The organism is Enterobacter cloacae complex sp. ECL414, from assembly GCF_021869685.1.
GTDB classification, from domain to species: Bacteria; Pseudomonadota; Gammaproteobacteria; order Enterobacterales; family Enterobacteriaceae; genus Enterobacter; species Enterobacter kobei.
The window spans coordinates 171875-402560 of record NZ_CP091481.1 but is presented as its reverse complement, the minus strand read 5'-3'; the positions used below and the strand labels follow the sequence as shown (position 1 = coordinate 402560).

The following is a 230686-nucleotide window of genomic DNA, read 5'->3' as shown; positions in this document are numbered from 1 at the left end:
AGTTCCGTTAAAGTTTTACCCGAAATGAAAAAAACTTCCAGTGCCCGGGAAAGCCTTTGCGGATCATTTGGATGGATTCGCGCTGCCGCGACCGGGTCAATCTCTGCCAGTTGCTTATGCAACACGTCCCATCCCTGCTCTGCCGCCTGTTGCTCAATCTTTGCTCTCACGTCAGGATCTGCGGAAGGTAAAGGTGATAATCCTTCCAGCAGCGCCTTAAAGTAGAGCATGGTGCCGCCAACCAACAGCGGTATACGTCCCGCCGCCGTAATCTCGGCCATCTCGGCTAAGGCATCCCGGCGGAAATCCGCTGCGGAGTAAACCTCTGCCGGGTCGAGAATGTCCAGCAAACGGTGCGGTGCCGCACGCAGTTCTTCTGCGCCAGGCTTCGCCGTACCAATGTCCATCCCCCGATAGATGAGGGCGGAATCAACGCTAATCAACTCTACAGGCAAAACTTTGCGTAACTCAATGGCTAACGCCGTTTTGCCGGAGGCCGTTGGGCCCATTAAAAAAATTGCCTTTGGCAGGCTCGCCTTACTTACGTCAGTCATGTTTCAGGGCGGTCATCGCCGTTTTCAAATCAACAGGTTGTAATAACCCACCCGGCGGTGCTTTCACCAGCTGTGGGCAAAGGCGTTCGACCTCCGCCAGCACGGTAATCGCCTGCGCCATACTCCACGGTGTATGTTCGCTGGCCAGATGGCGAGCGATCCACTGCGCGGTGTTGGCGGCCTCAAACGATGTTTGCTGCGCCAGGTAGCCTATCAGTTCAGGAATCAAGTTTTGTAAATTTTGTTGGCGTAAGGGTAAAGGCACTGCGCGAATTGTCACATGTTGTGGTTCGAGCACCATTTCAATGCCCATTTGCGCCAGTAGGGCCTCTGTACGCTGCAATACCCGCGTTTCTTCAGCGGATATTTTCAGACGAACCGGGATCAATAACGGCTGCGCACAGGCCGCATTTTCCCCTGGCGTCAGTTGCGCCTGTTTGAGCCAGCGTTCGGCAACCGGTAACGCCAGAAGCTGCAATTTGCCGTCGCGTTCTAGCAATGCCATATCCGGTGCGATAATCGTCAGCACTCGCCCGAAACTCTGGCTGTGCCCTTCAAGGGACGGTGTCGCCACTGCAACGTGATCTTTGCGCTCAACAGCAGGCGTTTCCAGCAACTTACGGTACAACGCCCCCTGCTGCTTTTGATAGCCGGGTTGAGCGTTCGGATAGTTTGCTCCCGTCGGACGCGTCGTGCTCGCACCGGTTGAGAATCGAGGCGTTTCCGGCTCTCGCGCGACAGCGGGCTGCGCAAAATGGTTGCGGCCCGCAGCGACACGGTTTTCCGGGATGGGACGCGGTGAGGAATCGTCTTTTTCCAGCGGCAATGCAGGCTCAACCTGCTGTTGCAATACGCTCAGCACGCCCTGATAGATAAAATCATGCACCAGACGCGACTGATGGAAGCGCACCTCATGCTTGGCGGGGTGGACGTTAACATCGACCTGATGCGGGTCGATCTCCAAATAAAGCACAAAAGCCGGTTGCTGATCGGCCCCAAGCTTGTCTTCACAGGCCTGACGAATGGCGTGGTTAATGAGGCGGTCGCGCATCATGCGGCCATTCACGTAGCAATACTGAATTTCAGAGAAAGCCGCACTGCTGGCGTTCGGGTCGGCCACCCAGCCACGTAAAGCGAGATCGCCATGCTGCCACTCTATCGCCAGCGCCTGCTCCAGAAATGGCGTTCCGCAAATAGCCCCTAAACGGCGCTCTTTCTGCCCGCCTTCCGCCACCGCGCGATACTGGCGCATCACCTTGCCGTTATGGCTGAGATTAATGGTGACGTCAAAACGCGCCAGCGCGATACGACGAATGATCTCGTCGATATGGCCGAATTCGGTTTTTTCGGTACGCATAAACTTGCGTCGGGCGGGGGTGTTGTAGAACAGATCCAGCACTTCCAGCGTGGTACCGACAGGATGCGCCGCGGGTTTAACCGTCACATCCATGTCGCGTCCTTCGGCGTATGCCTGCCAGGCTTCCTGCTGTTCAGCGGTACGAGAGGTCAACGTCAGGCGGGAAACCGAACTAATACTGGCGAGCGCCTCGCCGCGAAAGCCGAGGCTGATTATTGCTTCAAGATCGTCCAGAGAGGCAATTTTACTGGTGGCATGACGCGCCAGCGCCAGCGCCAGCTCGTCTTTTTTTATCCCACAGCCGTTATCGCGAATGCGGATAAGTTTCGCCCCGCCGCGTTCGATATCAATATCAATGCGGGTAGCTCCCGCATCGAGGCTGTTTTCCACCAGTTCCTTCACCACCGATGCAGGACGTTCCACCACCTCACCGGCGGCGATTTGGTTCGCAAGCTGCGGCGGTAGAACCTGAATCGGCATGATGTCTCCTTAGTTGGTCGCGGTCATCCCACCCGGCAGTGAAGCGTTGGCCACCTGGCCTGCTCCGCCCGACGGCGCGGACTGCAGCGGGTGCGCGTCAAAGTATTTACGCAGACCGTTATAAATCGCTTCGGCAATTTGCTGCTGATAGCTGTCGCTTCCCAGCAGGCGCTCTTCGGCGTTGTTGCTGATAAAGCCGGTCTCCACCAGAATTGACGGAATATCCGGCGAACGCAGCACGCCCAGGCTCGCATGTTCCGGGCGACGCTTGTGCAATGCCCCGATGCCCTGCAGCTGATTCAACACGTTAGTGGCGACATCATACCCGACGCGCTGGGAATGACCGAACTGTAAATCCAGTACCGCCTGGCTGAGGTACGGGTCTGACTGACTGTTTGCCAGCACATCACCCGCACCGCCCAGCAGTTCTGACTGTTTCTCATGCTCTTCCAGCCAGTTTGCCATCTCGCTGTTTGCCCGGCGGTTTGACAGCACCCACACAGACGCGCCCGTGGCACTGCGGTTTGGCGCAGCATCCGCATGAATAGAGACCAGGAAATTGGCATTTTGCTTACGCGCCACGTCCGAGCGCCCCATAACGGAAATAAAATAGTCGCCGTCGCGGGTCAACACGCCTTTAAACATAGGATCGTCATTCAGCAGCGCGCGCAGCTTGCGGGCAATGGCAATTGTGACGTTTTTCTCCCGCGTGCCGCCCGGGCCAATCGCACCAGGATCCTGACCACCGTGTCCGGCATCAATGGCGATAATCACTTTATCACCGCTGACCGCGCGGCGCGCACTGGCCGGCGGACGCGTTACCGTATTGCTGCTGGTTGCTGCGGTAATGCGATCGTTCTGCGATTTAAACGGATTACGCGCGGGTTCCGATGGACGCGGAGTATACACAGGCTCCTCCACGCGTTTCGCGACAACCGGTGGCGGCGGAGGCGGCGGCGGAACGTCGGCATTGATGGTAAAAACTACCGTATAGTTCGCGCCGTTTTGCTGCTTAACCGCTTTCGTTTTGCCCTTTTCGGTGAGATCCACCACCAGGCGCAATGACTGGCTGTCCTGCGGGTTACCCGAGCGGATACTTTTCACCAGGTTGTTACCGCTGAACCGAAGCGGGAGCCCCTGAATCACCCCGGTCTGTTTGATATCCAGCGCCACGCTGTGGCTGTCTGGTTGTGAAAAAGCGTATTCAGGGTCACCCATAAAGCTAAACGTGATCCGGGCCTGGCTTTCGCCGTTCGACACCTGAATATCCGAAAGGCTTGCCGCCCCGGCCTGCGCGCACAGCAGCACCGAAGCAGCCAACAGCCAACCTTTAACGCGATTTTTCATCCCGTCATCCCTACGCTTAACCGGCGAGACGCGCCAGTAAGGAACACCCTGATGAGGAAACCGCACTGATGCGAGCCTCACGCCCTTGTGCCTGGTAATCTATGTGAATTTCGACATCCGGGTCAGGTAACACACCCGCACCTTGTTGCGGCCACTCCACCAGGCAGATGGCATCATTGGCAAAATAATCACGGATCCCCATAAATTCCAGCTCCTCAGGATCCGCAAGGCGATATAAATCAAAGTGGTACACCATGAGATTGTCGAGGGTGTACGGCTCGACGAGCGTGTAGGTTGGGCTTTTCACATTCCCGTTATGCCCTAACGCCTGCAAAAAACCCCGGCTGAAAGTGGTTTTACCCGCCCCCAAATCACCATACAGATAAATGACGGTTGCCCCCTGACAGGCCTGCGCCACGCGCTTGCCGAGATCTAAAGTGGCTTGTTCATCAGGTAAAGGAATCGCTCGATTAGTCATTTTCTACGTCAATCACATCCGGGTTAACAACACGCCGTAGCGTGCAAAAAAGATCGGTGGCCAGCATACCGCGTGTTCCATATCGCGCCGCCAGTTTATCTGCCGCGACACCGTGGGCCACGCAGCCCGCACAGGCTGCATCATAAAGGGGAAGTTTCTGTCCAAGCAATGCGCCGATGATACCGGAAAGCACGTCGCCCATACCGCCGCTCGCCATGCCCGCATTTCCGGCATCAATAATGCCCAGCGCCTCGTCACTGGCAACGACGGTTCCTGCCCCTTTCAAAACGGCAACACCTCCGTAACGTTTTACCAGACGCTGAGCAGAAAGTAAGCGATCGCTTTCAATTTCTGCGACGCTGCAGTTAAGCAGGCGCGCGGCTTCGCCGGGGTGTGGCGTCAGGATGCGATTGTGACGCTTATCCGGGTTTATTGCCAGAAGGTTAAGCGCGTCGGCATCCCACAGCATCGGTTTACGAAAATTCTCGACTTTTTGCAGGGCCTGTTTACCCCATCCCTGTTGCCCAAGCCCTGGGCCAATGACCACGACATCCGCCCATTCGAGGCTTTCCTCAAGCGTCTGGGGCGTAAGCTCATGCACCATCAGCTCCGGTCGGGCTGTGATTATCGGTGCAATGTTCTCAATACGAGTGAGAATTCGCACTAAACCAGCACCGCTGCGTAATGCTGCCTCGCCGGTCATGCGAATCGCCCCTGCCGTACCGCGATCGCCACCAATAATCACCAGCCTGCCGTGGTCGCCCTTATGGGATGTCGGACGGCGCGGCGGAAACCACTCAGTCAGCTGCGATGCATCAAAACGGGCGATGCGCATTTCCTGCCCGGCTAGCCAGCCCTCCAGCCCGAGCGCGTTATGGTGTAATACGCCGACCACATCCCGTGCTTTACCGGTTAACAGACCCGGCTTCAAAGCAATGAAGGTCACGGTGTGCGCAGCCTGGATGACGGCGCCAGGCGTCGCGCCGGTTTGCGCGTTCAGGCCTGAAGGGATATCCAGCGCCACTACCGGGGCGCAATGTCTGTTGGCGTGTTCAATCAGCGCGGCAATATTCTCGCGGGGAGCACTGCGCAGCCCGGTACCCAGCAGACCATCAATAATCAGATCGACATCCTCCGGCCAGACGATATCAGGCGCATGAATCACACCGCCGGCATTCAGCCATGCCTCCCGCGCTGCGCTGGCCTCTTCTGGCAAGGGCTTATCACTTTCCAGCGCCAGCAGCGTAACGCGAATACCGGCAGCTACCGCAAGACGGGCAACGACGTAGCCGTCCCCGCCGTTATTGCCGTGTCCGCACAAAATCAGCCAGTGGGTGGATTGCGGCCAGGCGCTGCGGGCAACGGTAAATGCTGCCTCTCCCGCACGCTGCATCAGTTCATAAAGGGTGATCCCGAGGCTGTCTGCAGCCTCTTTTTCGGCGCGCCGGAGGTCATCCGCATGCCAGATGGAATGTGGTATACTTGCGGGGTTTTTCTTCACTGTATGGTCCGTCATGTCACAGCCCCTCGATCTCAATGAGTTAGCGCAAAAAATAAAACAGTGGGGTGCTGAGCTTGGCTTCCAGAAGGTGGGTATTACCGACACCGACCTCTCCGCCAGCGAGCCAAAACTGCAGGCCTGGCTGGACAAACAATACCACGGCGAAATGGAGTGGATGGCGCGTCACGGCATGATGCGTGCCCGCCCACACGAGCTTTTACCGGGTACCTTGCGCGTCATCAGCGTACGCATGAACTATCTGCCTGCCAACGCGGCTTTTGCGCGCACGCTAAAAAATCCCTCTCTGGGTTACGTTAGCCGGTACGCCCTGGGGCGTGATTACCATAAGCTTCTGCGTAACCGTTTAAAAAAACTCGGGGAAACTATTCAGCAGCACTGTGTTTCGCTGAATTTTAGACCCTTTGTTGATTCCGCGCCTATTCTTGAGCGCCCGATCGCTGAAAAAGCCGGGCTTGGCTGGACAGGTAAGCACTCACTTATCCTTAGCCGTGACGCCGGATCGTTCTTCTTCCTCGGCGAATTGCTGATTGATTTACCGTTACCGATAGACGGCCCGGTGGAGGAAGGCTGTGGCCGCTGCGTGGCCTGCATGACCATCTGCCCGACGGGGGCTATCGTTGAGCCTTATACCGTTGATGCCCGTCGCTGCATCTCCTATCTCACTATCGAACTGGAAGGGGCCATTCCGGAGGAGTTTCGACCACTTATCGGCAACCGCATCTACGGCTGCGATGACTGCCAGCTGATCTGCCCGTGGAACCGTTATTCGCAGCTTACGGATGAAGAGGATTTCAGCCCGCGTAAGGCGCTGCATGCGCCACAACTCATCGAACTGTTCGCCTGGAGCGAAGCCTGGTTCCTGAAAGTGACGGAAGGCTCGGCCATTCGTCGTATCGGTCATCTGCGCTGGCTGCGTAATGTCGCCGTCGCGCTGGGTAATGCCCCGTGGGATGAAGCGAACATTCAGGCTCTTGAAAGCCGTAGAGGTGAGCACCCACTTCTTGATGAACACATAGAATGGGCGATTGCGCAGCAGATTGAGAAGCGTAATGCCTGTGTGGTTGAGGTGCAGCTTCCGAAAAAACAGCGGCTGGTCAGGGTCATCGAAAAAGGACTTACGCGGGATGCGTGAACTATTCACAGCCTGTGTATAAAAATAAAAACTCAAGCGCCATCTGGGCTTGAGAAGAGGTCAAGTGATCTCAATAACATTTTGAAATCAAATTTTCTTCAATTTATACAATCACTTGAAATGATATTATTCACCCTGCTAACTTTTTGCACAGTCAGGATTGAAGACGAAATCTGTGGATAACTCTGTTCACAAGAGTATTTCAGGAATAATAGAAAACGTCCCCAACGACTCTTTTCGCTGTGGATAATTTAGATATGAAGAAGAATTTGGAGCGGGAAACGAGACTCGAACTCGCGACCCCGACCTTGGCAAGGTCGTGCTCTACCAACTGAGCTATTCCCGCTTGGGTGGTCCGTGCTCTGAAAGCACTTTCAAATTTTGGAGCGGGAAACGAGACTCGAACTCGCGACCCCGACCTTGGCAAGGTCGTGCTCTACCAACTGAGCTATTCCCGCTTGGGCAGTCTGTGCCGTGAAAGCACTTTCAAATTTTGGAGCGGGAAACGAGACTCGAACTCGCGACCCCGACCTTGGCAAGGTCGTGCTCTACCAACTGAGCTATTCCCGCAAATCTGTACTGCTTTTGTTGCTGTCGTAACGTGTAATTCTCTGTCGTTACGGGAGGCGCATTATACGAGAAATCCTTTTAGCTGCAACCCCCCTTAAAGCGATTTTTTCGAAATTCAGTTCAAATGCTTATTAAATCGGCAAGCTGAACAATTTAACGACAAAAACCCGGCCACGCAAGGCGCCGGATCTCAAAATCACAGCTTAATAAAGTTTTCGCGGTAGTACGCAAGCTCTGCCACAGACTCACGAATATCGTCCATCGCCTGGTGCGTCCCCTGCTTTTTAAACCCATCAAGGATTTCAGGTTTCCAGCGGCGCGCCAGCTCTTTCAGGGTACTGACATCCAGATAGCGGTAGTGGAAGTAAGACTCCAGCTCCGGCATGTACTTAAACAGGAAACGGCGATCCTGGCCAATGCTATTCCCACAGATAGGCGATTTACCTGCCGGAACCCATTGTTTCAGGAACTCAAGCGTCGCCAGTTCTGCCTCGCGATCGCCCAACGTGCTGGCCTTCACGCGATCCACCAGGCCGCTGCCGGTGTGGGTGCGCACGTTCCATTCATCCATCAAAGCCAGCTGATCGTCGGACTGATGCACGGCAATCGTCGGCCCTTCGGCCAGAATATTCAGGTTGGCGTCCGTCACCAGAGTTGCAATCTCAATAATGCGATCGCGCTCGGGATCCAGCCCGGTCATTTCGAGATCGATCCAAATCAGGTTGTTTTCATCCGCGCTCATGTTATTTTCCACCCTTCTCGCATAACCGGCAGTAGCAGGTTAACTAGTATTAATTAGAGTGTATCATAGAGGTTTTGCCCCTTACGGGCGACCAGGAGCCAGCGCGATTGAGTAAAAATAAACTCTCCAAAGGGCAGCAGCGCCGCGTAAACGCCAACCACCAGCGCCGTCTTAAAACCACTTCGGAGAAGCCGGATTATGACGATAACCTGTTTGGTGAAGCGACAGAAGGCGTCGTCATCAGCCGTTTCGGTATGCATGCCGATGTGGAATCCGCCGACGGGGATATTCACCGCTGCAATATCCGTCGCACCATCCGTTCACTGGTTACCGGCGATCGCGTGGTCTGGCGTCCGGGTAAAGAGGCGGCTGAAGGGGTCACGGTTAAAGGTATCGTTGAAGCCGTGCATGAACGCACGTCGGTGCTCACCCGCCCGGATTTCTACGATGGCGTGAAGCCGATTGCCGCCAACATTAACCAGATCGTTATTGTTTCGGCGATTTTACCTGAGCTTTCGCTCAACATTATCGACCGTTATCTTGTCGCCTGCGAAACGCTGCAGGTTGAGCCGATCATTGTATTAAACAAAATCGATCTGCTGGACGACGACGGGATGGCCTTCGTCAATGAGCAGATGGATATCTATCGCAATATTGGCTATCGCGTCCTGATGGTCTCCAGCCATACCAAAGATGGTCTGAAACCGCTGGAAGAGGCGCTCACCGATCGCATCAGCATCTTTGCGGGCCAGTCCGGCGTGGGCAAATCGAGTCTGCTGAACAATTTGCTTGGCCTCCAGCAGGCGATCCTTACCAATGATGTGTCTGATGTATCGGGTCTTGGCCAGCACACCACCACCGCATCACGCCTGTATCACTTCCCGCACGGTGGCGATGTCATCGACTCCCCGGGCGTGCGCGAGTTCGGTTTGTGGCATCTTGAACCGGAACAAATCTTCAACGGATTTGTCGAATTCCATGATTATTTAGGCGCTTGCAAGTACCGCGACTGTAAACACGATAACGACCCAGGTTGCGCTATCCGTGAAGCGGTCGAAAAAGGTGAGATTGCGGAGACCCGCTTCGAGAATTACCACCGCATTCTTGAGAGCATGGATCAGGTAAAAACGCGTAAAAACTTTTCTGATTCTGACAACTGACAACTAAGCTAAGCATCGCTAAAATCGTCCCCTTTTTTCAGGTTCCGGCGGCTTACCGCCGGATCAGGAACGACAAAACAATGGCCTGGAGGCTACCTTGTTAAACGCATTTAAACTTTCGCTTCAATACATTCTGCCAAAACTGTGGCTCACTCGCCTGGCGGGCTGGGGCGCAAGCAAACGCGCGGGCTGGCTGACCAAACTGGTCATCGACCTTTTTGTGAAGTATTACAAGGTCGACATGAAAGAGGCACAGAAGCCAGACACCGCCAGCTACCGTACCTTCAACGAGTTTTTTGTACGCCCGCTGCGCGATGAAGTGCGTCCGCTGAACACCGACCCTAACGTACTGGTGATGCCCGCTGACGGCGTGATCAGCCAGCTGGGTAATATCGAAGACGACAAAATCCTGCAGGCGAAAGGCCATAACTACAGCCTGGAAGCGCTGCTGGCGGGTAACTACCTGATGGCGGACCTGTTCCGTAACGGTACGTTTGCGACCACCTACCTGTCGCCGCGCGACTATCACCGCGTACACATGCCGTGTAACGGTATCCTGCGTGAGATGATCTACGTTCCGGGCGATCTCTTCTCCGTGAACCACCTGACCGCGCAGAACGTACCGAACCTGTTTGCCCGTAACGAACGCGTCATCTGCCTGTTCGATACTGAATTTGGCCCGATGGCGCAAATTCTGGTGGGCGCGACCATTGTCGGCAGTATTGAAACCGTCTGGGCTGGCACCATCACGCCTCCGCGTGAAGGTATCATCAAACGCTGGACGTGGCCTGCTGGTGAAGCGGAAGGCTCTGTCGCCCTGCTGAAAGGTCAGGAGATGGGGCGCTTCAAGCTGGGCTCTACCGTTATCAACCTGTTTGCGCCGGGCAAAGTGAAGCTAGCTGAACAGCTTGAAAGCCTGTCGGTGACCAAACTTGGCCAGCCGCTGGCAGTCTCCACCGAAACTTTTGTGACACCCGATGCAGAACCTGCTCCGCTGTCACAAGAAGAGATCAACGCCGAGCATGACGCCAGCCCGCTGGTTGACGACAAAAAAGACGAAGGCTAACAACAGAAGGATCGCTGACGTGCGCCCGATTATCGTTCTACTGATGGCCTGGTGCCTCAGCATGGGGGCGTACGCAGCGACAGCCCCCGACGCCAAACAGATAAGTCAGGAACTGGAGCAGGCAAAAGCGGCCAAACCCGCTCAGCCAGAGACCGTCGAGTCGCTTCAGTCCGCACTGAACGCGCTTGAAGAGCGGAAAGGCTCTCTTGAGCGCGCTCAGCAATATCAGCAAGTTATCGACAACTTCCCCAAACTATCGCAAACATTGCGCGCGCAGCTGGCTAATCTGCGTGATGAGCCGCGCGATGTGCCAGCCAACATGACCACGGACGCCCTGAATCAGGAAATCCTGCAGGTCAGCAGCCAGCTTCTGGAGAAGAGCCGTCTGGCTCAGCAGGAGCAAGAGCGTGCACGTGAAATTGCCGACTCCCTCAGCCAGCTCCCGCAGCAGCAAACCGACGCCCGTCGCCAGCTTAACGAAGTTGAGCGCCGCGTGGGTACGCAAACCGGCAACACGCCTCAGGCGCAGGCACAAAATCTTGGCCTGCAGGCGGAATCGGCGCGTCTGAAAGCCCTGGTGGATGAACTGGAACTGGCGCAGCTGTCCGCCAATAACCGCCAGGAGCTATCGCGGATGCGCTCGGAACTCGCACAAAAGCAGAGCGAGCAGCTGGATGCGTATCTTCAGGCCCTGCGTAATCAGCTTAATAGCCAGCGCCAGCGCGAGGCCGAACGTGCTCTCGAAAGCACCGAACTGCTGGCGGAAAACAGTGCCAACCTGCCAGCGGACATCGTCGATCAGTTTAAGGTCAACCGTGAGCTTTCTGCCGCACTGAATCAGCAGGCGCAGCGTATGGATCTGGTTGCCTCACAGCAACGTCAGGCGACCAATCAAACCCTGCAGGTGCGTCAGGCGCTCAACACCCTGCGCGAACAGTCCCAGTGGCTTGGGTCATCAAACCTGCTGGGCGAGGCGTTGCGTGCCCAGGTTGCGCGTCTGCCGGAAATGCCGAAGCCGCAGCAGCTGGATACTGAGATGGCCCAGCTACGCGTTCAGCGACTGCATTTTGAGGATCTCCTCAATAAGCAGCCGCAAATTCGCCAAATCCGACAGGCGGATGGCCAGCCCCTGACCAGCGAGCAAAACCGGATTCTGGAAGCTCAGCTGCGTACCCAGCGTGAACTGCTGAACTCCCTGCTGCAGGGCGGCGATACGCTGATTCTGGAGCTGACTAAGCTCAAGGTTTCCAACAGCCAGCTGGAAGATGCGCTGAAAGAGGTCAACGAGGCAACGCACCGTTATCTTTTCTGGACATCCGACGTGCGTCCAATGACCTTCTCATGGCCGATCGAGATCGTGCAGGATTTGCGCCGTCTGATTTCGCTGGACACCGTCAGCCAACTGGGACAGGCCAGCGTGATGATGCTGACCAGCAAAGAGACCATCTTCCCGCTGCTGGGCGCGTTGATTCTGGTGGGATTCAGCATTTACTCACGCAGGCATTTCACCCGTTTCCTGGAGCGTTCCAGCGCACGGGTGGGGAAAGTCACTCAGGACCATTTCTGGCTGACGCTGCGCACCGTGTTCTGGTCGATACTTGTCGCCTCTCCGCTGCCGGTGCTGTGGATGACGCTCGGTTACGGGCTACGGGAAGCCTGGCCCTATCCACTCGCCGTTGCCATTGGCGATGGCGTGACCGCCACGGTACCGCTGCTGTGGGTCGTGATGATCTGCGCCACCCTCGCGCGGCCAAATGGCCTTTTCATTGCCCACTTTGGCTGGCCACGTAACCGCGTTGCGCGCGCCATGCGCTACTACCTGATGAGCATCGGGCTGATTGTGCCGCTGATTATGGCGCTGATCATGTTTGATAATCTCGATGACCGCGAGTTCTCAGGCTCGCTGGGCCGCCTCTGCTTTATGCTGATATGCGGTGCGCTGGCCATTGTCACGCTCAGCCTGAAACGTGCGGGGATACCGCTCTATCTGGATAAATCCGGTAGCGGCGACAACATGTTTAACCGACTGCTCTGGAACCTGCTGCTCAGTGCCCCTCTGATTGCAATGCTGGCTGCAGCAGTGGGATATCTGGCTACCTCGAAGGCCCTACTGGCGCGGCTGGAAACCTCTGTGGCGATCTGGTTCCTGCTTCTGGTGGTGTATCACGTTATCCGCCGCGGAATGCTGATCCAGCGCCGTCGTCTGGCCTTTGACCGCGCCAAGCATCGCCGGGCGGAGATCCTCGCTCAACGTGCGCGAGGTGAGGAAGAGTCAAACCATGTTAACAGCACGGAAGGCACGATAGACGCGGACGAGGTCGAACTGGATCTGGATGCCATCAGTACCCAGTCCCTGCGGCTGGTGCGTTCCATCCTGATGCTGATAGCCCTCCTGTCGGTAATCTTCCTGTGGTCGGAAATTCATTCCGCGTTTGGCTTCCTGGAGAACATCTCTCTGTGGGATGTGACGTCCACGGTGCAGGGCGTGGAAAGCCTGGAGCCGATTACCCTGGGTGCGGTGCTGATTGCCATTCTGGTGCTGATCATCACCACCCAACTGGTGCGTAACTTCCCGGCACTGCTCGAGCTGGCGCTATTGCAGCATCTGGATTTAACCCCCGGCACGGGATATGCGATTACCACCATCACCAAATACCTGATATTGCTTTTTGGTGGGATGGTCGGTTTCTCAATGATTGGTATCGAGTGGTCTAAACTGCAGTGGCTGGTCGCCGCGCTGACGTTTGGCCTGGGTTTTGGCATGCAGGAGATTTTCGCCAACTTTGTGTCCGGCCTGATCATCCTGTTTGAAAAACCGATTCGTATAGGCGATACGGTGACGATTCGCGATCTGACCGGTAGCGTAACGAAGATCAACACTCGCGCCACCACAATCAGTGACTGGGACCGTAAAGAGATCATCGTGCCTAACAAGGCGTTTATCACCGAGCAGTTTATCAACTGGTCGTTGTCAGACTCCGTCACGCGTGTGGTGTTGACAGTGCCGGCACCGTCGGATGCTAACAGTGAAGAAGTCACGCAGATCCTCTATACCGCTGCCGAACGCTGCACGCTGGTGCTCGATAACCCTGCACCGGAAGTGTTCCTGGTCGATTTACAACAGGGGATCCAGATTTTCGAGCTGCGTATCTACGCCGCCGAAATGGGACACCGAATGCCGCTTCGCCACGAGATCCACCAGCTGATTCTGGCGGGCTTCCGCGAGCACGGTATTGATATGCCGTTCCCACCGTTCCAGATGCGTCTGGAAAGTATGGACGGACGAAAGATGGGTAAAACCCTAACCTCGGCGGCAAGAACCCGCCCGGCAGGAAGTTTGTAACTGCCTCCCCTCCCTTTCGGGAGGGGGATTTTAGCGCTATGCCACTTCCGTGACGAACGCCTGCGAGCGTCGACGGTAATTTTCGTAAATCCCCATCGCCAGCAGCGAGAAGAAGATCGGCCCACCCACCATCCACAACGCGCTGTTCCAGTCATTCGCCTCAACCACGGGCTGTATAACGGTAAAGATGTTGGCAAACGCCACGACCAGCACCACCACCGTGGTCGCCAGCAGCGTTGCCGCGCGGGTTTTGAAGATCACAAACGGACGCTCAAGATCCTGCTTCGCTTTGAAGAACGGGAACGCCAGGGTCAGGAACAGGTAGGGCAGCGTCATCGACACGTTCGCCATCAGGGTCAGCTTGTTGTAAAACGCAGACGCCGTATCGCCACCAAAAGACACCAGCAGGATGAACATGCAGACCAGCAGACACTGCATCCACATAGCGTTAGCTGGCATTCCTGCGGTGTTCAACTGCGTCATGCGTGCTGGCCACAGCGCTTTAGGCGTACCCTGAATGATCGCTTTCAGCGGCGAGTAGATCAGCGTGAAGAATGCGCCGGTATAGGCGAGGAACATCGACAGGCCGGTGATACGCGCAAACCAGACTCCCATTACCGATGCCGCCTCGGGGCTCAGGTTCATCGCCTGCCCCAGGGTCATCCCCAGGCTTTTCATTAGCACATACGTAATGTTGCCGAGGTTAGTGGTGTTATTGCTCAACACCTGTTGCCAGTTGGTGCTGACGCCCCAGAGGAAAATGGCCAGTGAATAGCCGATGGAAATCACGATAGCGGCAAAAATAATCCCTTTGGCGAAGTTCTTTTCAGGGTTCTCGGTCTTGTCGACCAGCCCGCCTACCGCTTCAATACCACCGTAAGCGAAGATGGCAAACACCACAAAGGAGAGCATAGCCAGCCCGGACTGATAACCCGGATTAGGGGATGAAACAAAATTGACCTCCTGCGCAAAATGCCCGCCGTTCAGGCACAGAATAGCGATACTCACCAGCAGCAGCACCAGGTTCAGACACATCACTGAAATACCACCAACCGCGGTGATACGGGCAATTTTGTTGATACCTTTCGACGCCACCAGCGTGACCATCACCATCCAGAAGACCGCCAGAATACCGACGACCTGCGTGGAGCTCAGCCCTGCCAGAGACCAGACCTGCGTTTTATCCGTACCAAAAAGAAACGTGGAGAACGGCACCCAGACTTTGGCCGCCGTGCTGACCATCCACACGACGTAGGATGAAAACCACATAAACGTCCCGATAAACGCGTAACGCGGGCCGATACTGTTGTTCATCCACGAATAGATACCGCCCTCTTCTTTTCGGTAAGCCGAGCCCATCTCCGCCATCATTAGCGCAAACGGGATAAAGAAGAACAGAGCAGAAACGATATAAAACGGCGTCGCGCTATAGCCCATCAGATAGAAAGCCGACGGGCTGTTAGCAAAGCCAAAAACTGACGTAAAAATCATCAGTATGAGCCCGGTAAGGGTCATTTTTTTGAGTGAGTGGGACATATAACCATCCGAAGAGGAATTAAACTGCGCGGATGGTAGCAGATGACCAGACAAATATTATGGCTATACGAGGCAATTTAAGAAAAAGACCCGTGTACACAGAAAATGGCAGTTTTTAATGTTGCCATGACGAAATGGAAAGGATAATTGCCACCAGAAGCGTAGGCCGTAGGCCGGGTAAGCGATAGCGCCACCCGGCAATTCTTTACGCGCGATCGACCGTAAAGGCAATCACATCGCCCAGTTGCTCTGCGCCAAGGGCCAGCATTACCAGACGGTCAACACCCAGCGCTACGCCTGAGCAGTCCGGCAGACCGGCTTTTAACGCTTCCAGCAGGTTGTTATCAATTGGCTGCTGCGGCAGACCACGCGCGCCGCGCTTGCGGTTATCCTGCTCAAAACGCTGCTGCTGTTCACGCGCGTCGGTCAGTTCGTGGAAACCGTTCGCCAGCTCAATGCCTTTGTAATAGACCTCAAAACGCTCCGCTACGCGGTGATCTTCGGTGCTGATCTGCGCCAGTGACGCCTGGCTTGCCGGGAAATGGTAAACGAAGGTCGGGCGATCTTTGCCAATCAGTGGTTCAACACCAAAAGTGAACAGCAGTTGCAGCAGCGTGTCGCGATCCTCTTCGGTATCCGCCACGTTGCTCAGTTCCAGTTTTGCCGCCACTTCGCGCAGCTGGGCCTTGTCCGCCGACAGCGGATCGATTTCCAGATGGCGCTGGAAAGCCTGCTGATAAGAGAGCGTTTCTGCTTCTGAACACTCCAGTACCTGCTGCAGCAGATCGTCCACCTCATTCATCAGGCGGTACATATCATAATGCGGGCGGTACCACTCCAGCATGGTGAATTCCGGGTTATGGTGACGACCCATCTCTTCATTTCGGAAACTGCGGCACAGCTGATACACCGGACCACACCCCGCCGCCAGCAGGCGTTTCATGTGGTATTCCGGGCTGGTCATCAGATACAGATTCATGCCCTGAGAGTGGCCAGGACCAACAAAACGGGTTTCAAACGGGACCAGATGAATATCCGTCACCGTTGCCTGACTCATGCACGGGGTTTCCACCTCCAGGACGCCGCGGTCGGCAAAGAAACGGCGGATCTCCGTCATAATTGCAGCGCGTTTTAACAGATTTGGGATGGATGCGCTCGGCTGCCAGGTGGCCGTTTCGCTCATGAGTTTTTCTCCGATTTCAGACAAGGGCACGAAGTCTACTCGTTAGCAGGGACAGAGACAAATTTTGCGCAGTAAAAAAGCGCATTTCATTTAGGTTGATTATTTCGTGACGTAATTCATCAATCACGATGATAAATCACCGCACAGAACAGCAAAAAAATCGAACACGTCAAATTTCCCTGGCATCTACACGGTTATACTCTTTTACCCATAAAGGAGCAGTGGAAACGCTTTCGCAATCGTCCCTTTGGACGGGTGAACTACCTTTAGTTTGTCGCGTTGCGAAATAACAAAAATCTGGAGGAATGTCGTGCAAACTTTTCAAGCCGATCTTGCCGTAATTGGCGCTGGCGGGGCTGGATTACGTGCTGCGATTGCTGCAGCGCAGGCTAATCCAAACGCTAAAATCGCACTGATTTCAAAAGTCTATCCGATGCGCAGCCACACGGTTGCCGCAGAAGGAGGATCCGCCGCCGTTGCGCAGGATCATGACAGCTTTGAATACCATTTCCACGACACGGTTGCAGGGGGCGACTGGCTTTGCGAACAGGATGTCGTTGACTACTTTGTCCATCATTGTCCAACGGAGATGACCCAGCTTGAGCAGTGGGGATGTCCGTGGAGCCGCCGTCCGGACGGCAGCGTCAACGTCCGCCGCTTCGGCGGAATGAAGATTGAACGCACCTGGTTCGCCGCCGATAAGACCGGCTTCCACATGTTGCATACCCTGTTCCAGACCTCCCTTCAGTTCCCACAAATTCAGCGCTTTGATGAACATTTCGTCCTCGATATCCTGGTTGATGACGGGCATGCGCGCGGCCTGGTGGCAATGAACATGATGGAAGGCACGCTCGTTCAGATCCGCGCTAACGCGGTGGTGATGGCAACGGGCGGCGCGGGACGCGTGTACCGCTACAACACCAACGGCGGCATCGTTACCGGTGACGGCATGGGCATGGCGCTCAGCCACGGCGTGCCGCTGCGTGATATGGAGTTTGTGCAGTATCACCCAACCGGTCTGCCAGGGTCCGGCATTTTGATGACGGAAGGCTGCCGCGGTGAAGGCGGTATTCTGGTCAACAAAAACGGCTACCGCTATCTGCAGGATTACGGTATGGGTCCGGAAACGCCGCTTGGTGAGCCGAAGAACAAATACATGGAACTCGGCCCGCGCGACAAAGTTTCTCAGGCCTTCTGGCACGAGTGGCGCAAAGGCAACACCATCTCAACGCCGCGCGGCGACGTGGTTCACCTTGACCTGCGTCACCTGGGCGAGAAGAAACTGCTGGAACGTCTGCCGTTTATCTGTGAGCTGGCGAAAGCCTATGTGGGCGTCGACCCGGTGAAAGAGCCGATTCCGGTTCGCCCAACTGCACACTACACCATGGGCGGTATCGAAACCGATCAGCAGTGTGAAACCCGCATTCAGGGTCTGTTTGCGGTGGGCGAATGTTCCTCTGTGGGTCTGCACGGCGCCAACCGTCTGGGATCTAACTCGCTGGCAGAGCTGGTGGTCTTTGGCCGCATGGCGGGCGAACGCGCAATGGAGCGTGCTGCAACCGCAGGCGAAGCTAACGGTGCCGCGCTGGATGCGCAGGTCGCAGACGTTGAAAAACGCCTGAAAGATCTGGTGAACCAGGAAGGTAACGAGAACTGGTCGAAGATCCGCGATGAAATGGGTCTGTCGATGGAAGAAGGCTGCGGTATCTACCGTACCCCTGAGCTGATGCAGAAAACCGTCGACAAGCTGGCGGAGCTGCAGGAGCGCTTCAAGCGCGTGCGCATCACCGACACCTCCAGCGTCTTCAATACCGACCTGCTCTATACCATTGAGCTGGGCCACGGCCTGAACGTCGCGGAATGTATGGCGCACTCTGCGCTGGCGCGTAAAGAGTCGCGTGGGGCGCACCAGCGTCTGGACGAAGGCTGCACCGAACGTGACGACGTCAATTTCCTGAAACACACTCTCGCCTGGCGCGATGCGGATGGCACAACGCGCCTAGACTACAGCGACGTGAAAATCACCACGCTGCCGCCGGCTAAACGCGTGTACGGCGCAGAAGCAGAAGCCGCCGAGAAGAAGGAGAAGGCGAATGGCTGAGATGCAAAAACTGAAAGTTGAAGTGGTGCGCTACAATCCGGAAGTGGATACCGCCCCCCACAGCGCTTTCTATGAAGTGCCTTATGACGAGCAAACCTCCCTGCTGGATGCGCTCGGCTATATCAAAGATAACCTGGCACCGGACCTGAGCTACCGCTGGTCATGCCGCATGGCAATCTGCGGCTCCTGCGGCATGATGGTCAACAAAGTGCCGAAGCTGGCATGCAAAACCTTCCTGCGCGATTACACCAAAGGCATCAAGGTTGAAGCATTGGGTAATTTCCCAATCGAGCGCGATCTGGTGGTCGATATGACGCACTTTATCGAAAGTCTGGAAGCGATTAAGCCGTACATCATTGGCAACCCGCGTACCCCGGATCAGGGACCCAATACCCAGACGCCAGCGCAGATGGCGAAATACCATCAGTTCTCCGGCTGCATCAACTGCGGCCTGTGCTACGCCGCTTGTCCCCAGTTTGGCCTGAACCCTGAGTTCATCGGCCCGGCCGCCATTACCCTGGCGCACCGCTATAACGAAGACAGCCGCGACCACGGTAAAAAAGAACGCATGGCGCAGCTTAACAGCCAGAACGGCGTCTGGACCTGTACCTTTGTGGGTTATTGCTCCGAAGTCTGTCCGAAGCATGTCGACCCTGCCGCCGCAATTCAGCAGGGTAAAGTGGAAAGCTCGAAAGACTTTCTTATCGCTACCCTGAAACCACGCTAAGGAGTGCATGATGACGACTAAACGCAAAGCCTATGTGCGGCCAGTGCCGTCCACCTGGTGGAAAAACCTGCCGTTTTATCGCTTCTACATGCTGCGTGAAGGCACGGCGGTACCGGCGGTCTGGTTCAGCCTTGAGCTGATGTATGGCGTTTTTGCCCTCAAGCACGGGCCGGAAACCTGGGCGAACTTTGTCGGTTTCCTGCAAAACCCCATCATTGTAATTCTAAACCTGATCGTGCTCGCGGCAGCGCTGCTTCATACCAAAACCTGGTTTGAACTGGCGCCAAAAGCGGCAAACATCATCGTAAAAGGCGAGAAAATGGGGCCAGAGCCGGTGATTAAAGGGCTATGGGGAGTGACGATCCTGGTCACTGTGGTCATTCTGTTTGTCGCACTGTTCTGGTAAGGAGACGACTGTGATTAATCCAAATCCAAAACGTTCAGACGAGCCGGTCTTCTGGGGCCTGTTTGGCGCAGGCGGCATGTGGAGCGCCATCATCGCGCCGGTGATCATTCTGCTGGTCGGGATTATGCTGCCGCTGGGGTTATTCCCGGGCGATGCGCTGAGCTACGAACGCGTGCTGGCGTTTGCGAGCAGCTTTATTGGTCGGGTATTCATCTTCCTGATGATCGTCCTGCCGCTGTGGTGTGGCCTGCACCGTATTCACCATGCGATGCATGACCTGAAAATCCATGTACCGAGCGGTAAATGGGTATTCTACGGTCTGGCGACCATCCTGACCGTGGTGACGCTGATTGCCGTGGTCACTATCTGATACATTTGGCCCGCCCTCCGGCGGGCCTTTTATTTCTGCATTTTTCCCACCAGCCATTGAGCAAACTCATGCATTGCGGGGGTTTCAGCCCTCGACTGTAATCGCGTGAGCCAGTAACTCCCCAGGTCAATCCGGGTGGCAAACGGCTGCACGATACGCTCGCTATTGAGCAGATGGGTAAACATATCCACAGGTGCTATGGCGATGCCCACACCTGCCTGCGCGGCTTCCAGCATGGTCACGGACGAATCAAAGACCATCACCCGATGCGTGGGTGACGGGGGATGTTCACCTGCCGCCTGCATCCACGCCGACCATTCGTCGCGTCGGTAGGAGCGCAGCAGGGTAAACTTCAGAATGTCGGCCGGAGACAGGAGCCCGAGAGCAATATCGGGTGAGCAAAGCGGGGACAGCGGTGCAGAACACAGGAACTGTGCTTCAGTGCCGTGCCACGCACCGCCACCGTATCGAATCGTATAATCCAGCCCTTCCGCCGCGGGATCGACGCGGTTGTTATGGGTCGAAAGATGAAGATCGATATGCGGATAGCAGCGACGAAAGTCCGCGAGCTGCGAGAATAAAACACCGGTAGCAAAGGTGCCGACCACACCCACTTTTAGCTTCTCCTGGGCGCGATGACTGGCAAAGCGATCAAGCATTCCGGCGATCCGATCGAATGAATCATTCAACACCGGCAGCAAGTTTTCACCTTCCGTGGTCAGCATCAGCCCGCGCGAAACGCGGACAAACAGCTGACAATTCAGATGCTGCTCAAGCGCTTTAACGTGCTGGCTGATAGCAGAGTGGGTCACGTTCAGCTCTATCGCGGCATGCGTAAAACTGAGGTGTCTGGCGGCAGCTTCGAAAGCGCGAAGCGAATTAAGCGGGAGATAGCTGCGGGTCATCATTACATCCGTTAGAAAAATTAACAGCTAATGCTAAATTTAACCGTTTGTCAGCCACAGTCAAATCCAACAGACTACTGAGGTCTGACGGGCCCGGACACTCCCTTGAACCGCTATTACGGAAGATAACTGATGAAGACAAAATCCCTTTGCTGTGCCCTGCTGCTCAGTACCTCCTGCTCTGTTCTCGCCGCGCCGATGTCAGAGAAACAGCTGTCTGACGTGGTGGAACGTACCGTAACCCCCCTGATGAAAGCGCAAGCCATTCCGGGCATGGCGGTAGCGGTGATTTATCAGGGTCAGCCGCACTACTTTACCTTCGGAAAGGCCGATGTTGCGGCGAACAAACCTGTCACCCCGCAAACCCTGTTTGAGCTGGGCTCTATAAGTAAAACCTTCACCAGCGTATTAGGTGGCGATGCGATTGCGCGCGGAGAAATATCGCTGGACGACCCCGTGACAAAGTACTGGCCCGAGTTAACAGGCAAGCAGTGGCAGGGTATTCGCATGTTGGATCTGGCGACCTACACCGCGGGTGGCCTGCCGCTACAGGTGCCGGATGAGGTCACGGATAACGCCTCCCTGCTGCGTTTCTATCAACACTGGCAACCGCAGTGGAAACCAGGCACAACGCGTCTTTATGCGAACGCCAGCATCGGGCTTTTTGGCGCCCTCGCGGTTAAACCCTCCGGTATGAGCTTTGAACAGGCCATGACGAAGCGGGTCTTCAAGCCACTCAAACTGGACCATACATGGATTAACGTTCCGAAAGAAGAAGAGGCGCATTACGCCTGGGGATACCGTGACGGTAAAGCAACCCACGTTTCACCGGGAATGCTGGATGCCGAAGCGTATGGTGTCAAAACCAACGTCCAGGATATGGCGAGCTGGGTGAAGGCCAACATGAACCCTGACGCCCTTCCGGATTCAACGTTGAAACAGGGTATTGCCCTGGCACAGTCTCGCTACTGGCGCGTGGGTGCCATGTATCAGGGTCTGGGCTGGGAGATGCTCAACTGGCCGGTAGAAGCCAAAACCGTCGTGGAGGGCAGCGATAACAAGGTGGCTCTTGCACCGTTACCGGTGGCAGAAGTGAACCCTCCAGCTCCGCCAGTAAAAGCATCATGGGTACATAAAACAGGCTCGACGGGTGGATTCGGCAGCTATGTCGCATTTATTCCTGAAAAGGAACTCGGCATTGTTATGCTGGCGAACAAGAGCTACCCGAACCCGGCGCGCGTGGAAGCGGCATACCGTATTCTGAGCGCTCTGCAGTAAAACCTTGCCGGGTGGCGCTGATGCCCACCCGGCCTGCAAAATTCCCGCATTTTCCCTGCTGTCATCTACACTTAACAAAAAACAGTAAGGAAACTCCTATGCGCATTCTGCCTGTTATCGCCGCGGTGACAGCCGCGTTTTTAGTGGTTGCCTGCAGTTCCCCTACCCCACCTCCTGGTGTCACTGTCGTCACGCCTTTTGACGCACAACGCTTTCTCGGAACATGGTATGAAATCGCCCGCCTCGACCATCGGTTCGAACAGGGTTTAGAGAAGGTGACTGCACATTACAGCACGATGGAGGATGGGGGTATTCAGGTTATCAACCGGGGCTATAACCCCGATCGGCAGATGTGGCAGCAGTCTGTCGGGAAAGCATACTTCACCGGCGACCCGCGACGGGCCGCGCTCAAAGTCTCTTTCATTGGCCCCTTCTATGGCGGCTATAACGTGATAGCGCTCGACAGAGAGTACCGTCACGCACTGGTCTGCGGGCCGGATCGCAACTATCTGTGGATTCTTTCCCGCACGCCAACCATTTCGTCGGAGATGAAACAGCAGATGCTGGATGTCGCGACCCGGCAAGGGTTTGATGTGTCGAAACTCATCTGGGTTAAACAGCCCCACTAATGGGTGCTGAGCTTCAGTCCAATGATACCGGCCACAATCAGGGCGAGGCTGACGATACGCGCCAGGCTCGCTGACTCACCCAGCAACAGAATGCCGGTAATTGCAGCCCCCACGGCACCAATCCCCGTCCAGACAGCATAGGCTGTTCCCACGGGCAGGGAACGCATCGCCCATGAGAGCAGAACAATACTCACAATCATCGCAGAAACGGTAATGACGCTGGGCGTCAGGCGGGTAAAACCGTGGGTGTACTTAAGACCAATCGCCCATACCACTTCGAGCAGGCCGGCAATAAAAAGAATAATCCAGGACATCTCAGGCTCCTTAACTTAAATAAGTTGGGGCCGTCCCCGATGAAGAAAGCGCTTACGGGTCGTCCCGCAAGGCAGATAACGCCTCATATTTTGGTTAACGTGCGATTTTTTTTCAATCATTTTCTGCTGACCCCCTTAAGGCCAGAAATAGCCGCAGTAAGGCGCGCAGTTCAGGCATTTATTACTCATCGGACTTCTCTATGATGATGTGCTTTCTGATGGCAGGAAGCCAAACCACTAGCCGACTGCGAATAAAATATGTTCAAAATACTTTTGATTGACCGTTGTCACTTTACCCGCGCGGGGTTTGAAGCATGGCTCAATCATTCCGGTTTATTCCCGGGACATTACGTTGTGACCGGGCTGAACAATCTTTTTCTCGCCAGAGAGCACATTCTGCAATGGAAACCCTCACTGGTTATCGCTGACCTGCATGGTTTCAGGCAGGATACTCCCCATTTCCAGCAATTCTCTTCCTTACTGAATGCCAGCGAAAAACTCCCCTTTATTATGTTGCAATCGGGAGAGGACAGAGACATGACGGCCTGGCTGGAGAACTTCCCGGTCTGGTCTTCACTCATGAAAAATGCCCGTCTTGAGGAACTCGCCACGGTTATTAATGACGCGTTAATTTCGGGCTCAGACACGCACAGACCAACAGTGGCCACGCCGTTGCTGACCCGCCAGGAGGAGAAAGTGCTGACAATGTGGATGGACGGCGCAAGCAATCAAAAAATTGCCGCTCACCTGAGTATCAATGGGAAAACGGTATATACCTACAAGCGAAATATCCGCATGAAGCTGCATATGGACACGCGCTTTTCCCCGTTTTTATCTCCGCAGGGTACAGAAAACTGACGGTACGAAACCCTTCCGGTTCCGTACCGTTAATTAATTACTGCTGTGCTTTTGTTGCCGCACCAGAGATTGCACTACCACCTTCAGAAATATCCTGACCAACGCCACGCGTGGTATTACAGGCAGTTAATACTGAAGAAAGTACCAGGACTGAAAAGATCGCTGCAATTGTCTTCTTAACCATAATATCTTCCTTTTATAGCCAAAGTTGTTTTGTGTATAGCAACTTAAGAATAGACAAGATCCCGCCGATTGACGGACAAGGAAGCATTTTTCGGAAAATTAGACGAGCTTAGCTGGCCGCGTGAGAAATGATATGCCCAAGATCCTGGATATCTTCCCCCATGCCGCGCGTGGTGTTACAGCCGGAAAGCAATGCACTGGAGAGCGCTAACAGAAGCAGAATTTTAACGGTACGTTTCATCATCCCTGCCTGCAAAAATCAGGCGCAGCGGGCGCTGCGCCCTGACTATTACTTCACGCGTGATACGTATTCGCCGGAGCGGGTATCCACTTTGATCACTTCGCCAGTCTGTACGAACAGTGGCACTTTAACCACAGCACCGGTAGACAGCGTCGCTGGTTTACCGCCAGTACCGGCAGTGTCACCTTTCAGACCTGGATCGGTTTCAACGATTTCCAGCTCAACAAAGTTTGGTGGAGTAACAGCGATAGGCTGACCGTTCCACAGGGTCACGATGCACTCAGCCTGATCCAGCAGCCATTTTTCGCTATCGCCAATCGCTTTCGCGTCAGCAGACAGCTGCTCGAAGGTTTCGTTGTTCATGAAGTGCCAGAACTCACCGTCGTTGTACAGGTAAGTCAGGTTCATATCCACAACATCTGCGCCTTCAGCGGAGTCGGTAGACTTGAAAGTTTTCTCAACGCGGGTACCGGTCAGCAGGCGGCGCAGCTTAACGCGTGCGAATGCCTGGCCTTTACCTGGTTTAACGAATTCGCTGGCTTCAACCGCGTACGGTTCGCCGTCCATCATGATTTTAAGACCAGCACGAAAATCGTTGCTATAGTACGTTGCCATAAGGCCCTCTAAATTTGTTAACTGGTAGCTAAGCCACAAAATGGCGCATATTGTAACCCTAAACACCCCGTCCAGAGAAGATTGGTTATCGCAACTTGCCGATGTAATCACCAGTCCTGATGAATTGCTGCGTCTTTTAGACCTCGATCAGCACCCAGAGTTGCTTGCGGGCCGCGAGGCAAAGCGCCTTTTCGCCCTGCGCGTTCCACGCGCGTTTGTTGCGCGCATGGAGAAAGGCAATCCTGACGATCCGCTTTTAAAACAAACCATTACCTTGCAGGATGAGTTCATTACTGCACCAGGGTACAGCACCGATCCCCTGGAAGAGCAGAACAGTGTGGTACCGGGTTTACTGCATAAGTATCTCAACCGCGCCCTGCTGCTGGTCAAAGGCGGCTGCGCGGTAAATTGCCGTTATTGCTTCCGTCGGCACTTCCCTTACGCCGAAAACCAGGGAAATAAGCGCAACTGGCAGGTCGCGCTGGACTATATCGCCGCCCATTCAGAGCTGGATGAGATTATTTTTTCCGGCGGTGACCCGCTGATGGCAAAAGATCATGAGCTGGACTGGCTATTAACCCAGCTTGAGGCCATCCCGCACATCAAACGTCTGCGTATTCACAGCCGTTTACCGATTGTCATTCCGGCACGCATTACTGACGGACTGGTGTCGCGCCTGGCGCAATCCCGCTTGCAGGTGCTGCTGGTGAACCATATTAACCACGCGAATGAAATTGACGATGCATTTCGCGCGGCCATGGCGCGCCTGCGTAAAGTGGGGGTCACGCTACTAAACCAGAGCGTGCTGCTGCGTGGGGTAAATGATAGCGCCCGCGTGCTGGCCGACCTCAGCAACGCCCTGTTTGATGCGGGTGTCTTGCCCTATTACCTGCATGTGCTGGATCGCGTGCAGGGTGCTGCGCACTTCATGGTGACCGATGAAGAAGCCCGACAGATTATGCGCGAGCTGTTAACGCTGGTTTCAGGTTATATGGTACCCAAGCTGGCGCGCGAAATTGGCGGAGAGCCAAGTAAGACGCCGCTGGATTTGCAGCTGCGGCAGCACTAAAAGGCAGGTGGCGCTACGCTTACCTGCCCTACAGGGTCCGGGCGCAGCGCCATCACCGCGTTAACTCAGTTCGGGCACTTGTAGACCTGGCCGCTCATCTGGCTGGCGGTTGGCACGAAGCTGGAGAGCATTCCCTGCGTTGGGCTACTCACGCCGTAAATCACATTGCCGCCCATCGCCGCAGCCTGGTTACGCAGGGCATTCGCCGCACCACGCATAGAGCCGCCCTCTTCACCATGCTGTCCCGACATCCAGTTGCTTTGCTCGCCCGTGGCCGTGCCTAACAGCTGGCATTCGCTACCCGGCTTATCTTCCACAAAGCGAACACCCTGGCCCGCCGCCGACAGCTCATTGCTGGAGCTACAACCCGCCAGCAGCAATGCTGCCCCTACAATCCCTGCACAGACTTTTACGCGCATGTTATTCCTCGTTTTCAATAAGCTGGACAGTAGTTGTCCGTGTCTAAATCTTATACCTAAAAGATGACCAAAAGAAAAATGCCGAGCATTTCTGCGAGCCAGATTCCGCCAGGCACTCCTCCGACATCTTAAATGAATTCTGATAATAGCCTTTGGGATATCGTGTTTTAGCCCTCGATCGTATGTAGTGGTGCGACGTACAACTTTTGTACGCAATGAAAAAGGGGGTTTCATGAGTGCATCATCCTCAGGAGAGGAAAAAGTGACATGGGTAGGCTATCTGGCGTTTGTACTCACCATCGTATTTTTCTCCGGTTTTTTCGCCAAAAGTACTGAATGGTGGCGCGTGCTGGACTTTACCGTCTTAAACGGTAGCTTTGGACCGGTCAACGGCGCCCTGACGTTTCGCGGCACGGGCGGAACGGGGGCGAAAGACGGGTTTTTATTTGCCCTTGAACTGGCGCCCTCGGTCATTTTATCGCTCGGGATCATTGCCGTCACCGAAGGCCTGGGCGGACTGCGTGCCGCACAACAGCTGATGACGCCTATTTTGCGTCCGCTGCTTGGCGTGCCGGGGATCTGCTCTCTGGCCCTTATCGCCAACCTGCAAAACACCGATGCGGCGGCAGGTATGACCAAAGAGCTGACCGACGACGGAGCAATTACCGACCATGAACGCGCCATTTTCGCTACCTTCCAGACCAGCGGAAGCGCCATTATTACCAACTATTTTTCTTCCGGCGCCGCGCTTTTCACGTTTATTACCGTCCCGGTGATCGCGCCGCTGGCCGTCATTCTGGTATTCAAATTTGTTGGCGCTAACTTCCTGCGACTGTGGATCGCCCGTATGGAAGATCATCGTATTCAGGAGGAAAAAAATGATCGCCCAGCCGCGTAAAAATATCATGGACATGTTTATTGATGGTGCCCGTCGCGGCTTTACCATCGCGACCACCAGCCTGCTGCCAAACGTGGTCATGGCATTTGTCATTATTCAGGCGCTGAAGGTGACGGGCCTGCTGGATATCGTGGGCAATGTTTGCGAGCCCGTCATGGCGCTCTGGGGGCTTCCGGGCGCGGCGGCAACGGTCCTTCTGGCCTCGGTGATGAGTATGGGCGGCGGCGTGGGGGTCTGCGCCAGTCTGGTCGCCGCCGGCTCACTCAACGGTCACGATGCCACCATCCTGCTGCCCGCCATCTATTTGATGGGCAATCCGGTGCAAAATACCGGCCGCTGCCTGGGTACCGCAGGCGTGAATCCGAAATATTACCCGCACATTATTACGGTTTGCGTCATTAACGCCCTGCTCTCAATGTGGGTGATGCAGCTACTCTTCTGAGGAGATAAAAATGGATTTTTCAGTTCTGGAACCCCATCTTTTCCGCAACGCACATCTCTACGCCCCGGAGGATCGGGGACATTGCGATCTGCTGATCGCTGGGGGAAAAATTGTTGCGATCGAAAAAGCGGGGCATGCAACAACGCGGATGGAGTGTCCTGAAACCGATCTCGCTGGAGCGGTGATTTGCCCGGGATTTATCGATCAGCACGTGCATCTCATCGGTGGCGGCGGTGAAGCGGGGCCCCACACCCGCACGCCGGAGGTGCGGCTGTCTGCGCTGGTAGCAGCAGGTATCACCTCCGTGGTTGGCCTGCTGGGCACCGACGGCGTCACCCGACACCCTGAATCACTGCTGGCAAAAACACGCGCGCTTGAGCATGAAGGGATCAGCGCGTGGATGCTGACGGGCGCGTACGGACTGCCTTCTCCGACGATTACCGGCAGTATTGAAAAAGATGTGGCGCTGATCGACAAAATCATTGGTGTGAAATGCGCGATTTCCGATCATCGCTCTTCCGCGCCAGCGGACGATCGGCTCGCCAGCATGGCCGCCCAGTCACGCGTCGGCGGGCTATTGGGTGCCAAAGCGGGTATCTCCGTTTTTCACCTCGGCAACAGCCCGAAGCTGCTGGAGCCGCTCCTTAACATTCTGAATAGCGCCGACGTTCCCCGCACGAAGCTGCTGCCAACCCACGTTAACCGCGGCGAGGCGCTTTTCCTCGCCGCGCTAAACTATGCTCGCGAAGGGGGTTATATCGATATCACCACCAGCATCAGCGAACCCATTGATGCCGCCACCGCCATTGCGACAGCCCGCGAAGCGCAGGTGCCGTTTAACCGTCTCACGCTCAGCTCGGACGGTAACGGTAGCCAACCGAATTTTGACGCAAATGGCAATCTGGTAGGTATTGGCGTGGCAGGATTCGAATCCCTTCCGGAAACCCTACAGCAGTTGGTCAGCCGCTATCACCTGCCGCTGGAGGAGGCGCTTCTGCCATTTACGCGTAATGTGGCGGAGTTTCTCGGGCTGGAGCATAAAGGACGGATCGCGCCCGGATGCGATGCCGATTTCCTGGTGTTGACGGACGATCTAAAAATCCACGAGGTCTGGGCGAAAGGCCGCCAGATGGTGCGCGAAGGTGTTGTGTGCGTGAAAGGCACCTTTGAGTAGCAGCTGGACAGGCAATAAAAAACCCCGGGCATCGCTGCCCGGGGTTCGTTCTGAGAGGTTCAGAACAACATGATTACATCATGCCGCCCATACCACCCATGCCGCCCATACCAGCAGCACCTAAGTCAGGCGCGTCGCCTTTAGGCATATCAGTAACCATGCACTCGGTGGTGATCATCAGGCCAGCTACAGATGCCGCATACTGCAGAGCAGAACGGGTAACTTTAGTTGGGTCCAGAATACCGAAGTCGATCATGTTGCCGTATTCTTCAGTTGCCGCGTTGTAACCGTAGTTACCTTCGCCCGCTTTCACGTTGTTCGCAACCACAGATGGCTCTTCACCGGCGTTAGAAACGATCTGACGCAGAGGCGCTTCCATTGCGCGCAGCGCAACTTTGATACCCACGTTCTGGTCTTCGTTCTGTGCAGTCAGGCCAGCCAGTTTAGCGGCAACACGCACCAGCGCAACGCCACCACCAGCAACCACGCCTTCTTCTACCGCAGCACGGGTCGCGTGCAGGGCATCGTCAACGCGCGCTTTTTTCTCTTTCATTTCAACTTCGGTCGCAGCACCGACTTTGATAACAGCGACACCACCTGCCAGTTTCGCTACGCGCTCCTGCAGTTTTTCACGGTCGTAATCAGAGGTTGCTTCTTCGATCTGCTTACGGATCTGACCAACACGGCCCTGAATAGCGGCTTCTTCACCCACACCGTCGATGATGGTGGTGGTGTCTTTGTTGATCACAACGCGTTTTGCCTGGCCCAGGTCTTCCAGGGTCGCTTTTTCCAGCTCCATACCGATCTCTTCAGAGATAACGGTACCGCCAGTCAGGGTTGCGATATCCTGCAGCATCGCTTTACGACGATCGCCGAAGCCAGGTGCTTTAACCGCAGCCACTTTCACGATGCCACGCATGGTGTTAACCACCAGGGTCGCCAGCGCTTCGCCTTCAACGTCTTCAGCGATGATAACCAGCGGTTTGCCTGCTTTCGCAACGGCTTCCAGCACTGGCAGCATTTCGCGGATGTTGGAGATTTTCTTGTCAGCCAGCAGGATGAACGGGCTTTCCAGCTCAACAGCGCCAGTCTCTGGCTTGTTGATGAAGTATGGGGACAGGTAGCCGCGGTCGAACTGCATACCTTCAACCACGTCCAGTTCGTCTTCCAGACCGGTACCGTCTTCAACGGTGATAACGCCTTCTTTACCGACTTTGTCCATCGCTTCAGCGATCAGTTTACCTACGGTTTCGTCGGAGTTAGCGGAGATGGTACCTACCTGAGCAATGGCTTTGGAGTCAGAGCACGGTACGGACAGCGCTTTCAGCTCTTCAACAGCGGAAGCGACAGCTTTGTCGATACCACGTTTCAGATCCATTGGGTTCATGCCCGCAGCAACGGCTTTCAGACCTTCAGTGATGATAGCCTGCGCCAGTACGGTCGCGGTGGTGGTACCGTCACCTGCAGCATCGTTCGCTTTAGAGGCAACTTCTTTCACCATCTGAGCACCCATGTTTTCGAACTTGTCTTCCAGTTCGATTTCACGTGCTACAGAAACACCATCTTTGGTGATGGTTGGCGCGCCGAAGGATTTATCCAGCACTACGTTACGGCCTTTCGGGCCCAGGGTCACTTTAACTGCATCGGCCAGTACGTTTACGCCGCGGAGCATTTTTACACGAGCGTCGTTACCGAATTTTACGTCTTTAGCTGCCATGTTCTTATTTCCTCAAATTCTCGTGCGTAAATTACGCTTCAACAATTGCCAGAATGTCGCTCTCGGACATGATCAACACTTCTTCATTGTCGATCTTCTCGGATTTCACGCCGTAGCCATCGTTGAAAATTACGATGTCACCAACTTTAACGTCCAGCGGCTGCACAGTTCCGTTTTCCAGGATGCGGCCCTTACCGACAGCGATGATTTCGCCACGCGTTGATTTGGCTGCAGCAGAACCGGTCAGAACGATGCCGCCAGCAGACTTGGTTTCAACTTCTTTACGTTTGACGATCACACGATCATGTAACGGACGAATACTCATTGATAGCTCTCCTTTGAGAAAGTCATTATCAGTTATGGATGACGCCGGCCCGCATGCGGTTTTCCGACTAGTGCCCTGAGAGATGGGGATAGCTTTTTCCCCCTTCAAGGGGGAGTTGAAAAAAAATTTTGCGAAAGTGTTACCATCCCCTCTCTTTTGGTATTGGCAGGACGATGTCAATGAGTGGACTTAAACAGGAGTTGGGACTGGCGCAGGGCGTTGGCCTGCTCTCAACCTCCTTGTTAGGTACGGGCGTATTTGCCGTACCCGCACTGGCGGCGCTGGTAGCAGGCAATAACAGCCTGTGGGCGTGGCCGGTGCTGATTGTGCTGGTGTTTCCGATAGCCATTGTGTTTGCCATCCTCGGGCGGCACTTCCCTGACGCAGGCGGTGTGGCGCACTTTGTCGGGCTGGCGTTTGGCCCGCGACTGAAGCGTGTTACCGGCTGGCTGTTTCTCTCGGTGATCCCGGTGGGTCTTCCTGCGGCATTGCATATTGCAACCGGCTTTGGACAGGCGCTGTTTGGCTGGCATAACGAGCAGCTCCTGCTGGCTGAACTGGGTACGCTGGCCATTGTCTGGTGGGTGGGCTCACGCGGTGCCAGCTCAAGTGCAAACCTGCAGACGCTGGTTGCGGTACTGATTGTTGCGCTCGTCGCGGCTGTCTGGTGGGCGGGCGATATCACAATTAAGGACATTCCCTTCCCGGCAGCGACAAACATTGACCATTCACAGCTTTTCGCCGCCCTTGCCGTTATGTTCTGGTGTTTTGTGGGTCTCGAAGCGTTCGCCCATCTGGCCTCTGAATTTAAGCAGCCTGAGCGCGATTTTCCGCGCGCGCTGATGATTGGCCTGCTGCTGGCAGGAACAGTTTACTGGGCCTGCACCGTGCTGGTATTGCACTTCAACGCATTCGGTGCGGATAAAGCGGCTGCCGCGTCACTGCCTGGCATAGTGGTACACCTGTTTGGCGTAAAAGCGCTGTGGGTCGCATGTATGATTGGCTATCTCGCCTGTTTTGCCAGCCTGAATATTTATATCCAGAGCTTTGCCCGTCTGGTGTGGTCGCAGGCGCTTTATAATCCTGAAAGCCGTCTTGCGCAGTTGTCCAAACGTCAACTTCCGGTGAATGCACTGAATACCGTGCTGGGCTGCTGCGTGTTGAGTACGCTGGGTATTTACGTACTGAAAATCAATCTGGATGCCCTGATCGTCTACGCCAACGGCATTTTCATTATGATCTATCTGCTGTGCATGCTGGCGGGCTGTCGTCTGCTGGAAGGCCGTTATAAAGCACTGGCGGTCGTCGGGGGTGTGCTTTGCCTGCTGTTGCTGGCAATGGTGGGATGGAAGAGTGTGTATGCCATCGTCATGCTGGCAGGGCTGTGGCTGTTTTTACCGAAGCGGCAAAATCCGCAGGCCCGGTGAGCGATGCGCCACCGGGCATAAAAATCACCGATCGTCTTTGTGGTCTAAACGGTCGTGCTGTTCATCCTTACGCTGATACTCCCCTTCAAACGTATCGCCCGGGCCCGTACTGAAGCCACCACCCGGCATACGGCTAAAACGCAGATGCGGCAGCAGCTTCATGGTCAGGTGTTTTTGCACTGGCGGCAGAAGCAGCAAAAGGCCGAGGAAGTCGGTAAAGAAGCCAGGCAGAATAAGCAGCAGACCCGCGATAATCAGCGACACGCTTTTGATCATCTCTTCTGCCGGGCTTTCGCCTGCAGCCATCTTCTGCTGCATTATCAGGAAATTTTTGAAACCCTGGTTACGCACCAGCGACATGCCGATGACGGAGGTGAAAATCACCAGAACCAGCGTCAGCAGGACGCCCAGTACATGGGCAACCTGGATAAAAATGGAAATCTCAATGTAAACATAGAGAAAGAAAGCAATAAATGGTATCCAGCGCACTGGCATCTCCTGTAGGGCAGGTGCCGTCAGGCCCCTGTCTGAATGTGTTCGCGACGCGCGTTTGTATGAAATGGTGGCAGTTAGCGAAAATTCAATCGGTTTGCACGGATATTTTTTCTGGAAATATTAAAGCGGTGACACATTTCACAGATTAATAATTATCATGGAATCGGCTCGATAATAAGTGATCCAGCTTACGGCAATTCGCTATCATCAGCATATGATCTCGAACATCTGGCTGATTGAGGGAATAATCGTCGGTCAGAAAATATTCAAAACCACATATATACTGTGTGTTTAGTACAATCCATCGGCAGCTTGAAAAGAAGGTTCACATGTTAAACAACATTCGTATCGAAGAAGACTTGTTGGGTACCAGGGAAGTTCCAGCGGATGCCTACTATGGTGTTCACACTCTGAGAGCGATTGAAAACTTCTACATCAGCAACAGCAAAATCAGCGACATCCCTGAGTTTGTCCGTGGCATGGTGATGGTGAAGAAAGCCGCAGCGCTGGCCAACAAAGAGCTGCAAACCATTCCTAAAAGCGCGGCAAATGCGATTATCGCTGCCTGCGATGAAGTGCTGAACAACGGCAAATGCATGGACCAGTTCCCGGTTGACGTCTATCAGGGCGGCGCGGGTACCTCCGTCAACATGAATACCAACGAAGTACTGGCAAACATCGGCCTGGAGCTGATGGGTCATCAGAAAGGTGAATACCAGTACCTGAACCCGAACGACCACGTTAACAAATGCCAGTCCACCAACGACGCCTACCCAACCGGCTTCCGTATCGCGGTGTATGCCTCCGTGGTGAAACTGGTGGACGCCATCAACCAACTGGGCGATGGCTTCCAGCGTAAAGCGGTTGAGTTCCAGGATATACTGAAAATGGGTCGTACCCAGTTACAGGACGCAGTGCCAATGACGCTGGGCCAGGAATTCCACGCATTTAACGTGCTGCTGAATGAAGAGACCAAAAACCTGCTGCGCACCTCTGAGCTGCTGCTGGAAGTGAACCTGGGCGCAACCGCCATCGGTACGCGTCTGAACACCCCGGATGGCTATCAGCAACTGGCGGTTCAGAAGCTGGCTGAAGTGTCCAACCTGCCGGTCGTGCCTGCGGAAGACCTGATTGAAGCCACCTCCGACTGCGGCGCGTACGTGATGGTACACAGCGCATTGAAACGTCTGGCGGTGAAACTGTCCAAAATCTGTAATGACCTGCGCCTGCTCTCTTCCGGCCCGCGCGCTGGCCTGAACGAAATCAACCTGCCAGAACTGCAGGCGGGTTCGTCCATCATGCCAGCTAAGGTGAACCCGGTCGTGCCAGAAGTGGTGAACCAGGTTTGCTTCAAAGTCATCGGTAACGACACTACCGTGACGATGGCCTCCGAGGCCGGTCAGCTGCAGCTGAACGTAATGGAGCCTGTGATTGGCCAGGCGATGTTCGAATCTATCCACATCCTGACTAACGCCTGCTACAACCTGCTGGAAAAATGCATTAACGGCATTACCGCAAATAAAGAAGTGTGTGAAGGCTACGTTTACAACTCTATCGGGATCGTCACCTACCTCAACCCGTTCATCGGTCACCATAACGGTGACATCGTCGGTAAGATTTGTGCCGAAACCGGTAAGAGCGTGCGTGAAGTGGTGCTGGAGCGCGGACTGTTGACCGAGGCTGAGCTGGACGATATCTTCTCCGCCCAGAACCTGATGCACCCGGCATATAAAGCGAAACGATATACCGATGAAAGCGAACAGTAACCGTTCAGGCTAGGCTTTTAAAGGCACGTCACTTGTGACGTGCCTTTTTTCTTTTTAGGCGTTACCAAAATACAACAATTCAATATCAACTTGTTAATAAGCAAGGCAGGTCCTTATGTTTGGAGCAGAACTCGTCATCGTCTTGTTGGCGATTTATTTGGGAGCAAGACTCGGGGGTATCGGCATCGGTTTTGCCGGCGGTCTCGGGGTGCTCGTTCTTACCCTTATCTTTCAGATTAAACCCGGCGCAATCCCCTTTGACGTTATCGAAATCATCATGGCAGTTATTGCCGCTATCGCCGCTATGCAGGTGGCAGGCGGTATGGACTACCTGGTGAGTCTGGCGGAGCGTATGCTGCGCCGCCATCCTAAATACATTACCTTCCTTGCCCCGCTGGTCACCTGGTTTATGACCATTCTCGCGGGAACTGGCCACACGGCGTTCTCCACGCTGCCGGTGATTACCGAAGTGGCAAAAGAACAGGGGATTCGCCCGTCTCGTCCCCTCTCTATTGCCGTCGTTGCGTCTCAGATTGCCATCACCGCGTCGCCGATCTCTGCCGCCGTGGTCTTCTTCGCCGGTATCCTTGAGCCGATGGGCGTGAGCTACCTGACGCTGCTGGCGATCTGTATTCCGGTGACGCTGATTGCGGTCATGATTACTGCCGTGCTGTGTAACTTCCTCGGTGCCGAACTGAAAGACGATCCGGTTTACCAGGAGCGTCTGGCAAAAGGTGAAGTGAGACTGCGCGGTAGCCAGGTCTTCGAACTGAAGCCACACGCAAAGCGCTCCGTACTGCTTTTCCTGATTGGTATCGTCGCAGTGATGTTCTACGCAACCGCCATCAGTGACACCGTGGGGCTGATTCAGAATCCGGTTCTGCCGCGTAACGAAGCGATTGTGGTGTTCATGCTGACTATCGCGACGCTGATTAGTATCACCTGTAAAATCGACACCAGCGAAGTGCTGAACGCCAGTACCTTTAAATCCGGTATGAGCGCCTGCGTGTGTGTACTGGGTGTGGCATGGCTCGGCGATACTTTCGTGAAGGCGCATATCAGCGATATCCAGACCGTAGCCGGCGACCTGCTGCACAACTACCCGTGGCTGCTGGCAGTCGTGCTGTTCTTTGCTGCGACCCTGCTTTACTCCCAGGCAGCAACCACCAAAGCGCTGATGCCTGCGGCACTCATGTTAGGCGTAACGCCGCTGACGGCGATTGCCTCTTTCGCAGCCGTTTCCGCACTGTTCGTTCTGCCAACCTACCCAACCCTGCTGGCAGCGGTTGAAATGGATGACACTGGCTCTACCCGTATCGGTAAATACGTGTTTAACCACGCGTTTCTGATCCCGGGCGTGGTAGCAATTACGCTTTGCGTCATCCTCGGCTTTATCATCGGTGGCATTGTGCTGTAAACCTTCAGCCGTTGTAAAAATAGTTAAAATCGGGCCGCACTGCGGCCCGATTCATTAATGACCAATCGTCTTGCGTGATATAGTGAAGACTTTCGTGATGAGGAGGTCGACTTGTGAACACGCCTGATGCCGTTGTCGTACTGTGTACCGCCCCTGATGAAGCCTCTGCCCAGGATCTCGCCGCCAAAGTGCTGGCCGAAAAATGGGCAGCCTGCGTAACGCTCCTCCCCGGCGCAACCTCCCTTTATTACTGGGAAGGCAAACTGGAGCAGGAGTACGAAGTCCAGATGTTGCTTAAAACCAACCGGGCGAACCAGCAGGCGCTCCTCGACTGCCTCAAGTCTCATCATCCTTACCAAACTCCAGAGCTGCTGGTGCTGCCAGTGCTCCATGGCGATAACGACTATCTCACATGGCTCAACGCTTCCTTACGCTGATCCTGCTGCTGTGCAGCACATCAGTATTTGCCGGGTTGTTTGACGCACCCGGCCGTTCAAACTTTATTCCTGCCGACCAGGCGTTTGTTTTCGATTTTCAGCAGAACCAGCACGATCTCAATCTGACCTGGCAGGTGAAAGAGGGTTACTACCTTTACCGCAAACAGGTCAGCATCACGTCCGCAAAGGCTAACGTCGGCGCATTGCAGATGCCCGCGGGCGAGTGGCACGAGGACGAGTTCTACGGTAAGAGTGAAATCTATCGTCAGCGCTTAAACGTACCCGTCACGGTGAATCAGGCGGATAAAGGCGCCACGCTGACCGTGACGTATCAGGGCTGTGCCGACGCGGGCTTCTGCTATCCTCCTGAAACGAAGGTCGTTCCGCTTACTGAAGTTAAAGCCGCTGCCTCCCCTCTTCCCTCTGGGGAGAGGGCCAGGGTGAAGGGAGAAGGCGAAGCCACTTCAGATCTTCCCTTCTCAGCATTTTGGGCGCTACTGATTGGTATTGGCATTGCCTTTACGCCGTGTGTACTGCCCATGTACCCGCTGATCTCCGGGATTGTGCTAGGCGGTAAGCAACGGCTTTCCACCGCCCGGGCGCTGCTGCTGGCTTTTATTTATGTCCAGGGCATGGCATTAACCTACACGGCGCTCGGCCTCGTGGTCGCCGCCGCTGGATTGCAATTCCAGGCAGCGCTTCAGCATCCTTACGTGCTTATTGGTCTGTCAGTTGTCTTTATTCTTTTGGCGCTGTCGATGTTTGGCCTGTTCACTCTGCAACTGCCCTCTTCGCTGCAAACCCGCTTAACGCTGATGAGTAATCGTCAGCAGGGAGGATCTGCAGGCGGCGTGTTCGCAATGGGTGCAATTGCCGGGCTAATCTGTTCACCCTGCACCACTGCGCCGCTCAGCGCCATCCTGCTGTACATCGCCCAGAGCGGCAATATGTGGCTCGGTGGCGGAACGCTGTATCTTTATGCGCTGGGGATGGGTCTGCCGCTCATTCTTGTGACGGTCTTTGGTAATCGTCTGCTGCCGAAAAGCGGACCGTGGATGGAGACGGTGAAAACCGCGTTTGGTTTTGTCATTCTGGCGCTACCGGTGTTCCTGCTGGAGCGCATCATCGGAGACGAGTGGGGAAGGCGTCTGTGGGCGATGCTTGGCGTCGCATTCTTCTCCTGGGCATTTATCGTCAGCCTGGGGGCGAAAAAGCCATGGATGCGCCTTGTGCAAATCCTGCTGCTGGCGGCTGCACTGGTCAGCGTGCGTCCGCTGCAGGACTGGGCATTTGGCACGCCGGTGGGTCAGACGCAGGCGCATCTGGACTTCACCCGCATTAACAATGTCGATGAGCTCAATAGCGCCCTGGCTCAGGCAAAAGGTAAACCGGTGATGCTCGATCTCTATGCTGACTGGTGTGTTGCCTGCAAAGAGTTTGAAAAATACACCTTTAGCGATCCTCAGGTACAAAGCGCCCTGAAAGAGACGGTGTTGCTTCAGGCAAACGTCACGGCCAACAATGAGCAGGATAAGACTCTGCTTAAGCACCTTAACGTACTCGGGCTGCCAACCATTTTATTCTTCAATGAACAAGGGGAAGAGCAGCCAGAACAGCGTGTAACCGGGTTTATGGATTCAACGGCATTCAGCGCGCATTTGCGCAATCGCCAACCGTAAACAACACTTTAGACGGGACATACCGTTGGGAATAGCGGAGGAGATAACCGTGCAACGTGAAGACGTACTGGGACAAGCCCTGCAATTACTTGAGATTCAAGGGATCGCCAGCACCACGCTTGAGATGGTAGCCGACCGTATCGATTACCCTCTGGATGAGTTAACGCGCTTCTGGCCGGATAAAGAGGCCCTGCTTTATGATGCGCTGCGCTACCTTAGCCAGCAGGTGGATATCTGGCGCAGACAGCTGATGCTTAATGAAGAACTGACGGCTGAGCAAAAGCTGTTGGCTCGCTACACCGCCCTGACTGAATGTGTCAGCAACAATCGTTATCCGGGCTGCCTGTTTATTGCCGCCTGTACATTTTATCCCGATCCCGGGCATCCAATACATCAGCTGGCGGATCAGCAAAAGCGGGCGGCGCATGACTTCACTCACGAGCTACTGACAACGCTTGAAGTGGATGACCCGGCAATGGTCGCTAAGCAGATGGAGCTGATACTGGAGGGTTGTCTGAGCCGCATGCTGGTGAATCGTAGCCAGGCCGATGTGGATACGGCGCACCGCCTGGCGGAAGATATTCTTCGCTTTGCTCAGTGTCGTATGGGCGGGGCATTGACGTAAGCGAATCAGCGAAATTTGGTCTTTTCGGCGCGTAAACCGCCAGATTGCCGCAAAGTTAAGCAATTGAACAGCTTTCCCCGAAATAATGTTGACGATAAGGCGCGATTGCGGTTTAATGCGCTCCGTTGCCCGGATAGCTCAGTCGGTAGAGCAGGGGATTGAAAATCCCCGTGTCCTTGGTTCGATTCCGAGTCCGGGCACCACTATTTAAAGAACCCAGCCATAGGCTGGGTTTTTGCTTTTCTGCGTTTATAAATCCCTTCTTTTATATTCTTACTTCTCTTTCCGGTGAGATCGTGCAATCTGCTTTGCCGGATGGCGGCTTTGCCTTATCCGTCCTACGGGAAAATTTCAAGGAGAGGAATAAAACCCAAAGCAAAAAACCCCGCACCTTACGGTACGGGGTTCTTCTTGATTGATGCCTGGCAGTTCCCTACTCTCACATGGGGAGACCCCACACTACCATCGGCGCTACGGCGTTTCACTTCTGAGTTCGGCATGGGGTCAGGTGGGACCACCGCGCTAAAGCCGCCAGGCAAATTCTGTTATCTGTATCAGCTGAAAATCGTCTCTCACCGCCAAAACAGCTTCGGCGTTGTAAGGTTAAGCCTCACGGTTCATTAGTATCGGTTAGCTCAACACATCGCTGCGCTTACACACCCGACCTATCAACGTCGTCGTCTTCAACGTTCCTTCAGGAGACTTATAGTCTCAGGGAGAACTCATCTCGGGGCAAGTTTCGTGCTTAGATGCTTTCAGCACTTATCTCTTCCGCATTTAGCTACCGGGCAGTGCCATTGGCATGACAACCCGAACACCAGTGATGCGTCCACTCCGGTCCTCTCGTACTAGGAGCAGCCCCCCTCAATTCTCCAGCGCCCACGGCAGATAGGGACCGAACTGTCTCACGACGTTCTAAACCCAGCTCGCGTACCACTTTAAATGGCGAACAGCCATACCCTTGGGACCTACTTCAGCCCCAGGATGTGATGAGCCGACATCGAGGTGCCAAACACCGCCGTCGATATGAACTCTTGGGCGGTATCAGCCTGTTATCCCCGGAGTACCTTTTATCCGTTGAGCGATGGCCCTTCCATTCAGAACCACCGGATCACTATGACCTGCTTTCGCACCTGCTCGAGCCGTCACTCTCGCAGTCAAGCTAGCTTATGCCATTGCACTAACCTCCTGATGTCCGACCAGGATTAGCTAACCTTCGTGCTCCTCCGTTACTCTTTGGGAGGAGACCGCCCCAGTCAAACTACCCACCAGACACTGTCCGCAACCCGGATCACGGGTCTACGTTAGAACACCAGCCATTAAAGGGTGGTATTTCAAGGTTGGCTCCACGCAGACTGGCGTCCACGCTTCAAAGCCTCCCACCTATCCTACACATCAAGGACCAGTGTTCAGTGTCAAGCTATAGTAAAGGTTCACGGGGTCTTTCCGTCTTGCCGCGGGTACACTGCATCTTCACAGCGAGTTCAATTTCACTGAGTCTCGGGTGGAGACAGCCTGGCCATCATTACGCCATTCGTGCAGGTCGGAACTTACCCGACAAGGAATTTCGCTACCTTAGGACCGTTATAGTTACGGCCGCCGTTTACCGGGGCTTCGATCAAGAGCTTCGCGTTACCGCTAACCCCATCAATTAACCTTCCGGCACCGGGCAGGCGTCACACCGTATACGTCCACTTTCGTGTTTGCACAGTGCTGTGTTTTTAATAAACAGTTGCAGCCAGCTGGTATCTTCGACTGATTTCAGCTCCACCCGCAGGGGCTTCACCTACATATCAGCGTGCCTTCTCCCGAAGTTACGGCACCATTTTGCCTAGTTCCTTCACCCGAGTTCTCTCAAGCGCCTTGGTATTCTCTACCTGACCACCTGTGTCGGTTTGGGGTACGATTTGATGTTACCTGATGCTTAGAGGCTTTTCCTGGAAGCAGGGCATTTGTTACTTCAGCACCGTAGTGCCTCGTCATCACACCTCAGCGTTAAAAGGTACCGGATTTACCTGGAACCTCCGCCTACATGCTTAAACCGGGACAACCGTCGCCCGGCTAACATAGCCTTCTCCGTCCCCCCTTCGCAGTAACACCAAGTACAGGAATATTAACCTGTTTCCCATCGACTACGCCTTTCGGCCTCGCCTTAGGGGTCGACTCACCCTGCCCCGATTAACGTTGGACAGGAACCCTTGGTCTTCCGGCGAGCGGGCTTTTCACCCGCTTTATCGTTACTTATGTCAGCATTCGCACTTCTGATACCTCCAGCAACCCTCACAGGCCACCTTCAACGGCTTACAGAACGCTCCCCTACCCAACAACACATAGTGTCGCTGCCGCAGCTTCGGTGCATGGTTTAGCCCCGTTACATCTTCCGCGCAGGCCGACTCGACCAGTGAGCTATTACGCTTTCTTTAAATGATGGCTGCTTCTAAGCCAACATCCTGGCTGTCTGTGCCTTCCCACATCGTTTCCCACTTAACCATGACTTTGGGACCTTAGCTGGCGGTCTGGGTTGTTTCCCTCTTCACGACGGACGTTAGCACCCGCCGTGTGTCTCCCGTGATAACATTCTTCGGTATTCGTAGTTTGCATCGGGTTGGTAAGCCGGGATGGCCCCCTAGCCGAAACAGTGCTCTACCCCCGAAGATGAGTTCACGAGGCGCTACCTAAATAGCTTTCGGGGAGAACCAGCTATCTCCCGGTTTGATTGGCCTTTCACCCCCAGCCACAGGTCATCCGCTAATTTTTCAACATTAGTCGGTTCGGTCCTCCAGTTAGTGTTACCCAACCTTCAACCTGCCCATGGCTAGATCACCGGGTTTCGGGTCTATACCCTGCAACTTAACGCCCAGTTAAGACTCGGTTTCCCTTCGGCTCCCCTATACGGTTAACCTTGCTACAGAATATAAGTCGCTGACCCATTATACAAAAGGTACGCAGTCACCCCATAAAGAGGCTCCCACTGCTTGTACGTACACGGTTTCAGGTTCTTTTTCACTCCCCTCGCCGGGGTTCTTTTCGCCTTTCCCTCACGGTACTGGTTCACTATCGGTCAGTCAGGAGTATTTAGCCTTGGAGGATGGTCCCCCCATATTCAGACAGGATACCACGTGTCCCGCCCTACTCTTCGAGTTCACAACCTGTGCATTTTCGTGTACGGGACTATCACCCTGTACCGTCGGACTTTCCAGACCGTTCCACTAACACACAAGCTGATTCAGACTCCGGGCTGCTCCCCGTTCGCTCGCCGCTACTGGGGGAATCTCGGTTGATTTCTTTTCCTCGGGGTACTTAGATGTTTCAGTTCCCCCGGTTCGCCTCGTTAACCTATGTATTCAGTTAACGATAGTGTGACGAATCACACTGGGTTTCCCCATTCGGACATCGCCGGGTCAAAGGTTCATATCACCTCGCCGGCGCTTTTCGCAGATTAGCACGTCCTTCATCGCCTCTGACTGCCAGGGCATCCACCGTGTACGCTTAGTCGCTTAACCTCACAACCCGAAGATGTTTCTTTCGATTCACCATCGGTTTGCGAAAATTTGAGAGACTCGAACACACATAACATGTGTGTCGTTTCAATTTTCAGCTTGATCCAGATTTTTAAAGAGCAAATATCTCAAACATGACTCGCAAGTCAGTTTTGAGATATGACGGCAGGTGACTTTCACTCACGAACCAGCAAGTGGCGTCCCCTAGGGGATTCGAACCCCTGTTACCGCCGTGAAAGGGCGGTGTCCTGGGCCTCTAGACGAAGGGGACACTGAAGTCTCAATCGCAAGACGCCTTGCTATTTACTTTTCATCAGACAATCTGTGTGAGCACTACAAAGGCAGGTTCTTTAAGGTAAGGAGGTGATCCAACCGCAGGTTCCCCTACGGTTACCTTGTTACGACTTCACCCCAGTCATGAATCACAAAGTGGTAAGCGCCCTCCCGAAGGTTAAGCTACCTACTTCTTTTGCAACCCACTCCCATGGTGTGACGGGCGGTGTGTACAAGGCCCGGGAACGTATTCACCGTAGCATTCTGATCTACGATTACTAGCGATTCCGACTTCATGGAGTCGAGTTGCAGACTCCAATCCGGACTACGACGCACTTTATGAGGTCCGCTTGCTCTCGCGAGGTCGCTTCTCTTTGTATGCGCCATTGTAGCACGTGTGTAGCCCTACTCGTAAGGGCCATGATGACTTGACGTCATCCCCACCTTCCTCCAGTTTATCACTGGCAGTCTCCTTTGAGTTCCCGGCCGGACCGCTGGCAACAAAGGATAAGGGTTGCGCTCGTTGCGGGACTTAACCCAACATTTCACAACACGAGCTGACGACAGCCATGCAGCACCTGTCTCAGAGTTCCCGAAGGCACCAATCCATCTCTGGAAAGTTCTCTGGATGTCAAGAGTAGGTAAGGTTCTTCGCGTTGCATCGAATTAAACCACATGCTCCACCGCTTGTGCGGGCCCCCGTCAATTCATTTGAGTTTTAACCTTGCGGCCGTACTCCCCAGGCGGTCGACTTAACGCGTTAGCTCCGGAAGCCACGCCTCAAGGGCACAACCTCCAAGTCGACATCGTTTACGGCGTGGACTACCAGGGTATCTAATCCTGTTTGCTCCCCACGCTTTCGCACCTGAGCGTCAGTCTTTGTCCAGGGGGCCGCCTTCGCCACCGGTATTCCTCCAGATCTCTACGCATTTCACCGCTACACCTGGAATTCTACCCCCCTCTACAAGACTCTAGCCTGCCAGTTTCGAATGCAGTTCCCAGGTTGAGCCCGGGGATTTCACATCCGACTTGACAGACCGCCTGCGTGCGCTTTACGCCCAGTAATTCCGATTAACGCTTGCACCCTCCGTATTACCGCGGCTGCTGGCACGGAGTTAGCCGGTGCTTCTTCTGCGGGTAACGTCAATTGCTGCGGTTATTAACCACAACACCTTCCTCCCCGCTGAAAGTACTTTACAACCCGAAGGCCTTCTTCATACACGCGGCATGGCTGCATCAGGCTTGCGCCCATTGTGCAATATTCCCCACTGCTGCCTCCCGTAGGAGTCTGGACCGTGTCTCAGTTCCAGTGTGGCTGGTCATCCTCTCAGACCAGCTAGGGATCGTCGCCTAGGTGAGCCGTTACCCCACCTACTAGCTAATCCCATCTGGGCACATCTGATGGCAAGAGGCCCGAAGGTCCCCCTCTTTGGTCTTGCGACGTTATGCGGTATTAGCTACCGTTTCCAGTAGTTATCCCCCTCCATCAGGCAGTTTCCCAGACATTACTCACCCGTCCGCCACTCGTCACCCGAGAGCAAGCTCTCTGTGCTACCGTTCGACTTGCATGTGTTAGGCCTGCCGCCAGCGTTCAATCTGAGCCATGATCAAACTCTTCAATTTAAGTTTGATGCTCGTGAATTAAACTTCGTAATGAATTACGTATGTTCACTCAGAGACTTGGTATTCATTTTTCGTCCGAGGACGTTAAGAATCCATGTCACTTTGAGTGCCCACACAGATTGTCTGATAAATTGTTAAAGAGCAGTGCAACGCGGCTTTCGCTCACCGTTGCGAGGTGGCGTATATTACGCTTTCCTCTTTCAGAGTCAACCCGTTATTTCAGGATTTTTTCTCTTCAACCGACCGGGTTATCTGTGAAGTGATTCACATCTGCCGTGTCGATGGAGGCGCATTATAGGGAGTTCTCCGCAGGCCGCAACCGCTAAATGACAGAAAAATGACTGACTGCTGCATTCCACAGCAAAACCCCGCCTTATACCCTTTTACACACAGACTTATCCACAACATCATCAGGATCCCGATGCGATCCTGCGAACTGAAAAGGAAGATCAACTATACTAGCGGCAAATATTCTTCCTGGCAGAGCACTCCCTCATGAACACACAACGCCTCGCCCGCGACTGGCGTCTCCCTACCGCAGGGGTGATGCTGCTGGCTATTCTGTTTGCCAGTTTTACCCTGCATACGCACTGGAGCGCCTTTATCCAGTGGTGTCTTGCCACTCAAATTACCCTGCACCGTTATCTGGTGATGTATCTGCTGCAGTTGAATAACCACCAGTACAGCGGCGGACTATGGCTCTTAACAGGCGCCTTCCTTTATGGCGTGCTGCACGCCATCGGGCCGGGGCACGGGAAATTCATTGTGACGACCTATCTGACCACTAATAAGGAAAGCGAGCGGGCTGCCCGGGTCGTTCCTTTCCTTGGCAGCCTGATGCAGGGCGTGAGCGCCATTCTGTTTGTCTTTATTCTGGCGGTGGGGTTTAACCTCGCCTCAGGGGATATTAGTACCAGCCGTTGGTATGTAGAGAAGATAAGCGCAGTGCTGATTGGTGTATTCGGCGCGTTCGTCATTTATCAGGCATTAAAGAGCCTGCGTCCGCGCAGAATGACGATCTCAGCCATCAGTCCCCTCCATCAGCACAATGAACACTGTGGCTGCGGCCATCACGGCGTGGGTGCCGACCTGACGCAGGGAGACTGGAAAACTCGCCTGGGGGTGATTCTGGCGATTGGCGCACGCCCGTGCAGTGGGGCAATCATGATTCTGATGTTTTCAAATGCGCTGGGCATTGTCACCTGGGGGATGGCTGCCGTCATGACAATGTCCCTGGGAACGGCACTCTCGATTATGGGGCTCTCGCTGGCGGTACGTTATGCCCGTGAACGCACGGTGGCCTGCTTCGGGGGAAATAGCACGTTAAGATGGCTGGTGCCAGCCGTCAAAATAGCCGGCGGGATAGTTCTGATCCTGTTCGCGACCATTCTCTTCCTGACGGTCATCCCCATCAGCGCCAATGGCGACTACATCGCTGCCGGATGCTAATAAAAGAAAACCCGCCGTTGGCGGGTTTCTTTATTACTCGTTGATGCGTGGATGCTGATCCACCAGTCGGGAGCGTTTTTTCTGCAGTTCTTCAATCTCTGCGTCAATGTCTTCAATCTTCTGCTCTACATTATCGTAGTGCTCACGCAGGATCTCTTTCGCTTCCTGAATATCCGATGCCGCAGGCGTCGCCCCTTTCAGTGGACGGTTCGCCGTCTCCTTCATCGTAATACCGGTAATCAAGCCAATCACCGCGATCACCATCAGGTAATAAGCAGGCATCATCAGATTCTGCGTGCTTTCCACCAGCGAGGCGGCAAGCGTCGGGGTCAGACCGGCAATCAGCACCGAGATGTTAAAGGCTGCCGCCAGCGCACTGTAACGAATATGCGTCGGGAACATCGCAGGCAACGTTGAGGCCATCACCCCGATGAAGCAGTTCAGGATCACCGCCAGCATCAGCAGACCCGCAAAAATCAACCCCAGCACGTTACTGTTGATCAGAATAAAGGCCGGGATTGCCAGGGCAAACAGCGCCACGCTTCCCAGAATAATGAATGGTCGACGGCCAAAGCGGTCACTCAGCAGACCCATAATCGGCTGCACGAACAGCATACCCACCATGATGGCAATAATAATCAGCACACCGTGATCTTCCGAGTAATGCAGGTTATGCGACAGATAACTCGGCATGTAGGTCAGCAGCATGTAGTAGGTCACGTTGGTCGAAATCACCAGACCAATACAGGTCAGCAGGCTGCGCCAGTGCTTAGTGGCAATCTCTTTGAACGACACCTTCGGACCATCCTGCAGCCCTTCGCGGTCACCCTGCTCCAGTTTCTCAACGTGCTGCTGGAACGCCGGTGTCTCTTCCAGCGCATGACGCAGATACAGACCGATGATCCCCAGCGGCAACGCGAGGAAGAATGGGATACGCCAGCCCCAGTCGAGGAAGTTCTCTTCACCGACGACGGTTGAAATCAGCACCACGACACCCGCACCCATCACGAACCCGGCAATCGAGCCGAAGTCCAGCCAGCTCCCCATAAAACCGCGCTTACGGTCCGGGGAATACTCCGCGACGAAGATCGAGGCACCGGTATATTCCCCACCGACGGAGAAACCCTGCGCCATCTTACAGAGCAGCAGCAGAATCGGTGCCCAGATGCCGATCGTGGCATAGGACGGAATCAGGCCGATACAGAAGGTACTTATCGACATGATGACAATGGTGATGGCAAGGATCTTCTGGCGACCGTATTTATCACCGAGCATACCGAAGAACAGACCACCCAGCGGGCGAATAAGGAAAGGAACGGAGAACGTCCCCAGTGCGGCAATCATCTGCAGGCTGGGATCAGCCCCTGGGAAAAACACTTTACCTAACGCGTAGGCCACAAAGCCATAGACACCAAAATCGAACCATTCCATCGCATTACCGAGCGAGGCTGCGGTGATGGCCTTACGCAATTTTGCGTCGTCAATAATAGTGACGTCGCGAAGCGTGATGGGTTTAATCTTTTTCCTTCTCAGCATAGCTATCCTCGTTGACTCGGCCCTGTCTGTTTCACAATCCAGTGTGGGTGCTGTGAACCTTGGGATCCGCTCCATGCGAATCGCCTTATTCAAGCGTAGCAGGTTTACTTACATTGACGTTTATCGTCGATACAACCGAACCTGTTGACGCCTGCCAGGGCAGTTAATGACCTTTTTACCCTACCAGCGTTTATATTTGTGATCAACTTCACACATATATTTATGCTGCGTAAAGTGAAGACAGTCTTTGTCAATTTCCGCAAATAAGCACTTTCTCAACCCATCCCAGAGAAACATTTTCATGTTGTCCCATTTTCTTTTTATCACGCCATAAAAAGCCGCTTTTTTACAAGAGATTTACATAAACCCCATCCAGCCAGAACGCGGCGTAAAGTTTACAATCAATATGTGACGCAGATAACTAAAACACTGTTTTATTTTCATTGAATCATTATTCCAGTGATCGCATGATAATTCCCTAAACATAGCGATGAGTGTTTTCTGACATGAGAAAACCAGAGCGCTTACTGAATTTTGTTGCGGGGTTATCCAATACAAGCCATCAAGAAAACCCTTCATCATTTTGAATTTATTGATTTTTTATTCGCGCCCACCGCTCGCTACGAGGGGTAACATTGTGAGGGTTGTATATGAAGATTAAAGCCACGATAGAACGTATTCCTGGTGGGATGATGCTGGTTCCCCTGGTACTCGGTGCTATTCTGAATACCTTAGCGCCTGAAACCGGGGCTTATTTTGGCGGTTTCACAAAAGGGATGATTACAGGCACCGTCCCCATCCTGGCAGTCTGGTTCTTTTGTATCGGTGCATCCATTAATTTACGTGCAACAGGCACCGTATTACGTAAATCCGGCACGCTGGTTATAACCAAAATAGCGGTGGCTTGGGTTGTCGCCATGATATGCGCGATGTTCATTCCGGAGAATGGAATTCAGACCGGTTTCTTCGCGGGTTTATCGGTCCTGGCAATTGTCTCGGCGATGGATATGACTAACGGCGGGTTGTATGCCAGCCTGATGAACCAGTACGGAACGAAAGAAGAATCCGGGGCATTTGTCCTGATGTCTCTGGAGTCCGGCCCGCTCATGACGATGCTGATCCTGGGTTCTGCTGGCCTGGCCTCTTTTGAGCCTCACCACTTTGTTGGCGCGATCCTGCCCTTCCTGATCGGTTTCGCCCTCGGGAATCTGGATCACGATCTGCGCGATTTCTTCAGCAAAGCCACACCCGTACTCATCCCGTTCTTTGGTTTTGCGCTGGGCAACACCATCAACCTGAACGTGATCCTTGATACGGGTCTGCTGGGTATTGTGCTGGGGGTTGCGGTCATCATCATCACCGGTATTCCGTTGATTATTGCCGACCGCGTGATTGGCGGCGGAAACGGCACGGCGGGTGTCGCCGCCTCTTCAGCCGCAGGTGCTGCGGTCGCAAACCCGGTGATTATTGCTCAGATTAACCCGGCCTTCGAACCGGTAGCCGCTTCTGCAACGGCACTGGTGGCTGCCAGCGTGATTGTTACCGCGATTCTGGTGCCGATCATCACGGCACTGTACGCGAAACGCTACGGAAACGTGCAAGAGAAAGATGTAGAAAGGAAGGCAGCAGAGCTTCAACATTAACAAACCGCACCAAACCATCCCCTCTCCCCTCTGGGGAGAGGGCCAGAGTGAGGGGTGAGGGGTTCAACCAAAAATCTCCTCCACCATCGCCTCCACCAGACGTTTTGCCGAACACAGCCTCGGCATCCCCAGCGCAACGGTCTGCCAGTTTTGCGTAACTGACCAGCTCACCGGGTGTTTATCCGCCTGACACCAGTCACCCAGCCAGCCCAGCATGTCTTTATGATCGATTAAACCCGCCGAAGCGGGGGTGGTCAGCCACTGATGATAGAAATGGCGCGTCGCAGGAGACGCATTGATACCCTGAGCAAGATAATTGGCGGCCATACTGCGTAAATTATCCTTGAGCATGGCCGAAACATCGTCCTTCGCCAGACGGCAAGCATCGCCGAAGGCCCCCCAGCGCAACTCTTCCAGGACAATGAAACAACGCCCGGCCAGTGACCAGCCATCATAATGACCGGCTCGCCAGCGAGTGAAAATTTGCTCGCTGTGCTCACCCGCCTGGACGGTCAGTCCACGCTGAGTTAGCGCCTTTTCTTTATAAACGGCACGTTGGGTAAAATGCGATGAGAGCTCAGCGTACTGTTCAAGCAGGCCCGGAGAGGGCTGAGCCCTTAAGTGAGCCTGCTGACGAAGTGTATTCAATTTATCCGCCATCAGCGTAAGCGCAAGATGGCCAGGGTCAAGCATCCCGGCGAGTTTTTCAGCCAGACCGAGGCGCAGGGCAGCATTCTCATTCAGCATTCCGGCCATCGCCCAGGGTCGTAACCGGGTGTGCGTCATGATCTCCTGAGTCAAGCGCTCACGAAACTGCAACTGCTGCGGCCCCAGATGAGGATGACGCGCAACGTCCACGCCCTGCACAAGATCGACCATAAATTTAGGATGAATACACTCCAGCGTCCGCCCGGGACCGTCCAGTAGCTGTGTTGTCATGGTTGCTCTGCCGCGAATAGAGTTTGAATATCATCGCGTAACAGTCGGGTATCTTCCTGTATCCACGTCGCAGTAGTGATACTTTGCTTCAACAGCTGGCTGAGCGCTCGGGTCGAATGCTCATTTTGTTGACGCACTGCGAGGCTATCACGCAAGCTTTCCTGTAACCCGGTCAGGTATAACGAAAATTCTGCAAAGAACGTCGCCATTCCTGCCGTAACAGAGACATCGACCTGGGCGGACAAAGCTTTACGTATATGTTCACAAAACTGATCAATATGTTGCTTAAATTTGTCATGTAGCTGCGCAATGTCGATAACATAGCGCGTGCGGGTCGCCACATATTCATCCCAGCCCCAGCCCGGATTATTCAGCCAGCGAGAGACGGTCTCACGCATGCTGCCCGCGCCCGATGGCTGTCCTGCAGGGCGGTTGTCCTGCGCGATGGCATCGTTAAACAGCGCCTGCGTATTGACGTTAAGCTGGTTAGCCTGAAAAGCCGGGAAGCTAATCCGCGCCCGAAAGCCGGCATGGCTCAGATGCTCTTTAATACGCGTTTCGATGGGACGCATGGCGTCATTCAGGGAACGCGCCAGCGTAGACTCCAGCTGATCGAAGCGTAACGCCAGCTCCCGGCAGATCTTTGTCTGCGCATCCAGCATGATAAGCTCGCAGGAGGAGCGGATTTTACTCAGGGCAATCTGTGCCTGCCCCTCGTCATCCAGTACCAGCTGCTGTAGTTCTTGCGGTTCGTCACCGCGAGGATTCAACCGATCGTTACCGGCTAAATCAAGGATATTGCGAGCGCTGAACACGTGACCAATCGCCTGGTGAAGCGCTGTTTTTTGGGCCCCCATAAAGTCCGCAGTGGCATTCAGCGCCTGCTCAACTTCATGTTTCACCTCATCGCTCACCACCCGCTGGCGCGTCTGCATCATCGCCATGTCCTCTTCAAGACGCGTAATATTCAGTTCCAGCGCGTCAAAGGCGACCGTCAGCCCCTGATAGCGGAAGTCGAGATATTCCCGGGCATTTTGTGCGTAGTTGAGCAGCTTATGGGACGCCGAGCGCAACGCAAATAACGAGGCATTAGCATAGGCGGCGTAAATCAGTTTGCGTATCGGTTGTTCAAACAGCGAATCTTCCCAGAGCAAATCGGCGGCGTGACGGATATGGCCAATATCATCCAGGTCCGCCGTACGCCAGCGGCGACCGAGGGCGGCTTCGGCAAAATCCTGCACCCAGGGTTGCTCCTGATGATCCGGCAGTTGTCCGTGGGTATTCATCTCGTAGCGAGCGCGGTTCGCCAGATACGCCCACATGGAGGAGACAGGGTAGATCTGGCCAGGCGAAATATTGCCTTTCATTAAGGTACCGGAGATCATCGCCCGGACCTGCTCTTCATCATCGCTATTGCGATCTTTCTGGTCGAATTTATTCACCAGGGCATACAGAGGCACGGATTTCCCCGCCACCGAAATAGCCTGACGGACCTCTTCATCAGATATAGATTTAAGCTGGGTATAATCCATTACCGCCAGCACCGCCGATGCGCGGGCTAACTGCTCACTCAGCATTTTTTGCAGATGCGGCTGTCCGGCCTCATTAGGCCCAGGGGTATCGAGCAGCGTCAGTTGCCCGAGGTGGGCATCCAGACCCGCAAGATGCACGAACTCCACTTCAATGACCGGAATGTGTTCAATGGCCGCGTATTCTGAAAACGGAAACGCCACGCCCAGCGCCTGAGAGAGTCTGACCAGGTCATTGAGGCTTTTCAGGCAATGAAATATTGGCTGCGCTCCAAGATGATGCTTTTCAAAGGCTTCACCTTTTTCAATGCGTTCCAGCAGCGTATTCATGTCTTTATCAATTTCCAGATGCTGAGCCAGCTTCCCGCGATCGTAATCGCAGAGTTGTTTCTGCAGCAGCTGGATCAAATCATCAATAGGCGAGACATGTGAGAAATGGAGTACCGGCTCTTTCTGGCCTGGCGTATGACGAATCAGGGTAGGAAGCGCCGTCATTGGGCGGTTGCGATTAGGCAACAATTCGGTCCCCACAATGGCATTAATGGTGGTCGATTTCCCCGCTTTCATGGTACCAACGATAGCCAGAACCATTTCCAGACGTGTTATTTTGCGTAATTCATTATTTAGCATTGCCTGCTGCGCTTCGACACCCCGCGCACTAAAATGCAAAGGCAGAACGTTGTTCTTTTCACCCGTAATAGCGGCCGTCGTGTTCTCCAGCATCGCTGTCGGCATTGACTTCAAGGTATCAAGATTTTGCAGGGCAAGCTGTAACAAACGCTCAGCTTCCTGGCTTAATTCAAAAATGGTCTGTGTGTGCATGATAAAAGCCTTTCCTTAACGCAAATTTATTACTTTTATTAAGCCACTGGTATTAATTATGATGTTCAGGCTTATATGATCACGTGTGGAAAACATGTTCACCGGAATATAACTGATTGAAGATAATCAGAAATAAATGGCTATCCTTGCATGGCGTGTAAAGCTCTCCTCAAGGCCTGACAGCCAAAAGATAAAAAGCGTAGCCCTTTTTAAGAAACTTCAGGATATATCATCATTATTTACCCACCTAAAAAGAACGGGTTATGCCACAACCATACGAAATGCATGGCAGCAAAGACCAAAGATAAATAACAATGTGTTGCTTCACCTTATCCGAAATGAAGGTGCGTAGCAATTTGCCGCAATAAAATATTCGATATATTTAGCGACTTCTCTTTCCACCGTGTTAATGACGTTAGCATCGCTTAACTGACTGACAGGAAGTGTCACTCCCGACACATTTTTTGCTTTTTTTTAAATTCAGAATATCACCGACAAACGTGTGGATTTGCGCTATACTTGCCGCCTTTTTCGGCACACTGCCGTCATTTAGCTGGCATTTTCCAGCGTGTTAACACTTTTTTGAGGATACCGATATGTCTCTCCCACACTGCCCGAAATGCAATTCTGAATACACCTATGAAGATAATGGCATGTTCATCTGCCCGGAATGTGCGCATGAATGGAATGATGCCGAACCGGCACAGGATGCAGATGCCCTGATCGTAAAAGATGCGAACGGTAACCTGCTGGCGGATGGCGACAGCGTCACCGTGGTTAAAGATCTTAAAGTCAAAGGCAGCTCTTCCATGCTGAAGATCGGTACCAAAGTGAAGAACATCCGTCTGGTTGAAGGCGATCATAATATCGACTGCAAAATTGACGGCTTCGGTCCGATGAAACTGAAATCTGAGTTCGTGAAAAAGAACTGATTTTTCTCCTGTAGGCCCGATAACCGAAGCGCCGCCGGGCGCTTTTTCCGGATGCGCTACGCTTATCTGGCCTACAAAAAAAGAACTACACTTAATGGGCTTTTCTTACGTGAGGTAAAGATTATGCCGTTAAGTCCCTACATCTCCTTCGCCGGCAACTGTGCAGAGGCAACCGCCTTTTATCAGCAGGCCGTCGGCGCTGAACTCCTCTATAAAATCACTTTCGGTGAAATGCCCAAAAGCGACAGCAGTGAAGAAGGCTGTCCGTCCGGCATGCAGTTTCCTGATTCCGCTATCGCCCACTCTAACGTCCGCATTGCGGGCAGCGACATCATGATGAGCGACGGGCAGCCGCCGGGCAGCAACGCGCAGTATGCCGGGTTCACGCTGGTGCTCGACACGCAGGATGTGTCAGAAGGCAAGCGCTGGTTCGACAACCTCGCCGCTGGCGGCAATATCGACATGGCGTGGCAGGAGACCTTCTGGGCGCACGGTTTCGGTAAAGTCACCGATAAATACGGCGTACCGTGGATGATTAACGTCGTTAAGCAGCAGCACTAATTTTCTGGCGGTGGGCGGTCCGCCTCCGCCTGTCATCAAACTCCCCTCAACTCTTCAAATTCCCGCAACCCAGACTTAACCCAAATGTCACATTGATGCGCCAGCATGAGGCCACATTTATCGTGAGGCCCCGCACATGCAAACTGTCATCCGCGTCGAGAAACTGAGCAAGACCTTCAATCACAACAAGGCGCTGCATGCCGTTGATCTGACCGTCCAGCAGGGCGACATGGTGGCGCTTCTCGGCCCTTCTGGCTCCGGTAAATCCACCCTTCTGCGCCATTTAAGCGGTCTTATCACCTGCGATAAAACCCCGGAAAGTCACGTCGAATTGCTGGGCAACACGGTGCAGCGCGCCGGGCGTCTGGCAAGTGATATCCGCAAGAGCCGTGCCCAGACGGGCTACATCTTCCAGCAGTTCAACCTGGTCAATCGCCTGACGGTACTGGAGAACGTGCTGATTGGCGCACTCGGCAGCACACCGTTCTGGCGCACCTGCATGCGCTGGTTCTCACCTTCCCAGAAGCAGGAAGCTCTTCAGGCGTTGACTCGCGTCGGTATGGCACACCTGGCCCACCAGCGTGTCTCCACCCTGTCCGGTGGACAACAGCAGCGCGTCGCCATCGCCCGCGCCCTGATGCAGAAAGCAAAAATCATTCTGGCCGATGAACCTATCGCCTCGCTGGACCCGGAATCCGCCCGCATCGTGATGGAAACCCTGCGCGACATTAACCAGAACGACGGCATTACCGTGGTGGTAACGCTGCATCAGGTGGATTACGCCCTGCGCTACTGCGAGCGCATTGTCGCCCTGCGTCAGGGCCATGTGTTCTTTGACGGCGCAAGACACCAGTTTGATAACGAACGTTTTGATCATCTCTACCGCAGCGTAAACCGCGTCGAAGAGCGCGCGCAGGCTGCATAACTCCCCATAACGAGGAATGGAAATGAACTACAAAGCCGTTGCCGCGCTGGCCTTTACCAGCATGTTCAGCATCAGCACCCTGTTAAGCCCGGCGTATGCACAAGAGCAGGAAAAAGCGCTGAACTTCGGCATTATTTCGACGGAATCACAGCAGAACCTGAAGCCTCAGTGGGAACCGTTCCTGAAAGATATGGAAACCAAACTGGGGATCAAAGTGAATGCCTTCTTCGCCCCGGACTACGCGGGCATTATCCAGGGAATGCGCTTTAATAAAGTCGACATCGCCTGGTATGGCAACCTCTCCGCAATGGAAGCGGTAGACCGCGCCAACGGCCAGGTCTTTGCCCAGACCGTTGCGGCAGATGGCTCCCCGGGCTACTGGAGCGTGCTGATCGTGAACAAAGACAGCCCGATCAACAACCTCAACGACATGCTCGCCAAACGCAAAGAGCTGACCTTTGGTAACGGCGACCCGAACTCCACCTCCGGCTTCCTCGTCCCTGGCTACTATGTCTTCGCGAAAAACAACGCCTCCGCCAGCGACTTCAAACGCACCGTCAACGCCAGCCATGAAACCAACGCCCTGGCCGTGGCGAACAAGCAGGTGGATGTTGCCACCAACAACACCGAAAACCTCGACAAGCTGAAAACCTCCGCGCCGGACAAGCTGAAAGAACTGAAGGTGATCTGGAAATCGCCGCTGATCCCGGGCGACCCGATCGTCTGGCGTAAAAACCTCTCCGAAAGCACCAAGGACAAGGTGTACGACTTCTTTATGAACTACGGCAAAACGCCGGAAGAGAAAGCGGTTCTTGAGAAACTGGGCTGGGCACCGTTCCGCGCCTCCAGCGACCTTCAGCTGGTCCCGATTCGCCAGCTGGCGCTGTTTAAACAGATGCAGGCCGTGAAGGACAACAAAGGGCTCAAGGAAGAAGAGAAGACCAGCAAAGTCTCTGACATTCAGGCCCAGCTGGAAGACCTTGACCGCCTGACCGCGGCACTCGGCGCCATGACCAGCGTAAATAAAGCGGTGCAGTAGTTTCTTTTCCCCCTCTCCCCGTGGGAGAGGGTCGGGGTGAGGGCATCAGCGCGCACATTTCCCCCTCACCCTAACCCTCTCCCTCAAGGGAGAGGGAATTAAAACCCAAGGAGCCAACATGCAAACCATCACCCTCCCGCCGCCAAAGCGCAGCTGGTTCTCGCTCATAAGCTGGGCCATCCTGCTGGCGGTGCTGGTTATCTCCTGGAAGGGCGCAGAAATGGATCCCCTGCTGCTCTTCAAAGATTCCGGCAACATGGCAACCTTTGCCGCCGACTTCTTCCCGCCGGACTTCAGCCAGTGGCAGGACTATCTCAGCGAAATGGCCATTACCCTGCAAATTGCCGTCTGGGGCACCGCCCTTGCCGTCATTCTCTCCATTCCGTTTGGCCTGATGAGCGCGGAAAACATCGTGCCGTGGTGGGTATACCAGCCGATGCGTCGCCTGATGGATGCCTGCCGCGCGATTAACGAAATGGTCTTTGCGATGCTGTTCGTGGTAGCCGTGGGTCTGGGTCCGTTCGCGGGCGTCATGGCGCTGTTCATCCACACCACCGGGGTGCTCTCTAAGCTGCTCTCGGAAGCGGTCGAAGCCATTGAGCCCAGCCCGGTGGAAGGCATCCGCGCCACCGGCGCCAACAAAATCGAAGAGATCCTCTACGGCGTCCTGCCGCAGGTGATGCCGCTGCTGATCTCCTACTCGCTGTACCGCTTTGAGTCCAACGTTCGCTCCGCCACGGTCGTCGGCATGGTCGGTGCAGGCGGAATCGGCGTCACCCTGTGGGAAGCGATTCGCGGTTTCCAGTTCCAGCAAACCTGCGCCCTGATGGTGCTCATCATCATCACCGTCAGCCTGCTGGATTTCCTCTCTCAACGTTTGCGTAAGCACTTCATCTGAGAAGCGAGGCTTTGTTTTCTATGCACTTATCCAGACATCCGACCAGTTACCCAACCCGCTGGCAAGAAATTGCGGCAAAGCTCGAAGTGGAACTGCGCACGCACTACCGCTGCGGAGACTACCTGCCCGCCGAGCAGCAGCTTGCGGATCGCTATGAAGTGAATCGCCACACCCTGCGCCGCGCCATTGACCAGCTGGTCGAGCGCGGCTGGGTACAACGCCGTCAGGGCGTGGGCGTGCTGGTGCTGATGCGCCCGTTCGACTATCCGCTCAATGCCCAGGCGCGCTTTAGTCAGAACCTGCTGGATCAGGGCAGCCATCCCACCAGCGAAAAGCTGCTCTCGGTCCTGCGCCCGGCCTCCAGCCATGTGGCGGACGCGCTGGGCATTCAGGAAGGCGATAACGTCATCCACCTGCGCACGTTGCGCCGCGTCAACGGCGTAGCGGTATGCCAGATTGACCACTACTTCGCGGACCTCGCCCTCTGGCCAGTGCTGCAAAACTTTTACAGCGGTTCCCTGCACGACTTTCTGCAGGATGCCACGGGCATCGCCCTCAAGCGCACCCAGACGCGTATCAGCGCCCGCCGCGCGCAGGCTAAAGAGAGCAAAGTGCTCGAAATCCCCAATATGGCGCCGCTGCTCTGCGTGCGCACCCTCAACCACCGTGACGGCGAGGTCAATGCGACGGAATATTCCGTCAGCCTGACCCGTGCCGACATGATCGAATTCACTATGGAGCACTGAATGCACGTCGATACCGCCACCCGACAGCGCTGGATGCGTGTGCTGGCCCACAGCCAGCCTGCTGCCCTGCGCGATCGCATGAACGCCCTGAGCCTGACGCCAGACTACGACACTATCCGCGCACCGGAAATTGGCCTGGTGCAGATCCAGGCCCGGATGGGCGGCACCGGGCAGCGCTTTTTTGCGGGAGACGCCCCCCTCACCCGCGCCGCGATCCGCCTGAACAGCGGCACGCTGGGCTACAGCTACGTGCTGGGACGCGATAAAGCACACGCCGAGCGCTGCGCAGTAATAGACGCCCTTTTGCAGGAACAAACGCATTTTCAGACGTTAATGGAAACCCTTATTGCCCCGCTGGAAGCTGACCGCGCCGCACGACTTGCCGCACGTCAGACCGAAGTGAATACCAGCCGGGTCGACTTCTTTACGCTCGTTCGCGGAGACAACGCATGACGCTTCAACCTGCTTTTACCCTGGCCGTCCAGGATGCCCAACAAAGTTTTCGTCGCCTGCTGAAAGCCATGAGCGAGCCGGGGGTGATTGTCTCGCTGCACCAGCTTTCACAGGGCTGGCTGCCGCTGAATCTGGCGACCACCAGCGTGTTGCTGACCCTTGCCGACAACGACACGCCGGTGTGGCTGTCAGGCGCCTTATCTAATGACATCGCCAGCCAGAATCTGCGTTTTCACACCAGTGCCCCGCTGGTTGAGCAACCGCGACAGGCGGTCTTTGCCGTGGCCGACGAACACATCAGCCACGAGCAGCTCAACGCCCTGAGCGAAGGCAGCGCCGTTGCACCGGAAACCAGCGCCACGCTGATTCTGCAGGTCTCCAGCCTGAGCGGCGGCCGCATGCTCCGCCTGACCGGTGCAGGTATCGCCGATGAACGCATGGTTGCGCCGCAGCTGCCGGAGTGCATCATTCATGAGCTGACCGAACGCCCGCACCCGTTCCCGCTGGGCATAGACCTGATCCTGACCTGCGGCGAGCGTCTGCTCGCCATCCCGCGGACCACCCACGTGGAGGTGTGCTGATGTACGTTGCCGTTAAAGGGGGCGAAAAGGCGATCGCCGCCGCCCATGCCTTGCAGGAACACAGACGACGGGGCGATGAAAAACTGCCCGAACTGAGCGTCGCCCAGATTGAGCAGCAGCTGAACCTGGCCGTTGACCGGGTGATGACCGAAGGCGGCGTCGCCGATCGCGAGCTGGCGGCGCTGGCGCTGAAGCAGGCCAGCGGCGATAACGTCGAAGCCATCTTTCTGCTGCGCGCCTGGCGCACCACGGTTCCCCGCTTCACGGCGAGCGAGCCGGTGAATACGGCGCAGATGCGCCTGGAGCGCCGTATTTCTGCCGTTTATAAAGACATCCCCGGCGGCCAGCGGCTTGGCCCCACCTACGATTACACCCATCGCCTGCTGGATTTTACCCTGCTGGCAAATGGCGAAGCGCCACGGCTCAGCACCACGGATGCCGAACAGGAGCCGTCTCCGCACGTCTTCAGCCTGCTGGCAAACCAGGGGCTGGCGAAAGCGGAAGAAGATTCGGGTACCGCGCCGGATGACATCACCCGCACGCCGCCAGTTTTCCCGTGCTCGCGCTCCTCGCGCCTGCAACAGCTGATGCGCGGCGACGAAGGCTATCTGCTGGCGCTGGCCTACTCCACCCAGCGCGGCTATGGGCGTAACCACCCGTTTGCGGCCGAAATTCGCAGCGGCTATATCGACGTCGAAATTGTGCCGGAAGAGCTGGGTTTTGCGGTGAACGTCGGCGAACTGCTGATGACCGAATGCGAAATGGTTAACGGCTTTGTCGCGCCAGAGAATGAAGACCCGCACTTTACCCGCGGCTACGGATTGGTGTTTGGCCTGAGCGAACGCAAAGCCATGGCGATGGCGCTGGTCGACCGCGCCCTGCAGGCACCGGACTACGGCGAGCACATCGCCGGCCCGGCGCAGGATGAGGAGTTCGTGCTGGCCCATGCAGACAACGTTGAGGCCGCCGGTTTCGTCTCGCACCTCAAGCTGCCGCACTACGTCGATTTCCAGGCCGAACTGGAACTGCTGAAACGTCTGCAACGGGAGCGCGCCAATGGCTAACTTAAGCGGCTACAACTTTGCCTATCTGGATGAGCAAACCAAACGCATGATCCGCCGCGCCATCCTCAAAGCGGTTGCCATTCCGGGCTACCAGGTACCGTTCGGCGGCCGCGAGATGCCAATGCCCTACGGCTGGGGCACCGGCGGTATTCAGTTGACCGCCAGCGTGATCGGGGAAGCCGACGTGCTTAAGGTCATCGACCAGGGGGCAGACGACACCACCAACGCCGTTTCGATCCGCAACTTCTTCAAGCGCGTGACCGGCGTAGCGACCACTGAAAAAACCGAAGACGCAACGCTGATCCAGACCCGCCACCGCATTCCGGAAACCCCGCTGACTGAAGATCAGATTCTGATTTTCCAGGTGCCGATCCCGGAGCCGCTGCGCTTTATCGAGCCGCGGGAAACCGAAACCCGCACCATGCACGCGCTGGAAGAGTACGGCGTGATGCAGGTGAAGCTTTACGAGGACATCGCCCGCTTCGGCCATATCGCCACCACCTACGCCTACCCGGTGAAGGTCAACGGGCGCTATGTGATGGACCCGTCACCAATCCCGAAATTCGATAACCCGAAGATGGACATGATGCCAGCCCTGCAACTCTTTGGCGCCGGGCGTGAAAAACGCATCTATGCCGTACCGCCTTACACCCGTGTGGAGAGTCTCGATTTTGATGACCACCCGTTTACGGTGCAGGCGTGGGACGAGCCATGCGCCATCTGCGGATCCCAACATAGCTATCTGGATGAAGTGGTGCTGGATGACACGGGCAAACGGATGTTCGTCTGCTCCGACACCGATTTCTGCCGCCAACAGAGCGAGGCGAACAGCCAATGAAACCGCTGCTTTCGGTTAATAACCTGACTCACCTATACGCGCCGGGCAAAGGCTTCAGCGACGTGTCGTTCGAGCTGTGGCCGGGCGAAGTGCTGGGGATTGTCGGCGAGTCCGGCTCCGGTAAAACCACGCTGCTCAAATCTCTCTCCGCGCGCCTGACGCCGCAGAACGGTGAGATTTTATATGAGGGCACGTCGCTGTATGGCATGAGCGAGGCCGAGCGCCGTCGCCTGCTGCGTACCGAGTGGGGCGTAGTGCATCAGCACCCAATGGACGGGCTGCGCCGCCAGGTTTCAGCGGGAGGCAACATCGGCGAACGACTGATGGCCACCGGCGCGCGCCACTACGGTCACATCCGCGCCACCGCGCAGCACTGGCTGGAGGAGGTTGAAATCCCCGCCTCGCGTATCGACGACCTGCCCACCACTTTCTCCGGCGGCATGCAGCAGCGTTTACAGATCGCCCGCAACCTGGTCACCCATCCGAAGCTGGTGTTTATGGATGAGCCCACCGGCGGGCTGGACGTCTCGGTTCAGGCGCGCCTGCTCGATCTGCTGCGCGGCCTGGTGGTGGAGTTGAACCTGGCGGTGGTGATTGTCACCCACGATTTGGGCGTCGCACGCCTGCTGGCGGACCGTCTGCTGGTGATGAAGCAGGGTCAGGTGGTGGAAAGTGGGCTGACCGACCGCGTGCTCGACGATCCCCATCATCCGTACACCCAGCTGCTGGTGTCGTCCGTATTGCAGAATTGAGGCTGCTGTTGCCGGGTGGCGCTGCGCTTACCCGGCCTACGAACACCGCACCTGTAGGCCGGGTAAGGCGAAGCCGCCACCCGGCAAAACGAATCACGAGGCCAACATGATCCACGTACAAAACGTCAGTAAAACCTTTGTGCTCCACCAGCAAAACGGCGTGCGGCTGCCCGTCCTGCAAAACGCGTCGTTAGAGGTCGGCAACGGCGAATGCGTCGTGCTGCACGGCCACTCCGGCAGTGGAAAATCCACCCTGCTGCGCTCCCTGTACGCCAACTATCAGCCAGACGAAGGCCACATTCATATTCGCCACAACAACGAGTGGGTGGATCTGGTGCAGGCACCCGCGCGTAAGGTACTTGAAGTGCGCCGTTCGACGATCGGCTGGGTCAGCCAGTTTCTGCGGGTGATCCCGCGGATCTCCGCTCTGGACGTGGTGATGCAGCCACTGCTGGATCTCGGCGTACCGCGTGATACCTGTGCCGCCAAAGCCGCCAGCCTGCTGACGCGCCTCAACGTGCCGGAGCGTCTGTGGCACCTTGCCCCATCGACCTTTTCCGGTGGCGAGCAGCAGCGGGTCAACATCGCACGCGGCTTTATTGTCGACTACCCGATTTTACTCCTGGATGAACCCACCGCTTCGCTCGACAGCAAAAACAGCGCAGCGGTGATGGAACTGATCGAACAGGCCAAAGCGCGCGGCGCGGCGATCGTCGGGATCTTCCACGATGAAGCCGTGCGCGAGCGCGTAGCGGACAGACTGCACCCGATGGGGACAAACGTATGATTATCAATAACGTCAGGCTGGTGCTGGAAAACGAGGTCGTGGATGGCTCGGTTGAAATCCAGGACGGCGTCATCCGTGCGTTTGCCGAAACCCGGAGCCGCGCGCCTGACGCGATGGACGGCGAAGGTGGCTGGCTGCTGCCGGGGCTCATTGAGCTGCATACCGACAACCTCGACAAATTCTTCACCCCGCGCCCAAAGGTGGACTGGCCCGCCCATTCGGCGATGAGCAGCCACGACGCGCTGATGGTCGCCAGCGGTATTACCACCGTGCTCGACGCGGTGGCGATTGGCGACGTGCGCGACGGCGGCGACAGGCTTGAAAACCTGGAGAAGATGATTAACGCCGTGGAAGAGACGCAAAAGCGTGGCCTTAACCGCGCCGAGCACCGTTTGCACCTGCGCTGCGAGCTGCCGCACCACACCACCCTGCCGCTGTTTGAAAAACTGGTGGGCCGCGAGCCTGTCTCGCTGGTCTCCCTGATGGACCACTCGCCGGGGCAGCGTCAGTTCGCCAACATTGAGAAGTATCGTGAATACTATCAGGGCAAATACTCGCTCAACGATGCCGAGATGGCGCGCTACGAAGAAGAACAGCTGGCGCTTGCGGCACAGTGGTCGCAGCCGAACCGTCTCAGGATTGCCGCAATGTGCCGTGACCGCAATATTGCGCTGGCAAGCCATGACGATGCCACGCACGATCATGTGCGTGAATCCCACCAGCTTGGTAGCGTGATCGCCGAATTTCCCACTACGTTCGAAGCCGCAGAGGCGTCACGTCAGCACGGGATGAACGTGCTGATGGGCGCGCCGAACATCGTGCGCGGCGGCTCGCACTCCGGCAACGTGGCGGCAAGCAAGCTCGCCTCGCTCGGCCTGCTGGATATCCTCTCGTCTGACTACTACCCCGCCAGCCTGCTGGATGCGGCATTCCGGGTCGCGGACGATGAGGAGAACCGTTTTACGCTGCCACAGGCCATTCGCCTGGTGACCAAAAACCCGGCCGCCGCACTCAATCTTCAGGATCGCGGTGAGATTGCCGAAGGAAAACGGGCAGATCTGGTGCTTGCCCACCGCAAAGGCGAGCATATTCATATCGACCACGTCTGGCGTCAGGGAAAAAGGGTGTTCTGATGGGAAGACTTATCTGGATGATGGGGCCGTCCGGCTCCGGTAAGGACAGCCTGCTGTCTGCCCTGCGGCAGCGGGAACATTCACAGCTGCTGGTGGCGCACCGCTATATTACCCGCGCGGCGAACGCCGGAAGTGAAAACCATATCGCCCTGAGCGAGCAGGAGTTTTTCACCCGCGCCGGGCAAAACCTGCTGGCACTGAGCTGGCACGCTAACGGTTTCTACTATGGCGTCGGCATTGAGATCGACCTCTGGCTGCACGCGGGTTTTGATGTGCTGGTCAACGGCTCACGCGCCCATCTGCCGCAGGCAAAAGCCCGATATGAAGCGGCCCTGCTGCCGATCTGCCTGCAGGTTTCCCCGGACGTTCTGCGCAGCAGGCTGCAAAACCGGGGGCGCGAAAACGCGCGTGAGATTGACCAGCGGCTGGAGCGCGCGGCGCGCTACACCCCTTCAGGCTGCCATGTCCTCAATAACGACGGAAGTTTGCTACAGTCAGTCGAGATCTTTTTATCCCTTATCCGTCAGAAGGAGAAACAGCATGCCTGACTGCCAGCTTCGCCCCGCCACTGCTGATGATGCGCAGAGCGTGTACGCCCTCATCTGCGAACTTAAGCAAGCAGAGTTCGATCACCAGGCGTTTCATGCCGGCTATCTGGCTAATCTGCAGGATCACAATATGCGCTACCAGCTTGCCGAGCTGGACGGGGAAGTCATCGGCATGATCGGTCTGCACATGCAGTTTCACCTCCATCACGCCCGCTGGATCGGCGAGATCCAGGAGCTGGTGGTAATGCCGCAAGCGCGCGGGTTAAAGGTGGGTAGCCAGTTGCTCGCCTGGGCAGAGGACGTTGCACGACAGGCTGGCGCGGAGTTGACAGAACTTTCCACCAGCGTGAAGCGCGTGGACGCCCACCGTTTCTACCTTCGTGAAGGGTATACGCAGAGCCATTTCCGCTTCACCAAACCGCTGTAGAGGTGAGTGATGAGTCTGACCATAACGTTAACCGGCACCGGCGGTGCCCAGCTGGTGCCCGTCTTTGGCTGCGACTGCGCGGCGTGTAGACGCGCGCGTTTGCAGGAAAATTATCGCCGTCGTCCCTGCAGTGCGGTGGTCAAATACAACGATGCGGTCACGTTGCTGGACGCCGGTATTCCACACCTGATGGAGAACTGGCCCGCGGGCAGTTTTCAGCAGTTTTTACTCACTCACTATCATATGGATCACGTTCAGGGGCTGTTTCCCCTGCGCTGGGGCGTGGGTGCAACGATTCCGGTCTACGGCCCACCGGACGACGCGGGGTGTGACGACCTGTTCAAACATCCGGGGATCCTGGATTTCAGTCATACGGTCGAACCGTTTGTGGTGTTTGAGCTACAGGGACTGCGGGTGACGCCGCTGCCCCTCAACCATTCGAAGCTGACGTTTGGCTATCTGCTGGAATCCGCCCACAGCCGCGTGGCGTGGCTTTCAGACACGGCGGGATTACCGGAAAAAACGGTGAAGTTTCTGCTCAACAATCAGCCGCAGGCGATAATCATCGACTGCAGTCATGAACCGCGTGACGAGCCGCCGCGTAACCATTGTGATTTGAACACCGTGGTTGCGTTAAACGAGGTGATTGGCTGTCCGCAGGTGATCCTGACGCACATCAGCCATCAGTTTGACGTGTGGATGATGAACAACCCGCTGCCGAACGGTATCGAAGCGGGGTATGACGGCATGGTGCTGGTACTCGACTGAGTTTTGCCGGGTGGCGGCTGCGCCTTACCCGGCCTACAGGCCAGGGTTTTGTAGGCCTGCGTAAGCGAAGCGCCACCAGGCTTTAGCCGCGATCGTAATCGTCTTCTAAACGCCGTTCATCCTCTTCCAGTCGACGCCTGTCGTCATCTAACTGACGTTGACGCTCGTCTAAACGGCGGCGTCTGTCTTCGAGCTGCCGACGGCGATCGTCGTACTGACGGCTGTCGCTTTGACGGCTGCGATCGTAGCGATCGTCGTCGTCATTACGGCTGCTGTCGGGGTTATAAGCATCGTTGATCGCCTGCTGAATGTTGCCAATGGCATCATCAATTACGTCGGCGTGGGCCAGCTGGCTGGTGAGTGACAGCAGACCCAATATCAGAGCGGAAAAGTAACGTTTCATAAGGCCAGACTCACAGGTGGACTGGCGTTAAGGTAATCAACGGCACTCTGCCGGAGTAGCGGAGGAATCTCAAATTACCATCACCTTACGCAGCGCCTGTGCCAGCTGTACGCGGGTAAACGGCTTACGCAGTAGCTGAACGTCCGGCAGCTGAGGGTTATGCGTCGGCCGCAAATCCTGGCCGCTGATCAGCAGCACCGGAAGCTGCGGATAATGACTGCGCACATGGTTAATGACCTCCGCTCCGCTGAGGCTTCCGGGCAGCATCAGGTCGCTGATAAACATGCCAATATCCGGCGATGCCTCCAGCATGCTCAGGGCCTGCTCGCCATTCTCCGCTTCGAGCGTCAGGTAGCCCAGCTGATGCAGCTGCTCACACAGGGTCTGGCGGACATCCGCCTCATCTTCCAGCACCAGCACCAGCCGCTCGCTATCCGGGGAGGTGGTAGCCGGGAGCGTCTCACTTTCAGACACGGTGGAAAACGTCGAGCGCGGCAGATGGAGCCGAACGGTGGTGCCCTGCCCCGGCGCGCTTTCAATCTCCACGCGTCCCCCGGACTGACGCACAAAACCGTACACCATCGACAACCCTAATCCGCTGCCACTTCCGGTCTGTTTGGTGGTAAAGAACGGTTCAAAGACCCGGGATTTCACCTCCTGCGCCATACCGCTACCATGGTCAATGACCTCCAGCGCCACCATATCCTGCCTGCGGCCGTCGCTGCGGGTCACGCGCTGGTTCCATGTACGAATTTTAATGACGCCGCTTTGCCCTTCCATCGCATCGCGGGCGTTCATCACCAGATTGATAATCGCGTTTTCCAGCTGGCCGACGTCTATCCATGCGGACCATGCCGGGGTTTGCGCTTCAATCTCCAGCGTCAGGGTGACAGGCAAGGAGTGGCGCATCAGTTCCCGCAGGTTCTCCAGCAGCGGTTTCATCTCAACGGTATGCGGCGTCAGGGATTGCTTGCGGGAAAATGCCAGCAGGCGCTGGGTCAGCATGGCGCCGCGTTCGGCCGCCTTCAGCGCCCGGGTGATACGCGGCGCGTCTTTTGATTCGGGGTCGGTCAGCTCAAGACTGCCGATGATCACCGCCAGAAGATTATTAAAATCATGCGCCAGCCCGCCGGTCAGCTGTCCGACAGCCTTCATCTTCTGGCTGTGGAGCAACGCTTCTTCCAGTCCCTGACGCTCAATGCGGTCGATCTCCATCTGCGTCGTTTTCTCTTTCAGCAGACGCGTCGTGTGCTCAAGTGAAGCAGTGTTGCGGGCAAAAACGTTAAACGCGCGCGCCAGCTCGCCCAGCTCGTCCCGCCGCTGCAATGCGGGCACCGAGACATCCTGTTCGCCACGGGCAAGGCGCGACATGGCCCGGGAGATAGCCGTCAGGTTGGAGGCCAGGTTGCGGTAAATATACCAGCAGGCGCACCCGGTGATGATCAGCGCCAGCACGGCGAAAATGCTGATAAAAACGCTAATGGATTGCAGCTCGTGATGGCTCTGGGCTGTGCGAAGCCGGGAGGCTTGCGCGACCTGTTCAACGTACTGATTGATATCGCTATTCAGTATCGCCACCAGCGCCTTGATGTGGAACATATACCAGCTTATTGCCAGATCGCTCTCTGCCAGCTGCGTCGACAGCGGGGCAAGCTTACGCAGCTCGGCGTTAAAGTCGGGCAGCACAACGTTGACCGCAGGCTGCGTTGCGCGCTGGGGCAACATCGCCGTCACCGTATCCAACTGCTGTATCGTGGCGCGTGGTGAAGGGGTTTCGATGGCGGCGGCGATCAGCCTGTCCATTTCCATCAGCAGCTGCGCATCCGGAACATCGCTGCCAGTACGGCGGTTGATGTCCTGCAGATGACGCAGGTAACTCTGGCTCTGGTAGAGCGAACTGAGCAGCGCGTTACGCTCCAGATGGCGTCGCTGCCCGCGCTCCAGCATCCCCGTCACGCCTTGCTGTAATTCATTGCTTCTCTGAATAATCCGCGCCACCAGCGCCGGCTCCTGCTGCGCCAGCGGCGCATCGGCCAGCTGCTCCAGCGAGCGGCGCAATGCCGTTTGCATCTGCTTTAACCGCTCCGCCTCGCCTTTGTACTCCAGCGATCCCACTACCTGCGACAGCCGCACCGCCGCCGTCGCCACGTTAGCCGTATCGCGAGCGAGGTTCATGCTGCCGGTCATGTCATCCAGCGTTTGCTGCTGCACCTGCTCCTGGATCTGGCTGGCATGACGGAAGCCAAGCACCGCCACGCCGCTGACCATCAGCGTGACCGCAACAACCAGCAGATTGAACATCAGCAGGCGGCCACGGGCACTGGTAAAAAACGGGGGGCGTGATGACATCTCTTTAGGCTCCTTAGCGGTCTGATGCCCTCACCTGGCCCTCTCCCACGGGGAGAGTGAAAAGAGAAATGTGACGGCGGTTAGCTATTCATAACTATGACAAATATGAACAGCTTCTGACATTTTGCATTTACGCACCTGTGATGAAGTGCAGATATCGACATTCACAGGAGATCCGTCATGAGCAGAACCCCGGTTTTAGAGATGCGCGGCATAGCCAAAACCTTTGGCAATTTCCACGCGCTCAAGGGCGTGGATTTGACGGTTTTCCCCGGTGAGATCCACGCGCTGATGGGCGAAAACGGCGCGGGCAAAAGCACGCTGATGAAAATACTCGCAGGTGCCTACACTGCCACCCGCGGTGAGATCCTGATCGACGGACAGCCGTTTCACATCAAAGGGCCGAAAGATGCCCTGGCCGCAGGCATTACCTTGATTTACCAGGAGATGCAGCTCGCCCCCAATCTGACCGTGGCGGAAAACATTTTCCTCGGCAGCGAACTGTCGCGCGGCGGGCTGGTTCAGCGTAAAGAGATGGCCGCCCAGGCGCAGGCGGTGATCGATCGCCTCGGCGCCCAGTTCAGCGCCACCGATCGGGTGATGAAGCTGACCATCGCCGAACAGCAGCAGGTGGAAATTGCCCGCGCGCTGCACCGCAACAGCCGCATTCTGGTGATGGACGAACCCACCGCCGCCCTCTCTTCCCGCGAAACCCACCGCCTGTTTGAACTGATTCTGCGCCTGCGCGATGAAGGCATGGCGATTATCTATATCAGCCACCGCATGGCGGAAGTGTATGAACTCTCTGACCGCGTCAGCGTTCTGCGTGACGGGCAGTACGTCGGCAGCCTGACGCGCGACAAGCTCAACGCCTCCGAGCTGGTGAAAATGATGGTGGGCCGCCCTTTAAGCGATCTGTTCAACAAAGAGCGCGATATCCCTCTCGGCAGCCCGCGCCTGAACGTCCACCACCTTACCGACGGTAAAAAAGTGCGGCCGTGCAGTTTACAGGTCCGTTCCGGCGAAATCGTCGGGCTGGCCGGGCTGGTCGGTGCCGGACGTTCCGAGCTGGCGCAGCTGATTTTCGGCGTGCGCAAAGCCACGGGCGGCATGATTGAGGTGGACGGCGAGCCGGTGGTGATCCACTCCCCGCGCGCGGCCATTGAAAACGGGATCGGTTTTCTCACCGAGAACCGTAAGGAGCAGGGGCTGTTTCTGGAGCTGGCGGCGCAGGAGAACATCACGATGGCGACGCTGGAACGCGATGCCACCTTCGGCATGCTGAACCGCAAAAAAGCCCAGTCCATTTCCGATGACGCTATCGCCCTGCTCAACATTCGTGTGCCCCATTCACAGGTACGCGCGGGCGGACTGTCCGGCGGTAATCAGCAAAAACTGCTGATCTCGCGCTGGGTGGCGATAGGCCCGCGCATTCTGATTCTGGACGAACCCACCCGCGGCGTGGACGTTGGCGCGAAAAGCGAGATCTACCGCATCATGAACCAGATGGCGCGTAAGGGCGTGGCGATTTTGATGATCTCCAGCGAACTGCCGGAAGTGGTGGGCATGAGTGACCGGGTGTACGTGATGCGCGAAGGCAGCATTGCGGGTGAACTCCACGAGCGCGATATCTCTCAGGAAAACATCATGACGCTGGCAACCGGCGTGGACGACACACATCATCAGGCGGTGTAATTATGACAACTCCAACCCATCCGCAGCAGGTGGCGAAATCCGCCTCCGCCAAAAAAATGCTGATGAGCGATCTGATGCAAACGATCGGCATTTTACCTATTTTAATTCTGATCGTGGCGGTATTTGGCTTTATCGCCCCTAACTTCTTCACCGAGAGCAACCTGCTCAACATCACCCGTCAGGCGTCAATCAACATCGTGCTGGCAGCGGGGATGACCTTCATCATCTTAACCGGTGGGATTGACCTCTCCGTGGGGTCGATTCTCGGTACTACCGCCGTTGCGGCAATGGTGGTGTCGCTGATCCCGGAATTCGCCGGACTTTCTATTCCGGCGGCGCTGATGCTCGGCATGGTGCTGGGGCTGTTCAACGGCGCGCTGGTGGCCTTTGCCGGGCTTCCGCCGTTTATCGTCACGCTCGGTACCTATACGGCGCTGCGCGGCGCGGCCTACCTGCTGGCAGACGGCACCACGGTGATCAACTCGAACATCAACTTCGAGTGGATCGGCAATAACTACCTCGGTCCCGTGCCATGGCTGGTGGTCATTGCTTTGGCGGTCATTGCTATCTGCTGGTTTATCCTGCGCCGCACTACGCTGGGCGTTCACATCTACGCCGTGGGCGGCAACATGCAGGCGGCGCGCCTGACGGGCATCAAAGTCTGGATGGTACTGCTGTTTGTCTACGGCATGAGCGGGCTGCTCTCCGGCCTCGGTGGCGTGATGAGCGCCTCACGCCTTTACAGCGCCAACGGCAACCTCGGTACCGGCTATGAGCTGGATGCGATTGCGGCGGTGATCCTCGGCGGTACCAGCTTCGTCGGCGGGATCGGCACGATCACCGGCACGCTGGTGGGGGCATTGATTATCGCCACCCTCAACAACGGCATGACGCTGATGGGCGTCTCCTACTTCTGGCAACTGGTGATCAAAGGGGCGGTGATCATCATTGCGGTGCTGATCGACAAATACCGTACCCGACACCATCAAAGTGCATAACAACAAAACCCTACAGCTTCGAGGAATACAATATGCGTTTAAAACCGTTAGTGACCGCGCTCTGTGCTGGCGCGCTGCTTGCCGCAACGCCGTTTGCGCAGGCGAAAGATCTGAAGTCCATCGGCGTGACGGTGGGTGACCTGGCCAACCCGTTCTTTGTGCAGATCACCAAAGGTGCCGAGCTGGAAGCGCGCAAGCTGGCGGGCGATAACGTTAAAGTGACGCTGGTCTCCAGCGGTTACGATCTCGGTCAGCAGGTGGCGCAGATCGATAACTTTATCGCCGCGAAAGTGGACATGATCATCCTCAACGCCGCGGATTCCAAAGGGATCGGCCCGGCGGTGAAACGCGCGAAGGATGCCGGGATCGTGGTCGTGGCGGTTGACGTGGCGGCGGAAGGTGCCGATGCGACCATCACCTCCAATAACACCCAGGCGGGCGAAATGGCCTGTAAGTACATTACCGACCGCCTGAAAGGCAAAGGCAATGTGGTGATCATCAACGGACCACCGGTCTCAGCGGTGCAAAACCGTGTGGAAGGTTGCCAGATGGAATTCAAAAAACATCCGGATATCAAGGTGCTCTCGGATAACCAGAACGCCAAAGGCAGCCGTGAAGGCGGTCTGGAAGTCATGACCTCTCTTCTGGCAGCCAATCCGAAGATCGACGGCGTATTCGCGATTAACGATCCTACCGCGATCGGCGCCGATCTGGCGGCAAAACAGGCGCAGCGCAATGAATTCTTCATTGTGGGCGTGGATGGCAGCCCGGATGGTGAAGAAGCGCTGAAGCGGGAAAACTCCCTGTTTGTGGCAACCCCGGCACAAGATCCGCAGGTGATGGCGGCAAAAGCGGTCGAGATCGGCTACGACATTCTCCAGGGTAAACCGGCACCGAAAGAACCGGTGCTGATCCCGGTGACGATGATCGATAAAAAGAACGTCGGTACCTATAAGGGCTGGACGGTTAAATGATCCTTTTCCCTCTCCCACAGGGAGAGGGAACTGTTTTCAAGGAGTCCCCATGAAACGCTCCGACATCAATGCGATCCTCGGCCACACACGGCAGTTCTTTTCCATGCATGACGTGCATCTCCCGCCGTTTGCCAGCTTTCCCCCCACAAAATGGCAGCGGCTTGACCAGGCCGCATGGCAGGAAGTGTTCGACCTTAAGCTCGGCTGGGACGTGACGGCATTCGGCGGCAACAACTTTGCCGCCCAGGGGTTAACGCTGTTTACCCTGCGTAACGGCTCGCCGAACGGGATGCCTTATGAAAAAGGCTATGCTGAAAAAATCATGCATGTGCGCGACGGCCAGGTAACGCCGATGCATTTTCACTGGCGTAAGCGGGAAGACATCATCAACCGGGGCGGCGGGAACCTCATCATTGAGTTATGGAATGCCGGGGCGCATGAAGAGCCAGAAAACACCGACGTCACCGTCACGATAGACGGCTGTCGGCAAACGCATGCTCCCGGCAGCCAGCTGCGCCTCACACCAGGGGAAAGCATCTGCCTGACGCCCTGTCTTTACCACAGTTTCTGGGGCGAGCGCGGGTTTGGTGACGTGCTGGTAGGCGAGGTGTCATCGGTGAATGACGATGAGCACGACAACCACTTTTTGCAGCCCATTGCCCGCTATAACAACATCGAAGAAGACGAACCGGCGGTGCTGGTGCTGTGCAACGAATACAACCTGTTTCGGATATAAGGAGTAAATGATGCCATTGCTCTCTCTTGCCGACGGTCTGGCACACGCCAGGGAACACCGCTACGCGCTGGGCGCGTTCAACGTGCTCGACTCCCATTTTCTGCGCGCCTTGTTCGCCGCCGCAAAGCAGGAGCGTTCACCGTTTATCATCAACATCGCCGAAGTGCATTTTAAGTATGTCTCGCTCGATTCACTTGTCGAAGCGGTCAAGTTTGAAGCCGCCCGTCATGACATTCCCGTGGTGCTGAATCTCGACCATGGCCTGCACTTTGAGGCGGTCGTGCGGGCGCTGCGCCTGGGGTTCAGCTCCGTGATGTTCGACGGCTCGACGCTGAGCTATGACGAGAACATTCGCCAGACGCGGGAAGTGGTAAAAATGTGCCACGCAGTGGGCGTGTCGGTAGAGGCAGAGCTGGGCGCGGTAGGCGGTGATGAAGGCGGCGCGCTGTACGGGCATGCGGATGAAGCGTTCTTCACTGACCCGAAGCTGGCGCGGGAATTTGTCGATAAAACCGGCATCGACGCGCTGGCAGTCGCCATCGGCAACGCACACGGCAAATACAAGGGCGAGCCGAAGCTCGATTTCCCGCGCCTGGACGCTATTCGCCAGCAGACGGGCCTGCCGCTGGTGCTGCATGGCGGTTCCGGCATTAGCGATGCCGACTTCCGCCGCGCCATCGAGCTGGGCATTCATAAAATCAATTTCTATACCGGCATGTCACAGGCCGCACTCGCCGCCGTTGAGCAACGCATGGCGAACCGCCAGCCGCTGTACGATGAGTTTGCCGAGCTGCTACTGGGCATAGAAGAGGCCATTACCGATACGGTCGCCGGGCAGATGCGCATCTTCGGCAGCGCGGGGCAGGCATAATGGAACGCAAAGGCATTATCGCCGCTGGCAACATGCTGGTCGATCACGTCCATCAGATCGTGCAGTGGCCTGAACGCGGCTGGCTGGCGGAAATCACCCACAGCGAACGTTCTACGGGCGGCGCGCCACTTAACGTTCTGCTGACGCTGGCGAAAATGCATGTCGGCCTGCCGCTGCAGGCGGTGGGGCTGGTTGGGGAGGACAGTGACGGAGATTACGTTCTGGCGATGCTCGATCAGTATCACGTCAACCGCCAGCGCGTGCAGCGCACCACTTTCGCCCCGACCTCGATGTCTCAGGTGATGACCGACCCCAGCGGACAACGCACCTTTTTCCACTCGCCGGGCGCGAACCGCCTGCTGGATCTTCCCGCCTTCGATCGCCTGGAGGGTTCAATGAAGATCTTCCATCTCGGTTACCTGCTGCTGCTCGACAGCCTGGACATGCCGGATGATGAATTTGGCACCCGCAGCGCACGGCTGCTGGCGCAAATGCGCGACCAGGGTTATGAAACCTCGCTTGATCTGGTTTCCCGCAAGGGCGACCCGCGCTACCAGCCGCTGGTGCTCCCTGCCCTGCGTCATCTCGATTATCTGGTGATTAACGAGCTGGAGGCCGGTGAGTTTAGCGGGCTGGAGATGCGCGACGCCAACGGTGCGCTGAATATCGCCCCTATCGCCGAAGCCGCATCGCAGCTGCTGGCGGCAGGCGTTCGCCAGCGGGTGGTGATCCACTGCCCGGAAGGCGCATGGGGTGAAGCTCCGGGTGAGCAAGGCCGATGGATCCCCTCATGGTTACTCGAGCAAAAAGAGATTGTCGGCAGCGTCGGCGCGGGCGACGCGTTTTGCGCGGGTTTTTTATACGGTTGTCATGAATCACTGCCGCTCACGGAGAGCATTTATCTGGCACACGCCTGTGCACGGGCAAGCCTGCTGGCCGCCAACGCGATCGACGGCGCGAAAACGCTGGCCGAGCTGCAGTTGTTTATCAAAGAGAATACTTAGGCTGCTTTTTCACTGTGGGAAACATCGGTGGCAAACACGTAGCCCAGCCCGCGAATGGTTTTGATGAGGGCTGGCTGATGCGGGTTGACCTCGATTTTCCGGCGCAGACGCATGATCAGCACGTCGATAGTCCGGTCAAACACCTCCGTGCTTTCGCTGTGGGTGAGTTCCAGCAGTTGATCGCGGCTGAGTACCCGGCGGGCATTTTGCGTAAGCGCCAGCAGCAGGCCATATTCCCCCTGGGTCAACGGCACGACGTTACGCTGCGGATCAATCAGTTCACATCGGGAGGTATCCAGCGTCCAGTTGTCGAAGGTTATCCCCGCTACGCGTGGCATCGGCGTTTCTGCGGCCAGCACGCCGGTCCGACGCAGGACCGCTTTAACCCGGGCAACCACCACGCGCGGATTAAACGGTTTGCCAATATAGTCGTCGGCTCCCATCTCCAGCCCCACCACCACGTCGGATTCACTGCCCAACCCGGTTAACATGATCACCGGTAGCGCCGGACGCTGCTTCTGCAACTGCAGCAAAACCTGTAACCCATTGATATCCGGCAGCATCATATCCAGCAGGACAAGGGCGATCTCCGGCGTCTGTTGTACCCGGCCTGGCACATCCTGGCCGTTATGGCAGACAAGCACGTCAAAGACGTGTTCACTCAGCACATCCTGCAGCAGTTCGCACACTGCCAAATCGTCATCAACCACCAGAATCGCCGGTTTCATCATATGCTTCCGTCAGGGGATTATGTTAAGTCTGAACCATTCTGCCGTCAGCTCCAGTGAAAGGGCGTTTTCCGTGACGGAAATTCAACCCATGTCACATACCCTGCCCATTCGACACGTCAATTTTGACGATGGTCTGCTTTTCGTCAGGGTTGTCGGCAGGAATACGCCGTAAAGCGCGCAATTACCCCTACTAAAAACATGGCATAGAAGCTGCATTAGTCGGTGCGAAAGATTCGATTAACTGGAGCAGACTGATGAAAAAAGTCGTCACGGTTTGCCCTTATTGTGCCTCAGGTTGCAAGATCCACCTGGTGGTCGATAACGGCAAAATCGTCCGGGCGGAGGCCGCACAGGGGAAAACCAACCAGGGCACGCTGTGTCTGAAAGGGTATTACGGCTGGGATTTTATCAATGATACCCAAATCCTCACCCCGCGCCTGAAAACCCCTATGATCCGCCGCGAGCGCGGTGGCAAGCTGGAAGCCGTCAGCTGGAACGAGGCGCTCGATTACGTCGCCACGCGCCTCAGCGCCATCAAGGCCAAGTACGGCCCGGATGCGATTCAGACGACCGGTTCCTCACGCGGGACAGGGAATGAAACCAACTATGTGATGCAAAAATTCGCACGCGCCGTTATTGGAACCAATAACGTCGACTGCTGCGCTCGCGTCTGACACGGCCCATCGGTTGCAGGTCTGCACCAGTCGGTCGGTAACGGCGCAATGAGTAATGCCATCAACGAGATAGACAACACCGATCTGGTGTTTATTTTCGGCTATAACCCGGCGGATTCTCACCCTATCGTCGCGAACCATGTTATTCGCGCCAAACAGAACGGGGCGAAAATCATCGTCTGCGATCCGCGCAAAATTGAAACCGCGCGCATTGCAGATATGCACATTGCATTGAAAAACGGCTCGAACATCGCGCTGTTGAATGCGATGGGGCACGTCATTATTGAGGAGAATCTGTACGACCAGGCGTTTGTGGCCAGCCGCACGGAAGGGTTTGAAGAGTATCGTAAAATTGTCGAAGGCTATACGCCAGAGTCCGTTGAAGCGATAACCGGCGTCAGCGCACAGGAGATCCGCCAGGCCGCACGCATGTACGCCGGGGCGAAAACCGCCGCCATTCTGTGGGGCATGGGCGTGACCCAGTTCTACCAGGGCGTGGAAACCGTGCGTTCGTTGACCAGCCTCGCCATGCTGACGGGTAACCTGGGCAAGGCCCACGTCGGCGTCAACCCGGTACGTGGCCAGAATAACGTCCAGGGGGCCTGCGATATGGGCGCGCTGCCGGATACCTATCCAGGATATCAGTACGTCAAATTCCCGGAAAACCGCGAGAAATTCGCGAAAGCCTGGGGGGTCGAAAGCCTGCCGGAACACACCGGCTATCGCATCAGCGAGCTGCCGCACCGTGCGGCGCACGGTGAAGTGCGTGCGGCCTACATTATGGGTGAAGATCCGCTCCAGACCGATGCCGAACTCTCTGCGGTACGTAAAGGGTTTGAGGATCTTGAGCTGGTGATTGTCCAGGACATCTTCATGACCAAAACCGCGGCGGCGGCGGATGTTATTTTACCGTCGACGTCATGGGGTGAGCATGAAGGCGTCTACACGGCGGCTGACCGCGGTTTCCAGCGCTTCTTCAAAGCGGTCGAACCGAAGTGGGATCTGAAAACCGACTGGCAGATCATCAGCGAAATCGCCACCCGTATGGGCTACCCGATGCACTACAACAACACCCAGGAGATCTGGGACGAGTTGCGGCATCTGTGCCCGGACTTCTACGGTGCCACCTATGAAAAAATGGGTGAGCTGGGGTATATCCAGTGGCCATGCCGCGATGAGTCGGAAGCCGACCAGGGGACGTCATACCTCTTTAAAGAGACGTTCGACACCCCGAACGGGCTGGCGCAGTTCTTCACCTGCGACTGGGTCGCACCTATAGATAAACTCACCGACGAGTATCCGATGGTGCTCTCCACCGTGCGCGAAGTAGGCCACTACTCCTGTCGCTCAATGACCGGGAACTGCGCCGCGCTGGCCGCGCTGGCAGATGAACCCGGCTACGCGCAAATCAACACTGCCGACGCGGAACGCCTGGGTATTGAGGATGAGGCGCTGGTATGGGTGAACTCGCGCAAAGGGCGAATCATCACCCGTGCGCAGGTGAGCGATCGTCCCAACAAAGGAGCGGTCTATATGACCTACCAGTGGTGGATTGGTGCCTGTAACGAACTGGTGACGGAGAATTTAAGCCCGATAACCAAAACGCCGGAGTATAAATATTGTGCCGTCAACGTGGAGCCCATTGCGGATCAACACGCTGCCGAACAGTATGTGATTGACGAATATAACAAGCTGAAAGCCCGACTGCGTGAAAGCGCAATGGGTTGAAGCGGGTAATTAATTAATGAACAAAGGGAGTGATATATTCACTCCCTTTTTTTATTTCCGCCACCGCGATTATACTGCGCGGCGTGTACCCAGAAGATAAGAATCCATGAAAGCCATTTTTCTGTTGTTATTCTTTATAACCTCGTTCGCCTGCGCGGATGAGATAGGCAGCCAGTATCTGAAGCAGGCGGAAGCGGGCGATGCCCGCGCCCAGTATTATCTTGCTGATACCTACTTCAGCTCGGGGGACCGCACACAGGCCGCGCGGTGGGCCGAAAAAGCCGCAAAAGGTGGCGATGTCGATGCCATGGCGCTGTTGTCGCAAATTCACTTTACGCAGGGGGATTACGCGCAGGCCAAGGCTCTGGCGCAGCAGGCAAACATTGCAGGCAGCAAACGCGGCGCGATCATGCTGGCGCGCGTGCTGGTCAACACTCAGGCCGGTCAAACCGACTATCCCCAGGCCATTAAGCTCCTGCAAACGGCGACTGAAGATATCGACAACGATTCGGCGGTAGACGCGCAGCTGCTGCTGGGGCTGATCTATGCCAACGGCGTTGAGGTGGCTCAGGATGACGTGCGGGCCGCGTCGTGGTTCAAGCGAAGTTCTACCCTGTCGCGAACGGGCTATGCGGAGTACTGGGCGGGAATGCTGTTCAGACAGGGCGAGAAAGGGTTTATCACGCCGAATAAGCAGAAAGCGCTTTACTGGTTGAACCTGAGCTGTACGGAAGGGTTTGATACGGGATGTGAAGAGTTTGATGCGTTGAGCGGGGAGTAAAGCGCCGGGTGGCGGCTTCGCCTTACCCGGCCTACAAAACCCGTAGGCCCGGTAAGCGCAGCGCCACCGGGCATAAGATGTTACCGATCGGCCGTCTTATCAAAACGCCCCAGCACCTCGCGTTCATACGCCAGCGCTTTTTTACGGTCGAATTTGTGTTCCCACTTGGCGATAACCAGCACCGCCAGGGCATTCCCCACCACGTTCAGCGCCGTACGCGCCATGTCGAGGATACGGTCGACACCGGCGATAAACGCCAGACCTTCCAGCGGAATACCCACGCTGCCCAGCGTCGCCAGCAGCACCACGAACGAAACGCCCGGTACGCCTGCAATACCTTTAGACGTCACCATCAGGGTCAGCACCAGCACGATCTCCTGCCACAGCGACAGGTCAATGCCATACAGCTGCGCAATAAAGATAGCGGCGATACTCTGGTACAGCGTTGAACCGTCCAGGTTGAAAGAGTAGCCGGTCGGCACCACGAAGCTGGTGATAGAGGCAGGCGCACCGTAAGCCTCCATCTTCTCAATAATGCGCGGCAGCACGCTCTCAGAGCTTGCCGTGGAGTACGCCAGAATCAACTCATCTTTCAGGATACGGATCAGGATCCAGATGCTCAGCCCGCACAGGCGCGCCACAATGCCCAGCACCACCAGCGCAAAGAACAGGATGGCGAAGTGCACCAGGATCACCAGCTTCGCCAGCGGCCACAGGGAGGCAAAGCCGAAGTTTGCCACGGTCACCGCAATTAATGCGAACACCCCAACCGGCGCGTAGCGCATCACCATGTGGGTCACTTTGAACATGGTTTCGGAGATAGAGCGGAAGACGGTGACCAGCGGTTCACGGTGCGTGGCAGGCAGCGAGGAGAGCCCCAGGCCAAACAGCACCGAGAAGAAGATGATCGGCAACATCTCGCCTTTCGCCATCGATGCCACGATATTGGTCGGCACCAGTGAAAGGATCGTGCCCATCAGGCCGTGCGCATGGCTCTGCACTTCCGCCGTTGTGCTTTGGTATTTCGAAATATCCACCGTGGCCAGCTGCGACATATCGATCCCGGAACCTGGCTGGAACACGTTTGCCAGGGTAATCCCCAGAATAATCGCAACCGTAGTGATCACTTCGAAATAGAGAATGGTTTTCGCACCGATACGGCCTAACTGTTTCGCGTCACCGACCCCGGCAATGCCGACCACCAGCGTCGAGATCACAATCGGCACCACGATCATCTTGATCAAATGAATAAAGATATCGCCCGCCGGGGAGAGCAGGTTGGCAATCAGCCATTCGCGGCTGTCGCTATGATAGTGGAGATAACTGCCCAGCAAGATGCCCAGCACAAGGGCTAGCAAGATCTGCCAGGCCAGGCTGACTTTAACGTTTTTCATAGAAACTGACTTCCTCAATGAAATCTCCGCACCAGCAAAACTGCATGAATATGGAGACATACTGAAAGGGTATGAATTGTGTTGCGTTGGTTTATGGGATTTTTTAACGCGGCGTATGAGTATCATTTGCGCGACCTGTTGCGCAAGCCTTAAAGAACGACGCATTTCACTGGGAAATGACGGTATAACGCGAGTTTGTCATTATCCTGATAAATAACCATTTGTTATAAAAACGCTTTTTTAAATCTAAATGCGAATAATCGTCAGGCTGAATTATTTCCCTTCAAAGTTTCATTCGCTCGTTTTTCAACCTCTTCAAACAATGCGTGATCTGTAGCCCAAATAATAAACAAAGCTTGTAAAGCCCCTACTATTAACGTTTTTGCGACATATTATTAACATCTTACAAGGAGAAAAAAAGCCATGAGCCAAATACATAAACACGACATTCCCGCAAACATTGCGGACCGTTGCCTGATCACCCCGGAGCAGTACCACGAGAAATATCAGCAATCAGTTTCCCACCCTGACGCCTTCTGGGGCGAGCAGGGACACATCCTTGACTGGATCAAACCTTATCAGAAGGTGAAAAACACCTCCTTTGCGCCCGGCAACGTCTCCATTAAATGGTATGAAGATGGCACGCTGAACCTGGCGGCGAACTGCCTGGATCGCCATCTTGCCGAACGCGGGAATGAAACCGCCATCATCTGGGAAGGCGACGATGCCTCACAGAGCAAACACATTACCTATAAAGAACTGCATCGCGACGTCTGCCGTTTCGCCAACGTCCTGCTGGAAAAAGGCATTAAAAAGGGCGATGTGGTGGCTATCTATATGCCAATGGTGCCGGAAGCCGCGGTTGCTATGCTGGCCTGCGCGCGTATCGGCGCAATTCACTCGGTTATCTTCGGCGGGTTCTCACCGGAAGCCGTTGCCGGCCGTATTGTCGATTCCAGTTCAAAACTGGTGATCACCGCGGATGAAGGCGTGCGCGCCGGACGCGGTATCCCGCTGAAGAAAAACGTCGATGAAGCGCTGAAAAACCCGAATGTCAAAACGGTCAGTAACGTTATCGTGCTGAAGCGTACCGGCGGCAAGATTGACTGGAACGAGGGACGTGACCTGTGGTGGAGTGACCTGATCGAGAAAGCGAGTGACCAGCATCAGCCGGAAGAGATGAATGCTGAAGACCCGCTGTTCATTCTTTACACCTCCGGTTCAACCGGTAAACCGAAAGGCGTGTTGCACACCACCGGCGGTTATCTGGTTTATGCGGCCACGACCTTTAAATATGTTTTCGACTACCACCCGGGCGACATCTACTGGTGTACCGCCGACGTGGGCTGGGTGACCGGGCACAGCTACCTGCTCTACGGCCCGCTGGCCTGCGGTGCCACCACGCTGATGTTTGAGGGCGTGCCAAACTGGCCGACCCCGGCGCGTATGTGTCAGGTAGTCGACAAGCACCAGGTCAACATTCTCTACACCGCGCCAACGGCGATCCGCGCGTTAATGGCGGAAGGCGATAAGGCCATCGAAGGCACTGACCGCTCTTCGTTGCGCATCCTCGGTTCCGTGGGTGAACCCATTAACCCCGAAGCCTGGGAGTGGTACTGGAAGAAAATCGGCAATGAAAAATGCCCGGTGATGGACACCTGGTGGCAGACCGAAACCGGCGGCTTCATGATCACCCCTATGCCTGGCGCCACACAGCTGAAGGCCGGTTCCGCCACGCGCCCATTCTTCGGCGTACAGCCTGCGCTGGTGGATAACGAGGGCAACCCGCTGGACGGGGCCACCGAAGGCAACCTGGTGATCGTCGACTCGTGGCCAGGCCAGGCGCGTACCCTGTTCGGCGACCACGAACGCTTTGAGCAGACCTATTTCTCGACCTTTAAAAACATGTACTTCAGCGGCGACGGCGCGCGCCGTGATGAAGACGGTTATTACTGGATCACCGGTCGCGTGGATGACGTGCTCAACGTTTCTGGCCACCGTCTGGGGACGGCTGAAATTGAATCGGCGCTGGTGTCGCATCCGAAAATTGCTGAAGCCGCCGTTGTCGGGATCCCGCACAACATCAAAGGCCAGGCGATTTACGCTTACGTCACGCTGAACCACGGCGAGGAGCCGTCACCCGAGCTGTACGCCGAGGTGCGCAACTGGGTACGTAAGGAGATCGGCCCGCTTGCTACGCCGGACGTGCTGCACTGGACCGACTCGCTGCCGAAAACCCGCTCCGGCAAGATTATGCGCCGTATCCTGCGCAAAATCGCGGCGGGGGATACCAGCAACCTCGGTGATACCTCAACGCTCGCGGATCCTGGCGTGGTGGAAAAACTGCTCGAAGAGAAGCAGTCCATCGCAATGCCTTCCTAGTTTTTTCTCCCTCTCCCCGTGGGAGAGGGCCGGGGTGAGGGCATCAGACCGCACCTTCCTCTCCCCTCACCCTAACCCTCTCCCCAAAGGGGAGAGGGGACTAAAAACAAACCAACCTTACCTTTGGAGACTCTGTGATGAATGACCATATTTGTCAGCAGATAGAGAATAGTGCGCACTACAGGGAGCTCGTCGAAAAACGGCAACGGTTTGCCTTCATCCTTTCTATCATCATGCTGATTATCTACGTCGGCTTTATTATGCTGATCGCCTTTGCTCCGCACTGGCTGGGCACCCCGCTGCACGCGGGCACCAGCGTCACGCGCGGCATTCCTATTGGCATTGGCGTGATTGTGATCTCCTTCTTGCTGACCGGCGTGTACGTCTGGCGCGCGAACGGTGAATTCGATCGTCTCAACAGAGCGGTACTGCAAGAGGTAAAAGCATCATGAAGCGGATCCTGACGGCGCTTGCCGCCACACTTCCTTTTGCCGCCCACGCGGCGGATGCCATCACCGGCGACGTTCAGCGTCAGCCGACTAACTGGCAGGCGATTGTGATGTTCCTGATTTTCGTCCTGCTGACCCTGTACATCACTTACTGGGCGTCGAAGCGCGTGCGCTCTCGTAATGATTATTACACCGCGGGCGGCAACATTACCGGTTTCCAGAACGGGCTGGCGATAGCGGGCGACTTTATGTCTGCCGCCTCGTTCCTCGGGATCTCCGCGCTGGTTTATACATCCGGCTACGACGGCCTGATCTACTCCCTGGGCTTCCTCGTCGGCTGGCCGATCATCCTGTTCCTCATTGCCGAACGCTTGCGCAACCTCGGGCGCTATACCTTCGCTGACGTGGCCTCCTATCGCCTGAAACAGGGGCCCATTCGTACCCTCTCCGCCTGCGGTTCGCTGGTGGTGGTCGCGCTATACCTCATTGCGCAGATGGTCGGGGCAGGTAAATTGATCGAACTGCTGTTCGGTCTGAACTACCACATCGCCGTGGTACTGGTTGGCGTCCTGATGGTGATGTACGTCCTGTTCGGCGGCATGCTGGCGACCACCTGGGTACAGATTATCAAAGCGGTCCTGCTGCTGTTCGGCGCCAGCTTTATGGCCTTTATGGTGATGAAGCACGTCGGGTTCAGCTTCAATAACCTGTTTACCGAAGCGATGGCGGTTCATCCAAAAGGAGAGGCAATCATGAGCCCGGGCGGGCTGGTGAAAGATCCGATATCCGCACTCTCCCTCGGTCTCGGCCTGATGTTCGGTACCGCGGGCCTGCCACACATTCTGATGCGTTTCTTCACCGTGAGCGATGCGCGTGAAGCGCGTAAGAGCGTCTTCTACGCCACCGGCTTTATGGGTTATTTCTACATCCTGACCTTTATCATCGGCTTTGGCGCGATCATGCTGGTAGGGGCAAACCCGGCGTTTAAAGACGCGGCGGGTGCGCTGATTGGCGGCAACAACATGGCGGCGGTGCATCTGGCCGACGCGGTGGGCGGTAACCTGTTCCTCGGCTTTATCTCCGCCGTGGCCTTCGCCACAATCCTTGCCGTAGTAGCGGGACTGACGCTGGCCGGTGCCTCTGCGGTCTCGCACGACCTCTACGCCAACGTGTTCCGTAAAGGGGCAAGCGAACGTGACGAGCTGAAAGTCTCTAAGATCACCGTGCTGGTGCTGGGTGTGGTCGCCATTTTGCTCGGTATTCTGTTCGAGAAGCAGAACATCGCCTTTATGGTGGGGCTGGCCTTCTCGATTGCGGCGAGCTGTAACTTCCCGATCATTCTGCTCTCCATGTACTGGTCAAAACTGACCACCCGTGGGGCGATGATTGGCGGCTGGCTGGGGCTGCTGACGGCGGTGATCCTGATGATTCTGGGCCCGACCATCTGGGTACAGATCCTCGGTCACGAAAGCGCCATTTTCCCGTATGAGTATCCGGCGCTGTTCTCGATTGCCGTGGCGTTTATTGGTATCTGGGTCTTCTCGGCCACCGACAACTCGCCGGAAGGTAACCTGGAGCGTGAGAAATTCCGCGCCCAGTTTATTCGCTCACAAACCGGCCTTGGCGTTGAACAGGGCCGCGCACACTAAGCCTTTCTCCCCGGTCTCTCAGGCCGGGGAGTTTAAAACATCACCCATGCCACCAGCGGTGCGATAAGCACCATCGTCACGCCAGAGAGCATCATCACCAGACTTGCCACCACGCCTTCCTGCTGACCCAGCTCATACGAACGCGCCGTACCTGCGCCATGAGACGCCGCGCCAAACCCTGCCCCTTTCGCCATCCCCTCCCGAATAGAAAGCCGCAAAAAGAGCATATCGCCCACCGCCATGCCAAAGACGCCCGTCACGACCACAAACAGCGCCACCAGATCCGGCTGCCCGCCAAGCGGTTTAGCCGCTGCCAGCGCAAACGGCGTCGTCACCGAACGCACGGCCAGGCTGCGCTGAATTTCATCGGGCAGCGTAAACAGCCGCGCCAGCCAGACCGAGCTACACACCGCCACCACCGTGGCAGTCAGAACGCCTGCGCTAAGCGACATCCAGTGGCGTTTAATAATATTCAGGTTGTCGTACACGGGAACGGCAAAGGCGATAGTGGCCGGGCCGAGCAGCCACAGCAGCCAGTGGGATTCCCCAATGTAGTTCTGCCAGGAAATATGGCCGAAGACCAGCATGAGCACCAGCAGGATGGGGGTGAACACCAGCGGCATGAGCGGCAGCGCGCGAAAGCGGCGGTACAAACGCTTGTTGGCAAAGTAGATTACGATGGTCGCAATCAGACACAGCACGCTTATCTGAACGTTAGTCATGCTTCTGCCTGCTGATTTCAAAGCGATAGACTTTATCCACCACCCAGGCAGTGGCGCCCAATACCATCAGCGTACTCAGGGCGATAACCGCGAAGATGCGCCAGCCGTCGACCATCAGCAGCTGGGCATAGTTCACCACCGCGACCACCGCAGGCACGAAGAACAGCAGCATCTCCGCCAGCAGCCAGCGCGCGCCGGCTCGCACCCAGCTAAGGGGCAACGCGCGACAGAGGATCAGCGTTAGCATTAGCACCATCCCGACCAGGTTGGCGGGTAAAGGCAGGTGCAGCCAGTCGACAAGATATTCCGCGAAAACAAACAGTCCGGCATAGAGCAGTACCTGAACCGGTACCTGGAGTCGTTGCACAACGGCAGGCGTAACACGACTTAACGCCACGGCCATGGGGGTTTTCCTCAAAATTGAGACGAGGCGCCAGTATAGTGAGCGCACGTCAGGGACAGAAATGAATTAAAATCATCGAAGGTATAGTTTCGAGGAATAATCATGGACATAAGAACGCTGCGCTATTTTGTCGAGGTGGTTCGCCAGCAAAGTTTTACCCGCGCAGCGGAGAAGTTGTTCGTTACCCAGCCGACCATCAGCAAGATGCTGAAAAACCTTGAGGACGAGCTGAACTGTACCCTGCTGCTTCGTGACGGACGCAAGCTGCTGCTGACGGATACCGGACGCGTGGTCTTCGAGCGCGGGCTGGCGATTCTGGCTGAGTTCCGCCAGCTTGAGGCTGAGCTTGCGGATATCAACCACCTTACCAAAGGGCTATTACGTCTTGGCATTCCGCCGATGGTCGGCATGATGATGGCCGGGCCGATTAGCCTCTTTCGTCAGCGCTACCCCGGCGTTGAGCTAAAAATTTCTGAATTTGGCGGCCTGACCGTCCAGCAGGCCGTGATGAACGGCGAGCTGGATGTGGCGATGACGGCCCTCCCCGTAGAGGAAGAGAGCGGTCTGGCGACGCTGCCGCTGTTCAGCCATCCGCTGTGCGTGCTCGTACCGCGCTCCGGTGACTGGCTGCAAATTGACTCGGTGAAACCCGAACTGCTCGGCGAACATCCGTTGCTGATCTACAACGAAGACTTCGCCTTAAGCCGCCAGCTGATGACGCTGTTTAACCAACATAATGTGAAGCCACGCATTGCGGTGCGCAGCGGTCAGTGGGATTTTCTGGCCGCGATGGTTCAGGCTGGCGTGGGGATTGCCATTCTGCCGCAGCCAATTTGCGAGCGGCTGGATAAAAACACCCTGCGCTGGATCCCGCTGGAGAGCGAGCTGCACTGGCAGTTAGGGATGATCTGGCGTGAAGGGGTGTATCTGTCGCATAGCGCGCAGGCGTGGCTGGAGTGCTGTAAGGGGTTTTGGGTGCAGTCTGAATAGTGCCGGGTGGCGGCTTCGCCTTACCCGGCCTACGATTCGAATGTAGGCCGGTAAGCGCAGCGCCACCGGGCAAAAGCGCGCTACTGATTCTCTATCAACAACGCTTCCAGCAAATCCAGATCGTGCAGCAGCTTTTGCAGCGTCTCGTTGCTGATCTGCCGCGTGGCACGCAGATGGTACAGCTCGGCACGCTCTGAACGCAGCGCCGCCAGGCGGAACCGGCGTTCCAGGTTTTCCTCCTGCAGCGAGCTTTCCACGTCATTACGTCCGTCAGCCCGACGGCGCAGGTTACCAATCACGCGGGAACTCACTTCCGTCAGCAGCTGATTATCGATGTTCTCGTCTGTATCCGCCGCCAGACGCTCTTCCATTTTCTGAATAGCGACTATCGCCACTTCGGCGGTAGCCGCACGCGCAATACGCTCCTCTTTATGCTGTTGGGTCGAATCCCCGGCGTCAATGTGCTGCAGTAAAATCGGCAGCATCACCACGCCCACGAACAGCGAGAAGAGGATCACGCCTGCCGCCAGGAACACCAGCTCGTAGCGCGCCGGGAAGACATCGCCCGTCGGCAGCAGCAGCGGAATAGAGAGCACACCGGCAAGGGTGATCGCCCCACGCACGCCAGCGAAAGAGGCAATCAGCAGCTCGCGTGTGGTCCAGGAGCCAAACTCCATCGGCTTTTTCGTCAGGAAGCGCACGCTGAATTTCTTCATCGTCCAGAGCCAGCCAAAACGCACCAGCATCAGTGCCATGTAGATCAGCACGATGTCGGTAAACAGCATCCAGACTTCAACGTTCGGATCGGCCTCTGCCGCAATCAGCGAGGACTCCATAATGCCCGGCAGTTGCAGGCCCAACAGCAGGAATACCATGCCGTTAAACACGAACTCCAGCATCGCCCAAGTGCTGTTGGCACGCAGACGCATTGCCAGCGGCGCGCGACGCATCACGCCGGAGCGGGTGATGGTCATCCCTGCCGCTACCGCCGCCAGAATGCCCGATACGCCAATATGTTCGGCAATCAGGTAGGAGGCAAACGGCAGCAGGAAAAGCAGTACGATTTGCGTGGCGGGTTCATCACCGCCCCAGCGGCTGAGGAAGCGCAGGGAGCGGCCATACAGCCAGCTCACCACAAAGCCCGCGAGGATACCGCCAATCGCCACTTTGAAGAATTCCAGCGTCGCGCCGCCAATGGTAAAGACCATCGTCCCCATGGCAACCGCCACGGCAAACTTCAGGGCGACCAGACCAGAGGCGTCATTCATCAGCGCCTCGCCCTGCAAAATCCCCATGATTTTCTTCGGAATACGACCTTCACCCACAATGCCGGAAAGCGCCACGGCATCGGTTGGCGAGAGCACGGCGGCCAGCGCAAAGGCGGGGATTAACGGGATACCCGGTACGGCCCAGTAAATCAGGAAGCCAATCCCGACGACGGTGACGACAACCAGCGCCAGCGCCAGGCCGAAGATCTCTCGCCCGTGCTCAAGGAATTCGCGCGTGGGCGTTTTCCAGCCATCAGCAAACAGCAGTGGCGGAATAAACAGCACGAGGAACAGTTCGGGGTCAAATTCCACGTGCAGGCCAAACGTCGGCCACGCCAGCAGCGCGCCGATGGCAATTTGCATTAATGGCAGGGGGACCTGAAAGGGCAGTACGCGTGTAACCACCCCGGATAATGAGACCACAAGGGTCATGATGAGTATTGTGAAGAAGATTTCCATGCGTTCCCTGTTTGCTGTGTTACTTATGTACTACGGAAGGCGTCGTGCCTTTTATTCTATCTTCTTCAGAGTAACGCAAAAGGCAACGGGATGAGCTCTGAAAATAAAAACGGGCGGCCTGAGCCACCCGTTTTCGCATCAATGGACAACTTAGATGGCCCAGCCGCCTGCGTAGAATGCCACCAGCGCAACGGCGATCACCACGGTGCCGATGTTCAGCTTGCGCCATTCACCAGAGACCAGACGACCAATGACCAGCGACGCGAAACCGATCATGATGCCGGTCACGATGTTACAGGTCAGCACGATAAACACGGCGGTAATCAGGCCAGACATGGCATCCACGAAATCCGCAAAGTCGATCTTCGCCACGTTGCTCAGCATCAGCAGGCCGACATACATCAGCGCTGGCGCGGTCGCGTAAGCCGGTACCAGATAAGAGAGCGGAGAGAGGAACAGGATCAGCAGGAACAGCACGCCGACGGTGATGGCCGTCAGGCCGGTTTTACCGCCTGCTGCCGTGCCCGCTGCGGACTCGATATACACTGCCGCAGGCGCTGCGCCCACCAGTCCTGAGAAGACGCTGCTCAGGGAGTCAGTCGTCAGGGCTTTGCCGCCATCAATAATCTGACCGTCTTTATCCAGCAGGTTAGCCTGACCGGCCACCGCGCGAATCGTACCGGTTGCGTCAAACACGGCGGTCATCACCAGTGCCAGCACGCTTGGCAGGATTACCGGGTTAAGCGCACCGACGATATCCAGGCTGCCAATCAGAGAATTGCCCTTGTCATCGCTCAGCGACGGCATGGCGAAAATACCGGAGAAGTGGACGTTCGGATCGAAAATCAGGCCGACAATGGATACACCGATAATGGTCAGCAGAATGCCGCCCGGCACTTTCAGTTTTTCCAGACCGATAATCACCGCCAGACCGATCAGCGACATGATCACCGGGAAGCTCGCGAAATGCCCCAGCGCCACCGGCAGGCCGTCCAGCGGGTTCTTGATCACCAGGCCCACGCCGTTAGCGGCGATCAGCAGCAGGAACAGACCGATGCCAATACCGGTGCCGTGCGCCACGCCCTGCGGCAGGTTGCGCAAAATCCAGCTACGAATGCCGGTAGCAGAGATAACGGTGAACAGCACACCCATCAGGAACACAGCGCCGAGTGCGACCGGTACGCTGATCTGCTGACCCAGCACCAGGCTGAACGCGGTGAACGCGGTCAAAGAGATGGCGCAACCAATCGCCAGCGGCAGGTTCGCCCACAGCCCCATCACAATGGAGCCCACACCGGCTACCAGGCAGGTCGCGACAAAAACAGCTGCTGGCGGGAAGCCCGCTTTACCCAGCATGCCCGGCACAACGATGACGGAGTAAACCATCGCCAGAAACGTTGTCAGACCGGCAACAACTTCCTGACGCACGGTGCTGCCGCGAGCCGAAATTTTAAACATGGCGTCAAGTGAACCGCCGGTACGCGCAGATGGCGTAGACATAGAAAACATCCCCTGAGAGTTTTTATAGAACGTTCATAAGCGTGGTGGAGACACCACTGCCAGCTAATACGTCAAATCCTTGTTTTGCGTTTGCGACGAAAGGGCGTCACAAAAAAAGCAAACGTTTAGCTCCGCGCTTAAAAACGGGTGGTCAAATTAAGGCAAACGATTATCCAGCCTAAACACCGCCATTTTCAACTGAACTTTATCGTTTTTCACTAAAATTCGCTTATGACGCTGAAGAAATAAACAGAGGATGCGCAAACGTTATCGTCTATGCGCAATTTGTTTACATTTCAATCCTCACCCGGGATGGATAATGGCCCCCCCTGTTCCAGGGTTCGCCTCCAGCCGGGACTGTTATCGACCTTTTGCTTCCAGGCCTCAATATGCGGCAGATTGTCGATGCCCCCACGCGCCAGCAGGGCAAAGATCGGGAAACTCATCTGAATGTCGGCCATGCTGAGCGCGTCCCCGGCAAACCAGCTGTTTTGAGCGAGATGCGAATCAATAAAGCGCGCATGCGTTTCCAGCTGGGGATTGAGATACGCTTTCTGCACCCCCTTACCCAGCGCCTTGCCCAGGAGTCGGATGCCTGGCGGCACGGGCGGCTTGCCGAGGCTGTTGAAAACCAGCTTCATTAACAGCAGTGGCATCAGCGATCCTTCCGCGTAATGCAGCCAGAAGCGATATTGCACCTTATGCGCCGGATCTAACGGCTTAAGGCGCGATTCGGCATCATAGGTTTCCTGGAGGTACTCCAGAATGGCACCCGATTCCGCGAGGATCAGTCCGTTATCTTCGATGATGGGTGATTTGCCCAACGGATGCACCTTTTTGAGAGCCTCCGGCGCCAGCATGTTCTTTTCGCGCTGGTAGTGAACGATCTCATAAGGCAGGGCGAGTTCTTCCAGCGCCCAGATCACACGATGTGAGCGCGACTGGTTAAGGTGATGTACCGTGAGCATGGTCTTCTCCTGTGATTCATACTTTTTAACTATAGAAAATTGAACAACACCGCGAAAAAAATTCGGCTAAAAACCGGTCAGCGACGCTGGCGAAAAAACCGGTCTTGCATAGAATTAAAGTGTCAGCACAATCCGGAACCTCACCAACCAGCTCGACACGAGGGGTGCTGATGTCGGGGGAAACCCTCCCGTGAACCAGCGGGATAGAGAGAAAGACAAAGACCGGGAAAAACTAAAGCGCCCTTAGTGGCGCTTTAGTTCTTTTTGCGGCGCGGTTTTGCCGGGTGTCGGCTGCGCCTTACCCGGCCTACGTTCGAGAATGTGGTTTTTGTAGGTCGGGTAAGGCGCAGCCGCCACCCGACGCGCAGGCCGCAGAGACTTACTCCTCCTCCAGCAGCCGCGCCCCTGTCCCCTGCTCGCCCAGCCTGTCGCCGGGGTTCCGCAACGGGCAGTCGCTACGGGACAGACAGCCGCAGCCGATACAACCGTCCAGTTCATCGCGCAGCGCAACCAGCGTATGGATACGTCTGTCCAGCTCTTCACGCCACTGGGAGGAGAGCTCTTTCCACTCTTTCGGGCTCAGCGTGTGGCCCTCCGGCAACACCCCAAACGCCTCACCTATCGTCGCCAGGGGAATACCGATTCGTTGCGCAATTTTGATAATCGCCACGTAACGGAGAACGTCACGGGTATAGCGGCGCTGGTTTCCGTCGTTACGGATGCTTTTAATTAACCCTTTGCTTTCATAGAAGTGGAGCGCCGATACCGCAACACCGCTTCGCTTTGCCACTTCGCCGGGGGTTAAAAGCGCTTTAATACGCGGCAATCTCTTTTCCATAAAACCTCTTTACCTCAAGTTAACTTGAGGAATTATACTCCCCCGCAGAGAAAACGACGAATCAACCAAGAAAGTTGTATCTACAGAGGGGCAACCTTATGTCGCATCAGCAGATTATTCAGACACTTATTGAATGGATTGATGATCATATCGATCAACCGTTGAACATTGATGTGGTCGCTAAAAAGTCGGGCTATTCGAAATGGTATTTACAGAGAATGTTCCGCACGGTTATGCATCAAACCCTGGGTGAGTACATTCGTCAGCGCAGATTGCTGCTGGCGGCGCAGGCGTTACGCTCAACGCAGCGACCGATTTTTGATATCGCGATGGATCTTGGCTATGTGTCGCAACAAACCTTTTCCCGCGTGTTTCGCCGCGAGTTTGACCGTACGCCGAGCGACTATCGCCACCAGTTGAATTAATCACCCTTAGTGCAAAGGTTGCTGCTGCCAGGTCATAAATTCCTGGGGCGGCATCGCTTTCGCGAAGTGCCATCCCTGACAGAACTGGACGCCGCGCTTCAGCAACCAACTCACCTGCTCTGCCGTTTCGACCCCTTCCGCAATGGTTTTAAGCCGCAGGCTTTGCGCCATCTCGATAATATGCTCGGCGATCAGGTGGCTGGTGCTGTTGGTCGTTAGCGTATCGATAAACGATTTATCGATTTTCAGAATGTCGACGTTCAGCGAATAGAGGTTGTGCAGGTTCGAGTAACCGGTCCCGAAATCATCGATCGCCACTTCATAACCCGCCTGCCGGAAAGCCTGAATCACCGGAGTGGTTTTGGGCACATCAATGAACCCACGTTCCGTCACTTCGATTTTGATTTGCTGGGCACGGACGGCATAGTGGCGCGCCTTGTCAGAAATCATGGCGATCAGCCGCGAGGAGTGGAAATCCGTGGCCGACAGGTTAATTGAAATATAGAGATGCGGATGCTCAGCCAGGAAATGACCCAGATCGCTGAATACCTCCTCAACGACATAATCCGTAATCCGCTCGCTCATTCCCTCTTTTTCAGCCAGCGGAATAAACTCAGCCGGACTCATCACCTGCCCGTTGAAACCCGGCCAGCGCAACAACGCCTCTGCCCCCACGCACTGGTTGTTCTTGATATCAATAATCGGCTGGTAGTGCAGGCAAAGCTGTCGTTTGTGCAACGCCCGATGCAGCAACCGCCCTGGCGAATTAAGCTCGCGGTGCGTCCGCGACCATACCAGCAAAATAATAATGCTGCAGATCATCCCCAGTGGCAGCGTCAACGTCGCCTGATGGTAGAGCGTTTCGTAAAAACGCTTATTTGACGTCGACACGATAGCGGCAATAGGCCGTTTCGGTGATTTCACGACGGTATAGAAACGGTTATCTTTTTGAAATACCGATTCCTTATCCTGAATCATCGAATTTAATAAAGAAGGATTAGCTTTCTGGCTAACGGAAAAGAATGCATTGGTTACCGTGTCGTACACTCCCCAGGAGAGAGAATGATCGGTAGACATCACTTCGCTGTAAGAAAGCGGATTGACCACCACGACATAATTTCCACGCTGCATATATGTCATTTTATAGCCAGTATAAAATGGCGTGTCGCGAAAATAATAGATAGCGATGTCAGGTTTACGGGTGTAATTGGCAATCGGGATCGCGTAAGGTTGGTCCGGCGTAAAAACGGTTGAACAAAGAAAATTCTGACCTTCTGCATAAATTAAATCAGCGACAAACAGGCGGCCACGCACAACGTTCAACATATATTGGCGATGTTCCGGTGTACAAAGTTTACCCTGATATTTTTCGGCCTCATCCCGGGCCAGATCAACTTGTTGAATAACCAGTTCTGTTTTGTCTAAAGCCAGTTCAGCAAATGTACGGAGCTGAGCGCTTGTTTCCGACACGGCTCTTAGCTGGGCAAACCATAGGGCAAGCATCACCGGCAGCATAACTACCATGATGATCCCTACTACCCTGAGCATTTTGCGCCGCGCGCTACGATTCATTTCCCGCCCTATATCCCTGCATGTTGTACGCCTGTAGTAATGAAGGCCGGATGCTTTGTTAAACAGGTGATTACGTTGCATGAATCATGCGAAGTTAGCAACTGACTTTTAGTATTAAAAATCTTAAATTTCGTTATGACGATAATATTTTCCCGTAAGCTAAACTGTAAGTATTCGTTCCGTTTCAATTAAGGGAAATAATTATCCAGCGAACATGTGGGGTTTGAAGATAACACAACAGAGAATCGATGTTTTATAAATGCCCGGCTATTACCACATTATTTTCAGGATGAGCAAAAAATAACGTGCCACTTATAAAAACAACGTGGCTGGCCCATCGTGTGTCCGCTCAGCCAGGTATCGGGACCCAGGTACCCGGCACCATCGCCTTTTTTGCGTAATAAAATCCCCATTTTGAACGCTCAGACGCTGGCGAATAAATCAACAAATGTGATATAGTTCACACATATTCTGTAACGAGAAACACCGTTTCATTCAGTTCGTCTGTTTTGTAGAGGATGGGTTCTATGGCAACCATTACTACCAGCATGGTTCTCCTGCGCTGGCCTTTGTTGAGCGCGGTACTGATGTTTTTAGCCAGCACGCTGAACATTCAGTTTCGTAAATCTGACTACGCGGGTCTTGCGGTCATCAGCACTCTGCTGGGACTTGGCGCGGCTTGCTGGTTCGCAACGGGCCTGTTGGGCATCACCCTGCTGGATATTGCCGCTGTCTGGGAAAATATTAAAGTCGTGATGGTAGAGGCAATGAGCCACCAGCCACCAGACTGGCCAATGGTGATTACCTGATTCCTGTATAAACAAAAAACCCAGACGATGTCTGGGTTTTTTGTTTGAGCATCCGTTGATCAGAACGGGATGTCGTCGTCGAAGTCCATTGGTGGCTCGTTAGACGGTGCCGGAGCAGACTGCTGCTGCGGACGAGACTGCGCGCCGCCGCTGAACTGGTTGCCGCCCTGTGGCTGCTGAGGCTGACCCCAACCGCCCTGCTGCTGCTGACCACCACCTGCTGGTGCGCCACCGCCCTGACGGCCGCCCAGCATCTGCATGGTACCGCCAACGTTTACCACAACTTCGGTGGTGTACTTCTCAGCGCCGGACTGATCGGTCCATTTACGGGTGCGCAGCTGGCCTTCGATATAGACCTGAGAACCTTTACGCAGATACTCACCGGCAACTTCTGCCAGTTTGCCAAACAGCACCACGCGGTGCCATTCAGTCTGCTCTTTCATCTCACCGGTCGCTTTATCACGCCAGGATTCGGAAGTAGCCAGCGTAATGTTGGCAACTGCGCCACCACTCGGCATGTAGCGTACTTCCGGGTCCTGGCCCAGATTACCGACGAGAATCACCTTGTTTACGCCTCTGCTGGCCATGTTCGTGTCTCCTGAATACGTTTCTTAATAGTGTAAACGCGCGAGTGTACCATTTCCAGACGCCACTTTGATAGTTGCGTAGTATCTTCCAGAGTTCGCGCGCGAACTGAACATTGTTACACAGCGAATCAGAAAATGCATTCCAATACTGTATATTCAAACAGGTTAAATTGTGTCATAATTAGCCGTTTCTGACAGCCGTTTGTCCTTCAAACAAACCAGGCAATCCGTGTTTCAACCGGGAAAGGTGAATGGATAAGATCGAAGTTCGGGGCGCCCGCACCCACAATCTCAAAAATATCAACCTCATAATCCCTCGCGACAAACTCATCGTCGTGACCGGGCTTTCGGGGTCTGGCAAATCCTCACTGGCTTTCGACACCTTGTATGCCGAAGGACAGCGTCGTTACGTTGAATCTCTCTCCGCGTACGCGCGTCAGTTCCTGTCGCTGATGGAAAAACCGGATGTCGATCATATTGAAGGGTTATCGCCTGCGATCTCCATCGAGCAGAAGTCGACTTCGCATAACCCGCGTTCAACGGTCGGTACCATTACTGAAATTCACGACTACCTGCGTCTGCTGTATGCGCGCGTGGGTGAGCCGCGCTGCCCGGACCACGACGTCCCGCTGGCGGCGCAGACCGTGAGCCAGATGGTGGATAACGTGCTGTCGCAGCCGGAAGGCAAACGCCTGATGCTGCTGGCGCCAATTATTAAAGAGCGTAAAGGCGAACACACCAAAACGCTGGAGAACCTGGCAAGCCAGGGCTATATCCGCGCCCGTATTGACGGCGAAGTGTGCGACCTTTCGGATCCGCCAAAACTGGAGCTGCAGAAAAAGCACACCATTGAGGTGGTGATCGATCGCTTTAAGGTGCGTGAAGACCTCGCGACGCGTCTTGCGGAATCGTTCGAAACGGCGCTGGAACTCTCCGGTGGTACCGCCGTTGTTTCCGATATGGACGACCCGAAAGCGGAAGAGCTGCTCTTCTCCGCCAACTTTGCCTGCCCGATTTGCGGCTACAGCATGCGCGAGCTGGAACCGCGTCTGTTCTCGTTCAACAACCCGGCAGGCGCATGCCCAACCTGCGACGGTCTGGGCGTACAGCAGTATTTCGACCCGGACCGCGTGATCCAGAACCCTGAGCTGTCGCTGGCAGGCGGCGCCATTCGCGGCTGGGATAAGCGTAACTTTTACTACTTCCAGATGCTGAAATCACTGGCGGAGCACTATAAGTTCGACGTGGAAGCGCCGTGGGCCAGCCTCAGCCCGAACGTGCACAAAGTGATCCTGTTCGGTTCCGGTAAAGAGAACATCGAGTTCAAATACATGAACGATCGCGGTGATACCTCCGTGCGTCGCCACCCGTTCGAAGGGGTGCTGCACAATATGGAGCGCCGCTACAAAGAGACCGAATCCAGCGCGGTACGCGAGGAGCTGGCGAAGTTCATCAGCAACCGCTCCTGTGCCACCTGTGAAGGCACGCGTCTGCGTCGCGAAGCGCGTCATGTCTTTGTCGAAAACACGGCGCTGCCGACCATCTCAGACATGAGCATCGGCCACGCGATGGACTTCTTCAACAACCTGAAGCTCTCCGGTCAGCGCGCGAAAATAGCTGAAAAAGTGCTGAAGGAGATTGGCGATCGTCTCAAGTTCCTGGTGAACGTGGGTCTGAACTACCTGACGCTTTCCCGCTCGGCAGAAACGCTGTCCGGCGGTGAGGCCCAGCGTATCCGCCTGGCCAGCCAGATTGGCGCAGGCCTGGTGGGCGTGATGTACGTGCTGGATGAGCCGTCAATCGGCCTGCACCAGCGCGACAACGAACGTCTGCTCGGCACGTTGGTCCACCTGCGCAACCTCGGTAACACGGTGATTGTGGTGGAGCACGACGAAGACGCGATTCGCGCTGCGGATCACGTGATCGACATTGGTCCTGGCGCGGGCGTACACGGCGGTCAGGTGGTAGCGGAAGGGACGCTGAAAGACATTATGGCGGTACCCGAGTCGCTGACCGGCCAGTACATGAGCGGCAAGCGTAAGATTGAGGTGCCAAAACAGCGCGTAGCGGCAGATCCGGAAAAAGTGCTGAAGCTGACCGGCGCGCGCGGCAACAACCTGAAAGATGTGACGCTGACGCTACCGGTTGGCCTGTTTACCTGCATCACTGGCGTGTCCGGTTCCGGTAAATCGACGCTGATTAACGATACCCTGTTCCCGATTGCGCAGACGGCGCTGAACGGTGCGACGCTGGCCGAGCCCGCGCCGTACCGAGACATTCAGGGGCTGGAACATTTCGATAAGGTTATCGACATTGACCAGAGCCCGATTGGCCGAACCCCTCGCTCGAACCCGGCGACCTATACCGGCGTCTTCACGCCCGTACGTGAACTGTTCGCCGGCGTGCCGGAAGCGCGTTCACGCGGTTACACGCCGGGACGGTTCAGCTTTAACGTGCGCGGCGGCCGCTGTGAAGCGTGCCAGGGCGATGGCGTCATTAAAGTTGAAATGCACTTCCTGCCGGACATCTACGTCCCATGCGACCAGTGCAAAGGTAAACGCTATAACCGCGAAACGCTGGAAATTAAGTACAAAGGCAAGACCATCCACGAAGTGCTGGACATGACCATCGAAGAGGCGCGCGAGTTCTTTGACGCCGTCCCTGCGCTGGCGCGTAAGCTGCAGACCCTGATGGACGTCGGTCTGACCTACATTCGTCTGGGGCAGTCCGCCACTACGCTGTCGGGCGGTGAAGCCCAGCGCGTGAAGCTGGCGCGTGAGCTCTCCAAACGCGGCACCGGTCAGACGCTGTATATTCTGGATGAGCCGACTACCGGTCTGCACTTTGCGGATATCCAGCAGTTGCTCGACGTGCTGCATCAGCTGCGCGATCAGGGCAACACGATTGTGGTCATCGAACATAATCTGGACGTGATTAAAACCGCGGACTGGATTGTCGATCTCGGCCCGGAAGGCGGCAGCGGCGGCGGTGAAATCCTCGTCTCCGGTACGCCAGAGACCGTTGCAGAGTGCGAAGCCTCGCACACCGCGCGCTTCCTTAAACCGTTGCTGTAATGTCAGACGGAGAGTTGTTGTCGGGTCGCTTCCGGCAGCAGCTCTACTGCCTGTTTATAAGACGCATCCACCAGATAGTAAATTTGCGAGCCGGGCAGGGATCCATCCAGATAAACCGTGCTCCAGTGCGCCTTATTCAGGTGTTTGCTCGGCCTCACATCATCATGCTGCTGACGTAGCAAATCCGCCAGCTCCGGGCTGGTTTTCAGCGACGCGGCCGGGCGGCCTTCGACCTCTTTCACCATCGCAAACAGCACATCTCCCACTTTTATCTGCGTGGCTTTCCAGTCGCTATGCACGCTCTGCTCCGCGCCAGGTTTACTCATGCAGTACTGAAGTAGCTCCGAAATTGTCATCATTATTCCCCTTGTAGCGTTGCGATAATTTTACGCGAACCACCGTGAATGCGATGTTCTCCCAGCCAGATCCCTTGCCACGTTCCCAGCAGTAGCCGCCCGTTGTGTACCGGCAGCATCAGCGATACCCCGAGCAGAGAAGATTTGATATGCGAAGGCATGTCATCTGCGCCCTCATAATCGTGCTCATAGGGGGCGTTGTCCGGGACACTCTTCAGAAAATGGTTTTCCATATCAGACCGGACAGTGGGATCGCAATTTTCATTAAGCGTGAGGGAGGCTGACGTGTGTTGAAGCAGCAGATGCAGTAAACCCGTTCTGACGCGCGACAAATCGCGGATTTGCCCGATGACTTCCTCCGTCACCAGGTGAAATCCGCGGGGTTTAGCGCTTAAGGTCAGGGTCTGTTGATACCACATGTGCTGCTCCGTTTAGAGAGATGAATCTTTCTAAGTGTGCAGCAAGAAGTCGAAAGGTAAAACCCGCCGCAGCGAGATTTGATTAAAAAAGAATCAAACTCGCAGCCCGACGCTTAATACTCCGAGTTAACAATCACCTCTTCGCCAAATTTTCCGGCCATCGGCAGCGGTCGATAGGTCGAGTTAGAGGCGCGTAACACCCTGATCGCTCTGGCTCCTGTATCCTGCGCCGCGGTAATGTCGTTATCCGAATCACCATAGAACACTTTGATGTTTTTCTTCTCCAGCCACTGGGTTTTGGTGTTTTGCCCTTCTTTGTCACCCGCAAAAATGACCGGGTTCATGTTGGCAGCCGGGATCTGGAAATCATCCTGCAGGGTTCTGGAGACGGTTTCTGTTTTGGTCTGACTACGACCGGTGACGAAGTAAATGCTGTCGCCGCGCTTCACATGCATGGCAATGACCGCCCGGGCGACCTCTTTCGGGATACTGTAATCGTCCCAGCCGTTATTCATCTTTTCCCAGAACGCCGGGTTCTTCAGATACGCTTCACTGTCCGGCGAATACATTTTTTTGCCGCGCCAGAATCCCGGGCTGGAGAACAGAACGGTGTCGTCAATATCAAAGCCAACGGCCATGGGCGGGCGGCCCATCAGACTGTTTTCGATTTGGGCCACGGATACCCAGTGAATAGGAGCCTGTTCGGCAAGAATGGCAGCGGTAGTGCCGGTGTAAAGCGGCGTTGGCGCAGAAGCGCGCGCGACGACGGCACTATTAAGTGAGAACAATAAGCAGGCGGCGCTGAGCGCCAGGGTGATCTTGCGCATATTTTCCCCTGAATATTCAGTTCGTTATCGTTTTATTTTGAGTGAATGGTCAAAAAACTATCCGACCATAACCCCAGCGGCAGGTGAAGAAAAGGAGTTTTTGATTATCAATCTGAAGAAAAAGAAGACGATCACAAAGCGAGACATCGACCTGAGTAGCCTGATGCCATCACCCCGGCCCTCTCCCACAGGGAGAGGGAGAACACCCAGCCCGTAGGCCCGGTAAGCGGAGCGCCACCGGGCGATAAGACTGCACGGCGGCCTGATGTCCTCTCCCACAGGGAGAGGGAGAATACAGTAGTGAGTACTTACATTACCGCAGCAAATGCCTGTGCCACGCGATGAACGTTGCTGGCATTGAGACCCGCGACGCACATGCGGCCGCTGGCAATCAGGTAGACGCCGAACTCGTCGCGCAGACGGTCGACCTGCGCGGCGCTCAAACCGGTGTAGCTGAACATCCCGCGCTGCCTGATCAGATAATCAAAGTTATGCCCCGGTACCGCCTCTTTCAGCACGTTGACCAGCTCCTGACGCATCGACAGAATGCGCTTACGCATGGATTCCACTTCGGCAAGCCAGCTAGCTTTCAGCTGTTCGTCGCCGAGTACCGTCGCCACAACCTGCGCACCAAAGTTCGGGGGGCTGGAGTAGATACGGCGCACCGTAGCTTTAAGCTGACCCAGCACGCGGCTGGCAGCTTCGGCATCTTCGCAGACCACGGACAGCCCGCCGACGCGTTCGCCATACAGGGAGAAGATTTTCGAGAAAGAGTTGCTCACCAGCACAGGCAGGCCGGCACTCGCAACGGCGCGGATAGCATAGGCATCGTCTTCCATCCCGGCGCCAAAGCCCTGATAGGCGATGTCGAGGAATGGAATCAGGTTGCGAGCCTTGAGCACCTCAATGACGGCATCCCACTGGTCATTGGTGAGGTCCGCACCCGTTGGGTTGTGGCAGCACGGATGCAGCAACACAATGCTGCGCGCCGGCAACGTTTTCAGTTTTTCCAGCAGGGCTTCAACGCGCACGCCGTTGGTTTCGCTGTCAAACCACGGATAAGTCTCGACATTAAAGCCTGCGCCCTCAAAAATTGCGACGTGGTTTTCCCACGTCGGGTCACTGACCCACACGCCGGAATCCGGGAAGTATTTTTTCAGGAAATCAGCACCGACTTTCAGCGCGCCCGATCCACCCAGCGTCTGGATGGTCGCCACACGTTTTTGCGCAAGTACCGGATGATCGGCCCCAAACAGCAGCGGTGCGATGGTATTGCGGTACGCATTGAGCCCTTCCATCGGCAGATAGAGCGACGCTCCATGCGGGACCGCATTCAGACGCGCTTCGGCTTCGGCAACGGCTTGTAACTGAGGAATAATACCCTCTTCGTTGTAATACAAACCGATGCTGAGGTTCACTTTATCGCTGCGAGGATCTTCTTTGAAACGCTCCATTAAGGAGAGAATAGGGTCGCCGGCATAGGCGTCAACGTTCTGAAACACGCGATGGTTCTCCGGAATTCGATGAGGCAGGAGTTTCAACAATAAACCGGAAGTGGGAGAAGGTCGAGAGGATGTTAATAAAGTTGAAGTGAGGTTAATAACCTCACTTCACAGACAGTTCAGTCAAGGTATTTCATCGCCACCCGGGAGGTCAGGCGCGTGATAAGTTCGTAAGCACTCACTTTCGTGATTTCAGCAATGCGCTCAACGGGCAGGCCCTCACCCCACATCACCACATCATCACCTGCTTTATCCTGGGCGTCGGGTCCAAGGTCCACGCAAATCATGTCCATCGCGACGCGACCGACAATGTTGACCTCGCGACCATTGACCAGCACCGGTGTACCTGTCGGTGCAGCACGCGGATAGCCATCTCCGTAGCCCATCGCCACCACGCCAAGGCGCGTGTCGCGCTCGCTAATCCAGGTGCCGCCATAGCCCACCGGCTCGCCCGCTTTGTGCTCACGCACGGCAATCAGATTCGAGACCAGCGACATCACTGGCTTAAAGCCAAAGTCCGGCCCCCAGGGTTTGCTCTCCAGAGGCGACACGCCATAAAGAATAATGCCCGGGCGCGCCCAGTCAAAGTGCGACTGCGGCCACAGCAGGATCCCGCCGGAAGCCGCAATCGAGCGCATTCCCGGCTTGCCTTCGCAGAAGGTGTTAAAGATATCGAGCTGCTGCTCGGTTGCCCCACATTCAGGCTCATCGGCACGCGCAAAATGGCTGACGATGTTCACGGGCTGGCGCACGTTTTTGCACCGGCACAAACGCTGATAAAACGCCTCCGCATTTTCCGGGCGAACGCCCAGACGGTGCATGCCCGTGTCGAGCTTCATCCAGACGGTAACGGGTTCACTCAGCTCGGCGTTTTCCAGCGCGGACAGCTGTTCTTCGTTATGTACCGCCGTGTGCAGATGCTGGTCAGCAATCGTAGGCAAGTCTGTGGCTTCGAAAAAGCCTTCCAGCAGCAAAATGGGTTGCGTGATCCCCCCCGCACGCAGGCGGAGAGCTTCTTCAAGACGGGCGACGCCAAAGGCGTCGGCATCGGGGAGCGTTCGCGCGGTCTCAAGAAGACCGTGTCCGTAAGCGTTCGCTTTCACGACTGCAACGAGCTTGCTGGCGGGCGCCAGTTCACGCAAACGTTGCAGGTTGTGTCGCAGAGCGCGGCGGTTAATGACTACAGTTGCCGCTTGCATTTGAATTCCTTAGAAATTACTCATCATCATATTGAGGACCGGCGTAGTTGTCGAAACGCGACCACTGTCCGTTAAAGGTCAGACGCACCGTCCCGATCGGGCCGTTACGTTGTTTACCAATAATAATTTCGGCGATCCCTTTCAGGTCGCTGTTCTCGTGATAAACCTCATCACGGTAGATGAACATGATTAAGTCGGCATCCTGCTCGATGGAGCCGGATTCACGCAGGTCGGAGTTGACCGGGCGTTTATCGGCACGTTGTTCCAGGGAGCGGTTCAGCTGCGACAGCGCCACCACCGGCACGTGCAGCTCTTTGGCTAACGCCTTGAGCGAGCGGGAAATCTCTGCAATTTCCAGCGTACGGTTGTCGGAGAGCGACGGCACGCGCATCAGCTGGAGGTAGTCGATCATGATGAGGCCGATACCGCCGTGTTCGCGGGCGATACGGCGCGCGCGGGAGCGCACTTCCGTCGGCGTCAGGCCGGAGGAGTCATCGATATAGATGTTACGTTTTTCCAGCAGAATGCCCATCGTGCCGGAGATACGCGCCCAGTCTTCATCATCGAGCTGGCCGGTACGGATACGGGTCTGGTCCACGCGCGACAGCGATGCCAGAGAACGCATCATAATCTGCTCGGAGGGCATCTCAAGACTGAAGATGAGTACAGGTTTATCCTGCAACATTGCGGCGTTTTCGACGAGGTTCATCGCAAATGTCGTTTTACCCATCGACGGACGCGCCGCAACGATAATCAGATCCGACGGCTGCAGGCCGGCGGTCTTTTTGTTGAGGTCGTCATAACCGGTGTTGACCCCGGTGACACCATCGTGCGGTTGCTGGAACAACTGCTCGATACGCGCCACGGTCGCGTCGAGCACATCGGCAATGTTTTTAGGCCCTTCGTCTTTGTTCGCACGGCTTTCGGCAATTTTAAAGACGCGGGACTCCGCCAGGTCGAGCAGGTCTTCGCTGGTGCGCCCCTGCGGATCAAAACCGGCTTCGGCGATCTCGTTCGCCACCGATATCATCTCACGGACGACAGCACGTTCCCGCACGATATCGGCATAAGCGCTGATGTTCGCCGCGCTTGGCGTGTTTTTTGACAGTTCTGCCAGGTAGGCAAACCCACCGACGCTATCCAGCTGACCCTGACGCTCAAGCGATTCCGCGAGCGTAATCAGGTCAATCGGGCTGCCCGACTCCTGCAGGCGCGCCATTTCGGTAAAGATATGACGGTGCGGACGGGTGTAGAAATCCTCAGAAACCACGCGCTCAGCGACGTCGTCCCAGCGTTCGTTATCCAGCATTAAACCGCCCAACACCGACTGTTCCGCTTCAATCGAGTGCGGCGGGACTTTTAACCCTGCGACCTGGAAATCACGCTCGCGGGGTTCAGTCTGTTTGTTGAAGGGTTTGTTTCCTGCCATAGTGAATGGAGTTACCGAGATAAAGAGTGGGTCGAAAGATTACCATATTTTTCTTACGGAGGGAGCATGGCAACGCGCATTGAGTTCCAGAAACACGGCGGTCCGGACGTACTGAAAGCGGTGGAGTTTACCCCCGCAGCGCCTGGCGAGAACGAAATCCAGGTTGAAAACAAAGCTATCGGCATTAACTACATCGATACCTATATTCGCGGCGGTCTCTACCCGCCTCCGTCAATGCCGAGTGGTCTGGGCACCGAGGCGGCCGGTGTCGTCATTAAAGTGGGCAGCGCGGTTAAGCATATTAAAGAGGGCGACCGCGTGGTGTATGCGCAATCTGCGCTGGGCGCTTACAGCTCCGTCCACAACGTTCCGGCGGATAAAGCCGCTCTGCTGCCTGGCGCTATCTCCTTCGAGCAGGCGGCCGCTTCGTTCCTGAAGGGGTTAACGGTTTACTATCTGCTGCGCAAAACCTATGAAATTAAACCCGACGAGCAGTTTCTTTTTCATGCCGCAGCGGGTGGCGTGGGGCTGATTGCCTGCCAGTGGGCGAAAGCCTTAGGCGCGAAACTCATCGGTACCGTGGGCAATGCCCAAAAAGCGCAGCGTGCGCTGGACGCGGGGGCGTGGCAGGTGATCAACTATCGCGAAGAGAGCATCGTCGAGCGCCTGAAAGAGATTACTGGCGGTAAAAAAGTGCGCGTGGTGTATGACTCGGTGGGCAAAGACACCTGGGAGGCGTCGCTGGACTGCCTGCAACGTCGCGGGCTGATGGTGAGCTTCGGGAATGCGTCAGGCGCTGTCACTGGCGTCAATCTTGGCATCCTGAATCAGAAAGGCTCGCTCTACGTGACCCGCCCTTCCCTGCAGGGCTATATCACCAACCGGGAAGAACTGGAGGAAGCCAGCAACGAGCTGTTCTCGCTGATCGCCAGTGGCGTGATTAAGGTGGACGTGGCGGATGCGCAGAAATATCCGCTGACCGATGCGCAGCGTGCGCATGAGGTGCTGGAAAGCCGGGCGACACAGGGTTCAAGTTTACTCATTCCCTGAGCCCCAAAAAGAAATTGGGCTTCCCGTGGGAAGCCCTTTCTTTTTTTAGTTCGGCTGTATGTAGGGTACAGCTCGATGAATTCTGTAGCGGCAGCCATAGTGACAGATTCGATAAGTAAATCCTATTCTGTTCTAAGTAATGCTGCCGGGAAAGTTACAAGTATGTGACGAACCCCTCAATACCTTAGTAACGGAAGCGGTTATTGCGCTGATAAGTCGGCAGTTTTGGTGATTTAATCGCCCGTATCGCCCACACCACCGCAATGGCCAGTAATAACCACGGCAGCAGTTTGATGGTCAGGGCAAACAGTCCGCCGATAAACATCACCACCGTCGCCACGACGAGCGCAGCGAGAATGCCGAGCAGCGAAACGCCCGTGGCTAACAGCATGACAAAAAAGCCAATGACAAAAAGTAGTTCCAGCATGGTGCTCTCCCACGAATTCCCGAGTAATACAGTCTGTATTACAAGAATCATGCCAAAACTAAACCATTGTTCTTAAAGAAAAACGCCCCGCAATGATATGCAGGGCGTGGTGAATTTGACGATCTTTTAGCGAAAATTATCGCTTATCTGCGACCAGTCGCAGCGCATGTTCCAGCACCTCGATATCCGCACCGGCTTTATGTGCGTTCTCACTGAGGTAACGACGCCACTGCCGCGCCCCCGGTATGCCCTGGAACAGGCCCAACATATGGCGGGTAATGTGGCCGAGATACGTGCCGTTGCTCAGCTCGCGCTCAATGTAAGGATACATGGCGCGCACGACGGCAACCGGATCGGTATCGGCGCCGTCAACGCCAAAGATTTCACGGTCGACCGTCGCCAGAATGCCCGGGTTCTGATAGGCCTCGCGTCCGACCATCACGCCGTCCATATGTTCGAGGTGCGCTTTGGCTTCTTCAAGCGACTTAATACCGCCGTTGATCGACATCGTCAGATGCGGGAAATCACGTTTAAGATGATATACGCGCGGATAGTCCAGCGGTGGGATCTCACGGTTCTCTTTCGGGCTCAGGCCGGAGAGCCAGGCTTTACGGGCGTGGATGATAAACATCTCGCATTCGCCTTTGCCGGACACCGTGTTGATGAAATCGCACAGGAATTCGTAGCTGTCCTGGTCGTCAATGCCGATACGGGTTTTGACCGTCACGGGAATGGAGACCACATCACGCATCGCCTTGATACAGTCGGCAACCAGCTGCGCGTTCCCCATCAGACACGCACCGAACATACCGTTTTGCACACGGTCTGAAGGACAGCCAACGTTGAGGTTAATCTCGTCATAGCCGCGCGCTTCCGCCAGCTTCGCACACTGCGCCAGCGCGGCCGGATCGCTGCCACCCAGCTGCAAGGCAACCGGATGCTCTTCTTCACTGTATGCCAGATAGTCGCCCTTGCCGTGAATGATTGCACCGGTGGTCACCATTTCGGTGTACAGCAGCGTATGGCGGGAGAGCTGACGCAGGAAGAAGCGGCAGTGTCTGTCCGTCCAGTCGAGCATTGGCGCAATGGAGAAACGGTGTGCTGGGAAAGCGGTCTGGTATTCTGACAACATGGCGAAGTTTTAAGCATCTGGTGGAAAAGGGGCGCTACTATAGCACAAAGAAAAGCCGGAGGCGCAGCGCCTCCGGTGCACTTTAGAACGTCATGCTTAGCTGTGCCCCTGCGCCCCAGGTTTCGTCTTCACCGTAGAGGCCCATCAGGTCAACATGCACGGTGTTGAACGGCGCGAAGCCGACACCACCGGTAAAGACGTTGCTGTCGTTACCCTTCACGTCAGCGCGATAACCTGCGCGTACCGCCAGCCAGCTCAGCGGGGTCACTTCAGCACCTACCCCAACATACTGCGACGTATCTTCGCTCTTGAAACCTTTGGTTTCGGTCAGATCGCCATCAGCGGTCAGCGTAACAAGATCGTTGTGCCAGGCGGCGCCCGCGGTGACCAGCGGACGGATCTGGTAGGTGTCTTTATAGCTCACCACTTCTCCCGTACGCCCATTGCGGATGCGGATATCCTTGCTGTCGATATCGCGTGACATCAGGTTTTGCCCGCTCAGGCCGACCGTCCAGTTTTCGCCAAAATCAGCGGCAATACCAGCATCAACGTTAAAGCCCGTATCGTCTGTACGGTAGCGGCTATCGTTCCACTTATTACTGTCGTAATCGTAGATGGAAGTGGTGTAGTTATAGATCCAGGTTTTTTGCAGTTTTGGCGTGACGCCAACGGAAACCGGGATGCCCCCGAGATCGAACTGACGGGCAACCGCAATACCGTAGTCGGACACAATCGCCGCCCGGCCAGACGCCGTTGAGTTGAGGTTTTTGGTAATCTGATCCGTGCCATTCAGCGCTGCATCCAGGGCAACACCGGCAGCAACCACATCGCTTCGTTGAATACTGCGCAGATAATCAATATCTTGCTGGTCGATAGATGAGCTAACCCGACCATGAGCATAACCTTTGGCCATAAAGGCCACGGAAAGCACATCGTTAGGGATACTCACGGCAAGTCCTGCCCCTGCCGTTGCACGTGCAGTTTTACCCTTGAGATAGTCCAGTTCATCGGCAAGATCTTTGGCCGCGCCCTGGAACTGGTTGATCGAACCTAACGGATTGGTGATGACTTCAATAGGCGTAAGGTTATCAACCACATCCTTATAGTGATTGATTTTATCGTTGATGGTATCAATCTCATCCTGAAGATTGTCTTCATCCGTCACCTGCACCCCAACGGACGGCAATATAACCGTCACATCATCGTCCGGTTTTGCCTTTGCCAGCAACGCGGGGTTGATTAACGCTCCGCTGCCATAACTGCCAGCGGCTACGCCCGTCCCGCCCATGGCGTCGCTACGTGATTCTGTCCAGGTATTGGCTGCTCCCGCCTGATTTGCCATAAACAGGGAAACAGCAATGCTAACCACCGAAAATTTAAAATGTTTTTTCACAGTATGCCCGTAATAGTTTGTTATTAGATAACCCCTGTCTGTTATCACCCAAACAGGAACGAACTATTGCTGTGAATAAGAAGCAAAAGACCCGCCATTTCTTTCCCTAAGTGAAATTCCCTTACGGCCTGTTGTAATTTGTGACGGCCTTCAATATTTATAGAAGAGGAAATTATTTTTTCACAGGTTTTCCATCATGCGGGCCAAAAAACTGCGGAGGATGGTCAACCCAGCGATCCTCCCGCGTGGCGGCATAGACCGGATTGAGCGGATAGTAGATGCGGTTGTGCTTCTTGTTGGCCTCGCCCACCACCAGTAACCGAACCTCTTCATCCGTGTTGTTGATAAAGGTATGGCAGACGCCGGTTCCGGCAGGAAAGCCCACGCTGTCGCCGGGTTCAAGTTTCCACAAATAGCCATTAATCCAGGCTTCAGGATAGCCCTCAAGCACGTAGATAAACTCTTCTTCGTCACTCTCTGCATGGGGATAGGATGTCCGACGCCCGGGCAATAAACGCTCATGATGAATGCCGATACGTCGGAGGCCAAGGCTGCGGGCCAGCGGTGCACCGATAGAAAAGAGCTCATTACTGTCGGGGTAGGTGGCGTCATCCGGTCCTTCTATGTCGCGCCAGTGCTTAATACAGTCTGGTTTTTTCATGATGATATTCCCGATTTGCGATGCGTCAGGTATAGCACAGCCTGACGGATATCGGTGTTTTTACCAGAACATGATAAAGTGAGGGTTTTACGTCCCAGAACATCCGAGGTGCTCAATGGATAAGTCCACAAAAGAGCTGTTAGCGCAGGCCGAAAAGCTGTGCGCGCAACGCAATGTGCGCCTGACTCCGCAGCGCCTTGAAGTCTTACGTCTGATGAGCCTACAACAGGGTGCCATCAGCGCCTATGACCTGCTCGACCTGCTCCGCGAAAGCGAGCCGCAGGCTAAACCGCCGACAGTGTATCGCGCGCTGGATTTCCTGCTGGAACAAGGATTTGTTCATAAAGTGGAATCCACAAACAGCTATGTACTGTGCCATCTTTTCGATCAGCCCACCCACACGTCGGCCATGTTTATCTGCGACCGTTGTGGCGTAGTGAAAGAAGAAGCTGCGGAAGGCGTGGAAGACATTATGCATACGCTGGCGGCAAGAATGGGGTTTGCCCTGCGTCATAATGTGATTGAAGCACACGGGCTGTGTTCAGCGTGTGTCGAGGTGGAAGCGTGTCGACATCAGGATGAGTGTCAGCATGACCACTCTATTCTGGTGAAAAAAAAGCCGCGTTAGCAGCAAAAGAAAAGGCGGCCTGAAGCCGCCCCAGTAGGTTATTCAGCGTTACCAGCGGTAATCGTTGCGGGTTTCCCAGTCTTTGACTTCGTTTTCCGCCTGATCTTTCGCGTAGCCGTAACGTTCCTGAATTTTACCGACAAGCTGATCGCGCTTACCTTCAATGACGGTCATATCGTCATCTGTCAGCTTACCCCACTGTTCTTTCGCTTTACCTTTGAACTGCTTCCAGTTGCCGCCGATTTCGTCTTTATTCATCATCGTGTCCTCTTAGTTAAGCGTCGGGTCGTAACGTCCGTTACGTTCTTTTCTGCTGGACGTGATAATTATTGTAGTTAAGGATTCGGCAGTTGATTTCATATTCGGAATCTTTAACCATCACGATATATCGTGACGCGAAGGAAGCCAGGTATTGTTTTGCCAGTGGCGGCGCCATATAAAAGCCAGCGACAGGCCACGCAGAGAGAGAAAGACCGCAAGCGCCAACCACAAACCGTGATTACCCAGCCAGGGAAGCGTCAGCAGCGTCAGGCCAAATCCCGCCGCCGCAACGGCCATACTGTTACGCATTTCCGCCCCGCGCGTCGCACCAATAAACATGCCGTCCAGCAGATAACACCAGACACCCACCACCGGTAAGATGACTTGCCAGATGAGATAGTGGCTCGCCAGTTCGCGCAGCGCAGGGAGAGAGGTCAGTAAAGCAACAATCTGTTCGCCGAAGCAGGCATAGACCACGGCAAACACCAGCGCTACCAGTCCTGACTGACGGCAGGCTGCCCGCCAGACATCATGAAGCTGCCCGCTTTCACGCGCTCCATACGCCTGCCCCGAATGTGCTTCAACCGCGTAGGCAAAGCCGTCCAGCGCATAGGCGGTAAACGTCAGCAGCGTCATCAATACCGCGTTGACCGCGACGATTTCAGGCCCCAGCCGTGCACCGAAGACCGTCAGCGCGCCGAAGCAGAGTTGCAGAAGCAGCGAGCGCAGCATGATGTCACGGTTAAGCGCCAGCAGCTTACGGATATTGCCGCGCCATGCGGTTTTCAGCAGCGCGAGGGAGATCCCGCGCATCGCCAGCACGCGCCAGACCATCCACAGCCCCATCACAAAGGTCCCGTATTCAGCAATCGCCGTCGCCAGTGCCGCGCCCCGCACGTTCATATGGAGGCCCATCACCAGCCAGAGATCCAGCACGATGTTGAGCAGGTTTCCCACGACCAGCAGAATCACTGGCGCACGAGCATACTGAACGCCCAGTAACCAACCCAGCAGAACCAGATTTGCCAGCGAAGCGGGCGCACTGAGCCAGCGGATTTCGAGAAAACGTCGCGCCTGCTCCAGTACCGCCTCACTGCCGCCAACGATATGAAGCGCAAGGTCAATCAGGGGATCGCGGAGTAAAACGATTAACGCGCCCGCGCCCAGCGCAAGAATCAGCGGCTGCACCAGCGCCCGCGCCAGACGTAACGGATCTTTTGCACCATACGCCTGTGCCGTGAGTCCGGTGGTGCTCATGCGCAAAAAGAGCAGCAGCATAAAGAGGAAGCTGGTTGCCGTCGCGCCAATCGCCACGCCGCCAAGATAGACAGGGGAATCGAGATGCCCAATAACGGCCGTGTCGACCAGACCCAGCAAGGGCACGGTGATATTGGAGAAAATCATCGGCAGTGCAAGACGCCACAATGCCTTATCGGATGCCGTCAGCAGTGACATGAGAAACACCGGGAGTGGTCAATAAAGCAGGCTACAGCGGAACCGTAGCCTGTCAGGAAGAGATTACAGCCATTCACCGTTGCGAATCACACCGACCGCCAGACCTTCGATAGAGAAGCTCTGTTCGCGGAGATCGACCACAATGGGAGAGAACTCGCTGTTTTCGGGCAGCAACTGAACGGTGTTACCCTGCTTTTTCAGACGCTTAACGGTCACTTCGTCATCAATGCGCGCGACCACCACCTGGCCGTTCCGCACATCCTGCGTTTTGTGTACCGCCAGCAGATCGCCGTCGAGAATGCCGATATCTTTCATCGACATGCCGCTTACGCGCAGCAGAAAATCTGCGCTCGGCTTGAACATACCAGGATCAACCTGGTAGTGGCCTTCGATATGCTGCTGTGCCAGCAGCGGCTCACCCGCAGCAACACGGCCTATCAGCGGAATGCCCGTCTCTTCTTCCACCAGCAGGCGGATACCGCGTGACGCGCCTGAAACAATTTCAATCACGCCCTTACGTGCCAGCGCTTTCAGGTGTTCTTCGGCAGCATTCGGAGAACGGAAGCCCAGACGCTGAGCGATTTCCGCACGCGTGGGTGGCATACCCGTCTGGCCGATATGATCCCGAATGAGATCAAACACCTCTTGCTGCCTGGTCGTTAATGCTTTCATTCCGCCCCCTGGGTGTATATACAGTTATGCTGTGAGTATATACAGTCAAAGGTGATTTTGGAACCAAAAACTGCACAAAAAACCAGGGACTTAATTATTCCTCGAGGCTCATCGGAAATGTGACCAAAGCAGCGTGACCCAGGTAATAACCGCAGTGATAATCGCCAGCAGCACAGCGGCAGAACCCATGTCTTTCGCGCGACCGGAGAGCTCGTGGAACTCTGAGCCAATACGGTCAACAACGGCCTCAATAGCGCTATTGAGAATTTCCACTATCATCACCAGAAGCACGGAACCGATGAGAAGTACGCGGGTAATAGCATCGACATCAAGGAAACAGGCGATGATGACCGCGATGATAGCGGCGACACCTTCCTGACGAAAGGCGGCTTCGTTGATCCACGCGGCACGGAAACCTTTCCATGAATAGCCGGCGGCTTTGATGATACGCGTTAACCCAGTGGTATTATTGGCCATTAAAAGAACCTTTTATGAAAAAAAGCGTCAGTAACAGGAACTGTAGCGCGTTTCGCTACAGCCTGAAGTATGACGGGTAACAACAGAAATTTTGCGCGCTTTCTGTTATCCTTGCGCCGCAATTGCATTATTAACCAGAGGCTTTACATCGTTTATGTCCGGCTGGCCACGAATTTACTACAAATTACTTAATTTACCATTAAGCATCCTGGTAAAAAGCAAGTCTATCCCAGCAGAACCCGCGCTGGAATTGGGACTCGATACGTCGCGTCCTATTATGTACGTTTTGCCTTATAACTCGAAGGCAGACTTACTGACCCTTCGCGCCCAATGTCTGGCGCATGACTTACCTGACCCGCTTGAACCGCTGGAAGTCGACGGCACGTTGTTGCCGCGCTACGTGTTCATTCATGGCGGGCCGCGTGTATTTACCTATTACACGCCAAAAGAAGAGTCCATTAAGCTGTTCCACGACTATCTCGACCTGCACCGCAGCAATCCCGATCTGGATGTGCAGATGGTGCCGGTATCGGTGATGTTTGGCCGCCGTCCGGGCCGTGAAAAAGGCGAAGAGAATCCGCCGCTGCGTATGCTTAACGGCATACAGAAGTTCTTCGCGGTCTCCTGGCTGGGGCGCGACAGCTTTGTGCGCTTCTCCCCTTCCGTTTCACTGCGCCGAATGGCAGATGAGCACGGTACCGACAAGATCATCGCGCAGAAGCTGGCGCGCGTAGCACGTATGCACTTCGCCCGTCAGCGCCTCGCTGCCGTCGGGCCACGACTCCCGGCGCGTCAGGACCTGTTCAACAAACTGTTGGCCTCCAAAGCGATCGCCCGCGCCGTTGAAGACGAAGCGCGTAGCAAGAAGATTTCGCATGAGAAAGCCCAGCAGAACGCCATTGCGCTGATGGAAGAGATTGCCGCGAACTTCTCTTACGAGATGATTCGCCTTTCCGATCGTATTCTCGGCTTTACCTGGAACCGCCTGTATCAGGGCATCAACGTTCATAACGCCGAGCGTGTACGCCAGCTGGCGCATGATGGCCATGAAATTGTCTATGTCCCCTGCCACCGCAGCCACATGGACTACCTGCTTCTCTCCTACGTGCTCTATCACCAGGGGCTGGTACCACCGCACATCGCGGCCGGTATTAACCTGAATTTCTGGCCAGCGGGCCCGATCTTCCGCCGCCTGGGCGCCTTCTTTATCCGTCGTACCTTCAAGGGCAATAAGCTCTACTCCACCGTGTTCCGCGAGTATCTGGGCGAACTGTTCAGCCGCGGCTATTCCGTGGAGTACTTCGTGGAGGGTGGTCGCTCCCGTACCGGACGTCTGCTTGATCCGAAGACCGGCACGCTGTCGATGACCATTCAGGCGATGCTGCGCGGCGGAACCCGTCCGATCACGCTGGTGCCTATCTACATTGGTTATGAGCACGTCATGGAAGTGGGTACGTATGCCAAAGAACTGCGTGGCGCAACCAAAGAGAAAGAGAGCCTGCCGCAGATGTTGCGCGGCCTGAGCAAGTTACGCAACCTGGGTCAGGGCTACGTGAACTTTGGCGAGCCAATGCCGCTGATGACGTACCTGAATCATCACGTTCCGGAGTGGCGCGAATCCATCGATCCTATCGAAGCGGTTCGTCCTGCCTGGCTGACGCCAACGGTTAACGGCATTGCATCCGAGCTGATGGTGCGTATTAACAACGCGGGGGCGGCTAACGCCATGAACCTGTGCTGTACCGCGCTACTGGCTTCTCGTCAGCGCTCCCTGACCCGTGAACAGCTCACGGAGCAGCTGGACTGCTACCTGGACATGATGCGCAACGTGCCTTACTCGGTTGATTCAACGGTTCCTGCGGCGACTGCCAGCGAGCTCATCGATCACGCGTTGCAGATGAACAAGTTTGAAGTCGAGAAGGACACGATCGGCGACATCATCATTCTGCCGCGCGAACAGGCCGTGTTGATGACGTACTATCGCAACAACATCGCGCATATGCTGATGCTGCCGTCGCTGATGGCGGCCATCATTACCCAGCATCGCCACATTTCACGTCAGGAGCTATTGCGTCACGTTGATACGCTCTACCCGATGCTGAAAGCGGAGTTGTTCCTGCGCTGGAGCAAAGATGAGCTGGCCGTTGAGCTGGATAAACTGACGGAAGAACTTCGTCGTCAGGGGCTGATCACCGTTGCCAACGATGAGCTGCATATCAATCCGTCACGCTCCCGAACCCTGCAGCTGCTGGCGGCCGGTGCGCGCGAAACGCTGCAGCGCTACGCCATTACGTTCTGGCTGCTGAGTGCGAACCCGTCGATCAACCGCGGTACGCTGGAGAAAGAGAGCCGGACGCTGGCACAGCGCCTGTCTGTGCTGCACGGCATTAACGCACCAGAATTCTTCGACAAAGCGGTCTTCAGTTCCCTCGTGCTGACGCTGCGTGATGAAGGCTTCATCAGTGATACGGGCGATGCCGAGCCAGAAGAGACGCTGAAGGTTTACCAGATGCTGGCAGAGCTGATTACGTCAGATGTGCGCTTGACGATTGAGAGCGCGACGCAGGGCGAGTGATGTAAAAAAGCCGGGTGGTGGTTTCATCTTTCCCGGCCTGATGTTCTGCATAAGATGAAAAGATTAAGGCCCGGTCAGCGTTAACGCTACCGGGCCTTATTTTTGAGCCGGGTTAAATCACCGCATTCAGCTCAGCAACGTAAAGGCAATCATCCCGACAATCGCACCCGTCGTACCGAGGATGGTTTCCATCAGCGTCCAGGTTTTCAGGGTTTGCGCTTCGGTGGCGCCGGTAAATTTACCGAACAGCCAGAAGCCAGCGTCGTTAACGTGAGAGACCACAATTGAACCGCCCGCGATACAGATAGACAGCGCTGCCATCTGCGCACCGGAGTAGTTCAGCTGTTCAATCACCGGCATTACCAGACCCACGGCGGTTAAACACGCCACGGTGGCGGAACCCTGGATAATACGCACGGCCGCCGCCAGCACGAAGCAGGTTACCGCAATCGGCAGGCCCATTCCGGTCAGCGCTTCACCCAGAGCCGGGCCCACGCCAGAATCCACCAGCACCTGCTTGAACACGCCACCGGCACCAATCACCAGCAGGATAATACCCGCAGGCTGCAGCGCGGCACCGCAGATCTCCATCACGCGGTCTTTCGGCATTCCCTGACGCATCGCCAGGCCGTAAATAGCCACCAGACACGCCACCAGGATCGCCGTAAACGGGTGACCAATGAACTCAAACCATTCGTAGGCGGTAGAGCCCACCGGCACAAAACGCGCTGCGATGGTTTTCAGACCCACCAGGACCAGCGGGAGCAGGATCAGTGACAGACTGAAGCCAAAGGACGGCATTTTGCCTTCGCCCAAATGCGGCTCGGTGATGTCATCCGGAATGTGCAGCTCAACGTAACGGCTAATGAAGTTGCCCCACAGCGGGCCGGCAATAATCATTCCCGGGATCGCGGCGCACAGGCCAATCAGGATCATCCAGCCAAAGTCAGCGTGCATCTGGGAGGCCAGCAGCATCGGCGCGGGCCCAGGCAACAGAAACGCTGCCGCTGCCGCCACGCCCGCAAACAGCGGAATGACCAGCTTCACGAGGTTGGTACCGGTATGACGCGCCATAGAGAATGCCACGCTAATCAGCAGCACAACCGCCACCTCGAAGAACAGCGGCAGCGCGCAAATCAGACCCGCCAGACCAATCGCATAGTGCGCGCGGCTGTGGCCGAAGGATTTCAGCATCTTGACGGCAATCTGATCGACCGCGCCCGTCTCATGTAAAATCTTGCCAAACATCGCGCCCAGCGCGACCACTATCGCCAGGAAGCCGAGCGTGCCTCCCATCCCTTTTTCCATCGTCGCAGCGATCTTGTCGAGCGGCATACCGGAAAAGAGACCTGCACCAATAGAAACCACCATCAAAGCAACGAAGGCGTGCATACGCGCCTTCATCACTAAAAACAGCAGCAGCAATACCGAACCCACTGCTGTCAAAACTAGCGTTAATGTACTCAAAACTTACTGCCTTTTATTAATGACCTCGATGGTGCTGGCTACAACACCCTCCAGTGACTGATCGATATCAACCACTAAGACGTCTTTCTCATCTTCACCCGGCTCCTGGAGCGCGTCGAACTGCGTCACCAGCATCTGGGTTTTGAAGAAGTGACCTTTACGCGCCTTCAGTCGGCTTTCAATCACCTCGAAATCGCCTTTCAGGTAGATGAAAGAGAGGTTCGGGTTGCCGTCGCGCAGCAGATCGCGGTAGGTTTTTTTCAGCGCGGAGCAGACGATCAGCGAAACTTTGTTGGTACGCTGCATGGCGAATGCGGCGTCGTTCAGCGCCTGCAGCCACGGTTTGCGATCGTCGTCGTTGAGCGGCTCGCCGGAGGCCATTTTCATGATGTTGCTGCGCGGATGGAGGAAGTCACCATCAAGAAACGCAGCCTGGAGTTGATGCGCCACTTCGCTCGCCACGGCAGATTTACCGCTACCGGACACGCCCATCAGGACGTAAACGTGGTGATCATGATTAGTCGTGCTCAAAGGGTGTCCCTCAGTCAATTGTTACGGGTAACAGTTATCGGTAACATTGTCCTGCCGGGGCAAAAGAGAAGCAATATCCAAACGTGCGCGAAGTGAATAAGTGTGAGCTAGTTCAAATTTGTCAGCTCAAATAGATCCACCCGGTGACAAGGTGAAACCTAAATCTAACATCTTAGGCGTAACCGTCTCGCCACGAATGCGCGCCAGCAGGCGTTCTGCGCCAATGCGGCCCATACGTTCACGCGGTGTCAGCACGCTCGCCAGACGCGGCTCCATAACCTGGCCGATGTCATGGCCGTGGAAACCCGCAATCGCCATATCTTCCGGGATCTTCAGCCCCAGACGCTGGCATTCGAACGCTGCACCGACCGCAAGGTCATCGTTGGTACAGAAAATACCGTCCAGTTGCGGATACTCGCGTCGCGCCTGACGCATCAGCTCAATACCCGACGTATAGGAAGAGGACTGCTCAACCATTACGCTGTACGGGGTTAAGTTCGCGTCGAGCATCGCCTGCTCGTATCCCTTCTGTTTGATGATAGTACGTTCATCAAGACGCGCGCCCAGATAGGCGATATGACGATGTCCCCGGGCGATGATGGCCGCCGTCATCTGACGTGCCGCTTCGAAGTTATCAAAACCCACGGCGATGTCGAGGCACGGCGACTGGCTGTCCATCAGCTCCACCACCGGAATACCCGCCACTTCAATCATTTTTAGCGTGCGGGCGGTGTGCGTACGTTCGGTTAAAATCAGGCCGTCGATGTTCCAGGAAAGCATGGATTCAAGACGTTCTTCTTCCAGCTCCGGCTTGTACCCGTAGTGGGCGAGCATGGTCTGGTAACCAAACGCATCGGTGACGCTTTCAATGCCGCGAAGCACCTCGGCGAAAACCTGGTTGGTTAAGGAAGGCAGGAGGACACCCACCGCACGGCTGGTCGCATTGGAAAGAATATCGGGTGCGCGGTTGGGGATATAACCCAGTTCATCAAGGGCTGCGGCAATCTTGCCACGCAACGCCACGGAAACCTGTTCCGGGTTACGTAAAAAGCGGCTGACCGTCATTTTGGTCACACCGACGCGATCGGCGACATCCTGAAGTACGGGGCGTTTCTTTTTCATCGTCCTGAGAAATCTTGAAGTGAGAGATTTGCTCAGTTTATCACGGACAAAGCTCAACCTTCCCCGTTTAAAGGGAAGGTTGAGAAATTATTTAGACCGGCGGCAGGTCAAACAGCAGGATTTCACTTTCGCTGTCGGCGTGCACGGAGAGTGCCTGTTCATCCCAGATAGCCAGACCATCGGCAGTGGTGGCTTTGGTGCCGTTGATGGACACCTCACCTTTCACTACCTGGATCCAGACGCGGCGGTTAGCGGCAATCTGATGCACAGACTGTTCATCTTTCGCCAGCGCCCAGCGGTACAGCTCCATGTCCTGATGCACTTTCAGGGAACCTTCACGCGCATCCGGGGACAGCACCAGCTGTTTGCCCTGTTTGGCGTCGAAGCGGCGCTGCTCATAGCGCGGCGTGATGCCGGTCTCTTCTGGAATGATCCAGATTTGATACAGGTGCAGTTTTTCCGTTTTACTCGGGTTGTACTCGGAATGACGCACCCCGGTACCCGCGCTCATGATCTGGAACTCGCCCGCCGGAACCTGCTCTTTGTTGCCCATGCTGTCCTGGTGCTCAACCGCCCCTTCCAGCACATAGGTCAGGATTTCCATGTCTTTGTGCGGGTGGGTACCGAAGCCCTGACCTGCATCAATCACGTCGTCGTTAATGACGCGCAGTGCAGAGAAGCCCATGAAGTTCGGGTCGTAGTAGTCGGCAAACGAGAATGAATGCCATGAGTCCAGCCAGCCATGATTCGCGTGACCACGTTCGTTTGCTTTGCGTAAATAGATCATTGTTTTTACCCTCAGTTCGTTTCGATGGAGTAAGTGTGGACGCAAACAGCCTGGGATCATAGAGGGTGAAAATTGACTCCTCTGTTCAAAAATTGTGAACAAGCGCAGAGGAGCCGTTTTTGCTTATTTCGCGAGGGTGATCGTGGCAGGAGAAGCCTGTTCGAACGCCCGCTCGAGCAGTTCGAGGTTGGTAAGAACGTCAGATTCCTTGACGTAATTGGGTGCCCCGCGGGTCAGCGTTTCAAACAGCGCATCGTAGACGCGACCATAGTCGCCGGTTTCCGGCTTCAGCGCTTCTTTGACCGTTACGCCTTCGTCGTTGACATATTCCAGTACGCCCACGGAATCATCCGCCGCAAAGCCCGGTTCACCCGGCATAATGTTGGCCTTCAGACTCGTCTCCTGCTGGTCGATACCGTACTTGATGAACGAGCCACGGGTGCCGTGAACGATAAATTTCGGATAGTCGATTTTCACCAAATGGCTGGTTTTGACGATGGCTTTCAGGTCACCGTAGAACAGCTGCGCTTCAAAGGTATCGTCCGGATTGGCTTTATTGCGCAGACTGCGAATGTCATACGCAGCGTGGTCCGGCCGGCCAAACAGGGAGATGACCTGGTCCATGGTGTGCACGCCAAGTCCGTAGAAAGAGCCATCCTGAGGCAGCCCGGGTTGGGTTTCCGCTACCGGACGGTAGTAATCAAAGTGACTTTCGATTTCCACAATGTCACCGAGCTTACCGCTTTCAATCGCTTTTTTCGCCGTCAGGAAACAGCTGTCAAAGCGACGATTCTGGTACGGCGTCACGGTTAGCCCTTTGCTTTTTGCCAGCGCGAACAGCGCTTTCGCTTCGGCAAGGGTTGGGGTGAACGGTTTTTCCACCAGCACGTTTTTGCCCGCTTCCAGCGCGCGTTTCGCATAGTCAAAATGGCTGTCGGCGTGGGTGCAGACAACCACCAGCTTGACCTGCGGGTCGTTAAGCACCTCATCGAGATCGCTGGTGAAATGAATATGGGAGTACTGCGGGAGTTGCTCTTCCGGCTTCGCGCGGCGGCGGAAGATGTGCGCGACGTGCCAGCTGTCTTTACGGTTGAGAACATACGGCAGGTGATAGCGGGTCGTACTTTTACCAAATCCAATAAATGCGCAATGTAGTGTCATGGCTCAGTCCTTTTGGAAGGTTACTGAGTCTAACCATAACAAAAAAAAAGCCAGCTAAAAGCTGGCTAAAGTAATACTGGAAGCAATGTGAGCAATGTCGTGCTTTCAGGTTCCCGTAGGGGTCTTCCTGAATGCAGAGCAATAATAATCATTCTCATTCGCACTTGTCCAATACTTTTTGCAAAAAATAGCGGTTGACTCAAATTTTAAAGTCATTGATGTTGAGAGGGACATTTAACTGACTGAGGAACAAGGGATGAGTGAGATTGTGATACGCCACGCGGAACCGAAAGATTATGACGCCATTCGTCAGATCCACGCCCAGCCGGAGGTGTACCACAACACGCTACAGGTTCCTCACCCTTCGCTGGAAATGTGGCAGATGCGGCTAGGCGACCAGCCCGGTATTAAGCAACTGGTTGCCTGTATTGACGATATCGTGGTTGGGCACCTCACCATTGATGTTGCCCAGCGCCCGCGCCGCAGCCACGTGGCCGATTTTGGTATCTGCGTAGGCGCACAGTGGCACAACCGCGGCGTCGCCAGCGCGCTGATCCGCACCATGATCGACATGTGCGACAACTGGCTGCGCGTCGACCGCATCGAATTAACGGTGTTTGTGGATAACGAGCCGGCAATAGCCGTGTACAAAAAACACGGATTCGAGATTGAAGGTACTGGCAAGCGCTACGCCCTGCGCAACGGTGAGTATGTGGATGCGTATTATATGGCGAGAATGAAGTAATTTGTTGCCGGGTGGCGGCTTCGCCTTACCCGGCCTACATTCGTGCCGTAGTAGGCCCGGTAAGCGCAGCGCCACCGGGCAACAAAATCAGTACCCCGCCGTCAAATCATCTACCGAACGCGGGTCCGATGCCCCAAACAGCGCGCCGTCCGGCCCGACCATAATGCTCTGGGTGCTGCCCATCGCCTCTTTTACCGCCACCTTCTGTCCACGTTGCTCCAGCAGTTTGATGGTGTCCGGGCTAAAGCCCTTCTCAACGCGCAGTTCATCCGGCAGCCACTGGTGATGAAAACGCGGCGCGTTGGTCGCTTCGGCGACATTCATCCCAAAATCGATACTGTTGACCACCATCTGCAATACCGTAGTGATAATCCGGCTTCCGCCAGGACTGCCGGTGACCAGCCAGGTTTTACCGTCTTTCACCACGATAGTGGGTGACATGGATGACAGCGGTCGCTTCTTCGGCCCAACCGCATTCGCATCGCCGCCGACCAGACCGTAAACGTTCGGCACGCCCGGCTTGGCAGAGAAATCATCCATCTCGTTGTTAAGCAGAATGCCGCTGTTGCCCGCCACAATCCCGGTACCAAAGGTGGTGTTGAGCGTATAGGTCACCGCCACCGCGTTACCGTCTTTATCCACCACCGAGAAGTGGGTGGTCTGGTTGCTTTCATACGGTGCCAGCTTGCCGGGGCGGATCTCGCTGGACGGTTTAGCCTTGTTGATGTCGATCTCATCAGCAATGGATTTGGCATATGCCTTGTTGGTCAACGCCTGCCACGGCACCTTCACGAAGTCCGGGTCACCGAGGTATTCCGAGCGGTCGGCGTAGGCGCGTTTTTCGGCCTCCGCCATTACCTGCATCGCATCCGCGCTGCCGAAGCCGAACTTATGCATATCGAAGTTTTCAAGAATATTGAGGATCTGCACGATGTGGATCCCGCCGGAGGACGGCGGTGGCATGGAGAAGACTTCGTAGCCGCGATAGGTTCCGCTAATTGGCTCACGCTCTACCGCCTTGTACTCGGCCAGGTCCGCTTTGGTGATGAGCCCGCCGTTTTTCTTCATCTCTTCGGCAATCTGGTCGGCAATTGCCCCTTTGTAGAAGGCGTCCGGACCGTGCTCCGCAATCAGCTCCAGGCTTTTGGCGAGGTTCTTCTGCACCAGCCTATCGCCCTTCTTCAACGGCTCGCCGTCTTTCCAGAAGATGGCTTTACTGTTTTCGTGATTGGGAATCACTTCACTGCCGTAGGTTTTGAGATCGTCCGCCAGAGCGTCATTCACCACAAAGCCGTCCCGGGCCAGTTTAATGGCTGGCTGCACCACTTTGTTCAGCGGCATGGTGCCGTATTTCTCCAGCGCCAGCGAGAAGCCCGCCACGGTGCCCGGCGTGCCGCTTGCGAGATGGGAAGTCAGGGATTTTTTACTGTCCGGGTTCCCCTGGTCATCGAGGAACATATCGCGGGACGCCTGAGCAGGCGCCATTTCGCGGAAGTCGATGGCGGTCGTTTTGCCGTCTTTGGTGCGCAGCATCATAAAGCCGCCGCCGCCCAGATTCCCCGCCTGCGGGTGCGTTACCGCCAGTGCATATCCCACCGCGACCGCCGCATCTACCGCGTTACCGCCCTGTTTGAGAATGTCGACGCCCACATGGGTTGCCAGCGCATCCACGGACGCCACCATACCGTGGGTTGCCCGCACGGGATGAAAAACATCTTCCTCCACGCCATACGATACTGGCGGAGCCGCTGGCGGGTTGGCCGCCACGCTAAATGTCCCGCCTGCCATCAGCGCGGCGATGGCGACCCAGCGCAAAAACGTTGGTTTCATCATTATTGTTCTCCAGGTGAAGGGATCCATATTCCCCGCTTAAGCCTGGTTCACAACTCCTAAAAAATCATCGTCATGGTGAAATCAGGGTAAACTTAAGAGAGACCTCAACAGGAGGAAATGACAATGAAACGCTTACTGATTCTTGCGGCGCTGATCCCGTTTGCCGCGCTCGCACAGCCACTTAACACCATGAACAACCCGAACCAGCAGGGTTATGTCATCCCGAGCCAGCAGCGTATGCAGACGGAGATGATGAGCCAGCAGCAACAGCAAAAAGGGATGCTGAACCAGCAGTTGAAAACACAGACCCAGATGCAGCAGCAGAGCCTGCAAAATCAGATGAACGCCAACACCCAGCGCGTACAGCAGGGACAGGTGCGTGAGCAGCCGCTGCCGAATAAAAACGGTGGGATGTTAGGTGGGATGACGTCGTCAGGCAGCGGACAGCAGCATATGCTGCCGTCGCAGTCGAATGGCAGTATGCTTAACCCGCAGAACTAAAATTCGGGCCGATCAGGTCTATGGCATCGGTACAGATGCTGTCCACGCCCCAGCGCAGCAGTTCGGCTGCACGCTGGGGTTTATTCACGGTATAAACCAGAATATGCAGACCCGCGTCTTTGAGCATCTTCACCCGCGCCTCGTCCAGCAGCCTGTGATTGAGATGGATAGAGACACAGCCTAAGCGGGTCGTCAGCTCGCGCCAGTCCTCACGCCACTCGTCCAGCAGCAGCCCACGCGGGAGTTCAGGCACGGCAGCCTGGGCCGCTTCCAGGGCGTCAATTTCAAACGAGGAGAGCAGCGGCGCCGTCATCCCTTCCCATAGCTCACGCGCGGCCAGCGCAATGACTTTACCCGTCAGCGTCCCGGTGCCGGTGGTCGGTTTGATTTCAATGTTTGCCATCATGCCGTGCTGACGACAGCGGTCCGCCACCTCCGCCAGCAGCGGAAGCGGTTCGCCTTTGAATTCACCGCTGTACCAGCTTCCGGCATCCACTTTCAGCAGATCGCGCCACGGCAGTTCACCCGCCACGCCCCAGCCGTTGCTGGTGCGTTCGAGGTTGTCGTCATGCAGCAGGAAAATCTCGCCGTCCTTCGACAGCTTGGCGTCAAACTCGATCATCGTGTGACCGTAGCGCGCGCCAACATCAATCGCCGCCAGGGTATTTTCCGGCGCCAGTTTACCGCCGCCACGGTGGGCGACGATGTGGGGATAAGGCCAGTTGCTCATACTCGTTGTCCTGTTTCACCATCAAAGAGGTGCAGATGATTTTCCGGCAGGTGCAGCCACAGCGTGCTGCCTGCTTTCGGGCGCTCCTGATGTGCCAGACGCACCACCATTTTTTGCTCGCCCCAGCGCCCGTGCGCCAGGTTATCTGCCCCCAACATCTCCAGCGTGTCCATCACCAGCGGCACGCCGCCGTCCGCCTGAGAGGTTAAACCGATATGCTCGGGGCGGATCCCGAGCGTCATCTTACGCCCGGCGTAGCCACGATAGTACCAGTTGATCGGTAATGCCATCCCGCTTTCCAGCTCAAAGTGCGTGCCTGCATTGCTGATACGCCCTTCCAGCAAATTCATTGCCGGGCTGCCGATAAAGCTCGCCACAAAGCGGGTGGCCGGTTTCTCGTAAACATCCACCGGCGTACCAATCTGCTCGGCGATGCCTTTGTTCATCACCATCACGCGCTGGGCAAGGGTCATAGCTTCGACCTGATCGTGGGTCACGTACAGGGAGGTGGTTTTCAGACGGCGATGGAGCTGTTGCAGCTCAAGACGCATCTGCACGCGCAGCTTGGCATCCAGGTTGGAGAGCGGTTCATCGAACAGGAATACCGCCGGGTCGCGCACGATGGCGCGCCCCATCGCCACGCGCTGGCGCTGACCACCGGAGAGCTCGCGCGGGCGGCGCTTGAGCAGGCCGTCCAGTTCCAGAATGCGTGCCGCTTCTTTGACGCGCTCGTCGATATGGCCTTTGCCCATGCCGCGGATTTTCAGCCCCCACACCATATTCTCTTCCACGCTCATGTGCGGATAGAGGGCGTAGTTCTGAAACACCATCGCAATACCGCGATCCTTCGGTTCCATCTCGGTGACGCGCTGGCGGTCAATCCAGATATCGCCCGAGGTCACGCGCTCCAGCCCCGCCACCATGCGCAGCAGGGTGGATTTGCCGCAGCCGGACGGGCCCACCATCACGATAAACTCGCCGTCCGCTACGTCGAGCGTCAGCGGCTGAATGACCTGGGTTTTGCCGTCCCAGCTTTTGGTTACTGCCTGAAGTTTTAAACCTGCCATCTTATTTCTCGCTATCGACCAGGCCGCGGACAAACGCGCGCTGCATGGCTAAAACAATGACTACGGGTGGGATAAGGGTGAGCAGCATCGCCGCCATCACCTGGTTCCAGAGGGTGGTGCCTTCGCCGGTGGCAATCATGCCTTTGATACCCGCGACGGCGGTGCCGAGGCTGACGTCCTGGATAATCAGCAGCGGCCACAGGTACTGGTTCCAGCCGTAGATAAAGGTGATCACAAACAGCGCCGCAAGGTTGGTTTTCGACAGCGGCAGCACGATATCGCGGAAGAAGCGCATCGGTGACGCGCCGTCGATACGCGCGGCTTCAATCAGCTCGTCCGGCAGGGTCATAAAGAACTGGCGGAACAGGAAGGTGGCGGTCGCCGAGGCCATCAGCGGCAGGGTTAAGCCCGCATAGCTGTCGAGCATCTTCAGGTTGGCAATCACTTCCACCGTCGGGAAGATACGCACTTCCACCGGCAGCATCAGGGTGATAAAGATCATCCAGAAGAAGAGGTTGCGCAGAGGAAAACGGAACCAGACGATGGCGAAGGCGGAGAGCATCGACACCGTGATTTTGCCGACGGTGATGCCGAACGCCATGATGAAGCTGTTGAGCATCATCAGCCAGAACGGCGCGCTGTTCGCGCCCACGCCCTGGGTCCAGATGGTCTTCATGTTCTCAAACAAATGCGAACCTGGGATCAGCGTCATCGGCGTGTCGAACACCGCTTTGGTGTCCAGCGTGGCGGCGACAAACGCCACGTACAGCGGAAACAGGATGACGATGATCCCTAAAATCAGCATGGTATGGCTGAAAATCGTCAGCCCGCGACGGTTCTCAATCATTGGTAGCGCACCTTACTTTCAACATAGCGGAACTGCACCACCGTGAGGATGATGACGAGGAACATCAGCACCACCGACTGCGCGGCGGAGGCCGAGAGATCAAGCCCCGCAAAGCCTTCGCGGTAGATCTTATAGATAAGCGTCGTGGTCGCCTGCACCGGGCCGCCCGCGGTCGCCGCGTCGATCACCGGGAAAGTGTCGAAGAAGGCGTACACGAGGTTAACCACCAGCAGGAAGAAACTCACCGGGGCGATCAGCGGTAGCGATAATCTGAAGAAGCGGCGAACCGGCCCTGCGCCGTCAATCGCCGCGGCTTCCACCAGCGAACGCGGGATGGACTGCAGTGCGGCAAAGAAGAACAGGAAGTTATAGCTGATCTGCTTCCACACCGAGGCGAACACCACCAGGAACATCGCCTGACCGCTGTTCTGGGCGTGGTTCCAGTCGTAACCCAATTCGGCCAGGAAGTGGGTAATCAGCCCGCGCCCCGGGTTAAACAGGAAGATCCACAGCACGGCCGCAACGGCGGGCGCGACGGCGTAAGGCAGCAGCATCAGGGTCTGATACAGGCGGCTGCCGCGCACCACGTAGTCCACCAGCGCGGCAAAGAACAGCGAAGCGACCAGACCGCTGACGGTGACCAGCGCGCTGAATTTCATCGTCGTCCAGAAGGAGTCCAGATAGTAGCTGTCGTGGAACAGCGCGGTGAAGTTGTCCAGGCCAACAAACTGGCTGGACAGCCCGAACGGGTCGACGCTTTGTACCGAGTACCACAGCGCTTCGCCCGCAGGCCAGATAAAGAAGATAACGGTGATGACCAGCTGCGGCGCGACCAGAAGATAGGGCAGCCAGCGGGAACGGAACACCGGACGGGATGATGACATAGGTTAGCTCTGTAGGTATTCACCCCTCACCCCGACCCTCTCCCCAAAGGGGCGAGGGAGAAAAGACGGCTCCGTGCAGTCCCCTCTCCCCTATGGGGAGAGGGTTAGGGTGAGGGGCAGGTTTTAATTACGATTTGGTCGACTGCTCAAAACGGCGCAGCAGCTGATTCCCGCGTTCTACCGCTGAATCCAGCGCCTGTTGAGGCGTTTTCTTCCCGGTCCACACGCTTTCCAGTTCTTCATCCACGATGGTGCGGATCTGCGGCATGTTGCCCAGACGCAGACCTTTGGTGAACGGCAACGGCGGCTTGTTCAGCATCTGTCGCGTCGCGATATCCGCGCCCGGGTTTTTGCTGTAGAAGCCCTGCTCGCGGGTCAGGTCATAGGCGGCTTTGGTGATCGGCAGGTAGCCGGTTTTCTGGTGCCACTCAGCGGCAATCTCTGGCTTCGCCAGGAAGTCGAGGAACTCGGCCACGCCTTTGTAGGTGCCCTTGTCTTTGCCCTGCATCACCCACAGGCTGGCCCCGCCGATGATGGCGTTCTGCGGCGCGCCCTTCACGTCAGCGTCGTACGGCATCATGCCCACGCCGTAGTTGAATTTGGCGTAGTGACGGATATCTGCCAGCGAACCGGAAGACGCGGTGGTAATGGCGCAGTCACCGTTGTAGAACTTCTCAGTGGATTCGTCTTTACGGCCGAAGTAGCTGAAATCGCCCTTTTTGTTGAGCGCTTCCAGCAGCGCAATGTGCTTCACCTGCTCCGGCTTGTTGAACTCCAGTACCGCGTCGGTGCCGTCGAAGCCGTTGTTTTTGGTGGCAACCGGCAGGCCGTGCCAGGCGCTGAAGTTTTCAATCTGGATCCAGCCCTGCCAGCCGCTGGCGTAGCCGCACTTCATGCCCGCCGCTTTCAGCTTAGCGGTGTATTCCGCCAGGTCTTGCCAGGTTTTTGGCGGCTGCTCCGGATCTAAACCGGCTTTTCTGAAGGCATCTTTGTTGTAGTACAGGACCGGCGTGGAGCTGTTAAACGGCTGAGACAGCAGGTGACCGGTTTTGGAATCGGTGTAGTAGCCCGCCACGGTTGGCACGAACTGCGACTCGTCGAAGTTGATGCCCGCCTCTTTGAAGACTTCATAGACCGGCTTAATGGCTTTGGAGGCCATCATGGTCGCGGTACCCACTTCATAAACCTGTAACAGTGCAGGGGCGTTACCGGTACGGAAGGCGGCGATGCCCGCGCTCAGGCTCTGCTCGTAGTTGCCTTTGTACACCGGCACAATTTTGTAATCCGGGTGGGTGTCGTTGAAACGCTGCGCCAGGGAGTCAACTTCTTTACCCAACTCCCCTTCCATGGAATGCCAGAATGGAATGGTGGTGACAGCCATTGCGTTCGTCGCAAAAGCCAGACCCAGTGCCAGACCCAAAGCTGTGTGTCGTAACGATGTCATTGTCATCTCTCTTATTGTGCCGGATGCGCGATATCACGCGTTTTATGCTCGCGAGGTAACATGACATGCTCGAATGACAGAAAAATAACTGTTTGTTTACAGATAAGTGACAGCAAAGCGTCAGGGGGATGATGGTTGTGTGAAGGGTGTTGGGTTAAAAAAAGCCGGGTGGCGGCTTCGCCTTACCCGGCCTGGTCGATCCCGTAGGCCCGGTAAGCGTAAGCGCCACCGGGCAACACAGACGGCTTAGCCTCCGAGGTACGCGCTCCGTACCGCTTCGTTCGCCAGCAGCGCATCGCCGGTATCTTCAAGCACCACGCGGCCGTTTTCCAGCACGTAGCCACGGTCGGCGAGCTTCAGCGCCTGGTTGGCGTTCTGCTCGACGAGGAAGATGGTCATCCCCTCTTTACGCAACTGCTCGATGGTGTCGAAGATCTGCTGGATAATGATCGGCGCCAGACCGAGCGACGGTTCGTCCAGCAGCAGCAGGCGTGGCTGGCTCATCAGCGCGCGGCCAATCGCCAGCATCTGCTGCTCACCGCCGGACATGGTGCCCGCACGCTGAATACGGCGCTCCCACAGGCGCGGGAAGAGTTCGTATACCCACTTGATGCGGGTCTGGTATTCATCGCGGTGAGCGAAGAAGCCGCCCATCGCCAGGTTCTCTTCCACCGTCATGCGCGAGAAGACGCGACGCCCTTCCGGAACAATCGCCACCGCTTCACGCATGATTTTTGCAGTCTGCCAGTCGGTAATGTCTTTGCCATCAAACACAATCCGCCCGCTGGTAGCCCGCGGGTCGCCGCACAGGGTACCGAGCAGCGTGGTTTTGCCCGCGCCGTTGGCGCCAATCAGGGTGACGATTTCACCCTGATTGATGTGCAGGCTGACGTCGTGCAGCGCCTGGATCTTGCCGTAGTGCGCATTGACCTTGTCGAACGTTAACATCGCTTTTTCCATCTTATGCCTCACCAAGGTACGCGCGGATCACGTCCGGATTGTTGCGGATCTCTTCCGGCGTGCCGTTTGCCAGCGGCGTGCCCTGGTTGACCACGTAAATACGGTCCGAAATACCCATCACCAGCTTCATGTCGTGCTCAATCAGCAGGATGGTGGTGTCGTGGTGATCGCGTAGCTCGGCAATCAGCTCGTCCAGCTCTTTGGTTTCTTTCGGGTTGAGGCCCGCCGCCGGTTCGTCGAGCATCAGGATCTCCGGCTGCGTCACCATGCAGCGCACAATCTCCAGACGACGCTGATCGCCGTAGGCCAGGTTGCTCGCCTGACGGTTGGCGTGCTGCAGCAAGCCGATGCGGTCGAGCCAGGTGGCGGCGCGGTCGAGGGCCTCCTCCTGGGCTCGGCGGAAGGCCGGAGTCTTCAGCAGACCGGAGAACAGCCCGGTTTTGAGCTGCTGATGCTGTGCCACCAGCAGGTTCTCAATCACCGTCATCTCGCGGAACAGGCGCACGTGCTGGAAGGTACGCACCACGCCCATGCGGGCAATTTGCTGGCCCGGCAGCCCTTCCAGGTGCTTATCGCGCAGCATGATGGTGCCGCCCGTCGGCTTGTAGAAACCGGTCAGACAGTTAAACACCGTGGTTTTTCCCGCGCCGTTGGGGCCAATCAGGGAGACGATCTCTTTCTTATGCAGATCCAGATTCACGTTGTTGACCGCCAGCAGGCCGCCAAAACGCATCATCAGACCGTTAACGGATAATAATGGCTGACTCATGCCTGCTCTCCTTTCGCTTTCCCGTTCTTCAGCTTCAGCTGTGGACGGGTCATCGGCAGCAGGCCCTGCGGACGCCAGATCATCATCAGCACCATCAAACCACCCAGCATCAGCATGCTGTATTCGTTAAAGTCACGCATCAGCTCGCGCGAGACCACCAGCAGGATGGCCGCGAGAATGACGGCAAACTGCGAGCCCATCCCGCCGAGCACCACAATCGCCAGCACAAAGGCCGATTCGGCAAACGTGAACGATTCCGGGCTGACGAAACCCTGACGCGCGGCAAACAGCGTCCCGGCGAAACCGGCAAACGCGGCGCTGATGGTAAACGCGGTCAGCTTGATGCGGGTCGGGTTCAGGCCCAGGGAGCGGCAGGCGATCTCATCTTCACGCAGCGCTTCCCACGCGCGGCCCAGCGGCATGCGCAGCAGACGGTTAATCACGAAAAGGGTCACCACCACCAGCAGCAGCGCAACCAGGTAGAGCCAAATCACGCGGTCGGACGGGTCATACTTCACGCCAAAGAAGTTGCTGAAGGTATCCCAGCCGCCTTCGCGGGCGGTACGGCTGAACTCCAGCCCGAAGAAGGTCGGTTTCGGGATCTGGCTGATGCCGTTCGGACCACCGGTGATTTCGGTGTTATTCAGCAGCAGGATACGGACGATTTCGCCGAAGCCTAAGGTCACAATCGCCAGGTAGTCACCGCGCAGGCGCAGCACCGGGAAGCCCAGCAGGAAGCCCGCAGCGGCAGAAACCAGGCCCGCCAGCGGCAGACAGGTCCAGAAGCCGAGGCCGTAATAATGGTTCAGCAGCGCGAAGGTGTAGGCACCGATGGCGTAAAAACCACCGTAGCCCAGCACCAGCAGGCCAGAGAGCCCCACCACCACGTTCAGACCGAGACCCAAAATCACGTAAATCATGGTCAGGGTGGCGATATCCACCGTGCCGCGCGAGACCACGAATGGCCACGCCACGGCCGCCACCAGCAGCGCCACGAGGAACAGCTTTTGCTTCACGGTGGAACCGTCGATAGCCGGAAGAACAAATTTCGGCCCGGAGACACCTTTCAGCGTTTTCTGGAACAGCGGACGCAGCAGCTGGAACAGGAACACCACCGCCGTGCCAATAAACACCCACTGCCAGCGGATGTCAGGTGCGGTATCCACCACCAGTTTGGTGCCGCTCAGCTCCAGCTGGACGCCCATAAAGACGCCCGCCAGCACGAAGAACATGGCGGCAGAGAGCAGCGCCATTGCAAAATGCATCGGTTTCATACTTTCTCTACCTCCGGACGGCCCAGAATACCGGTAGGCATGACCAGCAGAACCAGAATCAGCAGGGCAAACGACACCACGTCTTTATATTCGGTGCTCAGGTACGCCGAGGAGAGCGCTTCCGCCACGCCCAGGATCAGGCCGCCGATCATCGCGCCAGGAATACTGCCGATACCGCCAAGTACTGCCGCGGTGAAGGCTTTCATTCCGGCCATAAATCCGATGTACGGGTTGATCACGCCGTAGAACTGGCCGAGCAGCACGCCCGCCACTGCCGCCATCGCGGCACCGATCACGAAGGTCAGGGCAATCACGCGGTCAGTATTGATGCCAAGCAGGCTCGCCATCTTCAGGTCTTCCGCGCAGGCACGGCAGGCGCGCCCCATGCGGGAATAACGGATGAACAGCGTCAGGGCGAGCATCGCAATAAAGGTCACGACCCAGATGACGAGCTGCATGGTGGTGATAGAGGCAGAGAAGTTTTCGCTGGCCCCCACGATCCACTGGCCGTTAAACAGGCTTGGCAGCGCCACGTCGCGCGACCCTTCGGTCAGGCTGACGTAGTTTTGCAGGAAGATCGACATACCGATGGCGGAGATGAGCGCAATCAGACGCTTGGAGCTGCGCACCGGCCGATAGGCCACGCGCTCGATGCTCCAGCCATAGGCGCTGGCGATCACAATGGCGCCGACAAACCCGGCGGCAACCAGCAGCCAGCTGCTGTCGATGCCCATCATCATCAGGGCGGCGATGATCATAAAGGAGATGTAGCTACCGATCATGTACACCTCGCCGTGGGCGAAGTTGATCATGCCGATAATGCCGTAAACCATCGTATAGCCGATGGCAATCAGCGCGTAGGTGCTTCCCAGCGTGACGCCGTTAAACATCTGCTGCAGGAAATAGAGAAACTGCTCGGACATATGCAAACCTTTTTATTCCCGCCCGGCGGTCCGGGCGGCGGGATAATTATTTGGCGGCCGAGGAAGACCCGTCGGCGTGCCACTTAAAGACACCAAACTCAAATCCCTTCAGATCGCCTTTCTCATCCCAGTTCAGCGGCCCAATCACGGTGTTCGCCCCGTGTGCTTTTAAATCTTTCACCAGATCCAACGGCTCTTTGCTGCCGGTACGCTCCAGAGCCGTCGCCAGAGACTGTACGGCCGCGTAGGTGATCCAGACATACGGACCACTCGGGTCCTTTTTCTGCGCCTTAAGCGCATCAACGATAGCCTTGTTCGCAGGATCCTGGTCATAGCGTTTTGGCATCGTAACCAGCATGCCTTCGGCAGAATCGCCCGCGATGTTCGACAGGGAGGCATTACCCACGCCCTCTGGTCCCATAAACTGGGTTTTCAGACCGGTGGCGCGTGCCTGACGCAGCATCTGCCCCATTTCAGGGTAGTAGCCGCCGTAGTAAACGAAGTCGATGTTCTCTTTTTGCAGACGAGCAATCAGCGCGGAGAAGTCTTTCTCACCGGCAGTGATGCCGTCAAAGAAGACGATGTTCGCGCCACCTTTTTTCAGGCCGTCCTGAACGGAACGCGCCAGGCCTTCGCCGTACTGCTGCTTGTCATGAATGATGGCAATGCGCTTTGGCTTTACGGTTTCGAGGATAAATTTGGCGGCGGTGGGTCCCTGGGAAGAATCGAGACCGGCGGTACGCATAATGTGCTGATAGCCGCGCTGGGTCAGTTCTGGGTTAGTGGCGCCGGGGGTGATCATCAGAATACCTTCGTCTTCGTAGATATCAGACGCAGGCTGGGTGGACGATGAGCACAGGTGGCCAATCACATACTGGATGCCATCGTTGACGATTTTGTTGGCGACCGCGACGGCCTGTTTCGGATCGCAGGCGTCGTCATATTCCACGCCCACCAGCTTGTCGCCTTTGATGCCGCCTTTGGCGTTGATGTCTTTGATGGCCTGGCGCGCGCCGTTGAACTCCATATCACCCCACTGGGCAACAGGGCCGGACATTGCGCCCACGACCGCAACTTTGATCTCTTCCGCCATGGCTGCATGCGAGATCGCCAGTGCAACCATTCCCGCGATAAATGTTTTCGCGTTCCTTTTCATCTCAGAATCCCCATTCGTGATGTCGTGTTTATATTTTGTTTTATTATGGTTAAAAAGCATTCTGTACTTTTAATGCACAACGCTATTTTTACCAGTGCCTTTAATGGTTTAGCGCAGTTTTTTGCCAAAAACCAGACTAAAATCTCTATTTTTCAGGCGATTAAGCAAAGATAATATTCTGAAATCATGCAGAGATAAACAAATAAAAGTGCAGTTTGCAGCATAAAATAACGGTACAAAGCGCCGAATAAATCACTACCATTCAGGTTAAAATTCTGCTTATTTTTCGATCCATGTGTTTTCAAACTGCCCAGCACGTTACCAAAAAACTAATCACCTAGTTAATGAGAATAAAAAGAGGAAGCCGCTGAGTGAATAAATTGAGTACACTGCCCCTACTCAATTTGATTTGGACATGTAGCTAATGAAACTGACTATCGTGCGTCTGGTGACCTTTAGCGACCAGGATCATATCGACCTGGGCAAGATCTGGCCGGAATATTCCCCTTCGTCGCTACGCGTCGACGAGACTCACCGCATTTATGCCGCGCGTTTCAACGAACGCCTGCTGGCTGCGGTTCGCGTGACCCTAAGCGGTACAGAAGGGGCGCTGGACTCACTGCGTGTACGTGACGTCACCCGGCGTCGCGGCGTGGGGCAGTATTTAATTGAAGAAGTGATCCGCGAAAACCCGAACGTGACCTCATGGTGGATGGCTGACGTAGGCGTAGAAGACCGCGGCGTGATGGCGGCGTTTATGCAGGCGTTAGGGTTTACGGCGCAGGATAGTGGGTGGGAGAAGCGCTAAAAGAAAGCCGGGTGGCGGCTGCGCCTTACCCGGCCTACATTCTCCACCGTATTTTCCCAAGCATTTCGTGTTGCAGGAAGGCGGCAAGTAATGAAATCCCCGGAAGCTTACATAAGTAAGTGACCGGGGTTGAATAACGCAGCCAACGCACCTGCGGCGCGAAAGGCGACGGGAAAATTATTTGGCGTCGGTCGCCGTGCCGTTGGCATGCCAGTCAAACACGCCGAACTCAAAGCCTTTCAGGTCACCCTTCTCATCCCAGGACAGCGGTCCCATCACGGTTTCGACGGTGTTCGCTTTCAGCCAGGTCGCAATCTCAGCCGGATCGGCTGACTGGTTCAGACCCGCCTGCAGAGACTGAAGCGCCGCGTAGGTGGTCCAGACGAACGCGCCGCTTGGATCCTGTTTCTTCGCCTTGATGGCATCTACGATAGGTTTGTTCGCAGGGACCTGGTCGTAGTTCTTCGGCTTGGTCACCAGCAGACCTTCAGCGGATTCACCTGCGATGTTAGACAGGGAAACGTTCGCTACGCCTTCAGGTCCCATAAACTGGGTTTTCAGACCGGCTGCACGCGCCTGGCGCAGGATCTGGCCCATCTCCGGGTGGTAACCGCCGTAGTAAACGAAATCGATATTCTCTTTTTTCAGGCGCGCCACCAGCGTGGAGAAGTCTTTCTCACCGGCAGTGATCCCATCGAAGAAGACCACATTGGCGTTGCCTTTCTTCAGACCATCCTGCACCGCACGCGCCAGACCTTCACCGTACTGCTGTTTGTCATGAACAATCGCGATACGCTTCGGCTTCACTTTATCCAGAATGTATTTCGCCGCCGTTGGACCCTGGTCAGAGTCCAGGCCCGTGGTGCGCAGGGTCAGTTTGTAGCCGCGCGCGGTCAGCTCCGGTGCGGTCGCCGCCGGGGTGATCATCAGAATCCCTTCGTCTTCGTAGATGTCAGACGCAGGCTGAGTTGAGGAAGAGCACAGGTGACCGATAACGTATTTGATCCCGTCGTTCACCACTTTGTTCGCAACCGCTACCGCTTGTTTCGGGTCACAGGCATCATCATATTTTACGATCTGCAGTTTTTCGCCTTTAATACCGCCCTTAGCATTAATGTCTGCAACCGCCTGTTCAGCGCCCGTAAATTCCTGGTCGCCGTACTGTGCTACCGGACCGGACATTGCGCCAACCACAGCCACCTTAATGTCTGCCTGTGCCATGGTGCTGAATGCCAACGCAATACATCCTGCCAGTAACGCTTTACCCTTCATGTTCATCCTGAGATTCCCCATTATTATGGTTATTACGATTGTTGTGATGTTGTTGTGCAGCGCTTTATTTCAGTTATTGGTGTGCTGTTCGCGCTTTTTCAGCATACTCTGCTAAAACATACCCCATTTTTATGATTTTGGAATAGCTAATTTGAAATGAATATATGATAAGCCCGGCAAAGATTTCACCGGGCGCGCGGCTTTAACGTGTCAGCGAGGCGGAGATAATGTCCAGCGCTTGACGGAACTGCACTTCGGGGATTGTCAGCGGATAAAGGAAACGAATAACGTTGCCGTAAACGCCGCAGCTCAGCAGAAGCAGACCGTCCTGCAGCGCGCGTTCCTGTACCTGGCGGGTGAATTCCGGCGAAGGCTGGCCCGTTTGCGGGTCATTAAACTCTACCGCCACCATCGATCCTTGCGCGCGAATGTCGGCGATATACGGACAGTGTTCCTTCGCTTTGTTCAGCACCTCTACCAGATGATGACCAAGATGCGCAGAACGTGTACAGAGATCCTCTTCATCAATCACGTCCAGCACCGCATGCGCAGCGGCAATCGCCAGCGGGTTCCCCGCGTAAGTACCGCCCAGCCCGCCCGGCGCAGGTGCGTCCATCACGTCGGCACGGCCCGATACCGCAGAGAGCGGCATCCCACCCGCGAGGCTTTTCGCCATGGTGATCAAATCGGGCTTCACGCAGTGGTGTTCCATCGAGAACAGTTTGCCTGTACGGGCGAAACCACTTTGTACCTCGTCGGCAATCAGCAAAATACCGTGGGTATCACAGAGGGCACGCAGCGCCTGCATAAAATCGGCAGGCGCGATATTGAAACCGCCCTCCCCCTGAACCGGTTCGAGAATAATGGCCGCGACCTGATCCGGTGCGATATCCGCTTTAAAGATGCGTTCCAGGCTTTTTAACGCCTCCGCCGTGCTGACGCCGTGCAGATCGTTCGGATACTGCGCGTGATACACCGAGCCAGGGAACGGACCAAAGCCCAGTTTGTACGGCGCAACTTTGCCAGTCAGCGCCATGGTCATAAAAGTACGGCCGTGGAACGCGCCGCCGAAAGTGATGAGGCCAGGACGTCGGGTATAGGCGCGGGCTATTTTAACCGCGTTTTCAACCGCTTCTGCGCCCGTCGAGAAAAAGGCCGTTTTGGCCGGGCCATCAATGGGCACGCGCTGGTTGATACGCTCGGCCAGCGCCACATAGCCTTCATATGGCACAATCTGGTACGCCGTATGGGTAAAGGCGTGGAGTTGTTTTTCAATAGCGGAAATGACTTTGGGATGGCGATGGCCGGTATTCAGCACCGCAATGCCGGCGGCGAAGTCGATATACTCGTTGCCTTCTACGTCCCACACCGTGGCGTTTTCGGCTTTATCGGCATAGAAATTACACATGACGCCGATACCGCGCGGCGTCGCCTGCAAACGCCGGTCGTTCAGTTCGTTATTTTTCACCCTGTCCCCCTGAGAAAATCGCCTGCTTAGCGCATCAGTAAGTGTTTGCCAGGGGGGAGGAATTCGCCAGAGCGGGCGCTAAAAAAACAAAACCCCCGGACTCTCATCCAGGGGTTCTCAGTGTACTTCGCAGAAATTACGCTTCGATAGCGGCGCGAAGTTTTTTCATGGCATTCTTTTCAAGCTGACGCACACGTTCAGCGGAGACGCCGTAGCGGTCGGCCAGTTCCTGCAGCGTGGACTTGTTGTCTTCGTCCAGCCAGCGGGCACGGATAATATCCTGACTACGTTCGTCGAGGCCTTCCATCGCATGGGTGAGCTTATTCGCGGCCTGATCTTCCCAGTTATCCTCTTCAATGCCGTCAGCAAAGTTGGAAGTTTTATCCTGCAGATACAGAACCGGGGCCATTGGCTGGCTGTCAGAGCCGTCGTCATCGGAGGACATATCAAACGTCATGTCCTGCGCGGCCATACGGGATTCCATCTCACGCACATCTTTGCTGGATACACCCAGCTCGCGCGCCACCATTTCCACTTCATCCTGATTGAACCAGCCCAGACGCTGCTTGGTTTTACGCAGGTTGAAGAACAGTTTACGTTGCGCTTTTGTCGTGGCGACTTTCACGATACGCCAGTTGCGCAGCACGTATTCATGAATTTCTGCTTTGATCCAGTGTACGGCGAAGGAGACCAGTCGCACACCCACTTCCGGGTTAAAGCGACGTACAGCCTTCATCAGACCGATGTTACCTTCCTGAATCAAGTCCGCCTGCGGCAGGCCATAGCCCGCGTAATTACGAGCAATGTGAACAACAAAGCGCAGGTGAGACAGGATCAGCTTTTTCGCTGCTTCCAGATCGCCCTGGTAATGCAGCTTTTCAGCAAGCTCCTTTTCTTCCTCGGCCGTTAACATCGGCCAGGTGTTCGCAGCCCGGATGTAAGATTCCAGGTTACCAACAGGGGCTAAAGCTAAAGTTTGCATTTCTTTGGTCATTCATTCCTCTCAATGTTTCTTCTGGTCCAGGTTGTCCCCGTCAGGCAACAACCATGCCAAAGCGTTTGAGCAACGAGATTAGCATTCACTCTTTTATCAGACAGTGATTTTATCCACAAGTTCCAGGTGCAACAGTGAATAAATTACGCACAAAATGTGACATGGAGATGATAACAGGGGAAGAGACAACAGGGACGCTTTCCCTGCAGAGCGAACATCTCGGTGCAGGGAAAGATTATATCACGCTTTTATTAGTCGGGAGTAAAGTGGCGTAAATGTTGAACGGTCGCCAGCCAGGCTGCCACCCAACCAATCATCGAGCAAACCAGCAGTAATAACAGGCACTCGTCAAAGCCTAAGCCACTGATATCAAACTTAGTTCCGAAAACCTGCGCCACTTCCGTCACGGCCGATGACAAACGCATCACCAAAATTTCTGACAAAATCAGTGAAAGAAATGCCCCAGAAAAACCGAGCAATGCGCCGCCATAGAGGAACGGACGAAGGATGAAGCCATCCGTCGCGCCAATCAGTTTCTGCACGTTAATGGTATCGCGGCGAGCAAAAATGCTCAGGCGCACGCTGTTACCAATGACGAGGAACACCGCGGCCACCATCAGTACGCCGATCATCGCCGACACACGTCCCACCAGCCCGGTCAGCGCGGCAAGACGGGCAAACCAGCTGTCGTCCATGCGCACTTCATCAATTCCGTTAATCCGGGTGATGCGATCGCGTAACGTATTTAGCGAATCGGTCCCCTGGAAATCGAGCTTCGGGATCACCACCGCCACCGCAGGTAACGGGTTCTCTTCGAGCATATCCAGCGCGCCGCCAAAACCGGACCAGTTGCGAAACTCGCCCAGCGCTTCTTCACGGGAAAGATAGTTGACCTTCTCCACGCCCTGCTCGGCCTGGATTTGCCCAACCACCTGCGCCGCCGCGTTATCGTCGAGCGCTTTATCCAGATAAACGGTGATCTGCGGCGACGGATAATACTGGGACGCCGCCTGGTTCACGTTCTTATAAACCATGTAGCAGACGCTTGGCAGCGTCAGGGAGATGGCGATGACCATTACCGTCAGGAACGTTGCCAGCGGTTTGCTTTTCAGATCCTGCAACGCGCCGTGGAAAGCGTAGCGCACCTGCTCGTTAAACACGTTGTTTTTGCGCGAAGCCGGCTTTGGCGCCGCTTTCTGGCGCTTGGGTGCGTTACGATTGCCATCACCGCCACCCTGCGGCTTACGGAAACGGTCAAACCGGTTCCCGAACTGCCGAATCTGGTTCATTGCATCACGCTTGTTCACCATGGCCTCCGTGCAAATGTCCATCGCTCAGAGTCAGCATGCGGTACGAACGACGGGAAATCAGCCCGATATCGTGCGTCGCCATCAATACTGTGACCCCAACGCGGTTGAATTCCTCAAACAGACGCAAAATCCCTTCGGAGAGCGCATCGTCCAGGTTACCTGTGGGTTCATCCGCCAGCAGTACGGCCGGCTTGTTCACCACCGCACGGGCGATGCCCACACGCTGCTGTTCACCGCCGGAGAGCTGGATCGGGAAGTTCTTCGCTTTGTCCAGCAGCCCAACCTTATCCAGCGCCGCAGAGACGCGACGACGGATATCATCATAGCTGGCACCGGCAATAATCAGCGGGATAGCGACGTTATCGAAAACGGTGCGATCCATCAGCAGATGGTGATCCTGGAAAATCATGCCGATCTGACGACGCAGGAACGGCACTTCACGGTTCTTAAGACGGCTAATATCATGGCCGCTGAACCAGATTTTCCCGGCGCTTGGCCGTTCGATCCCACAGATAAGCTTGAGCAGAGTACTTTTCCCCGCGCCGGAATGGCCGGTCAGGAATGCCATCTCGCCTGGCTGCAGGTGGAATGTGACTCCCTGCAGCGCTTGTCTCCCACCGAGATAGGCCTTGCTGACGTGTTCAAAGCGAATCATTGTTAGTCCTCTCGGGCAAATAGTGCCTCAATAAAGTCGTCCGCTTTAAACGGACGCAAATCCTCAATACGCTCGCCAACACCGATGTAGCGGATAGGAATGCCGAACTGGTCGGCTACGGAGAAGATCACCCCGCCTTTCGCGGTGCCGTCCAGCTTGGTCAGCGCGATCCCGGTCAATCCTACCGCTTCATTGAACAGCTTCGCCTGGCTAACGGCGTTCTGCCCGGTGCTGGCGTCGATAGTCAGCATAATTTCATGCGGTGCATCTTCGTCCAGCTTCTTCATGACGCGGACGATTTTCTTCAACTCTTCCATCAGGTGCGATTTGTTCTGCAAACGCCCTGCGGTGTCAGCAATCAGCACGTCCACGTTACGGGACTTCGCCGCCTGAATGGCATCAAAAATCACGGACGCGGAATCCGCGCCGGTATGCTGGGCAATCACCGGAATGTTGTTCCGCTGGCCCCACACCTGCAGCTGCTCAACCGCCGCCGCACGGAAGGTATCGCCCGCCGCCAGCATCACCGATTTGCCCTGCTGCTCGAACTGACGCGCCAGCTTGCCGATAGTCGTGGTTTTACCCACGCCGTTAACACCCACCATCAGAATAACAAATGGCGTTTTGCCTTCAATATTAAGCGGTTCATCAACTTTTGCGAGAATTTCACCCATCTCGTCTTTCAGCAGGCCGTACAGTGCCTCGGCATCGCGCAGCTGTTTGCGGCTTGCCCCTTCGGTCAGGCTGGCGATGATCTTACGGGTGGTTTCCACCCCCACGTCAGCGATCAGCAGTTGCTCTTCCAGCTCTTCGAAGAGATCGTCGTCGATCTTCTTGCCGCGGAACAGACTGATAAATCCGGAACCCAGATTTTCTTTGGTTTTTAACAGGCTGCGCTTCAGACGGGCAAAGAAACCTTCTTTGGTCGGTTTTTCCTGCTCCTGAACGATCTCTTCTTCAGCCTGCTCTTGCGCTTCCACCGGCACGACGATAACCGCGTCTTCAGCCGCTTCCGCCGCCAGCGCCTGGGCTTCCAGCTCGTCGTCGGTCAGCTCTGGCTCAAGCGCCGCCTCTTCTTCCACCGCCTCAACAATTTCAACGGTTTCCGCTTCGGCCTGCCACTCTTCTGCAGATACCTCTTCGGCTTTAACCTCTTCCGGCAGCGGCAGCTCTTCATGTTCGATAACAGCCTGCGGTGCGTCGGTAACGGCTTCGGGCACAACCAGTTCTGGCTTCTCGCTCTCCTGAACCTGTTCAGTGACTTCAACCACCTCTTCAGCAAACGATTCAATCTCTTCTTTGCTGTGGACAGGTTCTTCCGCTTCGATAACCGCAGCGGTTTCTACAGGCGTTTCAGGCTGTGATTGCTCTTCTACAACCTGTTGTTCTTCGGTTTTCTGTTCTGTTTCTTGCTCTTTTTCACCGAAACCCAACCAGGAAAAGAAGCCACGTTTTTTTTGTTTTGCCATCTGCGACTACACTCCTCGCGGCGCTATATACAGGGAAGCTAAAAAAATGATGAAATAGTCTAACACTTTACTTAATTGACATCACCGCCCGCAATCGCAGGGCAATGGTTAACAGAGCTTTCCAGAGATGAAGAAACCCACCCGCGCCCCGGCCGGTCAAATTCGAATTATCGGCGGTCAGTGGCGAGGCCGGAAATTACCGGTGCCGGACAGCCCCGGTTTACGCCCGACAACCGACCGCGTTCGCGAGACGCTGTTTAACTGGCTCGCCCCGTCAATGGTAGATGCCCACTGCCTGGACTGCTTCGCCGGCAGCGGTGCATTAGGGCTCGAAGCGTTGTCGCGCTACGCCGCCAGCGCCACGCTGCTGGAGATGGAGCGCGGCGTGGCACAGACGCTGCAGCAAAATCTGGCGACGCTCAAAGCGAGTAACGCCAAAGTCGTAAACACCAATACCCTGAGCTTCCTCGCGCAGAAAGGCACGCCGCATCAGGTGGTGTTTGTCGATCCGCCGTTCCGCAAGGGGCTGCTGGAAGAGACGTTATCCCTGCTGGAACAAAACGGCTGGCTGGCGGATGACGCATTAATTTACGTTGAAAGCGAAGTGGAAAACGGTCTTCCGCCAGTGCCAGCGCACTGGGATCTGCACCGCGAAAAGGTTGCCGGTCAGGTCGCTTATCGTCTTTATCACCGTCAGGTACAAGGAGGCTCTGATGCCGGTACTGATTAACCTGGGACGTTTGCTGATGCTGGGCGTCTGGGCATTTTTGATTTTGAATCTGGTGCACCCGTTCCCGCGCCCGTTGAACATCTTCGTTAACGTGGCGCTGATTTTCACCTCGTTCATGCACGCCCTGCAGATGGTAATGCTGAAAAACGGCCTGCCAAAAGATGGCCCGCCGATGACCGGCTGGCAGCAACTGCGGGTATTTATTTTCGGCGTGTTTGAGTTGCTGGTGTGGATGAAGAAGTTTAAGGCGCAGGTGAAGAAGTAGGGTGCGGCCTGATGCCCTCGCCCTAACCCTCTCCCACCGGGAGAGGGGACCGATCGCGCATTATTCCGCCCTAAAACCCTCAAACCGTGACCCTTTGTAGCTCAGCATTCCTTTCTCACCCACCGTCAACTGGTGGTACTGCTGCGCCTCCAGGCGGAAAGTCATCTCCAGCCCGCCGGTTTCCGGCTTAAAGCTGGCTTCATAGCGCATCGTCGCGCCCGCAGGCGTAACCTGCTGTTGGCGAGAGCGTCGGTCGTTGAGGGCTTTCTCGCGCTTATTGCTCACCACCACCCGCTTTTGCATCAGCGGTGCGGCATCGTTATCCGCCTTTTCCCGGCGCTGCTGCACGAAGCGAAACGAGGCGGCAATGACGATAATCGCTACCACGATAATGAAAAACAGCGGCATCTTGCTCATTGAAACATCCCATCAGATTATGCGGAATTCAGGATACCTCGCCTGCCCCGGCATTGCCAAACGCCCGCCCGCGTCACTACACTGGATCAGAAACTGATTATTCAGCCTTAACAGTTACAGGGAGTTAATATGCTTTGGTCATTTATCGCTGTCTGTTTTTCCGCATGGCTTTATGTTGATGCGTCCTACCGTGGCCCAGCCTGGCAGCGCTGGTTGTTTAAACCCGTCACGCTGTTGCTCCTTCTGCTGCTTGCCTGGCAAGCGCCGATGTTTAACGCCATCAGCTACCTGGTTCTCGCCGGGCTGTGCGCGTCCCTGATTGGCGATGCCCTAACCCTGCTCCCGCGTCAGCGTCTGCTGTATGCTGTTGGGGCGTTTTTCCTGTCGCATCTGCTGTATACCATCTACTTCGCCAGCCAGATGACGCTCTCCTTCTTCTGGCCGCTGCCGCTGGTGCTGCTGGTGATTGGCGCACTGCTGATAGCGGTGATCTGGTCGCGTCTGGAAGAGATGCGTTTGCCGGTCTGTACATTTATCGCCATGACGCTGGTGATGGTGTGGCTCGCTGGCGAGCTCTGGTTCTTCCGCCCGACGTCTCAGGCGATGTCTGCGTTCTTCGGCGCAGCACTGCTCTTACTCGGTAATATCGTCTGGCTGGGCAGCCACTATCGCCGTCGCTTCCGCGCCGACAACGCGATTGCTTCCGCCTGCTACTTTGCCGGGCACTTCCTGATCGTGCGTTCGCTGTATATCTAAATAACGCTTGACTCTGGAGTCGACTCCAGAGTGTATGCTGCGGTTAATGAGAAAATTATCATTACCGGAGACTGCCATGTCGACTCCAGAAACACCTAAAAAAATCCCACAATTTTCGGCACTTAAGCTCAGCCCGGTTCCGCCAAAAGAGGACTGCTGCTGCGAGGGGAGCTGCGAAACGCAAGCCGACGCGCTGCCCGAAAGCGGTAATCGCTACAGCTGGGCCGTCAACGGTATGGACTGCGCAGCCTGCGCACGTAAAGTGGAAAATGCGGTCAAACAGGTGCCGGGCGTCAGCCACGTTCAGGTGCTTTTTGCGACCGAAAAGCTGTTAGTCAGCGCCGACAAGGATGTCAGTAAGCAGGTTGAAGCCGCCGTCAGCAAGGCGGGATACACCCTGCGCAGCGAAACAGCCCCTGTCGAAAAGACCGCCTCCCTGAAGGAAAATCTGCCGCTCATTACCCTCATCATCATGATGGCCCTGAGCTGGGGTCTGGAACAGATTAACCATCCGTTTGGCAACCTGGCGTTTATCGCCACCACGCTGGTCGGACTGTTTCCGATTGCCCGCCAGGCATTACGTCTGATGAGAAGCGGCAGCTGGTTCGCCATCGAAACGCTGATGAGCGTGGCGGCGATCGGCGCGCTGTTTATCGGCGCGACGGCGGAAGCGGCGATGGTTCTGCTGCTGTTCCTGATCGGCGAACGACTTGAGGGCTCGGCCGCCAGCCGCGCGCGTAAAGGGGTGAGCGCGTTGATGGCACTGAAGCCGGAAACCGCGACGCGGGTTAACGAAGGCAAACGTGAAACCGTCGCCATCAGCACGCTGCGCCCGGGCGACGTCATTGAAGTCGCCGCAGGGGGGCGCTTGCCTGCCGATGGCGCACTGCTTAGCGCCACCGCAAGCTTTGATGAAAGCGCCCTGACAGGGGAATCCATTCCGGTTGAGCGTACCGCGGGAGAAAAAGTGCCTGCAGGCGCCACCAGCGTTGACCGCCTGGTGCAGCTTGAGGTGCTTTCCGGGCCCGGCGACAGCGCCATCGACCGTATCCTGAAGCTGATTGAAGAAGCTGAAGAGCGTCGTGCCCCCGTCGAGCGTTTTATCGATCGCTTTAGCCGGATTTACACGCCCGCCATTATGCTGATTGCTCTGCTGGTTACGCTCGTTCCACCGCTGTTCTTTGGCGCGCCCTGGGAGGGCTGGATTTATAAAGGTCTGACCCTGCTGCTGATTGGCTGCCCGTGCGCGCTGGTGATCTCCACGCCAGCGGCGATCACCTCCGGTCTGGCGGCAGCGGCACGTCGCGGGGCGCTGATTAAAGGCGGCGCGGCGCTGGAGCAACTGAGCCAGGTTCAGCATATCGCCTTCGACAAAACCGGCACGTTAACCGTCGGCAAACCCCAGGTGACCGGCATTTATCCGCAGGATATCGCTGAAGATGAACTGCTTACCTTAGCCGCCGCCGTCGAACAGGGTTCCACCCACCCGCTGGCGCAAGCCATTGTGCGGGAAGCGCAGGCTCGCGGATTACCGATTCCGGCGGCCACCGCCCAGCGCGCGCTGGTCGGGTCTGGGATTGAGGCCAACGTCGACGGTAAAAAGGTCCTGATTGTCGCGGCGGGTCACTCCCCTTCCGCACAGGTTCAGGCGTTAGAGCAGGCCGGGCAAACTGTCGTGGTTGTTATGCAGGACGGCGTGACGAAAGGGATGCTGGCGCTGCGCGATACCCTGCGTGATGACGCGAAGGAAGCCGTAGCGGCGCTGCATCAGCTGGGCGTGCAGGGCGTGATCCTGACCGGGGATAACCCACGTGCGGCGTCAGCCATTGCGGGTGAACTGGGACTGGAATTTAAAGCTGGATTGCTGCCCGCCGATAAGGTCAGTGCGGTAACCGAACTGAACAGCCACGCCCCGCTCGCGATGGTCGGAGACGGCATTAACGATGCACCAGCGATGAAAGCATCCACCATAGGCATTGCGATGGGAAGCGGCACCGACGTGGCGCTGGAGACGGCAGACGCGGCGCTGACGCATAACCGTCTGACCGGGCTGGCAGAGATGATCGGCCTGGCGCGGGCGACGCGAGCCAATATCCGCCAGAACATCGGGATTGCGCTCGGACTGAAGGGGATTTTCCTGGTGACGACGCTGCTCGGCATGACCGGGCTGTGGCTGGCAGTGCTGGCGGATACGGGGGCAACGGTGCTGGTGACGGCGAACGCGCTCAGGCTGTTGCGTCGTCGATAAAAAAACGCCCGGTGGCGCTAACGCTTACCGGGCCTACATGTTCTGCCAGATCGTAGGTCGGGTAAGGCGAAGCCGCCACCCGACTTTTTTATAAGAAATAGCTCATCGCCAGGCCTAAAAACAGCACCAGCCCGACATAGTTATTATTCAAAAACGCTTTAAAGCAGGCTTCACGTTCGCGTTTGGCAATCAGCTTTTGCTGGTAAGCAAACAGCAATCCCGCCACCAGCACCGACCAGTAAAACTCCCAGTTCAGCCCGTTCAGACGGCCAATCGCGACCATCAGTGCCAGTACCGCGACCTGTAAAATGCCGATGATCAGTTTGTCCTGACGTCCAAAGAGAATGGCGGTCGATTTAATACCAATTTTCAGGTCATCGTCGCGGTCTACCATCGCGTATTGCGTGTCATACGCCACGGCCCAGAGAATATTCGCCAGGAACATCAGCCAGCAGCTGAGCGGTAGGGATTCACTCACCGCCGCAAACGCCATCGGAATCGACCAGCCAAATGCCGCGCCCAACACAACCTGAGGCAGATGGGTATAGCGCTTCATGAACGGATAAACCCAGGCCAGTGCAAGCGCAGCGACGGAAAGCAGAATTGTCATGGTGTTCAGCGTTAACACCAGCAGGAATGAGAGCAGCACCAGTACGAGGAACAGCACGCGGGCTTCTTTTCCGGTCACCTGGCCGCTGGGTAACGGACGGTTGGCTGTCCGTTTTACATGGCCGTCGAATTTACGATCGGCATAGTCATTCACCACGCAGCCCGCCGCGCGCATCAACCAGACACCGGCGACAAATACGCCCAGGATCCATAGCGGCGGTACGCCCGGCGTTGCAACCCACAGCGCCCATAAGGTCGGCCACAGCAGCAGTAACGCGCCAATAGGTTTATCAGTACGCATTAAGCGGTGATACGCCAACAGCTTATTCTGCGTTAGGCTCCACTCCATTTTTTCTTCCTCTTAGTACAACGGTGATGCCGGTAAAAAAAGTTCCGTCAGGATTAACGGCTTACCGCTCAGGCGAAGGCGGGAACGGCGTCCCCACAGTTCGGCATCACGCCCAATCTCAATAAAATCCCGGGTCAGCTCAGATGAGGTAAAAAGATAACGTCCCAGCGGGGTTTTCCCCAGCCGCTGCAGCGCCAGCTCAGGCCCGGAAAGGGTGGACTCGGGCACTACCGTCCGTCCGGCAAGCCAGGGCTCACCATCGGCACAGAGCAAAATTTCGCGCAGCCAGTAGCGTTCCTCTTGCGGCAGCAGCGGCAGCTCGCTGGCGATCTCATCGCCGGAGACAAACCCTTCCTGTATCAGGGTCACCGTGACCGTTTTACCTTGCTGTTCAAAACGTTTCGTCATGGAATCTTCCAGCAGCAACCAGTCCAGTTGCTGCGGATCAAGCGCAGGTATTTGGTCGAAATAGCGCAGCGCACGCAGTTGCGTTAGCGCAGGGTGTGACATGCCAGACTCTCCGATACATAACGTAATGGCATTGTATCGCAGAAACACGGATTGAGGGGGGCCAAACGTTATTTAACGATCACGATCGCAACATGGATGCAACAGCCTGGCGGACACGAAAAAAAGTGCGCCCACTCAGGCGCACTAAACTACTGACAAATCAGCACTGTGGGGAAACGGTTACCCCTTGCCTTTTACACTGCTGATAAAGGTGGAACGGGCAGTGGTTGAACCTAAACGTTCGGCTTCATCAAGCAGTTTCAGCGCTTTATCGACATCGCCGCGCTTCACCGCCTGCTTAATAGCGTTGTTGAAGTATTCTTCGGTGTCGTTCAGTACCGGCTCAGCTTTCTTCGCCGGTGCTGGTGCAGCGGCAGTTGCGGCAGGAGCTGCAGGTGCTGCATAGACTGGGGCAGCGGTATTGCCCACGGTTACCGGACCCGGGCCAGACGAACCAAACAGTGGGCCAACCAGTACGCTGGAAGCACTATTGGTGGAGACTTTTAGTTTGACCAGGCCATCGGTGGTATGGCGAGCAAGCGGGTCAGGAATATCCGGAACAGAGTTTCCGGTGCCTTTCGCATAGGCTTTCGCTGGATCAACCAACTTCGTCGTCTGCTGCAGATCTTTTTCCGTTGTGAAGACCAGGACGTAAATTTTCTGCTGGCCAAGAGCTGGCGTCAGGCGCATAACGCCCTGCAGCCGATCAGCACTCATCACGCCCGGTTCCTGGTAGCTAAAATAATCACTCGGGAAGAAGGCTGATGGCGTCATGTTTTGATCGAGAATCAGCACGTTCGGCGCAAATACGCTGGTTTGTTTATTAACTTCGCTGGTCAACGTCAGGGTCAGCTCGCCGATATTAGCGGGTACGCTAAAAGCGGCAACGGGACCGCTGATGCCGGGAACATTCAGGGATTGACCGCCAGCGGAAAGCTGAGTGGTTTGTACTTTCGATTGATCGACCGGTGTCCACACCAGTTGCTGAAGCGCCGCCGGCGGAATTGCAGGCGCGGCGCTGGTATTTTGAGGAACAAAATTGACATCTGCAAAGGTGACCGCCGGAACGCAGGCCAGCAGCCCCGCAGAGAGGCACAGCGCGACGAAACTTTTCTTCATTTTCATTGTTATTACCTCTGATAGCGTGAGCACTGCGGTGGCCAGGCAATAGCGCGCAGCACCCTAAGGATTGAGGGGCTTACGCCCCTCTTTTTTAGGTCATTACGTCAGGTCTAACGAATTACCACCAGATTTCCATCTGGGCACCGAAGGTCCACTCGTCGTCGTCGCCACGGCTGAAGGTTTTCGCAGAAGTGTCACTGTAAGCCACACCAGAGGTGTAACCCGTATCGCTGTTGTTTGCGTAACCCCATTTCTCATCCCACTTCGCGTATGTTGCGAAGACACGGATAGCCGGACGGGACCAGATGCTGTCGCCAGCCTGCCATTGCTGTGCCAGGGTGATTTTGTACTGACTGTTTTTCTCGTCAGTTTTCTGAGATTTGACGTTGTCGTAGCCCACTTCCAGCAGGGTGCTCATGATTGGCGTCCATTTGAACATCGGACGAACACCCACAGTCCACCACTCGGTACCGTTGTTGTTGTCACGATCGATGTTCTGGTACATACCGACGTACATCAGGTCCCAACGGTCTGCCAGGGTAATTGCACCGTGGTCCAGCACACGCCACATGGAGCCGTCGTTATCAACGCTGCCGCCCTGTGGAATCCCTTTGCCGTTGGAGGTCATGGAGTCCGTACCATACTGCAGTACGAACTTGTTGAAACCTTTCAACATGCTCTGGGTGTGCTCAGCAGTGAACAGCCAGCCATCTTTAGAAGCGCCAGGCTGCAGGTAGTAGTCGTCAGGAATGTTGGTGTGACCGTAGTCGACACCTAACTCCAGGGTGCCGCCCGGGTTGGTTTCCAGACCCGCTAAACGAACATCGAAGACATCGTTTGGTACAACGTTGTCGTAAATACGATCGCCGTTCGCATCACGATCGGCGAAGGTTGCAGAACCGCCTGATTCAGAAGAACGGGTTGCAGCCAGAGAGAGCTTACCGAAGCCCAGGTCGATGTTTTCGATACCCGCACCAGGACCCGAAATATCCCAGTAGTAGAAGTCGATCATGTGGACGTCATGACGCTGATAGAAACGCTTACCGGCCCAGATAGTAGAACCTGGCAGCCATTCAATCAGGTTTTTACCCTGCACGTTTGCTTCACGGAAGGCCGGGCTGGTGGATTCCCAGTCATTCTGCTGAGAAACGGAATACGCAACGTTAGTGTCGAAGTAGAAGCTCTTATCGCCCTCTTTCCACACTTCCTGGCCCAGTTTCAGCTCGGCATAGGTTTCACATTCGTTACCAAGACGGTATTTACTTTGTGCACCGGTTGCCTGGAAACATTGTTGTTCACCGCCACTCCCGGTCCAGCCGATGCCGGAACGAGCATAACCTTTAAAGTCCACAGCACCCGCCTGGGCAGACAGGATGCCTGCCGCAACGGCGATTGCCAGAGGGACTTGTTTGCGCAGAGTAATCATCATTCTATCTCCTGAGATCATTGCTTTTCTTTGAACACTTCACCTGTCGGTTTCGTGTCTTCTTTTGGGATTGCTTAAACGCCTGGCTCTTTATGCAACCGACGACATGCAGTGCCATCCTCACGGAACAGATGGCAACGCTCTGGCGGCAAGCCGATAGCGAATGTGGCACCCTCTTCTACCAACACCACGTCATTCTGGCGGTAAACCAGGTTCTGACGAATGGCGGGGATCTGGATATGAATCTGTGTTTCGTGACCAAGCTGTTCAACGACCTGAACCTCACCTTCCAGCGTCACATCGGCAATGTGACTCGGCAGGAGATGCTCAGGACGGATACCGAGGGACATGTTTGCCCCGACCTGTACGTTGGCGCTGTCCACCGGCAGCCAGACTTGCTGGCGGTTTGGTAGCTCCACCTGTACCTGTTCAATGGCCGTTGCAGTCACTTTAACGGGCAGGAAGTTCATCTTTGGCGAGCCAATAAAGCCTGCAACAAAGCGGTCTGCCGGGTAGTGATAGAGCTCCAGCGGTTTGCCCACCTGCGCCACGCGACCAGCATCCAGCACCACGATTTTGTCGGCCAGCGTCATCGCTTCGACCTGATCGTGGGTGACGTAAATCATCGTGCGGCCAAGACGTTTGTGCAGACGGGAGATTTCGATACGCATCTGAACGCGCAGGGCGGCATCCAGGTTAGAAAGGGGTTCGTCGAGCAGGAACACGCGCGGTTCGGCCACCAGCGTACGGCCAATCGCCACACGCTGACGCTGACCGCCGGAAAGCGCTTTCGGTTTACGCTCCAGCAGGTGCGCCAGCTGTAATACTTCCGCCACCTGGGTGACGCGCTGGTTAATCACGTCTTTCTTCGCGCCGGCCAGCTTCAGGCCAAAGGACATGTTCTCGGCAACGGAAAGATGGGGATAAAGTGCATAAGACTGGAACACCATACCGACGCCACGTTCGGCAGGCGGGATGTCGTTCATTCGGGTATCACCGATCAGCAGGTCGCCGCTGGTGATGGTTTCAAGACCGGCAATCATACGCAGCAGAGTAGATTTACCACAGCCTGATGGGCCGACAAACACCACAAACTCACCTTCAGTGATGTCCAGATTGATGTCTTTTGACACCACTACGTCGCCCCAGGCTTTCGTTACATTACGCAGCTGTACGCTCGCCATGCCCTTCTCCCTTCGTTACAACCTGTCACCGACAGAAACATTCAACATAAGTTCACTATGGGGTATCCATAACTTTCACGAATCCTCCACCCCCCGGCTTTTTTATGGGGGAGGAGGCGGGAGGATGAGAGAGCAGGCTCTGCGACCGCAGCCGGGGGGCTGAGGCGAAATTCGTGAAGCCGCCTGCAAAATTCGGTGGGTTTTTATGTGCGCCAGCACTCATAACTTAAATTTATGCAACGGAGATCACACAAACAGGGGGTGGGGCGTAGGGGTTGGGAGGATGGAAAGAGGATGTCAAATAAGGAGACTGATTCACGTTGAACCACTGAAGTCATACTACGAGACATCACCAAAAGGATGGCAGATATGAATATCAAGACTGGCGCACGCGTTTTCGCATTGTCCGCCCTTGCAGCAATGATGGTTTCCGCACCGGCGCTCGCCAAAATTGAAGAAGGCAAGCTGGTTATCTGGATTAACGGCGACAAAGGCTATAACGGCCTGGCCGAAGTGGGCAAAAAATTCGAGAAAGACACCGGTATCAAAGTTACCGTAGAACATCCGGACAAACTGGAAGAGAAATTCCCGCAGGTTGCAGCAACCGGCGACGGCCCGGACATCATCTTCTGGGCGCATGACCGTTTCGGCGGCTACGCGCAGTCTGGCCTGCTGGCTGAAGTCACCCCAGACAAAGCGTTCCAGGACAAACTCTTCCCGTTCACCTGGGATGCCGTTCGCTATAACGGCAAGCTGATCGCTTACCCTATCGCGGTGGAAGCCCTGTCTCTGATTTACAACAAAGACCTGGTACCAAACCCACCGAAAACCTGGGAAGAGATCCCGAAACTGGATAAAGAGCTGAAGGCGAAAGGTAAATCCGCTCTGATGTTCAACCTGCAAGAGCCGTACTTCACCTGGCCGCTGATTGCTGCCGACGGCGGTTACGCGTTCAAGTTTGAAAACGGCAAATATGACGTGAAAGACGTGGGCGTGGATAACGCAGGCGCGAAAAAAGGCCTGACCTTCCTGGTTGACCTGATCAAGAACAAACACATGAACGCGGATACCGATTACTCCATCGCGGAAGCGGCGTTCAACAAAGGCGAAACCGCGATGACCATCAACGGTCCGTGGGCCTGGACCAACATCGATAAGAGCAAAATCAACTACGGCGTAACGCTGCTGCCAACCTTCAACGGCAAGCCGTCTAAACCGTTCGTTGGCGTGCTGAGTGCGGGTATCAACGCCGCCAGCCCGAACAAAGAGCTGGCGAAAGAGTTCCTGGAAAACTACCTGCTGACCGATCAGGGTCTGGATGAAGTGAACAAGGATAAACCGCTGGGCGCCGTGGCGCTGAAATCCTTCCAGGATCAGCTGGCGAAAGATCCACGCATCGCGGCCACTATGGATAACGCCCAGAAAGGCGAAATCATGCCGAACATCCCACAGATGGCAGCGTTCTGGTACGCCACCCGTACTGCAGTCATCAACGCAGCAAGCGGTCGTCAGACTGTTGATGCCGCGCTGAAGGATGCGCAGGGTCGTATTACTAAATAAGCAGAAAAACGGCGGGTGGCGCGTGCGCTTACCCGCCCTACGACTACGGCACGATCCGTAGGTCAGGTAAGCGCCGCGCCACCTGACGAAAAGTTTCCACCGTTGTAGAGGAAGAACCCCATGGATGTCATTAAAAAGAAGCACTGGTGGCAAAGCGACGCGCTGAAATGGTCAGTGATAGGTCTGCTGTGTCTGCTGGTGGGTTACCTTGTTGTTTTAATGTACGTACAAGGGGAATATCTCTTTGCCATCATGACGCTGATCTTAAGCTCTGCTGGCCTGTATATTTTCGCCAACCGTAAAGCCTATGCCTGGCGCTATGTTTACCCTGGCGTGGCCGGGATGGGGCTGTTTGTCCTGTTCCCGCTGATCTGTACCATCGCCATTGCTTTCACCAACTACAGCAGCACCAACCAGCTTGCGCAGGAACGCGCCCAACAGGTGCTTCTGGACCGTTCCTATCAGGCGGGAAAAACCTTTAATTTCGGCCTGTATCCTGCGGGTGACGAATGGAAGTTAGCGCTCACTGACGGTGAGAGCGGCAAAAACTATATTTCCGACGCGTTTAAATTTGGCGGCGAGCAGAAGCTGGCCTTAAAAGAGGCTGCGGCCCTGCCGGAAGGTGAACGTGCTAACCTGCGTATCATTACCCAGAATCGCCAGGCGTTGACCCAGCTCACCGCCGTGCTGCCAGATGAAAGCAAAGTGACCATGAGCTCGCTGCGCCAGTTCTCCGGCACTCAGCCGCTCTATACCCTGGCAAAAGACGGCACGCTGACTAACAATCAGAGCGGCGTGAAGTATCGCCCGAACAACGACATTGGTTTCTATCAGTCCATTACTGCCGACGGCAAATGGGGTGATGACAAACTCAGCCCGGGTTATACCGTTACCATCGGCTGGGATAACTTTACCCGCGTGTTCACCGACGAAGGCATCCAGAAACCTTTCTTCGCCATCTTCGTCTGGACGGTGATTTTCTCGGTGCTCACCGTGATCCTGACCGTGGCCGTGGGCATGGTGCTGGCCTGTCTCGTGCAGTGGGAATCCCTGAAAGGCAAAGCGATTTACCGCGTGCTGCTGATTCTGCCGTATGCCGTGCCGTCGTTTATCTCGATTCTGATTTTCAAAGGGCTGTTTAACCAGAGCTTCGGTGAAATCAACATGATGCTGAGCGCGCTGTTCGGTATCAAACCGGCCTGGTTCAGCGACCCAACCACCGCCCGCTCGATGATTATTATCGTGAACACCTGGCTGGGCTACCCGTACATGATGATCCTGTGCATGGGCCTGCTGAAGGCTATCCCGGACGATCTGTACGAAGCTTCAGCGATGGACGGTGCGGGTCCGTTCCAGAACTTCTTTAAAATTACGCTGCCGCTGCTCATTAAGCCGCTGACCCCGCTGATGATCGCCAGCTTTGCCTTTAACTTTAACAACTTCGTGCTGATTCAGCTGTTGACCAACGGTGGCCCGGACCGTCTCGGCACCACCACGCCGGCAGGCTATACCGACCTGCTTGTGAGCTACACCTACCGTATCGCCTTCGAAGGCGGCGGCGGACAGGACTTCGGTCTGGCAGCAGCCATTGCCACCCTGATCTTCCTGCTGGTTGGTGCCCTGGCGATTGTGAACCTGAAAGCCACACGTATGAAATTTGACTAAGGAGGGCATCGATCATGGCTATGGTACAACCCAAATCTCAGAAATTGCGCCTCCTGGCGACACACTTAGGCCTGCTGATTTTCATCGCGGCAATCATGTTCCCGCTGCTGATGGTTATCGCTATCTCCCTGCGTTCGGGTAACTTCGCGACCGGGAGTCTCATCCCGGACGAAATCTCCTGGGAGCACTGGAAGCTGGCGCTGGGCTTCAGCGTGGAGCATGCGGATGGACGCGTGACTCCTCCGCCGTTCCCGGTGCTGCTGTGGCTGTGGAACTCGGTGAAAGTGGCGACCATTACCGCAATCGGTATTGTCACGCTCTCCACCACCTGTGCTTACGCCTTCGCCCGTATGCGTTTCCCGGGCAAAGCGACGCTGCTGAAAGGCATGCTCATTTTCCAGATGTTCCCGGCCGTGCTGTCACTGGTCGCGTTGTATGCCCTGTTTGACCGTCTGGGTCAGTACGTGCCGTTTATCGGCCTGAACACCCACGGCGGCGTGATCTTCGCCTATCTTGGCGGTATCGCCCTGCATGTGTGGACCATCAAAGGGTATTTCGAAACCATCGACGGTTCGCTGGAAGAGGCGGCCGCGCTGGATGGCGCTACTCCGTGGCAGGCCTTCCGTCTGGTGCTGCTGCCGCTGTCGGTACCTATCCTGGCGGTGGTGTTTATCCTGTCGTTTATCGCTGCGATCACCGAAGTACCGGTCGCCTCTCTGTTACTGCGCGACGTGAACAGTTACACCCTGGCCGTGGGTATGCAGCAATACCTCAACCCGCAAAACTACCTGTGGGGCGACTTTGCTGCGGCGGCTGTACTCTCTGCCATCCCGATTACCGTGGTGTTCCTGCTGGCCCAGCGCTGGCTGGTTAACGGGCTGACGGCGGGCGGTGTGAAAGGTTAAGTTTCATTTGTTATGCCACTGCAACCCTCAACTTTAGACGTATTGTATTGACCCAACTTGTGACTGTTGTTAGGCGCTCTTCGGAGCGCCATTTTTTTATTCCCGTTTCAGCCGCTTCGAGTTACACAGCCAGAGGGTGATCACCAGCAGCAGGATCGCCGCCGAGTAGATCAGCACGTCGAGGGGGGATTTATGATCGACGATGATCAGCCGCACAATCGCGGTGATCCCAATGTAGACAAAATAGCGCAGCGGGAAGTGAAAGCCCGACTGAAAGTACTTCACAATCAGGGCAATAAACTCGAAGTAGAGAAAGTAGACCACCAGGCCTTCCACCAGCGCATATTTGCTGGTTTGTTCAGGGGCGAACAGCACATCCGCCAGATGCACCGTCTCTTTGCCAAGGAAGACGACCAGAATCAGGCCAAGGCTTAGCAGACCGAGGTTTAGCACGGTCTGGAGGATCGTTGAGATAAACTCAACGCGCGGGCGAGTCAGGGATGTCATACAGCACCTCATTCTCCAGGGCGAGGTTCCTGTATAACGCAAAAATGTGACGGAGATCTATATTTTTTGTTTATGTTTTGTCCGCATTAGCATTCTTGCCGGTCGGCACTGCGTTTGCCCGGCCTACAAAAACACTCTCGTAGGCCCGGTAAGCGCAGCGTCACCGGGCAAACAAGCATCAGCGGAAGTTAACGTTCTTATCGCTGGTCATGTCATACAGCTGGAACTTACGCCCAAGCTGCTGGCCCCCGTCGCGGGTCAGCGGTGTCCAGCCCACTGCCGCACGGCTGCGGGTTGGGCCTGACGAGAAGAGATCCAGCGGAATCGACACATAGACCCCTTTAGTGAAGTCCCCTTCCCCGTACTCGTCCGGCGAGACGTTGGTGATGGTGGCATAACCGCCCACCACGACGCCGCTGTCGAAGTGTTTGGAAATATCCAGCGTGCCACCCTTGTCGCCCGCCAGATACTGGCCGACACTGGCTTTCACCAGTACGTCCTGCGCGAATGATGGTGTCCAGTAGGCGGTCAGATGGCCCGTTTTGACGCTGTAGTCGGTGAACTTCATCATGTCCTGCGCGCTGCGCCAGTCACGCTGTTTCACGTAGTTGGCATCAATCCCAAATGCCCAGTTGCTGTCGACAGGACGGTAAAGCACCTCTGCCCCTGCGCCACCGAACATGGTTTCCAGATATCCGCCGTACACCTGGCCGTAGAAACCGTTGCCGAAGTACTGGAAGTAGTTGGCCTGCAGGTTATTCACGTAGACATCGTTCTGCACATATTCACGAACGCGAGTTCTTACGCGCGGCAGTTTTGAATCGTTCGGCGGGTTGGTGTAGTTAAATTTGTCGTAGTTGTTGGCGATATTGCCGAACAGGCTACCGGTAGTCAGCAGATGGTCGGTGACCCACAGATCTGCCGTCGCCATTGCGCCCAGCTGATACATGTAGAAGTTTTCCGGTCCGCCAACGGACTGGTTCAGCACCGGATCGATATGGAAATCAAAGCGCGACTTGTCGATATACCAGCCTTGCTCGGTGGTGTCTGGCACGACCGGCTCAACGCGTTTTTGCACCAGCTCGGTTTCATGCCCGAGCGGCTCGCCTTCGAGATGGCGCTTGAGGCTGGCAACGTCCGTTTCCGTCGTCACCTGCGGCAGGTTCAGGCGGTTCTCGGTCACGCGGATCGTGCGGATCCCGTCCGGGAGATCGTTCATGACGATCCGGTTGGCGCGTTCGATCCCTTCCCGCGAGTCGCGGTATTTCACCTGCTCGCCGGTGACGTAAAGCGTGTCGCCCTTGGTCTGAATCTTCGGATCCGCCAGACCGGCATTGTATTTCAGCAGCGTCAGCTGATTTGCCACCACGGAGTGCTGCAGAATCGCATCCTGCGGCTCCGGCTGGTAGGCTGGCCGCGCGTTATCATTGTAGTGTGGCCGCATGTCGTTAAAGTTGGTGCGCAGCGTGAAACCAAACATCACGGTATTACCGCGCTCGTAGCTGAGGTTAACGTCGGCCCAGTCGGTGACGCGATAAATGGCGCCGACGTTAAACTTGCTCTTCTGCTCAATCTTCCCGGCGAAATCCTGAGAGTAGTCGTTTCCTTCGTACTCCAGCTTCAGGCGCAATGGCTGCCAGGGGGTCTGGTATTCCACGCCACCGAACAGCGAGGCCGGGCCATGGAACATCTGGTCGCCGTTGATGGAACCCGCTTTCTGGTAACTGTTATCGCGGTAGCAATATTTATCGCTGTAGGTGCAGAACGGGTTTTTGACGTTACCGCTGGTACCGAGATAGCCCCATCCCAGGCCAAGCGAGAAGTCGAACGGCCCCCAGGCCTTGCTGGCCACAATGTATTCCGCATCAAACAGGCCGGTCCCGCCGATATCTTTGGCCCCCACGGACACCTGCGGCATCCAGTAGCTCTCTTCCCACAGGCGCAGCTTGAGGTCGAAGGCTTTATCTTTGTAAGTCTGGTCGCCAGAGAACGCCTCGACGCTGCTGTACTGTTTCGTTCGCACATCGGTGTAGCGCAGCGTGGTTTCAAGCCACGGGAAAAGCTGTACCGAGGCGGAATAGTAGCGGTACTGGTCGTTATCGCGGTAGTTCAGACTGATTTCCCCTTCACGCGCCATGCGCGCGGTGGGCGTTTGCAGTAAACCGACGCCGCCGAAGTCTGACTGAGACGGGCCAATGGGTGCCGGATACGTTTCTGCATGACAGGCGGCGCTTACACAGAGCGCCAGCATGCTGTAGAGATAGGTTTTTTTCATTCTTCCGGTATCCGCTGTGTCAGGGAGTGAAGGATATCGGCGTTAAGCCCGTCATATGCCTTCGTCCAGAAATGGTCGGCAAAACCGACAAAAATGATGCTGCCAGGCATGGGCTCGATATGGCGTTTATTCCAGTAAGCTACCGGCGCTTTTTGCGTGTGCCCGTCAGGGTAAACGACCCAGGCGTAGCTGTTATCGGCACCGCTCAGCAGGCTTTGCTCGTCGAGATAGCTCACCACGTCGCGACCTGGCGTAAAGGGCTTTTTACCCGGGCTGCTGACAAGCCCCATCACGGTCACCGTCGTCGGTTTTACGGGCAGCCAGAGGGTGTACTCCCCTTCAAGGGTTGGGTTGCCCTTTTCCGTGACGCGTACTTCATCGGGATCAAGATTCACCTTCTGGCGGCCAGTCACCTTCAGCGCCTGAAGCTGCTGGCGAATGCTATTGATTGCTGCGGCATCGTCACCGTCTTCCTGCGCCGCCAGACCTGTCAGACGGGCAAGCAGTGCAAGATGTTCTTGCTCTGCCTTAATCGTTGCCTGACGCTCGCCGATCACCGCCCCCGGCCACCAGCTGTTGGCAAGCCTCGGCTGCCCGACGAGATCGAGCAGATGTTCAGCGTTGGTTAACGTTTTGGGTTTCTCGTTGTCCGCCGTGTAGACCTTCACCGTTCCTGCAGACCATGCCGCAGGGGTTGCAAGGCTCGCAATTAGCGCAACGCGGATAATTGTTTTCATGATTTTGCGGCCTTGATCAGCGTGGTTTTCACCGGGAAGAAACCGGCACCGAGATACTGCAGGGACTGACGGATTTGCCCTTCCTCGTCGATCCAGAAGCGGTTATGCCAGGTGGCCTGGTCGGTTGTTACCTCTTCATCCAGCACGCGTACCTGGGTTTCATCGCTCCCCACTTTCACACTGTCGGTGCCATCCCAGCGGAAGGTGGAATGCGCCATGGCGTAACGCACCTGCTTGTGTTCAGTCCAGCCCATCGTGCGCGTCCAGCCAGCGCCGTCGGTAATCTGGTTCGGCTTGATCAGCGGATCGGCCGCGATATTGTTCACCTCAAGCAGGTTGTCGCCCCCGAGCAGGGTTTTCACGATACGGCCATGCTGCGTCACGATGGTGGCCTGATCCTGCGTCACCCATTTCTGCTGCCCGTTTTCATCGAAAGCGAGCACCACAAACAGTTGCGGGCCATCATTAAGCTGCATGTACTGGCTGGCGTAAGGCATGTTCTGAAGTTCGTCATCGGTCAATTGCACGCCCGGCGTACCGAACAGGCTGTCCCACAGTGAATGACCCAGCCCTTTGGTGGTGGCTGAGCACGCCTGCAACAGCAGGCAAATCAGAATGATTGCAGGTCGCTTCACGACTCTTCTCCGAAGGGGCGAAATAACCACACCGAAGTGTGGTTATGATTAAAACACCCGGTCTTACTGGGTGCTGGTTGTCGTAGTGGTCGTGGTTCCGGTATTGGAGCCATCACCGCCACCGGTTGCCGCCAGCGCGACACCCACGGCTGAACTTACGGCGCTGGTGCTGGCTGCGGTAGAGCTTCCCGCAGACGCAGACGTCGCTGCCGACCCTGCTGCTTCCCCGACCTGGACCGGAGCTGCATAGACAGATGTCGCCGCAAGTGCAGATATGGCAAAAATGCCATACAGTACTTTCTTCATAACAATTTCCCTTCAATGAATGAATGGAGATTTGCCCGAAAAGAAATTCAGGCGGAATCGAGTATACACAACTAAAGCAGCGGGATTACCGTGAGGGGAAATAGGGAAGGGGTTTTCGGACTAATGGATAAAATCGAAATGAAAAGCAAATAATTAAAATATATAATAGCTAAAAATCAATAATTTATAATATAAACCCATTATCTTACTTCTACGTATTTTCTTAAAATAAACCGCAGCAATTAACGGGTTAACCGTCTTTTTCGGATTAAACTCACATCCAGAATTTGAGTTAACTAACAGGCATCAGGAATTATCCGATAAAAAAATGCCGGCATTTCGCCGGCACATTTTCATGATGTTTTAATTACGCGCGCCAGGCTTTATAGCGGTTAATCAAACCATTGGTCGAGCTGTCGTGGCTGGTGATTGCTTTATCGTCACCCAGCTCTGGCAGAATGCGGTTTGCCAGCTGTTTGCCCAGCTCAACGCCCCACTGGTCAAAGGTGAAGATGTTCAGGATGGCACCCTGAGTAAAGATCTTGTGCTCGTACAGGGCAATCAGCGCACCCAGGCTGAACGGGGTGATTTCACGCAGCAGGATGGAGTTGGTTGGGCGGTTGCCTTCAAACACTTTGAACGGCACAACGTGGTCCAGCGTGGCCGGATCTTTACCCTGATCGCGATACTCCTGCTCAACCACCTCGCGGGATTTACCGAACGCCAGCGCTTCAGTCTGGGCGAAGAAGTTAGACAGCAGTTTTGGATGGTGGTCAGACAGCGGGTTATGGGTAATAGCCGGGGCGATGAAATCGCACGGTACCATTTTGGTTCCCTGGTGGATCAGCTGGTAAAACGCGTGCTGGCCGTTAGTGCCCGGCTCACCCCAGATGATTGGACCCGTCTGGTAATCCACCGCGTTGCCGTTACGGTCAACGTACTTACCGTTGGATTCCATATTGCCCTGCTGGAAGTAGGCCGCAAAGCGATGCATGTACTGGTCGTACGGCAGGATCGCTTCGGTTTCAGCGCCAAAGAAGTTGTTGTACCAGATACCAATCAGCGCCAGCAGCACCGGCAGGTTTTTCTCAGGTGCGGTGGTGGAGAAGTGTTTATCCATCGCGTGCGCGCCGGAGAGCAGTTCAACGAAGTTATCGAAGCCTACGGACAGAATGATGGACAAACCGATGGCAGACCACAGAGAGTAACGGCCGCCAACCCAGTCCCAGAACTCGAACATGTTCGCGGTGTCGATACCGAACTCGCCAACCGCTTTACCATTGGTGGACAGCGCCGCAAAGTGTTTCGCCACGTGCTTGTTGTCGCCCGCGGTTTTCAGGAACCAGTCACGCGCGCTGTGGGCGTTGGTCATGGTTTCCTGGGTGGTGAAGGTTTTAGACGCCACCAGGAACAGGGTGGTTTCCGGGTTCACGTTCTTCAGCACTTCCGCGATGTGAGTACCATCGACGTTAGACACGAAATGCATGTTGAGGTGGTTTTTGTACGGACGCAGCGCTTCGGTCACCATGAACGGACCCAGATCAGAACCGCCGATGCCGATGTTTACCACGTCGGTGATCGCTTTACCGGTATAGCCTTTCCAGCTACCGGAGATGATCGCTTCGGAGAAAGCTTTCATCTTTTCCAGCACCGCGTTCACTTCCGGCATCACATCTTTGCCATCAACGATGATTGGCGTATTGCTACGGTTACGCAGCGCCACATGCAGCACGGCACGGTCTTCGGTGCGGTTGATTTTCTCGCCGGAGAACATGGACTTGATAGCGTCGGCAAGCTGAGTCTCTTTTGCCAGATCCTGCAGCTTTGCCAGCGTCTCTTCGGTAATGCGGTTTTTGGAAAAATCCACCAGCATCAGGTCGTCGAAGGTCGCGGAGAACTTAGCGAAACGATCGGCATCTTTCGCGAACAGATCCGCGATGGTGACGTCTTTCATTTCATCAAAATGTTTCTGGAGTGCCTGCCAGGCAGCGGTCTGCGTTGGGTTGATGTTTTTCATTAGCAATACTCTTCTGATTTGAGAATTGTGACTGCGGTCGATTGTAGCGCCTGCAAATAAAAATTGTGATGGTTTTTATGCCATTGCCCTGGCCTGCATCAAACACAGGTGAAAAGACCCGAAAAGTATAGCTGCTGAAGTGCCCTCCCGGGCGGCGAATTGTCGGTCAAAAGGGGGTAAAACGGAGCATAAAATATGGCCCTGTTATAAGTCCTGTTTCTCAGGGGTACCCCCCCATAAAAAATCCGCATAATCCCAGCATTGACAGGACCTCCCCCGCATTTTATTTATAGGGCCGTATTTTGCGCCTGCACCTGTTTTCGTTTCACTCTTGTGCCAAGGTCGCTTATTCATTCCCTGACACGAGGTTGTTATGACGAGTTTTGTGGTCGCCAAGTTTGGCGGCACCAGTGTGGCCGACTACGATGCCATGAACCGCAGCGCCGATGTGGTGCTGGCCGATCCGAATACCCGCCTGGTGGTGCTCTCCGCATCCGCTGGCGTGACGAACCTGCTGGTTTCTCTGTCTGAAGGACTGGAAGCGACAGAACGTTTCGTGAAGCTGGATGCACTGCGCAAAATTCAGTTCGACATCCTTGAGCGTCTGCAAAATCCAAACGTGATCCGCGAAGAAGTGGAACGCCTGCTGGAAAATATCACCACCCTGGCAGAAGCAGCGTCTCTGGCCACCTCCACCGCCCTGACCGATGAACTGGTCAGCCACGGTGAATTGATGTCTACCCTGCTGTTTGTTGAAATCATGCGCGAACGTAACGTTCAGGCGCAGTGGTTTGACGTGCGTAAAGTGATGCGCACCAGTGACCGTTTTGGCCGCGCTGAACCGGACGTTGAGATGCTGGCTGAGCTCACCAACCAGCAACTGGCCCCGCGCCTGGCTGAAGGCATGGTGGTCACCCAGGGCTTTATCGGCAGCGAAGCCAAAGGTCGCACGACGACGCTGGGCCGTGGCGGCAGCGACTACACCGCGGCTCTGCTGGGTGAAGCTCTGCATGCCACCCGTGTGGATATCTGGACTGACGTGCCGGGTATCTACACCACCGACCCGCGCGTGGTTTCCGCGGCGAAACGTATTGATGTGATCGCGTTTGAAGAAGCGGCGGAAATGGCCACCTTCGGCGCGAAGGTGCTACACCCGGCAACGCTGCTGCCTGCCGTGCGCAGCGATATTCCGGTCTTCGTGGGCTCCAGTAAAGATCCTAAAGCGGGCGGCACGCTGGTTTGCAAGAAAACGGAAAACCCACCGCTGTTCCGTGCGCTGGCCCTGCGCCGTCGCCAGACGCTGGTGACGCTGCATAGCCACAATATGCTCCACTCCCGCGGTTTCCTGGCAGAGGTGTTTGGCATTCTGGCGCGTCACAACATCTCCGTAGACCTCATCACCACCTCCGAAGTGAGCATTGCGCTGACGCTGGATACCACCGGCTCGACCTCCACCGGCGATACCCTGCTGACGCAGTCGCTGCTGATTGAGTTGTCCGAGCTGTGCCGCGTGGAAGTGGAAGAAAACCTGGCGCTGGTGGCCATCATTGGCAACAAGCTGTCGCGCGCCTGCGGCGTGGGCAAAGAGGTGTTTGGTGTGCTCGACCCGTTCAACATCCGCATGATTTGCTACGGTGCCTCCAGCTACAACCTTTGTTTCCTGGTCCCTGCCGATCAGGCTGAGCAGGTTGTGCAGAAACTTCATCAGAATTTGTTTGAATAAAATTCGTTAGCACGTTAAACAATATCGATAAGCCGGGCACAGACCCGGCTTTTTCATAACAAAACAACACGACAATACTGCAAGGAATTCACTATGTTATCCGTTATCACCCGGCTGTTCCCCTTATGGGCGCTGCTGCTCTCTGTACTCGCGTATTACACGCCCGCCACGTTCACCGGTATTGGTCCGTGGGTCGCCACGCTGCTGATGCTGATTATGTTCGGCATGGGCGTGCATTTAAAAATCGACGATTTCAAACGCGTGCTGTCGCGCCCGGCTCCGGTTGCTGCGGGTATCTTCCTGCATTACCTGGTGATGCCGCTCGCGGCGTGGCTGCTGGCGATGGCCTTTAAGATGCCGCCGGATCTCTCTGCCGGAATGGTGCTGGTGGGCAGCGTCGCCAGCGGCACGGCGTCTAACGTCATGATCTATCTGGCGAAAGGGGATGTTGCCCTCTCCGTTACTATTTCATCCGTTTCCACGCTGGTGGGCGTGATTGCCACGCCGCTGTTAACCCGCCTGTACGTGGACGCGCATATTCAGGTGGACGTGATGGGGATGCTGCTCAGCATTCTGCAGATTGTGGTGATCCCGATTGCACTGGGGCTGGTCATTCACCATCTGTTCCCGCGCGTGGTGAAAGCCGTTGAGCCCTACCTGCCTGCGTTTTCGATGGTCTGCATTCTGGCCATCATCAGCGCCGTGGTGGCGGGTTCTGCCTCGCACATTGCTTCCGTCGGTTTTGTGGTGATCGTCGCAGTCGTGCTGCATAACACCATCGGACTGCTGGGAGGATACTGGGGCGGGAAGCTGTTTGGTTTCGACGAATCCACCTGTCGCACGCTGGCGATTGAAGTCGGGATGCAGAACTCCGGTCTGGCGGCGGCGCTTGGCAAAATTTACTTCTCGCCGCTGGCGGCCCTGCCGGGTGCCCTGTTCTCGGTGTGGCACAATCTTTCAGGTTCGCTGCTGGCGGGCTACTGGTCCGGAAAACCGATTAATGCACAAACGAAAAAAGAAGCGGTGAAACAGGATTGAATTGCTTTACACTGAAGCCTCCCCCTCAGGAGGCTTCAGCAATGGCTACACCACGTTTGACCCAGAAAGACATGACGGAAGCCGAGCAGCGCGAACTGAAAACGCTTCTCGACCGCGCCCGCATTGCACATGGCCGCACGCTGACGAACGCCGAAACCAATCAGGTGAAAAAAGAGTACATCGACAAGCTGATGGCGGAACGTGACGCCGCGGCGAAGAAAGCCCGCAAACTGAAAAAAGAGCAGGCTTATAAACCGGATGCAGAGGCGACCTTCTCCTGGTCCGCCAGCACGTCAACCCGTGGAAGGCGCTAATCAGCGCCCTTTCTTTTTACGACCCGGCTGGGTAAATCGCTTACCGTTACCCGGCTTGCCTCGCCCTTTCTCTTCCGCCTGCGGCGCCTTCACCACCGGGCGTTTAATCGCCTGGGTTTTCGGCTTCGCCTTAGCCTTCGGCTTCGCTTCTGACGACGAGTTTTCGATAAGCCTGAACAGCTCAATCAGCTCGTCATCCGTCAAGTCACGCCACTCGCCCAGCGGGATCCCGGACAGGCTAACGTTCATGATGCGCGTACGTTCAAGCTTCGTCACTTCATAACCGAAGTACTCGCACATGCGGCGGATCTGGCGGTTTAAGCCCTGTACCAGGGTAATTCGGAACGCGAAAGGCGCTTCTTTCTTGACCTTACACTTCTTCGTCACCGTGCCCAGGATCGGCACGCCTGCGCTCATCCCGCGGATAAACTCGTCCGTTACCAGTTTGTTTACCGTAACGATGTACTCTTTCTCATGGTCGTTACCGGCTCGCAGGATTTTGTTCACCAGATCGCCATGGTTGGTGAGGAAAATCAGCCCCTGCGAATCTTTATCCAGACGGCCAATCGGGAAGATGCGGCTGCTGTGGTTCACGAAATCAACGATGTTGTCTCGCTCACCGTCTTCCGTGGTGCTGACAATCCCAACCGGTTTATTCAACGCGATAAACACCAGGTCTTCTGCATCACGCGGTTCGATGACCTGACCATTCACTTTGACCACGTCGCCAGGCACCACCTGATCGCCGATGGTGGCGCGTTTGCCGTTAAGAAACACGTTACCTTGTTCAATGTAACGGTCAGCCTCGCGACGTGAGCAGATCCCGCTCTCGCTAATGTATTTGTTTAATCGGGTTGATTGAGTTGGCAGCATAGTTTCTCCTGTGAAGGGCGAAATATACCTTACCTTGCGGCTGACAAAAAAGTGTTAGTAACCGTTGATCAAAAAATCGAGTGCATCCCGCAATGAGGCCCGGTTTTGAGTAAGATCGGCGACACGCTCGCCTAACTCTTTTGGCGATATGCCTGCCATCATGTGCATCATAACCACGCAGGGCTTACCCGCTATCTCAACGACAGGGCACACTTTCGCAGGCGGCTGAATGCCTCCCAGGTGGCTAAGCTCAACTGCGGGGGCGACCAGAACATGCTTCATCACATTGGCCACGGGATGCTGCATATTGATTAGCCAGGGATAGGCAGTTTTCCCCTTACCTTCATTCTCATAAGCAAAATATTGCTCCATCAGAACGACCTCTGAAAGTCACTAAAGGAGCCGTTTTCATCAACCCACTGGTTAATAGCCTCGATAGACGCTTTATTTTCTTCTAACCACTCTGCACGCTGATGTGCACGAAACTGCTCCTGCAATGCAGCCGTAAGTACAGCAGAGAGATTAAGTTTAAGCCGTCGCGCCTCTTCAAGGATTTCTGGTGCTAACGACACATTGACTGATTTTTTGATGCCATGAGTAGTGCGCATGAGAACCCCCATCGGTATGCGCATGAATTGGCGAAGTGTAGCGTAATAAACGAGCATTTTCTATTCCCTTAAAAATGTAAGGTCTGCAGCGTAAATGGCGCTTTATAAGGTGTCACGCCTCGCAAAACGGTTTTGCGAGGCGCTTTCAGAGATTAATACTCGTCCCGCTCGTCATCTTCATCCGGCTGTTCCATCACGCTATAGGCCACCGCGCAGAACAACGAGTTAAGACGCTTCATGTCCCCCAGCAGCCCCAGGTGCAGGGAGCTGGTCTCGATACTCTGCACGTTTTGCTGGTGAAGACGCTCAACGTGGGCGTGCGAGTAGCGACGGTTGAGGATGCGGAAGCGATGCTTGTTACGACGCAGGCGGCGCGCGCTCGGCACGTCGCTGGAGAAGAAGACCAGCATCGCCAGCTTCAGGTTGCTCAACAGCTGTTCGTGGAGCGCCTCCAGCTCCTTCAGGCCCTCAATGGAGAATGCCCGACGTGCTGCCAGTGACTTATCTGCAATCTCACTCCCCATACGCTCCACGATATCGGAGGCTTGCTCCAGGTTGAGCGACATCTCGATGATTTCTGCCCAGCGGCGAGACTCCTCTTCCGCCAGTTCATCCTGCGGAATACGCGCCAGATAGAGCTTAATGGCGGTATAAAGCACGTTGATATCGTCCGCCAGCCTGCGCAACTCTTTCTCTTCGCGCGGTTCGCCGTGCATCACCTTCTGCAGCCCTTCGAGCATGGTTTCCATCGCATCACCCATGCGTAGCGTCTCGCGGGCGGCATTCGCCAGCGCCAGCGCCGGGGTATCCAGCGCGGAGGTATCCAGATGCTTCGGTTTCAGGCGCGCATCCAGCTCCGGTTCATCCTGAATGAGTCGTTCGCAAAAGCGGGCCATCGGCCCCGCAAAAGGCACCATCGCCAGGCAGCGCACCAGGTTATAGAAAACGTGGAAATAGATCACCAGCTCCGCTTTCGGCAGCGAGAGGTTATCCATCAGGTTCGCCAGCGGGTGCACAAACGGCAGGATAATCAGGCTACCCACCAGCTTAAACAGCAGGCTGCCGAGCGCCACGCGGCGAGCCGCAGCGTTGGCGGCACTGTTGTTGAGCATTGCCAGCAGGCCAGACCCCAGGTTCGCACCAATCACCAGACATAGCGCCACCGGGAAGGAGATCGCCCCGGCAGCGGTGAGCGTGGCCGTCAGCAATACGGCTGCCAGGCTTGAATAGCTGACGATGGCAAACACCGCGCCAATCAGCGCGTCCAGCATGATGTCACCGGTCAGAGAGGCGAAGATGACCTGAACGCCGTTGGCCTCGGTGATGGGGGTGACCGCCTGCACAATCAGCTCCAGCGCCAGCAGGATCAGCCCCAGGCCAATCCCCACGCGCCCAAGCTGCCCGGCACGCGTCTGTTTGCGCCCGAGGAAGAAGATGACGCCAATGAAAATCAGCAGCGGCGACAGCCAGGAGAGATCGAACGTCAGAATACGCGCCATCAGCGCGGTACCCACGTCGGCCCCCAGCACGATCACCAGTGCCGGCGCGAGCGCCACCAGATCCTGTGCCACAAAGGAGGTGACAAGCAGGGTGGTGGCATTACTGCTCTGAACCAGCGCCGTGACGCCTATCCCCGCACAAAAGGCGAGCGGCTTCTTCTCAACGCTGCTGCTGAGAACGGTGCGTAAACGAGCACCAAAGACGCGCATCACGCCGGTACGGACGATATGCGTCCCCCAAACGAGCAGTGCGACTGCGGAGAGCAGATGTAACAGGGTCAGCACGGAAGATTTTCCTCCTTATCGTTATTCATTTTCCTTAGGTTCAGTATAAGGGTTTAAACGTAAGAAAGAGACAGGGCGCCCCATGAGCGCCCTGTTTGTTGTAAGGAAAAGTGATTTTAGTCGGCGTCGTAGCCGAGATTAGGCGCCAGCCAGCGCTCGACTTCTGACACGCTCATGCCTTTGCGCAGGGCGTAATCTTCGATCTGATCGCGCTGTAGCTGCGCCACGGCAAAGTACTTGCTGTCCGGGTGGCTGAAATACCAGCCGGAAACAGAGGCACCTGGCCACATGGCAAACGACTCGGTGAGTTTCATCCCCGTATGGGCCTCAACATCGAGAAGTTTCCAGATGGTGCCTTTTTCGGTGTGCTCCGGGCAGGCCGGATAGCCCGGCGCCGGGCGAATGCCCTGGTAGTTTTCGCGGATCAGCTCCTCGTTGCTGAGGTTTTCATTGGCCGCGTAGCCCCAGTACACCTTACGTACGCGCTCATGCAGATACTCAGCGAAGGCTTCCGCCAGGCGGTCGGCAATCGCTTTGACCATGATTTTGTTGTAATCATCATGCTGCGCTTCGTATGCCTCCGCCAGCGCATCCTCTTCAAGTCCGCCGGTTACCGCAAAGGCGCCGATATAGTCGGCTTTGCCACTCAGTTTCGGTGCGACGAAATCCGCCAGACAGTAGTTGGCGAAGCCCACTTTCTCCGTTTGCTGACGCAGGTGATGGCTCACGGTCAGCACATGCGTGCGGGTTTCATCGCGGTAGATTTCCACATCGTCACCCACGCGGTTCGCCGGGAACAGCCCCACCACGCCGCGCGGATTGAGGGATTTCTCTGCACTCAGCTTGTCGAGCATGTCATTGGCATCTTTAAACAACCGCTTCGCCTCTTCACCTACCACCTCATCCTCGAGGATGCGCGGATATTTGCCCGCCAGCGACCAGGTCATGAAGAACGGCGTCCAGTCAATGTAGTTACGCAGCGTTTCGATGCTGGCGGTGACATCCTGCACGCCCAGACGGTGCGCAACCGGCGGGGTATAGCTGGACCAGTCAAACGCCAGATCGTTATCGCGCGCCGCCTGAAGTGAAACCGGCGGCGTGCGCGGTTTCTTACGACCGTGCTGGATGCGGACGGTTTCGTACTCTTTGCGGGTGCGCGCCACGAAATCATCGCGCTGAGTGTCGGAGAGCAGTGCGGACACCACGCCTACGGTGCGCGAGGCGTTCTGCACGTAGACCGTCGGACCGCTGTAGTTCTGTTCGATTTTTACCGCCGTATGCGCTTTCGACGTGGTTGCCCCGCCAATCAATAACGGAATAGTGAAGCCCTGACGCTCCATCTCTTTTGCCACGTTGACCATCTCGTCCAGCGACGGCGTGATCAGCCCGGAAAGGCCAATCAGATCGGCATTCACCTCACGCGCGGTTTTGAGGATTTTATCCGCCGGGACCATTACCCCCAGGTCGATAATTTCGTAGTTATTGCACTGCAGCACCACGCCGACGATATTCTTGCCAATGTCGTGCACGTCGCCCTTCACGGTGGCGATGACCATCTTGCCGTTGCTGGAGCCTTTCTCTTTGCTGGCCTCGATAAACGGCTCCAGATAGGCCACGGCCTGCTTCATCACGCGGGCAGATTTCACCACCTGCGGCAGGAACATTTTTCCCTCGCCGAACAGATCGCCGACCACGTTCATGCCGTCCATCAGCGGGCCTTCGATCACCTCAATCGGGCGGGCTGCCTGCTGGCGCGCTTCTTCGGTGTCCTGCTCAATAAACTCGGTGATGCCTTTCACCAGCGAATATTCCAGACGCTTTTTCACGTCCCAGGAACGCCACTCGGCCTGCTGAACGTTGGCCGATTCATCCGTTTTGCTGCCGCGGTATTTCTCCGCGAGGTCCAGCATGCGCTCGGTGGCGTCGTCGCGACGGTTAAGGATGACATCTTCTACCGCGTCGCGAAGCTCGGCAGGGAGGTCATCGTAAATCGCCAGCTGGCCGGCATTAACGATCCCCATGTCCATACCGTTGCGGATGGCGTAGTAGAGGAACACGGCGTGGATCGCTTCACGCACCGGGTCGTTGCCGCGGAACGAGAACGACACGTTCGACACGCCGCCGGAGATTAACGCATGCGGCAATTCACGTTTAATATCTTCACATGCGCCGATAAAGTCCTGGGCATAGTTGTTATGCTCTTCAATCCCGGTCGCGACGGCGAAAATGTTCGGGTCGAAGATGATGTCTTCCGGCGGGAAACCCACCTCTTCGGTCAAAATCTTGTACGCGCGGCGGCATATCTCAATTTTACGCTCGCGGGTATCCGCCTGGCCCACTTCGTCGAAGGCCATGACCACCACGGCGGCACCGTAGCGGCGGACCATCTTCGCGTGGTGGATAAAGATATCAACGCCCTCTTTCATCGAGATAGAGTTGACGATGCCTTTACCCTGAATGCACTTCAGCCCTTTTTCGATGACTTCCCATTTGGAGGAGTCGATCATGATCGGCACGCGGGCAATGTCCGGCTCGCCGGCAATCAGGTTGAGGAAACGCACCATCGCCGCTTCGGCGTCGAGCATCCCCTCGTCCATGTTGATATCAATAATCTGTGCGCCGCTTTCCACCTGCTGGCGGGCGACGTCCAGTGCTTCGCTGTATTTCTCTTCTTTGATCAGACGTTTGAACTTCGCGGAACCGGTAACGTTAGTCCGCTCACCCACGTTCACAAACAGGCTGTCGTCGCCAATGGTCAACGGCTCGAGACCAGAAAGACGACAGGCAACGGGAAGCTCAGGCAGCTTACGCGGCGGCAGCCCGGCCACGGCGTTGCTCATGGCGGCAATGTGTTCCGGCGTGGTGCCGCAGCAGCCGCCAACAATGTTCAGGAAGCCAGATTCAGCCCACTCGCGGATTTGCGCCGCCATGGTGTCGGCATCCAGATCGTATTCACCAAAGGCATTGGGCAGACCGGCGTTCGGGTGCGCGGTGACATAGCATTCTGCGATGCGCGATAACTCCTGCACGTACTGGCGCAGTTCATCTGGCCCCAGGGCACAGTTCAGGCCAAAGGAGAGCGCTTCCGCGTGGCGCAGGGAGTTATAAAACGCTTCTGTGGTCTGGCCGGACAGGGTACGGCCGGAAGCGTCGGTGATGGTGCCGGAAATCATGATCGGCAGGTCAACGGCCAGTGCCTCGAACTCCTCTTTCACCGCGTAAATCGCGGCTTTGGCGTTGAGGGTGTCGAAAACCGTTTCAATCAGGATCAGGTCGGAACCGCCTTCCACCAGCGCTTTGGTCGATTCACGGTAGGCAGCGACCAGCTGGTCAAAGGTGATATTACGAAATGCCGGGTCGTTGACGTCCGGTGAGATTGATGCGGTGCGGTTGGTTGGGCCAAGCACCCCGGCAACGTAGCGCGGTTTGTCCGGCGTGCGGGCAGTCCATTCATCTGCGCAGGCACGAGCCAGTTTAGCCGCCTCAAAGTTGATCTCCGCCGACAGGGATTCCATCTGGTAATCCGCCATGGCGATGGTTGTCGAGTTAAAGGTGTTGGTTTCAACGATATCTGCCCCTGCCTCGAAGTAGGCATTGTGGATATCCTTAATGACGGACGGCTTGCTGAGCACCAGCAGGTCGTTGTTACCTTTCAGATCGCAAGGCCAGTCAGCGAAGCGTTCGCCGCGGAAATCGTCTTCACTCAGACGATAGCCCTGGATCATCGTGCCCATGCCGCCGTCCAGCACCAGAATTCGTTCATTTAACTGCGCACGCAGTTGCTCTACTTTGCTGCTCACACTTGCTCCCGACAACGCTCAACAAGGCCAAAAGGCTGCGTTCCATACTGGCACAATCTCGCAGGGTGGAAAAGTCACACAGCGGTAACATGAGACATGTTCACCATCACTCCTCCGATCAGTCAGGATAACGGTTGCAAAATCACCAAATAAAACGAAAATGATTTCCACGATACAGAAAAAGGAGATCGTCATGGTCGCGACCGTTCCCGCCAAACGCGGCAGAAAACCTGCTGCCACCCCCGCTGCACAACCGAGCGGACAGGTTCAATCGCTCACGCGCGGTCTGAAGCTACTGGAGTGGATAGCCGAGTCGCACAGCAGCGTGGCCCTGACGGAGCTGGCCCAGCAGGCTGGCCTGCCGAACTCCACCACGCACCGCCTGCTGACCACTATGCAGCAGCTGGGCTTTGTCCGCCAGGTCGGCGAGCTGGGACACTGGGCGGTGGGCGCACATGCCTTTATCGTTGGCAGCAGCTTCCTGCAAAGCCGCAATCTGCTGGCGATTGTGCATCCGATTCTGCGCAAGCTGATGGAAGATTCCGGCGAGACGGTAAACCTGGCGGTGCTTGACCAGAGCGATCATCAGGCAATCATTATCGATCAGGTGCAGTGCACGCAGCTGATGCGTATGTCCGCGCCGATTGGCGGTAAGCTGCCGATGCATGCGTCCGGGGCAGGAAAAGCGTTTCTGTCTCAGCTCAGCGAAGATCAGGTGACAGGGCTGCTGCATCGTAAAGGGCTGCACGCCTATACCCATGCCACGCTGGTTTCGCCGGTGCATCTGAAAGAGGATCTGGCGTTAACCCGCAAACGTGGCTATTCATTTGATGATGAAGAACATGCTTTGGGTCTGCGCTGTATCGCGGCCTGTATCTTTGACGAGCACCGCGAGCCGTTTGCCGCCATCTCTATCTCCGGGCCGATTTCGCGCATGACCGACGACCGCGTTACCGAGTTAGGTGCGCTGGTGATTAAGGCGGCGAAAGAGGTGACGCTGGCGTATGGTGGGATTCGTTAAACCGGATGCAAAACCGCTGCTTGCGGCGGTAAGCGTACACATCTTCCACATGCCCGTTTTTGATCCGCGTTTGCAGCCCACGCCAGTAGCTGGCACGAAAAAGGTCGGCGTGCATCTCTTCAAATAGCGGCCCGATGCGCGGGTCGGCGCACAGCCAGTGGCGAAACTCTTCGGGAAAGACATCGCCCGGCGAAACGCTGTACCACGGTTCACCAGACAGTTCATCTTCCGGGTAACGGGGCGGCGGGATATCGCGGAAATTCACTTCGGTCATGTAGCAAATTTCGTCATAATCATAAAACACCACTCGCCCGTGGCGCGTGACGCCGAAGTTTTTAAACAGCATATCGCCCGGAAAAATATTGGCCGCGGCAAGCTGGCGAATCGCGTTACCGTATTCTTCTATAGCATCGCGCAGCGCCTGACCCTCGGACTGCTCCAGCCAGATGTTCAGCGGCACCATGCGGCGCTCGATGTAAAGATGGCTAATCACGATTTTGTCGCCAAGATCGGTGATTTTCCCCGATGCTTCCTTGAGCAAAAGCGCCATCAGCGCCGGGTCGATCTGTTGCTTATCCAGCACAAAGTTTTCGAATTCCTGAGTATCCGCCATACGTCCGACACGGTCATGCTCTTTGACCAGCTGATAGCAGGCGCGGACGTGCGCGGCGGTCATCTCTTTCTGCGGCGCGAACCGGTCTTTAATGACCTTAAATACGCGGTCGAACCCCGGAAGCGTAAACACCAGCATCACCATGCCGCGAATGCCAGGCGCTTCGATAAACTGTTCATCTGCGGTGGTGACATAACGCAGGTATTCCCGATAGCTTTCCGTTTTAGCGTGCTTCTGACAGCCAATCGCCATATACAGCTCGGCGGTGGTTTTGCCCGGCAGGATCTCCCGCAGCCATTCCACCAGCGCGGCAGGCAACGGTGCGTACACCATGAAATAGGAGCGGGCGAAGCCAAATACAATGCTGGCCTCGGCGCTGGTGGTCAGGCAGGTATCGACAAACAGTTCCCCGTCATCTGTCCGATGGATGGGTAGCAGAAACGGTACGATGGCCGATGGCGTGACCAGTTTTCCTACCAGCCAGGCGGCTTTATTGCGGTAGAAAAGCTCGTTGGCAACCTGCAAGTGGCTGCGGCCGAGTAACGCCTCGCCGAAGGTTTCACGCAGGTGGGTGTGGATATAACCTATATCCCGGGTTTTATTCTCCCAGGGCAAACGCAGCGGCAAATCGGTTAGCACACGGTGCAAAAGCTTCTCCCACCCGCGTTCCGGGAAGAAATCTTTCGCCAGCGGACGTGGGATAGCACGAAATCGTCGTTCAGGCTGAGAGCTGAAGATAAATAACCGCTCAGGAGATAATGAGCGGTGGTCAAATAACCGGCAATAGACGGAGTTGAAAAAGCTCTCCGCAATCTCGAAGCGCGGGTAGTCAGGTAATAAATGGGTGTAGTGCTCTTTCACGCGCAGTAAAAAGTCCGCATCCGGGCTTTTACCATCGGTAATACAGCGCAACTGCTCCACCACCAGACCCACGTGGTGGTCATAAAGGTGAATACGCTGCTTCATGGCCTGCTGAACCGCATGCCAGTCTGCATGTTCGAAGCGCTGTTGCGCACCGGATGTCACTTCAAGAAAACGACCATACTGGGCATCGAAGCCCTGCAAAATAGTCTGAGCAATCAGTAATTCCAGGCCACGCGACATATATTCCCCCTCACCCCAACTCTCTCCCCGAGGGGGGAGAGGGGGAAACGATTAGAACTGTGCTTCTTCGGTTGATCCCGTTAAGGCGGTGACGGAGGAGGCACCGCCCTGAATGATGGTGGTCACGTTGTCGAAGTAGCCCGTACCCACTTCCTGCTGGTGAGAAACGAAGGTATAACCCTCTTTTCCGGCGGCGAATTCTGGCTGCTGAACCTTCTCGACGTAGTGTTTCATGCCTTCACCCTGCGCATAAGCATGTGCAAGGTCGAACATGTTGAACCACATGCTGTGGATACCCGCCAGGGTAATGAACTGGTACTTGTAGCCCATGTCAGAAAGCTGCTGCTGGAAGCTGGCGATGGTTTTATCATCCAGATTCTTCTGCCAGTTGAAGGACGGCGAGCAGTTATAGGCCAGCAGTTTGCCCGGATATTTCGCATGAATGGCATCGGCAAAACGTTTTGCCAGCGCCAGATCCGGCGTGGAGGTTTCACACCAGACCAGGTCGGCGTAAGGGGCATACGCCAGGCCACGGCTGATCGCCTGTTCGATGCCTGCATGGGTACGATAGAACCCTTCGCTGGTGCGCTCACCGGTGATGAACTCGCTGTCGTACGGGTCGCAGTCAGAGGTGATCAGGTCAGCCGCATCCGCATCGGTACGGGCAATGACCAGCGTCGGCACGCCGAGCACGTCTGCCGCCAGACGCGCGGCAACCAGTTTCTGAATCGCTTCCTGGGTCGGAACCAGCACCTTACCGCCCATGTGTCCGCACTTCTTCACCGATGCCAGCTGATCTTCGAAGTGAACGGCCGCTGCACCGGCCTCAATCATTGATTTCATCAGCTCGAACGCGTTCAGCACGCCGCCGAAACCCGCTTCCGCATCCGCGACGATCGGCAGGAAGTAGTCAATAAAGCGCGGATCGTTGGGTTCGATGCCTGCCGCCCACTGGATCTGATCCGCACGGCGGAAGGTGTTGTTGATTCGATCAACCACCGACGGCACGGAGTTCGCCGGGTAGAGGGACTGATCCGGATACATACTGGATGCCAGGTTGGCATCCGCCGCAACCTGCCAGCCGGAAAGATAGATAGCCTCAATACCGGCCTTCGCCTGCTGCAGTGCCTGACCGCCGGTCAACGCCCCGAGGCTATTGATATAACCCTTTTTGGAACCACCGTGCAGCAGCTTCCACATTTTCGCCGCGCCATTTTGCGCCAGCGTGCATTCCGGATTGACCGAGCCGCGTAATTTCACCACTTCTTCCGCGCTGTACGGACGACGAATGCCTTCCCAGCGCGGTTGTGTCCATTCTTTCTTCAGTTCTTCGATTTGTTGGGTACGGGTTTTCATGTGCAGATGCTCCATATTGTTATGTGGTGAGTTACGCCAGGAAGCGGTAGCCCGGCAGGGTCAGGAAGTCGATTAAGTCATCTGAGGTGGTGATTTGTTCCATCAGGCGTGCAGCATCGTCAAAACGTCCGCTGCTGAAGCGGTGTTCGCCCAACTCGTCCTGGATCACCCGCATTTCTTCGGCCAGCATCTGGCGGAACAGGGCTTTGGTCACCGGCTTGCCGTTGCTGAGCGTTTTTTGATGATGGATCCATTGCCAGATAGAGGTGCGGGAGATTTCCGCCGTGGCGGCATCTTCCATCAGGCCGTAGATCGGCACGCAGCCGTTGCCGGAGATCCACGCTTCGATGTACTGCACCGCAACGCGAATGTTGGCGCGCATGCCCTCTTCCGTACGTTCACCTGCACACGGTGCCAGCAGCTGTTCTTCAGCCGTTGGCGCATCCTCTTCGCGCGTAACAAAGAGCTGATTTTTATTGTCACCGAGTACGCGGTTAAAGACTTCCATTGCCGTGTCTGCGAGGCCCGGATGGGCGATCCACGTTCCGTCATGACCGTTACGCGCTTCAAGCTCTTTATCGGCCTTCACTTTGTTGAGCACCTGATTGTTACGCTCCGCGTCTTTGCTCGGAATAAATGCCGCCATGCCGCCCATCGCAAAGGCACCGCGCTTGTGGCAGGTTTTGATCAGCAGGCGCGAGTAGGCGCTCAGGAACGGCTTATCCATAGTGACGACCTGACGATCGGGCAGTACACGATCGGGATAATTTTTCAGGGTTTTGATATAGCTGAAGATATAGTCCCAACGCCCACAGTTCAGGCCGACGATGTGGTCACGCAGGGCATGCAGAATTTCGTTCATCTGGAAAACCGCAGGCAGCGTTTCAATCAACAGGGTGGCTTTGATGGTGCCACGTGGCAGGTTGAAACGATCTTCTGCATAACTGAACACCTCACTCCACCACGCCGCTTCCTGCCAGGCCTGCGTTTTTGGCAGATAGAAATAGGGGCCGCTGCCTTTTGCCAGCAGGTTTTTGTGGTTGTGGAAGAAATAGAGCGCGAAATCAAACAGGCTGCCGGGAATGGCTTCCCCACGCCAGGTGACGTGTTTTTCAGGCAGATGGAGACCGCGTACGCGACAGATCAGCACCGCCGGATTCGGTTTAAGTTGATAGATTTTCCCGGCTTCGTTGGTATAGCTGATGGTGCCGTTCACGGCGTCGCGCAGGTTGATTTGCCCCTCGATAACCTTACGCCAGTCCGGTGCCAGCGAGTCTTCAAAATCAGCCATAAAGACTTTAACGTTCGCGTTCATGGCGTTGATCACCATTTTGCGTTCTACCGGACCGGTGATCTCAACGCGGCGATCCTGTAAATCTTCAGGAATACCACGAATTTTCCACTCACCCCGGCGAATGGAAGCGGTTTCCGAAATAAACCCAGGCAACTTGCCATCGTCAATTTCCTGCTGCTGATGAATGCGTGCTGCCAGCAGCTTATTGCGCTGCGGCGTAAAGCGGGTCACCAGTTCAGTCAGAAATTCGACCGCCTCTGCCGTCAATATTTGCTGTTCTTGCTCACCATGCGGCTGGGTAAAGGCCAGTTCGTCGACCGTCGTTGCCTGTTGAGTCATTACTCTGCTCCTCATCAAAGATCTAAAATCACGCCCCCGATGCGAACGAAAGATCGTTGTGTAGTTTTCGCTCAGCAGAATTAAGACTATCTCTATTTTTTCCAAAATCAAAAACAATTTCCATTTTATTTAATCTATAACGTTAACTCATTGATCAGTATGAAATTAAAGTTTTTCTCAATGTTGAGTAGAATTTCGGAAATAAAAAAGGCACCCGAAGGTGCCTGATGCGAACAGCTGAAACGCTTTAGGATCGTTTAATGCAGAAGATTACTCTAGCGTCGGATTCATGTGTCGCAGATCGTATGGTGTGATCTGGTAGACGTAATAGTTGAGCCAGTTTGTAAAAAGCAAATTCCCGTGGCTGCGCCAGGTTGCTCTCGGTTTGTTTTGTGGATCGTTTTTCGGGAAATAGTTGTACGGCACATCCGGATTAAGACCCGCTTCGACATCACGGAAATACTCTGACGCGAGGGTATGCGGATCGTATTCAGGATGCCCGGTTACAAAGGCAATGCGCTTATCTTTGCTGGCAAACAGGTATGCATCCCCCTCTTCCGTTTCGGCCAGGATCTCCAGATCGGTGTAATCACGGATCAGCTGCGCCGGGAAATCGGCATAGCGCGAATGCGGCGCCAGAAACGAATCATCAAACCCGCGCGTCAGCAGAGCATGTGGATGAAGAATGTGGTGTTCGTATACGCCGGAGAGCTTTTCAGTGCGGGTTTGTTTAGGGATACCATAAAGAATATTCAGTGCAGCCTGGACCGCCCAACAAACAAACAAGGTGGACGTGACGTGATCTTTTGCCCACTCCAGGACCTGTTTGATCTGCGGCCAGTAGGCGACATCGTTAAATTCAACCAGACCGAGCGGTGCGCCGGTCACAATCAGGCCGTCGAAGTTTTCCCCCTGAATGTCATCGAAGTTACAGTAAAAGTTGTTCAGGTGCTCAGAAGGCGTGTTGCGTGACTCGCGCGCATCGATCCGCAGCAGCTGAATATCGACCTGCAGCGGAGAGTTTGAAAGCAGACGCAGGAACTGATTCTCTGTTTCAATCTTTTTCGGCATCAGGTTGAGAATAAGAACCTTCAGCGGGCGAATTTCCTGAACTGTTGCGCGTGAAGCCGTCATCACAAAGACGTTCTCTTCACGTAAGAAATTGACGGCTGGTAGCTCGTCCTGCACCCGAATCGGCATATCGTTGAATCCTCAAAGCATACGTATAAACGTTTAGACATCCAGACAGCTAACAATACCGAGATCCGGCCTGAATGTCGAGTCTGCAAGAGGAAGGTGAGAAAGTTTCAAGGAGAGGAATAACGCCCAAAGCAAAAAACCCCGCACCTTACGGTACGGGGTTCTTCTATTTGATGCCTGGCAGTTCCCTACTCTCACATGGGGAGACCCCACACTACCATCGGCGCTACGGCGTTTCACTTCTGAGTTCGGCATGGGGTCAGGTGGGACCACCGCGCTAAAGCCGCCAGGCAAATTCTGTTATCTGTATCAGGCTGAAAATCGTCTCTCACCGCCAAAACAGCTTCGGCGTTGTAAGGTTAAGCCTCACGGTTCATTAGTATCGGTTAGCTCAACGCATCGCTGCGCTTACACACCCGACCTATCAACGTCGTCGTCTTCAACGTTCCTTCAGGAGACTTATAGTCTCAGGGAGAACTCATCTCGGGGCAAGTTTCGTGCTTAGATGCTTTCAGCACTTATCTCTTCCGCATTTAGCTACCGGGCAGTGCCATTGGCATGACAACCCGAACACCAGTGATGCGTCCACTCCGGTCCTCTCGTACTAGGAGCAGCCCCCCTCAATTCTCCAGCGCCCACGGCAGATAGGGACCGAACTGTCTCACGACGTTCTAAACCCAGCTCGCGTACCACTTTAAATGGCGAACAGCCATACCCTTGGGACCTACTTCAGCCCCAGGATGTGATGAGCCGACATCGAGGTGCCAAACACCGCCGTCGATATGAACTCTTGGGCGGTATCAGCCTGTTATCCCCGGAGTACCTTTTATCCGTTGAGCGATGGCCCTTCCATTCAGAACCACCGGATCACTATGACCTGCTTTCGCACCTGCTCGAGCCGTCACTCTCGCAGTCAAGCTAGCTTATGCCATTGCACTAACCTCCTGATGTCCGACCAGGATTAGCTAACCTTCGTGCTCCTCCGTTACTCTTTGGGAGGAGACCGCCCCAGTCAAACTACCCACCAGACACTGTCCGCAACCCGGATCACGGGTCTACGTTAGAACACCAGCCATTAAAGGGTGGTATTTCAAGGTTGGCTCCACGCAGACTGGCGTCCACGCTTCAAAGCCTCCCACCTATCCTACACATCAAGGACCAGTGTTCAGTGTCAAGCTATAGTAAAGGTTCACGGGGTCTTTCCGTCTTGCCGCGGGTACACTGCATCTTCACAGCGAGTTCAATTTCACTGAGTCTCGGGTGGAGACAGCCTGGCCATCATTACGCCATTCGTGCAGGTCGGAACTTACCCGACAAGGAATTTCGCTACCTTAGGACCGTTATAGTTACGGCCGCCGTTTACCGGGGCTTCGATCAAGAGCTTCGCGTTACCGCTAACCCCATCAATTAACCTTCCGGCACCGGGCAGGCGTCACACCGTATACGTCCACTTTCGTGTTTGCACAGTGCTGTGTTTTTAATAAACAGTTGCAGCCAGCTGGTATCTTCGACTGATTTCAGCTCCACCCGCAGGGGCTTCACCTACATATCAGCGTGCCTTCTCCCGAAGTTACGGCACCATTTTGCCTAGTTCCTTCACCCGAGTTCTCTCAAGCGCCTTGGTATTCTCTACCTGACCACCTGTGTCGGTTTGGGGTACGATTTGATGTTACCTGATGCTTAGAGGCTTTTCCTGGAAGCAGGGCATTTGTTACTTCAGCACCGTAGTGCCTCGTCATCACACCTCAGCGTTAAAAGGTACCGGATTTACCTGGAACCTCCGCCTACATGCTTAAACCGGGACAACCGTCGCCCGGCTAACATAGCCTTCTCCGTCCCCCCTTCGCAGTAACACCAAGTACAGGAATATTAACCTGTTTCCCATCGACTACGCCTTTCGGCCTCGCCTTAGGGGTCGACTCACCCTGCCCCGATTAACGTTGGACAGGAACCCTTGGTCTTCCGGCGAGCGGGCTTTTCACCCGCTTTATCGTTACTTATGTCAGCATTCGCACTTCTGATACCTCCAGCAACCCTCACAGGCCACCTTCAACGGCTTACAGAACGCTCCCCTACCCAACAACACATAGTGTCGCTGCCGCAGCTTCGGTGCATGGTTTAGCCCCGTTACATCTTCCGCGCAGGCCGACTCGACCAGTGAGCTATTACGCTTTCTTTAAATGATGGCTGCTTCTAAGCCAACATCCTGGCTGTCTGTGCCTTCCCACATCGTTTCCCACTTAACCATGACTTTGGGACCTTAGCTGGCGGTCTGGGTTGTTTCCCTCTTCACGACGGACGTTAGCACCCGCCGTGTGTCTCCCGTGATAACATTCTTCGGTATTCGTAGTTTGCATCGGGTTGGTAAGCCGGGATGGCCCCCTAGCCGAAACAGTGCTCTACCCCCGAAGATGAGTTCACGAGGCGCTACCTAAATAGCTTTCGGGGAGAACCAGCTATCTCCCGGTTTGATTGGCCTTTCACCCCCAGCCACAGGTCATCCGCTAATTTTTCAACATTAGTCGGTTCGGTCCTCCAGTTAGTGTTACCCAACCTTCAACCTGCCCATGGCTAGATCACCGGGTTTCGGGTCTATACCCTGCAACTTAACGCCCAGTTAAGACTCGGTTTCCCTTCGGCTCCCCTATACGGTTAACCTTGCTACAGAATATAAGTCGCTGACCCATTATACAAAAGGTACGCAGTCACCCCATAAAGAGGCTCCCACTGCTTGTACGTACACGGTTTCAGGTTCTTTTTCACTCCCCTCGCCGGGGTTCTTTTCGCCTTTCCCTCACGGTACTGGTTCACTATCGGTCAGTCAGGAGTATTTAGCCTTGGAGGATGGTCCCCCCATATTCAGACAGGATACCACGTGTCCCGCCCTACTCTTCGAGTTCACAACCTGTGCATTTTCGTGTACGGGACTATCACCCTGTACCGTCGGACTTTCCAGACCGTTCCACTAACACACAAGCTGATTCAGACTCCGGGCTGCTCCCCGTTCGCTCGCCGCTACTGGGGGAATCTCGGTTGATTTCTTTTCCTCGGGGTACTTAGATGTTTCAGTTCCCCCGGTTCGCCTCGTTAACCTATGTATTCAGTTAACGATAGTGTGTCGAAACACACTGGGTTTCCCCATTCGGACATCGCCGGGTCAAAGGTTCATATCACCTCGCCGGCGCTTTTCGCAGATTAGCACGTCCTTCATCGCCTCTGACTGCCAGGGCATCCACCGTGTACGCTTAGTCGCTTAACCTCACAACCCGAAGATGTTTCTTTCGATTCATCATCGGTTTGCGAAAATTTGAGAGACTCGAACACACATAACATGTGTGTCGTTTCAATTTTCAGCTTGATCCAGATTTTTAAAGAGCAAAACTTCTTAATGCACTCAAAAGTACATTCAGAAGTTCATCATTCATCAGACAATCTGTGTGAGCACTACAAAGGCAGGTTCTTTAAGGTAAGGAGGTGATCCAACCGCAGGTTCCCCTACGGTTACCTTGTTACGACTTCACCCCAGTCATGAATCACAAAGTGGTAAGCGCCCTCCCGAAGGTTAAGCTACCTACTTCTTTTGCAACCCACTCCCATGGTGTGACGGGCGGTGTGTACAAGGCCCGGGAACGTATTCACCGTAGCATTCTGATCTACGATTACTAGCGATTCCGACTTCATGGAGTCGAGTTGCAGACTCCAATCCGGACTACGACGCACTTTATGAGGTCCGCTTGCTCTCGCGAGGTCGCTTCTCTTTGTATGCGCCATTGTAGCACGTGTGTAGCCCTACTCGTAAGGGCCATGATGACTTGACGTCATCCCCACCTTCCTCCAGTTTATCACTGGCAGTCTCCTTTGAGTTCCCGGCCGGACCGCTGGCAACAAAGGATAAGGGTTGCGCTCGTTGCGGGACTTAACCCAACATTTCACAACACGAGCTGACGACAGCCATGCAGCACCTGTCTCAGAGTTCCCGAAGGCACCAATCCATCTCTGGAAAGTTCTCTGGATGTCAAGAGTAGGTAAGGTTCTTCGCGTTGCATCGAATTAAACCACATGCTCCACCGCTTGTGCGGGCCCCCGTCAATTCATTTGAGTTTTAACCTTGCGGCCGTACTCCCCAGGCGGTCGACTTAACGCGTTAGCTCCGGAAGCCACGCCTCAAGGGCACAACCTCCAAGTCGACATCGTTTACGGCGTGGACTACCAGGGTATCTAATCCTGTTTGCTCCCCACGCTTTCGCACCTGAGCGTCAGTCTTTGTCCAGGGGGCCGCCTTCGCCACCGGTATTCCTCCAGATCTCTACGCATTTCACCGCTACACCTGGAATTCTACCCCCCTCTACAAGACTCTAGCCTGCCAGTTTCGAATGCAGTTCCCAGGTTGAGCCCGGGGATTTCACATCCGACTTGACAGACCGCCTGCGTGCGCTTTACGCCCAGTAATTCCGATTAACGCTTGCACCCTCCGTATTACCGCGGCTGCTGGCACGGAGTTAGCCGGTGCTTCTTCTGCGGGTAACGTCAATTGCTGCGGTTATTAACCACAACACCTTCCTCCCCGCTGAAAGTACTTTACAACCCGAAGGCCTTCTTCATACACGCGGCATGGCTGCATCAGGCTTGCGCCCATTGTGCAATATTCCCCACTGCTGCCTCCCGTAGGAGTCTGGACCGTGTCTCAGTTCCAGTGTGGCTGGTCATCCTCTCAGACCAGCTAGGGATCGTCGCCTAGGTGAGCCGTTACCCCACCTACTAGCTAATCCCATCTGGGCACATCTGATGGCAAGAGGCCCGAAGGTCCCCCTCTTTGGTCTTGCGACGTTATGCGGTATTAGCTACCGTTTCCAGTAGTTATCCCCCTCCATCAGGCAGTTTCCCAGACATTACTCACCCGTCCGCCACTCGTCACCCGAGAGCAAGCTCTCTGTGCTACCGTTCGACTTGCATGTGTTAGGCCTGCCGCCAGCGTTCAATCTGAGCCATGATCAAACTCTTCAATTTAAGTTTGATGCTCGTGAATTAAACTTCGTAATGAATTACGTATGTTCACTCAGAGACTTGGTATTCATTTTTCGTCTTGCGACGTTAAGAATCCATGTCACTTTGAGTGCCCACACAGATTGTCTGATAAATTGTTAAAGAGCAGTTGCAACGCGGCTTTCGCTCACCGTTGCGAGGTGGCGTATATTACGCTTTCCTCTTTCAGAGTCAACCCGTTATTTCAGGATTTTTTCTCTTCAACCGACCGGGTTGTCTGTGAAGTGATTCACATCTGCCGTGTCGATGGAGGCGCATTATAGGGAGTTCTCTGCAGGCCGCAACCGCTAAATGACAGAAAAATGACTGACTGCTGCATTCCACAGCAAAACCCCGCCTTATACCCTTTTACACACAGACTTATCCACAATGATACGAAAAAGTAAAAATGTGCGAGCGTTGCGCAAACGTTTTCGTTAAAATGCTCGCGCTTCACAAGGATGCCTCGTCAGGTGTGTTAGATGAGTTTTTCGCAGGAAAATTCATCTAACGCTCTCTGTAATCGTGAAATCCAGGGGATTTACCATGCAACAACGTCGTCCAGTCCGCCGCGCTCTGCTCAGTGTTTCTGATAAAGCCGGTATCGTCGAATTCGCTCAGGCACTTTCTGCACGCGGTGTGGAGCTGCTTTCTACAGGCGGCACCGCACGCCTGTTAGCAGATAAAGGTCTGCCGGTAACCGAAGTGTCCGATTACACCGGTTTCCCGGAGATGATGGATGGACGCGTCAAAACTCTGCATCCGAAAGTGCACGGCGGTATTCTTGGCCGTCGCGGCCAGGACGATGCCATTATGGAAAAGCATGATATTGCGCCAATCGACATGGTTGTCGTTAACCTCTACCCGTTTGCCCAGACCGTTGCCCGCGAAGGCTGCTCTCTGGAAGATGCGGTAGAAAATATTGATATCGGCGGCCCGACCATGGTGCGCTCTGCAGCCAAGAACCATAAAGATGTGGCCATCGTGGTGAAGAGCAGCGATTACAACACCATTATTAGCGAGATGGATGCCAACGAAGGGTCACTGACGCTCGACACGCGTTTCGACCTCGCTATCAAAGCCTTCGAACACACCGCTGCATACGACAGCATGATCGCCAACTACTTCGGTAGCCTGGTGCCGGCTTACCACGGTGAAAGCAACGATCCTTCTGGCCGCTTCCCGCGCACGCTGAACCTGAACTTCATCAAGAAGCAGGATATGCGCTACGGCGAGAACAGCCACCAGCAGGCTGCCTTCTATATAGAAGAAGAGATCAAAGAAGCCTCGGTTGCCACCGCTCAGCAGGTTCAGGGCAAGGCGCTCTCCTACAACAATATTGCTGACACCGACGCTGCGCTGGAATGCGTGAAAGAGTTCAGCGAGCCAGCCTGCGTTATCGTCAAGCACGCTAACCCATGCGGCGTGGCGGTGAGCACCTCTATTCTGGACGCTTACGACCGTGCTTACAAAACCGACCCGACCTCCGCGTTTGGCGGCATTATCGCCTTCAACCGCGAGCTGGATGCCCAAACCGCGCAGGCCATCATCTCCCGACAGTTTGTTGAAGTGATCATTGCACCATCGGCATCCGAAGAAGCGCTCAAAATCACCGCAGCAAAACAGAATGTGCGCGTACTGATTTGCGGTCAGTGGGCAAATCGCGTGCCGGGTCTGGACTTCAAACGCGTGAACGGCGGCCTTCTGGTTCAGGATCGCGATCTGGGTATGGTGACAGAAGCTGACCTGCGCGTAGTGACCAAACGCCAGCCGAGCGAGCAGGAGCTGCGTGACGCGCTGTTCTGCTGGAAAGTGGCGAAGTTCGTCAAGTCCAACGCCATCGTCTACGCCAAAGAGAACATGACCATCGGAATAGGCGCAGGCCAGATGAGCCGTGTCTACTCTGCGAAAATTGCCGGGATCAAAGCAGGTGATGAAGGGCTGGAAGTGAAAGGTTCCGCCATGGCCTCTGATGCCTTCTTCCCGTTCCGTGACGGTATCGATGCGGCAGCCGCTGTAGGCATTACCTGCGTGATCCAGCCAGGTGGTTCTATCCGCGACGACGAAGTGATTGCCGCCGCCGACGAACACGGTATCGCGATGATCTTCACCGACATGCGCCACTTCCGCCATTAATTCCCGGAGCAGAAAAATGAAAGTATTAGTGATTGGTAACGGCGGACGCGAGCACGCCCTGGCGTGGAAAGCGGCGCAGTCTCCGCGGGTGAAAACGGTCTTCGTGGCACCGGGTAACGCCGGTACTGCCCTGGAACCCGCTTTGCAGAACGTCGCCATCGGTGTGACCGATATCCCGGCCCTGCTGAACTTTGCCCAGAATGAGAAAATCGATCTGACCATTGTCGGCCCGGAAGCGCCCCTGGTGATTGGCGTAGTTGACGCGTTCCGCGCTGCTGGCCTGAAAATCTTTGGACCAACGGAAGGTGCTGCCCAACTGGAAGGGTCTAAGGCCTTCACCAAAGATTTCCTGGCACGTCACAACATCCCGACGGCGGAATATCAGAACTTCACCGAAGTGGAGCCAGCTCTGGCTTACCTGCGTGAAAAAGGCGCGCCGATCGTTATTAAAGCCGACGGTCTGGCCGCCGGTAAAGGCGTTATCGTTGCGATGACCCTCGAAGAAGCGGAAGCCGCGGTTCAGGATATGCTGGCTGGCAATGCCTTTGGCGATGCAGGCCACCGTATCGTGATTGAAGAGTTCCTCGACGGCGAAGAAGCGAGCTTCATTGTCATGGTCGACGGCGAGCACGTTCTGCCGATGGCCACCAGCCAGGATCATAAACGCGTGGGTAATGGCGATACCGGTCCTAATACCGGCGGGATGGGCGCCTACTCCCCTGCCCCGGTGGTGACGGATGAAGTACATCAGCGCACCATGGACCGCATTATCTGGCCTACCGTGAAAGGCATGGCGGCGGAAGGGAATACCTACACCGGTTTCCTCTATGCAGGTCTGATGATCGACAAGCAGGGCAACCCTAAGGTTATTGAGTTCAACTGCCGCTTTGGCGATCCGGAAACTCAACCGATAATGCTGCGCATGAAATCGGACCTGGTCGATCTGTGTCTGGCGGCTTGCGAAGGCAAGCTGGACGAGAAAACCTCAGAGTGGGACGAACGTGCGTCTCTGGGCGTGGTGATTGCTGCGGGCGGTTATCCGGGTAACTACAACACCGGTGATGAAATCCACGGCCTGCCGCTGGAAGAGATTGACGGCGCGAAGGTATTCCACGCGGGTACGAAACTGTCTGACGACGAGCGCGTACTGACCAACGGCGGCCGCGTCCTGTGTGCTACCGCACTGGGTCATACCGTTGCAGAAGCGCAGAAGCGTGCCTATGCGCTGATGGCGGATATTCACTGGAACGGTAGCTTTAGCCGTCAGGATATTGGTTATCGTGCGATTGCGCGCGAGCAGGGCGAGTAATTTTCCCCCTCACCCTAACCCTCTCCCTCAAGGGAGAGGGGATTTACGTCAAAAACTCTTCTCTGTCGGCTGCCACGTGCAGAAATCTTCGTTCGCCACCAGCAACAGCTGAGAGCCTTCCGGCGCCTCAAGCCACGCCACACTCACTTCCATTGATGAATGACGCTGACGGCGTTGAATATGTTCGGTCGCCCAGGATTCAAGCTCAGGCTTCACCGTCTGCCCTTCGCAGGTGGTTACCGTGCCATCGTTATGCCAGCGCCCCTGACGCAGCACCACACGTCCAAGACGAAGCGCATCGCTGGTCTGGCGGATTTGTTCAGCACGATAGCGGTAGAGGGCAATCTGATCGCTGGAAAGCTGCTGTTTTTGACCACTCACTTCACGCTGCATAAAGCTCAGCTCACCATGGTCGTCAAAACGCACTTTCACATGTTCGGAGGTTTTACTGTAGACGTTCAGTTCAATCAGCGACAGGTAATCACCCTGCCAGCGATACTCCGCGGTCGACGTATTGCCGTTATGCCACGGACTGAAAGCGGAGAGCAGATGCACTTCGCCGCCGGAATCTTTGCGCCATATCCTCACCGCACCCTGATTGTCAGCGTAGCCGCTGGCGGTAAACGGTGGCAGAGAGGTGTCGTGGCTGCAGGCAGACAGCAGAAGCACGCCTGCCAGCGCGAGCGTTCCACGCCGGAATGACAAAAGGGGCGTTGCCGCCCCTTCGCTAAAACTGTTCACTGCCACGCGTCTTACTTAACAGCGTCTTTCAGTGCTTTACCAGAAACAAATGCCGGCACGTTAGCTGCGGCGATTTTGATTTCTTTACCGGTCTGCGGGTTGCGGCCAGTACGCTCAGCGCGGTGGTTCACTTTGAAGGTACCGAAACCAACCAGTTGTACAGCATCGCCTTCTTTCAGAGACTCAGTAATAGCAGCCAGGGTAGATTCCAGAGCAGCTTTAGCCTGCACTTTAGACAGATCAGCCTTGTCCGCAATTACATCAATCAGTTGAGTCTTGTTCATAAGTTATCCTTTCAATGTGTTTATCGCTTGCTAAGCATCGAGTGCGACGAAAATGCCAAAAAAGCACTCTCCTGCATACACGCACCGATAGCCACTTTTTTTCGCCCCCCAAATGTAGACCAGACGGGGGGCAGAAGGGAAGAGTCGAGGTGCGACAAAACAGGCGTTAAATCACGTTTTGTTGTCTCATTGGTTAAAAACTATACCAATATTGCTCTCGCCCGACTCACGTAAGTCCGCACGCAGCCCTTTGATCAGCTCAATGTCACGTTCTTCACACTCTGCCAGCAGGCGGAAAATTTCCCACTGGATATCCCATTCCTGCTCAACCGCCGGGTTAGCTCGCAGCTCTTCGTCGGTCATTTCACGGCCTTCCTGGGTCATTTCGAGCATCGCAACGGTCGTAATGGATGCCTTACTGACTTCGATAGCATGCTCCAGGGTTTCGCCACTCAGACGGGAGTGGATCAGCTCACTTAATGCCACGCAGGCATCAATGGCCGGATAGACACCGTACAGATCAAAATCATCCGCGGCCGGGATCGCCTCTTCCAGCTTTTCCAGTTGGGAGTCGAAATTCACCTTTGCGTCTTTGACCGTCAGCGTTTCCCAGATCAAATCCAGAATGCGGCGGTAGATATGACCATCACCAAAGCCCGTCTGCTTACAGAACGCGGCATAGTTGGGATACATGCGCTCGCACAGGCAAGCCATAAAGGTGACGTGCTGCCAGCTTTCCAGCTTCTCAAGGCGCAGATGAATCGGGTTTTGTAACATGATGATGTCTCGAATCGAAAATTAGCCGCAGTTTACCTGAATCACGGCTGAATTTCCTGCCAACGAACAAAAGCCGGACGCGAGGAAGCGACGGCGTCCGCCCAGCGGGTTGGCTCCGGTAAACGGTAGCCCTTCATGCAGCGCTGAACCCACGCCAGTGCGCTGTCCATGCTCACCCGGTGACCGGTCGCGATAAACAGCGGATTACAGCGCGCTTTGCTGCGCCAGACCCACGCCAGCTGCTCGCCTTTATGGATAAGCGGCACCAGCGCACCCGGCTCGGGGGAAAGTGGTTCAAACGCGCCACACAGGCGTTTTTTGGCAACGCCAATGGTCGGCACATCCACCAGCAGCCCAAAATGGCTGGCCACGCCTAAACGGCGCGGATGTGAGATACCGTGTCCATCCACAAACAGCAGGTCAGGTTTTTGCGAGAGCTGCTCCCATGCTGCCAGCAGCGCGGGATACTCGCGAAAGGAGAGGAAACCCGGAATGTACGGCATAGTGGTGGCGATACGCGCCACCTTGTACTCAACCAGCTCCAGCGAAGGGTATTTCAGAACCACCATCGCCGCTCGCGTCACTTCACCACCCTGCTCGAATCCGACGTCCGCTCCGCCAATGTACTGCGGGGGATCCTTATCCAGGCGATCCTCGCGGATCACCGATGAAGCCAGTTCAATTTGCTGAGCGCGTAGCGACGCGAGATCCATAACCACTCCTTACTGGTGATACTGGGCAGAAAGCCGATGCACCGCCTCCACAAATACGCCTGCATGCTCTGGCGGAACATCCTGATGAATGCCGTGGCCGAGGTTAAAGACGTGGCCTTCCCCCTGGCCGAAACCAGAGAGTATAGTCGACACTTCTTCTTCAATGCGGGCTGGCGGTGCATAGAGCATGGACGGGTCCATATTGCCCTGCAGCGCCACTTTGTCGCCCACGCGACGGCGAGCATCAGCGATATCGGTCGTCCAGTCGAGACCCAATGCATCGCAGCCGGTCGCCGCCATCGCTTCCAGCCACTGACCGCCACCTTTGGTGAACAGCGTCACCGGCACGCGGCGGCCTTCGTTTTCACGCAGCAGACCATCAACGATTTTGTGCATGTAATACAGGGAGAACTGCTGATAATCGCGCCCGGTCAGTACGCCACCCCAGGTATCGAAAATCATCACTGACTGCGCGCCCGCTTTAATCTGCGCGTTGAGATAGAGCGTGACGCTCTTCGCCAGCTTGTCCAGCAGCGCATGCAGAGCCATCGGCTCGGCGTACATCATTTTTTTGATCACGGTAAAAGCTTTGCTGCTGCCACCTTCAACCATGTAAGTTGCCAGCGTCCACGGGCTACCGGAGAAGCCAATCAGCGGCACTTCGCCTTTCAGCTCACGGCGAATGGTGCGCACGGCGTTCATCACATAGCCCAGTTCGCCTTCCGGATCGGGGATCGGCAGCTTATCCACGTCGGCTTTGCTTTTGATCGGGGAGGTAAAACGCGGGCCTTCGCCGGTTTCAAAGTACAGGCCAAGGCCCATTGCATCCGGAATGGTCAGAATGTCCGAAAAGAGAATGGCGGCATCCAGCGGGAAGCGGCGCAGCGGCTGGAGCGTCACTTCACAGGCCAGCTCAGCGTTTTTGCAAAGCGACATAAAATCACCTGCCTGCGCACGCGTGGCTTTGTACTCTGGCAGATAGCGTCCTGCCTGGCGCATCATCCACACCGGGGTGACATCAACGGGCTGGCGCAGCAGCGCACGCAGATAACGATCGTTCTTCAGTTCGGTCATTTTTGCAGTTCCTTAAGCGTCATGGCCTCAGTGTAACACTACTCATACTCGGCCCGACACATCGCCACGGTATCTTCTATCAGCCGACGCGCCACGGTGCCGGGTGGCGGTAACAGAGGCAAATCGTCATAACGGTACCAGTTCGCGTCCAGCAGCTCTTTCTGATCGATAACGATCTCACCGCTGTCGTATTCCGCCATAAACGCCGTCATCAGGGACATCGGGAATGGCCACGGCTGAGACGTTACGTAGCGCAGGTTTTTCACCTTGATCCCGCTCTCTTCCATCACTTCACGCGCTACCGCCTGCTCCAGCGTTTCACCCACTTCGACGAAACCGGCAAGAACGGTATAAATGCCGTTGCGATGGCGGGTATGCTGCGCCAGCAGGATAGTATCCTCACGGCGAATGGCGACGATAATGCAGGGTGCAATCTGCGGATAGTAACGTTCACGGCAGTGGCCGCAGAGCATTGCCCACTCGGTTTTGCTCGGGTGCATGGTATGGCCGCAGTAGCCGCAGTATTTATGCGAGCGGTAAAACTCCGCCAGCTGGACGCCGCGCCCCGCCAGCTGGAACAAGCCAACATCCTGATCCAGCACCTGACGAACCGATCCCATCTCCTGACGGCGAGGCTGTTGGATCAACCACACTGCATCCCCCTGCCATTCACCAATCTTCAGTGCTGGCTGGCCAACAAGATCGAACGCCTCTGCTGCGCCATAAGGGATCTCCCCGGCAGGAAGCCATAGTTTTTGTTCGTGACTGACGATCCACCAACCCAGATCTGATTTTTCAATAATACGATCCATATCTATTGCACTACCTTCGCTTCACTGACATGTTGTTAGCATTGTGGTTACATTTTGGATAAGCAGATTCAATTCTCAACCTTGCGGAGTCAACCATGTTAAACCAGCTAGAAAGCCTGACTGAGCGCGTTAGAGGAAGTAACAAACTGGTGGATCGCTGGCTACATGTACGCAAGCATCTACTCGTGGCTTATTACAATCTGGTCGGTATTAAGCCTGGCAAAGAATCGTTTATGCGGCTGAATGAAAAAGCGCTGGATGATTTTTGTCAGAGCCTGGTCGACTACCTGTCCGACGGACATTTCAATATTTATGAACGTATTATCCGCGAAATGGAAGGGACAACGCCGTATTTAGCGGCCAGTAAACTCTATCCGCTGCTGGAAGCCAACACCCAGCAGATCATGGATTACTACGATTCCACGCTCGAAAATGCCATCGATCACGACAATTATCTTGAGTTCCAGCAGGCGCTTTCCGATCTTGGCGAAGCGCTGGAAGAGCGATTCACGCTGGAAGACAGGCTGATCGCCCTCGTCCTGGATAACGGCCTGGATGTGAGTAACGAAGATAACATCGCGCGCCCTGCTTGAGTTCTTAATCGTTAACGAGTAATTTACAACCATTCGCCCCTCTGCGGAGGGGGATTTTTCTTGTCGGAGTGCCCAGCGCTTAAACGCGCGGGCTGAGACCGTTAATTCGGGATCCGCGGAACCTGATCAGGTTAATACCTGCGAAGGGAACAAGAGTCACACTGCTGTTGTATCGCCCCTGAGGCGATCTTCTCTTGCTTCATCCGTCGTCTGACAAGCCATGTCCTTCACTTCTGGAATGAGCTATGTCTACCACTAAACTGACCCGTCGCGAACAGCGCGAACACGCCCAACACTTCATCGATACCCTGGAAGGTACCGCTTTCCCGAACTCGAAGCGCATATACATCACCGGTTCACAGGCCGACATTCGCGTGCCGATGCGCGAAATCCAGCTTAGCCCGACGCTTATCGGCGGCAGCAAAGATAACCCGCAATATGAAGATAACGAAGCCGTCCCGGTGTATGAAACCTCCGGCCCGTATGGCGATCCCTCTGTTGCCATCAATGTTCAGCGGGGTCTGGCAAAGCTGCGCCAGCCGTGGATTGACGCACGTAACGACTGTGAAGAACTCAACGAACAAAGCTCGTCGTACACCAAAGCGCGCCTGGCCGACGATGGTCTGGACGAATTGCGTTTCACCGGTCTGCTGACGCCAAAACGTGCCAGAGCGGGCAAACGCGTGACCCAGCTGCACTATGCGCGCCAGGGGATCGTCACACCGGAGATGGAGTTCATCGCCATTCGTGAAAACATGGGCCGCGAGCGTATCCTTAGCGAAGTGCTGCGCCACCAGCATCCAGGTGAAGGGTTTGGCGCTCGCCTGCCGGAAAACATCACGCCGGAGTTTGTGCGTGACGAAGTGGCCGCTGGCCGCGCGATTATCCCTGCCAACATCAACCACCCGGAATCGGAACCGATGATTATCGGCCGCAATTTCCTGGTGAAGGTCAATGCCAATATCGGTAACTCTGCCGTCACTTCCTCCATCGAAGAGGAGGTAGAAAAGCTGGTCTGGTCAACGCGCTGGGGCGCGGACACGGTAATGGACCTCTCAACTGGCCGTTATATTCACGAAACCCGCGAGTGGATCCTGCGTAACAGCCCGGTCCCGATTGGTACCGTCCCGATTTATCAGGCGCTGGAGAAAGTGAACGGCATCGCCGAAAACCTCACCTGGGAAACCTTCCGCGACACGCTGCTGGAGCAGGCGGAACAGGGCGTGGACTACTTCACGATTCACGCTGGCGTGCTGCTGCGCTACGTGCCGATGACCGCAAAACGTCTGACCGGCATCGTCTCCCGCGGCGGATCCATCATGGCAAAATGGTGTCTGTCACATCATCAGGAAAACTTCCTCTACGAACACTTCCGCGAGATCTGCGAAATCTGCGCTGCCTATGACGTATCCCTGTCGCTGGGCGACGGCCTGCGTCCGGGCTCCATTCGCGATGCCAACGACGAAGCGCAGTTTGCCGAGCTGCACACGCTGGGCGAACTGACAAAAATTGCATGGGAGTATGACGTACAGGTAATGATTGAAGGCCCTGGACATGTGCCGATGCAGATGATCCGCCGCAATATGACCGAGGAGCTGGAGCACTGCCACGAAGCGCCGTTCTATACTCTGGGGCCCCTGACCACCGATATTGCACCGGGCTACGACCACTTCACCTCCGGGATTGGCGCAGCGATGATCGGCTGGTTCGGCTGCGCCATGCTCTGCTACGTCACGCCGAAAGAGCACCTGGGCCTGCCAAATAAAGAGGACGTGAAGCAAGGACTGATTACCTACAAGATTGCCGCTCATGCGGCGGATCTGGCGAAAGGCCACCCGGGGGCGCAAATCCGCGATAACGCCATGTCGAAGGCGCGCTTTGAATTCCGCTGGGAAGATCAGTTCAACCTGGCGCTGGACCCCTTCACCGCCCGCGCCTACCACGACGAAACCCTGCCGCAGGAATCGGGCAAGGTGGCACACTTCTGCTCCATGTGCGGTCCAAAATTCTGCTCGATGAAAATCAGCCAGGAGGTACGCGACTACGCCGCCGCACAGACCATTGAAGTGGGTATGGCAGACATGTCAGAAACCTTCCGCGCGAAAGGCGGCGAGATCTACCTCAAAAAAGAGGAGGCCTAATGTACCAGCCTGATTTCCCCTCCGTGCCCTTCCGTTTAGGGCTCTATCCGGTGGTGGACAGCGTGGAGTGGATCCAACGCCTGCTGGAGGCAGGCGTTCGCACCCTCCAGCTGCGCATCAAGGATAAGCGCGATGAAGAAGTTGAGGCCGACGTTATCGCCGCCATCGCGCTGGGACGACGCTACCACGCTCGTCTGTTTATCAACGACTACTGGCGGCTGGCCATTAAGCACCAGGCGTACGGCGTCCATCTGGGTCAGGAAGATCTGGAAACTACCGATCTTAACGCTATCCGCAAAGCCGGGCTGCGGCTGGGGGTGTCGACACACGACGATATGGAAATTGACGTGGCACTGGCGGCGCGCCCCTCCTACATTGCCCTCGGCCACGTTTTTCCGACGCAAACCAAGCAGATGCCCTCCGCACCACAGGGTTTAACGCAGCTGGCCTTACACGTTAAGCGCCTGGCCGATTATCCCACCGTTGCCATTGGCGGGATAAGCCTTGAACGCGCCCCTGCGGTACTGGAAACCGGCGTCGGCAGTATCGCCGTCGTCAGCGCGATTACCCAGGCGGGGGACTGGCAGGCGGCCACGGCACGGCTTTTACAGCTGGCAGGAGCGGGCGATGAATGACCGCGATTTTATGCGCTACAGCCGTCAAATTCTGCTGGAGGATATCGCCATCGACGGGCAGCAAAAGCTGCTCGCCAGCAGGGTGTTGATTGTTGGTCTGGGTGGATTAGGCGCCCCCGCCGCGCTTTATCTGGCAGGCGCAGGTATCGGTACGCTGGTGCTGGCCGACGACGACGAGGTGCACCTCAGCAACCTGCAGCGACAAATCCTCTTCACGACAAAGGACATTAATCAACCCAAAGCGCAGATTACCCGCCAGAGGCTGAATCAGCTCAACCCGGACATCGAACTGATTGCACTCCAGACGCGGCTGAGCGATGAAAATCTGCACCGTGAGGTCGCCCTTGCCGACGTGGTGCTGGACTGCACTGACAACATGGCGACGCGTCAGGCGATCAACGCCGCCTGCGTGATCAATAACACGCCCCTGATCACCGCCAGCGCGGTGGGGTTCGGCGGACAGATGATGGTCCTGACGCCCCCCTGGGCGCAGGGCTGCTATCGCTGCCTGTGGCCGGACGATGCCGAGCCCGCACGCAACTGCCGCACGGCAGGCATTCTTGGCCCGGTAGTCGGAGTAATGGGCACCCTTCAGGCGCTTGAGGCCATCAAGCTGCTCAGCGGCATGGAGACGGAACGTAATACGCTGCGGCTGTTCGACGCTCGTTCAGGCGGCTGGCGCCATCTGGCCTTAAACCGCGCCAGCCACTGCCCGGTATGCGGAGGCCGCGATGCGCATTCTGTTTAACGATGAGCCGATAAGCTGCGACGACGGGCTGACCATTGCCGCCCTGCTCGATAAGTTACGTCAGCTCAAGCCGGGAACGGCGCTGGCACTCAATCAACAGATCCTGCCGCGCGAGCAGTGGGAACATCAGCAGGTCAATGACGGCGACCAGATCCTGCTGTTTCAGGTTATCGCAGGGGGCTGAGATGCTACATATTGCCGATAAAATCTTTGATTCACATCTGTTTACCGGAACCGGAAAGTTCGCCTCTCCACAGCTGATGGTAGAGGCCATCCGTGAAAGTGGCAGCCAGCTGGTGACGCTGGCGATGAAACGCGTGGATCTGCGCCAGCACAACGATGCCATTCTTGCGCCTTTGCTGGAGGCAGGCGTTACGCTCTTGCCCAACACCTCCGGTGCAAAAACGGCGGAAGAAGCAATTTTCGCCGCACAGCTGGCACGTGAAGCGCTCGGTACCCACTGGCTGAAGCTGGAAATTCATCCGGATGCCCGCTGGCTGCTGCCGGACCCGATTGAAACGCTGAAAGCAGCAGAAAAGCTTGTGCAGCAAGGGTTTACCGTCCTGCCTTACTGCGGGGCGGACCCTGTGCTGTGTAAGCGTCTGGAAGAGGTCGGCTGTGCCGCCGTGATGCCGCTGGGTGCGCCAATTGGCTCTAATCAGGGTCTCGAAACTCGCGCGATGCTGGAGATCATCATTGAACAAGCCACCGTGCCGGTGGTGGTCGATGCGGGGATTGGCGTACCAAGCCATGCCGCGCAGGCGCTGGAGATGGGGGCCGACGCGGTACTGGTCAATACGGCGATTGCGGTGGCTGACGATCCGGTCATGATGGCGCGCGCGTTCCGCATGGCCGTAGAGGCCGGCTTGCTGGCAAGAGGATCCGGCCCTGGCTCGCGCAGTTTTCAGGCGCAGGCCACCAGCCCGCTGACCGGTTTTCTGGAGGCTCTCTCATGAGCACGTTTACCGAACGCTGGCGTCAGCTCAACTGGGACGATATCGCCCTGCGTATCAACAGCAAAACGGCGGCTGACGTGGAGCGTGCCCTGAATGCCCGTCATCTGACCCGTGAGGACCTGATGGCCCTGCTCTCTCCGGCGGCCAGCGCGTACCTTGAACCGATGGCGCAGCGCGCTCAGCGCCTTACCCGCCAGCGTTTTGGCAACACGGTAAGCTTCTACGTTCCACTTTATCTCTCGAACCTGTGCGCCAATGACTGCACCTATTGCGGTTTCTCCATGAGCAACCGCATCAAGCGGAAAACCCTTGATGAAGATGAGATCGCACGTGAGTGCGCCGCCATTCGTGAAATGGGGTTCGAACATCTTCTGCTGGTCACGGGCGAGCATCAGGGAAAAGTGGGAATGGACTATTTCCGTCAGCACCTTCCGGCGATACGTCGCGAGTTTGCGTCGTTGCAGATGGAGGTACAGCCCCTGTCGCAGGACGAGTACGCGGAGTTAAAATCGCTCGGGCTGGATGGGGTCATGGTTTATCAGGAAACCTACCACGAGGCAACGTACGCCCGGCACCACCTGAAGGGGAAGAAACAGGATTTCTTCTTCCGGCTGGAGACACCGGACAGGCTTGGCCGCGCCGGGATCGATAAAATCGGTCTCGGGGCGCTGATTGGGCTCTCCGACAGCTGGCGGGTCGATTGCTACATGGTGGCAGAGCATTTGCTGTGGCTCCAGCAGCACTACTGGCAGAGCCGGTATTCTATCTCTTTCCCCCGCCTGCGACCCTGCGCAGGCGGAATAGAACCGGCATCGCTGATGGATGAGCGTCAGCTGGTGCAAACTATCTGCGCGTTTCGCCTGCTCGCTCCGGAGGTTGAATTATCGCTTTCAACGCGTGAGTCCCCGGCGTTTCGCGATCGCGTGATCCCGCTGGCAATTAACAACGTTAGCGCGTTTTCCAAAACACAGCCGGGCGGTTACGCCGACGATCACCCGGAGCTGGAACAGTTTGCACCGCATGACGGGCGACGTCCGGAGGCAGTCGCCGCCGCCCTGACGGCACAGGGCCTGCAGCCGGTCTGGAAAGACTGGGACAGCTGGCTGGGAAGAGCCTCGCAATAACGTTGAAACACGCTGCAATACGGTAAAAAAGTGTCGAGACGCTACGGAAAGCTAAAACCGGACGATTGTCAGCGATTGTCCGGTTTTTTATTGTCACCCGGTCAGCAAGGGATGCTGGCCAGGGCGAAAAGCTTCTTCCTCGTTTCGCCCTGCCTCCGATTTCTTGCATAAATGGGGCGGCAAAAACATGGATAAGGAATTTCTTAGTGATTCTTAAGATAAATCATCTTGCCGAAAATCGTGTTCCGTATAATTCACCGCGAACCGCAGGACAGCGACTATGCTGAGAGGATATCGGCAGACAAAAAGTATTCACCATCAGGATCGATGTACAACTCATGGCACTTCACAGCAAAAAGCTCTCTTTTACCCGGCCAATCATGCTCAGCTTCGCGGGGATCCTGTGCAGTTTTGCGCTGATCGCGGTCGTGGTCTCTCTTTCGCAAAGAAAGGATTTCCTTGAGGATTATCACAAGATTAACAGTAACTTCACGCATAACCTGGCGGTTAACTATACCGAATCAATCCTGCGTGAAAATGACTATATCCTTGGTCGCTCTGCGATGTACTTTGCCCGCAGCGAGATACTGAATGAGACGCTCAACGTCAACACGACGCAAGGGCTGCAGATGTTGATGCATTTGCAAAACCTGATGCCGACCGTGTCATCCATCTCGCTGGCCGATACAGAGGGGCATTATTTACACGCACCAGAAGCGCCTCCCACGGAAAAGAGTAAAAACGTCGATCCGCGGACGCGCCCGTGGTTTGTCGCGCACGCAGAAGCCAGTATTTTCAGCCATTATACCCATCATTATACGGACTACTTTACCGGGCATCCGACAGTTACGCTTTATAAGCCATTGATTTCAACAGAAGGCAGACTCAAGGGAACCCTCGCTTTTCATCTTGATTTGACGTCGATGGGGTATACCCTTCGACAAATGGTGGCCCCCGTACAAGGGGAATTCTTCGTCGTCGAACGCGACGGGACCGTCGTGCTGCACCCAGATACAGGCGCCCTGTTCAAAAAGTACGTGAGCGAAGCGCTGATGGACAAAATGACCAGCGGCGAAGGCCATCTTTACGACCGGAAAACCAATGCCTGGTATTACTACTACTCTTTCACGAACCCGGACTGGTTTGTTATCTATCGGGTATCTGGCGCAACGCTTACCGATATCACCCGCCACGAAACCACTATCGTTGGCTGGGGCTTTGCGCTGGCAGCCATCATCATCATTCTCTTCGGTCTTTATCTGCGTCATGCCTCGCGTACCGTATTAATGACCATTATCAATGCGATCAAAACGGGCGATGTCAGCCAGGCACCGCGTCTGGAAGCGATGCTGAGCCACACGATTCAGTCCAATAAAGAGCGGGAGATGGCGTATGTTCGCCAGGCGACTCACGATGCGTTGACCGGCTGCAAAAACCGCCGCGCGTTTGACAATGATGTGGATGAACTGCTGACCGCCCACCAGCCTTTCGCACTGGCGCTGATTGATATCGATAACTTCAAATCGATCAACGACACATGGGGACATCTGAGTGGTGACATTGTCCTGCGTAATGTGGCGCGCGAAGGGATCCAGATAATGCAGCCACACAACATCTCGGTCTATCGCTACGGTGGAGAAGAGTTCGCGGTGATCTTCCAGGCCGAGCAGATCGCTGCCGCATTCTCATTGCTTGACGCCTGGCGCACCGCCGTTGAAAGGCGCGTCTGGCGGGAAGAAAACCTGCACGTTACGTTCAGTGCGGGTCTGGGGGAATGGCACTTCGAACCGCTGGAACAACTGGTGGGAAGTGTCGATAACGCGCTTTATAGCGCTAAACAGCAGGGAAAAAACCGCATTGTTCGAACAACCGTCGGCTAATTTTCTCTCCGCCCGTCAGAATTGTAACCGGTTTCAGGAAAATGCCGTTTTCTTTGTGATGCCTGACACACAATCGCGGTAAAGCGGTTGTTGAAGCGGTCTGCACGGGATAATTATCAATAAACACATGTAGATCGAGGCTGATTATGAAGAACATCGTTTTATGCTGTGCAGCGGGAATGTCAACCAGCATGCTGGTTCAACGTATGAAAGATGCCGCGCAGAAAAAAGGGGTTGAAGTCACCATTAAAGCCGTTCCGGTTGCGGAGTTTAAAGACAACATCGCGACGGCCGACATCGTATTGCTGGGGCCACAGGTTAAATACGAGCAGGCAAAACTGCAGGCACAGGCTGACCCACTGGGCAAAAAAGTCGCGGTGATCGACATGATGGACTACGGCATGATGAAAGGCGATGCCGTACTGGAAAAAGCCCTCAAACTGCTGGAGTGACCTCATGGAAGATTTAGAGACAACGATCATGGAACTGCTGGTCAACGCCGGGGCGGCGCGAAGTGCCGCGCTTACGGCATTACAAATGGCCCGCAAAGGTGAGTTCGACGAAGCCGAAAAAGCAATGGAAGAGTCTCGCGAATATGTGAAGCATGCGCATACGATCCAGACACAGCTTATCGGTCTTGACGAAGGAACCGGCAAGCTCCCGGTCAACCTGATAACCGTTCACTCTCAGGACCACCTGATGAACGCCATGGTGATTCAGGATCTGGCAGGCGACATGATTGAGCTTTATCGACGGATCCCGTTAGTGAATTGAAAAAATGCAGATGTAAAAAAACCCGCCGAGGCGGGTTTTTTATTTACTGCATCAACGATTACTCGTTGTCGGAACCGCCCAGACCTGCGTTCAGCAGTTCTGCCAGGCTCGCGGATGCATCTTCAGCAGTCACCTGCGGTGCAGCTGGCAGTTCGCCCGCAGCACGACGACGCATACGATCCTGATGGTATGCATAACCGGTACCCGCTGGGATCAGACGACCCACGATAACGTTCTCTTTCAGACCGCGCAGTTCATCACGTTTACCTGCAACAGCCGCTTCGGTCAGGACACGAGTCGTTTCCTGGAACGATGCTGCAGAGATGAAGGACTCGGTTGCCAGAGACGCTTTGGTGATACCCAGCAGATCGCGCGCGTAAGTCGCACCGATTTTGCCATTCGCTTCCAGGTCGCGGTTAGCGATCTTGACGCGTGAGTATTCAACCTGCTCGCCTTCGAGGAACTCAGAGCTGCCTGCGTTTTCGATGGTTGCTTTACGCAGCATCTGACGAACGATAACTTCGATGTGTTTATCGTTAATCTTAACGCCCTGCAGGCGGTATACGTCCTGTACTTCGTTAACAATGTAACGGGTAACAGCATGTACACCACGCAGACGCAGGATGTCGTGCGGCGCTTCTGGACCGTCGGAAACAACGTCACCACGTTCTACACGTTCACCTTCGAACACGTTGAGCTGACGCCACTTAGGAATCATCTCTTCGTACGGCTCGCTGCCATCTACTGGAGTGATAACCAGACGGCGCTTACCTTTGGTCTCTTTACCGAAGGAAATGATACCGCTGATTTCAGCCAGGATTGCCGGCTCTTTCGGACGACGAGCTTCGAACAGGTCCGCAACGCGTGGCAGACCACCGGTGATGTCCTTGGTACCGCCGGATTCCTGAGGAATACGCGCCAGGGTGTCACCAGAGCTGATCTGTACGCCATCTTCCAGCTGTACAATCGCTTTACCCGGCAGGAAGTACTGCGCAGGCATATCGGTACCCGGGATCAGAACGTCATTACCCTGAGCATCAACGATTTTCAGTGCAGGACGCAGATCTTTACCACCGGTAGTACGTTCAGCAGAATCCAGAACCACCAGAGAAGACAGACCGGTCAGCTCGTCGGTCTGACGAGTAATGGTCTGGCCGTCGATCATGTCAGTAAAGCGGATGAAACCACTTACTTCGGTGATAACCGGCATGGTGTGTGGATCCCAGTTTGCAACGGTTTCACCGCCGGCAACCTGCTCGCCATCACCTTTCGCCATAACCGCACCGTAAGGTACTTTATAGCTCTCTTTGGTACGACCGAATTCGTCGATCAGCTTCAGCTCGGTGTTACGAGAGGTCACAACCAGCTTGCCTGCGGAGTTAACAACCGACTTCGCATTGCTGAGCTTGATGCTACCTTTGTTTTTCACCTGAATGCTGGATTCAGCAGCCGCACGAGATGCCGCACCACCGATGTGGAACGTACGCATCGTCAGCTGTGTACCTGGCTCACCGATGGACTGTGCCGCGATAACGCCGATAGCTTCACCTTTGTTGATGATGTGGCCACGCGCCAGGTCACGACCATAGCAGTGCGCACAAACACCAAAGTCGGTGTCACAGGATACAACGGAACGCACTTTCACGGAGTCAACAGAGTTCGCTTCCAGCAGGTCACACCACTGTTCGTGCAGCAGCGTGTTGCGTGGAACCAGAATGTCTGCGGTACCCGGCTTCAGAATGTCTTCCGCGGTTACACGACCCAGTACGCGATCGCGCAGTGGCTCTTTAACATCACCACCCTCGATAACCGGGGTCATGGTGATACCTTCGAGGGTGCCACAATCGTCTTCAGTTACGACCAGATCCTGTGCAACGTCAACCAGACGACGCGTCAGATAACCGGAGTTCGCTGTTTTCAGTGCGGTATCCGCCAGACCTTTACGCGCACCGTGCGTGGAGATGAAGTACTGGAGTACGTTCAGACCTTCACGGAAGTTCGCGGTGATTGGCGTTTCGATGATGGAGCCATCTGGCTTCGCCATCAGACCACGCATACCTGCCAGCTGACGAATCTGTGCTGCAGAACCACGCGCACCGGAGTCGGCCATCATGTAAATGCTGTTGAAGGAAACCTGCTGCTCTTCTACGCCGTCACGGTTAATCACGGTTTCGGTCTGCAGGTTATCCATCATCGCCTTGGATACACGATCGTTCGCCGCAGCCCAGATATCGATAACTTTGTTATAGCGTTCGCCCGCGGTTACCAGACCAGACTGGAACTGCTCCTGGATCTCAGCAACTTCAGCTTCCGCTTCAGAGATGATCTCGTGTTTCTTCTCTGGGATGACCATGTCATCGATACCAACAGATGCACCTGAACGCGCTGCATAAGCAAAGCCGGTGTACATTGTCTGGTCAGCGAAGATAACAGTCGGCTTCAGACCCAGAATGCGGTAACAGGTGTTCAGCATTTTGGAGATCGCTTTCTTACCCAGCGCCTGGTTGACGATGGAGAAAGGCAGACCTTTCGGTACGATCATCCACAGAATGGCACGGCCAACGGTCGTGTCTTTCAGGCTGGTGTGCGCAACGAATTCGCCGTTTGCATCTTTTTCGTATTCAGTGATACGCACTTTAACGCGCGCATGCAGAGAGGCCAGGCCAGCGCGATAAATACGCTCAGCTTCTTTAGGGCCAGTCAGCACCATGCCTTCGCCTTTGGCGTTAACACAGTCACGGGTCATGTAGTACAGACCCAGTACAACGTCCTGAGAAGGAACAATGATTGGCTCACCGTTCGCTGGGGACAGGATGTTGTTGGTAGACATCATCAGCGCACGCGCTTCCAGCTGGGCTTCCAGCGTCAGCGGTACGTGAACAGCCATCTGGTCACCATCGAAGTCGGCGTTATACGCCGCACAAACCAGCGGGTGCAGCTGGATAGCTTTACCTTCGATCAGTACTGGCTCAAATGCCTGGATACCCAGACGGTGCAGGGTTGGTGCACGGTTCAGCAGTACCGGGTGTTCGCGGATAACTTCGTCTAGGATATCCCAAACGACAGCTTCTTCACGCTCAACCATTTTCTTCGCGGCTTTGATGGTGGTGGCCAGGCCACGCAGTTCCAGTTTGCCATAGATGAATGGTTTGAACAGCTCCAGTGCCATTTTCTTCGGCAGACCGCACTGATGCAGACGCAGGTATGGACCTACGGTGATAACAGAACGACCGGAGTAGTCAACACGCTTACCGAGCAGGTTCTGACGGAAACGACCCTGTTTACCTTTGATCATATCGGCCAAAGATTTCAGAGGACGCTTGTTAGAACCGGTGATCGCACGACCGCGACGACCGTTATCCAGCAGGGCATCTACCGCTTCCTGCAGCATACGTTTTTCGTTGCGTACGATGATGTCCGGCGCAGCCAGATCCAGCAGACGTTTCAGACGGTTGTTACGGTTAATGACGCGACGATACAGATCGTTCAGGTCAGACGTCGCGAAACGACCACCATCCAGTGGAACCAGCGGACGCAGATCTGGCGGCAGAACCGGCAGAACGGTCAGGATCATCCACTCTGGTTTGTTACCAGACTGAACGAACGCTTCCAGCAGTTTAATACGCTTGGTCAGCTTTTTACGCTTGGTTTCGGAGTTGGTTTCGTTCAGCTCTTCACGCAGCTGCTCGCACTCTTGCTCCAGATCCATGCTCTTCAGCAGGGCCTGGATAGCTTCCGCACCCATTTTCGCGTCGAATTCGTCACCGAACTCTTCCAGCGCGTCCAGATACTGCTCTTCAGTCAGGATCTGGTGACGTTCCAGGTTCGTCATACCGCCTTCGATAACCACATAAGATTCGAAGTACAGTACACGTTCGATATCACGCAGCGGCATATCCAGCAGCAGACCGATACGGGACGGCAGAGATTTCAGGAACCAGATGTGCGCAGTCGGAGACGCCAGCTCGATGTGGCCCATGCGCTCACGACGCACTTTGGTCTGGGTCACTTCAACGCCACACTTCTCACAGATCACACCACGGTGTTTCAGGCGCTTGTACTTACCGCACAGGCACTCGTAGTCTTTTACTGGCCCGAAAATACGCGCACAGAAAAGGCCGTCACGCTCAGGCTTGAACGTACGGTAGTTGATGGTTTCCGGCTTTTTAACTTCACCGAAAGACCATGAACGGATCATGTCTGGCGAAGCCAGAGCAATTTTGATCGCATCAAACTCTTCGGTTTTAGTCTGCGCTTTCAGAAACTTTAATAAATCTTTCACGGATTTGCTCCCGTCGGAGTTAGCACAATCCGGTGCCGGGGGTTAACCCGGCACCAGTGACCTGTTTGAGCGAGAATTACTCGTCTTCCAGTTCGATGTTGATACCCAGCGAACGAATCTCTTTCAACAGTACGTTGAAGGACTCTGGCATGCCCGGTTCCATCTGATGGTTGCCGTCCACGATGTTTTTATACATCTTGGTACGACCGTTCACGTCATCAGACTTAACGGTGAGCATTTCCTGCAGGGTGTATGCCGCGCCGTATGCTTCCAGCGCCCACACTTCCATCTCCCCGAAGCGCTGACCACCGAACTGTGCCTTACCACCCAGCGGCTGCTGAGTAACCAGGCTGTAAGAACCGGTAGAACGAGCGTGCATTTTGTCGTCGACCAGGTGGTTCAGTTTCAGCATGTACATGTAACCTACGGTTACCGGACGCTCAAACTGTTCACCGGTACGGCCGTCAAACAGCGTAATCTGACCAGACGTTGGCAGACCACCCAGTTGCAGCAGCTCTTTAATTTCAGCTTCTTTTGCACCGTCGAAGACCGGCGTTGCAATTGGCATACCTTTGCGCAGGTTCTCTGCCAGACGCAGCACTTCTTCATCGCTGAAGGTGTTCAGGTCGACTTTCTGACGAACGTCGGTACCCAGATCGTAGGCACGCTGGATGAATTCGCGCAGTTTCGCGACTTCCTGCTGCTGTTTCAGCATGGCGTTGATCTTGTCGCCGATACCTTTCGCAGCCATACCCAGGTGGGTTTCCAGAATCTGACCGATGTTCATACGAGACGGTACGCCCAGTGGGTTCAGTACGATATCTACCGGAGTACCGTTAGCATCGTGCGGCATATCTTCGATCGGGTTGATCTTAGAGATAACACCCTTGTTACCGTGACGACCTGCCATCTTATCACCAGGCTGGATCTGACGTTTAACGGCCAGATACACCTTAACAATCTTCAGCACGCCTGGTGCCAGATCGTCGCCCTGAGTGATTTTGCGGCGTTTCGCTTCGAGTTTTTTCTCGAACTCGTGTTTCAGTTCGTCATACTGCTCAGCCAGCTGTTCCAGCTGATTCTGTTTCTCTTCGTCGGTCAGGCCCAGTTCCAGCCAGCGATCGCGTGGCAGTTTGTCGAGCTTCTCAGCTTCAACGCCACCGGCAACCAGCACCGCATAAATACGGCTGAACAGACCTGCTTCGAGGATCTGCAGTTCTTCAGACAGGTCTTTCTTGGCCTGCTTGAGCTGCATTTCTTCGATTTCCAGCGCACGTTTATCTTTCTCAACGCCATCACGGGTGAAGACCTGAACGTCGATAACCGTACCGGAAACACCGTTTGGTACGCGCAGAGAAGAGTCTTTAACGTCAGACGCTTTCTCACCGAAGATGGCACGCAGCAGTTTCTCTTCTGGCGTCAGCTGGGTTTCACCTTTCGGCGTCACCTTACCAACCAGAATGTCACCGCCGGTCACTTCCGCACCGATGTAAACAATACCGGATTCATCCAGTTTGGAGAGCGCTGCTTCACCCACGTTAGGGATGTCGGCCGTGATCTCTTCTGGCCCCAGCTTGGTGTCACGGGACACACATGCCAGTTCCTGAATGTGGATGGTGGTGAAACGATCTTCCTGAACCACACGCTCGGAGACGAGGATGGAGTCTTCGAAGTTGTAACCGTTCCACGGCATGAACGCTACGCGCATGTTCTGACCGAGCGCCAGTTCACCGAGGTCGGTGGACGGACCGTCTGCCAGCACGTCGCCGCGCTCAACTGGCTCACCCAGAGATACACAAGGCATCTGGTTGATACAGGTGTTCTGGTTAGAACGGGTGTATTTGGTCAGGTTGTAGATGTCGATACCCGCTTCGCCCGGATACATCTCGTCTTCGTTAACTTTGATAACGATACGGGATGCGTCAACGTACTGAACGGTACCGCCACGCTTAGCAACTGCAGTAACACCGGAGTCAACGGCAACAGCACGTTCCATACCGGTACCAACCAGCGGCTTATCAGCACGCAGAGTTGGAACGGCCTGACGTTGCATGTTCGCACCCATCAATGCACGGTTGGCATCATCGTGTTCCAGGAACGGGATCAGGGACGCACCGACGGATACCACCTGCTGGGTGGATACGTCCATGTAGTCAACCTGGTCGCGGCTGAACAAGCTGGATTCGCCTTTGCTACGGCAGGTAACCAGATCTTCTACAAAGTGGCCTTCGTCATCCAGGTTGGAGTTCGCCTGAGCGATAACGTAGTTGCCTTCTTCGATAGCAGACAGGTAATGAATTTCGTCGGTTACAACACCGTCGGTCACTTTACGATACGGCGTTTCGAGGAAACCGTATTCGTTTGTCTGTGCGTACACGGACAGGGAGTTGATCAGACCGATGTTTGGACCTTCAGGCGTTTCGATTGGACATACGCGACCATAGTGCGTCGGGTGTACGTCTCGAACTTCGAAGCCTGCACGTTCACGGGTCAGACCGCCTGGGCCGAGTGCAGAGATACGACGTTTGTGCGTAATCTCAGACAGCGGGTTGTTCTGGTCCATGAACTGAGACAGCTGGCTGGAACCGAAGAACTCTTTCACTGCCGCAGAAATCGGCTTGGCGTTGATCATATCCTGAGGCATCAGGGTATCCAGATCGCCCAGAGACAGACGCTCTTTAACCGCACGCTCAACACGTACCAGGCCAACGCGGAACTGGTTTTCCGCCATTTCGCCTACGGAACGGATACGACGGTTGCCGAGGTGGTCGATATCGTCCACTTCGCCTTTACCGTTACGGATATCGATGAGCTTCTTCATCACTTCGATGATGTCGTCTTTGCTCAGGATACCGGAACCTTCGATCTCATCACGCAGCAGAGAACGGTTGAACTTCATACGACCTACCGCGGACAAATCGTAGCGGTCTTCGGAGAAGAACAGGTTCTCGAACAGGCTTTCAGCCGCTTCGCGAGTTGGTGGCTCACCAGGACGCATCATGCGGTAGATTTCAACCAGCGCGCTCAGACGATCGGTCGTTGGGTCGACGCGGATAGTCTCAGAGATATAAGGACCGTGGTCCAGATCGTTGGTGAACAGCGTTTCGATACGTTTGTGGCCAGACTGGCTCAGCTTAGCCAGCAGATCCAGGCTCAGCTCCATGTTAGCCGGGCAGATCAGCTCGCCAGTTGATTCATCAACGTAATCTTTCGCGGCTACTTTTCCTGCAATGTACTCAACCGGAACTTCGATGTGTTTGATATCATCTTTTTCCAGCTGGCGGATGTGGCGCGCGGTGATACGGCGACCTTTTTCCACATACACTTTGCCGTCGGCTTCGATGTCGAACGACGCGGTCTCACCACGCAGACGTTCCGGCACCAGCTCCATCTGCAGCTTGTTGTCGCGGATTTCAAAGATCACTTTCTCAAAGAACAGGTCCAGGATCTGCTCAGTGGTATATTGCAGCGCACGCAGAATGATGGTTGCAGGCAGCTTACGACGACGGTCGATACGGACAAACAGGTTGTCTTTTGGATCGAACTCGAAGTCCAGCCATGAACCACGGTAAGGAATGATACGTGCGTTATACAGTACTTTACCGGAAGAGTGTGTTTTACCTTTATCGCTGTCGAAGAAGACGCCCGGGCTACGATGCAGCTGGGAAACGATAACACGCTCAGTACCGTTGATAACGAAAGTACCGTTGTCTGTCATGAGCGGAATTTCACCCATGTAGACTTCTTGTTCTTTAATGTCTTTTACGGTGCCTTCCGGCGCTTCGCGCTCGTAGATCACCAGACGCAGTTTTACGCGCAGCGGTGCGGAATAGGTCACGCCACGGATCTGACATTCCTGAACGTCAAACACCGGTTCGCCAAGGCGGTAGCTGACGTACTGCAGCTCGGAGTTACCGCTGTAGCTCTGAATCGGGAACACGGAACGGAAGGCGGCTTCCAGACCGTACTGCCCTTCAGGATCTTGCTCGATAAACTTCTGGAACGAGTCAAGCTGGATAGAAAGGAGATATGGAATGTCCAGAACTTGTGGACGTTTACCAAAATCCTTACGAATACGTTTTTTCTCGGTATAGGAGTAAACCATAGGGTTCCTCAGCTCGCTGACAAGTCGACCCATCTGTCCGACGAAGGGACAGTTTGTGCAACACCATTTTGTGGACCGGAAAATTGAATACTTTCCGCAATACCTGTTGCTATCACGCTTAAATCATTTCGTCGCGATTTACACAGAGCGAGCACCCTGTCGCAATATATTAAGTCGTCGATAGAAACATGCATTGTCAGGACAATCAGCAGTCAAACAGTGTGAAATGCTACTGATGCCTTACAGCGCAAAAAGGCTGGTGACTAAAAAGTCACCAGCCATCAGCCTAATTGCTTAGGCTGCAACCAGAAGGGTTGGCTTATTTAACTTCAACTTCAGCGCCAGCTTCTTCCAGAGATTTTTTCAGTGCTTCTGCGTCGTCTTTGCTCACGCCTTCTTTCAGCGCAGCTGGAGCAGATTCTACCAGGTCTTTAGCTTCTTTCAGACCCAGGCCAGTTGCGCCACGTACTGCTTTGATAACAGCAACTTTGTTAGCGCCTGCAGCTTTCAGAATTACGTCGAATTCAGTTTTTTCTTCAGCAGCGTCAGCAGCTGGGCCAGCAGCAACAGCTACAGCGGCAGCAGCAGAAACACCGAATTTTTCTTCCATTGCAGAAATCAGTTCTACAACGTCCATTACGGACATAGCGGCAACTGCTTCAATGATTTGATCTTTAGTGATAGACATTTAAATTGTTCCTGAAAATCAGAATAAGTTTATACGTAAGCAAATGCTTTATAAAGATAACTGCGATTAAGCAGCTTCTTTTGCATCGCGAACAGCAGCCAGAGTGCGAACCAGTTTGCCAGCCGAAGCTTCTTTCATGGTTGCCATCAGGCGTGCAATTGCTTCTTCGTAGGTCGGCAGGGTTGCCAGGCGATCGATTTGCGATGCCGGGATCAACTCACCTTCAAAGGCTGCAGCTTTGACCTCAAATTTTGCATTCGCTTTCGCGAACTCTTTGAACAGACGAGCAGCAGCGCCCGGGTGTTCCATAGAGTATGCAATCAGGGTCGGACCAACAAACGTGTCTTTCAGGCACTCGAAAGGAGTACCTTCAACTACGCGACGCAGCAGGGTGTTACGAACAACACGCATGTATACGCCAGCTTCACGACCTGCTTTACGCAGTTCAGTCATTTTGTCTACAGTAACGCCACGGGAATCCGCAACTACTGCAGACAGCGCGCCTTTGGCTACTTCGCTGACTTCAGCAACAATCGCTTGTTTGTCTTGAAGATTTAAAGCCATTAGCTTTGCTCCTGGATGTTTGCCGGAACTCATGTTCCGGAACTCACTTCACTCTCCCAAACGGAAAGAGCGTCTTAATACGGTGAGCAGAAACAAGCCAGAATATCCAAAAATAATCTTAGCGTTCTGTCACCGTCTACGCAGGGGATTAAGTCTCTTGCGAAACACCTGCGGTCTTCGACGGAGGCCTGGATTAGGCCAGGCTCCAACGAACAATTCTTTTAGCCGCTAACTTTTGTTAGCAAACGTGGGGGTAAGATTGTAGACAAAATCACCGCCCACGTAAAGGCATTAGTTTGCAGCAGCGCTCAGGCCAGCCTGGTCAACTGCAACACCTGCACCCATGGTGGTGGAGATGCTAACTTTCTTGATGTACACGCCTTTCGCCTGAGTTGGTTTTGCTTTTTTCAGCGCAACCAGCAGAGCTTCCAGGTTTTCTTTCAGTTTGTCAGCGTCAAAGTCCACTTTACCGATGGTGGTGTGGATGATGCCGTTTTTGTCGTTACGATAACGAACCTGACCTGCTTTAGCGTTCTTAACCGCTTCAGCAACGTTAGGCGTTACAGTACCCACTTTCGGGTTTGGCATCAGGCCACGTGGACCCAGAACCTGGCCCAGCTGGCCAACAACGCGCATTGCATCTGGAGATGCGATAACAACGTCGAAGTTCATTTCGCCTTTCTTGATCTGGTCAGCCAGATCTTCCATACCTACCAGTTCAGCGCCAGCAGCTTTAGCAGCTTCTGCGTTAGCACCCTGAGTAAATACAGCTACGCGAACGGAACGGCCAGTACCGTGTGGCAGTACAGTTGCACCACGAACGTTCTGATCAGATTTACGAGCATCGATGCCCAGGTTAACAGCAACGTCAACGCTTTCAACGAACTTAGCAGTAGCCAGTTCTTTCAGCAGAGCGATAGCTTCGTTGATGTCGTACTGTTTGGTCGCATCAACTTTGTCACGGATCACGGACATGCGCTTGGTCAGTTTAGCCATTTCTTAGTCCTCCACTACCAGGCCCATGGAACGTGCAGTACCTTCGATGGAGCGAGTCATCGCTTCAATGTCGGCACCAGTCATGTCGGCAGCTTTGGTCTGCGCGATTTCCTGCAGCTGAGCGCGGGAAATTTTACCCACTTTGTCTTTGTTCGGTTTACCGGAACCAGACTTGATACCCGCCGCTTTCTTCAGCAGAACTGCTGCTGGAGGGGTTTTGGTAACGAAAGTGAAAGAACGGTCAGCGTAAACAGTGATTACAACTGGGATTGGCAGACCTTTTTCCAGGGATTCGGTTTTGGCGTTGAACGCTTTACAGAATTCCATGATGTTCACACCCTGCTGACCCAGAGCTGGACCAACTGGTGGACTTGGGTTCGCCATACCAGCTGCAACCTGCAGCTTGACGTAGGCTTGTACTTTCTTAGCCATTCTAAAATCCTCTGATTGGGTAATAGCGCCTCAGGGAGGCTCCCCGTGAATAAAATTCGTTTTACGGGCCGAGACCCATAAAAACAAAAGGCGCGAAATTGTATTCCAATCTCGCGCCTTGTGCAACGATTAAATCGTCGCTTTTTTGATCGCTGCTTAGGCTTTCTCTACCTGAGCAAAGTCCAGTTCTACCGGGGTCGCACGACCGAAGATAGAGACGGAGACTTTCAGGCGGGACTTCTCGTAGTCCACTTCTTCAACCACACCATTAAAGTCAGCAAACGGACCGTCATTAACACGAACCATTTCACCCGGCTCAAACAGCGTTTTCGGACGCGGCTTATCACCCACCTGCTGCAGGCGGTTCATAATCGCATCAACTTCTTTGTCGCTGATTGGCGCCGGACGGTCAGACGTGCCGCCGATAAAGCCCATCACGCGCGGTACGCTGCGCACCAGGTGCCAGCTCGCGTCGTTCATAACCATCTGAACCAGCACGTAACCCGGGAAGAATTTGCGCTCGCTTTTGCGACGCTGGCCGCCACGGATCTCAACCACTTCTTCGGTCGGAACCATAACTTCGCCAAATAACTCTTCCATGTTGTGTAATTTGATATGCTCACGCAGCGACGTTGCTACGCGGCCTTCAAAACCGGAAAACGCCTGAACGACGTACCAGCGCTTTTTAGGGGCTTCAGACATCTCAGAACCTCAGGCCAGTGATAAAGGATACCAGGCGAACCAGAATACCATCCAGTCCCCACAGGATCAGTGACATTACAGCGGTAACCGCCGCTACAATCAGCGTGGTGTGCAATGTTTCCTGGCGAGTCGGCCAAATCACCTTGCGGACTTCGGTACGCGCTTCGCGTGCAAAAGCGACAGTCGCTTTGCCTTTCGTCGTCAACAGCGCGACACCACCCGCTGCAGCAATCAGAATTACCACTGCAAGCGCGCGTAGCGGCAGCATAATGTCACGATAAAGGTAGTTGCCGACAATCGCTACGATCAGCAGAACGGCTACCACTACCCATTTCATCGCTTCCAGGCCGCGCCCGCTCCCTTGAGCTTCGGTATTCGCACTCATAAACCAACCTGTCAGAAGTATTCTACAAACATTTTCACCCCGCGATTGCGAGGCAAACCAAATCGAAATGCTCATTCGCTTTTCGGATTATACGCTCTCTGCAGAGCCTGTCTCAGCAATGATTATGACAAAAATAATCACTGATGAGCCAGGTTCTGATCTGAAAGCGTGCAAAAAGGGCATCAAATGATGCCCTTTTATTGCGCATTGCGTCAAATGTTATCAGCAATTAGCCGAGAACTTTAGCAACCACGCCCGCGCCAACGGTACGGCCACCTTCACGGATTGCGAAACGCAGACCGTCATCCATCGCGATTGGGTGGATCAGAGTCACAACCATCTTGATGTTGTCGCCTGGCATTACCATCTCAACGCCTTCTGGCAGTTCGATGGTACCGGTCACGTCAGTTGTACGGAAGTAGAACTGTGGACGGTAGCCTTTGAAGAACGGAGTATGACGGCCGCCTTCGTCTTTGGACAGGATGTACACTTCAGATTCGAACTTGGTGTGTGGCTTGATTGAGCCTGGCTTCGCCAGAACCTGACCACGTTCGATTTCTTCACGTTTGATACCACGCAGCAGAACACCAACGTTCTCACCGGCACGGCCTTCGTCCAGCAGTTTGCGGAACATTTCAACGCCAGTACAGGTAGACTTCGCAGTCTCTTTGATACCAACGATTTCAACTTCTTCACCCACTTTGATGATACCGCGCTCTACACGACCGGTAACAACGGTACCACGACCGGAGATGGAGAATACGTCTTCGATTGGCAGCAGGAATGGCTTGTCAATCGCACGCTCTGGTTCTGGGATGTAAGAATCCAGGTAGCCAGCCAGTTCGATGATTTTCGCTTCCCACTCAGCGTCGCCTTCCAGCGCTTTCAGCGCGGAACCACGAACGATTGGGGTGTCGTCGCCTGGGAAATCGTACTGAGACAGCAGTTCACGAACTTCCATCTCTACCAGTTCCAGCAGCTCTTCGTCATCAACCATGTCACACTTGTTCAGGAACACGATGATGTAAGGAACGCCTACCTGACGACCCAGCAGGATGTGCTCACGAGTCTGAGGCATTGGGCCGTCAGTCGCAGCAACAACCAGGATCGCGCCGTCCATCTGCGCAGCACCGGTGATCATGTTTTTAACATAGTCGGCGTGGCCTGGGCAGTCTACGTGTGCGTAGTGGCGAGTCGGGGTGTCGTATTCAACGTGAGAAGTGTTGATGGTGATACCACGAGCTTTTTCTTCTGGTGCGTTATCGATCTGGTCGAATGCACGAGCAGAACCACCGTAGGTTTTAGCCAGAACGGTAGTGATTGCAGCGGTCAGCGTTGTTTTACCATGGTCAACGTGGCCGATAGTACCGACGTTAACGTGCGGTTTTGTACGTTCAAACTTTTCTTTAGACATCGATTGTCCCTCTAAGACACGGATAAATCGGTGATATCACCACATCAACCAAGCGAAATGCCTGAATTGTTGAATACAGTAAAATTGAAACAGAGAGAAACGGGAAGGAGAAGTGAAGTGGTGCTGATACCCAGAGTCGAACTGGGGACCTCACCCTTACCAAGGGTGCGCTCTACCAACTGAGCCATATCAGCACGTATTGGAGCGGGCAGCGGGAATCGAACCCGCATCATCAGCTTGGAAGGCTGAGGTAATAGCCATTATACGATGCCCGCATCCTGAAACTCGGCTACCCAGTTCTTTCTGTAACAAAAAAAGAGATTTCTCTCTTTTTCAGTTTGAGCTGGCTAATTTTTCCAACCAGCTCCGGCGGCATTTACGCTGCCAGAAAGTGGTGGTGGGGGAAGGATTCGAACCTTCGAAGTCTGTGACGGCAGATTTACAGTCTGCTCCCTTTGGCCGCTCGGGAACCCCACCGGACTTGATGGTGCCGACTACCGGAATCGAACTGGTGACCTACTGATTACAAGTCAGTTGCTCTACCTACTGAGCTAAGTCGGCATCAAGTAGCGCGCATTCTATGGATACCTGCGCGGTCATGCAACTAAAAATTTGCATAAAACGTTCTTTCGCTCACATTTTATGCGAACAGCATACTAAGCGCTGTAAAAGTAGTCATTCGCGGTCAAATAATCAACATGCAAGGGTCGTTTGCACGGGATACACCGTAGCGTGACGGCTTCCGCGTAACGTAGCGCTTTCCATCTTTTTTCTTATTATTCCTGCCATCTGGTGTTAACCTCCTGCCCATTGTCCAAAATTAACTGTGTGATGAGCCACGATCCGGCAGTATTGAGCTGGCTCACTGAAGCATGCTTATGAGCAAAAAAGAGCAAACGTTAATGACGCCTTATCTTCACTTTAACCGCAGCCAGTGGGCTGCCCTGCGTGATTCCGTCCCTATGACGCTGACGGAAGGTGAAATCGCACGGTTAAAAGGGATAAACGAAGATCTGTCCCTGGAAGAGGTGGCAGAAATTTATCTCCCCCTTTCTCGCTTGCTTAACTTCTATATCAGCTCCAACCTGCGCCGTCAGGCGGTACTGGAGCAGTTCCTCGGAACGAACGGTCAGCGCATTCCTTATATCATCAGCATTGCGGGCAGCGTGGCCGTGGGTAAAAGCACCACCGCGCGCGTATTGCAGGCGCTGTTGAGCCGCTGGCCTGAACACCGCAGCGTTGAGTTAATTACCACCGACGGCTTCCTGCACCCGAACGAAGTATTAAAAGAACGCGGGCTAATGAAGAAGAAGGGCTTCCCGCTCTCTTATGATATGCACCGTCTGGTGAAATTTGTCTCTGACCTGAAATCCGGGGTGCCTCACGTCACGGCACCGGTCTATTCACACCTGATCTACGATCGTATCCCGGATGGGGATAAAACGGTGGTCCAGCCGGATATCCTGATCCTGGAAGGGTTAAACGTCCTGCAGAGCGGGATGGATTATCCTCATGACCCACATCATGTGTTCGTTTCAGACTTCGTCGATTTCTCTATATATGTTGATGCGCCGGAAGATCTTCTCCAGAGCTGGTACATCAACCGCTTCCTGAAGTTCCGGGAAGGCGCGTTCACCGATCCTGACTCTTACTTCCATAACTATGCGCAGCTGTCAAAAGAAGAGGCCATTAAGGTGGCGACGGGGCTGTGGAATGAGATCAACTACGTGAACCTGAAAGAGAACATCCTGCCGACGCGCGAACGCGCAAGTCTGATCCTCACCAAGAGCGAGAAGCACGCAGTCGACCAGATTCGCTTGCGGAAATAATTGCGCAGACATAAAAAACCGGCTTAACGCCGGTTTTTTTCTTTATGCATGTGGCTTCTCGCCATTTTCATCCTGATCGACCGCGAAACAGGCGACCAGTTGACCACCATAATCCTTCAGCTGCGGCTGCAGCTGCGTGCAGGGACCAAAGCGGCGACTGCAGCGGGCGTTAAATGCACACCCAGGAGGCGGATTCAGCGGGCTTGGCAACTCACCCGTCAGCTTAATACGCTCACGGCGATCGTCCGGGTTGAGACGCGGCGTCGCAGACAGCAGGGCCTGGGTATACGGGTGACGCGGGTTAGTAAAGATCTGGTCTTTGCTCCCCTTCTCCACGCAGCGCCCCAGGTACATCACCATCACTTCATCCGCAATGTGTTCGACAACCGACAGATCGTGGGAGATGAACACGTAAGAGAGTCCCAGTTCCTGCTGGAGATCCATCATCAGGTTCAGCACCTGCGCACGCACGGAAACGTCGAGCGCGGAGACGGGCTCATCGGCAATCACCACGTCCGGGTCGAGCATCAGGCCGCGGGCGATGGCAATACGCTGACGCTGGCCGCCGGAGAACATATGCGGGTAGCGGTCATAATGCTCGGTTTTCAGGCCGACCTTCGCCATCATCGCCAGCGCTTTTTCGCGGCGCTGCTCTTTGCTCAGATTACTGTTAATGAGCAGCGGCTCTTCCAGAATCTGTCCCACTTTTTTACGCGGGTTCAGAGAACCGTACGGGTTCTGGAACACAATCTGGATTTTCTGGCGACGCAACTTCTGCGCCTGAGGATCGTGTTTGAGCAGATCCTGCCCCTGATAATAAAGTTCACCGCCGGTCGGGACTTCAATCATCGTCAACAGACGGCCCAGCGTAGATTTACCACAGCCCGACTCCCCAACCACCGCCAGCGTTTTGCCGCGTTCGAGGGTAAAGGAGACGCCGTCCAGCGCTTTCACCAGGCGCTCAGGGGCAAAAATCCCCTTCTTCACCGGGTAGTGTTTTTTCAGGTCGATGGCCTGCAACAGCGGTTGTTGCGTGGTGGCCTGTTGCGTACTCATAGTGTTGGCCTCCCGGCATCATCGAGTGGGTAGTGGCATTTCGACTGACGGCCGTCAGCAAGCTGGTTCAGCTCTGGCTCCTCCGCCCGGCATTTGTCCGTCGCATACGGACAGCGCGGGTTAAGCAGACAGCCCTGCGGACGGTCATATTTACCCGGCACCACACCCGGCAGTGACGCCAGGCGCGCTTTATCCTGGGCAAACTCCGGCAGCGCACGCAGCAGAGCCTGCGTATAAGGGTGACGCGGTGCGCGGAAGATATCGTGCGAACTTCCGGTCTCGACGACCTGGCCTGCATACATCACGATGATTTTGTGCGCCGCTTCGGCCACCAGCGCCAGGTCATGCGTAATCAGGACCAGCGCCATATTTTCCTGCTGCTGCAACTCCAGCAGCAGTTCGATGATTTGCGCCTGAATGGTCACGTCCAGCGCCGTCGTCGGTTCATCCGCAATCAGCAGTTTTGGCCGACAGGCAATCGCCATCGCGATCATCACGCGCTGGCTCATCCCGCCAGAGAGCTGGTGCGGGTAGACGTCCAGACGCGATGCCGGGTCAGGAATACCCACCTGATTCAGCAGATCGATCGCGCGCTGGCGACGGGTTTTCTTATTACCGCCCTGATGCACCTTTATCGCTTCCATAATCTGGAAGCCGACGGTGTAACACGGGTTCAGGCTGGTCATCGGGTCCTGGAAAATCATCGCCACTTCCGCGCCCACCAGCTGGCGGCGCTGTTTTTCGGAAATGCGCTTCAGATCCTGACCATTGAATTGCAGGTTTTCCGCCATCACGCGGCCGGGATAATCGATAAGCCCCATAATCGCCAGTGAGCTCACCGACTTACCGGAACCGGATTCCCCGACAATACCCACCACTTCGCCCTGATTTACGCTGTAGCTGATGCGGTCCACGGCGCGAAACTCAGCGCCAACGTCTCCGAAGTGCACCGATAATTGATCTACATTTAATAACGCCATCTCGTGCCTCTTACTGCTTCAGTTTGGGATCAAGCGCATCACGCAGGCCATCACCCATCAGGTTAAATGCCAGCACCGTCAGCAGGATTGCCAGACCCGGGAAGGTGACAACCCACCAGGCGCTTTGTGCGAACTGCAACACGTCGGAGAGCATCGTGCCCCACTCCGGTGTTGGCGGCTGCGCACCCATGCCCAGGAAGCCAAGAGCGGCCATATCAAGAATGGCGTTTGAGAAACCGAGCGACGCCTGAACAATCAACGGCGCAAGGCAGTTCGGGAAGATATTGACGAACATCTGGCGCATCGCCCCCGCCCCCGCCACGCGAGACGCGGTGACGTAGTCGCGGTTCACTTCCACCAGCACCGCCGCACGGGTTAAACGCACGTAGTGAGGAAGCGCCACGAAGGTCAACGCCAGCGCGGCGTTACCGATAGACGGACCGAAGATCGCCACCAGCACCAGCGCCAGCAGCAGGCTTGGCAGCGCCAGCATGATGTCGACAACACGCATAATGATGTTATCGACGATGCCGCCGAAGTAACCCGCCACCAGACCAAGCACAATCCCCATAATCAGGGACAGAACCACCACCAGGCAGCCAACCAGCAGCGACAGACGCGCGCCGTACATCAGACGCGAAAGCACATCGCGGCCTACATCATCGGTACCCAGCAGGTGCGCCAGGCTACCGCCATCCTGCCACGCAGGAGGTGCAAGCAGCGCATCGCGGAACTGATCCGCAGGGTTATAAGGTGCGAGGAAGTTCGCAAACACCGCAATCAGGATCATGATTGCGACATACACCAGCCCTACTACCGCACCTTTATTGCGCTTGAAGTAGTGCCAGAACTCCTGCAGCGGTGTCATTGGAACCGGTGCAGCAACCACTTTGTTTTCAGAAACGTGTGACATGATGGCCCCTTACTTCTTATGACGAATACGCGGGTTCACCACGCCGTACAGCAAATCGACCAGCAGGTTGACGAGGATAATCATCGTCGCGACCAGTAGCACCCCGCCCTGCACGACCGGATAATCACGGCGTTGCAGCGCATCAATCAGCCAGCGTCCGAGGCCGGGCCAGGAGAAGATGGTTTCGGTCAGGATAGCCCCTGCCAGCAGCGTACCCACCTGAAGACCAATAACGGTCACCACCGGCAGCATGGCGTTACGCAGCGCATGTACGATGATGACGCGCATACGGGTTAACCCTTTGGCGCGTGCGGTACGGATGTAATCTTCGCCCAGCACTTCCAGCATGGAGGAACGGGTCATACGCACAATCACCGCCAGAGGGATAGTGCCCAGCACCATGGCTGGCAGGATCATATGCGCGACGGCATCGATGAAGTTCCCCTCTTCACCCCAGATAGCCGTATCAATCAGCATAAAGCCGGTCAACGGATTGGTGTCATCGAGGAAAACCATATCGCTGACGCGCCCGGAGACGGGCGTCAGGTTAAGCTGCACCGAAACCAGCATAATCAGCATCATGCCCCACCAGAAGATAGGCATGGAGTAGCCGGTCAGCGCCAGGCCAACAGCGGTGTGGTCGAAAATTGAGCCACGTTTAACGGCAGCCAGTACCCCAACTGGAATACCCACCGCAGTGGCGAAAATCATGGCGCAGACGCCAAGCTCCAGTGTCGCTTTAAAACGCGGCACGAACTCGTCCCACACCGGAAGACGGCTTTTTAGCGAAATCCCTAAGTCACCGTGCAACACGCCCCAGATATAATGGAGGTACTGCTGCCACATCGGCTTATCGAGGCCGAGTTCAGCCAGAAGCTGCGCATGACGTTCAGGGGAGATACCACGCTCGCCCGCCATAATCATTACCGGGTCGCCGGGGATCATATGGACGAAGGCAAAAGTGAGAAGGGTGATACCGATAAACGTCGGGATAACAAGTCCCAGACGTCGGAGGATGAACTGCAACATAACCCGGATTCTCTCTGATGACGCACGACCAGTGGCGTGACGTCTGTATTGCTCACAAATCTTATTCCCTCTCCTTTCAGAGAGGAAATAAAGCACTGCTGCCGGGTGGCGCTACGCTTACCCGGCCTACATGCCGTAGGCCAGTGCAAGCGCAACGCCGCCTGGCGTTGCTTTTAATTATTCAACCGATACGTTTTCGAAGTGGTGTTTGCCCAGTGGATCAACCACATAGCCCTTCACTTCTTTACGCACTGGCTCATACACGGTGGAGTGAGCAACAATCAGCGCCGGAGCCTGATCGTGCATAACAACCTGCGCTTGCTTGTACAGCTCAATACGTTTGTTGTGATCGTCGGTCGCACGCGCCGGCTGGATCAGGTCTTCAAACGGCTTGTAGCACCAGCGAGAGTAGTTAGAACCGTCTTTCGCCGCCGCGCAGCTGAACAGGGTAGCGAAGAAGTTGTCCGGATCCCCGTTGTCACCGGTCCAGCCCATCATCACCGCCTGGTGCTCACCCGCTTTGGCGCGCTTCAGGTACTCGCCCCACTCGTAGGTCACGATCTTGGCCTGTACACCAACTTTCGCCCAGTCAGCCTGAACCATTTCCGCCATACGGCGTGCGTTCGGGTTGTACGGACGCTGTACCGGCATCGCCCACAGCTCAACGGTGAAGCCTTTATCCTGGCCCGCTTCTTTCAGCAGCGCTTTCGCTTTCTCAGGATCGTAGCTGTAGTCTTTAACGTCATCGTTATAGCCCCACATAGTTGGTGGGATCAGGTTCTTGGCTGCAACGCCTGCGCCCTGGTAAACGGCTTTGATGATCGCTTCTTTGTTCACCGCGTAGGTCAGCGCCTGACGCACCTTCACGTCATCAAACGGTTTCTTCTCGGTGTTGAAGGAGAGGTAGCCCACGTTCAGGCCCGCCTGTTCCAGCAGGTTAATGTTCTTATCCTGCTTCATGCGCGCGATGTCAGCCGGGTTCGGGTATGGCATCACCTGGCATTCGTTTTTCTGCAGTTTTGCATAACGCACGGACGCATCAGGCGTGATGGAGAAGACCAGACGGTCAATCTGCGGCTTGGTGCCCCAGTAGCCCGGGAAGGCTTTATACAGAATACGGGAGTCTTTCTGGTACTGCAGCAGCTGGAACGGGCCGGTACCGATTGGGTTCAGGTCCACTTTCTCAGGCGTGCCGGCTTTCAGCATGTTGTCCGCATACTCTTTAGAGAGAATAGAGGCGAAGTCCATGGCCAGGTCAGCCAGGAATGGCGCTTCCGGACGCGTCAGCACGAACTGCACGGTTTTATCGTCCACTTTTTTCACTTCTGAGATCAGGTCAGGCAGACCCATCCCTTCGAAGTACTCATAGCTACCGCCCGACACTTTGTGGTACGGGTTCTGGGCATTTTTCTGACGGTCGAAGGAGAACACAACGTCGTCGGCGTTAAAGTCACGCGTTGGTTTAAATTCTTTGCTGTCCTGCCACTTCACGCCCTGACGCAGGTGGAAGGTATAGGTCTTACCGTCTTCGCTGACGTCCCACTTCTCAGCCAGACCCGGAATCACTTCGGTGGTGCCGGTTTTGAATTCAACCAGACGGTTATAGATCGGTACAGAGCTTGCGTCGTACGTCGTGCCAGAGGTAAAGAGCTGTGGGTTAAAGCCTTCCGGCGAGCCTTCAGAACAGTAAACCAGGGTTTTTGCCTGTACGCTTGCTGCCACGGTCATAGCCACCAGGCTCAGACCAAGCTTCAGCATCCCTGACTTCTTCAAGGAAATACTCATTATTCTGCTCCAATGTGATGTTTTGCTTTGTTGTGTTACGCCGCCAGACCTTTATTTATTTTTTACCCGGTCCGGTCGGTGGTGCCCGAAGGCAGTAAAGGGATGGAGAATCCTTTCAGAAGAGCGTTTGAGTTGCAGCGCAGATCGTCCCTGAAATGCCCCTCATGCCCTACAATCTGTCAACAGAATGTGAAAACGTCAATACAGGTGACGGGGATTTACGTGGAGTGTGAGAAACCGCAAACAAAGATTAAAAAAACTATGTATGCCAGTTTTCAGCAGGGAAATTTATGCTACTCGCCATCTTGCAGCACAAATATCTACATATTTCGCAACAATCAGTGATTAACTTTTATTCAGAATGGGTAAATTTTCTTGCAGAATGGTGATTATCTGAGCACTAAATACCGCGAACGTTAAAACGCACAGCGAAAAATGCTGAGGTTATCCATAAGCAACGCGAAAAAAGATCAATCTATATATAAAAAAATACAATGGATTATGTCACAAAATCGTTAACAGGCAGGGAGAAGCCAGGATAAGGGGCGTTTTGGTGACTCTGGCGGGCTAAGGTCATAATGCAAAAAGGGCTAACCTTGCGGTTAGCCCTTTTCAGAATGTGGTCGGCGAGAGAGGATTCGAACCTCCGACCCACTGGTCCCAAACCAGTTGCGCTACCAAGCTGCGCTACTCGCCGAATGCGGAGCGCATCTTACTGCTGAGGTGCGCCCCCGTCAATCCCTTATTTTCAAAAAGCCATTCAACTGGCGATATTCTCGCCAGAGCCGCTAATGCGCGGCTTTTGCGGTGCTATCAGGGAGTTTACACCAGTTGTTGTTTTCGTTAATTCCACCATTTGGTGAGGTATAGCCGAGACAACCCATAATGGTGTCGTACAGTTCAACGTGGCGACGTGGCACCTTCATCTCCGCCTCTTTTTTCAGATGAGCAAACATTGCGGCTTTGTCAGGGTTTTCCAGATATTTGTCAGACATCCACACCATCATAGGGACACGGAACTGCTCCGGCGGCGCCATTTTACGGGGTGTGCCGTGCAGATGCTCGTATTCATTGATGGATTCACCGTGGTCCGCCGCATAGAACACAATCGCTTTCTTATCACGCACCTGGTCAATCACCGTATCAATAAAGTGATCCACATACGTCACGGAGTTATCGTAGGAGTTAATAAGTTGATCTTTGGTGCAGTCCTTATCCACCCCGACACATTCCGGCGTCCATTTCGCAAAGCTACGCGGGTAGCGTTGCGTGTAGTTAAAGTGCGACCCTTTGGTATGCAAGATAATCATGTGCTTCCCATTAGGATTACCGTTGAGAGACAACTTCATCTCATCAATCAGCAGCATGTCATCGACAGGCTTACCGCGGTTACGCGGCTCTGCGCCAATCTGCTCGCGGTAAGAAATGTTCTGCGCCATGGTGTTGCTGTAGAACCACATTTCGCTCTGCATCGCATACAGGTCAGACGTAAACCCAAGCTGATGAAGCACCGAGAAGACGTTTTGCTCTTTCAGCGTACGCTGCGGGTTATCACTCGCACCCCCTTCACGTACGAACATGCAACGTAAGGAGAGCTTGGTGGCGGTATCACAGGAGTAGCCGCGATAAGCAATCAGGTTTTTCTCTTGCGCCAGTTTTGGCGTTGTATCGCGGTCATAGCCCAGAATCCCCATGTGATCCCAGCGTGTGGTTTCCCCAATAATAAAGACGATATAGGTATCATCGATATCTTTTGGCGGAACATAGGTAAACTTCTTCGCCGGGTTCATCAGCGACTTATTATCAGAAGACTCATCAACCTGCGCCCACGCATATAACCCCAGCGCAGAGATCCAGTTAGACGGTAAATACGAGTTGGCGACCACACCGCCGTAGCTAGGCAAATCCACGCCAGAGGTGCGCTCATCATTCTTCTGCTTCACCTCAAGCAGGCGAATTGGCCCCCAGACCATCAAACCGGCTAGCAGCACCACCGCGACGCTTCTGAAACGTTTTCCCGGCGTGCGGATCTGGTGAACCAGCGTATACCGGCAGCGATTACTCCAGATGAGCAGCAACGGTAAAGCGCTGACCGCCGCCACCCACAGAATAAAGTGCAATCCAACGACTTCTTTAGAGAGATCGATATCCGTCGTCATCACCGAGGCAATAATGCCGTATCCAATGACGACGTTCATAAAGGTCATGTAATAGCTGGCCCCCGCCGAGCACAGTACGATAAACGTTGCCAGCACTCGCCACACGCGACGGCCAAACAGAGTAAGAATACGGAATAAGAAGAAGGTAACCAGTACTGCAGCGACCAATTCGACAACCGCTGCAATTCCTTTCCAGACGGTAAAATCATGCGCATAACCGTCAAACCGACGGAAAAAAACTGCGCCATTCATAAACAGGCCGATGTACAACGCCAGCAAAAAGCAGAGCTTTTGTTGCGCCATCGATTTAATGTATTTCATGCAAGCTACCCGGAAAAAGGGACAGTACCGCCGCCCATCTCGATTAAAAAGTGGGCAGATTAGACATACGCTCAGGGGATCGTTCAATGAAACGTCTACAAGCGTGATAAGTAGACCACAGGGAAGAGGAAAAGTGGCAAAAGAGAGTGTGATCGGTACAGTTATTTACAAAAAAGCAAATCCCAAAACAGACAATATCGCTTTTTTTCCAGTCTTAAGAAAAATAAAAAGGCCGAATTACCGGCCTTTCTCGTCGTGATTATGCATGAACTTCTTTAAATATTTCGCGCTGCGGCTGACGAATCGTCGTGGACAGTGCCAGCGAAATAATCAGCAAAGCAAATATCACGCAGAAGGTCACGTAGAACCCGCCGAATAGCGAGGCAATCAGCGAGCCGCAGATACTGCCGATCCCAAAGCCGAGATAGATAACCCCGTAGTTTTTCGCCAGGTTATTCAGCCCAAAGAACTCGCTTACCAGCGACGGGAAGACGGTAATGGTGCCGCCAAAGTTAAAGGCCACGCAGGCAATTGCTGCAAAGAATGTCGCTTCATTCAGCGGGGCGAACAGTAACGCCGCCATCCCCACCAGAGAGACCACCTGCCCTATAGTAATGACGCGGATACGGGCAATCTTGTCGGACAAGATCCCGAGGACCAGGCGACCAGACAGGTTGGCGATGGAAATAACCGTCACCGCATTCGCCGCGGTTGCCGCATCCAGTTTCACCATTCCCTGGGCGATATCTTTCGCCACGCCAATGACGTACAGACCGCTCATGCAGGCCGTCAGGAACATCACCGCCAGCATCCAGTACTGCGGTTTGCGCATGGACTGCGCCAGCGTAAAGTCGTTCTCCACCACGCCGTTAACGGATTTCACTTCCTGCTGCGGGGCATCTTTCATCAGCGTGGCACCGAACAGAATCATCACCAGCACGATGGCACCCCAGATCATGAAGGTCTTTTCGAGGCCAACGGACGCCAGCAGATGGGCATCAATAAACTTAAAGCCGAGGCTGCCCAGGCCATAAGAACCAATGGCAAAGGCGGAGATTAACCCCTTACGCTCCGGGAACCACTTCACGCAGTTCGACAGCGTCAGCAGATAGCCCGCACCGTCTGCCAGGCCCACCAGGACGCCAGCACTCAGCCACAGCATCATCAGGTTGCTGGAATGCGCCGTCAGGAAGAAGCCCAGACCGAGCAAAATGCCGGACGCCATGGTCACGCGCTTCACGCCAAAACGCTCCTGCAGCTTGCCCGCGACGGAAGACGAGATCGCCAGTCCCAGGCTCAGCAGACCAAAAGAAAACGCCACCTGGCTGACCGGTGCGCCAAGTTTGTCGGAAAGCGCACTGTTAAACAGACTCCAGGTATAGACCGATCCCAGCGCGAACTGGGTGACGATGGTGCCAAAGAGCGTGAGCCAACGCGTACGGTTATAAGTTGATGTGTTCATGGCCGTTGTCCTGCAACAGAAATTAGAAGAATTCGCTGAGGGCAACGATAAACAAAACCCTATCAGTGATGGGGTAAAACGGCATGAAATGCAGGAGGAACGGAATGAAATGCCTGGAATCGGGAATGAATGACCTTGCCGGGGAACAAAGCGACAGCAGGTTAGTACCTGCTATCGCTGTAAAGCCTGTGATTATTGTTTTCGAGATGTTATCGCTACGTTTAAAAAAGTAACAACATTAAAAATTCGCGCTCACCCCCAGGGTATAGAGAAACTCTTCACCGGTCGTGGTGCGTTCCCCCTGAGCCAGCGACGCATACGCCGCCATGTGCGTATTAAAAGGCATATCCGTTCCAACAGTGACATCCATCCAGTTACCGTTTTGAGCAGGGGCCGGCGTTTGCGGCATGCCAAACTGCGATTTCCACTGGTTTTCACCAAACTGCTGGTTATAGCTCACCTGCGCCCAGGGACGAAGATCGCCGTACTGAGTATTTACGCGCCAGCCTAGCGTGCTCACGCTGGCATGCCAGAGCGGATCGGCGAGCGTCTGCGTCGTCGCGCTATCGCCAAACTCATTGATCATCATCGGCGTCGAACCGTCATACCGCCAGGACATCACCGGACCGGTGGTGATCCGCGCTGAAACCGGAAAATTCCATCCCAGGCTCATCGCCGCGTCCGTGGTGGCACCTGAGGGAACAGCCAGGGCAAGCCCAGGCAAATTTTGCGAAGACTGAATACGCTCAGCAAGAATATCTTCATAACGCGGTTGGTGATCCGCGTCCCATGTATAGCGTTCCGCCGTATTATTTTGGGCGTCTGAAACGATATATTCCTGTTGCCAGGCAGACGCTGTATGACAAAACAACAGGCAGGCTGAAATCCCCACCAGGCCAGAAACAGCATGGCGACCACTGATTTTTTTTATCATCATCAAAGCGACCCCAGAGAGAGCCGAGTTCGGCGATATTTGTCGTTATTCAGGAAGTGTTTAGCGGGCATATAGCCCTGTATTAACTATTGTCTTTATACCAGGCACGTCAAGACAGACGGAATGAAAATTTTGCGAAATCAGCATCAGTAAGGGAGATAACGGATGGAACGTTGCGGTTGGGTAAGCCAGGATCAGCTTTATATCGACTATCACGATCGGGAATGGGGCGTGCCGGAGACGGAGGGCAGAAAACTCTTTGAGATGATCTGCCTTGAGGGACAGCAGGCGGGATTGTCATGGATAACGGTACTGAAGAAACGTGAAAACTACCGCAACGCCTTCCACCAGTTCGACCCCGTCGCCGTCGCCGCCATGACCGATGAAGACGTAGAACGCCTGGTGCAGGATGCTGGCATCATCCGCCATCGCGGTAAGATCCAGGCCATCATCGGCAATGCCCGCGCTTACCTGGCGATGGAGCAAAACGGCGAGCCCTTCTCTGAGTTTGTCTGGTCGTTTGTGAATAACACGCCGCAGCTCACTCAGGCCACCTCGCTGGCGGAGATCCCGGCCTCCACGCCGGAGTCGGACGCGCTCTCTAAGGCCCTCAAAAAGCGCGGCTTTAAGTTTGTCGGCTCCACCATCTGCTACGCCTTTATGCAGGCCTGTGGCCTGGTCAATGACCATGTTACCGGCTGCTTCTGTCATCCGGGGAGGCAACATGATCCGCAAGTGGCAAAGTGACAATGCCGATCCGCTCCTGAGCCTGTGGCTTGAAAGCACCACCGAAGCGCACCCGTTCATCAGCGCAAGCTACTGGAAGGAGAACGAAGCCATGGTGCGGGAGGTCTACCTCCCTGCAGCGGAAACCTGGGTGTGGGAAGAGGACGGTACGCTGCGTGGTTTTATTAGCATTATACAGTCGCAGTTTGTGGGGGCGCTGTTCGTCAGGCCAACATATATCGGGCAAGGTATTGGACGCGCGCTGCTGAACCATGTTCAACAGCGCTTCCCGCATTTAAGCCTGGAGGTCTATCAGAAAAACGTCCGGGCGGTGAATTTCTATCATGCACAGGGCTTTCGCATCGAAGACAGCGCCTGGCAGGACGATACCCAGCACCCGACCTGGATTATGAGCTGGCAGGCGGATCAAACGCCGTTAAGGTAAGCTCAGGCCCCTGGTATTTCTCGACCCAGGCCAGCGCCGTATTCCCTGCACAACCGTTCCCCAGCTTCGAGCTGGGGAGATCTTTGGTCAGCACGTTAACCGCCCCGTTTTTACAGATCCCCCCCTCGGCAGGCTCAAGATCGGGCCATGCGCCCTGGTGAATACAGATCACGCCCGGTTTAATCCCGTCGCTGACCACCGCCCCTGCCAGCACCTGACCACGATGATTCCAGACGCGCACCACATCGCCGTCCGCAATCCCGCGGGCTTTAGCGTCATGGGTATTCAGCGTGAGCGGCTCTCGCCCGGCGACCGCATACTGCTCACGCAGTGAGGAGTAGTTAAGCTGGCTGTGCAGACGATGTGCGGGATGAGCAGATAACACCTGCAGCTGCTCCGGCTGGGCGTTGCCGTGCCACTCGTCCGGCTCCAGCCAGGAAGGGTGTGGCGGGCAATCGGCATAGCCAAAGCTGGCGATGCGCTCGCTGTAGATCACAATCTTGCCGCTCTCGGTTTTCAGCGGATGGTTCTCCGGGTCGCGGCGGAAATCAGCGAAACGGACGAACTGCGCGTTCTGTTCGCTTTCCGGCATTTCGATCAACTGGTTCGCTTCCCAAAACGCAGAAAATGGCGGCAGCGTTACGCCCTGCGCCGCACCGCGCTGCCCGGCGATCTGGTAAAACGTCTCCAGCCATTGCAGATCCGTTTTCCCTTCGGTAAAACGTTCGCGACCGCCCGCTTCCCACCGCTCGCTCAGTTCAGCAAACACGTTAAAATCATCACGTGCTTCATCGCGCGGCGCCACAACGCGCTTCATCGGTACCATATGCTGGTTGCTGTAATCGCCGGTCATGGTGAGATCGTTACGCTCAAACGACGTGGTCGCCGGGAGCACAATATCCGCATGTTTGGCCGAAGCGGTCCAGAAGCACTCGGAAATCACCACCAGCTCCGGCTTTTGCCAGGCGCGGATCAGGCGATTGGTATCCTGATGGTGCGTGAAGTTCGCCCCGCCCGCCCACCAGATAAATTTAATATCCGGGAAATGGCGGTCCAGACCGTTGTGCTGATAAAAACCGCCCGGGTTTTCCAGGGCTTCAATGATTCGCGCCACCGGGATTTTATCCACGGCATCCACGCCGCCTGCCACCGAACCTTGCAGAGAAGCCAGCACCGCCGCTTTGCGCGTTGGGTTTCCGCCGTTGGCAAAATGATAGGAGAGACCAAAACCGCCGCCCGGCGTACCGATCTGCCCGAGCATGGCGGCAAGCGTGACCAGCATCCAGTGCTTCTGCTCGCCAAACTGCTGGCGCTGCATCCCCCAGCCGGACATTAACATCGTGGTGTTGTCATGGAATAACGCGGCCAGTTCGCGAATTTTGTCAGCAGAAACACCACAAATTCCTGCCGCCCATTCTGCGGTTTTAGCCACCCCGTCGGATTGCCCCGTGAGATAGTCGGCAAATTGGTCAAAGCCGGAGGTGCAGCGGGTGAGGAAGTCACTGTCGTGCCAGTCGTTCTCCACCAGCGTATGGGCGATACCCAGCATCATTGCCACGTCGGTGCCCATATGCGGCGCAATCCACTCGGCGCTGTCGCCGAAGAAATCCATGGTTTCAGAGCGCATCGGGTCAATGCAGATGATGCGCTTGCCGCTTTTGCGCAGCGCGTCGAAATATCCAATGCCCTGCTCGTCACTGGCATTCCAGGCAATTTTCAACGTGTTAAGCGGGTTGGCACTCCAGAGCACCACCACATCGGTATGCGCCAGCACCAGCGGCCAACTGGTCTGCTGCTGGTAAACTTCGTTGCCGCCGACCACGTACGGCATGATCGCCTGCGCAGCGCCAGTGGAATAATCTCCCAGATGTCCGGTATAACCGCCCGCCAGGCTCATGTAACGCTGCAGCAGCGTCGACGCCTTATGCAGCACGCCGTTCGAACGCCAGCCGTAAGATCCGGCAAAAATGGACGATGGGCCGTAACGTTCGCGGATGCGCTTATGCTGGGCGTGGATCAACGCCAGCGCGTCATCCCAGCTCACGCGAACAAACTCATCCTGGCCGCGAATACCCTGCGGCTTGTCCGGCGAAGCCAGAAAACCTTTACGCACCATCGGCCAGCGCACGCGCGTTTTGCTATGCACCTGATCGCGAACGACGGTCTGTAAAGAGTTGGGATGTTGTGTTGGCAGTGCCCCGCGGGACGACAAAACATTTTCGCCATCGGTTTCGACCAGCATCGGCCCCCAGTGGGCGGCGGTCAGAATGGTTTTCGTTGAGGTGCTCAAGCGTGCGCTCCTGGTTGCGTGCAGGTTTTACGGCCTTCTTGCTGAGGCCGTTTATGGTTTGTCACAAATTTCAGAGTTATACCCGGAATTTTCTCCGTATCTGGACGTCATAATCAACTGCCACGCACGCCGTGGCAAAGAATAAAAAGGATTAAGGAAAGAAGATGAAAAAACGCGTACTCGTTATTGCCGCTCTGGTGAGCGGTGCACTGGCTGTTTCTGGCTGCACAACCAACCCTTACACCGGTGAGCGCGAAGCGGGTAAATCCGGCATCGGCGCAGGTATCGGCTCGCTGGTCGGCGCAGGCGTTGGAGCACTCTCCTCCTCCAAAAAAGACCGCGGTAAAGGCGCGCTGATTGGCGCAGCGGCGGGGGCAGCACTGGGCGGCGGCGTCGGCTATTACATGGATGTACAGGAAGCAAAACTGCGTGACAAAATGAAGGGAACCGGCGTAAGCGTGACGCGCAGCGGCGATAACATCATTCTGAACATGCCGAACAACGTGACCTTTGACAGCAGCAGCGCAACGCTGAAACCAGCGGGTGCGAACACGCTGACCGGCGTGGCGATGGTGCTGAAAGAGTACAACAAGACCGCCGTGAACGTGATTGGCTACACCGACAGCACCGGCAGCCAGGATCTGAACATGCGTCTGTCACAGCAGCGCGCGGATTCCGTTGCCAGCTCGCTGATCGCCCAGGGTGTGGAAGCGAACCGCATCCGCACCAGCGGCATGGGCCCTGCCAACCCTATCGCCAGCAACAGCACGGCGGAAGGTAAAGCGCAGAACCGTCGCGTAGAGATTACGTTGAGTCCAATTCAGTAATCGCATTTCTCCCTCTCCCGTGGGAGAGGGTTGGGGTGAGGGCACCAGCCCGCACCCCAGGTAAGCGCAGCGCCACCGGGCAAATTACTTGATTCGTCCGATTTTCCCGTTAAGGTATTCTCACTAAATTCAGGGAAATCAGCGATGAGCAAACCAGCCCGGGCCACCATCAGCGACGTGGCGAAAGCCGCCAGAACCGGTAAAACCAGCATTTCGCGCTACCTTAACGGCGAGAAACATCTATTGTCCGATGCATTGCTGGCGCGTATTGAACAGGCTATTGCCGATCTCGACTACCGCCCCAGCCTGATGGCCCGCGGGCTCAAACGTGGCCGCACCCGCCTTATCGGACTTATCATCGCGGATATCACTAACCCCTACTCTGTAAACGTGCTCAGCGGTATCGAAGCCGCCTGCCGCGAAAAAGGTTTTACGCCTCTGGTCTGTAATACCAACAATGAGGTCGACCAGGAGTTGCACTATCTCGATCTGCTGCGCAGCTACCAGGTGGAAGGGATTGTGGTCAACGCGGTGGGCATGCGTGAAGAGGGGCTGAACCGTCTGCAGCAATCCTCCCTGCCCATGGTCCTCATCGACCGTAAAATCCCGGAATTCGCCTGCGATGTGGTCGGGCTGGATAACACCCAGGCTGCCACGACCGCGACCGAGCATCTGATTGAACAAGGTTTCGAGGCGATTCTCTTTCTGAGCGAACCGCTGGGCATGGTAAATACCCGACGCGATCGGCTGGCTGCATTTCGTGCCACGCTGGCGCGTTATCCTGGCGTGATCGCCGAAAATGCCGAAACCCCGCTTCACGAAGCCGATCGGCTCGACAATACCCTACGCCAGTTCCACACGCGCCATCGCGGGATGCGCAAAGCCGTTATCTCCGCCAACGGGGCACTAACCCTGCAGGTTGCCCGCTCGCTTAAGCGCATTGGCCTGCACTGGGGCAGCGATATCGGTCTGCTGGGATTTGATGAACTGGAGTGGGCGGAGCTGGCTGGCGTCGGCATTACCACCCTCAAACAGCCCACCTGGCAGATTGGCTATGCTGCTGTAGAACAAGTGGTTCGTCGTATTGAAGGCACCAGTGAGGCCGTACGCGAGCAGGTCTTCTCCGGCGAGCTGATCGTCCGCGGCTCCACCGCACGTTAATTTCCCCTTGTGATAGCGATCATAAATTCAACATCCTGAGCTTTTCTTTGGAACCGGTTCCATCTAGCGTAATAGTATTGATATGTTGCGATGGAGTCCGAAGATGGGCAGGAAAATCATGGTGGTCACCGCCGCGTATGGCGCGGAGCAGGTGCGACAGGCGGGCGGTCAGCGGGCGATGCTTCCCGTTATTGCGGGTGCAGGCGCCGACGGCGTGGAGATCCGCCGCGAGCTGCTCAATAGCGAAGAGTTACTGGCGCTGCCTGCGCTCGGTGAGTCCATTGAGCTTCTGGGCCTGCTGGCGTGTTACTCAGCACCTGCCGCCCTGTTTATGCCCGATGGCATCCTCAACCCGGATCTACCGCG

203 protein-coding genes, 10 tRNA genes, 6 rRNA genes and 1 riboswitch (2 of these 220 cut by a window edge) are annotated in these 230686 nt (G+C 55.5%); of the genes, 91 read left to right on the top strand and 128 right to left on the bottom strand.

What is annotated here, in order from left to right; translation table 11 throughout:
• The 5 genes in view from miaA to nnr are tightly spaced (at most 16 nt apart) and all read right to left on the bottom strand, a layout consistent with a single transcriptional unit that may run on beyond the window.
• A protein-coding gene (gene miaA / locus L3068_RS01885) for a tRNA (adenosine(37)-N6)-dimethylallyltransferase MiaA (protein WP_096217489.1) crosses the window boundary here: on the bottom strand, positions 1-554 show its 5' portion. It extends 397 nt beyond the left edge of the window; the window shows 554 of its 951 coding nt (coding positions 1-554); the start codon lies at positions 552-554; its stop codon lies beyond the left edge, outside the window.
• Positions 547-2391 (bottom strand): DNA mismatch repair endonuclease MutL, encoded by a 1845-nt coding sequence (gene mutL / locus L3068_RS01880; RefSeq protein WP_014882226.1) that lies wholly within the window; start codon positions 2389-2391, stop codon positions 547-549. Before mutL ends, miaA begins: the two co-directional genes overlap by 8 nt.
• 9 nt (positions 2392-2400) lie before the next feature.
• Positions 2401-3738, bottom strand: coding sequence for an N-acetylmuramoyl-L-alanine amidase AmiB (gene amiB / locus L3068_RS01875; protein ID WP_117581593.1), 1338 nt, complete (start codon positions 3736-3738; stop codon positions 2401-2403).
• A gap of 16 nt (positions 3739-3754) precedes the next feature.
• Entirely contained in the window at positions 3755-4216 is a 462-nt protein-coding gene (tsaE, locus tag L3068_RS01870; RefSeq protein ID WP_014882224.1) for a tRNA (adenosine(37)-N6)-threonylcarbamoyltransferase complex ATPase subunit type 1 TsaE, read from the bottom strand.
• Positions 4209-5732 (bottom strand): bifunctional ADP-dependent NAD(P)H-hydrate dehydratase/NAD(P)H-hydrate epimerase, encoded by a 1524-nt coding sequence (gene nnr, locus L3068_RS01865; RefSeq protein ID WP_117581591.1) that lies wholly within the window; start codon positions 5730-5732, stop codon positions 4209-4211. The genes tsaE and nnr overlap by 8 nt, the downstream gene beginning before the upstream one ends.
• Here nnr and queG point away from each other — a divergent pair.
• Positions 5731-6870, top strand: a complete 1140-nt coding sequence (queG, locus tag L3068_RS01860; RefSeq protein ID WP_014882222.1) for a tRNA epoxyqueuosine(34) reductase QueG — start codon at positions 5731-5733, stop codon at positions 6868-6870. The genes nnr and queG overlap by 2 nt on opposite strands.
• A 270-nt stretch (positions 6871-7140) precedes the next feature.
• On the opposite strand, the gene L3068_RS01855 is transcribed toward queG, so the two are convergent.
• The 4 genes from L3068_RS01855 to orn form a co-directional block, all read right to left on the bottom strand.
• Positions 7141-7216, bottom strand: a tRNA-Gly gene (locus L3068_RS01855).
• A gap of 36 nt (positions 7217-7252) precedes the next feature.
• Positions 7253-7328 (bottom strand) — tRNA-Gly (locus L3068_RS01850).
• Positions 7329-7364: 36 nt separating this feature from the next.
• Positions 7365-7440 (bottom strand) — tRNA-Gly (locus tag L3068_RS01845).
• A gap of 196 nt (positions 7441-7636) precedes the next feature.
• A complete protein-coding gene (gene orn / locus L3068_RS01840; protein ID WP_014882221.1) occupies positions 7637-8182 on the bottom strand; it encodes an oligoribonuclease in 546 nt (181 codons plus the stop codon).
• A gap of 107 nt (positions 8183-8289) precedes the next feature.
• On the opposite strand from orn, the gene rsgA reads away from it, so the two are divergent.
• The 3 genes from rsgA to mscM all read left to right on the top strand — a co-directional run bounded on the left by rsgA (position 8290) and on the right by mscM (position 13751).
• The gene (rsgA, locus tag L3068_RS01835) at positions 8290-9342 is read left to right on the top strand and encodes a small ribosomal subunit biogenesis GTPase RsgA (RefSeq protein ID WP_014882220.1); all 1053 of its coding nucleotides are present in this window, start codon (positions 8290-8292) and stop codon (positions 9340-9342) included.
• Between the two features lie 97 nt (positions 9343-9439).
• Positions 9440-10408, top strand: a complete 969-nt coding sequence (gene asd / locus L3068_RS01830; protein WP_023331845.1) for an archaetidylserine decarboxylase — start codon at positions 9440-9442, stop codon at positions 10406-10408.
• Between the two features lie 19 nt (positions 10409-10427).
• The gene (gene mscM, locus L3068_RS01825; protein ID WP_023331844.1) at positions 10428-13751 is read left to right on the top strand and encodes a miniconductance mechanosensitive channel MscM; all 3324 of its coding nucleotides are present in this window, start codon (positions 10428-10430) and stop codon (positions 13749-13751) included.
• A gap of 36 nt (positions 13752-13787) precedes the next feature.
• On the opposite strand, the gene yjeM is transcribed toward mscM, so the two are convergent.
• A complete protein-coding gene (yjeM, locus tag L3068_RS01820) occupies positions 13788-15287 on the bottom strand; it encodes a glutamate/gamma-aminobutyrate family transporter YjeM (RefSeq protein ID WP_023336678.1) in 1500 nt (499 codons plus the stop codon).
• Between the two features lie 205 nt (positions 15288-15492).
• Positions 15493-16470, bottom strand: coding sequence for an elongation factor P--(R)-beta-lysine ligase (gene epmA / locus L3068_RS01815; protein ID WP_117581586.1), 978 nt, complete (start codon positions 16468-16470; stop codon positions 15493-15495).
• A gap of 310 nt (positions 16471-16780) precedes the next feature.
• On the opposite strand from epmA, the gene frdA reads away from it, so the two are divergent.
• The 4 genes from frdA to frdD are packed head-to-tail and all read left to right on the top strand — an operon-like array spanning position 16781 to position 20074.
• Positions 16781-18571: a fumarate reductase (quinol) flavoprotein subunit gene (gene frdA, locus L3068_RS01810; RefSeq protein WP_045134430.1), complete on the top strand. Its 1791-nt coding sequence runs from the start codon at positions 16781-16783 to the stop codon at positions 18569-18571.
• Positions 18564-19298 carry a fumarate reductase iron-sulfur protein gene (frdB, locus tag L3068_RS01805; RefSeq protein ID WP_014882214.1) on the top strand — a complete coding sequence of 245 codons (735 nt, stop codon included), beginning with the start codon at positions 18564-18566 and terminating at the stop codon, positions 19296-19298. The genes frdA and frdB overlap by 8 nt, the downstream gene beginning before the upstream one ends.
• 10 nt (positions 19299-19308) lie before the next feature.
• On the top strand, positions 19309-19704 hold the full coding sequence (gene frdC / locus L3068_RS01800; RefSeq protein ID WP_014882213.1) for a fumarate reductase subunit FrdC: 396 nt from the start codon (positions 19309-19311) through the stop codon (positions 19702-19704).
• Between the two features lie 10 nt (positions 19705-19714).
• Entirely contained in the window at positions 19715-20074 is a 360-nt protein-coding gene (gene frdD, locus L3068_RS01795; protein ID WP_000609653.1) for a fumarate reductase subunit FrdD, read from the top strand.
• Between the two features lie 29 nt (positions 20075-20103).
• Here the strand turns inward: frdD and ampR are convergent, their stop codons facing one another.
• The gene (ampR, locus tag L3068_RS01790; RefSeq protein ID WP_117581584.1) at positions 20104-20979 is read right to left on the bottom strand and encodes a LysR family transcriptional regulator AmpR; all 876 of its coding nucleotides are present in this window, start codon (positions 20977-20979) and stop codon (positions 20104-20106) included.
• Positions 20980-21111: 132 nt separating this feature from the next.
• Between ampR and L3068_RS01785 the strand changes: the two genes are divergently transcribed.
• Together L3068_RS01785 and L3068_RS01780 are read left to right on the top strand one after the other, a co-directional pair.
• Positions 21112-22257, top strand: a complete 1146-nt coding sequence (locus L3068_RS01785; protein ID WP_117581582.1) for a cephalosporin-hydrolyzing class C beta-lactamase ACT-150 — start codon at positions 21112-21114, stop codon at positions 22255-22257.
• A gap of 98 nt (positions 22258-22355) precedes the next feature.
• Positions 22356-22886, top strand: a complete 531-nt coding sequence (locus tag L3068_RS01780; RefSeq protein ID WP_014882210.1) for a lipocalin family protein — start codon at positions 22356-22358, stop codon at positions 22884-22886.
• Here L3068_RS01780 and sugE read toward each other — a convergent pair.
• On the bottom strand, positions 22883-23200 hold the full coding sequence (gene sugE, locus L3068_RS01775; protein ID WP_045269679.1) for a quaternary ammonium compound efflux SMR transporter SugE: 318 nt from the start codon (positions 23198-23200) through the stop codon (positions 22883-22885). The two genes, L3068_RS01780 and sugE, sit on opposite strands and share 4 nt — an antisense overlap.
• Before the next feature lie 258 nt (positions 23201-23458).
• On the opposite strand from sugE, the gene L3068_RS01770 reads away from it, so the two are divergent.
• Positions 23459-24058 carry a response regulator transcription factor gene (locus L3068_RS01770; RefSeq protein WP_045134434.1) on the top strand — a complete coding sequence of 200 codons (600 nt, stop codon included), beginning with the start codon at positions 23459-23461 and terminating at the stop codon, positions 24056-24058.
• Positions 24059-24095: 37 nt separating this feature from the next.
• Here the strand turns inward: L3068_RS01770 and ecnB are convergent, their stop codons facing one another.
• The 3 genes from ecnB to efp all read right to left on the bottom strand — a co-directional run bounded on the left by ecnB (position 24096) and on the right by efp (position 25097).
• Positions 24096-24242 (bottom strand): lipoprotein toxin entericidin B, encoded by a 147-nt coding sequence (gene ecnB, locus L3068_RS01765; RefSeq protein WP_003025482.1) that lies wholly within the window; start codon positions 24240-24242, stop codon positions 24096-24098.
• A 108-nt stretch (positions 24243-24350) separates the two neighbouring features.
• Positions 24351-24482 (bottom strand): entericidin A/B family lipoprotein, encoded by a 132-nt coding sequence (locus L3068_RS01760; protein ID WP_013095266.1) that lies wholly within the window; start codon positions 24480-24482, stop codon positions 24351-24353.
• 48 nt (positions 24483-24530) lie between these two features.
• Positions 24531-25097 carry an elongation factor P gene (efp, locus tag L3068_RS01755; protein WP_014882207.1) on the bottom strand — a complete coding sequence of 189 codons (567 nt, stop codon included), beginning with the start codon at positions 25095-25097 and terminating at the stop codon, positions 24531-24533.
• Positions 25098-25137: 40 nt separating this feature from the next.
• Between efp and epmB the strand changes: the two genes are divergently transcribed.
• On the top strand, positions 25138-26166 hold the full coding sequence (gene epmB / locus L3068_RS01750; protein WP_023338937.1) for an EF-P beta-lysylation protein EpmB: 1029 nt from the start codon (positions 25138-25140) through the stop codon (positions 26164-26166).
• Between the two features lie 65 nt (positions 26167-26231).
• On the opposite strand, the gene L3068_RS01745 is transcribed toward epmB, so the two are convergent.
• Positions 26232-26585, bottom strand: coding sequence for a DUF4156 domain-containing protein (locus tag L3068_RS01745; protein WP_014882205.1), 354 nt, complete (start codon positions 26583-26585; stop codon positions 26232-26234).
• Positions 26586-26817: 232 nt separating this feature from the next.
• Between L3068_RS01745 and L3068_RS01740 the strand changes: the two genes are divergently transcribed.
• From L3068_RS01740 to iadA, 3 genes are read left to right on the top strand one after another with little or no spacing between them, the layout of a single operon-like run.
• Positions 26818-27483, top strand: a complete 666-nt coding sequence (locus L3068_RS01740) for a nucleoside recognition domain-containing protein (protein ID WP_023331837.1) — start codon at positions 26818-26820, stop codon at positions 27481-27483.
• The gene (locus L3068_RS01735) at positions 27464-27925 is read left to right on the top strand and encodes a YjiG family protein (RefSeq protein WP_014882203.1); all 462 of its coding nucleotides are present in this window, start codon (positions 27464-27466) and stop codon (positions 27923-27925) included. Before L3068_RS01740 ends, L3068_RS01735 begins: the two co-directional genes overlap by 20 nt.
• Before the next feature lie 10 nt (positions 27926-27935).
• On the top strand, positions 27936-29099 hold the full coding sequence (iadA, locus tag L3068_RS01730; RefSeq protein WP_117581580.1) for a beta-aspartyl-peptidase: 1164 nt from the start codon (positions 27936-27938) through the stop codon (positions 29097-29099).
• Between the two features lie 73 nt (positions 29100-29172).
• On the opposite strand, the gene groL is transcribed toward iadA, so the two are convergent.
• Positions 29173-30816, bottom strand: a complete 1644-nt coding sequence (gene groL / locus L3068_RS01725) for a chaperonin GroEL (protein WP_014882201.1) — start codon at positions 30814-30816, stop codon at positions 29173-29175.
• Between the two features lie 31 nt (positions 30817-30847).
• Entirely contained in the window at positions 30848-31141 is a 294-nt protein-coding gene (locus L3068_RS01720; protein WP_003855929.1) for a co-chaperone GroES, read from the bottom strand.
• A gap of 179 nt (positions 31142-31320) precedes the next feature.
• Between L3068_RS01720 and yjeH the strand changes: the two genes are divergently transcribed.
• Positions 31321-32568, top strand: coding sequence for an L-methionine/branched-chain amino acid transporter (gene yjeH, locus L3068_RS01715; RefSeq protein ID WP_014882200.1), 1248 nt, complete (start codon positions 31321-31323; stop codon positions 32566-32568).
• A 24-nt stretch (positions 32569-32592) separates the two neighbouring features.
• On the opposite strand, the gene L3068_RS01710 is transcribed toward yjeH, so the two are convergent.
• Positions 32593-33057, bottom strand: coding sequence for an FxsA family protein (locus L3068_RS01710; protein WP_014882199.1), 465 nt, complete (start codon positions 33055-33057; stop codon positions 32593-32595).
• Between the two features lie 335 nt (positions 33058-33392).
• Here L3068_RS01710 and aspA point away from each other — a divergent pair, with 335 nt between their 5' ends.
• The 6 genes from aspA to L3068_RS01680 all read left to right on the top strand — a co-directional run bounded on the left by aspA (position 33393) and on the right by L3068_RS01680 (position 39190).
• Positions 33393-34829: an aspartate ammonia-lyase gene (aspA, locus tag L3068_RS01705; RefSeq protein ID WP_003855923.1), complete on the top strand. Its 1437-nt coding sequence runs from the start codon at positions 33393-33395 to the stop codon at positions 34827-34829.
• Between the two features lie 115 nt (positions 34830-34944).
• Positions 34945-36246: an anaerobic C4-dicarboxylate transporter gene (locus L3068_RS01700; RefSeq protein WP_023331834.1), complete on the top strand. Its 1302-nt coding sequence runs from the start codon at positions 34945-34947 to the stop codon at positions 36244-36246.
• Between the two features lie 113 nt (positions 36247-36359).
• The gene (gene cutA, locus L3068_RS01695) at positions 36360-36683 is read left to right on the top strand and encodes a divalent cation tolerance protein CutA (protein WP_014882197.1); all 324 of its coding nucleotides are present in this window, start codon (positions 36360-36362) and stop codon (positions 36681-36683) included.
• The gene (locus L3068_RS01690; RefSeq protein ID WP_032637713.1) at positions 36659-38362 is read left to right on the top strand and encodes a protein-disulfide reductase DsbD; all 1704 of its coding nucleotides are present in this window, start codon (positions 36659-36661) and stop codon (positions 38360-38362) included. Before cutA ends, L3068_RS01690 begins: the two co-directional genes overlap by 25 nt.
• 49 nt (positions 38363-38411) lie before the next feature.
• A complete protein-coding gene (locus L3068_RS01685) occupies positions 38412-38987 on the top strand; it encodes a transcriptional regulator (RefSeq protein ID WP_023331831.1) in 576 nt (191 codons plus the stop codon).
• Between the two features lie 127 nt (positions 38988-39114).
• Positions 39115-39190: transfer RNA gene (locus tag L3068_RS01680), tRNA-Phe, on the top strand.
• Between the two features lie 217 nt (positions 39191-39407).
• On the opposite strand, the gene rrf (L3068_RS01675) is transcribed toward L3068_RS01680, so the two are convergent.
• From rrf (L3068_RS01675) to L3068_RS01660, 4 genes are all read right to left on the bottom strand, one after another.
• Positions 39408-39523: ribosomal RNA gene (rrf, locus tag L3068_RS01675) — 5S ribosomal RNA — on the bottom strand.
• A gap of 63 nt (positions 39524-39586) precedes the next feature.
• Positions 39587-42490, bottom strand: a 23S ribosomal RNA gene (locus L3068_RS01670).
• Positions 42491-42682: 192 nt separating this feature from the next.
• Positions 42683-42758, bottom strand: a tRNA-Glu gene (locus tag L3068_RS01665).
• A gap of 85 nt (positions 42759-42843) precedes the next feature.
• Positions 42844-44383, bottom strand: a 16S ribosomal RNA gene (locus L3068_RS01660).
• The 16S, 23S and 5S rRNA genes sit together here with 1 tRNA gene alongside, the layout of an rRNA operon.
• Before the next feature lie 495 nt (positions 44384-44878).
• On the opposite strand from L3068_RS01660, the gene L3068_RS01655 reads away from it, so the two are divergent.
• The gene (locus tag L3068_RS01655) at positions 44879-45832 is read left to right on the top strand and encodes a nickel/cobalt transporter (RefSeq protein ID WP_117581805.1); all 954 of its coding nucleotides are present in this window, start codon (positions 44879-44881) and stop codon (positions 45830-45832) included.
• A 33-nt stretch (positions 45833-45865) separates the two neighbouring features.
• Here the strand turns inward: L3068_RS01655 and proP are convergent, their stop codons facing one another.
• On the bottom strand, positions 45866-47368 hold the full coding sequence (proP, locus tag L3068_RS01650) for a glycine betaine/L-proline transporter ProP (protein ID WP_014882193.1): 1503 nt from the start codon (positions 47366-47368) through the stop codon (positions 45866-45868).
• Between the two features lie 650 nt (positions 47369-48018).
• Between proP and kdgT the strand changes: the two genes are divergently transcribed.
• Positions 48019-49011, top strand: coding sequence for a 2-keto-3-deoxygluconate transporter (gene kdgT / locus L3068_RS01645; protein WP_014882192.1), 993 nt, complete (start codon positions 48019-48021; stop codon positions 49009-49011).
• A 63-nt stretch (positions 49012-49074) separates the two neighbouring features.
• On the opposite strand, the gene L3068_RS01640 is transcribed toward kdgT, so the two are convergent.
• Together L3068_RS01640 and crfC are read right to left on the bottom strand one after the other, a co-directional pair.
• Entirely contained in the window at positions 49075-49950 is an 876-nt protein-coding gene (locus L3068_RS01640; RefSeq protein ID WP_032637716.1) for a diguanylate cyclase regulator RdcB family protein, read from the bottom strand.
• On the bottom strand, positions 49947-52301 hold the full coding sequence (gene crfC, locus L3068_RS01635) for a clamp-binding protein CrfC (protein WP_117581807.1): 2355 nt from the start codon (positions 52299-52301) through the stop codon (positions 49947-49949). The genes L3068_RS01640 and crfC overlap by 4 nt, the downstream gene beginning before the upstream one ends.
• 596 nt (positions 52302-52897) lie before the next feature.
• Here crfC and L3068_RS01630 point away from each other — a divergent pair.
• The 16 genes from L3068_RS01630 to phnP all read left to right on the top strand — a co-directional run bounded on the left by L3068_RS01630 (position 52898) and on the right by phnP (position 64753).
• Positions 52898-53233, top strand: a complete 336-nt coding sequence (locus L3068_RS01630) for a zinc ribbon domain-containing protein YjdM (RefSeq protein WP_008500067.1) — start codon at positions 52898-52900, stop codon at positions 53231-53233.
• A 123-nt stretch (positions 53234-53356) separates the two neighbouring features.
• Complete coding sequence (gene yjdN / locus L3068_RS01625; protein WP_014882189.1) at positions 53357-53794, top strand: VOC family metalloprotein YjdN; 438 nt, start codon at positions 53357-53359, stop codon at positions 53792-53794.
• A gap of 136 nt (positions 53795-53930) precedes the next feature.
• Complete coding sequence (phnC, locus tag L3068_RS01620; RefSeq protein ID WP_117581809.1) at positions 53931-54719, top strand: phosphonate ABC transporter ATP-binding protein; 789 nt, start codon at positions 53931-53933, stop codon at positions 54717-54719.
• A gap of 22 nt (positions 54720-54741) precedes the next feature.
• Entirely contained in the window at positions 54742-55758 is a 1017-nt protein-coding gene (gene phnD, locus L3068_RS01615) for a phosphonate ABC transporter substrate-binding protein (protein WP_045135406.1), read from the top strand.
• A gap of 118 nt (positions 55759-55876) precedes the next feature.
• Positions 55877-56656, top strand: coding sequence for a phosphonate ABC transporter, permease protein PhnE (gene phnE, locus L3068_RS01610; protein ID WP_236904773.1), 780 nt, complete (start codon positions 55877-55879; stop codon positions 56654-56656).
• 20 nt (positions 56657-56676) lie between these two features.
• Positions 56677-57402, top strand: a complete 726-nt coding sequence (phnF, locus tag L3068_RS01605) for a phosphonate metabolism transcriptional regulator PhnF (RefSeq protein WP_058690655.1) — start codon at positions 56677-56679, stop codon at positions 57400-57402.
• Positions 57403-57855 (top strand): phosphonate C-P lyase system protein PhnG, encoded by a 453-nt coding sequence (gene phnG / locus L3068_RS01600; RefSeq protein ID WP_058690656.1) that lies wholly within the window; start codon positions 57403-57405, stop codon positions 57853-57855.
• Positions 57852-58436, top strand: coding sequence for a phosphonate C-P lyase system protein PhnH (phnH, locus tag L3068_RS01595; RefSeq protein ID WP_023331820.1), 585 nt, complete (start codon positions 57852-57854; stop codon positions 58434-58436). Before phnG ends, phnH begins: the two co-directional genes overlap by 4 nt.
• Positions 58436-59500, top strand: coding sequence for a carbon-phosphorus lyase complex subunit (locus L3068_RS01590; protein ID WP_023331819.1), 1065 nt, complete (start codon positions 58436-58438; stop codon positions 59498-59500). The genes phnH and L3068_RS01590 overlap by 1 nt, the downstream gene beginning before the upstream one ends.
• Complete coding sequence (gene phnJ / locus L3068_RS01585) at positions 59493-60338, top strand: alpha-D-ribose 1-methylphosphonate 5-phosphate C-P-lyase PhnJ (protein WP_014882181.1); 846 nt, start codon at positions 59493-59495, stop codon at positions 60336-60338. Before L3068_RS01590 ends, phnJ begins: the two co-directional genes overlap by 8 nt.
• Positions 60335-61090: a phosphonate C-P lyase system protein PhnK gene (gene phnK / locus L3068_RS01580; protein WP_014882180.1), complete on the top strand. Its 756-nt coding sequence runs from the start codon at positions 60335-60337 to the stop codon at positions 61088-61090. The genes phnJ and phnK overlap by 4 nt, the downstream gene beginning before the upstream one ends.
• A gap of 106 nt (positions 61091-61196) precedes the next feature.
• Positions 61197-61877: a phosphonate C-P lyase system protein PhnL gene (gene phnL, locus L3068_RS01575; protein ID WP_014882179.1), complete on the top strand. Its 681-nt coding sequence runs from the start codon at positions 61197-61199 to the stop codon at positions 61875-61877.
• Complete coding sequence (gene phnM, locus L3068_RS01570) at positions 61874-63010, top strand: alpha-D-ribose 1-methylphosphonate 5-triphosphate diphosphatase (protein WP_014882178.1); 1137 nt, start codon at positions 61874-61876, stop codon at positions 63008-63010. The genes phnL and phnM overlap by 4 nt, the downstream gene beginning before the upstream one ends.
• Complete coding sequence (gene phnN / locus L3068_RS01565) at positions 63007-63558, top strand: ribose 1,5-bisphosphokinase (protein WP_117581811.1); 552 nt, start codon at positions 63007-63009, stop codon at positions 63556-63558. The genes phnM and phnN overlap by 4 nt, the downstream gene beginning before the upstream one ends.
• Complete coding sequence (gene phnO / locus L3068_RS01560; RefSeq protein ID WP_032637727.1) at positions 63551-63985, top strand: aminoalkylphosphonate N-acetyltransferase; 435 nt, start codon at positions 63551-63553, stop codon at positions 63983-63985. The genes phnN and phnO overlap by 8 nt, the downstream gene beginning before the upstream one ends.
• A gap of 9 nt (positions 63986-63994) precedes the next feature.
• Positions 63995-64753 (top strand): phosphonate metabolism protein PhnP, encoded by a 759-nt coding sequence (phnP, locus tag L3068_RS01555; protein ID WP_117581813.1) that lies wholly within the window; start codon positions 63995-63997, stop codon positions 64751-64753.
• An 82-nt stretch (positions 64754-64835) separates the two neighbouring features.
• On the opposite strand, the gene yjdP is transcribed toward phnP, so the two are convergent.
• Complete coding sequence (gene yjdP / locus L3068_RS01550; protein ID WP_014882174.1) at positions 64836-65156, bottom strand: DDRRRQL repeat protein YjdP; 321 nt, start codon at positions 65154-65156, stop codon at positions 64836-64838.
• A 69-nt stretch (positions 65157-65225) separates the two neighbouring features.
• Positions 65226-67505, bottom strand: coding sequence for a hybrid sensor histidine kinase/response regulator (locus L3068_RS01545; protein ID WP_117581815.1), 2280 nt, complete (start codon positions 67503-67505; stop codon positions 65226-65228).
• A 180-nt stretch (positions 67506-67685) separates the two neighbouring features.
• Here L3068_RS01545 and L3068_RS01540 point away from each other — a divergent pair, with 180 nt between their 5' ends.
• The 6 genes from L3068_RS01540 to L3068_RS01515 are packed head-to-tail and all read left to right on the top strand — an operon-like array spanning position 67686 to position 73783.
• Positions 67686-69200: a sugar ABC transporter ATP-binding protein gene (locus tag L3068_RS01540; protein WP_047343375.1), complete on the top strand. Its 1515-nt coding sequence runs from the start codon at positions 67686-67688 to the stop codon at positions 69198-69200.
• A gap of 2 nt (positions 69201-69202) precedes the next feature.
• Positions 69203-70198: an ABC transporter permease subunit gene (locus L3068_RS01535; protein ID WP_014882171.1), complete on the top strand. Its 996-nt coding sequence runs from the start codon at positions 69203-69205 to the stop codon at positions 70196-70198.
• A 32-nt stretch (positions 70199-70230) separates the two neighbouring features.
• A complete protein-coding gene (locus tag L3068_RS01530; protein ID WP_014882170.1) occupies positions 70231-71172 on the top strand; it encodes an ABC transporter substrate-binding protein in 942 nt (313 codons plus the stop codon).
• A gap of 49 nt (positions 71173-71221) precedes the next feature.
• On the top strand, positions 71222-71908 hold the full coding sequence (locus tag L3068_RS01525; RefSeq protein WP_058690664.1) for a D-lyxose/D-mannose isomerase: 687 nt from the start codon (positions 71222-71224) through the stop codon (positions 71906-71908).
• Between the two features lie 10 nt (positions 71909-71918).
• Positions 71919-72779, top strand: coding sequence for a ketose 1,6-bisphosphate aldolase (locus L3068_RS01520; protein ID WP_117581817.1), 861 nt, complete (start codon positions 71919-71921; stop codon positions 72777-72779).
• Entirely contained in the window at positions 72779-73783 is a 1005-nt protein-coding gene (locus L3068_RS01515) for a carbohydrate kinase family protein (protein WP_047343372.1), read from the top strand. Before L3068_RS01520 ends, L3068_RS01515 begins: the two co-directional genes overlap by 1 nt.
• On the opposite strand, the gene L3068_RS01510 is transcribed toward L3068_RS01515, so the two are convergent.
• The gene (locus L3068_RS01510) at positions 73780-74511 is read right to left on the bottom strand and encodes a response regulator (protein ID WP_047343371.1); all 732 of its coding nucleotides are present in this window, start codon (positions 74509-74511) and stop codon (positions 73780-73782) included. The two genes, L3068_RS01515 and L3068_RS01510, sit on opposite strands and share 4 nt — an antisense overlap.
• Before the next feature lie 257 nt (positions 74512-74768).
• On the opposite strand from L3068_RS01510, the gene fdhF reads away from it, so the two are divergent.
• Both fdhF and L3068_RS01500 read left to right on the top strand, forming a co-directional pair.
• Positions 74769-76916 carry a formate dehydrogenase subunit alpha gene (fdhF, locus tag L3068_RS01505; protein WP_078309985.1) on the top strand — a complete coding sequence of 716 codons (2148 nt, stop codon included), beginning with the start codon at positions 74769-74771 and terminating at the stop codon, positions 76914-76916.
• A gap of 106 nt (positions 76917-77022) precedes the next feature.
• A complete protein-coding gene (locus L3068_RS01500; RefSeq protein WP_023331811.1) occupies positions 77023-77697 on the top strand; it encodes a tetratricopeptide repeat protein in 675 nt (224 codons plus the stop codon).
• Between the two features lie 80 nt (positions 77698-77777).
• Here the strand turns inward: L3068_RS01500 and gltP are convergent, their stop codons facing one another.
• Positions 77778-79091, bottom strand: a complete 1314-nt coding sequence (gene gltP / locus L3068_RS01495; protein WP_014882165.1) for a glutamate/aspartate:proton symporter GltP — start codon at positions 79089-79091, stop codon at positions 77778-77780.
• A gap of 423 nt (positions 79092-79514) precedes the next feature.
• Here gltP and acs point away from each other — a divergent pair, with 423 nt between their 5' ends.
• The 3 genes from acs to actP all read left to right on the top strand — a co-directional run bounded on the left by acs (position 79515) and on the right by actP (position 83571).
• Complete coding sequence (gene acs, locus L3068_RS01490; RefSeq protein ID WP_023331810.1) at positions 79515-81473, top strand: acetate--CoA ligase; 1959 nt, start codon at positions 79515-79517, stop codon at positions 81471-81473.
• 137 nt (positions 81474-81610) lie between these two features.
• Positions 81611-81925, top strand: a complete 315-nt coding sequence (locus L3068_RS01485; RefSeq protein ID WP_014882163.1) for a DUF485 domain-containing protein — start codon at positions 81611-81613, stop codon at positions 81923-81925.
• Entirely contained in the window at positions 81922-83571 is a 1650-nt protein-coding gene (gene actP, locus L3068_RS01480; protein WP_014882162.1) for a cation/acetate symporter ActP, read from the top strand. Before L3068_RS01485 ends, actP begins: the two co-directional genes overlap by 4 nt.
• A 32-nt stretch (positions 83572-83603) precedes the next feature.
• On the opposite strand, the gene L3068_RS01475 is transcribed toward actP, so the two are convergent.
• Both L3068_RS01475 and L3068_RS01470 read right to left on the bottom strand, forming a co-directional pair.
• Positions 83604-84293: an LrgB family protein gene (locus L3068_RS01475; protein ID WP_014882161.1), complete on the bottom strand. Its 690-nt coding sequence runs from the start codon at positions 84291-84293 to the stop codon at positions 83604-83606.
• A complete protein-coding gene (locus L3068_RS01470) occupies positions 84286-84696 on the bottom strand; it encodes a CidA/LrgA family protein (RefSeq protein ID WP_014882160.1) in 411 nt (136 codons plus the stop codon). The genes L3068_RS01475 and L3068_RS01470 overlap by 8 nt, the downstream gene beginning before the upstream one ends.
• A gap of 102 nt (positions 84697-84798) precedes the next feature.
• Here L3068_RS01470 and L3068_RS01465 point away from each other — a divergent pair, with 102 nt between their 5' ends.
• Positions 84799-85686 carry a LysR family transcriptional regulator gene (locus L3068_RS01465; RefSeq protein ID WP_023331808.1) on the top strand — a complete coding sequence of 296 codons (888 nt, stop codon included), beginning with the start codon at positions 84799-84801 and terminating at the stop codon, positions 85684-85686.
• A gap of 80 nt (positions 85687-85766) precedes the next feature.
• Here the strand turns inward: L3068_RS01465 and L3068_RS01460 are convergent, their stop codons facing one another.
• From L3068_RS01460 to soxR, 4 genes are all read right to left on the bottom strand, one after another.
• The gene (locus L3068_RS01460; protein ID WP_014882158.1) at positions 85767-87413 is read right to left on the bottom strand and encodes a Na+/H+ antiporter; all 1647 of its coding nucleotides are present in this window, start codon (positions 87411-87413) and stop codon (positions 85767-85769) included.
• Between the two features lie 150 nt (positions 87414-87563).
• Positions 87564-88913, bottom strand: coding sequence for a guanine/hypoxanthine transporter GhxP (ghxP, locus tag L3068_RS01455; RefSeq protein ID WP_014882157.1), 1350 nt, complete (start codon positions 88911-88913; stop codon positions 87564-87566).
• Between the two features lie 296 nt (positions 88914-89209).
• On the bottom strand, positions 89210-89881 hold the full coding sequence (locus L3068_RS01450) for a glutathione S-transferase family protein (protein ID WP_023336606.1): 672 nt from the start codon (positions 89879-89881) through the stop codon (positions 89210-89212).
• 379 nt (positions 89882-90260) lie between these two features.
• Positions 90261-90719: a redox-sensitive transcriptional activator SoxR gene (gene soxR, locus L3068_RS01445; RefSeq protein ID WP_117581821.1), complete on the bottom strand. Its 459-nt coding sequence runs from the start codon at positions 90717-90719 to the stop codon at positions 90261-90263.
• Positions 90720-90817: 98 nt separating this feature from the next.
• Between soxR and soxS the strand changes: the two genes are divergently transcribed.
• Complete coding sequence (gene soxS / locus L3068_RS01440; protein WP_008503387.1) at positions 90818-91144, top strand: superoxide response transcriptional regulator SoxS; 327 nt, start codon at positions 90818-90820, stop codon at positions 91142-91144.
• 6 nt (positions 91145-91150) lie between these two features.
• Here the strand turns inward: soxS and pdeC are convergent, their stop codons facing one another.
• Positions 91151-92716 (bottom strand): cyclic di-3',5'-guanosine monophosphate phosphodiesterase PdeC, encoded by a 1566-nt coding sequence (gene pdeC / locus L3068_RS01435; RefSeq protein ID WP_023336605.1) that lies wholly within the window; start codon positions 92714-92716, stop codon positions 91151-91153.
• Positions 92717-93243: 527 nt separating this feature from the next.
• Here pdeC and L3068_RS01430 point away from each other — a divergent pair.
• A complete protein-coding gene (locus L3068_RS01430) occupies positions 93244-93525 on the top strand; it encodes a YjcB family protein (RefSeq protein ID WP_014882153.1) in 282 nt (93 codons plus the stop codon).
• A 59-nt stretch (positions 93526-93584) separates the two neighbouring features.
• Here L3068_RS01430 and ssb1 read toward each other — a convergent pair whose 3' ends face one another.
• The gene (gene ssb1 / locus L3068_RS01425) at positions 93585-94112 is read right to left on the bottom strand and encodes a single-stranded DNA-binding protein SSB1 (RefSeq protein ID WP_014882152.1); all 528 of its coding nucleotides are present in this window, start codon (positions 94110-94112) and stop codon (positions 93585-93587) included.
• 251 nt (positions 94113-94363) lie between these two features.
• On the opposite strand from ssb1, the gene uvrA reads away from it, so the two are divergent.
• Positions 94364-97186, top strand: a complete 2823-nt coding sequence (gene uvrA, locus L3068_RS01420; RefSeq protein ID WP_023331804.1) for an excinuclease ABC subunit UvrA — start codon at positions 94364-94366, stop codon at positions 97184-97186.
• Positions 97187-97188: 2 nt separating this feature from the next.
• Here uvrA and L3068_RS01415 read toward each other — a convergent pair whose 3' ends face one another.
• From L3068_RS01415 to dnaB, 6 genes are all read right to left on the bottom strand, one after another.
• Entirely contained in the window at positions 97189-97542 is a 354-nt protein-coding gene (locus L3068_RS01415; RefSeq protein WP_014882150.1) for an MmcQ/YjbR family DNA-binding protein, read from the bottom strand.
• Between the two features lie 2 nt (positions 97543-97544).
• The gene (locus L3068_RS01410; RefSeq protein WP_014882149.1) at positions 97545-97961 is read right to left on the bottom strand and encodes a secondary thiamine-phosphate synthase enzyme YjbQ; all 417 of its coding nucleotides are present in this window, start codon (positions 97959-97961) and stop codon (positions 97545-97547) included.
• A 113-nt stretch (positions 97962-98074) separates the two neighbouring features.
• On the bottom strand, positions 98075-98788 hold the full coding sequence (gene aphA / locus L3068_RS01405; protein ID WP_014882148.1) for an acid phosphatase AphA: 714 nt from the start codon (positions 98786-98788) through the stop codon (positions 98075-98077).
• Between the two features lie 308 nt (positions 98789-99096).
• On the bottom strand, positions 99097-100290 hold the full coding sequence (tyrB, locus tag L3068_RS01400) for an aromatic amino acid transaminase (RefSeq protein WP_014882147.1): 1194 nt from the start codon (positions 100288-100290) through the stop codon (positions 99097-99099).
• Between the two features lie 119 nt (positions 100291-100409).
• Complete coding sequence (gene alr, locus L3068_RS01395; RefSeq protein ID WP_014882146.1) at positions 100410-101489, bottom strand: alanine racemase; 1080 nt, start codon at positions 101487-101489, stop codon at positions 100410-100412.
• A gap of 16 nt (positions 101490-101505) precedes the next feature.
• The gene (dnaB, locus tag L3068_RS01390; protein WP_008503375.1) at positions 101506-102918 is read right to left on the bottom strand and encodes a replicative DNA helicase; all 1413 of its coding nucleotides are present in this window, start codon (positions 102916-102918) and stop codon (positions 101506-101508) included.
• 66 nt (positions 102919-102984) lie between these two features.
• Here dnaB and L3068_RS01385 point away from each other — a divergent pair, with 66 nt between their 5' ends.
• Complete coding sequence (locus L3068_RS01385; RefSeq protein ID WP_014882145.1) at positions 102985-103968, top strand: quinone oxidoreductase; 984 nt, start codon at positions 102985-102987, stop codon at positions 103966-103968.
• A 184-nt stretch (positions 103969-104152) separates the two neighbouring features.
• Here L3068_RS01385 and pspG read toward each other — a convergent pair whose 3' ends face one another.
• The 4 genes from pspG to L3068_RS01365 all read right to left on the bottom strand — a co-directional run bounded on the left by pspG (position 104153) and on the right by L3068_RS01365 (position 107581).
• Complete coding sequence (gene pspG / locus L3068_RS01380; RefSeq protein WP_014882144.1) at positions 104153-104395, bottom strand: envelope stress response protein PspG; 243 nt, start codon at positions 104393-104395, stop codon at positions 104153-104155.
• Positions 104396-104531: 136 nt separating this feature from the next.
• Positions 104532-105527, bottom strand: coding sequence for a tRNA dihydrouridine(20/20a) synthase DusA (gene dusA / locus L3068_RS01375; RefSeq protein WP_117581823.1), 996 nt, complete (start codon positions 105525-105527; stop codon positions 104532-104534).
• Between the two features lie 82 nt (positions 105528-105609).
• Positions 105610-106869, bottom strand: a complete 1260-nt coding sequence (locus L3068_RS01370; RefSeq protein WP_176602214.1) for a conjugal transfer protein TraF — start codon at positions 106867-106869, stop codon at positions 105610-105612.
• A 223-nt stretch (positions 106870-107092) separates the two neighbouring features.
• Positions 107093-107581, bottom strand: coding sequence for a cupin domain-containing protein (locus L3068_RS01365; RefSeq protein WP_014882141.1), 489 nt, complete (start codon positions 107579-107581; stop codon positions 107093-107095).
• 115 nt (positions 107582-107696) lie between these two features.
• Here L3068_RS01365 and zur point away from each other — a divergent pair, with 115 nt between their 5' ends.
• Positions 107697-108209: a zinc uptake transcriptional repressor Zur gene (gene zur, locus L3068_RS01360; RefSeq protein WP_014882140.1), complete on the top strand. Its 513-nt coding sequence runs from the start codon at positions 107697-107699 to the stop codon at positions 108207-108209.
• Positions 108210-108257: 48 nt separating this feature from the next.
• Here the strand turns inward: zur and L3068_RS01355 are convergent, their stop codons facing one another.
• From L3068_RS01355 to L3068_RS01340, 4 genes are all read right to left on the bottom strand, one after another.
• Positions 108258-108467: a CsbD family protein gene (locus L3068_RS01355; protein WP_014882139.1), complete on the bottom strand. Its 210-nt coding sequence runs from the start codon at positions 108465-108467 to the stop codon at positions 108258-108260.
• A 120-nt stretch (positions 108468-108587) separates the two neighbouring features.
• Positions 108588-109925: an MATE family efflux transporter DinF gene (gene dinF, locus L3068_RS01350; protein WP_117581825.1), complete on the bottom strand. Its 1338-nt coding sequence runs from the start codon at positions 109923-109925 to the stop codon at positions 108588-108590.
• Between the two features lie 63 nt (positions 109926-109988).
• Positions 109989-110597, bottom strand: a complete 609-nt coding sequence (gene lexA / locus L3068_RS01345; protein ID WP_014882137.1) for a transcriptional repressor LexA — start codon at positions 110595-110597, stop codon at positions 109989-109991.
• 108 nt (positions 110598-110705) lie between these two features.
• The gene (locus L3068_RS01340) at positions 110706-111074 is read right to left on the bottom strand and encodes a diacylglycerol kinase (protein WP_014882136.1); all 369 of its coding nucleotides are present in this window, start codon (positions 111072-111074) and stop codon (positions 110706-110708) included.
• A gap of 154 nt (positions 111075-111228) precedes the next feature.
• Between L3068_RS01340 and plsB the strand changes: the two genes are divergently transcribed.
• Positions 111229-113649: a glycerol-3-phosphate 1-O-acyltransferase PlsB gene (gene plsB, locus L3068_RS01335; RefSeq protein WP_014882135.1), complete on the top strand. Its 2421-nt coding sequence runs from the start codon at positions 111229-111231 to the stop codon at positions 113647-113649.
• Between the two features lie 126 nt (positions 113650-113775).
• On the opposite strand, the gene gntU is transcribed toward plsB, so the two are convergent.
• The 5 genes from gntU to L3068_RS01310 form a co-directional block, all read right to left on the bottom strand.
• Entirely contained in the window at positions 113776-115116 is a 1341-nt protein-coding gene (gene gntU / locus L3068_RS01330) for a gluconate transporter (RefSeq protein WP_014833577.1), read from the bottom strand.
• A 3-nt stretch (positions 115117-115119) separates the two neighbouring features.
• On the bottom strand, positions 115120-115647 hold the full coding sequence (gene gntK, locus L3068_RS01325; protein WP_014882134.1) for a gluconokinase: 528 nt from the start codon (positions 115645-115647) through the stop codon (positions 115120-115122).
• A gap of 126 nt (positions 115648-115773) precedes the next feature.
• Positions 115774-116769, bottom strand: coding sequence for a gluconate operon transcriptional repressor GntR (gntR, locus tag L3068_RS01320; protein WP_014882133.1), 996 nt, complete (start codon positions 116767-116769; stop codon positions 115774-115776).
• A 91-nt stretch (positions 116770-116860) separates the two neighbouring features.
• Positions 116861-117556: a pirin family protein gene (locus tag L3068_RS01315; protein ID WP_000639796.1), complete on the bottom strand. Its 696-nt coding sequence runs from the start codon at positions 117554-117556 to the stop codon at positions 116861-116863.
• A 123-nt stretch (positions 117557-117679) separates the two neighbouring features.
• The gene (locus L3068_RS01310; RefSeq protein ID WP_014882132.1) at positions 117680-118717 is read right to left on the bottom strand and encodes an oxidoreductase; all 1038 of its coding nucleotides are present in this window, start codon (positions 118715-118717) and stop codon (positions 117680-117682) included.
• A 256-nt stretch (positions 118718-118973) separates the two neighbouring features.
• Here L3068_RS01310 and yhhY point away from each other — a divergent pair, with 256 nt between their 5' ends.
• Positions 118974-119462, top strand: coding sequence for an N-acetyltransferase (gene yhhY / locus L3068_RS01305; RefSeq protein ID WP_014882131.1), 489 nt, complete (start codon positions 118974-118976; stop codon positions 119460-119462).
• Positions 119463-119549: 87 nt separating this feature from the next.
• On the opposite strand, the gene ggt is transcribed toward yhhY, so the two are convergent.
• Complete coding sequence (gene ggt / locus L3068_RS01300) at positions 119550-121295, bottom strand: gamma-glutamyltransferase (protein ID WP_014882130.1); 1746 nt, start codon at positions 121293-121295, stop codon at positions 119550-119552.
• Positions 121296-121418: 123 nt separating this feature from the next.
• Between ggt and L3068_RS01295 the strand changes: the two genes are divergently transcribed.
• The gene (locus L3068_RS01295) at positions 121419-121796 is read left to right on the top strand and encodes a DUF2756 family protein (protein WP_023331795.1); all 378 of its coding nucleotides are present in this window, start codon (positions 121419-121421) and stop codon (positions 121794-121796) included.
• Here the strand turns inward: L3068_RS01295 and ugpQ are convergent.
• The 10 genes from ugpQ to livK form a co-directional block, all read right to left on the bottom strand.
• Positions 121780-122526 (bottom strand): glycerophosphodiester phosphodiesterase, encoded by a 747-nt coding sequence (gene ugpQ, locus L3068_RS01290; RefSeq protein WP_023336597.1) that lies wholly within the window; start codon positions 122524-122526, stop codon positions 121780-121782. The genes L3068_RS01295 and ugpQ overlap by 17 nt on opposite strands.
• The gene (locus L3068_RS01285; RefSeq protein WP_117581827.1) at positions 122523-123593 is read right to left on the bottom strand and encodes a sn-glycerol-3-phosphate import ATP-binding protein UgpC; all 1071 of its coding nucleotides are present in this window, start codon (positions 123591-123593) and stop codon (positions 122523-122525) included. The genes ugpQ and L3068_RS01285 overlap by 4 nt, the downstream gene beginning before the upstream one ends.
• 1 nt (position 123594) lies before the next feature.
• Positions 123595-124440 carry a sn-glycerol-3-phosphate ABC transporter permease UgpE gene (gene ugpE, locus L3068_RS01280; RefSeq protein ID WP_023331793.1) on the bottom strand — a complete coding sequence of 282 codons (846 nt, stop codon included), beginning with the start codon at positions 124438-124440 and terminating at the stop codon, positions 123595-123597.
• Entirely contained in the window at positions 124437-125324 is an 888-nt protein-coding gene (ugpA, locus tag L3068_RS01275) for a sn-glycerol-3-phosphate ABC transporter permease UgpA (protein ID WP_023331792.1), read from the bottom strand. The genes ugpE and ugpA overlap by 4 nt, the downstream gene beginning before the upstream one ends.
• Before the next feature lie 127 nt (positions 125325-125451).
• Positions 125452-126768 carry a sn-glycerol-3-phosphate ABC transporter substrate-binding protein UgpB gene (gene ugpB, locus L3068_RS01270; protein ID WP_023331791.1) on the bottom strand — a complete coding sequence of 439 codons (1317 nt, stop codon included), beginning with the start codon at positions 126766-126768 and terminating at the stop codon, positions 125452-125454.
• Between the two features lie 246 nt (positions 126769-127014).
• Entirely contained in the window at positions 127015-127728 is a 714-nt protein-coding gene (livF, locus tag L3068_RS01265; protein ID WP_006812273.1) for a high-affinity branched-chain amino acid ABC transporter ATP-binding protein LivF, read from the bottom strand.
• Position 127729: 1 nt separating this feature from the next.
• Complete coding sequence (gene livG, locus L3068_RS01260; protein WP_014882123.1) at positions 127730-128497, bottom strand: high-affinity branched-chain amino acid ABC transporter ATP-binding protein LivG; 768 nt, start codon at positions 128495-128497, stop codon at positions 127730-127732.
• Positions 128494-129771 carry a branched chain amino acid ABC transporter permease LivM gene (gene livM, locus L3068_RS01255; protein ID WP_014882122.1) on the bottom strand — a complete coding sequence of 426 codons (1278 nt, stop codon included), beginning with the start codon at positions 129769-129771 and terminating at the stop codon, positions 128494-128496. The genes livG and livM overlap by 4 nt, the downstream gene beginning before the upstream one ends.
• On the bottom strand, positions 129768-130694 hold the full coding sequence (livH, locus tag L3068_RS01250; protein WP_014882121.1) for a high-affinity branched-chain amino acid ABC transporter permease LivH: 927 nt from the start codon (positions 130692-130694) through the stop codon (positions 129768-129770). Before livH ends, livM begins: the two co-directional genes overlap by 4 nt.
• A 46-nt stretch (positions 130695-130740) precedes the next feature.
• A complete protein-coding gene (gene livK / locus L3068_RS01245; protein WP_014882120.1) occupies positions 130741-131850 on the bottom strand; it encodes a high-affinity branched-chain amino acid ABC transporter substrate-binding protein LivK in 1110 nt (369 codons plus the stop codon).
• A gap of 424 nt (positions 131851-132274) precedes the next feature.
• Between livK and panM the strand changes: the two genes are divergently transcribed.
• Entirely contained in the window at positions 132275-132658 is a 384-nt protein-coding gene (gene panM / locus L3068_RS01240; protein WP_117581829.1) for an aspartate 1-decarboxylase autocleavage activator PanM, read from the top strand.
• A gap of 177 nt (positions 132659-132835) precedes the next feature.
• Here the strand turns inward: panM and livJ are convergent, their stop codons facing one another.
• The 6 genes from livJ to ftsY all read right to left on the bottom strand — a co-directional run bounded on the left by livJ (position 132836) and on the right by ftsY (position 139826).
• Positions 132836-133936 carry a branched chain amino acid ABC transporter substrate-binding protein LivJ gene (gene livJ, locus L3068_RS01235; RefSeq protein WP_014882117.1) on the bottom strand — a complete coding sequence of 367 codons (1101 nt, stop codon included), beginning with the start codon at positions 133934-133936 and terminating at the stop codon, positions 132836-132838.
• 196 nt (positions 133937-134132) lie between these two features.
• A complete protein-coding gene (locus L3068_RS01230; protein ID WP_117581831.1) occupies positions 134133-135398 on the bottom strand; it encodes a 4-aminobutyrate--2-oxoglutarate transaminase in 1266 nt (421 codons plus the stop codon).
• A gap of 136 nt (positions 135399-135534) precedes the next feature.
• Entirely contained in the window at positions 135535-136392 is an 858-nt protein-coding gene (gene rpoH / locus L3068_RS01225) for an RNA polymerase sigma factor RpoH (RefSeq protein WP_014882115.1), read from the bottom strand.
• 251 nt (positions 136393-136643) lie between these two features.
• Positions 136644-137699, bottom strand: a complete 1056-nt coding sequence (gene ftsX / locus L3068_RS01220; RefSeq protein WP_117581837.1) for a permease-like cell division protein FtsX — start codon at positions 137697-137699, stop codon at positions 136644-136646.
• Positions 137686-138357 (bottom strand): cell division ATP-binding protein FtsE, encoded by a 672-nt coding sequence (ftsE, locus tag L3068_RS01215; RefSeq protein WP_014882113.1) that lies wholly within the window; start codon positions 138355-138357, stop codon positions 137686-137688. The genes ftsX and ftsE overlap by 14 nt, the downstream gene beginning before the upstream one ends.
• 2 nt (positions 138358-138359) lie before the next feature.
• A complete protein-coding gene (gene ftsY, locus L3068_RS01210) occupies positions 138360-139826 on the bottom strand; it encodes a signal recognition particle-docking protein FtsY (protein WP_063862255.1) in 1467 nt (488 codons plus the stop codon).
• A gap of 127 nt (positions 139827-139953) precedes the next feature.
• Between ftsY and rsmD the strand changes: the two genes are divergently transcribed.
• Together rsmD and L3068_RS01200 are read left to right on the top strand one after the other, a co-directional pair.
• On the top strand, positions 139954-140556 hold the full coding sequence (rsmD, locus tag L3068_RS01205; protein WP_045135381.1) for a 16S rRNA (guanine(966)-N(2))-methyltransferase: 603 nt from the start codon (positions 139954-139956) through the stop codon (positions 140554-140556).
• The gene (locus tag L3068_RS01200; protein WP_014882110.1) at positions 140540-140821 is read left to right on the top strand and encodes a DUF1145 family protein; all 282 of its coding nucleotides are present in this window, start codon (positions 140540-140542) and stop codon (positions 140819-140821) included. The genes rsmD and L3068_RS01200 overlap by 17 nt, the downstream gene beginning before the upstream one ends.
• 60 nt (positions 140822-140881) lie before the next feature.
• Here the strand turns inward: L3068_RS01200 and L3068_RS01195 are convergent, their stop codons facing one another.
• A complete protein-coding gene (locus L3068_RS01195) occupies positions 140882-141238 on the bottom strand; it encodes a DUF2500 domain-containing protein (RefSeq protein ID WP_014882109.1) in 357 nt (118 codons plus the stop codon).
• Positions 141239-141367: 129 nt separating this feature from the next.
• Here L3068_RS01195 and L3068_RS01190 point away from each other — a divergent pair, with 129 nt between their 5' ends.
• Positions 141368-141994 (top strand): lysoplasmalogenase, encoded by a 627-nt coding sequence (locus tag L3068_RS01190; RefSeq protein ID WP_014882108.1) that lies wholly within the window; start codon positions 141368-141370, stop codon positions 141992-141994.
• 76 nt (positions 141995-142070) lie between these two features.
• Positions 142071-144242, top strand: coding sequence for a Zn(II)/Cd(II)/Pb(II) translocating P-type ATPase ZntA (zntA, locus tag L3068_RS01185; protein WP_117581833.1), 2172 nt, complete (start codon positions 142071-142073; stop codon positions 144240-144242).
• Positions 144243-144330: 88 nt separating this feature from the next.
• On the opposite strand, the gene ubiA is transcribed toward zntA, so the two are convergent.
• The 5 genes from ubiA to malK all read right to left on the bottom strand — a co-directional run bounded on the left by ubiA (position 144331) and on the right by malK (position 149442).
• Positions 144331-145200, bottom strand: coding sequence for a 4-hydroxybenzoate octaprenyltransferase (gene ubiA, locus L3068_RS01180; protein WP_014882106.1), 870 nt, complete (start codon positions 145198-145200; stop codon positions 144331-144333).
• Between the two features lie 12 nt (positions 145201-145212).
• On the bottom strand, positions 145213-145710 hold the full coding sequence (ubiC, locus tag L3068_RS01175) for a chorismate lyase (RefSeq protein WP_014882105.1): 498 nt from the start codon (positions 145708-145710) through the stop codon (positions 145213-145215).
• Between the two features lie 180 nt (positions 145711-145890).
• Positions 145891-146835, bottom strand: coding sequence for a maltose operon protein MalM (gene malM, locus L3068_RS01170; RefSeq protein ID WP_014882104.1), 945 nt, complete (start codon positions 146833-146835; stop codon positions 145891-145893).
• A 115-nt stretch (positions 146836-146950) separates the two neighbouring features.
• On the bottom strand, positions 146951-148261 hold the full coding sequence (locus tag L3068_RS01165; protein ID WP_014882103.1) for a maltoporin: 1311 nt from the start codon (positions 148259-148261) through the stop codon (positions 146951-146953).
• Positions 148262-148332: 71 nt separating this feature from the next.
• On the bottom strand, positions 148333-149442 hold the full coding sequence (gene malK / locus L3068_RS01160) for a maltose/maltodextrin ABC transporter ATP-binding protein MalK (protein WP_023331782.1): 1110 nt from the start codon (positions 149440-149442) through the stop codon (positions 148333-148335).
• Positions 149443-149811: 369 nt separating this feature from the next.
• Here malK and malE point away from each other — a divergent pair, with 369 nt between their 5' ends.
• The 3 genes from malE to malG all read left to right on the top strand — a co-directional run bounded on the left by malE (position 149812) and on the right by malG (position 153572).
• Positions 149812-151002, top strand: coding sequence for a maltose/maltodextrin ABC transporter substrate-binding protein MalE (gene malE / locus L3068_RS01155; protein ID WP_023331781.1), 1191 nt, complete (start codon positions 149812-149814; stop codon positions 151000-151002).
• A gap of 120 nt (positions 151003-151122) precedes the next feature.
• Positions 151123-152667, top strand: coding sequence for a maltose ABC transporter permease MalF (gene malF / locus L3068_RS01150; RefSeq protein ID WP_014882101.1), 1545 nt, complete (start codon positions 151123-151125; stop codon positions 152665-152667).
• A 14-nt stretch (positions 152668-152681) separates the two neighbouring features.
• Positions 152682-153572 carry a maltose ABC transporter permease MalG gene (malG, locus tag L3068_RS01145; protein WP_003860332.1) on the top strand — a complete coding sequence of 297 codons (891 nt, stop codon included), beginning with the start codon at positions 152682-152684 and terminating at the stop codon, positions 153570-153572.
• 96 nt (positions 153573-153668) lie between these two features.
• Here the strand turns inward: malG and psiE are convergent, their stop codons facing one another.
• The 6 genes from psiE to pgi form a co-directional block, all read right to left on the bottom strand.
• Positions 153669-154079, bottom strand: coding sequence for a phosphate-starvation-inducible protein PsiE (gene psiE, locus L3068_RS01140; RefSeq protein ID WP_000202963.1), 411 nt, complete (start codon positions 154077-154079; stop codon positions 153669-153671).
• A 178-nt stretch (positions 154080-154257) separates the two neighbouring features.
• On the bottom strand, positions 154258-156354 hold the full coding sequence (locus tag L3068_RS01135; protein WP_014882099.1) for a YjbH domain-containing protein: 2097 nt from the start codon (positions 156352-156354) through the stop codon (positions 154258-154260).
• Complete coding sequence (locus L3068_RS01130) at positions 156351-157091, bottom strand: capsule biosynthesis GfcC family protein (RefSeq protein ID WP_014882098.1); 741 nt, start codon at positions 157089-157091, stop codon at positions 156351-156353. The genes L3068_RS01135 and L3068_RS01130 overlap by 4 nt, the downstream gene beginning before the upstream one ends.
• A complete protein-coding gene (locus L3068_RS01125; protein ID WP_117581835.1) occupies positions 157088-157726 on the bottom strand; it encodes a YjbF family lipoprotein in 639 nt (212 codons plus the stop codon). Before L3068_RS01125 ends, L3068_RS01130 begins: the two co-directional genes overlap by 4 nt.
• 63 nt (positions 157727-157789) lie before the next feature.
• Positions 157790-158032, bottom strand: a complete 243-nt coding sequence (gene yjbE, locus L3068_RS01120) for an exopolysaccharide production protein YjbE (RefSeq protein WP_003860341.1) — start codon at positions 158030-158032, stop codon at positions 157790-157792.
• A 367-nt stretch (positions 158033-158399) separates the two neighbouring features.
• Entirely contained in the window at positions 158400-160049 is a 1650-nt protein-coding gene (gene pgi, locus L3068_RS01115) for a glucose-6-phosphate isomerase (RefSeq protein WP_014882096.1), read from the bottom strand.
• Positions 160050-160422: 373 nt separating this feature from the next.
• On the opposite strand from pgi, the gene lysC reads away from it, so the two are divergent.
• The 3 genes from lysC to L3068_RS01100 all read left to right on the top strand — a co-directional run bounded on the left by lysC (position 160423) and on the right by L3068_RS01100 (position 163124).
• Positions 160423-161772, top strand: a complete 1350-nt coding sequence (gene lysC / locus L3068_RS01110) for a lysine-sensitive aspartokinase 3 (protein ID WP_023331779.1) — start codon at positions 160423-160425, stop codon at positions 161770-161772.
• Between the two features lie 93 nt (positions 161773-161865).
• Positions 161866-162810 carry a ketopantoate/pantoate/pantothenate transporter PanS gene (gene panS / locus L3068_RS01105; protein ID WP_045135510.1) on the top strand — a complete coding sequence of 315 codons (945 nt, stop codon included), beginning with the start codon at positions 161866-161868 and terminating at the stop codon, positions 162808-162810.
• A gap of 41 nt (positions 162811-162851) precedes the next feature.
• Positions 162852-163124, top strand: a complete 273-nt coding sequence (locus L3068_RS01100) for a YjbD family protein (RefSeq protein WP_014882093.1) — start codon at positions 162852-162854, stop codon at positions 163122-163124.
• Here L3068_RS01100 and rluF read toward each other — a convergent pair whose 3' ends face one another.
• From rluF to metH, 5 genes are all read right to left on the bottom strand, one after another.
• A complete protein-coding gene (rluF, locus tag L3068_RS01095) occupies positions 163125-163997 on the bottom strand; it encodes a 23S rRNA pseudouridine(2604) synthase RluF (protein WP_032637776.1) in 873 nt (290 codons plus the stop codon).
• Between the two features lie 54 nt (positions 163998-164051).
• Entirely contained in the window at positions 164052-164369 is a 318-nt protein-coding gene (locus tag L3068_RS01090; RefSeq protein ID WP_029740630.1) for a CcdB family protein, read from the bottom strand.
• Positions 164369-164662, bottom strand: coding sequence for a type II toxin-antitoxin system CcdA family antitoxin (locus L3068_RS01085; RefSeq protein ID WP_023331775.1), 294 nt, complete (start codon positions 164660-164662; stop codon positions 164369-164371). The genes L3068_RS01090 and L3068_RS01085 overlap by 1 nt, the downstream gene beginning before the upstream one ends.
• 95 nt (positions 164663-164757) lie before the next feature.
• A complete protein-coding gene (locus L3068_RS01080; RefSeq protein ID WP_014882089.1) occupies positions 164758-166389 on the bottom strand; it encodes a Na/Pi cotransporter family protein in 1632 nt (543 codons plus the stop codon).
• Between the two features lie 116 nt (positions 166390-166505).
• A complete protein-coding gene (metH, locus tag L3068_RS01075; RefSeq protein WP_032637782.1) occupies positions 166506-170189 on the bottom strand; it encodes a methionine synthase in 3684 nt (1227 codons plus the stop codon).
• A gap of 193 nt (positions 170190-170382) precedes the next feature.
• Between metH and iclR the strand changes: the two genes are divergently transcribed.
• The gene (gene iclR / locus L3068_RS01070; RefSeq protein WP_014882087.1) at positions 170383-171210 is read left to right on the top strand and encodes a glyoxylate bypass operon transcriptional repressor IclR; all 828 of its coding nucleotides are present in this window, start codon (positions 170383-170385) and stop codon (positions 171208-171210) included.
• Here the strand turns inward: iclR and aceK are convergent.
• The 7 genes from aceK to L3068_RS01035 form a co-directional block, all read right to left on the bottom strand.
• Complete coding sequence (gene aceK / locus L3068_RS01065) at positions 171164-172927, bottom strand: bifunctional isocitrate dehydrogenase kinase/phosphatase (RefSeq protein WP_014882086.1); 1764 nt, start codon at positions 172925-172927, stop codon at positions 171164-171166. The genes iclR and aceK overlap by 47 nt on opposite strands.
• Before the next feature lie 51 nt (positions 172928-172978).
• Positions 172979-174283: an isocitrate lyase gene (aceA, locus tag L3068_RS01060; protein ID WP_045286166.1), complete on the bottom strand. Its 1305-nt coding sequence runs from the start codon at positions 174281-174283 to the stop codon at positions 172979-172981.
• A gap of 31 nt (positions 174284-174314) precedes the next feature.
• The gene (gene aceB, locus L3068_RS01055; protein WP_045281844.1) at positions 174315-175916 is read right to left on the bottom strand and encodes a malate synthase A; all 1602 of its coding nucleotides are present in this window, start codon (positions 175914-175916) and stop codon (positions 174315-174317) included.
• 270 nt (positions 175917-176186) lie between these two features.
• On the bottom strand, positions 176187-177116 hold the full coding sequence (gene metA / locus L3068_RS01050; RefSeq protein ID WP_023331771.1) for a homoserine O-acetyltransferase MetA: 930 nt from the start codon (positions 177114-177116) through the stop codon (positions 176187-176189).
• 175 nt (positions 177117-177291) lie between these two features.
• Positions 177292-177407, bottom strand: a 5S ribosomal RNA gene (gene rrf / locus L3068_RS01045).
• Positions 177408-177471: 64 nt separating this feature from the next.
• A 23S ribosomal RNA gene (locus tag L3068_RS01040) occupies positions 177472-180375 on the bottom strand.
• A gap of 208 nt (positions 180376-180583) precedes the next feature.
• A 16S ribosomal RNA gene (locus L3068_RS01035) occupies positions 180584-182123 on the bottom strand.
• A gap of 561 nt (positions 182124-182684) precedes the next feature.
• Between L3068_RS01035 and purH the strand changes: the two genes are divergently transcribed.
• Positions 182685-184274: a bifunctional phosphoribosylaminoimidazolecarboxamide formyltransferase/IMP cyclohydrolase gene (gene purH / locus L3068_RS01030; protein ID WP_023331770.1), complete on the top strand. Its 1590-nt coding sequence runs from the start codon at positions 182685-182687 to the stop codon at positions 184272-184274.
• A 16-nt stretch (positions 184275-184290) separates the two neighbouring features.
• A complete protein-coding gene (purD, locus tag L3068_RS01025; protein WP_023331769.1) occupies positions 184291-185583 on the top strand; it encodes a phosphoribosylamine--glycine ligase in 1293 nt (430 codons plus the stop codon).
• Positions 185584-185631: 48 nt separating this feature from the next.
• Here purD and L3068_RS01020 read toward each other — a convergent pair whose 3' ends face one another.
• The 6 genes from L3068_RS01020 to nudC form a co-directional block, all read right to left on the bottom strand.
• Positions 185632-186324, bottom strand: coding sequence for a DUF1481 domain-containing protein (locus tag L3068_RS01020; RefSeq protein ID WP_117582336.1), 693 nt, complete (start codon positions 186322-186324; stop codon positions 185632-185634).
• 11 nt (positions 186325-186335) lie between these two features.
• On the bottom strand, positions 186336-186608 hold the full coding sequence (hupA, locus tag L3068_RS01015; protein WP_002445246.1) for a nucleoid-associated protein HU-alpha: 273 nt from the start codon (positions 186606-186608) through the stop codon (positions 186336-186338).
• Positions 186609-186794: 186 nt separating this feature from the next.
• A complete protein-coding gene (locus L3068_RS01010) occupies positions 186795-187385 on the bottom strand; it encodes a YjaG family protein (RefSeq protein WP_050862832.1) in 591 nt (196 codons plus the stop codon).
• Between the two features lie 41 nt (positions 187386-187426).
• A complete protein-coding gene (nfi, locus tag L3068_RS01005) occupies positions 187427-188098 on the bottom strand; it encodes a deoxyribonuclease V (RefSeq protein ID WP_048997500.1) in 672 nt (223 codons plus the stop codon).
• 9 nt (positions 188099-188107) lie between these two features.
• A complete protein-coding gene (gene hemE, locus L3068_RS01000; RefSeq protein WP_023336588.1) occupies positions 188108-189172 on the bottom strand; it encodes a uroporphyrinogen decarboxylase in 1065 nt (354 codons plus the stop codon).
• A 38-nt stretch (positions 189173-189210) separates the two neighbouring features.
• Positions 189211-189984, bottom strand: coding sequence for an NAD(+) diphosphatase (gene nudC / locus L3068_RS00995; RefSeq protein WP_023338926.1), 774 nt, complete (start codon positions 189982-189984; stop codon positions 189211-189213).
• 95 nt (positions 189985-190079) lie between these two features.
• Between nudC and L3068_RS00990 the strand changes: the two genes are divergently transcribed.
• The 10 genes from L3068_RS00990 to L3068_RS00945 all read left to right on the top strand — a co-directional run bounded on the left by L3068_RS00990 (position 190080) and on the right by L3068_RS00945 (position 198835).
• On the top strand, positions 190080-190577 hold the full coding sequence (locus tag L3068_RS00990) for an Rsd/AlgQ family anti-sigma factor (protein ID WP_014882075.1): 498 nt from the start codon (positions 190080-190082) through the stop codon (positions 190575-190577).
• A gap of 54 nt (positions 190578-190631) precedes the next feature.
• Positions 190632-190743, top strand: a riboswitch (TPP riboswitch).
• Positions 190744-190822: 79 nt separating this feature from the next.
• Complete coding sequence (gene thiC / locus L3068_RS00985; RefSeq protein WP_117582334.1) at positions 190823-192718, top strand: phosphomethylpyrimidine synthase ThiC; 1896 nt, start codon at positions 190823-190825, stop codon at positions 192716-192718.
• A complete protein-coding gene (thiE, locus tag L3068_RS00980) occupies positions 192718-193353 on the top strand; it encodes a thiamine phosphate synthase (protein WP_117582332.1) in 636 nt (211 codons plus the stop codon). Before thiC ends, thiE begins: the two co-directional genes overlap by 1 nt.
• Positions 193346-194101 carry a thiazole biosynthesis adenylyltransferase ThiF gene (thiF, locus tag L3068_RS00975; protein ID WP_047028103.1) on the top strand — a complete coding sequence of 252 codons (756 nt, stop codon included), beginning with the start codon at positions 193346-193348 and terminating at the stop codon, positions 194099-194101. The genes thiE and thiF overlap by 8 nt, the downstream gene beginning before the upstream one ends.
• Complete coding sequence (thiS, locus tag L3068_RS00970) at positions 194085-194285, top strand: sulfur carrier protein ThiS (protein ID WP_014882071.1); 201 nt, start codon at positions 194085-194087, stop codon at positions 194283-194285. The genes thiF and thiS overlap by 17 nt, the downstream gene beginning before the upstream one ends.
• Position 194286: 1 nt before the next feature.
• Entirely contained in the window at positions 194287-195057 is a 771-nt protein-coding gene (gene thiG / locus L3068_RS00965; protein WP_023331763.1) for a thiazole synthase, read from the top strand.
• Complete coding sequence (gene thiH / locus L3068_RS00960) at positions 195054-196181, top strand: 2-iminoacetate synthase ThiH (RefSeq protein ID WP_014882069.1); 1128 nt, start codon at positions 195054-195056, stop codon at positions 196179-196181. The genes thiG and thiH overlap by 4 nt, the downstream gene beginning before the upstream one ends.
• A 338-nt stretch (positions 196182-196519) precedes the next feature.
• The gene (locus L3068_RS00955) at positions 196520-198061 is read left to right on the top strand and encodes a sensor domain-containing diguanylate cyclase (RefSeq protein WP_117582330.1); all 1542 of its coding nucleotides are present in this window, start codon (positions 196520-196522) and stop codon (positions 198059-198061) included.
• A gap of 146 nt (positions 198062-198207) precedes the next feature.
• On the top strand, positions 198208-198513 hold the full coding sequence (locus L3068_RS00950) for a PTS sugar transporter subunit IIB (protein WP_014882067.1): 306 nt from the start codon (positions 198208-198210) through the stop codon (positions 198511-198513).
• 4 nt (positions 198514-198517) lie between these two features.
• Positions 198518-198835 carry a PTS lactose/cellobiose transporter subunit IIA gene (locus tag L3068_RS00945; protein ID WP_008503455.1) on the top strand — a complete coding sequence of 106 codons (318 nt, stop codon included), beginning with the start codon at positions 198518-198520 and terminating at the stop codon, positions 198833-198835.
• A gap of 58 nt (positions 198836-198893) precedes the next feature.
• Here L3068_RS00945 and rpoC read toward each other — a convergent pair whose 3' ends face one another.
• The 13 genes from rpoC to L3068_RS00880 form a co-directional block, all read right to left on the bottom strand.
• Positions 198894-203117: a DNA-directed RNA polymerase subunit beta' gene (gene rpoC / locus L3068_RS00940; protein ID WP_014882066.1), complete on the bottom strand. Its 4224-nt coding sequence runs from the start codon at positions 203115-203117 to the stop codon at positions 198894-198896.
• Between the two features lie 76 nt (positions 203118-203193).
• Positions 203194-207222 carry a DNA-directed RNA polymerase subunit beta gene (gene rpoB, locus L3068_RS00935; protein ID WP_014882065.1) on the bottom strand — a complete coding sequence of 1343 codons (4029 nt, stop codon included), beginning with the start codon at positions 207220-207222 and terminating at the stop codon, positions 203194-203196.
• Positions 207223-207541: 319 nt separating this feature from the next.
• Positions 207542-207910 (bottom strand): 50S ribosomal protein L7/L12, encoded by a 369-nt coding sequence (gene rplL / locus L3068_RS00930; protein ID WP_014882064.1) that lies wholly within the window; start codon positions 207908-207910, stop codon positions 207542-207544.
• A gap of 66 nt (positions 207911-207976) precedes the next feature.
• The gene (rplJ, locus tag L3068_RS00925; RefSeq protein ID WP_004097644.1) at positions 207977-208474 is read right to left on the bottom strand and encodes a 50S ribosomal protein L10; all 498 of its coding nucleotides are present in this window, start codon (positions 208472-208474) and stop codon (positions 207977-207979) included.
• A 291-nt stretch (positions 208475-208765) separates the two neighbouring features.
• Complete coding sequence (gene rplA, locus L3068_RS00920) at positions 208766-209470, bottom strand: 50S ribosomal protein L1 (protein ID WP_013095000.1); 705 nt, start codon at positions 209468-209470, stop codon at positions 208766-208768.
• 3 nt (positions 209471-209473) lie between these two features.
• Positions 209474-209902 carry a 50S ribosomal protein L11 gene (rplK, locus tag L3068_RS00915; RefSeq protein WP_008503452.1) on the bottom strand — a complete coding sequence of 143 codons (429 nt, stop codon included), beginning with the start codon at positions 209900-209902 and terminating at the stop codon, positions 209474-209476.
• Between the two features lie 156 nt (positions 209903-210058).
• Complete coding sequence (nusG, locus tag L3068_RS00910; protein WP_003862341.1) at positions 210059-210604, bottom strand: transcription termination/antitermination protein NusG; 546 nt, start codon at positions 210602-210604, stop codon at positions 210059-210061.
• 1 nt (position 210605) lies between these two features.
• On the bottom strand, positions 210606-210989 hold the full coding sequence (secE, locus tag L3068_RS00905; protein WP_013094999.1) for a preprotein translocase subunit SecE: 384 nt from the start codon (positions 210987-210989) through the stop codon (positions 210606-210608).
• Between the two features lie 229 nt (positions 210990-211218).
• A complete protein-coding gene (tuf, locus tag L3068_RS00900; protein WP_013094997.1) occupies positions 211219-212403 on the bottom strand; it encodes an elongation factor Tu in 1185 nt (394 codons plus the stop codon).
• A 118-nt stretch (positions 212404-212521) separates the two neighbouring features.
• Positions 212522-212597 (bottom strand) — tRNA-Thr (locus L3068_RS00895).
• Positions 212598-212603: 6 nt separating this feature from the next.
• Positions 212604-212678, bottom strand: a tRNA-Gly gene (locus L3068_RS00890).
• A gap of 117 nt (positions 212679-212795) precedes the next feature.
• Positions 212796-212880 (bottom strand) — tRNA-Tyr (locus L3068_RS00885).
• Positions 212881-212888: 8 nt separating this feature from the next.
• Positions 212889-212964 (bottom strand) — tRNA-Thr (locus L3068_RS00880).
• A 317-nt stretch (positions 212965-213281) separates the two neighbouring features.
• Here L3068_RS00880 and coaA point away from each other — a divergent pair.
• Positions 213282-214232: a type I pantothenate kinase gene (gene coaA, locus L3068_RS00875; RefSeq protein ID WP_014882061.1), complete on the top strand. Its 951-nt coding sequence runs from the start codon at positions 213282-213284 to the stop codon at positions 214230-214232.
• Positions 214233-214274: 42 nt separating this feature from the next.
• Here coaA and dppF read toward each other — a convergent pair whose 3' ends face one another.
• The 8 genes from dppF to L3068_RS00835 all read right to left on the bottom strand — a co-directional run bounded on the left by dppF (position 214275) and on the right by L3068_RS00835 (position 223937).
• Entirely contained in the window at positions 214275-215288 is a 1014-nt protein-coding gene (gene dppF, locus L3068_RS00870) for a dipeptide ABC transporter ATP-binding subunit DppF (RefSeq protein ID WP_023331759.1), read from the bottom strand.
• Positions 215285-216268 carry a dipeptide ABC transporter ATP-binding protein gene (dppD, locus tag L3068_RS00865; protein ID WP_047343748.1) on the bottom strand — a complete coding sequence of 328 codons (984 nt, stop codon included), beginning with the start codon at positions 216266-216268 and terminating at the stop codon, positions 215285-215287. Before dppD ends, dppF begins: the two co-directional genes overlap by 4 nt.
• A gap of 10 nt (positions 216269-216278) precedes the next feature.
• Positions 216279-217181 (bottom strand): dipeptide ABC transporter permease DppC, encoded by a 903-nt coding sequence (dppC, locus tag L3068_RS00860; RefSeq protein WP_014882058.1) that lies wholly within the window; start codon positions 217179-217181, stop codon positions 216279-216281.
• Positions 217182-217190: 9 nt separating this feature from the next.
• Positions 217191-218210: a dipeptide ABC transporter permease DppB gene (dppB, locus tag L3068_RS00855; protein ID WP_014882057.1), complete on the bottom strand. Its 1020-nt coding sequence runs from the start codon at positions 218208-218210 to the stop codon at positions 217191-217193.
• Positions 218211-218387: 177 nt separating this feature from the next.
• On the bottom strand, positions 218388-219995 hold the full coding sequence (dppA, locus tag L3068_RS00850; protein ID WP_014882056.1) for a dipeptide ABC transporter periplasmic-binding protein DppA: 1608 nt from the start codon (positions 219993-219995) through the stop codon (positions 218388-218390).
• A gap of 620 nt (positions 219996-220615) precedes the next feature.
• Positions 220616-220692, bottom strand: a tRNA-Pro gene (locus tag L3068_RS00845).
• A gap of 91 nt (positions 220693-220783) precedes the next feature.
• Positions 220784-222475, bottom strand: a complete 1692-nt coding sequence (gene eptB / locus L3068_RS00840) for a kdo(2)-lipid A phosphoethanolamine 7''-transferase (protein WP_117581962.1) — start codon at positions 222473-222475, stop codon at positions 220784-220786.
• Positions 222476-222734: 259 nt separating this feature from the next.
• A complete protein-coding gene (locus tag L3068_RS00835) occupies positions 222735-223937 on the bottom strand; it encodes an L-lactate MFS transporter (protein ID WP_047026815.1) in 1203 nt (400 codons plus the stop codon).
• A 104-nt stretch (positions 223938-224041) separates the two neighbouring features.
• On the opposite strand from L3068_RS00835, the gene L3068_RS25260 reads away from it, so the two are divergent.
• A complete protein-coding gene (locus tag L3068_RS25260) occupies positions 224042-224170 on the top strand; it encodes a hypothetical protein (RefSeq protein ID WP_256452205.1) in 129 nt (42 codons plus the stop codon).
• Between the two features lie 5 nt (positions 224171-224175).
• Here L3068_RS25260 and L3068_RS00830 read toward each other — a convergent pair whose 3' ends face one another.
• Positions 224176-224874: an autotransporter domain-containing protein gene (locus L3068_RS00830; protein ID WP_014882053.1), complete on the bottom strand. Its 699-nt coding sequence runs from the start codon at positions 224872-224874 to the stop codon at positions 224176-224178.
• 162 nt (positions 224875-225036) lie between these two features.
• Between L3068_RS00830 and tag the strand changes: the two genes are divergently transcribed.
• Both tag and L3068_RS00820 read left to right on the top strand, forming a co-directional pair.
• Positions 225037-225618, top strand: coding sequence for a DNA-3-methyladenine glycosylase I (gene tag / locus L3068_RS00825; protein ID WP_023338921.1), 582 nt, complete (start codon positions 225037-225039; stop codon positions 225616-225618).
• Entirely contained in the window at positions 225596-226042 is a 447-nt protein-coding gene (locus tag L3068_RS00820) for an N-acetyltransferase (protein ID WP_117581964.1), read from the top strand. The genes tag and L3068_RS00820 overlap by 23 nt, the downstream gene beginning before the upstream one ends.
• Here the strand turns inward: L3068_RS00820 and L3068_RS00815 are convergent.
• The gene (locus L3068_RS00815; RefSeq protein ID WP_232947940.1) at positions 226005-228284 is read right to left on the bottom strand and encodes a molybdopterin guanine dinucleotide-containing S/N-oxide reductase; all 2280 of its coding nucleotides are present in this window, start codon (positions 228282-228284) and stop codon (positions 226005-226007) included. The genes L3068_RS00820 and L3068_RS00815 overlap by 38 nt on opposite strands.
• Positions 228285-228496: 212 nt before the next feature.
• Here L3068_RS00815 and L3068_RS00810 point away from each other — a divergent pair, with 212 nt between their 5' ends.
• The 3 genes from L3068_RS00810 to L3068_RS00800 form a co-directional block, all read left to right on the top strand.
• Complete coding sequence (locus L3068_RS00810) at positions 228497-229159, top strand: OmpA family lipoprotein (protein WP_010426241.1); 663 nt, start codon at positions 228497-228499, stop codon at positions 229157-229159.
• 144 nt (positions 229160-229303) lie between these two features.
• Positions 229304-230320, top strand: coding sequence for a LacI family DNA-binding transcriptional regulator (locus L3068_RS00805; protein ID WP_023336574.1), 1017 nt, complete (start codon positions 229304-229306; stop codon positions 230318-230320).
• A gap of 103 nt (positions 230321-230423) precedes the next feature.
• Positions 230424-230686, top strand: partial view of a sugar phosphate isomerase/epimerase family protein gene (locus L3068_RS00800; protein WP_117581968.1) — the beginning only. 487 nt of this gene lie beyond the right edge of the window; 263 of the gene's 750 nt are visible here — the first part of the coding sequence; it begins with the start codon at positions 230424-230426; the stop codon falls past the right edge of the window.

Bases quoted from the DNA above. Each gene is read 5' to 3' on its own strand.
- mutL (WP_014882226.1), bottom strand. From the start codon at position 2,391: ATGCCGATTCAGGTTCTACCGCCGCAGCTTGCGAACCAAATCGCCGCC.
- amiB (WP_117581593.1), bottom strand. From the start codon at position 3,738: ATGAAAAATCGCGTTAAAGGTTGGCTGTTGGCTGCTTCGGTGCTGCTG.
- tsaE (WP_014882224.1), bottom strand. From the start codon at position 4,216: ATGACTAATCGAGCGATTCCTTTACCTGATGAACAAGCCACTTTAGAT.
- queG (WP_014882222.1), top strand. From the start codon at position 5,731: ATGTCACAGCCCCTCGATCTCAATGAGTTAGCGCAAAAAATAAAACAG.
- nnr (WP_117581591.1), bottom strand. From the start codon at position 5,732: ATGACGGACCATACAGTGAAGAAAAACCCCGCAAGTATACCACATTCC.
- orn (WP_014882221.1), bottom strand. From the start codon at position 8,182: ATGAGCGCGGATGAAAACAACCTGATTTGGATCGATCTCGAAATGACC.
- yjeM (WP_023336678.1), bottom strand. From the start codon at position 15,287: ATGTCCCACTCACTCAAAAAAATGACCCTTACCGGGCTCATACTGATG.
- epmA (WP_117581586.1), bottom strand. From the start codon at position 16,470: ATGAGCGAAACGGCCACCTGGCAGCCGAGCGCATCCATCCCAAATCTG.
- frdB (WP_014882214.1), top strand. From the start codon at position 18,564: ATGGCTGAGATGCAAAAACTGAAAGTTGAAGTGGTGCGCTACAATCCG.
- frdC (WP_014882213.1), top strand. From the start codon at position 19,309: ATGACGACTAAACGCAAAGCCTATGTGCGGCCAGTGCCGTCCACCTGG.
- ampR (WP_117581584.1), bottom strand. From the start codon at position 20,979: ATGACCCGCAGCTATCTCCCGCTTAATTCGCTTCGCGCTTTCGAAGCT.
- L3068_RS01785 (WP_117581582.1), top strand. From the start codon at position 21,112: ATGAAGACAAAATCCCTTTGCTGTGCCCTGCTGCTCAGTACCTCCTGC.
- L3068_RS01780 (WP_014882210.1), top strand. From the start codon at position 22,356: ATGCGCATTCTGCCTGTTATCGCCGCGGTGACAGCCGCGTTTTTAGTG.
- sugE (WP_045269679.1), bottom strand. From the start codon at position 23,200: ATGTCCTGGATTATTCTTTTTATTGCCGGCCTGCTCGAAGTGGTATGG.
- L3068_RS01770 (WP_045134434.1), top strand. From the start codon at position 23,459: ATGTTCAAAATACTTTTGATTGACCGTTGTCACTTTACCCGCGCGGGG.
- ecnB (WP_003025482.1), bottom strand. From the start codon at position 24,242: ATGGTTAAGAAGACAATTGCAGCGATCTTTTCAGTCCTGGTACTTTCT.
- L3068_RS01760 (WP_013095266.1), bottom strand. From the start codon at position 24,482: ATGAAACGTACCGTTAAAATTCTGCTTCTGTTAGCGCTCTCCAGTGCA.
- efp (WP_014882207.1), bottom strand. From the start codon at position 25,097: ATGGCAACGTACTATAGCAACGATTTTCGTGCTGGTCTTAAAATCATG.
- epmB (WP_023338937.1), top strand. From the start codon at position 25,138: ATGGCGCATATTGTAACCCTAAACACCCCGTCCAGAGAAGATTGGTTA.
- L3068_RS01745 (WP_014882205.1), bottom strand. From the start codon at position 26,585: ATGCGCGTAAAAGTCTGTGCAGGGATTGTAGGGGCAGCATTGCTGCTG.
- L3068_RS01740 (WP_023331837.1), top strand. From the start codon at position 26,818: ATGAGTGCATCATCCTCAGGAGAGGAAAAAGTGACATGGGTAGGCTAT.
- L3068_RS01735 (WP_014882203.1), top strand. From the start codon at position 27,464: ATGATCGCCCAGCCGCGTAAAAATATCATGGACATGTTTATTGATGGT.
- iadA (WP_117581580.1), top strand. From the start codon at position 27,936: ATGGATTTTTCAGTTCTGGAACCCCATCTTTTCCGCAACGCACATCTC.
- groL (WP_014882201.1), bottom strand. From the start codon at position 30,816: ATGGCAGCTAAAGACGTAAAATTCGGTAACGACGCTCGTGTAAAAATG.
- L3068_RS01720 (WP_003855929.1), bottom strand. From the start codon at position 31,141: ATGAGTATTCGTCCGTTACATGATCGTGTGATCGTCAAACGTAAAGAA.
- yjeH (WP_014882200.1), top strand. From the start codon at position 31,321: ATGAGTGGACTTAAACAGGAGTTGGGACTGGCGCAGGGCGTTGGCCTG.
- aspA (WP_003855923.1), top strand. From the start codon at position 33,393: ATGTTAAACAACATTCGTATCGAAGAAGACTTGTTGGGTACCAGGGAA.
- L3068_RS01700 (WP_023331834.1), top strand. From the start codon at position 34,945: ATGTTTGGAGCAGAACTCGTCATCGTCTTGTTGGCGATTTATTTGGGA.
- L3068_RS01690 (WP_032637713.1), top strand. From the start codon at position 36,659: ATGGCTCAACGCTTCCTTACGCTGATCCTGCTGCTGTGCAGCACATCA.
- L3068_RS01655 (WP_117581805.1), top strand. From the start codon at position 44,879: ATGAACACACAACGCCTCGCCCGCGACTGGCGTCTCCCTACCGCAGGG.
- proP (WP_014882193.1), bottom strand. From the start codon at position 47,368: ATGCTGAGAAGGAAAAAGATTAAACCCATCACGCTTCGCGACGTCACT.
- kdgT (WP_014882192.1), top strand. From the start codon at position 48,019: ATGAAGATTAAAGCCACGATAGAACGTATTCCTGGTGGGATGATGCTG.
- L3068_RS01640 (WP_032637716.1), bottom strand. From the start codon at position 49,950: ATGACAACACAGCTACTGGACGGTCCCGGGCGGACGCTGGAGTGTATT.
- crfC (WP_117581807.1), bottom strand. From the start codon at position 52,301: ATGCACACACAGACCATTTTTGAATTAAGCCAGGAAGCTGAGCGTTTG.
- L3068_RS01630 (WP_008500067.1), top strand. From the start codon at position 52,898: ATGTCTCTCCCACACTGCCCGAAATGCAATTCTGAATACACCTATGAA.
- yjdN (WP_014882189.1), top strand. From the start codon at position 53,357: ATGCCGTTAAGTCCCTACATCTCCTTCGCCGGCAACTGTGCAGAGGCA.
- phnC (WP_117581809.1), top strand. From the start codon at position 53,931: ATGCAAACTGTCATCCGCGTCGAGAAACTGAGCAAGACCTTCAATCAC.
- phnD (WP_045135406.1), top strand. From the start codon at position 54,742: ATGAACTACAAAGCCGTTGCCGCGCTGGCCTTTACCAGCATGTTCAGC.
- phnE (WP_236904773.1), top strand. From the start codon at position 55,877: ATGCAAACCATCACCCTCCCGCCGCCAAAGCGCAGCTGGTTCTCGCTC.
- phnF (WP_058690655.1), top strand. From the start codon at position 56,677: ATGCACTTATCCAGACATCCGACCAGTTACCCAACCCGCTGGCAAGAA.
- phnG (WP_058690656.1), top strand. From the start codon at position 57,403: ATGCACGTCGATACCGCCACCCGACAGCGCTGGATGCGTGTGCTGGCC.
- phnH (WP_023331820.1), top strand. From the start codon at position 57,852: ATGACGCTTCAACCTGCTTTTACCCTGGCCGTCCAGGATGCCCAACAA.
- L3068_RS01590 (WP_023331819.1), top strand. From the start codon at position 58,436: ATGTACGTTGCCGTTAAAGGGGGCGAAAAGGCGATCGCCGCCGCCCAT.
- phnJ (WP_014882181.1), top strand. From the start codon at position 59,493: ATGGCTAACTTAAGCGGCTACAACTTTGCCTATCTGGATGAGCAAACC.
- phnK (WP_014882180.1), top strand. From the start codon at position 60,335: ATGAAACCGCTGCTTTCGGTTAATAACCTGACTCACCTATACGCGCCG.
- phnL (WP_014882179.1), top strand. From the start codon at position 61,197: ATGATCCACGTACAAAACGTCAGTAAAACCTTTGTGCTCCACCAGCAA.
- phnM (WP_014882178.1), top strand. From the start codon at position 61,874: ATGATTATCAATAACGTCAGGCTGGTGCTGGAAAACGAGGTCGTGGAT.
- phnO (WP_032637727.1), top strand. From the start codon at position 63,551: ATGCCTGACTGCCAGCTTCGCCCCGCCACTGCTGATGATGCGCAGAGC.
- phnP (WP_117581813.1), top strand. From the start codon at position 63,995: ATGAGTCTGACCATAACGTTAACCGGCACCGGCGGTGCCCAGCTGGTG.
- yjdP (WP_014882174.1), bottom strand. From the start codon at position 65,156: ATGAAACGTTACTTTTCCGCTCTGATATTGGGTCTGCTGTCACTCACC.
- L3068_RS01545 (WP_117581815.1), bottom strand. From the start codon at position 67,505: ATGTCATCACGCCCCCCGTTTTTTACCAGTGCCCGTGGCCGCCTGCTG.
- L3068_RS01540 (WP_047343375.1), top strand. From the start codon at position 67,686: ATGAGCAGAACCCCGGTTTTAGAGATGCGCGGCATAGCCAAAACCTTT.
- L3068_RS01535 (WP_014882171.1), top strand. From the start codon at position 69,203: ATGACAACTCCAACCCATCCGCAGCAGGTGGCGAAATCCGCCTCCGCC.
- L3068_RS01530 (WP_014882170.1), top strand. From the start codon at position 70,231: ATGCGTTTAAAACCGTTAGTGACCGCGCTCTGTGCTGGCGCGCTGCTT.
- L3068_RS01525 (WP_058690664.1), top strand. From the start codon at position 71,222: ATGAAACGCTCCGACATCAATGCGATCCTCGGCCACACACGGCAGTTC.
- L3068_RS01520 (WP_117581817.1), top strand. From the start codon at position 71,919: ATGCCATTGCTCTCTCTTGCCGACGGTCTGGCACACGCCAGGGAACAC.
- L3068_RS01515 (WP_047343372.1), top strand. From the start codon at position 72,779: ATGGAACGCAAAGGCATTATCGCCGCTGGCAACATGCTGGTCGATCAC.
- L3068_RS01510 (WP_047343371.1), bottom strand. From the start codon at position 74,511: ATGAAACCGGCGATTCTGGTGGTTGATGACGATTTGGCAGTGTGCGAA.
- L3068_RS01500 (WP_023331811.1), top strand. From the start codon at position 77,023: ATGAAAGCCATTTTTCTGTTGTTATTCTTTATAACCTCGTTCGCCTGC.
- gltP (WP_014882165.1), bottom strand. From the start codon at position 79,091: ATGAAAAACGTTAAAGTCAGCCTGGCCTGGCAGATCTTGCTAGCCCTT.
- acs (WP_023331810.1), top strand. From the start codon at position 79,515: ATGAGCCAAATACATAAACACGACATTCCCGCAAACATTGCGGACCGT.
- L3068_RS01485 (WP_014882163.1), top strand. From the start codon at position 81,611: ATGAATGACCATATTTGTCAGCAGATAGAGAATAGTGCGCACTACAGG.
- actP (WP_014882162.1), top strand. From the start codon at position 81,922: ATGAAGCGGATCCTGACGGCGCTTGCCGCCACACTTCCTTTTGCCGCC.
- L3068_RS01475 (WP_014882161.1), bottom strand. From the start codon at position 84,293: ATGACTAACGTTCAGATAAGCGTGCTGTGTCTGATTGCGACCATCGTA.
- L3068_RS01470 (WP_014882160.1), bottom strand. From the start codon at position 84,696: ATGGCCGTGGCGTTAAGTCGTGTTACGCCTGCCGTTGTGCAACGACTC.
- L3068_RS01465 (WP_023331808.1), top strand. From the start codon at position 84,799: ATGGACATAAGAACGCTGCGCTATTTTGTCGAGGTGGTTCGCCAGCAA.
- L3068_RS01460 (WP_014882158.1), bottom strand. From the start codon at position 87,413: ATGGAAATCTTCTTCACAATACTCATCATGACCCTTGTGGTCTCATTA.
- ghxP (WP_014882157.1), bottom strand. From the start codon at position 88,913: ATGTCTACGCCATCTGCGCGTACCGGCGGTTCACTTGACGCCATGTTT.
- L3068_RS01450 (WP_023336606.1), bottom strand. From the start codon at position 89,881: ATGCTCACGGTACATCACCTTAACCAGTCGCGCTCACATCGTGTGATC.
- soxR (WP_117581821.1), bottom strand. From the start codon at position 90,719: ATGGAAAAGAGATTGCCGCGTATTAAAGCGCTTTTAACCCCCGGCGAA.
- soxS (WP_008503387.1), top strand. From the start codon at position 90,818: ATGTCGCATCAGCAGATTATTCAGACACTTATTGAATGGATTGATGAT.
- pdeC (WP_023336605.1), bottom strand. From the start codon at position 92,716: ATGAATCGTAGCGCGCGGCGCAAAATGCTCAGGGTAGTAGGGATCATC.
- L3068_RS01430 (WP_014882153.1), top strand. From the start codon at position 93,244: ATGGCAACCATTACTACCAGCATGGTTCTCCTGCGCTGGCCTTTGTTG.
- ssb1 (WP_014882152.1), bottom strand. From the start codon at position 94,112: ATGGCCAGCAGAGGCGTAAACAAGGTGATTCTCGTCGGTAATCTGGGC.
- uvrA (WP_023331804.1), top strand. From the start codon at position 94,364: ATGGATAAGATCGAAGTTCGGGGCGCCCGCACCCACAATCTCAAAAAT.
- L3068_RS01415 (WP_014882150.1), bottom strand. From the start codon at position 97,542: ATGACAATTTCGGAGCTACTTCAGTACTGCATGAGTAAACCTGGCGCG.
- L3068_RS01410 (WP_014882149.1), bottom strand. From the start codon at position 97,961: ATGTGGTATCAACAGACCCTGACCTTAAGCGCTAAACCCCGCGGATTT.
- aphA (WP_014882148.1), bottom strand. From the start codon at position 98,788: ATGCGCAAGATCACCCTGGCGCTCAGCGCCGCCTGCTTATTGTTCTCA.
- alr (WP_014882146.1), bottom strand. From the start codon at position 101,489: ATGCAAGCGGCAACTGTAGTCATTAACCGCCGCGCTCTGCGACACAAC.
- dnaB (WP_008503375.1), bottom strand. From the start codon at position 102,918: ATGGCAGGAAACAAACCCTTCAACAAACAGACTGAACCCCGCGAGCGT.
- L3068_RS01385 (WP_014882145.1), top strand. From the start codon at position 102,985: ATGGCAACGCGCATTGAGTTCCAGAAACACGGCGGTCCGGACGTACTG.
- pspG (WP_014882144.1), bottom strand. From the start codon at position 104,395: ATGCTGGAACTACTTTTTGTCATTGGCTTTTTTGTCATGCTGTTAGCC.
- dusA (WP_117581823.1), bottom strand. From the start codon at position 105,527: ATGTTGTCAGAATACCAGACCGCTTTCCCAGCACACCGTTTCTCCATT.
- L3068_RS01370 (WP_176602214.1), bottom strand. From the start codon at position 106,869: ATGGCAAATCAGGCGGGAGCAGCCAATACCTGGACAGAATCACGTAGC.
- L3068_RS01365 (WP_014882141.1), bottom strand. From the start codon at position 107,581: ATGAAAAAACCAGACTGTATTAAGCACTGGCGCGACATAGAAGGACCG.
- zur (WP_014882140.1), top strand. From the start codon at position 107,697: ATGGATAAGTCCACAAAAGAGCTGTTAGCGCAGGCCGAAAAGCTGTGC.
- L3068_RS01355 (WP_014882139.1), bottom strand. From the start codon at position 108,467: ATGAATAAAGACGAAATCGGCGGCAACTGGAAGCAGTTCAAAGGTAAA.
- dinF (WP_117581825.1), bottom strand. From the start codon at position 109,925: ATGTCACTGCTGACGGCATCCGATAAGGCATTGTGGCGTCTTGCACTG.
- lexA (WP_014882137.1), bottom strand. From the start codon at position 110,597: ATGAAAGCATTAACGACCAGGCAGCAAGAGGTGTTTGATCTCATTCGG.
- L3068_RS01340 (WP_014882136.1), bottom strand. From the start codon at position 111,074: ATGGCCAATAATACCACTGGGTTAACGCGTATCATCAAAGCCGCCGGC.
- plsB (WP_014882135.1), top strand. From the start codon at position 111,229: ATGTCCGGCTGGCCACGAATTTACTACAAATTACTTAATTTACCATTA.
- gntR (WP_014882133.1), bottom strand. From the start codon at position 116,769: ATGAAAAAGAAACGCCCCGTACTTCAGGATGTCGCCGATCGCGTCGGT.
- L3068_RS01315 (WP_000639796.1), bottom strand. From the start codon at position 117,556: ATGATCTATTTACGCAAAGCAAACGAACGTGGTCACGCGAATCATGGC.
- L3068_RS01310 (WP_014882132.1), bottom strand. From the start codon at position 118,717: ATGACACTACATTGCGCATTTATTGGATTTGGTAAAAGTACGACCCGC.
- yhhY (WP_014882131.1), top strand. From the start codon at position 118,974: ATGAGTGAGATTGTGATACGCCACGCGGAACCGAAAGATTATGACGCC.
- ggt (WP_014882130.1), bottom strand. From the start codon at position 121,295: ATGATGAAACCAACGTTTTTGCGCTGGGTCGCCATCGCCGCGCTGATG.
- L3068_RS01295 (WP_023331795.1), top strand. From the start codon at position 121,419: ATGAAACGCTTACTGATTCTTGCGGCGCTGATCCCGTTTGCCGCGCTC.
- ugpQ (WP_023336597.1), bottom strand. From the start codon at position 122,526: ATGAGCAACTGGCCTTATCCCCACATCGTCGCCCACCGTGGCGGCGGT.
- L3068_RS01285 (WP_117581827.1), bottom strand. From the start codon at position 123,593: ATGGCAGGTTTAAAACTTCAGGCAGTAACCAAAAGCTGGGACGGCAAA.
- ugpE (WP_023331793.1), bottom strand. From the start codon at position 124,440: ATGATTGAGAACCGTCGCGGGCTGACGATTTTCAGCCATACCATGCTG.
- ugpA (WP_023331792.1), bottom strand. From the start codon at position 125,324: ATGTCATCATCCCGTCCGGTGTTCCGTTCCCGCTGGCTGCCCTATCTT.
- ugpB (WP_023331791.1), bottom strand. From the start codon at position 126,768: ATGACATCGTTACGACACACAGCTTTGGGTCTGGCACTGGGTCTGGCT.
- livF (WP_006812273.1), bottom strand. From the start codon at position 127,728: ATGGAAAAAGCGATGTTAACGTTCGACAAGGTCAATGCGCACTACGGC.
- livG (WP_014882123.1), bottom strand. From the start codon at position 128,497: ATGAGTCAGCCATTATTATCCGTTAACGGTCTGATGATGCGTTTTGGC.
- livM (WP_014882122.1), bottom strand. From the start codon at position 129,771: ATGAAACCGATGCATTTTGCAATGGCGCTGCTCTCTGCCGCCATGTTC.
- livH (WP_014882121.1), bottom strand. From the start codon at position 130,694: ATGTCCGAGCAGTTTCTCTATTTCCTGCAGCAGATGTTTAACGGCGTC.
- livK (WP_014882120.1), bottom strand. From the start codon at position 131,850: ATGAAAAGGAACGCGAAAACATTTATCGCGGGAATGGTTGCACTGGCG.
- panM (WP_117581829.1), top strand. From the start codon at position 132,275: ATGAAACTGACTATCGTGCGTCTGGTGACCTTTAGCGACCAGGATCAT.
- livJ (WP_014882117.1), bottom strand. From the start codon at position 133,936: ATGAACATGAAGGGTAAAGCGTTACTGGCAGGATGTATTGCGTTGGCA.
- rpoH (WP_014882115.1), bottom strand. From the start codon at position 136,392: ATGACCAAAGAAATGCAAACTTTAGCTTTAGCCCCTGTTGGTAACCTG.
- ftsE (WP_014882113.1), bottom strand. From the start codon at position 138,357: ATGATTCGCTTTGAACACGTCAGCAAGGCCTATCTCGGTGGGAGACAA.
- ftsY (WP_063862255.1), bottom strand. From the start codon at position 139,826: ATGGCAAAACAAAAAAAACGTGGCTTCTTTTCCTGGTTGGGTTTCGGT.
- rsmD (WP_045135381.1), top strand. From the start codon at position 139,954: ATGAAGAAACCCACCCGCGCCCCGGCCGGTCAAATTCGAATTATCGGC.
- L3068_RS01200 (WP_014882110.1), top strand. From the start codon at position 140,540: ATGCCGGTACTGATTAACCTGGGACGTTTGCTGATGCTGGGCGTCTGG.
- L3068_RS01195 (WP_014882109.1), bottom strand. From the start codon at position 141,238: ATGAGCAAGATGCCGCTGTTTTTCATTATCGTGGTAGCGATTATCGTC.
- L3068_RS01190 (WP_014882108.1), top strand. From the start codon at position 141,368: ATGCTTTGGTCATTTATCGCTGTCTGTTTTTCCGCATGGCTTTATGTT.
- zntA (WP_117581833.1), top strand. From the start codon at position 142,071: ATGTCGACTCCAGAAACACCTAAAAAAATCCCACAATTTTCGGCACTT.
- ubiA (WP_014882106.1), bottom strand. From the start codon at position 145,200: ATGGAGTGGAGCCTAACGCAGAATAAGCTGTTGGCGTATCACCGCTTA.
- ubiC (WP_014882105.1), bottom strand. From the start codon at position 145,710: ATGTCACACCCTGCGCTAACGCAACTGCGTGCGCTGCGCTATTTCGAC.
- malM (WP_014882104.1), bottom strand. From the start codon at position 146,835: ATGAAAATGAAGAAAAGTTTCGTCGCGCTGTGCCTCTCTGCGGGGCTG.
- L3068_RS01165 (WP_014882103.1), bottom strand. From the start codon at position 148,261: ATGATGATTACTCTGCGCAAACAAGTCCCTCTGGCAATCGCCGTTGCG.
- malK (WP_023331782.1), bottom strand. From the start codon at position 149,442: ATGGCGAGCGTACAGCTGCGTAATGTAACGAAAGCCTGGGGCGACGTA.
- malE (WP_023331781.1), top strand. From the start codon at position 149,812: ATGAATATCAAGACTGGCGCACGCGTTTTCGCATTGTCCGCCCTTGCA.
- malF (WP_014882101.1), top strand. From the start codon at position 151,123: ATGGATGTCATTAAAAAGAAGCACTGGTGGCAAAGCGACGCGCTGAAA.
- malG (WP_003860332.1), top strand. From the start codon at position 152,682: ATGGCTATGGTACAACCCAAATCTCAGAAATTGCGCCTCCTGGCGACA.
- psiE (WP_000202963.1), bottom strand. From the start codon at position 154,079: ATGACATCCCTGACTCGCCCGCGCGTTGAGTTTATCTCAACGATCCTC.
- L3068_RS01135 (WP_014882099.1), bottom strand. From the start codon at position 156,354: ATGAAAAAAACCTATCTCTACAGCATGCTGGCGCTCTGTGTAAGCGCC.
- L3068_RS01130 (WP_014882098.1), bottom strand. From the start codon at position 157,091: ATGAAAACAATTATCCGCGTTGCGCTAATTGCGAGCCTTGCAACCCCT.
- yjbE (WP_003860341.1), bottom strand. From the start codon at position 158,032: ATGAAGAAAGTACTGTATGGCATTTTTGCCATATCTGCACTTGCGGCG.
- pgi (WP_014882096.1), bottom strand. From the start codon at position 160,049: ATGAAAAACATCAACCCAACGCAGACCGCTGCCTGGCAGGCACTCCAG.
- lysC (WP_023331779.1), top strand. From the start codon at position 160,423: ATGACGAGTTTTGTGGTCGCCAAGTTTGGCGGCACCAGTGTGGCCGAC.
- panS (WP_045135510.1), top strand. From the start codon at position 161,866: ATGTTATCCGTTATCACCCGGCTGTTCCCCTTATGGGCGCTGCTGCTC.
- L3068_RS01100 (WP_014882093.1), top strand. From the start codon at position 162,852: ATGGCTACACCACGTTTGACCCAGAAAGACATGACGGAAGCCGAGCAG.
- rluF (WP_032637776.1), bottom strand. From the start codon at position 163,997: ATGCTGCCAACTCAATCAACCCGATTAAACAAATACATTAGCGAGAGC.
- L3068_RS01090 (WP_029740630.1), bottom strand. From the start codon at position 164,369: ATGGAGCAATATTTTGCTTATGAGAATGAAGGTAAGGGGAAAACTGCC.
- L3068_RS01085 (WP_023331775.1), bottom strand. From the start codon at position 164,662: ATGCTCGTTTATTACGCTACACTTCGCCAATTCATGCGCATACCGATG.
- iclR (WP_014882087.1), top strand. From the start codon at position 170,383: ATGGTCGCGACCGTTCCCGCCAAACGCGGCAGAAAACCTGCTGCCACC.
- aceK (WP_014882086.1), bottom strand. From the start codon at position 172,927: ATGTCGCGTGGCCTGGAATTACTGATTGCTCAGACTATTTTGCAGGGC.
- aceA (WP_045286166.1), bottom strand. From the start codon at position 174,283: ATGAAAACCCGTACCCAACAAATCGAAGAACTGAAGAAAGAATGGACA.
- aceB (WP_045281844.1), bottom strand. From the start codon at position 175,916: ATGACTCAACAGGCAACGACGGTCGACGAACTGGCCTTTACCCAGCCG.
- metA (WP_023331771.1), bottom strand. From the start codon at position 177,116: ATGCCGATTCGGGTGCAGGACGAGCTACCAGCCGTCAATTTCTTACGT.
- purH (WP_023331770.1), top strand. From the start codon at position 182,685: ATGCAACAACGTCGTCCAGTCCGCCGCGCTCTGCTCAGTGTTTCTGAT.
- purD (WP_023331769.1), top strand. From the start codon at position 184,291: ATGAAAGTATTAGTGATTGGTAACGGCGGACGCGAGCACGCCCTGGCG.
- hupA (WP_002445246.1), bottom strand. From the start codon at position 186,608: ATGAACAAGACTCAACTGATTGATGTAATTGCGGACAAGGCTGATCTG.
- L3068_RS01010 (WP_050862832.1), bottom strand. From the start codon at position 187,385: ATGTTACAAAACCCGATTCATCTGCGCCTTGAGAAGCTGGAAAGCTGG.
- nfi (WP_048997500.1), bottom strand. From the start codon at position 188,098: ATGGATCTCGCGTCGCTACGCGCTCAGCAAATTGAACTGGCTTCATCG.
- hemE (WP_023336588.1), bottom strand. From the start codon at position 189,172: ATGACCGAACTGAAGAACGATCGTTATCTGCGTGCGCTGCTGCGCCAG.
- nudC (WP_023338926.1), bottom strand. From the start codon at position 189,984: ATGGATCGTATTATTGAAAAATCAGATCTGGGTTGGTGGATCGTCAGT.
- L3068_RS00990 (WP_014882075.1), top strand. From the start codon at position 190,080: ATGTTAAACCAGCTAGAAAGCCTGACTGAGCGCGTTAGAGGAAGTAAC.
- thiC (WP_117582334.1), top strand. From the start codon at position 190,823: ATGTCTACCACTAAACTGACCCGTCGCGAACAGCGCGAACACGCCCAA.
- thiE (WP_117582332.1), top strand. From the start codon at position 192,718: ATGTACCAGCCTGATTTCCCCTCCGTGCCCTTCCGTTTAGGGCTCTAT.
- thiF (WP_047028103.1), top strand. From the start codon at position 193,346: ATGAATGACCGCGATTTTATGCGCTACAGCCGTCAAATTCTGCTGGAG.
- thiS (WP_014882071.1), top strand. From the start codon at position 194,085: ATGCGCATTCTGTTTAACGATGAGCCGATAAGCTGCGACGACGGGCTG.
- thiG (WP_023331763.1), top strand. From the start codon at position 194,287: ATGCTACATATTGCCGATAAAATCTTTGATTCACATCTGTTTACCGGA.
- thiH (WP_014882069.1), top strand. From the start codon at position 195,054: ATGAGCACGTTTACCGAACGCTGGCGTCAGCTCAACTGGGACGATATC.
- L3068_RS00955 (WP_117582330.1), top strand. From the start codon at position 196,520: ATGGCACTTCACAGCAAAAAGCTCTCTTTTACCCGGCCAATCATGCTC.
- L3068_RS00950 (WP_014882067.1), top strand. From the start codon at position 198,208: ATGAAGAACATCGTTTTATGCTGTGCAGCGGGAATGTCAACCAGCATG.
- L3068_RS00945 (WP_008503455.1), top strand. From the start codon at position 198,518: ATGGAAGATTTAGAGACAACGATCATGGAACTGCTGGTCAACGCCGGG.
- rpoB (WP_014882065.1), bottom strand. From the start codon at position 207,222: ATGGTTTACTCCTATACCGAGAAAAAACGTATTCGTAAGGATTTTGGT.
- rplL (WP_014882064.1), bottom strand. From the start codon at position 207,910: ATGTCTATCACTAAAGATCAAATCATTGAAGCAGTTGCCGCTATGTCC.
- rplJ (WP_004097644.1), bottom strand. From the start codon at position 208,474: ATGGCTTTAAATCTTCAAGACAAACAAGCGATTGTTGCTGAAGTCAGC.
- rplA (WP_013095000.1), bottom strand. From the start codon at position 209,470: ATGGCTAAACTGACCAAGCGCATGTCCGTGATCCGTGACAAAGTTGAT.
- rplK (WP_008503452.1), bottom strand. From the start codon at position 209,902: ATGGCTAAGAAAGTACAAGCCTACGTCAAGCTGCAGGTTGCAGCTGGT.
- nusG (WP_003862341.1), bottom strand. From the start codon at position 210,604: ATGTCTGAAGCCCCTAAAAAGCGCTGGTACGTCGTTCAGGCGTTTTCC.
- secE (WP_013094999.1), bottom strand. From the start codon at position 210,989: ATGAGTGCGAATACCGAAGCTCAAGGGAGCGGGCGCGGCCTGGAAGCG.
- tuf (WP_013094997.1), bottom strand. From the start codon at position 212,403: ATGTCTAAAGAAAAGTTTGAACGTACAAAACCGCACGTTAACGTCGGT.
- coaA (WP_014882061.1), top strand. From the start codon at position 213,282: ATGAGCAAAAAAGAGCAAACGTTAATGACGCCTTATCTTCACTTTAAC.
- dppF (WP_023331759.1), bottom strand. From the start codon at position 215,288: ATGAGTACGCAACAGGCCACCACGCAACAACCGCTGTTGCAGGCCATC.
- dppD (WP_047343748.1), bottom strand. From the start codon at position 216,268: ATGGCGTTATTAAATGTAGATCAATTATCGGTGCACTTCGGAGACGTT.
- dppC (WP_014882058.1), bottom strand. From the start codon at position 217,181: ATGTCACACGTTTCTGAAAACAAAGTGGTTGCTGCACCGGTTCCAATG.
- dppB (WP_014882057.1), bottom strand. From the start codon at position 218,210: ATGTTGCAGTTCATCCTCCGACGTCTGGGACTTGTTATCCCGACGTTT.
- dppA (WP_014882056.1), bottom strand. From the start codon at position 219,995: ATGAGTATTTCCTTGAAGAAGTCAGGGATGCTGAAGCTTGGTCTGAGC.
- eptB (WP_117581962.1), bottom strand. From the start codon at position 222,475: ATGAAATACATTAAATCGATGGCGCAACAAAAGCTCTGCTTTTTGCTG.
- L3068_RS00835 (WP_047026815.1), bottom strand. From the start codon at position 223,937: ATGAACACATCAACTTATAACCGTACGCGTTGGCTCACGCTCTTTGGC.
- L3068_RS25260 (WP_256452205.1), top strand. From the start codon at position 224,042: ATGAAATGCCTGGAATCGGGAATGAATGACCTTGCCGGGGAACAAAGC.
- L3068_RS00830 (WP_014882053.1), bottom strand. From the start codon at position 224,874: ATGATGATAAAAAAAATCAGTGGTCGCCATGCTGTTTCTGGCCTGGTG.
- tag (WP_023338921.1), top strand. From the start codon at position 225,037: ATGGAACGTTGCGGTTGGGTAAGCCAGGATCAGCTTTATATCGACTAT.
- L3068_RS00820 (WP_117581964.1), top strand. From the start codon at position 225,596: ATGATCCGCAAGTGGCAAAGTGACAATGCCGATCCGCTCCTGAGCCTG.
- L3068_RS00815 (WP_232947940.1), bottom strand. From the start codon at position 228,284: ATGCTGGTCGAAACCGATGGCGAAAATGTTTTGTCGTCCCGCGGGGCA.
- L3068_RS00810 (WP_010426241.1), top strand. From the start codon at position 228,497: ATGAAAAAACGCGTACTCGTTATTGCCGCTCTGGTGAGCGGTGCACTG.
- L3068_RS00805 (WP_023336574.1), top strand. From the start codon at position 229,304: ATGAGCAAACCAGCCCGGGCCACCATCAGCGACGTGGCGAAAGCCGCC.